This window comes from Candidatus Binatia bacterium, assembly GCA_029248525.1.
Lineage (GTDB): Bacteria > Desulfobacterota > Binatia > UBA12015 > UBA12015 > UBA12015.
This window is the reverse complement of sequence record JAQWJE010000039.1, coordinates 114,734-331,490: the sequence shown is the minus strand read 5'-3', so window position 1 is coordinate 331,490 and position 216,757 is coordinate 114,734. Positions and strand designations below refer to the sequence as shown.

Here is a 216,757-nt window from a genome sequence, read left to right as displayed (position 1 = left end):
CGTTCGCTTCCGACGGCGACTTTCCGCGAGTTCACGGTGCCGAAGACGCCAATCCCGGGTCGCGAGACGAAGTCCTCGACCGCCGGTACGGCAATATCTCTGGCTTTGGCGCCCGCCACAATCGCCTCCGCGATGGGGTGCTCGCTGGCCGTCTCCACGCTCGCGGCAAACGAAAGAAGCTCGGTTGGGCCTTCTACGGTGACAAGCCGAGCGTTCCCTTCGGTCAGGGTTCCGGTCTTGTCGAGGATGACTGTATCGACAACGGCCAGAGTCTCGAGCGCGGCCGCGTCCTTGACGAGAACGCCAGCTTGCGCTCCCCGCCCGATCCCCACCATTACGGCCATGGGCGTCGCCAGCCCAAGAGCGCAAGGGCAAGCGATCATCAGGACGGCGACCGCCGCCATCATCGCATAGGAAAGACGAGGCTCGGGTCCCCATACCAGCCACACACCGAAGGAAATCGCCGAGATCAGCAGGACAACCGGGACGAAGATGCCGGATACCTTGTCGGCCAGTCGGTCGATCGGCGCACGGGAACGCTGAGCCTCGCCGACCAAGTTTACGATCTGAGCAAGTAACGTATCCTTGCCGATTCGATCGGCCTCGAAGAGAAACGAGCCGTTTCCATTCAGCGTTCCGCCCGAAACACGGTCCCCGATATCTTTCGAGATATGAACGGCCTCGCCGGTCAGCATCGATTCGTCCACCCAGCTTTGACCTTCCGTGACGCGCCCATCGACAGGAATTTTCTCCCCGGGCCGTACCCGCAGCCTGTCGCCGACTTGCACCGCGTCGACGCCGATCTCGTCTTCTTCACCGTCTGGCGCCACCCGGCGTGCCGTGGGCGGTTCCAGCCCCAGCAATGCCTTGACTGCCGATCCGGTCTTCGCTCGCGCTCCCAACTCGATGACCTGGCCGAGCAGAACCAATATGACGATGATGGCGGCTGTCTCGAAATAGAGCTCCGGCGCGCCCCCGGCGCTTTGGTGAGGTAATCCTCCCAGCGCGTGCGGGAACAGAATTTGGATGGTGCTGAAGGCCCATGCAGAGCCGCTGCCGATCGCGACCAAGGTGAACATATTCAGATGTCCGGTGCGGAGGGAGACCCAGGCTCTCTGAAAAAAAATCGACCCAGCAACGAATACGATCGGGGTCGTCAAAACGAGCTGAATCCAGCCCCGAGTCGTGTCCGAAAATAGTGTCGTAAGAGGATTACCGGGAATCATCTCTCCCATGGCCAGGAAGAACACCATCCCCGCAGGCAGCACGCTCCAAGCCAGGCGCCGGCGGAGGGATATCAGCTCCGGGTCCGCTTCGAGGTTCTGTAATCGAATATCCTTGGGCTCGAGCGCCATGCCGCAGAGAGGGCACGCACCGGGTCCGACCTGTTCGATTTCGGGATGCATCGGGCAGGTATAAACAGCGTCGGGATCGCCGGCATCCGCGACTTCGCCCGATAGGTAGCCTTCCGGGTTGGCGGCGAACTTCTTGCAACACCCCGTGCTGCAAAAGTGATAAATCTGCCCTCGATGTTCCACCTGTCTCTCCGGGGCTGGCTCGTTCACGTTCATGCCGCAGACAGGATCGATGAGGTTTGTGCCGGGTTCGGAAGCATCCATGCGCACCAGACTACTCGGTTCCACGTCCCGGGTCACGCGCCCGACCTTGACGGCTGCCCGGAGGAGTGGTGAGCTTGAGATATGGAGATTCAGACAATTTCGGTCGTGCTTCAGATTGCTGCATTGATCTTCGCGGTGTCGGTTCATGAGTCGGCTCACGGATGGGTCGCCTTCCAGTGTGGCGATCCGACCGCGAAAGATCTTGGGCGGATCAGCCTCAATCCGGCCCGTCATATCGATCCGGTGGGCAGCATCGTGCTCCCGGCACTCCTGGCTTTCGCTGGAGCCCCGGTATTCGGGTGGGCCAAGCCTGTGCCGATTTCGCTCGGTCGCACGCGACATCCGCGCTCGGCAAACCTCTGGATCTCGGCAGCCGGACCGGCATCAAATATTATTTTGGCGACGGTCATGGGCGCTGCTGTTCTTGTGCTGCGGAGTCAGGGGAATGTCGTGGGAGGAGGCTCTCCCGCCGAACTCGCGATGCTTTTTGGCGTCTACTCGGTTCTGATCAATTTGATTCTGGCGGTCTTCAACTTGCTGCCGATCCCGCCCCTTGATGGTTTCGGCGTTCTCGAGAGTGTTGTCCCGCCGTCATGGCTCGCGATGACGTCCCAGATCCGGCGCTGGGGTATGCCGATTCTGTTGCTCGTAATCTTCTCTGGTGCGCTGCAGTTTCTTTTGTCGCCCGTGCAGAACTTCGTGAGGCAAATCCTTTTGGGCTGATTGGCGCGAGCGCGCTGGCCGTCGCCCGGCCCTGACTGCTTCCGTTCCGCGCTGCGCGGATTCGTGGTAGGAATGGCACCCCCATGGAACATTCGGAAGTGATTCGAGCGGCGTTTGCGGCCGTCGCCATGCTGCTGATCCCCGGCAGGGCCATCTTTTTGGCATTACGAATGGACCGACATTTTGAGGGGTTGCAAGGTTGGCTGGTGGCGGCCGGTATAGGGGCTGCGCTACCACCTCTCCTCTTCGCAATGCAGGATGGACTCGTTTCGACGGGGGTTCCTCTGGGTGGTCTCGGGCCCGGATTCGTCTACGGCGTGCTCGGCATCAGCCTCCTGATTCTGTTCGAAAGATCATGGCGCGGCGAGCGTCGCCGTCGGCTGGTCGGTGATGAATGGATTGCTCTCGGGATTATTCTGACTGTGGCGGCGACCCGGGCATGGTTGGCCAACCAATTTCCGATTCCCCCTCTGACCGACTCTCTTCATCATGCGATGTTGACCCGAGACGTTGTGGAATCTGGTTTTCTGCCGGACCGAATGCCGGTCTTCGCGAGCATCCCGCTGGATCGCTATCACACCGGACTCTATGCCATCAGCTCGTTTGTCTCGTGGGCGGGATCCGTCTCCCCGCTTCTCGGACTGGTCTGGTCCGGGCAGGCCCTGAACGTATTGGCGGCAGTCGGGGTTTATCTCCTCCTTGATCGATATGCGTCGCCCAAAGCCGCCTGGGTAGGCTTGATCGCAGCAGGGCTCATCAACCAGATGCCGAATGCTTATCTCGCGTGGGGCCGTTTTACGCAGGTAGGCGGACAGGCGCTTCTGCCCATAGCGTGGGGAGTTTGCTGGGTTTGGTTCCGGCGGCTGCACACAGGTCCGACAAAGGGGCGACGTGGGGAGCTTCTCACGCTGGGTGCGCTATCGGCAGGGCTGGCGATCGCTACGGTTCTCGTCCACCTGCGGGTCGGGATCTTCCTCTTTGCGATTTTATTACTCACCTTCCTCGCGGAGGCAGCCGCAGCCCGGAAGCAAGGACGTGCCCGAGCCCTCGTGCAGCCTGTGCTGGGCACCGCATTTCTGGCCGGGTTCGCATTATTACCGCGCTACGGGCTGGGCCTCTACCATTGGGTCTGGGGGCATTGGTTTCTCTCGCGCGGCGGGAATGGCTGGACCGGCGGCGGTGATCTGCGCGGCGTCAACAGCGAGGCCTACTTCTCGGTCTGGATGGGAGAGTCCCTGTTTTCCTGGTTGGGGGCCCCACTGCTTGTCGGTATATCCTTGAGTTTGGGCTCTCTCGCAATCATCCGGGGTAGCAACCTGGCTCGGTTGACAGGCTGCTGGATGGTGGCCCTGATTGCTTTGGGAAGTGTACACCTTCTTCGTATTCATATCCTCGATATTTTGCCGCTGAACGCGGTACTGATGTTCGCCTACCTGCCACTGGCCATTCTTCTGAGTTGCGGACTCGACGCAGTCGTCGAGATCTCGCCGGCCCAACGTCGCGCGGGTGTCGAAAGAGTCTTCCTGGTCGGAATGCTCATGCTCGGGTTGGTCTCAATCCCGGCCCGTCTCAGCGACGTTCCTGCGCCCTACCAGCTTGTTGAAGAAGGGGATCTCGAGGCATTCGAGTGGATTCGCGAGCACACGCCACCACAGTCCCAATTCGCAATCGCTGCGAAGAACATCTTGCCGCAACTCGCGGTGGGAACCGATGGGGGCTACTGGATTCCCTATTTCACGGATCGTCGCACGACGACCGGCCCGATGCTTTCCCCTTTGGCGCCCCGATTCATGACCCGAGCCAGCCGGGTCGTTGCAGTCCAACGGCTTCCGGGGTTCTCGAACGAGAAGATCGACAGACTGGTGGTTCAAGGGGTGCGCTATTTCTACTTCAGTCGTTCGGCGCGAGGAATGGTGGACGCGCGAAAGCTTGCAGAATCACCCTTGGTGGAATTGGTCTACGACCGTGGCGGTGTGCAGATCATCGAATTGCAGGCCTCGGCGCAGATGACGAACGCTCTTCGCCTGATGCGTCGCGATGCGGAACGTCGCGGGCCGGCACGCTGATCGCCGGTTTCACCCTCCGCTGAGGATCAATCCCTCGCAACGCGCTTCGAGGGCGACCCGATCAAGGGATTTCCCGATAAATACGATCGCTCCGGTTTCCGGCGTGGGGCCCCCATGCGCTTCCATCTCGAACCTTCCCGCAACAGAGCTGAAGAATGTCCAATCGGAATCCCCGTCCGTGCGGACGATGCCTTTGAGGCGATAGACGCCTTGCGGAGATTCGTAAAGGAAATCTTCGAGGGCCTCGTCGGAGAGGACTCGGTCGGTCCGGAAGGTCCAGGTCTCGAAAGAGGCCTGATGTTGATCAACGACTTCGCCTGGCAGCTTGCGCGACTCACCAGGTGACGCCGCCAGCAACACCTCAAAGGGAATGTTGCCGCGTTCTGCCGGGAAAATCGGAGCGCGAGCGTTGATGGAGCGAATTCTGTCGACCGTGCGCGCTTCCGCATCTTCCACAAGGTCAATTTTATTCAGGATCAGCAGGTCGGCCCGGTCAATCTGCATCTCGGCCTCCGGTGCTTCAGCGAGAGCAGCTTCGAGGTTCAGAGCATCGACAACCGTCATCAGACAATCGAGTCGATAATAATCGACCAGACGCTCGCGGCTCAGGGTCCAGCCCACCGGCAGTGGGTCGGCGAGTCCCGTGGTCTCGAGGATCAGATGGTCGAATCCACCAAATTGTTGAAGTTCAAGCAGGGTTTCCTGAAGGTCTTCATTGATCGAGCAACAGAGACAACCATTGTCCAATTCGACGAATCGTTCGGCTCCGGACACACGAGCCCCGTCGATTCCGACTTCTCCAAACTCGTTAACGACAACCGCGATCTTGTAGCCATGCGCCTCATGGAGCAGGCGATTGAGCAGGGTTGTCTTTCCGCTGCCAAGAAAACCACCTAAAACAGTGACGGGTATTCGCTCACTCACGATCATGCACCCTAGCCCTCAGGATCTTTAAAATCACGAAACGCCTCCGGCCCCTCGACGCAACCGATGATTCGGGGAATAGTGTGGGCGGCGGCTCCGGCTGTGCCCTGAGGGCTCAACGGAAGCCGACCGATTCTGGCCAGGCAGACCATGACAAGAACCTTCAAACATCTTGCTCCGAAAGTTCCGCCGGGCCCGGCCTGTGTCGTGCGCGAGGCTCGGTTGTCCGAGAAAGACGAACGCCGAGAGGTCGCGCAGCTTTTGGCGTCCTATACTTCCGAGGCACTTGCCGGGAAGCAAGCCGACGAGGGCACGGCCCTGCAGGCGGTGGAGCTTGTCGCATCTTCTGCCGGTGCGTTTGTGCTGCTCGCGTCTGTGGGTGAGGTGTATGTCGGGCTGGCTATCTGCTTGCGAAGTCTGTCCACGTTCGCAGCCGCCGGTGTCGTGAATATCCACGACCTTTGGGTCGACAGCTCCTTTCGGCAACGAGGCGTAGCGAGCGAGTTGCTGCGCTGCGTTGCACGTGAGGCCGAGCAGCGCGGTTGTGTGAAAGTGTCTCTGGAAGTTCGCGAAGATAACGGCCCTGCCCGCCGACTCTACCGCCGACGGGGTTTTCGCGGTGAGCCCGGCGCCGCGGACGTGCCCGGCAATTTTTTTCTCGAGCTTTTGATTTGAGATTTCAGGCGATGGCCTTGGCGCTCTCGAGATCCTGAATATCCTCGGCCGAGATCCCCCACTCCTGTAGCGCCTCGCGGGTATGCTCACCGGGGTTCACCGGTGGGCCCTGAATTTCGCCAGGGGTTCTCGAAAAGCGAGGCGAAGGAGCGGCTTGAATGAGGCCGTCCCGTTCGACAAAGGTTTTCCGCGCTTGCATATGGGGATGGTCAGGAGCCTCCGACATGGAGAGGACGGGTGCGAAGCAGGCATCGCTACCCTCGAAGATATCGCACCACTCGGCCCGCGTGCGAGTTTTCCAGATCGCCGCGATCTTGGCCTTGGCAGCCGGCCATTGCTCTCGGTCGTGCTGGTTGGGGAAATCATCGGCCGTTAATTCCAGCTTCTCCAGCATGATTGCATAGAATTGGGGCTCGAGAGCTCCGATGGAGATATACTTGCCATCCTTGCACTCGTAGACATCGTAGTAAAAAGCGCCGGTATCGAGGAGATTGGTGCCTCGCTCTTCCTGCCAAAATCCGATCTGGCGCATCCCGTTGATGATACTCATCAAGGATGCGGCTCCATCGACCATCGCCGCATCCACGACTTGCCCCTGTCCTGATCTGGATGTCTCCAGCATCCCGCAGACCATTCCGTAGGCGAGCAGCATTCCCCCGCCGCCAAAATCTCCGACCAGATTGAGTGGCGGTACAGGTGCTTCACCACGCCGGCCGATTGGTTCCAGAGCACCGGCCAGAGCGATATAATTGATATCGTGACCGGCGGCCTGAGCCATCGGCCCATCCTGGCCCCAGCCCGTCATGCGTCCGTAGACCAGCCGGGGACTACGCGCGAGGCAAGCCTCGGGGCCCAAGCCCAGCCTTTCCATCACACCGGGCCGATAACCTTCGATCAGGCCATCAGCGTTTTCCAGCAGCCGCATCACCAACTCGACACCCTCGGGCGTCTTGAGATTCACGCCGACACTTTTTCGTCCCCGCGCCAGCAATTCCTTGTTGGGCTGCGCATCCGGGCGGACCTTGTCGGCCCGATCAATCCGAAGAATCTCGGCGCCGAGGTCCGACAGCATCATTCCACAAAAAGGTCCGGGGCCGATTCCGGCCATTTCGATGATCTTGAATCCGCTCAAAGGTCCGCTCATGTCGCAATCTCCTTGAGTCTGGGTGAACCAAGTTCTGAGCGAACCTGCAATATCAGAAGATTCACGGCTGGCGTCCGGCCAAAGTCCGTGGCAGGTTGCGCCTATGCATGATCTTGTCATTCGTAACGCAAGAATTGTCGACGGTACCGGTGCCCCCGAGTTCCATGGCGACGTCGCGATCTCCGGGCAAGCAATCACCCATGTCGGTGAGGTAGAGGGTCCGGCCCGGCGCGAAATTGACGCTGGCGGGCGACTTCTGACTCCGGGGTTTGTTGACATTCATACTCACTACGACGCCCAGGCTACCTGGGACCCTCATATGCTCCCATCAGGGTGGCACGGGGTGACGACAACGATTTTCGGGAATTGCGGAGTGGGTTTTGCCCCGGCGAGTCCGGATCGGCGTGAGTGGTTGATCGGCTTGATGGAAGGCGTCGAGGATATCCCCGGGGCTGCATTGTCCGAGGGGATCGAATGGAATTGGGAAACGTTTCCGGAATACCTGGACGCTCTCGACCGGGTGCCGTTGGGGATGGATGTGGGTACCCACGTTCCTCACGGAGCTGTGCGAGCTTACGTGATGGGCGATCGGGGTGCGCGCAACGAGGCGGCCACGGATGTCGATATCGAGCGTATGCGGGTTCTGGTGCGCGAGGGCCTCGAGGCTGGCGCTTTCGGATTCTCGACTTCCAGAACTCTGGGCCATCGAGCGGTAGACGGCGAGCCTGTTCCGGGGACGTTCGCCCAGGATGACGAGCTTTTCGGGATCGCGCGCGCTCTGCAGGATGTCGGTCGGGGGATCTTTGAAGTTGCTGGCGCCGGCTCTGCGGGTGATATGACCGGCGATGATGCCGAGGACGCACTCCGTGAGATCGATTGGATGGAGCGTCTGTCGACCGAGGTTGGCTGCCCGGTCTCCTTTGCGATGCTGCAATTCGATTCACGCCCCGATCAGTGGCGTGAACTCCTCGAGCGTTGTGAGACGTCGGCGGCTCGAGGTGCGAACGTGACCGCACAGATCGCGGCTCGGCCTTTCGGGGTTCTTGCCGGGCACCAGACAGTCGCAAATCCCTTCATGAACCGCCCCGCCCTTGTCGAGATCGCGGATCTACCCCTTGCCGAACGGGCGCGGAAGATGCGCGAACCCGAGTTCCGTGCCCGGGTTCTCAGCGACGAACGCATGGCGGATCCGAACGGATTCGACCTTTTGCTGGGTAATGAGGCGATTTACGCAAAGCTTTTCCCGATGGGAGATCCGCCGGACTATGAGCCGGACGAGAGCAAGAGCATCGCGGCCATCGCTGCCCGAGAGGGTCGCCGGCCCGATGAGGTCCTCTATGAGTTCATGCTCAAGGACGATGCCCGCGAGCTACTGCTGCTGCCGTTGTTCAACTATTCAAACCATGATCTCGAACCCCAGCGTGCGATGATCGAGCATCCTCGCTCGCTGATCAGCCTGGGCGATGGGGGCGCTCATTGCGGCCTGATCTGTGACGCTTCGCTGACAACGTTTCTGCTCACCCATTGGGTCCGCGACCGCAAGCGCGGAGCGCGTCTTCCGATCGAGACAGCGATCCAAAGGACCACACAGCATACCGCCTCGTTCTATGGACTGCATGATCGAGGCGTGATCAAGCCCGGCTATAAAGCGGATTTGAATCTGATTGATTTCGATCGACTGGCGCTGCGCCGTCCTGAAATGGCTTACGATTTGCCGGGAGACGCTCGGCGACTCCTCCAGAAAGCCGATGGCTATGATATGAAGATCGTCTCGGGGGCCGTGGTCATGGAGATGGCCGAGCCCACCGGTTTGGTCCCGGGAAAACTGCTTAGGGGCCCGCAGGCTCGGCCCTGAGGAGAAATCGATGGAGATTCAGGTCATCGGTCAGGCGCGGACCGCGTGGTCGCTACGACAGGACGCGCCTCATCAGCCTAGAGCGGCGGCGGAGGTCGTGGGAGAGATCCTCGTCGAGGAGCCCTTTCGAGCGGCTCTCGCCGATCTTGAATCCTTCAATCGAATCTGGGTGATTTTTCTATTCCATCAGAGCACCGGATTCGCTCCACGGGTGAAGCCACCGCGCGGAGGTCCCAAGCGGGGTGTTCTTGCCACCCGCGCTCCGAATCGCCCCTCACAGATCGGGTTGAGTTGTGTCGAGTTGGTGGCAGTTGATGTGTCTTCGGGAGTGGTTCGTGCGGCCGGTCTCGACCTGTTGAACGAGACACCTGTTCTTGATCTCAAACCTTATTTGCCGGAGGTCGACAGCTTCCCCGAAGCCGGTCACGGTTGGTTGGACGCCTTCCGGGCTGCCGGTATCGAGCCTCGCCTGAAGAAACCCTTTCAACCGCCGCGATCGAAGTAGTCGGGCCCTCGTTCAGGAGCCCTGCTCATGCTTCCAGCGCTGCGTCAGCCATACACGTGCATCGTCAAGCAGGGTGTAAAAGACCGGCACCACAATTAGCGTCAGCAGTGTGGACGCGGCGATCCCGCCAGCGACGACCACACCGAGCGGGCGTCGACTTTCGGCGCCCGCACCGAGACCGGCCGCCACAGGGAGGATTCCGACTACCGTAGAAATGGCCGTCATCAAGATCGGGCGCATACGGACGGTTCCCGCCTGGATTACAGCCTCCGGTCGGGAAAGCCCGCCGGCTCGCAGGTTGTTTGTGCAATCTACCAACAAGATCGAGTTCTTGGTGACCAGGCCGATCAGCATCACGATCCCGATGAAACTGTAAATGTTGAGGGTCATATTCAGCGAGGCGAGCAGTAAAAATGCACCGAAGATGGCCAATGGAAGCGATAATAGAATGGTGAAGGGATGGACGAAGCTCTCGAACTGCGCTGCCAGGACCAGAAAGACAGCCATGAGCGCGAGCAGAAAAGTAAAGCGCAAGCTCCCGAAGGCATCATCCATCTCCTGAGATTGACCGGTCACGGTCGTGGCAAATCCGGCAGGGAGCATGCGCCCGGCCAGATCCTGGACCGCTTCGATCGCTTCGCCGAGCGGTATGCCATCGAGATTGGCGGAGAGAATCACCGACCGACTGCGGTTGAAGTGACCAATGCTGCTCGGCCCCACCCCCTCCTGGATTTCGGTGACGCTGGCCAACTGGATCAGTGCGCCGTTCGCCGCCCGCACGTGAATCTCCTGCAACTGCGTGGGCACAGCCCTCTGAGCCGCGTCGAGGCGCACAATGACTTCGTAGCGTTCGTTCCCCTGACGGAAGCGAGTGGTTCGTGCTCCTCCCAGGAGGATGCGCAACGTATCGGCAATTTCTGCCGCGCTGACACCTAGAGCGGCGGCTTTTTCCCGATCAATGCGAACCCGGATCTGTGGGTTTTCGGTTTCAAGGTCCGAGCGGACACCGACGAGGCCGGGAATCCTTGCCATCTCGGCCACGAGAAGCTCGCTTTCTCGGGTCAGGTCTTCCCACGACTCACTTTGGACGACGAATTGCAGAGCCTGACCACGCCTGCCTGTGGAAAGTCCGGAGAACGGGGTGGCGAACACCCGAATACCGGGAATTTCTGCCGCTGCCTGCCGAAATTCTCGCAGGATTTCATCCTGACTCCGTTTCCTTTCGGACGGCGCGTGCATGCGCGCAAAGATCATCCCACGATTCACCGAACCCACGCCCCCGGCACCGATGAAAGCGGTTGAGGCGCGCATCTCCGGCATTTCGGCGAGAATACGCTCGATGGGGTATTGAAGCCGATCGTGGTGGTCGAGGGCGGATCCTTCCGGAGTCTCGAGCATCACCATGAATCCGCTTCGATCTTCCGGTGGCACGAATTCCTGGCCAAGAGCAAAGTAGAGGCCTACTGCCGCGACCATCAGGAACCCGCTCGCACCGGCAACACGCCCTCGATGGCCCAACGACCAGCGAAGCGCGCGCGCGTATGCCTGCGAGAGTCTATGGAGTCGCGCATCGAGCGCTGCAAGAATGCCGCTGGCCGGTCGCACGACAAGAAACCGGGAGCAGAGCATCGGCGTAAGAGTCAGCGCGACCAGAGAAGAAACAACCACTGCCACGACAACGGTGACACCGAACTCGAAAAAGAACCGGCCGATGACGCCCGTGATGAAGGCCACAGGGACAAATACCGCCACAAGCGTCAGGGTCGAGGCAATGGCCGCAAATGCAATCTCGGAGGTGCCTCGGAGTGCAGCTTCCCTTCGGCTGACGCCGCTCTCCATCAAGCGATAGACATTCTCGAGAACGATAATCGCGTCATCGACGACAACACCGATGGCCAGTGTCAGCGCGAGCAAAGTGAGACTGTTAAGTGTGAAGCCTGCGAAATAAATAACACCGAAGGTAGCGAGGACAGACGTGGGGATGGTCAGCGCCGGGATGATTGCACTGCGAGGTGAATGCAGGAACAAGAAAATCACGACAAGAACAAGTAGTCCCGCGACCACAAGGGCCCCCTGCACTTCGCCGATCGACTCCTCGATAAAGGTTGCGCCGTCGTAGGTGACTTGGAGCCTGTAGCCTTCCGGCAGGAACGGCTGCATCGCTTCTACTTCGGCGCGGGCGGCCTGTGCGACCGTTACGGTGTTCGCGTTCGACTGCTTGACGATACCGATCGAGACATGAGGGTTCAGATTAAATCTCGCCAGCGAACGTTCTCCTTCATCGCCGGCGGATGCACGACCCACCTCGCCGAGACGAATCGGGCCGTCGGCAGAGGAACGCAGAATCAGATCGTTGAATGCTGCGACCGAGGTCAGACTTCCCTCCGTCTGCACAACAAACTCGCGCGTGGCACCTTCGATACGGCCGGAAGGTATCTCGACATTTTCAGAACGCAGCGCGGACGTGACGTCCGCCACCGTGAGGCCATGCGCGGCGAGAAGATCGGCGTCAAGATCGACGCGAATCGCCAGGCGCTTGCTGCCCCCGATATAGATGGAACCGACCCCCGGTAGCCGTTGCAAGCGCTCTTGAAGCACGTTTTCCGCGTAAGAGGTGAGATTACGGAGTGATTCGTAGTCCGCATTGAGCGAGATCCATAGGATGGCTTGCGCATCCATGTCGACCTTGCGAATGACCGGCTCTTCGGCCTCTTCGGGCAGGTAGCGAATCACGCTTCGGACGCGATCGCGCACGTCCTGAACTGCGGCATCAATTGGGCGATCGAGTTCGAACTCGATCGAGACTTTGCTGACCTCTTCCCCGCTGTCGGAGGTCAAGGTACGAATCCCCGACACCGTCGAGACAGCGGCTTCGAGCTCTTCGGTTACCTCCTTCTCGACAACTTCCGGGCTCGCACCCGGCAGTACTGTCTGGATGGTCACGGTCGGGAATTCGATATCTGGAAGCTCCCGGACCGAGAGTCGGTTGAAGCCGATCACGCCGAAGAGCACCAACGCAAGAGAGACAACGGTAGCGAACACCGGCCGCCGGATCGATAGGGCCCAGGGCGACACTAGGGGCGGGTATCCTCTACCGTAACCGTCCTGACCAGAGTTGGTTCCGCCAGGTCAAGAGTCGTATGGCCATTTTGCACGATTGCGTCGCCGGCATCGAGTCCCTGTCGGATCTCGAGCAATTCTCCCAGACGCACGCCCGTAAGCACCTCGCGGGGGATCGCTCGATTATCATCGAAGACGAATACGTAGTTCTTTTCTCCGGCCTTTCGAACGGCCGTGACGGGAACCAGCGTGCCGGCGCGTCGCGTCTCGAGAACCAACTCGACGCGTGCAAATTGTCCCGAGCGCAGCAGTCTGTCCCGATTATCGAATGTTCCGATTGCCTGAGCACTTCGTGTTTGCGTATCTATTTCTGGCTCGATGAATGCGAGCCGGCCCTGAAATTCACGCTCCGGATGGCTGCTGACGGTCAAGCGAATGGCTTGACCCACAGCGAGCGCTGCGGCGGTGCGTTCCGGGACGGCAAACCGGACCTCCAACGTGCGATCATCGGTCAAGCGATTGAGGATTTCGCCCGTCTGGACGTAAGCGCCCTCATCGACCTCCCAGCGCCCGAGATGGCCGGTGAAAGGTGCCCGTATCGCAGTTTCTGCGAGTTCGGCCTCCGCGACGACGAGCCGGGCCTGAGCCACCTCGAGGGCCGCTTGGGCTTGCTCGAGTCCGGCGAGAGCGTCGTCCCCGCTTTGCTCGGAGGCCACGCCCTCCCCTTGCAGTGCGCCAATGCGCTCATGGGCCAGCCGGTTTTTTCGCAGGGACGCCCTTGCCTCGGCGACATTGGCACCGGCGAGTTTGACTTGGGCTGCGGCCTGTCGCGTGTCCAGTTGGAGAAGCAGGTCTCCTCGAGAAACCTCCGCTCCATTCGGGTCGCGGAGCGTCCGAACGATCCCCGGCTCCTGCGCGCGAAGATCGATAAATTGCCGGGCCATGAGACTTCCGACGGCGTCAACCGTGACCTCCACGTCTTGCGTGATCACGGACATCGTCTCGACTGGCCGCGGGCGTGATTCCTCGGTTGCCGCTTTTCCCCCGAGCTCACAGGCCGTGATTGTCGGCAAACAGACGCTTAGAAAAAGCGCGAATGCGAGACGATGCGAGAAATAGACCATGCCCCATCAGCATAGGCGAAGGATCGAAGATCGCCAACGTTGCAGGTTTGTTCGGATGCAAAGAACCCGATAGGGGTCGGGGGTGAACGCGATCTGGTCGGGTTTGGTGATCATTGCTGTGGTGTGGGGCGGGCTGACGGGTCGGATGGAGGCTGTGACAGCGTCCATCTTCACCAGCGCCCAAAGCGCAGTGACCTTGGTGATTGGTCTGGTCGGCATCATGGTTTTTCTTCTCGGGATCATGCGTGTGGCGTTCGACGGGGGCCTGCGAGACGCCATTGGACGTGGGCTGGCTCCGGTGCTCCGGCGGCTTTTCCCCGGGATCCCTTCCTCCCACCCGGCCATGAGCGCTCTGGTCATGAATATGTCGTCGAATATGGCCGGACTCGGGAATGCTGCGACGCCATTCGGGCTGAAGGCGATGAAGGAAATGGAGAGACTGAACCCCCACCCCGGCAAGGCCACGGATGCGATGGTTCTCTTCCTCGCGATCAATACATCCGCGATTACGCTATTACCTCCCTTGGGAACCATCGGTGTGCGCCTCGCCGCGGGCTCGGCTCACCCCGAGGCGATTTGGGCGCCAACCCTTTTTGCGACGATCTGCTCGACCGTTGTCGCGGTCGGAACTTTTTTTCTACTGCGTGGCGTACCGCGGTTTCGGTCCTCGGAGCCGCCTGTCCCGGACGAGGGTATGGCTGCGATGCCCGCAGAATCCTCGGAGGAATCCGCTTCACTCGAGAACGCGGAGGCTCTTTTGGCTGCAGAGCCATGGGTGCCCGCCGATCGTAAACGGAGGTTTCTGATTACGCTGACCCTGTTGGCGACCGGCGCCGGTATCTGGCGTGAGGCGCGCGCACTTGCCGCGACCGCGACACCAGGAGAGGTGTTGCAAAGCCTTACCCAAACCTGGCTTTTTCCGCTCCTGATACTCGGACTGCTGCTGGTCGGAATTCGCGGTCGTGTTCGCGTTTACGAGTCGATGGTGGCTGGCGCTCAGGAGGGACTCGAGGTAGCGATTCGGATTGTGCCCTATCTCGTCGCGATTCTGGTGGCGGTTGGTATGTTCCGAGCGTCAGGCGCTCTGGATCTGGTGATTGGCGTGGTCGACCCGATCACCAGCCGGCTCGGCGTGCCTGCGGCGGTGTTGCCGATGGCGATCCTCAGGCCACTTTCCGGCTCCGGTTCGTTTGCGATCATGAGCGACACCCTTACGACTTATGGACCGGATTCCTTTACCGGATACCTGGCAAGCACACTCCAAGGTTCGACAGAGACCACTTTCTACGTATTGGCTCTCTATTTTGGCGCCGCAAATGTGCGTGACGGTCGGCACGCTCTTTACTGCTGCCTTGCCGGTGATTTTGCGGGATTCCTCGGTGCCGTGGCCGCCTGCCACTGGTTTTTTGGTTGAGGCTTGCGCGACCGGCGAGAGTGCGGCAGAGGAGAGCCATGAAGTATCTGCATACAATGGTGCGTGTGACCGACCTTGACTCTTCCCTTGATTTTTTTTGCGGCGTTCTGGGGCTGGTGGAAGTCCAACGAGTGGAGGTTGAAGCCGGACGCTTTACTTTGGTCTTTCTCGCGGCGCCCGGAGACGAGGCCGCTCAAGTCGAATTGACGTATAATTGGGATCCGGAGCCTTATGGCGGGGGCCGCAATTTCGGCCATCTGGCCTACGGGGTCGAGGATATCTACACGGTTTGTCAGAGGGCTTTGGACAAGGGCGTTCGGATTCACCGGCCGCCTCGGGATGGCCATATGGCGTTCCTTCGATCGCCGGACGGCATCTCGATCGAGCTCCTGCAGCAAGGTACGCCCCTCCCTGCTTGCGCGCCGTGGGACACGATGGAGAACTTCGGTGAATGGTAGGTTCCTCTCCGAATCTTTGATACGCGGAAAACGCGAAGAGCTGGATCGGCTTGCGGCTCAGGAAGTCGGCGCCGCGTTATCCGAGGTCGCCTATGCCCGTGGCCACGCTATTCTGGCTGTGGTTGGCGGCCGCAGCGTGGCTGGAGTATTCGCTCATCTGGCTGCCTTGGAGCTTCCCTGGCGAAAGATCCACATCTTCATGGCAGACGAGCGAATGCTGCCGATCTCGAGTCCGGAGAGCAATTGGCAGGTTGTCGACGCCGGTCTGGTGGCCCCGCTCCTGCAATCCGGGCGGTTGCTCCCCGAACATGTCCACCCGTTCCGCTGGGAAGAAGGCGCGGCCGATGGTGGCGTATCACTTTACGCGGCGGAGCTTCAAAAATGGGGTGGGCGGTTCGATGTCGCGGTCCTCAGTGCAGGCGAAGATGGACATACCGCCTCCCTTTTTCCGCATCACCCGGCCATTTTGACGACGGGCAGGCTCTTTCTGGAGGTCGACAATGCTCCCAAGCCGCCACCTAGACGAATCACCGCCTCGCGAGGCTTGCTGGAACTGACCGGACTTGCAGTGTTGATGGTCTACGGGGGCGATAAACGAAAAGCGCTCGGAATGCTGGAGGAACCGAGTCTCTCTCTGGCGGACTGCCCGGCCAAGCTGGTTGGACGTTGCCCGCGAGGGCTCGTTTACACAGATCTCCTCTAGCGGATCTTCCCTTCAAGGAAGGGAACTTCATAGACTTTCTCATGGGCTATGGGCCCATGACCGAAGTAGCCTTCTTCACCGAAGAGTTCCCCATGGTCGGCCGTGACGGTAATGAAGGTGTTTCTCGGCACGGTATCGAAAAGCCGCTCGAAAACAGTATCGAGATACCCGATCGTATCGATCTGCCGTTGGCGAAGCTCGTCCAACTTCGGTTGATCGAAGAAGTCGTCGGGCTCGTCATCGTCATCGACCAGCTTGCCTCCGACCACCTGATCGTCGAGGTGCTTGAAGACGCCGTTGACACCATGAATTTTCGGCCAATCGTTTTCGGTTTCGGTAGGCAACGCGTACGGGTAATGGGTCTCGCCAGTGTTGAGAAGGTAAAACGACGGGCGGTCTTCGCGAAACTCCATCACGTCGAGCATTGCAGCCATATCGTTATGCTTGTCCATCAGCTGATAATGATCGAAATCCTTGTTGAGCAGGGTTTGTGGGTTCAGGACGGGCATGGATACCAGAGCATTCGTTCGATATCCGAGGCGATGCTTTAGATAGGACGGTAAAAACAGCTGCGGAACCATGTTTTTGAACTGTATATCATCGACCCCGAGACGCTTTTGATAGTTGAGAAAGTCTTTTTTGTAATAATCGGACGCATAGACCTGTTGCGGGCTGTGATGTGGAAGCAGCCCCATAAGCAGGTTGTAGTGCGAAGGTGCTGTCCAGGAGGCGTAGCTCCAACGTCGTTCGAGCTCGCCGAGACGCATGATCGTCTTGGGGCGGGCCTTCTGGAAGGCATCGAAGCGACAGCTGTCGAGAATGACAATGATATAGTTATTCAGTCCCTCCTGCGCGAGCATCGGCAGGGCTTCCTGTCGCCTCAGAGCGGGCGCGACTTTCGCTGTGGAATCAGGTTGTCCCTGATCGCCTGTGCTTCCAATAATGCGGTCCCAGATTGCCATGCATTGATTCCTTCTGAAGCCTAGGCCAGATAGCCAAGCTGTTCGAGCTTCTTGACGGTGTCGTCGTCGAGATCGAGCCCTTCGTCGGATAAGTTCGGGGCTTCAAATTTCCCGAGACGATCTTCCATCTCCCGCGCCATCGTTTCGGCTCTTTCCCGCTCAATATTCGCAATATTTTGCGATTCACCCGGGTCCTTTGCCAAATCATAAAGTTCGGGGAAGCCGTCGGAAGTCCAAATATACTTGTGTTTTTCATTCCGAATCATTCGGAGCGAACGGTCAAAATAGCCGCCATCGAAGCCATCAAAGCGACGCTTCAACACGGCGAGTGGTGGTTGGGGCTCGCGGTACTCGGCAAACGTATAGCGCTCCTCCGCCGAGCCTTGGGCCACGTCGTTGGCCAGAAGGGAGTCTCTTGCCTGCACTTGCTGCCAGGCAGGATCCTCGTCGAGACCGGCCAACCGCAGCACGGTAGCGAAGAGTCCCGCGGATTGAACGGGCCGGCTCACGCGTTGCCCGGCAGGGAAACCCTCGGGTCCCTGGATGATGAGCGGCACATTGACCAAAGTGTCATAGAGACAATAGGCGTGATCCATCAAACCATGCTCGCCGAGGTTTTCTCCGTGATCACTGGTGATCACAAACACCGTGTTTTCCATCAGACCCGAATCAGTCAGCATCCGATGGAGTTCTCCGATTCGCGAGTCCACGTAGCTGATCTCGCCATCGTAGAGCCCGGCCAGGATTGCGAAGTCCTCCTCCGTCATTTCGGTCTGGCCGGTCAGAAATTTCCACGGGTCCTGATTGACGGCTGCGGCACGTTGGGGAGTGACTCCTTTGGGCATATGTCTGAGGTGGTATTCGCCGGGTGCGGAATACCGAATATGGGGCTCCATGAAATGGAGAAACGCGAAGAAGGGCTGCTCCTGCTCGACCCACTGCGGCATCCATCGGCGTGCCTGACGGACAACTCGCCAGGCGCCGTCATCGTAGGCCTGCATCCGGTTCCGCAGCTTGTTGGTCGCCTTCTCGTAGAGGCGGTTCGCTTCTTGAGCATATCGGCTCGGTTTTTCGGCCGGCATGCGGAGCGTATCGAGCCCAAGGTCCTGCTTTCGCTGTTGGCGTGCCAGCGGCGCGTTGGTGCCGCTGGTCTGGACCATCTGCCAACTATGCATGAATTCGTCGAAACCTCGATCGAAGGACGTTTCACGCGAAAGCCAATAGTTGCTGGATGCTCCATAGGTGCGGTAGCCACCGCGTTGGAGCACTTCCGGCAAGGGGTCAAGTTCCGGGCCCAGGGTCAAATTGCTTCGGTCGACCTTATGCCGGGACGGAAACGTCCCGGTGAATAGACTCGCGTGCGCCGGCGGCGTCCAGGCCGCGGGGGAAATTGCCTTCTCATAGAGCGTCGATTTTTGCGCAATGCGGTCGATCTCTGGCGACGTTGGATTTGCCGCTCCGTAACAGGACAGATGATCTGCGCGCAGGGTATCGAGAAGCACCACGATCACATTCGGGCGGTCGTGGGAGCGTTTGGTAGTCATCGGACGGAATTCCTAGTGAATATTAGATGAATTAAAGCCGGCAAAGTCCCGGCGGAATCGGGAAAGGTTTGTCCCAGCAAGATACGCAGGTTCGACGTCGAGGGCTACAGACTTCCGCAGAACTTTTTCATGGGCTTCCCTATGTAGCATGTAATACTCCGAAATCGCTCATACTTTCCTGCTATCGGCGCATTTGCGGATTTGGCTAACTCACTCGCCGCGGCGGCCTCGGTCCGCGGAGCCCATTCGCTTCGAGAAAAATCGGATGACCGCGCTCGTCTGCTGGCGTCTCTCCCTGCATTGACTGAATCCGGCGAGTCCTTTAGCGATTCCAACGTGTGACGGAGTTGGCAAGTAGTCAATTCAGCATGAATTATCTGGTTCCGGACCCCTTGGCATCCACTGGTGGGAGAAACCGGAGCCATAGCAGGAGGATCAAATGAAAGACGAATCACAGATCAGTCGACAAGCAAGATGGCAACGAAAACACCGCGCATTGGGACTTTGTGTTCTTTGCAGCGAACCCGCCTTCAAGGGGTGGCGGTGCAAGCGGTGTTACGAACGGCACAAATTAAGTATGCGACTTCGCTACGAGCCGAAGGTGCGAGGGCGCTACAAATCAGGCGGCAAGGAATTCTCGGAAAAGGCCGCTGTTCTCAAGCTCGAGAAGTCGCGCAAACAGAGCGCTGCAAAAAAGCTTGCCGCACAGAAAAAGGCAGCTGCGCTGGCGAAGAAGAATTCGAAAAAAGCCGTCAAGGTAAAACCCGCGCGCGCCTCAGGGGCCAAGAAGTTGGCGGCGCAAAAGCTTCCCGCTACCCGGAAAAAGATCGTCACCAAGAGAAAAGCCGTTGCGAAAAAAGCCGTCGCGAAGAAGAAGGTCGCCAAGAAGACAGTCGCGAAGAAGGTAGCCGCAGCGAAGAAGAGGGTGGTGGCCAAGAAGGCCGTCGCCCGGAAGAGTGCAGCTCGAAAGAAGTCTGTCGCGAAAAGCGCCGTTGGCAAGAAAAAAGCAGCAAAGTCCAAGACGGTCGCGCGCAAGCGTCGGTAGAGAGAGGGTTCGGCGGCGGGTACTTCTGCCGCCGGACCGGTTTCTTTCATCCCGTCTCCGTGCGATCACTGAGCCTGCAGGAGGTGCAGTTTGGAGAAGATGAAGGCTTTGGTTGGCATTGAGGGGAATGTCGCCTGTGGCGAACGTGACCTTCCACCGCTTCCGTCCGGAGAGATTCGACTGTCGGTTCTCCGCTGCGGTATCTGCGGTTCGGATCTGCATTGGTTCCGACATGGGTTTGTTCCGGCAATCTGTCCCGGCCACGAGATTGTCGGCGAAGTCACCGGCGACGTCCCGGAAGGAAGCAGCGTGCGAGCCGGGGAACGGGTGACGGTCGAGGCCGTCCGAAGCTGCGGGGCCTGTTCCTACTGCAAGGCGGGCTCACGACAATTATGCACACAGCTCGGGCTGGTTGGCGTCGACCGACCTGGCGGTTTTGCCGAGTTTCTCGACGTATTACCGAGCCAGATCCATCGTGTCCCCGAGAGTCTCTCCTCGGAAGTAGCCACTTTCGCCGAGCCGGTCGCCGTGGCCGTACACGCCTTACGTTTGGGGCCATCGCCGGTGGGAAAGAAGGCTCTTGTTCTGGGTGGGGGCACCATCGGCTTGCTGACGGCTTTCTGTCTGGTCAGGGCGGGCGCCGCCAGCGTCGACATCACCGCGAAGCGCAGCCACCAGCGGACGGCCGCCGAGCAATTGGGGTCGACATCGATCCTCCAGCCCGGCGAGTCTCAGGAGAATTCCTACGATCTGGTTTACGAGACCGTCGGTGGGGATGGCGCGACAATTACCGAGGCCCTGAGCGCTGTTCGTCCGGGCGGCACGATCGTCGTTCTCGGCGTGTTTGCCGATCCGCCGCTGCTTCCGGCTCTGCAATTGATGTGCAAGGAAATCCGGATGGTGGGAGCGATGTGCTACGGCACAGCCTCGGGGGTCGCTGATTTCGAGACGGCCCATCAAATCCTGAAGGATGATGGGGATGCGATAGCGGCACGCTTGCTGACCCATAGCTATCCCCTCGAGCAGGTGGATGAAGCTTTCTCCACCGCACTCGACAAGGACTCGGGGTCGATCAAGGTGCAAGTCGCTATCTAGGGCAGCAACACATCCTCGCGGGGCAGCAAAAGGAGCGCACGGTTCGCGCGGACGTTGATCTCCGCGATGAGCAGGAGGTCACCTGACGAGTTCAAATCGGCAATCTGGAATCCGACCAGCGTGCCATCTCCGATCGTTGCCTTTGACTCGAGGAGAGTGTCGAGTTTGCCATCCTTCCAGCGCAATAATTGGCGGGAGGTGATCCGGCGCGTTCCTTCCTCGTAAAACCCGAGGCTGACAACCATGAGCACGGTCCCGTCGCCGTAGACGCGAGTCTGAAAGATCTCGGTGATTTCCAGTTCCTGGCCCATCTCGGCTTCGCCGCCATATCGCTTGCGTTGCCAAATTATATCGGTGTTTGTGGTGCCGTCCCAGACACGGAGCAGGTCTCGTTCTTCCCCGCCGCCGAGAAACTCCGCGATATAGTACATCCGACCGATGTCATCGACTGCGACAGCATTCAGGTCAATAATTTCCTTCTGGCCGAAGGGCACTTCGTCTCCCGTTGATGCAGCAAGGTCCAACCCACCGCTACGGTAGCGAAGAACCCTTTCCACATCGCGGTCCGAGTCGCCATCGGTATCAAAATCTCCATCAATCGCGATCGTTCCGTCCTTACCCATCGCTCGAGGTTTTGCGTTTGTGAGAACTCCGTATTCGGGAAGCGTCTCACGGCGGAACAGAATGCCGGTAAAGATGCCCTGATCGAGAATTCCTACGTAGGGCTCCTCCCCGCGAGCCGGTAGACCAACAGCGGCCTGATTCCTTTCGTTGAGCTGAAGAATGATCGCGGTGGGGTTCTGTCCGTCGAGATCATTGGGCACAGCGACCTCAGTGACATCTCCTGGAGGGCCGTATTGCAGTCGCAGGCGGCAGCGCGTTCGTTGTACAGCTCCGGATGTGTCGACCGAGCACGGATTGGAACCGTCGCTGAAGGCGAGGACGCCGCCCTCCTCCACACGAAGCTCTCCAACGATACGGAAATCAGGGAGAGGTTCCTCTGATTCCGTTGTCGCAATCAAGCTCGTTCGGGTGCCATCCGAGTAGAAGATCGTGTTATCATCCAGTTGGTCGCCCACACTGAAGGCGAACTGGCCTGATTGGGCCATGTTCAGTTTTCGGATTCTTGTCAGCGGCAGATCTCCCGCGAGGGCAGACCCCGGTGCCAAGATGGAGCGGATTTGACCGGTGGGCGTCCGGAAGAAGACTCCATTGAGAGTGTCCGTGCCAGTTCGTGATGCGATAAACGAAATTGAGCGGTCAGCGGCCATATTCGCCGACTCGATGCTGAGGATTTCAAAATTGGGCAGGAGCCGATCACCGTCAGTCAGGAGTACCTGAGCGCCATCTGGCACAGGCTGTGGCTTTTTCTCCGAGCCGCAACCAACAGCCCCGCATAGGGCAAGGCCAATCAAATACCAGCGAGCCTGGGCCGGTAAGGTATGCAAAGTCTTCATCCTGTCGTCCTCCGGTTGAGACGAGAGTACGCAGGGGCCATGCATAGAGCAAGCCCGGACTTCAGAAACCAGCAAGCCACGGCGCGTCTGCGTCGATGCTTGCCATGCCGAGTGCTATCGCTGGCCGAGAACTTCCGGTCCCTCGGCGATCCGGTGGCCATCCTGTTCGATACGACACGCGCCGACGAAGTCATAGCGCTGCCAGTATATGATTCGCTCTCGAGGGCGGCTCGCTTCGCCCTTGGGCCACGCATAGACCCATTTTTCGTTAAAATGAACGCCGCCTTCATGGCGAATCCGGGGGTCATTGAGGCTGCCCTCGGTGCGATCCGGTGTGCCCCAAAGGCGAACGACCTGATTACGCCGCAAGGAAGTTTCTTTTTCGGTCTCTGGACTCATCGGATTCAGACCTCGAACGACGTTTCGGCGAGCGGGCAGCCTTTCAGCTCGACATGGGCTTCAAACTCGTCCCGGAAGCGCCGCACAAACCAACCCGCCCCCCAGGAAGCGGCATCGGCGAGGCCGCAGATTGTGTGACCCTCCATATAATTCGCGACCTCATCGATGGTATCGATGTCCTCCATGGAGGCTTGTCCGCTCTCTATCTTGGCGAATAATTTGTAGATCCAGCCAGTCCCTTCGCGGCATTGCGTGCATTGCCCACAGGATTCATGGCGGAAAAAACGTGCGATCACCAAAGCGGCTCGAACCATGCACTGCCGATCGTCCATCACGATGACAGCGCCAGTCCCCAGCAGGGATCCAGCCTTCTGAACGGAATCGTGGTCCATGGGGAGGCCCTTGATCTGATCCGCCGTGAGCACCGGCATCGAGGTTCCCCCGGGAATCACCGCCTTGATTTTTCTTCCCGGCGCGACGCCGCCAGCGACGGTTTCGATCATCTCGTCGAGAGGCATGCCGAACGGAAGTTCGTAGGCACCCGGACGTTGCACATCACCACTGATCCCGAAGATTGTGGTACCGGAGCTCTTCTCGGTTCCGTAGGACAGGAAATGTTTGGCTCCGTCGAGCACGATCGCAGGCACATGGGCCAGGGTCTCGACGTTGTTGATCAGGGTCGGTTGTTTCCAAAGTCCAGAGACCGCAGGGAAAGGCGGTCTTTTGCGAGGTTGGCCTTTGCGACCCTCGAGAGATTCCATGAGCCCGGTCTCTTCGCCGCAAATGTAGGCGCCGGCCCCACGATGGACGTAGATATCGAAATCCATCCCACTGCCGAGGATATTCTTGCCGAGATAACCAGCTTCATAGGCTTCATCGATCGCCCTGCAAAGATTCTCGTAGGGACCACGATACTCCCCGCGGAGATAGACGTAGGCCGCGTCGATCGTATTGGCCCAGCCGGCAATCAGAAGGCCCTCGATCAATTTATGCGGATTGCGTTCGAGGATCTGCCGGTCCTTGAAGGTGCCGGGTTCGCTCTCATCGCCGTTGCAAGCGATATAACGTGGCCGTCGGCCGTCCTTGGGAAGAAACGACCACTTCATCCCTGCGCCGAAGCCCGCACCGCCTCGACCTCTGAGACCGGATTCCTTCACGATAGAGACAATTTCTTCCGGGTTGGTCTTTCCGACATTCGCCTCGGCGGCTTCATAACCGCGCTGCGCCTTGTAGTCCTCGATTGAGGAGAAATTTGCGTCGCCCTCGGGCAGGAGCAATTGTGGCTGTTCCATCGTATCCTCAGGCCGTCTCGGCTTCGTCTTCGGTAATCTCGCGGCGCAGATTTTCCAGGATCGCTGGCGCATCGGCAGGAGAAAGGTTCTCCAGGTACGTCCGCGTGTTGATTTGCAACACCGGCGCCGAGCCGCAGGAACCCAGACATTCGACCGAACCAATCGAGAAGCATCCGTCCTCGGAGACTTCGCCGGGGCGAATATTCAGTTCTTCCTCAAACGCGTCCTGCAGCGACCGAGCCCCCCGCAGGCAGCAGGACAATCCGGTGCAGACGCGAACGTGGCGCTTTCCGATCGCGCTTTCGTTGAACATCGCGTAAAAACTCGCGACCTCCTTGACGTCGATCGGCGGTATCTCGAGGATCTCCGCCACTTCAGGAATCACTTCGGGCTCGATCCATCCCCCGCATTCTTCCTGCACAAAGTGCAAGGCCGTCAGCAAGACGGCGCGCTTTTCAGGGTACTTCGGGAGTTCTGCCCGAATACGTGACTTCAGCTCCTCAGAAAGTGCCATTGGATTTTTCCTTAACGATCACATTCGCCGCCGATCATATTGATCATATCGAAGGTCGGGACGATGTCCGCAAACATCGATCCGACCACCATTTTTTCCATTGCCGATGTGTTGGCAAAGCTCGGAGAGCGCGGTCGGCACTTCAGAGGCTTGCCGGTGCCGTCGCTGACCAGATAGAATCCCAGCTCACCGTTGCCACCCTCCACGGCTTGATAGACCTCTCCCGGAGGGGGTTTCGGTCCCTCGGTCACGACCTTGAACTGGCCGATCAGTTCTTCCATCCGACCAAAGACCTTGCTCTTCCCCGGCAGTCGGATCTGCGGATTGTCGATATCAACGGGCCCAGGCTTCATCTGCTCGATGCACTGCCGAATCATGCGACTGCTCTGACGGATCTCCTCGAGCCGAATGAGGAAGCGATCGAAATTATCACTTGCCGAGCCAACCGGGATATCGAAGTCGAGCCGGTCGTAGACGAGGTATGGCTCCACCCGTCGGATATCATAGGCTGTGCCGCTGGCCCGCAGGAGCGGGCCGGTGCAGCCGAATGAGATCAAATCGTCGCGAGAGAGGACGCCGGTATTTTCCATCCGTTCGCGAAAGATCGGGTTGGCCAGCAGTAAATCCTCAAAATCCTTTTGGAGCCGTTCGAGCTCCGCGAGTTTCTCCTCAACCAATCCCGGGAATTCGGCACCGATATCATGCGAGACGCCGCCAATTCTTACGTAGTTCGGTGTCACTCGTGCGCCGCACATCGAATCGAGAAGGTCCCAGACGCTTTCCCTGGCTTCCACCGCATAGAGAAATGCCGAGAATGCCCCCAGTTCGAGCGAGCATGCTCCGAGACAGGTCAGATGGTCAGCAATTCGTGAGGCCTCACTCGCAATTACTCGAAGATACTGGCATCGCTCGGGGCTTTCGATCCCGAAGAGCTTCTCGCAGGCGAGCGCGTAGCCCACATTGTTGATCATCGGAGACACGTAGTTCAGGCGGTCCGTATAAGGAAATGCCTGATAGTAGAGTCCGCTCTCGCATTCCTTTTCGAATCCGCGGTGAAGATAACCGACCTCCACCCGGCATGCGTGGACAGTCTCTCCATCCAATTCCAACTGGATCCGAACGGTTCCGTGCGTCGCCGGATGGGACGGCCCCACCTTCATCTCGAGGGTCTTGAAGGGAAGGTCGATCGTGTCTTCCTGCACAACTGCTGCCGAATCTGCCATCTCAGCTCCCCTCGCCTGTACGCACGATCGCACCCGGTCCGATCAGCGGTTGCCGCTTCTCCTTGGGATAGTCCTTGCGGAGGGGGTGACCCTCGAATTCTTCATAAAGGTAGATTCGGGTCATGTCGGGATGGCCCGTGAACTCGATCCCGTACATGTCGTAGGCCTCGCGCTCGAGCCAGTTCGCACCCTGCCACAGTTCGCAGAGCGTAGGCACCTTGGCATCCGCCTGCGCGACCGGAATCTTGATGCGGAGTCGATTTGAGGTCTCGACGGAAACGAGGTGGTAGACCATCTCGAACCTCGGCTCGCGACCGAGATAATCTACCGCCGTGAGATCCGCGAGCATATCAAAATGTTCCTCGTCGCGAAGCCATTGAAAAGTCTCGATCGTGGCTTCGCGTGCAATCGTGGCACAAAGATCACCGCGGTAGTCGGAAGTCGCTATAAGGTGATCGCCGAGCCGTTCGCGCAGCCTCTCCAATACGGGAGCAAGAGGTTCCAGTTTCTCGGGCTGGGCGGTCTCCGAATCTTCCGTTTTCGTTTCGGTCTCTTCCTGATCCGCCACGTTTATCTCCGATCGTAGTCCCGACGGATGTGTTCCAGCCGTCGGGCCACCTGTGCCACCGGGGTGAGGAGGTCACTCTTGTTCCAAAGGGTGCCGGCCCGCGTAAATGCACTGATTTCGACACGATCACTCATGACGATTGCTTCTTCCGGACAGGCTTCTTCGCACAGACCACAGTACATGCATCGGCTCATATCGATATCGAAGACTTGCGGATATCGCTCGACCTCGTCGGTCGTTTCACCAGGCTCGATATGGATGCAGTTTACCGGACAAGCCCATTCACAAAGGCCGCAGGCAACGCAGCGCTCCTTGCCGTTTTCCATTTCGACGAGGACCGGCATTCCCCGGAAAGCGGGAGGCTTGGCGAGGTGCTCCTCGGGGAACATGACCGTCGCCACCGTGGGCTTTCCACGGATCCAACCGATCAGGTTTCCGAGAAAATGGCTCGTCGTTACCCGAAAGCCGGAAATGAAGGCCTTGATGCCGAACGGGCCGGCGGCCTTGCTATATTGGTCGCGATCGATCGTGACTACCTTGGTGGCCATCAGGCTTCTCCCGACGCTGTGACTTCGGTGGGTTCGGGTTCCGGTTCGGGTGCTTCCTGAATTCCGGACAGGAGTCCGTCAGCACCAAGCTCGGCCCGGCTGATATGAGCGTATTCGGGAACGGACTCCGCGACCTTCCCCAGAGTTGTGATGGCGTCGAAAGGTTCAGGCTTCGCATTATCCAGAAATGCCTTGATTCGAGATAACGTCTCGCCTTCGGTTTCCACGCCCTCGGGGAGGTTCAGGGCTCGCGAGATCCATTGCACACGCCCCTCCCCGTTTGTGAATGATCCGTCTTTTTCTGCAAATGTGGCACCGGGAATCAGGACGCTCGCATGTTCACTGATGGGGGTTTGATTCGGGGTGATCAAGATCAGCGACTCGAGATCGCCGAGTACATCGAGAAGGCCCTCACCTTCGGGAACCGAAAGGGCGTCGCCCCCCATCACCAGGAGGCTCTTTACCGTGCCGACGCGAATTGCTTCTGCCAGACCACGCAGACCATCGCCGCGTTCCTCGATTCCCATCGCGCGCGTTCCCGTGGCGTTGGCTGCTTTCTCTTCCTGAATCAGAAAGCCGTCTGCGTCTCCCCGGATGACGGGCAATGTAACGTGTCCCGCCGGGATCTTGTGGTTACACAGGTCCGCGAGAAGAAAACTTTCCTCATTCGTCAGATGAGGTGATGCGATTACTGCGAAAGCTTCCGGATTTTCGAGGCTCGGCCGGATTAAATCGGCTGCTGCCTCGAGAGCGATGCGAAACGGCGTCTCCGTGAAGTCGCCAGCGTCATTGCGGACCAAGGCTTGCCGGACTCTCGTCTCATCGCTCGTGAAGGCGTATCGGAGTCGTCCGTGATCACACATCCAGGTATCATTCACGTCATCGTTGCGACGTGGCACCATCCGCTGGATTTCATTTTTGAAGACGCCCACATTGACGTTGCAGCCCTTCGAGCAGGAAGGACAGACACTGGGGGTGTCCTCCAGAAACCACACACGCCTCTTATGGTGGAAATCACTCGAGAGAAGAGCGCCCACGGGACAGATATCGGCCACATTGACCGAATAATCATTGTTCAGAGGTGCGTCGGGCATCGTGCCAATGTGGGAGTGATCGCCAATCCCGAAAACCCTGAGCTCGTCGGTTTCGGTAATTTCCTGGGTGAATCGCACACAACGGCGACAAAGAATGCACCGCTCCTGATCGAAAACCACATGCTCGCCGATCGGAGCCCGCTTGACCCCCTTGCGCCGCGGCGCCGTTGTCCGAGCGTGGTCGCGACCGTAGCCGTGCGAATAATCCTGGAGAAAGCACTCGCCGGCCTGGTCACAAATCGGACAGTCCAGCGGGTGGTTGACCAGCAGCAGTTCCATCACTCCCTGACGGGCGTGTTTCACTTCGTCGCATTTGGTGTCCACGACCATTCCATCGCGGACCGGCTCGTTGCAGGAGATCGCCAATTTGCGGCCACCCTCGACCTTGACCTGACACATGCGGCAGGAGCCATCGATCGACAACTTCGGATGGTAGCAGTAGTGGGGAATCTCGACGCCATTGTCGAGGGCGGCCTGGAGCAACATCTGTCCCGGCTGTGCCTCGATTTCGAGGCCGTCGATCGTCAGACGTACCGTCGCCTCTTCGGTTGCGGGCTTTTCTTCACTCATGATGATTTGGAACCCTGCCCGGGACAACCTTGGCGGGCTCTCCAGCTTGATAGTCCAATGCCTTGATGCCCCCGTGAATATTTTCTACGGGCCGACCGGTATGCTCCCGCTCGATTCGTTCCTGCAGTTTCAGCAAGCCGTCAATGACGGCCTCCGGACGCGGGGGGCAGCCGGGGATGTAAATATCGACCGGCAGGATCTGATCGATGCCCTGCAAGACCGCATAATTATTGTAGGGCCCACCGGAATTGGTGCAGTTCCCAAACGACATGACCCATTTGGGATCGGCCATCTGTTCCCAAACTCGCCGCAAAATCGGAGCCTGCCTTTGGGTGATGGTCCCGACGACCAGCAGCAGGTCGGATTGTCGCGGCGTGAAACGAGGCAGAGTCAATCCGAAACGGTCGGCATCATACCGAGGCCCCGTAACGGACATGTACTCCATCCCGCAGCACGCGGTCACAAAGGGATATTGAAACATCGCGTATTTCCGTGCCCAAGCGAGAGCATCCTCATATTTCGAGGTGAAAAAGGAGTCGCGTGTGTCCGAACCGCCCGGACGTCCGTCCGGGTTCAAGAATTCTTGAATTTCCGTTGCCATATAGACTTGTCTTTCTACAGATAACTCTAGCGATCGGGGGAGGACCCCGCCAGATTGCGAGCCGAATCCGTTGCGATTTTCTCTACTTCGCCCACTTTTGAGCCTGCGGAGGCCCGATTGTCGTCCGCGCCTCCCTGATTGTCCACGAGCAGACGTTTTCGGTTTCGAACCAGCACCCGATAGGGACGCTCGAATTCCGGCTCCAGTTTCGCCAGGTTTCGCTCGTTGATGTAGACAAATACCCGCCTCGGGGAGTTCCATGCCTCCAGAAGCTGCTCATTTCCTTTCCAGAACCATGGCTCGCGATCGGCGGCGGGCATCAAGGCGACCAATTCCGTCAATTCGACGAAGTCATCGAGGTGGATGGGGCGGCGGTCGGCGTAAAACAGCAGCGATTGGCTGAGTTGCCGGTACATCACGATCAAATCCTCAGGTTCAGCCTGATCGTTCAGAATCTGTGCCGCCGCGCGTCCGGATTTGGCGACACTCCGGGCGCCCACGGCGCCGAGTTCGGTCGCCCCTATCGTCAAAATCATCAGCAGAATCAGATCGACGGGAAGCCGGGAGCGACGCTGCCGGGCCCAAAGAGCGCCGCCAAGCACCAGCGCAATTCCAGCGAAAAACACCGCGTTGCGAATCGCCAAAATCTCGCTGCCGTTCCCCGGAAAAGATGTCGCCAGAAATCCCCCGAACAGGAGCGCCCCGAGCGATGCCATCAGAAACAAAATGCCCAAACTGATCAGGGCGGGCCAGATCACCCGGAGCAGCAAGGGCTCCTCGAGCTCTTCGTCCATTGCCAGATCAAGCCATGCACCAAGAAGCAACGCGAGCGGGGGAAACGCTGGCAAAACATAGGGAGGAAGTTTCGAACTGGACGCGGAAAAGAACAAAATCACGACAAGCGCCCAAAGGAGGAAGAACACCAGTAGATCCTTACGGACGAGACCGAACGCCCTGCGCGTGGCTGTTTGCCCCGCGAGAAGGAATGGCGCCAAGGACCACGGCAGAGGGGTAAGGAGCATGACCGGCAAGTAGAACCAGGGTCCCTCGGGATGAGCGATTCCATAGCCCTCTGCATCGAGGAAGCGTCCGAAATGGTTCTCGATCAAAAAATATTGCAAAAACTCTGGGTGGGTGGCGCTCATCCAGATGAACCAGGGCATCGTGATCAGGAGGAAAAGTCCGATCGGGGCGGGTCGCAACAGAGCGCGAAGAGTCGCGCTGTCCCGCCGAACGATCAGCGTGAGCACGGCAATCGCGCCGGGAAGCACCAAGCCGAGCAGCCCCTTGGCGAGGATCGCTAGCGAAGCAGCGACGACGGTGGCTAATACCCAGCGCGTTTTCGCCTCGGCCTCGCATGCCCGGTAAAAGGCGAACATCGTCGCCGTAAAACAGGCCGTGAGGACCATATCGATCACGAGCGATTGCGAAAAAATAAAAAACAGAGGTGCTGTGGCGAGAATGCCGGCAGCGAGAAGCCCTGCCCGCTGGCCAAAATGGTGACGGCCGAAGCTGAATGTCATCCAGACCGTGAGGAAAGCCGCTAGTGCCGGAACCGCCCGGGCGGCTCCCTCGCTCTGGCCGAAGAGGCTGTAGGCGCTGGCCACTAGCCAATAGAAGAGGGGTGGTTTCTCGAAATAGGGAACGCTGGCGAGGCTGGGTGTCAGCCAGTTGCCCGCATTCAGCATCTCTTGAGGCACCCGCGCGTATCGGCCTTCATCGGGATCCTGAAACGAGAACCCGGCTATCCGTGAAAAAAACAGGATGGCCACCAGCGCAAAGCCGAGCCAAGGAAGAACGCGTTTCTGATTCATGATGTTTCCCGGGGGACGTCACTGTCGCGATCCTTGAAGCCCCGGGCTTTTCCCCTGAGCTAGCCCCCCGCCTGGCACATTCCCCCCGATCGACTCTATGGCAGAATCCCTGCCGCAAGGCGACCTCTTGCCGCAGATGACGCACCGTGTTATGAAACTAGTCAGGAGGTCATGCTAATGGAAAATGCAGACGAGACGACGAGCGAAGACAGCACCGCCTGGGCACCGTTGGACGGCGCTATGGCGCAGATGAAGGAACTCGACGAAAAGGCTCGCGAGATGGTGCGAACCACCGCAGGCGAGGTTCGCAATCGGTCGGAGAAGGCTCTGGACGATGCCCGCGAACAAACCGAAAAGACTCTGAAGTTAGTGCGCAAGAACCTTGACGATGCCCGCGAATCGATCGAAGAACGTGCCGGCGTCTGGCCAGATTTCCTGACAATTCCGCCATTTGTCGAAAAGCAGGTCGAGAGCCTCCAGTCGGAATTCCTGAAGGCCGTCAGCAACCTCGCGAAAAGCTTGCGCCTGTCCACGAAAAGCGAAGTCGATGCGCTCAAGCGGAAGGTTTCCAGTCTGGAGAAGAAGATCGCCGCCCTCGCAGAAGACAAAGCTGCCTGAGGTCTCTTCTTTCCACGTGAAAAGGCCGGGACCTCAAGGGTCTCGGCCTTTTTTTTCGTCGAAAATCGGCGCCTGCCGAGCTCAAGCGGCTGATTTTTTCTTCGCGTTCTTCTTTGCTGGGGACTTCTTTTTGGAGGGCTTTTTGGTGTCCGTCGCATCGCCATCCGCTTTGCTCGCGCCCGCTGAGGAATCCGAGGCGCCACCCTCGCCTGCCGCTGGTTTCTGCCCGCCCTTGCCGTAATCGGTTACGTACCAACCCGATCCTTTGAGCTGGAATTGCGTGCTCGACATCAACTTCCGGACTTTTCGACGGCATTTGGGCACCGGACACGTCTTGAGCGGCTCCTCGGTGATTTTCTGCATGGCATCGACCACACCGCATTTCGAACATTCATACTCGTAGATAGGCATTGAAACGCACCCCCATTGCGCCGGAGTTTCTAGAGTAAGAATCCAAGCCGGTCTTGTCCACCCAGTCCGTCCGCAGCCTGATAAAGGCTTTGTACAAGGAAAATCCGAAGGAATTGGATCGCGAGCAGAACGACGATCGGTGTGAAATCCATGCCACCGAAGACCATCGGGAGACGGGTGCGTATCTGATAGAAGACTGGCTCGGTAGCGCCACGCAAAAAACGAATGATCGGGTTGTAGGGATCGGCGCCAATCCACGAAACCACGACCGACCCGATGATGAGCCACCAATAGAGATTCAGTAGCGCGTCGAGAACGGCAGCAACAGCTTGAAGGAAATTCCCCATCACAAACATATCTACTTCTCCTTGCAGAGACTCAGTTTCCTGACAACTGTCGGGAACGGGCCGTCGCTGCAGCAACGGCGGCATCGGCCGCCGCCGCCAGGCCCTCGTCATTCAGCGCCGCAAGCCCCGCCTCGGTCGTTCCCCCCGGCGACGTGACCTGCTCACGCAGCGCACCGGCCGCCTTGCCGGAAGACCGCCAAAGCTCAGCCGACCCCGCAAGGGTTTCCTGGACCAGAACTTCAGTCATCTCCCGGCTTAGTCCCGCCCGAATCCCGGCGGCAATCATCGCTTCGGCATACGCAAAGAAAAAGCCGGGCCCACTGCCACTCACGGCAGTAACCGCATCGAGGACGGACTCGTCCTCGTGCGTCAGCACCCGGCCTGCCGTCGCAAATAGACGCCCCGTCAAGGCCAGATCTTCCGGCGTCGCAGCCGTCCCCGGCACCAGCACGGTCATTCCGCGCCGGATCAGGGCCGGCGTGTTCGGCATCGCGCGGATGATCCTTGCGGACGCGCCCAACCCGGCCTGCATGAAGGCCAGAGGAATACCGGCGGCGATCGATACGATCAGAGAATCTCGGTGATTGGCTGCCGAAATCTCCGGAAGAAGATTCGGTAAAATTTGTGGCTTCACGGCGAGGATCACCACATCCGCACGGCGCGCCAGTTCCGTCACGCTATCGCAGGTGGCGCCGCCCACTTCCTCTGTAAACCTTTTGCGTGCGTCAGGGCTTGGATCGCTGGCAATCACCTCGAAGGAAGATGATGATTCGGTGGCCCGCGCAATGCCGCCGCCGAGAGCGCAAGCCATGTTTCCAGCTCCGATGAATCCGATCGTTTCCATGCCCTACCCCTCCTCCCGCGGTGACCGCGGTCCCATGATCGCCGTCCCGAGGCGAACGAGTGTTGCCCCTTCCGCTATTGCCAGATCATAGTCGGCACTCATCCCCATGGAAAGAGTGCTGCCTTGCACCCGCTCTCGAGCCCTTAAATCTTTCAGGCATTCCGAAAGAGCCGCAAAGCTGGCACGCGTCGCCTGCGCGGACGTGCCCGCGCGACCGATCGTCATGAGACCCTCCACGATAACTCCGGGCTCGTTGCGCAGGCTCTCGGCCAGTGGCTCGACCTCCTCGATCCGCAAGCCTGCCTTGGCCGGATCATCGCTGATATTCACTTGAAGGAGCATCCGGCAATCGCCATCGGCGTGTCGCGCCAGCGCCGTCGCGGTTTTCGCGCGGCTCACTGTGTGGATGAGATCGAAATTTGCAGCTGCGAGTTTCGCCTTGTTGGACTGCAGCGGTCCGATCAGATGCCAGCGAGGTCCGGGGCCGATCCGAGAGCGCTTTGCCTGTGCCTCCTGGACATAATTTTCGCCAAGGTCGCGCGCTCCCGCCCGAACGGCAGCCTCGGCGAGTTCCACCGGCAGGCCCTTGATCACCGTGATGAGATCGACGTCGTGGACACCTCGACCATGCGCGGCGGCGGTTGCCTGAATCTCTCCGCTCACGGCCCGAAACCGACGCTCTACGGCATCGGCCGGCAGCGGGCCCTGCGGGGCATCGAGGCCCAGAGACCGAGCCATGGCTTCCGTTTCGGCAAGCGGCAATCCGATCACGTTTGTGATCGATCCGTCGACCCGAGTCACCAGCGATCCCGCGTCGCCCTGAATCGCGTAGGAACCCGCCTTGTCCATTGGATCGCCTGTCGCGACATACGCCGCTCGTTCCTGATCGCTGCTCTCGCGCAAATGAACCTTGCTCGTGAAGTGTCCCGAATGACGCACCTGCGCATTGAGTGCCCAGGCCACGCCGGTATGGACCTCATGTTGCCTTCCGGCGAGCCTTCCAAGCATGCGAAGGGCGTCCTCCGGGTCTCGGGGCTTGCCAAGCATCTCACCATCGAGCACCACGATCGTGTCGGCACCGAGTACCGCATGCGCCGGGTAGTCGGCACTCACGGCCAGAGCCTTTGATCGCGCCAGGCGATGCACATAGTCGGTTGGTGATTCCCCCCGGAGTGGCGATTCGTCGATATTGGCGGGCACGATTGTGTAGGGGTACACGATGCGCGCGAGGAGATCGTGGCGCCGCGGCGACGCGCTGGCGAGAATCACCTTCCTCATCGAAGATCCGCCAGTACGGGCGCATGATCGGATGCGGATAATTCATCTTTTTTCTTGCGATAGTCACGATCGGTTTCGACGTGCAGGACGCGTTCCTGCACGGCCGGAGTGCCGAGGAGGAAATCGATTCGCAAGCCTCGGTTTCGCGGAAATGCACCGGCTCGGTAATCCCACCAGGAAAAGGTCTGCTCGTCGGGATGGAGGTGGCGGTAAAGATCCGTGAAGCCCCAGCCCAACAAGGTCGTTACGCGATCGCGCTCTGCCGTCGTATGGAAAATATTGCCGTCGGCGCCCTCCCCACCGTGAGAGTCCAGCGGGGTGGGACAAATATTGAAGTCACCGCAGAGCACAAGGGGGTCGCCCGCGTCGAATGTATCGACGAGAAATCGCTGCAGGTCGTCATACCATTTCAGCTTTCGCTGGTAGTCTTCGTGCTCAAGGTTTTTCCCATTCGGAACGTAAACTGTGATGAAGTTCAGTCCATCCACGCGGGTAGCGATCAGCCGGGAGCCCATTTCCTCCTGCCCGGGCAGTCCGCGGCACACAAGTTCCGCAGGCTTCTCGCGTGTCAGTACCGCCACGCCGTTCCAGGCCTTCTGTCCGTGAACGACCGCGTGGTAGCCGATTTCCGCCAGTGCTTCGTGGGGGAACTGGTCGTCCTGCATCTTCAATTCCTGCAAACCGACAACGTCTGGTTGCCGTGCTTCCAGCCAATGCTTCAGGTAGCCCAGGCGCGCCTTCATCCCGTTGATATTCCAAGAGGCAATCCGCATGGAGAAACTTCATACGGGAACTGGGCGCCGGTTGCGATGCTTTGCCCGTGAGTCGTTTGCGCGTGAGCCTCCTGCTAGGGAAAGATACACGGGCACCCTTGGGTGCCACGAGAGGAGAATTTGAACGGATGAGTGGAATCAGAGCCTATGGCGCCTATATCCCGAGGACCCGCCTACCTCTTGCCTTGATTCAGGGCCGAGCAGCGAAAGACGGCGGACCAGAGAAAGCGGTCGCTGGAGATGATGAAGATGTCGTCACGATGGCCGTGGCCGCGGGAATCGACTGTCTCGGCGAGATCGACCGGAACGACGTGGATGCGCTTGTTTTCGCCTCGACCAGCTACGCTCAGCGCGAAAAACAGGCCGCCACTGTGGTCGCCCGCGCCCTGGACCTCAAACGCGACGTTCAGACTCAGGACGTATCCGGGTCGCTGCGCTGCGGCAGCACCGCGCTCGAGAACGCGATCCATGCGGTCAGCTCAGGCGCCGCGCACAACGTATTGGTGGTTGCGGCGGACTGTCGGATGGGAAGTCCCCGGGGCGCTCTCGAAGCCAAATTGGGCGACGGAGCCGCCGCCTTTCTGGTCAGCGGCACCGACGTGATCGCCAAACTCGATGGCGCCCATAGTGTTGCCAACGAGTTTCAGGATTATTGGCGCGGTGACGGCGAGAACTTTACCCACGCATGGGAGGACCGGTTCATCATCCAGGAGGGCTACACACCAGCCATGATCGAGGTCCTGAGCGCATTGCTCGAAAAAACCGGCCACGGTATCGGGGACTTCGCGTCCGCGGCCATCGTCGCTCCCGACGCCCGAAGTATTGGCGGGGTCATGAAGGGGCTTGGGCTGGGACGCGAGCAAGTGCAGGATCTTCTTATCGGGCGCGTCGGAAATACCGGCGCTGCATATGGCATGATGCTGCTGGCGGCTTCGCTCGAGCGAGCACGCTCCGGGGACCGCCTGCTCACCGCGGCATACGGAGATGGTGCGCACGCAATGGCCTTCGAGGTCCAGAAAGCGATTGAGAGCCTGGCTCCACGGCTTGGGGTGTCCGGCCATCTCGACCGTCGCCGCCCACTCAAGAGTTACGATTCCTATCTGAAGTCCAGAGGCCTGGCTGCCGGCGAGTGGGAAACGGGCAAGGATCTCGGGCTCTCGGCAACGATTCGATACCGGGAGCGCGACGCTGATATCGGGTTCGTTGGGGAGAGGTGCACGGCTTGTGGCCAGATCCACTTCCCGAAGCAACGTGTCTGCTACTCCTGCCGCTCGAAGGACACCTTCGAGCGTGTTCGTCTCTCGGATCGGACAGGCGTTGTTTTGAGCTACACCTTTGATTTCTTTTTCCCGAAAGCAGAGCCCCCGACGATCGTTGTGATCACCGAGGTCGACGGTTGTCGGATTCAAGTGCAAATGGCTGATACCGAGCCGGCCGACGTGAAACTCGACTTGCCGGTCAAATTTACTTTCCGCAAGATTCACGATGCGGGCGGTAAGCCCAATTATTTCTGGAAGGCCCTGCCCTTCAGCGCTGGAGACGTATCATGAGTGAATCATTACGCGACAAGGTCGCAATTGTGGGTGCGGGCTGCTGCCAGTTCGGGGAGAACTGGGACAAATCGCGCGAAGATATGATTGTCGATGCGTGCTACGAGGCGTACGCCGATGCCGGCATCGAGAGTCCTCAGGACGAGATCGATGCGATTTTCGCAGGAGCTGTCTATCCCCGCGACGGCAGCGCGGAGATCGCCGAAGCCCTCAAGATTTTCGGCAAGCCGATCTCCGTGGTCTCCGACTACTGCCAGACGGGCACCGATGCCTTTCGATTCGGCGTTTTCGCGATTGCGGCGGGCGTCTACGACAAGGTCCTGGTGGTCGGCTTCGACAAGCCCAAGGATCGTGGAGTCTCCGGGCCGTCTGTGAGCTTCGACAAAGTTCGTGGCCTTCCGGCAACGCCTGCCGGCTGGTTCAGCCTGTGCGCGGCGCGCTATTTCGAAACCTATGGTGCAGGACGCGAGGATCTCGCGAAGATCGCCGTCAAAAATCATCATAATGGGACGCTGGCTCCCAAAAGCATGCTGAAAAAGGAGATCACCGTCGAAGATGTTTTGAAGGCGAGGATCATTTCCTGGCCCTTCGGACTGTTTGATTGCGCGGCTCAATCCGATGGCGCCTCAGCCGTGATCCTGACCCGGGCCGATCTCGCCAAGCAAGTTCGTGATGACCATGTTTTGGTCAAGGCGGTCACGGTAGCTTGCAGCGAGCACCCGCAGCGCGACCCGAACTTTGATTTCCTCGGCTGGAAACCGACCCAGATCGCGGCTCAGGACGCCTATGCGATGGCGGGGATCTCGGATCCGTTCAAGGAGATCGACGTCGTCCAACTGCACGACTGTTTCACTCTTACCGAGATGCTCTCCTACGAAGACCTGGGTCTTTGCGAAAAAGGCTCGGCCAAGGATCATGTCGCGAGCGGCACCTTCGAGCTCGGAGGGGAGCTTCCGGTGAATACCGATGGTGGTCTCAAGACCTTCGGGCACCCGACCGGCGCAACCGGAATCCGGATGATTTACGAGAATGTGAAGCAGCTGCAGGGCAAAGCCGAGCAGCGCCAGATCAAGAATGCCACTACTGCCCTGAGTCATAATATCGGTGGCCCACCGACGACCTGCGGCATCGCGATTCTGGGGATGCCCTAGGGCGTCTTCCCGGGGGCAGTGCCGATGAGCGCGTCGGCCGCCGCCGGTTTTTCGAGGGCCTGCGAGACCGCCGGTACCAGCGTCGAGGCGTAAATGGCATGGGCTGGTCCAGAAGGATGGCCGTCGCCCGGAACCCGCCATACGGAATCCGGTGCAGAGCTGAAATTCGGCGGCATATAAACCAACGACACTTCGGGAAGCCTCCGCTCCAGCTCGCGGCGAAGCCATCGACTCTTCTTCGTTTCGGCAAGGTCCAGCTCTGCGAGAATCAAGGGCGTGTCGGCGAGGCTTTCGATCAAGACCGGTAAATTCGCAGGCAGCACGGCGACAGGCTGCTCTCGGGTCTCCACGGTGGCGATGAGAGCGCTGGGCTCCGGGTTCTCGCTCGACGGGACGACTCGCATCAGCCAGTGCTTGAACCACAACAGGCCATGCGATTGTCGAGCTATTGCCCTTAATAATTCAGATGTTCGGTCGATCGGCTGATCGGGGCCGCCGCGCGCCAGATAGCCGAAGCGATCGACATGTTTTTGCTCTCGACCCGGATCGAGGTCATCCCCGATGAACGCCAGCACGACCAACGCCGGGCGAATCGTCTGCAATCGCTCCTGTGCATGCGCAACGATCATGCGGAGGGAGTGGCCCTGAACACCGAAGTTCATAACCCGGACGCCGGGAAAGCGAGGACGCAGTGCCGCCTCCAATTGGGCAGGCCAGGTCTCGTGGTCTGCAACCGCCTGGCCGAACGTGAAGGAATCTCCAAAAACGGCCACGAGCGGACCCGTTTTCGGTCCCCGGGGTCCGTGCCTTCGCTCGCCCAGAGGTCCAGTGCGAAGGTCGGTTGGCCCGTAGACCGTGAATTGACGGTCGGCGCGGTATTGCCAATAGGATGCGCCGGGCCGGGCATGAAAAGCTGGATCGGTCACAAACGGACCCGCATGTCCGCTGATTCGCACCGCTACTTCGATGCTCAGTCCAAGCAGAAACACCAGCAGAAAAGCTTTTGCGAGCCTTCTCAACGTCCCTTGAACCGGGGCGTCCGTTTCTCCAACATCGCGGCAACTCCCTCCCGGAAGTCCTCTGTTTCAAAGGTGCGCGATTGTGCGTGTGCCTCGTAGCGCGCGGCTGTGGGTGGGTCCCACTGCTGGCCTTGATAGATCGTTTGCTTGGTCCAACGGACCGCCAATGGTGCTGCTGCGGCAATTTCTTTTGCAAGTTCCCGAGCGCGCGTAAGGACCTCGGCTGCCGGGACCGCATAGTTCACGAGGCCGGCCTCAGCGGCTTCGGTACCGCTGATAATCCGCCCTGTCAGAAGCAGCTCCACTGCACGCGGCATGCCCATGAGTCGCGGCAGGATCCAGGTCGTTGCCATCCCCGGATGCAGCCCCAGTCGCACGAAGTTCACGCCGTATCGGGAGTCTTGGGCAGCGACGCGAATGTCGCAGACAACCGCAAGTCCGAGCCCGCCACCGATGGCATGCCCCTGCATGGCCGCAATCACCGGGACTTCCACCTCAAGCAAGGAAAGGAAAGGCTGGTACATCGCGAAAGATCGCTCGTTGCGCGTCTGAAACTCACCTTCACCATCCCAGGCGCCGCCGACCGATTTGAAATCGGCCCCCGCACAAAAACTGCGTCCTTCTCCGGTAATGATCACGCAGCGGACTTCCCGGTCGTCGCGCACTCGTGTGATGACCTCCGCGAGTGCCTCGAGGACATCCGGCGTCATGCTGTTGCGATTCTCGGGACGGTTGAGCGTGATCGTGGCGATCTGCTCGACGATATCCAACTTCACGGCTGGTTCGGGATTTTCCATACAAGGGCATCTAACAATTCTCCTCCGCGCGGGCGAATCGTTCCCATCGATGAGGAAGTTTTTTATGGTAGACATCATGAGTGGTCGAGGAACCAGCGGAGTTGACGCCGACGCAATTCGCCGAATTGCGAGATGCGCTCGAGAGCCAAATTAGCGGGCTCGAAGACCAACTGGATCGCGGCGGCAACTTCGTGCGGCCGGTCGAGCTGGACCAAAGCTCGGTAGGCAGACTCTCACGCATGGATGCGCTGCAGCAGCAGGCGATGGCTCAGGCGACCAGAGAGAAGTTGCGTCTGCGCCTCGAACTCACGCGACAGGCATGTCGTGCGGTCGAGGCCGGTACGTACGGGATGTGCGGAAGTTGCGAGGAGCCGGTTGGTTATCAGCGGCTCTCTGCCTACCCGGAAGCGCCACTTTGCGTCGAGTGCCAGGGAGGGAAGCGATGAGAACGGACCCTCATTGCTGTATCATCGGGGCGGGATGTTCCGGGTTCACGGCAGCAAAGGCGCTTCAGGACCGTGGCCTGTCCTTCGATATTCTCGAGATGTCCGACGTCATCGGCGGGAACTGGGCCTACAAAAATTCGAATGGCCACTCGGCGTGTTACGAGTCGCTTCATATCGACACTTCAAAACACCGGATGGCGTTTGCCGATTTTCCGATTCCGGAACACTTGCCCGACTTTCCCCACCACTCTGAAATCTTCGAATATTTCAACGCCTACGTGGACCATTTCGGTTTACGCTCCAAAATAGAGTTCGAGACTTGCGTTCAGGAGGTGGCGCCGCTTCCGGAGGATCGCTGGGCGGTTCGTATCCGCTGCCCGGATGGATCGGAACAAACTCGAGAATACGATGCCGTGTTGGTCAGCAACGGTCATCATTGGAAGCCCCGGATGCCGGAATTCGAAGGACAGGAAACTTTCGAAGGCATTCAGATGCACGCGCATTCGTATTTGAACCCGTCAACGCCCGAAAATCTGCAGGGGAAACGAATCGTCGTGGTGGGCATGGGAAACTCCGCGATGGACATTGCATCCGAATTGTCGCAGCGATCGGTAGCCGGGCGGCTTTGGGTCTCGGCGCGACGTGGCGTCTGGATCCTGCCGAAATATATTCACGGCCGAGTTGCGGACAAGGCCACCATGCCCGGTTGGATCCCCTTGCGCCTGCAGCGGATGATCGCCAGACCATTACTGAAACGAGTGCTCGGACGCATGGAGGATTACGGGCTCCAAAAGCCTGACCATGAACCCCTCGACGCCCACCCCTCGGTCTCGGGCGAATTCCTGACCCGGGTTGGTTGCGGCGATATCCTGCCACGGCCCGATATTCGCCGGCTTTCGGCCCACGGGGTGGAATTCGCCGACGGCACTTCCGAGGAGGTAGACGCCATCATCTATGCGACGGGCTACGACGTCAGCTTTCCGTTTTTGAGCGAAGATCTGATTCGCCCGGAAGACAACTATCTTCCTCTCTTCAAGCGCATCTGGAGCCCGGGTTTGCCGAGCCTCCTATTTCTCGGACTGGCCCAACCGCTGCCTACGCTGGTCAACCTGGCAGAACAGCAGATGAAGCTGATCGGCGATTATCTGGCCGGGAATTACGCGCTCCCCTTAAGGTCCGAAATGGAAGCGACCATCGTTCGGGAGGAACGGCAGTACCTCGGCCACTTTTACGATTCCGCCCGACACCGAATGCAAATTGATTTCAACAAATACGTCTGGGATCTCGGCCGCGAGCGGCGCCGCGGTGGTCGCCGCCGCCGACAGCCGTAAGCCGGAGCGAAATCCGGGGTCTCGGCTCCGCAGGCTCGATCGTTCGGGTACGGAGGCGCGAAAAGGACACGAAAACGACCCCGACGGGATTTGAACCCGTGTTACCAGCGTGAAAGGCTGGTGTCCTTGGCCAAGCTAGACGACGGGGTCAGAAACCGTGTCCGGAGGTAGGGTTACTTTGTGACAGCCCCCGCTGCAAGTATCGAATCAGATTCACCTAGAGCTGACGTCCCAGAAGGACGCCGCCCCATCCCCCGAGGACCGAAAGGACAGTCGTCAGGATGAGGTAACCCAAAGCCTGCAGGAGGTGCCGCCTTTCCGCCAGAGCCACGGTCTGCCAGGCGAAGGCCGAGAAAGTGGTCAGCGTCCCGCAAAAACCCGTGATCCACAGGCCCCGCCAGAACCCCGTGGGTTCCCAGCCCGTCAGGATGAGGCCCATCGCGAAGGAGCCGACGATATTGGCAGACAGGGTGTACCGGGGGAATGGGGTTTCACTCTCGGTCCAGCGAAATCGGAGGATCGAAGCGAGGAAACCGCCGCAGACGACCGCTGCGAAAATATCGAGGCTCAAGGCTGCCTCCCGAGTTGCAGGAAAACACTCTCGATCCCGGCCGCCAGGAGTCTCCCGACTAGAAGTGCGACAATCCCGGAGACCAGTCCGATCACGGCGAAAAAGGTCGCCTGACCAAATTCGTCGGCGGCCAGGTATCGAACGAGCACAAGACTCCAACCGGAAACCGTGGTCAACCCTCCACAGAAACCGGCTGCATTGAATTCCCGAACATGCGGGTGCAAGCGGTGCTCAATATGCAGCACCAAGCCAATCAGACCACAGCCGAGCATGTTGGCAAACAGGATGCCGATCTCGGGGGGCATACCGTCGACATGACCCAACAGCTCCCGGACCAGGGCTCCTGTAGCCCCGCCCGCACCGACCGAGAGAAGTTGCTTGCCTCGCGTTTGCATGGGGAAAATAAATGGGCCGCCTGGGAATCGAACCCAGGACCCTTCGCTTAAAAGGCGAATGCTCTAACCAACTGAGCTAGCGGCCCAACAGAGGTCTCCCAGCCTATAACGACTGATGTGGCGAGGGGAAAGGGAGTGCGCACCAACTAGTGAGCGCAACCAGCGGGGGTTGTTCCGGGAATTTCGTCGCATGCTTTTCAAGAGATAAGTTGGGAGGATTCCTGTCGCGGCAACGACAACGGGGGTTCCGCCCGGTTGTCCTCGATGACAGTGAGTCTGTGACCGCAATCAGCCTGCCGGTGGCAGAGGCAAGTATCGGGATATCTTTTCCCGCACGAGCTCGGGGTCGACTACCGGTTTGGCGAGGTAGTCATTGCAGCCGTTCGCAAGAGCTTTCTGCTCGTCCCCGGCCATGGCTTGCGCCGTGAGTGCGATGATCGGGATGGATGCACCATCCGGAAGGGCGCGAATTCTCCGGGTGGCCTCCCAGCCGTCCATCACGGGCATTTTCAGATCCATGAAGATCAAATCGGGCGCCGAGGCCTGAACAGCAGCAACGGCTTCCTCGCCATTGGACGCTTCGACAATCTCGAACTCGGAGATTTTCTTGAGTCTGTAAAGGAGGATGCGGCGGTTGTCTTCGTTATCTTCGACTACCAAAATTCGTTTTAGCGACATTTTTCTACTCCATCCGGCCAAATCCGCGGCTAGGGGGAAACACCTAAGAGAATGGCAGGCATTGGTGGCTTTTGCTAGTCCTCCTATGTGAAAGTCGTTCGAACTCGTTTCGCCCCGAGCCCTACCGGTATGCTGCATGTCGGTGGCGTCAGGACCGCCCTCTTCAGTTGGCTGCACGCCAAGGCCAACGGGGGCACCTTTGTTCTTCGGATTGAAGATACGGACCAAAAGCGCTCTCGACCTGAATTCACCGAGGGAATCATCGCTGCCATGGATTGGCTCGGTCTCTCCCCGGATGAGGGCCCCTACTACCAATCCGAACGCTCGGATGTCTACGCAGCGGCGTTGGAGAAGCTTCTGGCCAATGGCCACGCCTATCGATGCACTTGCACCACCGAGGAACTCGAAGAACAGAGAGCTGCCGCCAAAGCCGCCGGCAAGGGCTTTGCCTATAACCGCCATTGTCGCCCGGGTTTTGGCCCGGGGCCGCTCGCAGAACGACCGGCCACGATTCGGTTTGCGGCGCCGGTGGAGGGCGAAGTCACCGTCGAGGATCTGGTCAAGGGGCCGATCGTCGTCCGCAACGCGGAGATCGACGATTTTGTGATCGCTCGCTCCGACGGCACCCCGACGTATCAGCTGGTCGTCACGGTCGATGATATCGAGATGCAGATCTCGCACGTAATTCGGGGCGATGATCATCTCAACAACACCACCAAGCAAATTCATATCTATCTCGCGCTCGGTGCCGAGCTCCCGAAATTCGCGCACCTTCCGCAGGTATTGGGCAAAGACAAGGGGCGCCTTTCCAAGCGTCACGGAGCCACAGATGTCCTGAGCTACCGAGCCGAGGGCTATTTCCCGGACGCGCTGATGAACTTTCTCGCCCGCCTTGGGTGGTCCCACGGTGATCAGGAGATTTTCACCCGCGAGGAAATGGTCTCTCTCTTTCGCCTCGAGGATATCGGGCAGTCACCAGGCGTCTTCGATTTGGAAAAACTGGATTGGTTGAACTTCGAATACTTGAAAAACCGCGACGCGGATCAACTAGCCGGCGACCTTCGCGAGTTCCTCGCGGGCGAGGGCCGCACCCTTCCCGGAGATACCGTCTGGCAGGCGAAGATGGTGCAGGTCTTTCAGGAGCGGGCGCGTAATTTACGTGAACTCGCGGATAGCTGCACTTATTTTATCGATGACCAAATCGAATATCAGGAAAAGGCAGCCCGCAAGCACCTGACCGACGAGAGTACCGCCTTGCTGGCGGAACTGGCGGTACAGTTGACGGAGTTGGCGTCGTGGACGCCCGACGACCTCGAAATGAGTTTTCTCGATCTGGTACAGCGCAAGGGGATCAAACTGGGTCAACTCGCGCAGCCAGTTCGGGTTGCGATGACCGGCGGCACCGTGAGCCCGGGTATTTTCGACGTCCTGGAGATCCTCGGTCGGGAGCGTTCCCTGCAGCGGTTGCAGAATGCGGCTGGCTATCAGGGTTGAGAGGATTCGCGCTGGACTGAGGGAGCGCTAGCTCTGCTCACCATCGCGGAGTGCTTCACGGGCCATGCGGGCCGCTTCATGAAGCGCCCGCCGCCTGAGCTCAAGTCGCCGCTCCTCGTTAGGAGCGCCAGCGAGACCTTGTTCCTCCGCCGCAAGGTGCTGGTAGGGATCCCCGCCTCTCCGGAAAACGATCGCATCCAAAAGCCGACCGTAATGCGCGCGGTGTGCCTCGGGTAGTTCGCGGATGGCAAGAACGGCCTGCCAGAACGTCGCGTGGGCTGCCTTTGCAGCCCGACCGTCGAGATCGGTCCATGAGTGGTTGATCAAACCGAAGGCCCGAGCCGTTCGGAAGCAATGCCACCAATAAGTCGGCACAAAAAGCACCTCACCGGGCACGAGATCCACAACGAGCCCGCCCGGCGGCAGAGCGGATGAGCTCGATTCGGGATCCAGCCGGGAAATCGGAGTGTTGAGATGGGATCCCTCGAGAGCGCCTATCTGCATCTCGGGCCCTACAGAGGGCGGGAAGAGATAGACTCTCATGCTTCCGAGGAAGAGCCAACGAAGGGACTCAAACGCATCGAAACTGAGATCGATCCCGCGGGCGGTTCCCAACCATAAACGCCCTGCAACCTCCGGCAGAATCGGGAGACGCATGAGTGTCGCGAGCTCTGGCAGCACTTCGTCCACGGGGGCGCCGTGGATCAGCACACGAGCGACATCCACGGGATCGGCGAGCATGCGTCCGAGAACATCGTCGAGCGACGCTTCTACGGGCGTCCACGCCGCGGCAAGACCGCCGCGTCCAGTATGCGTGAGCAAGCCGTCAGCCTCGGCCGGAATCTCGGCCACGCTCAACTTACGATCGCCAGCCCGTTGTTGGAGAAGTTGCAGAAGCCTTGCCGGTTCCTGACGACCGGCCTCGCTCAGTTCGTTATAAACGGTTTCCTGCGGAAAGACCGCAGGCTCCCCCGTGGCCACGAGGTCCTCGAGACCGGCAAGGCTGCGAGGGGCTGGAATTCTTCGAACTTGCATGGGCACAGGGTGCGTTCTAGCCCTTGGAACCGCTCGCGCCACCCCAAACGGTCCCTTCCCCGATTGCGGCGGGCGCGATGGTTCGCTACTCAAAACGGGGTATTCCCCGGGATCTGGTCGCTTTCCCGGAGGGTTTTACGAAGATGGGGTGTGGCCAAATTGGTAAGGCAACGGATTCTGATTCCGTCGATTGTAGGTTCGAGTCCTACCACCCCAGCTCTTGAACGGAATTGATCGCGGCCCCATCGTCTAGTGGTTAGGACGCCGGCCTCTCACGCCGGAAACGGGGGTTCAAGTCCCCCTGGGGTCATATTCCGATTCTCGGCCCGGAGCATTGTCGGGTCGAGATCGTGGCCCCCCGGCCCAGTAGGTTGCCGCTCGGAAACCCGATAGCGGACCAGGCCAACAGGCACCCGCGCCTGTCGCGGATACGAATCCCTCGTCTGCCGACTCCCGTCTCAATGCACTTCGGCCGCTCGCCGCCAGGTTCAGGCACCGTGCTCGTCCCCGTTTGACGGTAACGCCCCGGCCCCATATGGAGCGCCCATGGATTGTATCTTTTGCCGAATTGTTGCTGGCGAGATCCCCGGCGAGGTAGTCGCGGAAACGGATGAGATTCTCGCGTTTCTCGACGTCATGCCCCTGGCGGACGGGCACGTCCTGGTGATTCCCAAGATGCATGCGCGGATCGTCGAGGAACTTCCCGAGCAAACCGCTGGGGCCTTGATGCAGGTCGCCAGTCGCGTCTCGGCAGCGCTCTGTCGCGAATTCGGCGCCGCCGGCACCACCATGGGGATCAATAATGGCGCCGAGACCGGGCAGACAGTGCCCCACGTGCATCTGCATGTGGTGCCGCGGTTTGCCGGCGATGGTGCCGGTAGCCTCCACTCGGCCTTCCCCGGATTCGCCAAAGATCCCAATCCGCTTCCCGAAATTGCCGAACGTCTTCGGCAGCGACTCTCGGGTCCGACCGGCGCTTAGCCCGCGAGGTGTTCGAGGACGCTTTCTGCGCTGGAAGCCGAGAGTCCGGGTCCCGATTCGACCAGAAGCTTCTCCACCCGATTGTCCTGCAGAATCATTGCAAAACGTTGCGATCGCGTTCCCATCCCGAACTTGGAGCCGTCCATCTCAAGGCCCAACGCCGAGGCGAGGTCTCCATTGCCGTCCGCAACCATTCGGATGTCGCTGCCGACGCCCTGGGCTTCGCCCCAGGCATTCATCACAAAAGCGTCGTTGACGGAGACACACACGATCTCTTCGACGCCCTTGGCGCGCAGGGCCGCTGTATTCTTCAAGAACCCGGGGACATGCTTCGCCGAGCAGGTCGGCGTGAAAGCACCCGGCACGGCAAAGATCACAATCTTCCGGCCGGCACCAAGTTCTGTCGATTGCACGGGTGTCGGTGCGCCCTCCACCATCTCGACCAAACCAACTGCGGGAATCGTTTCACCTTCTTTAATCGGCATTTTCTGAATCTCCTCAGGATCGTCTTAGCCCAGCGGTTTGCGGCGCTCAAGAAAGATGAAAAGAAAGAGTACCATGCGTCACACATGCTTTCTGATGATCATCGGTCTTTTATGGGCAAGCTGCGCGGCTCCGGTGCGCCCGTCGGTGGAACGGCGCCAGCCCCTCGCGAAGGTCGACTCCGATAGGCTCGCCAAAACGCTTTCGGCCGCTGTCCGCATTCCCAGCGTCACGGGCTCGCCTGCAACGAATTTCGATGCCGTCGAAGCCCTCCTGCGAAACTCCTTTCCATTGACGTTCTCCCGGCTTGAGGTGCAGGCCTTTCCCGGTGGTTCGCTTTTGCTGGAGTGGCCCGGCCGAGACCGCAAGAAGTTGCCCTATCTTCTCCTTGGCCACATAGACGTCGTGCCTGTGGAGGCCGGAACGGAATCCGATTGGGTCTTCCCGCCTTTTTCCGGTGAGATCGCACAAGGCTATGTCTGGGGGCGTGGGACTCTGGATTGCAAGACCACTGTGATCGCCACGCTGACGGCGGTCGAAGGATTGCTTGCCAACGGGTTCGTCCCCGAGCGAACTGTCTATCTGGCTTTCGGAGCCGACGAGGAAGTCGGCGGCCACGCAGGGGCCGCCGTGATGGCCGCATCTCTGGAGGCCAGATCCGTTCGTTTCCTCTTCACTCTGGACGAAGGTAACGTCATTGTCTCCGATATCATGCCGGGCCTCGAGCGCCCCGCCGCCATCATCGGTATTGCCGAGAAGGGCTACGTCACCTTTGAACTCACCAGTCGTGGCGCGGGCGGACACTCATCCATGCCCCCGCGAAGCACTGCTGCGGGGCGTCTGGCACGGGCGATCGTCGCTGTTGAAAGCTCGCCGATGCCTGGAGAGATCGATGGCCCCGCGCGCGCGATGCTCGAAGCCCTCGCACCCCATCTCGATACCACCACAAGGCTCGCAATCGGGGCGCTGCCATTGTCCGAGGCCCTGATTCTGCAAAGCTACAATGCGACTCCCGCATTATCCGCGCAGGTGCGCACCACGACCGCGGTGACGATGATGAACGCCGGAACCAAGGAAAACGTGCTGCCGCAGAAAGCGCAGGCGGTAGTGAATTTCCGCCTGCGCCCCGGCGATACGGTGGCCGACGTCGAGGCCCATCTTCGCGAGGTTATTGACGATCCGGAAATCGAGATCCTGCGGATCGGGAACGCGAACGAGGCCAGTCCTGTCGCGGCACTCGAGAGCGCGGGATACCAGCTGGTCTCGAACGCGATTGAGGAGACCTTCCCCGGGGTGCTCGTCATTCCGGGTCTGGTGGTGGGCGGCACAGATACCCGCCACTATGTCCGACTGGCCGACGCCAGTCTCCGCTTCGGCCCCATGCGATTGGGCCCCGACGATCTGGCTCGCATCCATGGTACCAACGAACGAATCGCGGTGGAGAACCTCGTCGAGATGGCGCGCTTCTATCGCCAATTAATTCTCGATTCTGACAGCGGTTCGGACCCGGGATGATCTCCGGGGCCTGCTATTCAAGCCCCATCATCGCCGACAGGCCGTAACGCTTGCCTGCGGTGTACCCGCCATCCACGGCGAGGGCCTGGCCTGTTACAAACGAGGAATCGTCGGAAGCGAGGAAGAACGCAGCACCTGCGATCTCCTCGGGACGCCCGAATCGTCCGAGCTGGTGCTGTTGGCGGACTTTCTCGCCGTGCTCCTCGAGTCCCGGCATCGACATCACCTCGCGCAGCAACGGGGTGTCGATAAATCCGGGACAAATGGCATTTACGCGGATGCCCTTGCGACCATAATCCATCGCCATATTCTTCATCAGAATCACCACACCGCCCTTGGAAGCATTGTAGGAAGAGCCGCCCTCATTGCCCTCGAGTCCCTCGACGCTGGCGATATGGATAATGCTCCCCGACTCCTGCTCCAGCATCGTCGGGAGAACATGCTTGGAGGCGAGAAAGGTTCCGGTGAGGTTGATATCGATAACTCGATTCCACTCTTCGAGATCCATCATATGAACAGGACCGCCGCCTGCCACGCCCGCCGCATTGACCAGGATATCAATGCGTCCGAATTTCTCTTGCGCCGATTTCACCCAAGCTGAAACCACAGCTTCCTCACGAACATCAAGCCCACCTTGAAAACTCGAGGCAGGCGCCACCTTGGTCGCCGCCTGCCAGTTCTCCAGTCCGTCGCTCTGGAGGTCACAGCCAACAATCGTGGCGCCTTCCTGAGCGAATCGTTCCGAACATGCTGCGCCGATTCCCGACGCGGCCCCTGTGATCAATGCGACTTTTCCTTGAAGACGACTCATAGCTTTCTCCCTGCGTTTACTTGCCAAGCACCATGGCGAAGACCAGCGGCGCGACGATTGTCGCATCCGATTCAATGACGAATTTGGGCGTCGAAACGCCCAGCTTGCCCCAAGTGATCTTCTCGTTGGGGACAGCACCCGAGTAGGACCCATAGCTCGTGGTGGAGTCGGAGATCTGGCAGAAGTAGGCCCATAGCGGCACCTCCGTGCGACCGAGGTCCTGACTCAGCATCGGCACGACACAGATTGGGAAATCCCCTGAAATCCCGCCGCCAATCTGAAAGAACCCGAGCGGATGTGTCGTCGTGGTCTCCTCGTACCATTCAGCAAGGACCATCATATATTCGATCCCGGAACGAACGATAGACGGATTCTTGACCGCACCTCGAATGCATTGAGCGGCGAACATATTGCCCATGGTGGAGTCCTCCCAACCGGGGACGAACATCGGCAAATTTTTCTCGGCAGCGGCAACCATCCAACTATCCTGCGGATCGATCTGGTAGGCCGATGCGAGCTTTCCGGAGCGTAGAAGTCGATAGAGGAATTCGTGAGGAAAAAAACGCTGACCCGAGAGATCGGCCGCTTGCCAGTCCTCCAGAACCGCGGACTCCAAACGACGCATGGCCTCTTCTTCGGGGATGCATGTATCGGTCACCCGATTGAGGTGTCGCGAGAGCAGTTTAGCCTCCTCTTCGGGGGAGAGTTCGCGATAGTTCGGGATCCTCTCGTAGTGGTCGTGGGCGACCAGATTGTAGAGGTCCTCCTCGAGGTTCGCGCCGGTGCAACAGATCCCGTGCACTTTCTCCTCACGGATGAGCTCTGCAAGCGAGATCCCCAATTCGGCAGTGCTCATCGCGCCTCCGAGCGTCAGGAACATCTGCCCCCCGGATTCGAGCAGATCGAGCCAACCCCGAGATGCGTCGATCAGCGTGGCTGCGTTGAAGTGCCGGTAGTGTCGCTCAAGAAATGTTTTTATGGGACTATTCATGGGACTGCGCTTTCGGTCGTTCGGTCCGCGGCCGCGCCTGCAGCATAATCTTCAATTCGGCCAATCGCACACCGCTCGCCATCGACCAGAATGGCATCATGTCGATAGTCACAGATCTTGCCTCGCTGGGAGGTCCAGCCGATCCGCTGGGCGTCCGCGAGGTTGGGACATTCGCGATCCAGCACCAGCAGGTATTGCCAATCGTTCTCCTCCGTGCGCACGCGTAATTCCTTGACGCCTTTGGCTCGAAAATCTCGAATCTTCGCGGTGGCGATGCATTGCCCGGTCGGCTGCGGAAGTTCCAACTGTGGACGTCGAACCAAGTTGCGAGGCGTTGCGCAACCCGCAATCGCCAAAAGGACCAGACACCACAGCCAAACTGATATGCGCCCCGGAATGCTCACCCCGACCTTCCCGCCTGATCGTTTGAGGAGCTTTCGTGCCGGATAACGCTTCCGCGGCGTGTCCAGCGACCTGTGGCCACCCAGGCACCCGTCGCGATCAGCGTGAAGAGGCCACCGAAAAGCCCACCGCACCAGATCCCTGTCGGGCCCAGGTCGGTCCAGCGGGAGAGTGCATAAGCCGACGGAAGATTGACCAGAAAGGTGCTGGCGAGCGAAATGGCCATGGGCACCATGAAATCGCCTGCGCCCTGCAGCGCCCGCATCAGAACCATCCCGATGCCCATGATCACGTAGCCTGCGGCCGAGAAGGCAAGGTATTCCGATCCGATACGAATCACCTCGGGGTCCGAAGTCACCAGTCCCAAAATATCAAAGCGGAAGACGAAGAGAATCGCCGCAAACGACCATAATAAGCCACCATGCACCAGAATCCCGGTACGCATCGCCCGCCATGCACGGGGCACATCCCCGTTACCTAGAGCTTGTCCGACAAGCGTAGCGCATGCGGTTGCCAGCGGGAATGAAAACTGCGGAATGATCATGCCCAGACGAAGGCCGATCGTATAGGCGGTCTGGACCTCCGTGCCAAAAGGCTTTGCGAGACGGAGGTAGAAAAATGCCGAAACCACCATCCCGATCATCTGAACTGCGGGTGGCCATGCCGAACGCAACAGCTTGAGCAAAATCGACGGTCGAGGGCGGAGGTCCGCAAGGCGTAGTCGAACACGTTTCGTGCCGCGGAAAAGGAGAAACATGCCAAGTCCCGCCCCGGTGATTTGGCCCAGACCCATTCCCAGGGCCACACCCCGGACACCCAATTCGGGTGCTCCGAAATGTCCAAAGATGAAAATCCATTCCGAAACGAGCGAGACCGTTACCTGCACCACCGAAACCAGCAGAGGGGTCGTGGTATCCCCGGCGCCAGTCAGGATCGCGCGAAATACAAACACTCCGCCAAAGCCCGCAGAGAGGACGAAGAGCCATTGCAGGTAAGGCAGCGCGAGTGGAAAGAAAGAAACATCGGCGCCGCTGAGAATCAGAAGGGACCGCGGCGCCAGGCCTCCGACGATTGCGATCAAGATGCCCAGCAATCCAGCCAACAAGAGGGCTTGTCCTGCGACCTCCTCCGCCTGACGGGGCTGGCCGGCTCCAATCCATTGCGAGACGTGCGACTGGGTCGCGAAGTTCAGGCCCATGAAGCCCATGATCACCAACTGCCAAACGGTCTGGTTCACAATAACGACAGAAGCCATGCTCTGATCACCAAGTTGAACCAGAAAGCTGAGATCAATGATCGGGTACAACGCGCCGACCCCGACGCTCCCCACGATCATCGGCAACGCGAGCACCAGCATCGAGACCAGCAGTGAACCCTCGCGATGGTCTCGCCCCAAGAGGGTCTTGAGGCGCCCGCGCGGCTCTTTTGATGCGTCGGCCTTCATCGTCCAAGTATTGATAGCACGGGAAACACCGACCCCCATCCGCACGGCGGAAATGTCGGTGATTGGCGTTCGGGTGGGTGTTGGAATATGAGAGACGGGTGCGTTTTGGTGTAGCAATCCCAACTGACCGCGTGGATGCTGCGGAGGAATTTCTTACTCCGGAGGGAGTCGCCGAGATTGCTCGGGCAGCCGAGGCCGCCGGCTTCGCCTCCTGTTATGTGACGGACCACCCGTTTCCGGTGCAACGCTGGTTGGATGGCGGAGGCCATCATGCACTCGATCCGTTCGTGACGCTCTCGTTTGCCGCCGCAGCGACAACAACGCTCCGCCTTCAGACGCACATTCTGGTGTTGGGATATCGCAACCCCTTTCTCCTCGCCAAATCGATTTTATCGCTGGATCTTCTATCGCGTGGGCGTCTGACCGTGGGGGTTGGCGCAGGCTATCTCCGAGGCGAGTTCGATGCTCTCGGCGCGACCTTCGAAGGGCGAGGCGCTTTGGCAGAGGAGACGATCACGGCGCTCAAGCTCGCACTCAGTGAGGAAGACGTCGAGTTTGTTGGCTCAAGCTTTCATGCAAGAGGAAATACGATGCGGCCCCTCCCGCTGCAGCGCCCGCACCCTCCGCTCTGGATGGGTGGAAACTCCCGCCCGGCGATTCGACGCGCGGTTGACTCCTGCGAGGGTTGGCTCCCCTTTCCAAACACGAAGGCTATGGCACGTTTTACCCGGACGCCTGCTTTGGAGACGGATGAAGACCTTGTTGAGGGACTGCAGTATGCCCAATCCTACGCGCGTGCGCAGGGACGCGAAGCCCCGCTGCAGATCGGCTACTCACTCGAGGGGATGGGGGGATCTTCGCGGTCCGGCAATGAGATGCTCGATCGAAGCCTGCTCCTGGGATCCCTTGGTGTCGATTGGTTGGCGATGGGATTTCCGGATCAAACGCGCGCCGGCTACATCGACTCGATTCACAAATTTGGCACCGAGGTCATCGACAAGATCGAACCCGGTTGAAAAGATCACGGTAACTACTTCTGTTTGCCTCCAAAGGAACCCGCTATGAGTGAATATGAAACGATTGATTATCGCGTCGAAAACGGAGTTGCGTGGGTGCGCTTGAACCGCCCCGAGAAGATGAACTCGTTCAATGACCAGATGCAACTCGAGCTCTCGCAGATCTGGCGGCGGTTGCGCGACGATGATTCTGTTGGGGCAGCAATTCTCTGCGCGGCCGGCGACCGCGCTTTCTGCACCGGCATTGATCGATCCGAAGCGATCGCAGATGACGCGGGTGAACATGAGGGGGGCTCTCCTGCGGACACCCTGATGCACTTCGACGATCCGGGCGCAGCACTTGGGCCGAAAGCAAACGATTTGTGGAAGCCGGTGATCGGTGCTGTTCGAGGAATCGCCTGCGGCGGAGCTTTCTACATGCTCGGTGAGGTCGACATCATGATCTGCTCTGATGACGCGACCTTCTTTGATCCGCACGTCACCTACGGGATGGTGGCCAGTTACGAAACGATCCATATGGCGCAGAAGATGCCCTTCGGTGAACTTCTGCGAATGCAGCTGCTGGGGGCACACGAGAGGCTGAGCGCCGAAACCGCCCATCGGATCGGGCTCGTCAGCGAAGTCTGTGGCGCTGATGAACTGGAAGATCGGGCCCGCTGGATTGCGGAAACGATTGCCGCCAGGCCTCGCGAGGCAGTTCAGGGGACCGTGCGGACGGCATGGGCAACGAGGGATATGACGCGCAGTCAGGCTCTAGCGAACGGGAATGCGTTCCTTGCCTTGGGCTGGAACCCCGAAAACCTTGCCGAGGGCCAGAAATTCTTCAGTTCCGGCCAGCGCGTCGAATGGAAAAAGCGCTAACCGGACGCCTGGCCCGTAGATTTTTCGATTTTTGGACTTTCCAACCATCCGTAGCGCACCGCGAAAGCTGTGACAGTCTCGCCCTCCCCGACCAGAATCGGGGCGGTGTAGAGTTGCCACTGGTCGGCCCTGGTTCCGCCCGAACGGCGAATTCCCAGCGAAACATTGGGATCCGTATGTGTGATCGTAGCCCTCCAACCGCCCTTCGCACGCTGCAGTTCGAGCCGGGGCGGCAAGGTAATGTTCGGTTCGCCATTTGTCGCAAACCGTTCGACGAGTCGGGACTCGGGGATCATTCCAAGGTCTTCGCTACTGGCCAACCACTCGTCCAAGGCCTGGCTTAGGGACTCGCGGGCCCCGGCATATCGAGGGTCGTTCGCGAGATTCCGAGTTTCCCAGGGGTCCGTGGAAAGATCGTAGAGTTCCTCTGGCCCCCGAGGTTCAAAAAATTTGGCCTGAGCGGGGTTGAGGTCCCCAGCCGCAAAGGCATCGCGCCACTCTCCCATCATGGGCACACCGCGCCTAAATTCCAGATCAAAAGCCGCCGGCAAATCCGGCTGCCAGTTTCGGATGAGCTTGTATTCGCTCGAGCGCACGGCCCGGGAGCGGTCCGGAAACTCGTCCAGTCGGTCCCGCGCAGCAAAGACGAACTCGCGCGGAGGCGCCGCACGGGCTCCGGAGAAGATCTGCCCGACCATCCAGTCCGGGGCCGCGACGCCCGCCATCGCGAGGATCGTCGGGGCCAAATCGACAAAGCTGATCATGCGTTCCTCAATCTGGCCCGGACTGGTCCCGACTGGTCGGAAGCGTTCCGGCCAGCGAATGATCATCGGAACCCGAATCCCGGCATCCGTCAGTTCTCTTTTAGCCCCAGGCAAGCCCGAGCCGTGGTCGGTGGTCCAGATCACGATGGTAGATGATTCGAGCCCGTCCCTCGCCAGTTGGTCGAGGACCACGCCCACCTCCTGGTCCATCAAGTGGATATTATCATATTGTCGAGCAACTGTTCCTCGCACCATTTCCGTATCGGGATAGATTGGCGGTAGAATGACACCGTCGGGGTCCGTCAACGCCTCGGGCGCGCGCCTACCGAGCAGATTGCCGACCATTAGAGCGGCGTGGGCAAGGTTTTCCGGCCAGAAGAATTTCGGGAAGAGGCCGCTTTCGTGTGTGGTCTGGAAGTTGATCAGACCGAAGAATGGTTTGTCCGGCGGCGCAGAGCGCCAATCCGGGGCGCCGAACGGGCTACTCTCGTCCCAAATGGTCCGCGGACTGTCGTCCGTCCATATTCGGGAGGCCAGCTGGTAGTCGGTCTTTCCGGAGTTGAAGGTATAATATCCGGCGGCCCGAAGGAGCTCGGGGTACGCTTTGACCCAGGGGGGAGGAACCGCGGCGTACGCACCCTCAGGGTAGCTGGCGGTGCGCATATGCCCTGCGCCGAGCGTGTTCTGATGAACGCCGGTAATCTGGGCGGCGCGGCTCGGCGAACAGACACCAGCGGTTGTGAACGTATTGGGAAACCGCGTCCCTTGGCCCGCCAACTCGTCCAGATGTGGGGTGCGCGCGACGGGGTCGCCAAACGCGCCCACTCGGGGACTCATATCCTCCGCCATCAGGAGAAGGATGTTGGGGCGTTCGTGCTGAACAGAGAAAGCTCGCTCCAGAGGTTCCGAGCGGCTACAACCCGCCAACGCCAGCAGCAGAGACGCCCCGACAACAGCCTCAAGGCTGCGAGCCGCGCGAATCAGAGCTCTCATAGAGTTCCGCCCATCCGGGAACGCACCATTTTCCGCATCGCTGCATGGTCCACAAGAGTCGACTGCAAATCAAGGTCACGGCGTGTGTGCCAGCCTCATTTGACGAATCCTTCATATGAAGATATCTCCATCTGATGGGCCACGATCACCATCACGGACACCACCATGGGCACCATGATGCCGTCGATCGAGCTCTGGGTTGGGCGTTTGTGCTGAATGGCGGCTTTTTGGTGCTCGAAGCCGCAGCCGGGTGGTGGACAGGTTCCCTGGCTCTTCTTTCGGACGCGGTACATATGATTGGCGACGTGGCCGCCCTGGCACTTGCCTACATGATGCGGCGACTCTCACGCTCGGCGGCGACGGCATCGCGCACCTACGGCCTTGTCGGTGCCGAAACTCTCGGTGCTTTTGTCAACGCGCTTGCTCTTATGGGTGCCTGCATTTTTCTGGTGGTGGAGGCTGTCGGCCGACTCAACGCACCGCTGCAGGCCGTCGAGGCGTGGCCCGTGATTCTGGTCGGTACGGTTGGTCTCATGATCAATTTGGGCAGCGCGTGGAAACTCTTTCAATCGGATCGGGAGAACCTCAACGTTCGCGGCGCTCTTCTGCATATGTTGGCGGATGCACTTGGATCTGTCGGCGCGGTAATTGCGGGTATATTCCTATCCTACGGCGTCCCGATAGCGGACCCTTTGATCGCGCTTCTGATCGCCGGGATCGTGGCTACGAGTTCCTGGCGCCTTCTTCGTGAGACCGGTGGGATCTTGCTGCAATTCACGCCGGTGACCCAACCAGCCGACGAGGTGCTTCAGGCTTTGCGGAGCCTGGACGGAATCGAAGACGTGCACGATTTACATCTCTGGTCACTCGATGGACGGGAAACGATCCTTTCCGTGCATTTGCGGATTCCGGACGGGAGTGACGCCGACCAGATCCGAAGGAGCGTGCAGGCGATGCTCACCGGTCAGTTCGGAATCACGCAAATGACAGTGCAAACCGAATTCGACGATGGCTGTTCAAGCGTAGAACAGGTCTGGTCTATGGAGAGGAAGTCCGGATGAATCGCAAAATTCGATCGGAGCGGAGTTGTGTGCGGAGTTCGGCATGGCCTTCGCCTCAGGCACTGACGCGCACCGCAACGATCTTGGGTGCGATCGCCCACCCCACGCGACTCGCTGTCCTTTACGCACTTGTCCGTGAGGGGGCGCTTCCTGTAGGGCGTCTCCAAGAAATTTCCGGCACGGAACAGAGCGCGCTCTCGCATCAGTTGCGGGTGTTGCGCGACGCCGAGCTCGTGAGCGCCACTCGCTCGGGCCGCCATATCATTTACGATCTTTCGGACGACTATGTGTCCCACCTTGTAGAAGATGCGCTGAGCCGCGCGCAAGAATCCTCCTAGCGAAGTTTCCCTTCGGTACAGGTTCCCGGTTCAGGATCCCCCGATATTCACCTCGGTCGCGCGCTGCTTGATCAACTCGCCATCGGCCTCCAGCAGAAACCCCTGCGCGACCGCATCGTCCGTGCTCGCTTCGATCGCGCTCACGTAGGATTCCCGCGTTGGATAGAGTTCTCGCAGTTGTTCCGGTCCGAAGAGCGTCGTGCGACCGAAAAGGTCGCAGAAGGCCGAGCCAACTTGGCCTTCGCCACTCAAGATCGCCACCGGCGCCTCCACATGGGGCGTGCGGACTCCGCCTCGCACATTTCCGAAATCATCGAGGATGAATTCACTCGATCGCAAAATAGTCCCCAGACGCGGTGCGGTCGGAATGGCTCTCTTGTTGCGGACGGCCTGGTCCAACGCGTGGATTGCTGCCTTGGCAACCCAATGCATGGGACCGTCATTGGCAGGGAATTCGCACTCGATAAAAGGTGGGCGGACCCGAGCTTCTTCGATTACGTCTGCCGTGCTGGCATCGCCACCCCGGTCGCGGGGCGATTTCAAGGTGGTGTAGATGTCCGAATGCGCCGACCCGGCCACCTCCCACAGGAAAAGGTAATCGGTATCCGGCTGCCGCACTCTTATGGAACCCAGACGGAACAGATCGGTTTCGCCCTGCAGGGTGATCACCGGCGTGCGCAGATCCTCCCGCAGCAGGGTGGGCGTCGGCGGATAAATCTCGTTTGTCAGAGCGAGGGCCCGGGCATCCGCTCCCCGGCTATGAATCAGAAAAGCATCGAAAATCTCGAACTTCGGCTGCACCGCGTTGAAGTAGGTGACCAGAGTGTATGCCGACTGTGATTGTCCGACAGCGATGATGCGCTTGACTCTCAGTCCGCCCAGCGGGTCCATACCGCGCGGCCTTCGCACAGCCTGCGCGGCCTGTGAGAAAATATCGTAAGCGAAATCGTCGCCGGGATGACTAAGCGACCCGTAACGGACAGGATCAACGACCTTGAGGGAGATATCGAAAGCCCCGCCGCCGCCTTCCACACCAACGGATTGCGCCGACACTCCCACATAAGCGTATCCGGAGCGACGAAGCTCGGTCTGGGTCTGCAGCCAGTCGGGACCCGCGTCGATACCGCCGGAGACATTGAACCATTCCATCACGACGGTGCCATTGAACTCCTTGGGGTCGATGGGCCGGTACACGACGATTCGAGTCCGATAGTCCGCTTGCGCGCTCTCCGTCACGTTCCATAGCCCGTCGACGGACAGTTCTCGGGCGCTCGTATAAGAACTCGCCGTGCCGGACATGAAGTATTCTTTCTGCTCGTAGCCAACCTCGGCAGGATCGAAGATTACGTCAGCAAAAAAGGGGCGTCCCGGGGTATACCCCTGAGTCCGTAAATCAACCGCCCCCCCGAGAATCGTGCAGCAATCGTCGCCGCCGCCACCGGTGATCGGTCCTTCGATCGTGGGGTTCGCCGGTTCGACCCGGTTCGGGGCACCCTCGCCACCACCGCCGCCACATCCGGCCGTCGACAGAAGGATCGCCAAACTGACGATGGAAACCGGGAGCGCACTTCCGCGCATGTTGGCCCTTTTGCGTTCGTTCATTTGCACGTCTCCCGAGGCGACCGCCTGGCACTCGACTCGCTAATTCAGGCCCGTCTGCGCCGAGTTTAACTGCGGAGCGGCCCGTTTGACAATTCACCTGCAGGCCGTTCCTTCATTTTGCAGGACATGTGCATCAGCGTCTGCGCGATCCCCAGGCAAGGTTGTGAGGAATCGAGTCCTGAAAAACAAAAAACCTCTGCAAAGCAGAGGTTTTTTTTAATGGAGCCGAGGGGGGTCGAACCCCTGACCTCCTGGCTGCCAGCCAGGCGCTCTCCCAACTGAGCTACGGCCCCGAGCAGGGTCTCTCTTACGGGACGCCGGTCCTTACTGCAATGTCTTCGGTAGGATTCCCCGACGTCCGCGTACTTTCGTCATGCGGTCTTCTGTCGCGAGCGCTTCTTTTTGGGAGCGCTCTTGCCCCCCGCTTTCATGCCCTTTTTTCGAAATTCATGGCCCCGACGCAACATCTCTGCCGCATGAGTCTCGGCATGAACGCCGCCCCCGCCCAACATTCGCGCCAATTCCGCCTTTCGCGCCTCACCCTCGATCGGGTCGACAATCGTTCGCGTGCGACCCCCGCGACTCCCTTTGGCGACGGCATAATGCGCGTCCGCATAAGCGGCAATCTGAGCCAGATGGGTAATGCAGAGGACTTGATGTTCCTCGGCCAATCGCGCGAGTCTCTCACCAACCGCCTCTGCCGTGCTTCCACCAATTCCCGCATCCACCTCATCGAAAACCATGGTGGGTACACCGGGGCCGCCGGCGACGTTGCGGAGAGCCAACATCACGCGGGATAGTTCGCCGCCGGAGGCCACCTTGCCCAGAGGAGACTCGCCCTCCCCAGGGTTCGCCGCCAGGAGAAACTCGATCTGGGACCGGCCATCCGAACCAAGGTTTGCTCCGTCGCGGTGCAGAACCTGCGCCGGGCCCTTCTCCGCTCTGGCTGGCAGATCAGAGAAGCCCACCGAGAAGGTTGCTCCCTCCATGCCCAGTGCCCCCAATTCGGCGATCACCGGTGGACATAAGGCCTTCGCACCCTTGCGCCTCAGTGTCTCCAGCCGGTCAGCGGCCTTCCATGTCGTATCGGCAGCTGCCGCCAGCTCTCGACGAAGCTCTTCGGGGTCCTGAGCATCGCGGGTAGCGGCATCGAGTTCGGCTGCCAAAGCTTCGCGGTGCTGGAGCAAGCCTTCGAGGCCCTGGACGCCATGTTTGCGCTCGAGGCGGGCCAGCAAGGCGAGCCGGTCTTCCACCTCCTCGAGACGGCTCGGGTCGTCACGCAAGCTCTCCGCATACCCTTGCAGTCCGCGAACCGCCTCCTGCAACGGAACGACTGCCTGCTCCAACCCTTCCGCGATCTCCTGCAGGTCCGAGTCCAGCTCTGCCATCTCGCTCATGCGCCGGGCCTGCCTTTCGAGAGCAGCCAACGCCGGTTGTTCGCCAAGGTCGAGTTGTTCAAGAGCCTCGGCGGCCGTCGCGCGTAGCTTCTCTCCATGGCGCAAACGTTCCCGCTCGCTTGTCAACGAAATCTCTTCCTTCAGATCAAGAAAGCCGGCTTCATCCAGCTCCTCGAGCTCCCAACGCGTAAGCTCGAGCCGTCGTTCGTGCTCGGAGAGGCCTTGTTCAACCGCCTCGAGTCGCGCGATCAATTTCAGGAGCGCACCGTAGCGGGAACGGAAATCCTCCGCTTTGTCGAGAGTGCCACAAGCGGCATCCAACATCTCCACATGGGCCTCGGGCTGCGCCAGCCGCAGGGATTCGTGCTGTCCCTGCAAATGCACCAATACACCGCCAACTTCGTTCAAGGTGGCCAACGTCACGGAGGCATCATTGATCGAAACCCGCGCTTTGCCCGAACGTGGAATCGTGCGTCTGACCAAAAGTTCCTGATCCGGCACCGGTACGCCAATTTCGTCCAGTCGGGCCAACAGGGCCCTTGCGTCGTCAGGCACCTGAAAATTCGCTTCGATTCGGGCTGCATCCGCGCCGCGGCGGACCACCTCGCTGCTGGCCCGATGACCGGCAGCGAGCGCGAGCGCCCGCTGCAGTAAACTCTTGCCCGCTCCTGTCTCGCCGGTCACGATATTGAGACCAGACCCGAATTCGAGATCGAGGTCTTCGAGCAGGGCCAGATTCGTTACCTTCAACCGAAGCAGCATCGTCTGTCCTAAGGCCTCGCCCAGCCGAGCTTCTTGCGCAGCAGCTCGTAAAAGGAAATATCGGCAGCGGTTACAAGACAAGCCTCAAAGGAGGAGCATGAGATTCGAATGGTATCCTCGGAACTCACCGATACCGTCTCCTGTCCGTCCAGAGTCAGCAATAACTCCTCACGGGAAGAGCCTAGCCGGAGCTCCAAGGTCGAGGAGTCGTGAACCACGATCGGTCGCATATTCAGGGCATGCGGACAGATCGGCGACAAGATCATGACCCGGACTGTCGGGTGAATCAGCGGGCCACCTGCGGAAAGGTTATAGGCGGTCGACCCGGTCGGAGTCCCCACGATCAAACCATCCGCGTTGAAAAGAGCGAGAAATTCGCCGTCAATGCGAGCCTCGAGGTCGATGGTCCGACCCATCGCGCCACGGCTGAGGACAGCATCATTCAGGGCTTGATGCTCTGTCGTCTCACCCGAGGCACGCACCACCGTCGCCTGCAGCATCCGCCGTTCCTCGACGTGAGCACGACCCTCGAGGGCCAAAGCGAGCACCTGTGTGAGCTCTTCCAATGGTGTCTCGGCAAGAAAACCCAGTGTCCCCAAGTTTACGCCAAGGATGGGTATCTTTCGGGGGCCGCAAAGGCGCGCTGTCGCGAGCAGGGTGCCATCCCCGCCCAGCACGACGATGGCCTCGGCCTTGTCAAACATCATCGATTTGGTCATGCCGGGAATCCCGAGAAGATCCGCGGTTTCGGGCTCGGTGGCGGCTTCAACACCATTGGCTGAACACCATGCCACGATCGGTCGCGCTGCCTCCAGCGCTTCCGGTGCCTCCCGCTTCAGAACCAGACCCACAATTGCCATATCCAGACGTTGGGCGTTTCTGGGCAGAAGCGCAAGCGCACTGGCATAGAAGCCTCGTCCATGAGATTGAAAAGAGTGTCCGAAGAATTGGAGCTATTCCCGACCCAGCCGCCTCCCAGACCGACCTCGGAAACGCCTCCCGAGGTACCGAGCGATGCCCCCTTGGCAGAAAGAATGCGCCCGCGGGTCCTGGCAGAGGTGCGGGGCCAGGAGCATCTATTGGGGCCCGGCAAATTATTGCGCTCGATGGTCGACGCTGGTCGAATCCACTCGCTGCTCTTCTGGGGCCCTCCAGGTACCGGCAAGACCACTTTGGCACGGTTGATGGCCCGGGAAGTCGACCTCTCCTTCATCGCCTTGTCGGCGGTTCTGGCCGGAGTCAAGGATATTCGAGCGGCAGTCGAATCGGCTCGAGTTCGCCAACAGGCGACCGGGCGGGCAACTCTTGTTTTCGTGGATGAGATTCATCGCTTCAACAAATCTCAGCAGGATGCGCTTCTCCCTCATGTGGAGGCAGGACTTTTCACCCTGATCGGGGCGACCACCGAAAACCCGTCATTCGAGGTCAATGCTCCTCTCCTCTCACGGACTCGGGTGCTGACCCTTTCGAGCCTGACCAGGGAAGCCATGGCCGAGATTCTCGAACGCGCCAGTTGCGATCCGGAACGCGGGTTGGGATTGGCTCCGGAAGACCTTTCGCCGACAGCCCGCGACGCGCTGATTGCGCACGCACAAGGCGACGCACGCATCGCTTTGGGAACGCTCGAGATCGCCGCCGAGATCGCCGTCGGACGCAAAGATACCATAATCGAGCCCGAACACGTGCTGGAGGCTGCCCAGCGAAAATCGCTTCGATACGATGCTCAGGGCGACCAGCATTATGATATCGTCTCTGCCTTTATCAAGAGTATGCGTGGGAGTGATCCTGACGGAGCGCTATACTGGCTGGTTCGCATGCTCGAGGCGGGAGAGGATCCCAAATTCATCGCTCGACGTATGGTAATTTTCGCGTCCGAGGATATCGGCAATGCCGATCCCGAGGCTCTTCGCATCGCGTTGTCCGTAAAGGATGCCGTGCACTTCACCGGCCTGCCTGAAGGGCGCATTCCCCTGGCGCAGGGAGTGACCTATTTGGCGACAGCCGTGAAGTCGAACGCCAGCTACCGCGCCCTCGGTGCTGCAACCGAAGAAGTCCGCTCGAGCGGGAGTCTGGCGGTGCCTTTGCACCTCCGCAACGCTCCGACCGAGTTGATGAAGGAGCAGGGTTACGGCGAAGGCTACGAATACCCGCACGACTTCGAGGGCAATCATGTAGCGTCCAATTATCTACCGGAAACCCTTCACGGAACCCGATTCTACGAGCCGGGCGGTCAGGGGCACGAGGAGACGATCCGGGACCGACTCCGGGGCTGGCGCAACGCCGTCAAAGGCAAGGTCGGCTCTGGCTGAATGCGCCAGGGGCTGGCAACTCAGACCGCGATCGAGTCGAAATCCGACATCGCACCCGGCTCCTTGCGACCCCGAAATGCGTTCTCGGCTTCCTGACGCAGGCGCTCGCCCTTGCCCTGATACCGAGACGAGTAATGAAAAACGCGGAGCCGTCGGGCCTCTGCGAGCCGGCCCAGAGCGCCCGCCTCCGCTGCGGTGAGGTGGTAACGCATGGCCGCCTGATCCCGATCCTCATCCAGAAACGATGCCTCGCAGTAAAGCGTTGTCGCGCCCCGAAGCAGCGGCAAGAGGACGGCCAAATTCTCCGGCATAAATCGCGTATCGACCACATATCCAATCTTTTGTCCGGGCGTGGTGCGTACCAGTTCCTGCAGGTCGCCGAGTCGGACCGGTATTTGTTCACCATCCCGACGGGCCGGCACCAACTCGGTAGCCGCCGGGCGTTGCTCGCGGAGGGCCTGTTTAAGCTCCGCGATCCACCGGCCGGGGAGGTAGCCCCTCTGGGCGATCTCATCGTTATCCACGTTGAGGTGAGTGGGCTCATCGAGGGCGAAAGACAAGCATGGGATCCGATGGTCGGTGATCCCGGCGCGGACGCGAAATTTTCCGTTATCGACCAGAAGCGGCCGCTCGGGCGACCCGCTCGGCTCAAGCGATTCGTAAGGAATTTCCTCTTGTTCAAAACCAGTCGCGGCGCGGAATTGCCAACGCCGGCAACCATCGACGCGGACCTCGGTGACGTCAAAGACCAGGGTATAGGACTCCGTCAGGTTCCATACATAGCCACGCAGTTTTCCCGCTACACAGGCCCCGATTCCTTCCGGCCCGTAGAGGTGGACGCGCTTGTCTCGATTCAGAAACAGCCGGAGCACGCGATCGAAGCCAATGAAGTGATCCATATGCGTGTGCGAAACAAAGATATGAGACGCCCGAAGAAGCTCGGCTGCAGGCAAGCCGTCATTCCGACCTAAATCAAAAACGGCAGCCGTGCCCTCCCACCGCATCCCGACAAAAAGCCCGGGATCCCCAAATGGGCCGTTGATCAGCCGCGGTTCGAAAGATGATGCCATGGCAATACTCTAGCAAATTTCGGCGAATAAAGGCAGGCTGCGACCCGATATCCCTTGGAGAATCCGGGACTCAGCTATGCGCCGCGATTTTTTCGTCCAGTTGATCGCGGGAGTAGACACGGAGTTTGCAGACGAAGCTGCACTCGGGGCAAACCACATTCTTGATTACAGGAAACGAAAGGTAGCTTTGCTCGATGGTTCCGAGTTCCTTTCGCATTTCCCGATGACAACAATCGTACAACTCGGTGCGCAATGCTGTTCGTTCACTTGCCTTGGCCATTGTTCGTTCGCTCCGCGTTTTCCTAGCGTTTAGAGTTCGGTCTCTTCCGGACCCCGTTTGGTGGCTCCGGATCTCTCTCTCATCTGATCGAGACTTTCGGCAGCGTCGCCGAGGTCCCCCTGGTGCATTGCCTGCTCGAACCGAGCGGCGACCGCCTGCATGATGGCAGCTTCGCCCGGATCCATTCGATTGGCTAACTGCACCAACTCCCGCATCGCAAGTGTGATCGCCCCGAGCGCATCCGGATTCCGGCCGTCTGCCTGAGCATTGAGTGCCTGCTGCAAAAGTTCGCGAACACGCTCGAGCCCCGGCGCCGCCTCGGGACCAAGAACAGGACGGAGCCCGTCGAGCCCCTGCAGCAGGACCTGCAGGTTCTCCGGTGCCAAAATCAGATCGTCGGCAGCCATCAGGGCCTCCTCGCGGCGATAGCGACTTCCGTCGCACCAGCCCGCTTGGCCTCATCGAGGATAAAGACCACCTCGCCAAGAACGATATCTCGGTCGCCCTCCAGTACCACCCGTTTGGCATCCGAACTTGCCACAGCAAGACGCAGGGTCTCCTGAAGGCTGGCACGATCGACCATTGCTCCGTCGACGTAGATCGCTGCCTGATCATCGACTGTAACAACGACACCGCGACTCTCGCTGGTCGTGTCAGCCGCCTCGGGAAGATTGACCTGAGGGCCCGATTCGACCATCGCCGAACTGGTCACCATGAAGATGATCAACAGAACCAGAAATATATCGGTCAATGGGGTAATATTGATCTCGGCGACGATGGCACCGTCGCTGTTGCCCTCAGGCAATCTGCCGACGGCCATCGCTCCCCCTTGCTGCGCAGAGCGCTTCGATGAAACGAGCGATGCCGACCTGCATTGTCGTCCCTAATTCACCCAGGCGAACCTGAAAGAAGTTGTACAGAGCCACGGAGATAATGGCGACACCCAACCCGAGGGCGGTAGCGACAAGTGCCTCAGAAATTCCGGATGCCACGACGGCGAATCCGCCGGTCCCGGCAATCGACATCTGGTGGAAAGCTCTCATGATCCCGACAACGGTTCCGAACAGCCCGATGAAGGGCGCTGAACTACCGATCGTTCCGAGAAGCCAGATGTTTCGCCTGAGCGTCTGTGCCTGTTCCATCCGAAACCCATCCGCGAGGACGAGAAGGTCCTCCACGCGCGTATCCCCGACACGGGGCAGCAGATTCAGATAAATCTGGCCGAGAGGCAGATCTCCGGCGTCCCGGCGAATCAGGGCTGCAGCACCCTCAGCATCTCCGTGCTGGAGCATGACCCCGATCTGCCTCGACAGCTCCATCATCTTCTTGTCGAGACCGCGGAGCGCCCATAGACGATCGGCGGAGACCGCCAGAGCGATGATCGAACAGGCTATCAACGGGTAGGTTGCGTAGTAGCCCTGCCGAATCAGATCGAGAAGAGTTTCTGTATCCATCATAGTCTTGCCGCAAATGTACCGAACTCGAGCCGATTCCGAAACTCCCCCCGGCAACTTCGCCGCTGGCGCTGTTCGATCACCCGCGCTAGCCCTTAGGTTACGACTATGAGAAGAGGCAGAGGATTCGCGGGAGCCGTAATTTCAGGCGCTCTCCTGCTCGGCGGATGCGCGGGGCTGGGGGCCCCCGAGCCGATGGCGTCGAGCGACCAACGCCTCGCTGGAAGCATTCTGAGCATTGATGTCGAGGCCCGGTCCTTGAAACTCACAGACAAGGGTTTCCGACATGAAGTCCGGCTGGCGCCAGAGGTCACGATTCGGTCGGGACGGACGGAGCGGCGACTTGCGGACCTTCAACGCGGTGATCGAATCGTGATTGTCTCTCGCGATTCCGAATCACGCGCAACCTGGATTGCAGTTTCCGGGCCCCCGTTGAAGAGGGCCCGGGAAGGTGCCAAGGAATAATTCATGAATCAGGCTCACAAAGAATTGCCTCGCTTCGATTTCGCTGGTCGCCGGGAGCGATTTCTGGCCTCCCTGGGTGAGGGATTAGCGGTTCTGCGTGCACCTGCTCTGGCCAGGCACGCCAACGATGTTGAGTATCGCTACCGGCCGAATGCGGATTTCTTCTATCTGACCGGGTTCCAGGAGCCGGAGACCGTCGCGGTCTTTGACGGCTCCGGCGAATCCGAACGATTCATCCTTTTCGTGGCCCCTCGGGACCCCGAACGCGAAGCCTGGACAGGCCCGCGCGCGGGTATCGAGGGCGCTTGCGAGGAGTTCGGCGCGGATGCCGCCTATCCCCTCGATGAGCTCGAATCCCGATTGCCGGTACTGATCGGAAAATCTCGAGAGCTCTATTATCCCCTCGGCTCCGCCCCGGAGTTTGATCCGGAGTTGATGCGACTGGCAGGGTCGGGCTGGGCTCGTCGACCCCGCTCCGCGGCGGGCACCCCCTCCTCCGTGATTGACCCCAGACCCATCGTCCATGAGATGCGGCTGTTCAAGTCGGAAGAGGAACTCGCCTGGATGCGCGCGAGTATTGCGATTGCCGCCGAGGCGCACCGAGAGGCTATGGGACAGACCCGCCCGGGCAAGACGGAATATGAGATCGAAGCGTTGCTCGAATATGTCTTCCGCCGCCGCGGTGCCGAGGGATGGGCCTACCCCTCGATCGTCGCGGGCGGGGAAAATGCGACGGTTCTTCATTATATTGCGAACACGGAAGCTTTGCGGGGCGGGGATCTACTCCTCATCGACGCGGGATGTGCGCTTGGACCGTATTGCGCGGATATTACTCGTACATTTCCCGTTGGAGAAGATTTCACAAAGGCTCAGGCGCAGATCTACGATCTCGTCCTCGCTGCACAGAAGGCATCGATCGATGAAGTGAAGCCGGGCAGCACTGTTGATGCGGTACACAAGGCCTCTGTAGAAATTCTGGCCGACGGGCTATTGTCTCTCGGACTCGTCGAGGGCAGCTTGCAAGAGGTGATCGATGGCAGCCTCTATCAGCCTTGGTACATGCACCGAACCAGCCATTGGCTGGGGATGGACGTGCACGACGTTGGCGCCTATGAGATCGATCGCAAGCCTCGACCGCTCGAACCCGGCATGATCCTGACAGTCGAGCCTGGGCTCTATTTCTCACCGTCCACAGCCGGCACCCCGGCAGAATACAAGGGCATCGGAGTTCGGATCGAGGACGACGTACTGGTGACCACGGACGGATGCGAGGTGCTGTCCCACCGAGTGCCCAAGGAGCGCGACGAGATTCTCAGTTTGCGCGCGGCTGCGTTTTAGTCTTCGCGAGAAACCGCTTCGACCAAACGCACCAGCGTCGCCACGCCCCAACCGACTGCGCCACGCGGCACACAAGGGCGGCTCTTCTCCGAGAAGGCGACTGCCGCGATATCCAGATGGGCCCACGGGAGCCCTGAGGTAAACGCCTGCAGGAAGAGGCCGCCAAAAATTGAGCCCGCTGTTCCGTCGCCCGTGTTCTTCAGGTCCGCGATCGGGCTTGCCAAGGCTGCGCGGTAGCTGTCAATCAACGGGAGCTCCCACAGGGGTTCGCCAGCCTCTTCCCCGGCCGCACGCAATCGCGAGACCAGTTCGGAATCCGACCCCATCACAGCACCGATTCCGGTTCCCAGAGCAACCGTCGCGGCACCCGTAAGAGTTGCCAGATCGACGATATAGCGCGGCTTCACCCCTGAACCGCATCCGTTTGCGGCGTATCCGAGAGCATCGGCGAGCACCAGGCGGCCTTCGGCGTCCGTGTTCAGAACTTCGATCGTCTTTTTATTGTAGGTCTCAAGCACGTCCCCGGGGCGACAAGCATTACCACCCGGCATATTTTCGGCACAGGCGATCAGTCCGCGAACTTCAACGTCCGGCTTCAGTTCGGCGATTGCCTTCATCGCACCTAGTACGGCTGCCCCCCCGGACATATCCCGTTTCTGAATTTCCATCCCCCGCGAAGTCTTGAGAGATAGCCCTCCGGAATCAAAGGTGATGCCCTTGCCCACCAGACAAATATGATCTGGCGAGGGCTTGGTGCCGCGGCGCCCCTTGGGCTTGTAAACCAGTTCGATAAGGCATTCATCCCGGTGACTTCCCTGCCCCACACCCAAAATCGCCCCCATCCCGAGTCGCTTGAGTTGCTTGGGCCCATGAAGGGTGATCTGCAGACCGCTTTTCTTCGCCAGCGCACGCGCAATCGCCCCGAACTTCGCGGGATGAAGGACCGCGGCCGGGAGATTGATCCAGTCGCGGCTGTCGCGGGTCGCCTCGGCAATGATTCGGCCCCGATCCTTTGCCACGCGGGCTCGCGCAGACTTCGCCGCGCCCAAAACCACACAACGTGTTGGCCCTCGCGGTGCGACTCGCTGAGCCACAAGCTTGGGTTGATAGTCACTCAACAGGAGACCCTCGACCGAAGCCTCGACCGCGATTTCGCTCCGCTCCTTCTCGTCGGCCGCATGAATCGAGATGGCCATCAATCCGGCCTTGACCCCGGCCGCTGCGCCTCGCGCACGACCGGCAAACTCGCGCCATGCCGTTGATCCGAACTTGCCGTCGGGGCCGGAACGTCCCATGCCGATCAGAGCGATCATCTCTGCGGGGTGTTGACCGTGTGTCTGGTAGATATAGACGCTCCCTGCTGCCGCGGGGTTCGACTTGCGACGGCGAGCCTCGGCCATGAGACGGCCGTCAGTCGCCTCATCGAGTGCGCGAAGCTCCGCCGATAACTCGTCTGCCTCAAAAACTGGAACGGCGAGGAACTCGGTTGCATGCTTGAGGGCCTTTGCGGTCCCCGTCTGGATTTCCATTTGATTCATCATCATGTCTCATCCTGAATGTTGGCGGAGGTAGTTCAGTACCCCTGTTCGTTGCGATGTCGGCAAGGGGCCCCAGCCCCGAGCGAGCCTGAATTCATCCATCCGTCGAACCTGAAACTCCCAGCTGGCAAATGTGAGGGCCTTGGGCGGAATCGGCGCGTGGCAGCTTCCACAGGCTTCGATATAAAGTCGCGCTCCCGGTGAATCGGTTTCGGGCAACTCCGAGGCGCAGCCAAGGATTCCGCTCGTCCCGAGAAGAAAGAAAAAAAGCCAAGCTTTCTGAGAGGGCCTTGAGAACACCACTTCCAAGCCTACCGGTGAAAATAGTGCCGTGCACGAATTCAATCCTTGGATGCTTACGAAAAAGCATGAATGCTCGAGAAATTCGTATCTGAAGAAAGGTCCAATGCGAGATGCTCTTCACCTGAATGCAGCCGTTTGCGACCCGGCGGTGAAAGAACAAGGCAATCCGCTCGGGCAAGCGAGTGAAGAGCCCCCGAGTTCTGGTTCCCGGCCAATGTGGCGGTAACGGCACCGCCCACCACGCTCCGCTGGCACCGCACGAGTTCGTGGAAACGCTCGGAAGTTCCCATATCTTCCGCCAGAACCACCTTGATCGTGGGACGAAACAAGTCGCGCCGGCCCAGAATCGATCGAATCGCGGGTCCGACATAGATTTCGAAACAGACCATGGCCGAAACCGGATTGCCGGGTAGGCCGAAGAACAGAGCGCCGTCACCTTGCTGGCCGAATGTAACGGGCTTTCCGGGTTTTTGTGCGACTTTCCAAAAGCTTCTTTCCACACCCAAGTCCTCGAGAACTTCTTTGACATAGTCGAACTTGCCGACCGACACACCGCCGGTCGAGATGACCAGATCATAGGTCGCTGCCGAGCGGAACGCCTCTGTCAGAGCCGATTTCGTATCGCGAACAATTCCCAGATAGTGCGGTTGGCCCCCACAAACTTGCACTGCCGCAGCGAGCGCATGGGCGTTGGAGTCATGGATTTGCCCGAAACCCAGCGGCTTCCCCACAGACACCAATTCATCGCCGGTACCTAAAATCGCGACTCGCGGAGGTGTGACCCGCTCAACTTCCGTGCATCCGAGTGAAGCCAAAAGACCAATATCGGCCGGGCGCAGCTGGCTGCCTCCGAGCAGGACGGTCTCGCCCGCGGCCAGATCGATCCCGGCGGGCCGGATAAAGCACCCTGCTTCGACCCTTGCGGAGATGTGGACGCCATCGGCCATCTCCCTGAGATCCTCGATCGGGATCACCGCATCAGCTCCGTCAGGAAGCGCCGCCCCTGTCATGACCGACGCCGCGTGGCCCGGTGGAAGTTCACCCGGCTTGGGGCTTCCCGCGGCGACTGTCGGGCCTTTCCGCAAGCGAATCGGACTTTGGGTGGAGGCCGACGCAGTTTCGCGGCTGCGGACGGCATAGCCGTCCATTTGAGAGTTCCGGAAAGACGGGACGTTTACGACGGCCTTCACCGGACCCGCCAGTGTGCTTCCGCATGCATCCCCTAAAGCCACTCGCTCGATTTTTCCTGTCTTCGTCCGGGCCAGGACCCTTTGGATCGCCTCACCTATCGAGATCATTCCGTTTACCTTGCCTTTGAGGATCGGGCGGTCAAGTCCTTGCTAAGGAGATAGAAAATTCCGCAGAATCAAGGTTTTTGTGGAAAATAACTCGTCCGAGTGTATAAGTTTTAGGCAATTGCACATGATAAAGGCATCTTCAGAATTCTTGTCACGCGAGTGGCTCAATGTACTCGAAAGCCTCGATGATGGTGTTCTCGTGGTCGATGCAGACGGATCGCTTGAATTTATCAACGAGGGCGGCGCGGAATTAGCGGGAATCGCTGCCTATCGCTCGATCGGACGGCCCGTGCAGGAAGTTCTCGTCTCCAATGCCTGGTTGATCGAACTCCTGGAAACCACGCTTGAGACGGGGGTTCGCAACGTGCGCGCCGACGGAGTGCTCAAGGATGCCCAGGCGCCCTGGCGGTCGAGTCCGGTTCGAGCCGCTGTAACTCTGCTCTCCGACGCTCGTGGGCACCGAGTCGGCACACTTCTCACAATTCAGGACACAAGCTACCAGCGCGAGTTGGAGTCTCGGTCCAGAGAGTCCGAAAGACTCCAGCAGTTGGAAATCCTTGTTGCCGGCCTCGCTCACGAGGTGAAGAATCCGCTCTCCGGCATGAAGGGGGCGGCTCAGATCCTTGAAGCGGCGATAGCCAATACGCCGAGAACCAAAGAGTGCACCGACATTCTGCTGCACGAAATCGAGCGGCTCTCCAATCTGATCGGTCAACTTCTCGATATCGCCGGGCCGTCGCGCCTCGAAACGCGGTCCGTGAATATTCATGAACTCCTCGATCAGGTTGTCCTGACATTGCAGCCGGGCATATCAACCGGAGTCCATATCGAGCGAGCTTTCGACCCAAGCCTGCCTCCGGTCTGCGTCGATGTCAGCCGACTTATTCAGGTACTGATGAACCTGATTCGCAATGCGATCGAGGCCAGCGGAGATCACGCGACAATCACCCTGAGGACAAGGATGGAAAGCTCGTATCGAGTCGGCGGCAAAAACGGGCGCGCACAATTCCTTTCCGTGGAGATCAGCGATCAGGGTCCGGGAATCCCGGAGCAGAACCTCAACAAGATTTTCAACCCCTTTTTCACCACAAAAGACGATGGGACCGGCCTCGGATTAGCGATCAGCCAGCGCATCATCACCGAACATGGAGGGGTACTTCGGGTACAACCTCGAAAGCAGGGAGGCGCGGCGTTTATCTTGACGCTGCCCGTAGAAAGGATCGAACCCAATGACTGATAAACAAATCCGCATTCTCGTTGCAGATGACGAACGTTCGATTCGCTGGGTCTTGAAGGAATCGCTCACGGCAGCGGGACACGATGTCGTCGAGGCGGAAAACGGCACGCGCGCCCTTGAGATACTGCGCCAAGGCAATATCGACCTCGCCTTCGTGGATATCCGCATGCCGGAGATCAACGGGCTTGATGTTGTCACCGCAGCTCGCGAGGAACGCCTCGCAACGACTCTGGTGGTGATGACAGCCCAGACGACAATGGGCAATGCCGTCGAGGCGATGAAACGCGGCGCGTACGACTACCTGACCAAGCCCTTCGACCTGGATGTGGTAAATTTGCTGGTGGGCCGGGTGGCCGATGCGAGGCGATTGAGCACAGACGTTCACGTTCTGAAGGGTGAACTGAAGAAACGTTTCGAGATTGGCGTGGATATCATCGGTTCCTCCGCGGCCATGCAGTCGATCTACAAGCTACTCGGTCGAGTGGCGCAAAACGACGCAACGGTTCTGATTCAGGGAGAGAGCGGTACCGGTAAGGAACTGATCGCAAAGGCTATCCATTTTCACTCGCCTCGCTGGGAGGGACCATTTGTCGCGATCAATTGCTCGGCGATTCCTCGCGAGTTACTGGAAAGCGAATTATTCGGCTACGAAAAGGGCGCGTTCACCGGCGCTACAGAACGGCGGTCCGGGAAATTCGAGCAAGCGGCCGGAGGCACACTCCTTTTGGACGAACTGGGCGATATGCCGCTCGAGCTTCAAGCAAAGCTCCTCCGAGTTCTTCAGGAACGCGAGTTTACGAGGGTTGGCGGACGCGAAACGATGCCCAGCAACGTACGCATCATAGCCGCGACGAATCAGAATCTCGCAGACGCCGTGCGGGAAAATCGTTTCCGCGAAGATCTCTTCTTTCGACTCAATGTCGTCCCGCTCCGCGTCCCCCCGCTCCGGGAGCGCGTCGCCGATATCCCGGATCTCATCCGGCACTTTCTCGCTAAGATCAATCGGGACCTCGGCACAACGAAAACCGGCATCGCGCGTTCGGCCGAGAAGATGCTGCTCGACTACAATTGGCCTGGCAATGTCCGGGAACTCGAGAACGCGTTGGTTCGCGCGGCAGTCGTCGCCCCGGACGAGACACTCATGCCAGAAGATTTCGCACTAAGCCCCCGCGAAGAACCCGACAGAGCGCTGGCCGCGGGGTCTCTGCAGGACGTTGTCCGAGGCGAGGTGCAGGCCCGCTTCGACACAGCTGTTCCCGCAGATCCACGCGAACTTTACGACGCACTCCTTGCCGAAATGGAGAAGCCTCTCCTCGAAACCACATTGGAGCGAACCGGTGGGAATCAGGTCCATGCGGCGCAGATCCTCGGGATCAATCGAAACACGCTGCGAAAGAAACTTCTCTACCTCGGCCTCGCAAGTCGGCATCGCCCGGGAGCATCGGGCTAAGCAGTCTCTTCAGGCATTGGTGGCACGGGGTAAGGAGATCATGACCTTCGTTCCAACTCCCACGCGGCTGGAAAATTCCAACGTCCCGTCATGGGCCAGTACAATATGGCGGACGATCGAAAGGCCCAGCCCAGTCCCGCCAGCCTCCCGCGAGCGCGCTTTGTCGACCCGGTAGAACCGCTCGGCAAGCCGAGGTAGATCGGATTCGGGGATCCCGATACCGCTATCCGCGACGCTGATCGACAAAAATTCTTTGCGAGGCTTCCACTCGACACGAATTTCACCATCCGAGGGGGTGTATTTGATGGCGTTATCGATCAGATTCAGAAAAACCTGCACCAACCGGTCGTGATCGCCCATAATCCAACCATCGGCTCCCGCGACGACCTCGATTGTCACGTTCTTGGCTCGAGCAGCCTCTTCCAGAAGCTCGACAACCTCCTCGATCACCGGCGCCAATTCGATGCTCGCCAGGGCCAACGGAACGCGGCCGAGTTCGAGATCACTGATTACCAGCAAGTCCCGGATGAGGAGGCCAACTCGCTCGCTATTGCGATTGATAATGGACAGATAACGGCGAACTTGTTGAGGATCTGTAAGTTCCGAGGAAAGGAGTGTCTCTGCGAACCCCTTGATCGCGGTCAAGGGAGTTTGGAGTTCGTGGGAGACATTCGCCACAAAGTCAGTTCGAACCATTTCCAGCCGCCGCTGCTCGGTCATATCGTGAAAAACCAGAACCCAGGCGGTACCGTCCGCCGTTGGACCAACCGTAAGACCCAGCCGGCGTGCGACGTCACCGATCAGATCGAACTCGCCACTCGCCGAGCGACCTGCACCCATGGCATCGCGGACAATCCGATGAAGCTCGATATCTCGCGTCAGATCCCAGATCGACATCCCCAGAGGGTTTGTTTCCTGGGGCAGTTCAAGCAAGGTCTGCACCCGGTCGTTGGCCCGCAACACAACTCCAGCGAGGTCAATCACCAAGACGCCCTCGACCATCGCGCTGAGGATCGCCTGCAGCCGATCACGCTCCCAGACGAGCCCTCGTTGCGTTTCCAGTTGCGTGTTCAGCACCGTGTCGAGGGTTCGCCCCAATCGATCGATCGCATCGGGTGTCGCGGCCGAGAGCGGTGGCGATTTGAAATTGCCAACACGAGCAGCCTCCGCCCAATTCTGAAGCGCGGACAGCTTTTCTCGCTGTCGTCGACCGGAAGGTATTTGGCACGCCAGGCCCACGAGGAGCGCAAGGATAATCTTTTGCTCCGCGGGCCCGGGCCAGACAGTCCCTCCGATGATTCCGAGCAGAAACCCTATGGCGAGTCGAAGGAGCAAATTTTTTCCGATCTCCGGACCTAGCCGGCCGCCGAATCGGCGCGATCATCAAATAGATATCCGACGCCACGAACGGTCAGAATGCGACTCGGGGACGAATCATTCTCCTCAACGTGCCGCCGCAATCGTCGAATATGCACATCCACAGTCCTGGGCTCGACATAGGTTTCGGAGCCCCAAACCAGATCAAGCAACTGGGCCCGATTGTAGGCACGATTGGGGTGGGTGACCAAAAAGCCCAGGAGCTCGAACTCGCGTAACGAAAGCTCGACACGCTGCCCTCGAATCCGGACATCGTAGGTGTCGAAGTCGATCTTGATGCCGCATTTCTCATAGAGCGCCGGGGACTTCGAAGATGCGGAGCCTGACTGCGAGCGTCGGAGAAGTGCCTTCACGCGCGCCACAAGCTCACGCGGGCTGAAGGGCTTCGTTACATAGTCATCGGCACCGAGTTCCAGACCAACAACCTTGTCCGTTTCCGTGCCCTTCGCGGTCAACATCAAGATCGGAATATTGGAAAAGTCTGGCTCGGATCGAAGTTGGCGGCAGATATCGAGTCCGGAGACGTTGGGCAACATGAGGTCGAGGATTACCAAGGAAGGGCGCCCCGATCGAGCCATCTTCAATCCCTGCTCGCCCGTTCCGGCCGCAAGGACTTCGAATTTCTCCTCCTCGAGAGTAATCGTCAGAAGCTCTCGAATATCGGGTTCGTCTTCGATGATCAGGACCGGTGCCGGATTCATGACGTCAGCGTTATTCAAATCGAGTCAGGAAGTGCGATGTGTCGGATACTTTTCCCCTTGACCATGAAAATAACCATCTCGGCTATATTGGTCGCGTGGTCGGCGATCCTTTCGAGGTATTTCGAAACGAAAAGTTGGGCCAGCCCGGGCACTACCAAGTTGCTGTCGTCGCGGATCTTGTCGAGGACCTCACGAAACATGGCGGCATGCAGGTCGTCGATTTCGTCGTCCTCCTGACATACCTGCAGGGCGAACTCCGGATCGCCGCGGACAAAAGCATCCAGCGATCCGCGGAGAGCTTTTTGCACGAGAGTGGACATCCGAGGCAGATCCACCAGCAGTTCAAAGCCGGAGCCCGAGAGATCGATCGTCCTCTCGCAGATATTGACGGCCATATCCCCGATGCGCTCCAGATCCGTTGTGATTTTCAAAGCCGTGGTGATGAAACGCAAATCGCCGGCAGCCGGCTGATGAAGCGCCAGCAGACGGAGACACTCATCATCGATCTCCACGTCGTATCGATTCACTTCATGGTCTCGCTCGATGGTCCGCTCAGCAAGAACTCGGTCTGCCGTCGCCAGAGAGTTCGAGGCATCCCCGATCTGCCGTTCCACCAAGCCGCCCATTTCCAGGATATGCTGCCGCAAAGTCCCGAGCTCTTCCTCGTATCTTTGATCAGTATGTTGAGCCATTATCCCCCCATAACTCACGGCGCGCTTGGTAACCGGCGCTGCTGGCATCCGTCCGCGCCCCGTAGGTATGCTCCTATGGTAGCTGGACCGAATTCTATTCGCAGGCTAGCCAAAACGACCCGTGATATAGTCTTCGGTCTCCTTTTTGACCGGATTGGTAAAGATTGCGGACGTTTCCCCAACTTCGATCAACTTACCGAGATAGAAATAGGCCGTCGTATCCGAAACCCGAGCTGCCTGCTGCATATTATGTGTCACGATCACGATGGTATAATCCGCCTTGAGCTCGTGCACCAACTCTTCGATTTTTGCTGTGGCCAAAGGGTCCAACGCCGAGGCGGGCTCGTCCATCAGCAGCACATCCGGCTGTACTGCCAGGGCTCTGGCGATACAAAGTCGCTGTTGTTGTCCACCGGAGAGAGAGAGTGCCGAAGTATGAAGCCGTGTTTGGACTTCATCCCAGAGAGCGGCCCTCCGTAGCGTATCCTCCACGATGCCATCGAGTTCGGTGCGGTTGGAAACACCGTGAATCCTCGGACCGTAGGCCACATTCTCGTAAATCGATTTCGGAAATGGATTGGATCTCTGGAAAACCATTCCTACGCGCCGCCGGAGGTCGACCACGTCGACTGAGCGCTCGTAGATATCCCTGTCATCGAGGAGCACTTTCCCCTCGAGCCGCGCGCCCGGCACCAGATCGTTCATCCGATTGAGGGTGCGCAAGAAGGTGGATTTGCCACAGCCCGAGGGCCCGATCAGAGCCAGCACATGGCGATCGGGAATCTCGAGGGAGACCTCGGAGAGTGCCTGAGTCTCGCCGTAGTAAAAATCGACAGCTTCCGCTCTCATTCGGGAAAGCCGATGAGGTGCCTCAGGCGAAGGATCCGGGATCTTGGGAAACGAAGAAACGGCCATTAATGCCTCGGGCTCACCTTCCATAAAACCTGAGCCACTCTCTGTGACGGCACCCCGAAGGATCGCTGCAGTCGACGGATATCGAGCAGATCCTCGGGGTACCTGATCAGGTGTTGCAGGAGATCAGCAGAAGCCTTCTCGTCTCGTTGTTCTTGGTCCATACCAGACTGTCTAGTCCAAGCGAGGTCAAGGTCAACTCGATCCATGTTACGAGAGTGTTAAGTTGCAGAAGACCCTATGGTTCCTGCACCATTTCGTCACCCGCTGCCGCATTACCGCTCATATAATCGAGCGACATGATCCAATCTCGCATCGCCACGATCTGCTTGGCCTCATCCCCATCGAAGATATCCTCCGGGCCGCCCGGGTAGAATGCCGGCATCTTGGTTCCCGGCATTTCGGACTGCGGGTCCTCGATCCAGCGAATAATCCAGTCCGGGTTCAAGCGCTCGTGAGCGTAGGCCAGGTTTGGTGCCCAATACTCCATGGGTCCGCCCGGTGTCTTGTCGCCCATCACGTGACACGACCAGCAGGAGAAATATTCTTCCGACATCAGCAGGTCGCCGTTGTGCAACAACTCGGGGGTGGAATCGACTTTCGGATCCCAGAAGAAATACGGGTTTTCCAGCTCGGATTTCGCTGTGAAATACTCCACAATCGATGTCGTATCATCAGCCGAGAGCGGGAAGGTGGGCATCCGGACCTTCAGCCAGAAACGCAGAGGCTGGAGCGCGGGGTTCTGCAAGAAGCCGTAAAGCCACTCGGGTTGAACCTTACCGCCCTCGTTGTAGAGAATCGGAGGTGCCTCGGTCGGGTTATCTTCGTAGAGAGCGTTGATATAGCCGCCCTTGCCGTCGATTTCGTGACAACCCTGACAGTTGTATTTGTCGACCAACCGTCTGCCCTTTTGAACTTTTGCCCACCGGCCGTCGTAGCCCGGTTGCCGATAGCTCATTGGAGGCTGGCGATCGTTTCTGCTCAGGAGCCACACACGAAGATTGATGATGTCCTCGTGACTCAGATGGAAGTTGGGCATAATTCCTTCCACGTGCTCGGTGGCGTAGACGCGAGGGTTCTCGAGCTTCCCGTAGGTCCAGGCATTCCAATTGTGGTCGATGCCCTTGGCGTTTCCGAAGAAGAGCTCTTCGATGCCCTTGGCCGCAAAGGCGGAGAGCTCCACACCGATACGAGACTCGTTTTCCATCCCGTTGATCGTATGACACCCGGCACACCCGTATTTGCGGATCAGCGCCTTGCCTTGCTCGGCACGCTCCGGGTCTTCGAGCATGGCCACGGTCACTGTTTCAGGGTCCGGCTCCATCGTGGGAGAGATACTCAAAAGATACGAAGATACGGCCCGGGCTTCCTGATCGGAAAGGCGCAGGCTCGGCATTCGGGTGTGGGCATTATACCCCTTGGGGTTCTTGACCCAGGCGTAGAGGAACTCGCCATTGGTCTTCATCGCGACGCGGGAGAGATTGGGCGCCCAGTCCTTGTCCACTCCGAGACTCCGGGAGACTTGCTCCTCGCCTACCGCGTGACAACCTCGACAACCAACCTGGTTAAATACGAGTTCGCCTTCGGCGACCAGTTCGGGGTTCGATGCGTCGACCCCCGTGTCGCTCACTTGGCGGGCTTCCCATTCGGCCCCATCCTCCTGACTGGAGGTCCAGACGTAGGCGGCCACAGCAGTCGCTTCTTCGTCCGAGAACATATAATTCGGCATTTTGGTTCGGGGCCGGAAGGCCTGAGGGTTCTGGATCCAATCGACCAACCATTGGGGGTCGACTTTGGCAGAGACCCGGGCCAGGCTTGGTCCGACTTTGTCGAGTTCCTCGTAACCGGCCACCAGATGGCATCCGTGACAGCCAAGTTGCTCGAAGAGTTGCTCGCCCTTGGCGATGTTCCCCGCACCTTCGAGGTCGACGACCTCGCGGTGGCAATCGATACAACGCGACTGTTGCTGCGGGCCTCGCAATAAGGGCTGCAGCCAAAACGCTACGTCACCGTGGGCTTGTTCTACCGAGTTCAAGGCTACGCCCTGCCCGTCGTGGCAAGGCGTACAGGCGAACTGATTGCTTGGATGCTTTCCGATATAGAGGGAGCGGTCCGGATGAGTCGCAAGCGGCTGGCCGACGTCCTCGAAACCTGCCCGGTCAATCCCGATATGACAAGTAACACAACGGTCCACACGTCCCACTGGCTGCTCGAAGTTGTTCACATCGAAGTCCGGCAGGACAATTTGATGAATCGTCGGAATCCGGTCGGTCTCCAAGATACCAATCACGGACTTCATGCCGTCGAGCTTCACCTGTATCGCGTCCCTCTCCGAGGCGACCGTATCCAGCTCTTTCTGTGCGGCCGTTACTGGAGCGCGCAACTTCGCAATTTCGCCCTCAACCGCCGCGACATCCGCCTGTGATTCGGCGAAAGCGGCTTCGAGAGTCTCTTTCTGGCGACTCAACTCGTCGCGATGCTCACGGGCGGCCCCGACGTCGCCACCTTCCTGGATCGCGTGATCGTATTTGAATTTGGCGACTTCGAGTTCGCTCTTGATAAACCGGACCCTGATATCGGCATCGCGGTTATCAAGTCCGAGGCCGGGAAGCTTTGCCTCCAATGCCGCAATTTCCGCCGCAGTCGAAGGTTCTTTCAGCGCGTCTTGAGCTTTGGTCAGGTTCGCTTGGAGCTCCTGATAGGTCTCATTGCCGCCAAGAGAAGCCTCTTCGGCTTCCAATGCCTTGATTTGCCGGCCCTTCTCCAGAGCAAAGAACTCGTTCTGGACCTGTTTCCAGGGGCGCCGAAGCGTCGTGTCATCGAGGAGGGCCCAGATGGCACCCACCACAAGCAACGCTGCACACAACAGCCACAATCCTGCGTAACTGCGCTTTTCATCTTCGAGGTTAAGATCTCGTCTCGCCATGGTTTCCAACTCGCGCCGGGGTTCAGTCTCCGTCGCGACTCTCGATCAGTCGTCCTGCCGTGAACACCACAGTTCCGGCTACCAGCATCTCCAACTCGAACCTGAGGCCGGCAATTTCTGCCAGGCTCTGAAACAGGCCGATTCCTACTATTAAAATTCCTGCCATCTGAAGTGTTTTTGCCAAATAAAATCGCATGAGGCTGCTTCAGATATTAATCCAGGGAGTCTCCATCACATACTGAATGTTAAACAGGTGTCGCATCAGCATCTTCACCAGAGTTCCCATCATGTTCAGAAAGAGGAACGAGGTGATCAGGAATCGCGGCATGCCCCAACGCACCATGAATTCCTTGCCCTTGAGCCAAACGCACCATGCATACATCGCAGCGGTGCCAACGGTGAAAAACAGGATCACACTCACCAGCCCGAAGATCGCTGACCAAAAGTAGTCACGAATCCCCAGAAGGTACGGGAAGTTGACGCTTGTCAGGGCCTCAACCAGATGAGGGTCCCAACGCTCCCAGGGCCAGAACCAGTTCCAGCCGGGACCGCGCAACAAGGTCCCGATAACGATCAGCGAGACCCACAGGATGTGAAACCCGAAGAAAAAGGTCAGAAGCTCCCATTTCCGGGACTCCCAGACGTAGTAGCCGTTGCCGGCGGGATTGATGTCGATGTAGGGGATCACCATCAGCCCGACGATGATCAGGCTGGGCAAGACCACGCCCGCATGCCATGGGTCGAAGAACACCAGGATCTCCTGCAGACCGAGGAAATACCAAGGTGCCTTGGACGGGTTTGGCGTTCTCGCCGGGTTCGCAGGTTCCTCGAGCGGGGCATCGATCGAGAGGGCCCAGACCATCATGAAGATGGTCACCAGAAGGCCGCAGAGAAACTCCGCTCGAATCAGATGAGGCCACGTATGAACCTTGTCGTCACCGGGCCCGAAGGCCTTCTTCAGTGTGACTTCAACGCGGCCGCCGGTTGCGGGTGGTTTCGTGGTTGTCGCCATGATCTAGAGATCCTTTGGGGGCGCGGCCAGAACGTACAAGGCCCAGACGATTACGACGAAAAGAATTGGAAGAACGAGTACGCGCATCTGATAGTCCCCCTCCCCTACAGTGCCGGACCAGAGAAGCCATCACGACGAATTCTCCAGAAATGAACCGCCAGGAAAAGACTCGTGACGAGCGGAATAAAAATGCAGTGCAGAATGTAAAACCGAAGCAGTGTAGCCGGTCCGACTTCGCCGCCACCGAAGAGGAAGGCCCGCACGTCGTAGATCGGATTTGCTCCGAGCAACTCCTTGAACGGCCCCTCGTTCCCCATTAATGGCGTCGCCGCACCCATGTTCGAACCCACGGTTACAGCCCAGATCGCCAACTGATCCCAAGGGAGCAGATAGCCGGTGAAGCTCAGCAACAAAGTCAGGACGAGAAGGATGACGCCGACGATCCAGTTGAACTCGCGAGGCGGCTTGTAGGAACCGGTCAGGAACACCCGGAACATATGCAGCCATACAGCGATCACCATGCCGTGTGCTGCCCAGCGGTGCATGTTGCGCATTACCATACCGAAGGGCATGTCGAACTCGAGGTACTTCATGTCCGCGTAGGCGTACTGGGTCACGGGCCGGTAGTAGAACATCAGATAGATGCCCGTGACGACCGTGATCAAGAACATGAGGAAGGTGATTCCGCCCATGCACCACGTGAAGCGCAGCCGTGTTGCATGCCGGCGCACCTTCGACGGGTGAAGATGAAGCCAGACGTTCCCCGAAACCATCAAGATGCGGTTTCGCGGCGTATCATCATAGCCGTGGCGGAAGATTGACTTCCAAACCTGCGACTCCGTGATTTGTTCTTTTGTTTCGTCCCACCAACTCATGGGGGCCCCTCCTCAGGGCAGAAATGTTATTCAGCCAAACGTGACGGTCTCGGCACATTGTCGTGCCGGACGGAAATCAAGCTTTCAGGAACGAACCAGGTTTTCCCCACTGGCCCTTTTCGAACAGGTACTTGGTGCTTTTGTCGATCTTGATCTGGCCGTCCTCGGCCAGAGCGATTTTCAGGCGGACCAGCGGCCGTGGTGCCGGCCCCTCGAAGTTGATGCCGCTTTTGTAGAAGCCGCTGCCGTGACAAGGGCATTTGAATTTTGCTTCGGCGTTGAGCCAACGAGGGGTGCAGCCGAGATGGGTGCATTTCGCCCACAATGCGTAGAACCCTTCGGGTTCGCGCACGATCCAGACCCGGAAATCCTTCTCGTATTTGCGATCCACCTCGCCGATGGCGAAATCGCCGGGCACGCCTGCCTTGAAACTGCTCGGCGGGACGAACAGGATCCGGGGGAAAGCCGCTCGAAGAGCCGCAAGCAGGAAAGTCAGCGAGAAGACGCCAAAAAGCATCCAACCGACGCGTCCGATCACGTCGCGCCGCGACCATAAGCCCCCGAGTTGCGCTTTCTCGCGCTGTCGCTTGGCGCGCTCGAGACGCTGCTCTTCGCGTCTTCTGGACGCAACGGCTGCCGCGTCGTCAGAGGTCTCAGGTACTGTTGCTTCACCACTTGCCATGGAAAACTCTCAGCCTTCGTGTTCGGTCAAACATCGGGTTTGGAGCAACATTAGAAATCGCTGCGCGCACCCACCAATAAGATCAGCAAAGTGCTTCATTAGCTTGCCTTGCCAAACGAAATTTTCGCCAAAAGCGATCGAACGATCGCCGATGCGACTCCAATTATAACTGTAACTGCGCCGAGGGCCATGATCGTCAGACCGACCGGCGGGAAAATCAGCGCGAGAAAGAATCCGACGGCGACCAACGGAATCCCGAAAGCGAGCGGATTCAGCGGGGCTGGCGTCCCGGCCGCAGCCAAAGCGACCCTTTCCGCTTCGGGCGGCGGTTCTTCAACCGCTTCACGCAACACTTCGATCGCGTAATCCCTCATGCCCGGCTTGAAGTCCGGTTGCGTCTCGTTAATCGCCTCGGCCAGCTCTTTTGTGAGCTTGTCCACGCGCGACTCTTCCGCAGTTGGGTCCTTCGGCTCGATCTGTTCCCCCCGTTTCTTCTGCTCACCAGATACTCAGAGCAGATACGCTGTTTTGCAGCGCGAAAACGCTATCGAATTAGTCGACAACAGCGTGATTGTCAACATACTCCGGATCTAAAATCGCCGGGTTTCTATGGCTCTTTCCCCTTCCGACCTAAAGCTGGGGCGTCTCGTAGGAGCGGTCACCTTCGGGTAAAAGCAGCGCCGACCCGAGCCGCTGGATCAATCCCGCCAGTTCCTGCTCGTGTCCCGCCCGACAAAACACGCGATCCCGAGGCTTTGCACCCTCTGAAACCTGCAAAAAACCCAATTCAGCGAACCGTGAGGTGGCATTCTTGAACAGGACCGGATTGGCTGCCTCGGGCCGGACGACCTCCCCGAGCAACTGCGCTGCCTCGAAGCTCTTGAGAATCGCCTCGCTCCACTTGGCGTCGGCAATCGGCGTTTCGGGGCTGAGACGATCGATGGCGCGAGCCGTAATCCAATAACCTTCTCGAAAGTTCTCGAGAATCCCCGCGAGGGACAGCACGAGCGGCACTGGCTGTGATTCCTGCCCAAGAGCAGCTCCATGCGCCTCGAAATAGGCCAGGCAGCGCTCGATGCGCGGCCCTACATCGCTTTTTTCGGGCAGCGGAAACTCCCACCGGAAAAGCTCCAGCCACCACCAGACCTCTGCTTCGAGATCTTCTCGAGCAACGCCGCGAAGAGTCGCGTGTGCGACCAGCGCGGGCACAAGAAAGAAGTGAATCGAGTTATTCTTGTAAAAATCGAGTGCGGTCCGCTTCCCCGCAGCGATCTTGAGCTGGGGGCCGTTTGGCCCGGGCTGCACTTCGATCAGACCGGACGACTGCAGAAACGCGACGATCTCGGAAAAATTGCTCCGGCCCAAATTTCGCTCCAACGAAGGCGTAAACGTCGCGCCACGCCAGCGCAGGATCTCGGCCAGCATCCGACTGGAGGCGGCAAAATCCGAGAGTTGCAATCCGCTGGAATTCCCGGCCAGAAGCACTGTCGACGAAAGGGAGGTGGCACCGACAACTGTGGCTTCGTTCACTTCGCGCAGGAGCTTGAACCCGAGCTTTTGGACGAATCGCCGGTGCTCCGCCTCGACCTCGGGAGACAATTCAGGATGTGAGAAGCGTTCCCGATTTTCGCCGAGCATCTCTCGAAGCGAAAGGGGTTCGGCAAAGCTCACATACACGGTACCGTGGCGCTGCCGCAGGATCGAGCGGGCTCGCAGCAAGGCTCCCAGCGACTCCTGTTGCTTTTCGGCTCCGCCGAGTTCCGCGTCGTAAGCATTTTCCTCGGCGATTCGACCGTAATGGATCGAGACCGGTACCAGGTAGAGATCCTTGCGCACGCCTTGCAGAAAAGCTCGAACGATACTGGCAAGCACCCCAAGTTTCGGGGTGAGGATCTTGCCCGTTCGGCTGCGCCCACCCTCGATGAAAAACTCGAGTGTGTAACCCTTCCGGATCAGTGTCCCGAGATATCGGTGAAACACCATCTTGTAGAGAGCGTCGCCGTCAAAGCTGCGTCGCACAAAGAATGCGCCGGCGCCGCGCAGGAAGGGCCCGAGAGGCCAAAAGGCCATATTATCGCCAGCGTGAATATGGGGAGGCGACAGAAAGTTTTCCCGGAAAAGATACGACAGCACGAGGTAGTCGAAATGACTCCGGTGGCACGGAACTAGGACAACGGGCGAATGTTTGACCTTGTCCACCACGCGGTCGAGGCCGCGAATTTCGAGACCGCTAAACGCCCGTTTCCAAATTTGATGAAAAGCACCCTCGATCAGCCCGAAAGCAAATCCATTGAAGTTTGCGGCCATTTCCCAAAACGACTTTCGCGCCTCACGCCAGGCCTTGGCCTCCGATATGCCACGCTCGGCCGCGATTTCACGCACTTGGCGCTCGACATCCGCCCCTTCGAAAACTCGCTCCGCAAGGACTTCTCGCGATTCCAGCAGCGGCCCCCATACGGCCCTTTCCTCCTGTGCCAACTCGCGTTGCAAGGAATTGCCCAGTCGTCGAGCGACTCGCGACGGGTGGAGACGCCGGCAGCGCTCCAGAAACGGCTGCAGATTCGTGATTCGACCAATGCTGACCAGTAAATCCTCTCGATTGAAAGCATAAGTCAGTAATTTCTTGACGTCACTTGGAGCGTCATGCACCGAATAGGCGAGCGCCGCCAGTCGGCGCTCCTGATGCCGAAAAACACGCCCGCGGAATACCGAGAGTGGCACGAGGTGGGTTGTCTGCTTCGATTCCCGCGCCCATTCCACAATTTCTTCGAGAATCAGATTCCCCGGGCGAGCGGCCTTCAGGGACTCCCGACGTCCCCGAAATAGTCCCGGGTTCCTCGCCCGAAGAAAGAGCAAAACGGGTTCGCCTGCCTCGAGCGTGGCGATCACGGCGCGAAGGTCTCTCTTCTGGCGGCTTTTCACCCCCGGCCAGAAGGGTGCGCGGAACCATTTTCCGAGTCTCCGACGAGCATCCGACAAGGGCCCGGGAATGCTGCAAATGTGCGCGGGCAGGGGCAACCCCTCCCGGCCGAGAAGCCACGAGACGATATAGGCGTCGAGTCGGGACCGCTGCCGAAGCACGTAGATGAGGCGGCCCTGCCGGCTCCGATCCGCTACCTGTTGCAAACCCGCCGCATCAATATGGACGTAGGCTGTCAGCCAGCGCGTGAGCCATCCACGTAAGCCGCCCTCGGTGGGACGGGCTGTGACCCTGGGGGTTTCGGAGTCCATGTTCTTGAGCTTACGTTGTCTGGGTGATTCCTGCACCTTCAGCTCCCTATATCGTTACCTCGCCCGAAGCCGGTCTGCGATTGGACGCGTTTTTGGCGCGCCGGGCAGGCCTCGGACGCCGTGGGGCTCGTCGTCTTTCGATCGGCGCCAGAGTCAACGGCCGGATCGCCAGGCCAGGACAGGCCCTGGCTGTCGGCGATTCAATTACTCTGGTGCCATCCGAAGCCCTCGAGGGTTCGCTCGATTGCCTGCGCGAAACCTCGGAGATCCTGGTCCTGAACAAACCGGCCGGATTGCCCACCGTTGCTTTGGCCGGACAGGCCGGCGATTCGATGGCGGCCCGGATCGCCGCTGCTCGACCGGACGGCCAATGGCCGGGACCACCTCTCGAGTCCGGGATCGTGCACCGTCTTGATGCAGGAACCTCGGGCGTACTGCTGGTGGCCCGCGATGAGAGATTGTGGTCGGAGTTGCGACAGCAAACGCGCGACCGAGCTTGGCAGAAGACCTATTTAAGCCTGGTGCAGGGCCGACTCGACGAGACACAGACCGTTGACCTTGCGATCGGTCAACATCCAAAGAGCCGACGGCGCATGGTGCCGGTTCGTGATCCAGCCAAAGCCGCACGATATGCTGCGCACTCCGCCTTCAGTCGCATTACTCCCCTGCGGAGCGATGGTGCGCAGACTTTCGTGAGAGTCGAAACCCGGACCGGGCTCAGGCATCAGGTCCGTGTGCACCTGGCGAGCATCGGACATCCCGTCGTGAACGATGGCCTGTATGGCCCGCCGGCCGACGACCAGCTTCCCGGTCATTACCTGCACGGCGAAACTATCGGGTGGTCGGACCCCGCCTCGGGGTCGAGGATTGTCGAACGGGCACCGATTCCTTCGTGGTGGCCGGAATGGGTTCGCTCGAGCGACGATCCGATCTAAAGCGAGCCCCGGCTCAAGTGGCCTTCGCGCTCTTGCGTGTCGGTGCAGGACCAGACGGGCAACTCTCGCAGATATTCTTCTGATTCTCCGGATCTTCGATCAAGCCCTCGTCCAGATTATGGCAGACCTGCTTGCAATTGGCGCAGAGGAAATAGATGCCCTCGACGGTCTTGTCGATTCTCTCGCGGTTCAGGATCCTGCCAGCCAGCTTGCTGATGCGGATTCCCAGGAGCTCCTCATATTGGCGCTTGATCTTCAGCCGACCGGCCTCGTCCTTGGGCAAGCCCTCAGACGCCTCTTCGGTCTTCTTCTTGTCGCCCCACAGGCTGAAGCCCTGCTTCTTGGCCGCCCCGCCCTTTGTGGTCTTCTTCTTGGCCCTCGCCATCAGTCTGCCCCCCTCGGGGCCGCCTTCCAGAAAAAACCGGAGCCCGCACCCATTCAGAGTGTCTTGATTGGAGAACCGGAATTCAAGCTGGCCGCTTCGCGGTGACTCTGATAGCCGGTTACGCTTGGTAAAGGTCCGATTCAGCCCCTCAGGAGAAGAGTCCGAGATGAGCGGAGTTCGGAGGGTGCATGCCCTCCTCCACCGATTGCAATTGCTACCGAGCACCGTGCTGGTGATTCGCGGCGACGCGCTTCTGACCGAAGACGCGGTTTTGGAACCCGATGACGAAATCGAAATCCGCTCGGTGATCAGTGGAGGCTGAAGCCCAATGAAGTGTACACGATGCGGGGAACCCGCTGAAATCGCTCTTCGGGCCCATAATGCTTCATTCTGCCGGCCCTGTTTTCTCTTCTGGTTTGAACGACGAACCCTCAAACAGATCGAAAACGAGGCGATGTTCGTACCGGGACAAAAACTCCTTGTGGCCGTCTCCGGAGGCAAGGATAGCCTCGCACTTTGGGAACTACTTTCCCGGGCTGGCCACGACACGCTTGGCTTTCATCTGGAGCTGGGAATTGATGGCTATTCCCGGCAGTCGCTCGATCGGTGTCAGGCGTTCGCCGAGGCTCGGGGCCTCCGCTTCGAGGTCCGCTCGCTGGCCGCCGCCAACCTGGCGGTCCCCGAGATGGCCAGCGCGACCCACCGCCCGCCGTGTGCCGCTTGCGGCAAGGCCAAGCGCTACTATTTTGATCAGGCGGCCCTCGAGTTCAGATGTGAGGTGCTCGTTACGGGTCACAACCTCGACGATGAGGCGGCCCGTCTCCTGGGCAATGTTCTCCGCTGGCGAGAGGAACAGCTCTTCCGCCAAAGCCCGGTCCTGCAGTCTCGCCATCCAAAGTTTGTTCGCAAGGTCAAACCGTTTTTTCTCGCCAGCGAATACGAAATCGCCGCCTACGCATTCATGCGTAAAATCGATTACCAAGTGCAGGAATGCCCGAATGCAGCGGGCGCCACGCAACTGACTTACAAACGAATGCTCGACGACCTCGAACATGAAAGCCCCGGCAGCAAAAGCGCCTTTGTCGGCGATTTCCTGCGCCGCGGCAGGGCCAACTTCGCGGAGCCGGCAAGTCGTTCGGATGGCGGTACCTGCACGAATTGTGGGATGCCGGCGTTTCACGAGCTATGTTCTTTTTGTTCCCTTCGCCGCGAAGTGGAACGCAAGCGTACCGACAGAAACCCCGGAAGGGAAAAAAACTGATGAGTGGAACACCGAGCCAGCCCAAGATGACAGGTCCGATCGAACTGGGAGAAACCCTTTTGTTCATCGACGAGAAAGGTCGCGAATACCTGCGTCAGGTTCGTGCGGGCCGCCGCTTGAGCTTCAAGAAGGGGCATCTCGATGTGGATCAGATCGTCGGCCGCCCGGATGGGCTGAAAATGCGCACCAGTCAGGGCGGTACCGTCTATATTTTTCGTCCGACGTACGACCGGCTCATCACCCATCTCCCCCGCAAGGCTCAGGTCATCTACCCAAAGGACTCGGGCTCCATTCTCACGCAACTGGATGTCTATCCCGGGGCTCGTGTCATCGAGAGCGGCGTAGGTCCGGGCGCAATGACAATCGCGCTTCTCCGGGCAGTGGGGCCAACAGGTAGTCTCGTGTCCATTGAGCGCCGCGAGGACCATATAGAGATGGCTCGCGAGAATATCGCGATGTTCCACGGCGATGCGCCGAATTGGTCGCTCGTTCTCGGAGATGCCGAAGAGGAGATCCCGGAGCGCGAGGTCGACCGCATTCTCCTCGACATGCCGGACCCTGCGCCGGTGATTCCGGCTGCCGTTCAGGCCTTGCGGCCAGGAGGAATGCTGGCCTGCTGGGTACCGACAACCCTGCAGCTCGACACGCTGGGCGCAGCCGTCCGCGCCGAACCACTGCTGGTCGAAGCCCGAACCTCGGAGATCTTGCAGCGCTATTGGCATGTCGCCTATAATTCCGTGCGGCCGGACCATCGGATGGTCGGCCACACAGGTTTCCTGATGACCGCCTGGCGTCTCGCCGAGATCGACGACCCGGAGGTTCGAGCGGATAGCTCGTCCGAGCCCCCCGGAGCAGAAGGCGAAACTCTGCCGACGGAAGGCAAGGATGAGCCCTCTTTGCCCGCAGCCTCGGATCATGACAACAACCCGGATAGAGAGTCGCCCTAAAAAAGGAGTGCGGTTGGATGTCTGATGAAAACGAGGAAGCAGGAATCGAGGATCTCGACGCCAACGCAAAGTTCTACGGCTTTGAGGAAGATACCGGCAACGTCGAAATACCCGATCATCTACCCGTGCTTGCCTTGCGGGGAGTCGTCATCTTCCCCAGTGCGATTGTCCCGCTTCCGATCTCCCGCAAGCCATCGCTGGAGTTAGTCGAAGAGGTCCTTGCAGGCGATCGGCTCCTGGCGCTTGTCGCGCAAAAGGATGCCGAGGAGGAAACTCCCTCTCGCCATTCCATCCATCGACGAGGCACCGTCGGTCGCCTGCTCAAGATGTTGAAATATCCGGACCAGAGCGTCCGGATATTGGTCCAGGGAATTCGTCGAGTGGATGTCGTCGACCTCGAGCAGGAGTCGCCATACTTCTCGGGGCGCATCCTTCCCGTCGAGGACGCCTATGGCCCCGAGGACGAGCTTGCCGCCAGACAAACCCACCTGGTCAACCAATTCGCAAAATTCGTCTCGCTCATCCCCTACCTCCCGGACGAACTGCAACTGGTAGTGATGAATATCAAGGATCCGGGCAAGGTCACGGATTTGATTTCCTCAAATTTGAATATCGGGCTCGAGGAAAAGCAGGAACTGCTCAACACCTCGGACATTCATTCCCGGATGGATCGCCTGATCAAGATCATTGGTCGAGAGATCGATATGCTCGAGCTTGGGTCCAAGATCCAGAGCCAGGTGCAGACGGAGCTCGCGCAAAACCAAAAGGAATTCTATCTCCGCCAACAGCTCCGCGCGATCCAGAAGGAGTTGGGCGAGTCCGATTCTCGGGGCGCAGACCTCGATGAACTGCGTCAGAAGCTCGACGAAGCAGACTTGCCTCCCGACGCGCGGAAGGCCGCGGATGCCGAGATGGATCGTTTGCGTCTGATTCCTCCCGAATCTGCCGAGCACTCCGTGGTCCGCACTTACCTTGAATGGCTTGCCAATCTACCGTGGAACCATACCTCCGAGGACAACCTCGACATCGCACATGCCCGCGAAGTCCTCGATGAGGACCACTTCGGACTGGATATGGTCAAGGACCGGATTCTTGAATACCTCGCCGTGCGAAAACTTCGGGAGGATCCGAAAAGTCCGATCCTCTGCTTTGCGGGCCCCCCGGGCGTCGGGAAGACGTCTCTTGGCCGATCGATCGCACGCGCCATGGGTCGGGAATTTGTCAGGATGTCTCTCGGTGGCGTTCGTGATGAAGCTGAAATTCGAGGGCACCGCCGCACCTACGTCGGATCGCTGCCCGGGCGAATCATTCAAAATATGCGCACCGCCGGCACCAGAAATCCGCTCTTCATTCTTGATGAAATCGACAAGATCGGGGCCGACTTTCGCGGGGACCCGGCAAGTGCTCTGCTCGAGGTTCTGGACCCCGAGCAAAACGATAAATTCTCGGATCATTATCTCGACGTCCCCTTCGACCTTTCGCAAGCAATTTTTCTCACGACCGCCAACCAGTTGGAACCAATTCCTCATGCCCTCCGTGACCGCATGGAGGTCATCGAAATCTCCGGATACACCGAGGAACAGAAGCTCGAGATCGCGGTCCGGCATCTCGTCCCGCGTCAGATAGAGGAAAACGGGCTGGCTTCTGTCGAGATAGCGTTCGAGACCGAAGCCCTGCAGTCAATTATCCGCAACTATACGCGAGAAGGCGGGTTGCGAAACCTGGAGCGAGAGATCGGACGCACCTGCCGAAAGATCGCCCGAGGCGTCACCGAAGGGGATACTGGTCCGTTCCGGATTGACGAAAAAATGGTCGCCGATCTTCTCGGTCCGGCGACCTTCTTCGCGGAGGTGGCCGACCGGAAGGCACAGATCGGAGTCGTGACGGGCCTGGCCTATACTGCCGCCGGTGGCGATATCCTTTTCGTCGAATCCACGCGGATGCCGGGTAAAAAAGGCCTTACGCTGACGGGCTCGCTTGGCGATGTGATGAAGGAATCAGCGCAAACTGCGCTGTCGCTGATTCGCTCCAGAGCCGAGTCGCTCGGAGTTCCGGCTGATTTCTATGAGGAAACCGACCTTCATATTCATGTTCCCGCCGGCGCCACACCGAAGGATGGCCCGTCCGCCGGAGTCACGATGGCGACGTCGTTGGCCTCGTTACTGACCGAACGACCCGTCCTCCCGTATGTGGCGATGACAGGCGAGCTGACGCTCCGAGGCGCCGTCTTGCCGATCGGCGGCGTCAAGGAAAAGGTGCTTGCTGCTGCGCGGGCGGGGATTACGCATATTGTTCTGCCCGAGAGGAACCGAAAGGACCTCCATGATGTGCCCGAGAAGATTCGTGATCAAATCGATTTCACTTTTGCGTCCGAAATAGGCGACGTGCTGGAAGTCGCGCTGGCGCCCAAGCCCAAAAGCTGAAGGATCTCCCCCGGAGACCCGAGAGATATCGAAGCCCCTGCTGCCCGGAGGGCTGCGGGGGAATTAAACCCCCACGAAACCGCGGCCGCCCGAGTTCCTGCCGAGATGGCGGTTGCGATATCCACGCCGGAGTCGCCCACCATCCAGGTATTTCGGGGGGCGATCGACGACTGGCCCAGCAGCCATCGCAAACCAGCGGGGTTCGGCTTCAGACCCCAACCTGAGTCGCCGCCCACGACACGCGAAAATGTATCGGCATGCCCGAGGCCTTCGAGGATTCTCCGGGTGAACACCTCTTTTTTGTTGGTCAGAACAGAGAGCTCATGACCCGCCTCGAGGAGCTTGTCCAGAACCTCCGCAATCCCCGGATAGAGCATCGTATTCTCCAGGCAATGGTCAAAATAGTAGGCCTCCAAAGCCTCGAGGGCCGGGACCTCGGCTGCCGCCGGGGCATGGGATTCGCGGACCGCTCGACGGACCAGAGCTGCCACGCCATCACCGACAAAGGAGAGGACCACGCTGGCTGGCAAGCCCGGACATGAGATCGTGCGTAGTGCCTCATTGACGGCCGCGACAAGGTCGGACCGCGAGTCCACCAGCGTTCCGTCGAGATCCCAGACGATATGATGGGCGGTATCTGCCAAGTCCACCTTTCTCGAAGTCCTTTGCCCTCACGGGTGCCCTGCATCTGTAGTTCAGGGAGTCCCCGGGCAACCAGACTGCGGACGTCCGAGTCCCAGCTCTATTCGTTCGGAGCGAAGGAGGTGCCGCAACCGCAGGTGCGCTCGGCGTTGGGGTTTGTGAAGCGAAAGCCGGCGCCATGCAGTCCGTCGGCGAAGTCGACAACCATGCCTTCGAGGTAGGGCAGGCTTTCGGGGTCGACGAAAATTTTCACAGCACCCATATCAAAAACATTATCCGCATCCGAGGGCTGATCATCGAGGCCAAGCGTGTAGCTCATGCCCGAGCAACCGCCGTTAACAACCCCAACGCGAAGACCGCCAGTCGCCGGCCGCTTCTCCTTGGCCAAAAGCTGCTGAACCCGCACGATCGCTGCCTCGGAGAGTCCGACACCGGTTCCCGTATCCACCTGGATTTCTTCCATGTTGAAAAATTACCTCCGCTAAACCGTCGGGTCAACTCGACAAAATTCGCCCGCCAGGCGGACGCCGCCTGAACCGGACAGACACGCCGGAGAGCTTTAGTCGTTTTCCCGGCCACCACCGGGAAAGCATGTGCTCTCGCAGGCGCGACCGGGCCAGCCAACAAGAAGGCCAGCGACCAAGAAGGCCAGCGACCAAGAAGGCCAGCGACCAAGAAGGCCGGCGAGTCATGCAGAGCAGCGATCAAGCAGCGCTTGCAGCCCGGACCTGTTGCTGGAACGAGGTGATGTCTTGCCGGCGGAACCGCCATTGCCTCCCGGCCTTGAAGGCTGGGAGGATTTCCTTGCGCGCATATTCATTCACCGCGTCGGGGCTCATGTCCAAAAGACGCGCCACGTCACGGCTATTCAAGAGGTTTTCGCTGTCGCTGAAAGACATCATAGTTCCTGATGCCTTGAGTATCACCGGCCCCATGGAGCGTCAAGGTTCCGATGGGAGCGAGAGGGCTTCAGGAAACCGCCTATGAAAATTTTTCCTCCGTGAAAACAAAGAGTTATGGATTCCGCAAAAGGGGCTGCTTTCACTGAGGATCCCTCAGGTCCGAGAGCAGACGCCCCTCCATTCGGAGGAATTTTCAGATGGAGATCGTCTTGAGATTGCGCTGTTCCAGCCGGAAATCGTAGTAAATCCGAGTGGCAAAGACCGCGGTGAACACCGTCGTGACGATCCCGACGCAAAGCGTCACAGCGAAGCCTTTGACCGGCCCGGAGCCAAATTGAAAAAGAATGATCCCGGACACAAAAGTTGTGATGTTCGAGTCCCGAATCGCAGCCCAAGCTCGCTCATAACCCGCTTCGAGCGCGGCCCGAGGGGTCTTCCCGAGGCGTAATTCCTCACGGACGCGCTCGTTGATCAACACATTTGCATCGACTGCCATGCCCATCGTCAACACGATCCCGGCGATTCCGGGCAGTGTCAGAGTCGCTCCGAAGCCGGCGAGCACGGCCATCAGGAAAGCCACATTCAACAGAAGCGCGGTGTCGGCGAGCACGCCGGCTCCGCGATAATAATAGGCCATGAAGAGCACCACCAGGATGCCGCCGACCAGCAGAGAGAGAACGCCCTGCTCGATCGAATCACGACCAAGCGAGGGGCCTACCGTCCGTTCCTCGATGATCCGGATAGGTGCAGGCAGCGCACCCGCACGGAGAACAATCGCGAGGTCCCGAGCCGTGGTGAGGTCGAAGTTACCGGAGATCACGGCACGACCGCCTCCGATCCGTTCGTTCAAAGAAGGCGCCATCACCACCTTGTCGTCGAGAATAATCGCCAAGCGGCGGCCGACGTTATCGCCGGAGGCGCTTTCGAGGTCGACCGCACCGGTGTCGGTCATCGTCAACTCGACTTGCGGACCCTCAAACTGAGCGGCGGGTCGCACACGAGCATCCGCAAGTTGGACCCCGCTGAGCAGAACCCGCTTCTCGACTTCCCATGTGGTCGGGCTGCCGGGTGAAGCCAGATTCGAGCTGCCCAGGGTCTCGACATCGGCACTCGTCCCATCGGCGATGAGTCGAAATTCAAGAACGGCCGTTTTCCCGATCAGGTCCTTCGCCCTCTGCGGATCCTGAACGCCGGGCAGCTGCACGACGATTTCCGTGCTGCCCTGCCTTTGGATTGTGGGTTCGGCGACGCCGAACTGGTCGATTCTATTACGGATGGTCTCCAGGGATTGGTCGATTGCGAGGCGCTTGATCTGCTCGATCTGGCGGCGACTCTGGGTGAGATTCAGAACACTGCCTGACCCGCCCGCGATCACGAGCCCCGGATACCGGTTTGTAATCAGGGTATCGACCGCCGATCGTTCGCCGGCATCCGCGAGCGTCAAAACGAGAGTATCGCCTTCACGCACAAAACTATCGACAGCAATATCGTCTTCTGCAGCGGCGCGTGCGACGTCCTGACGCGTCCGATCCAAGGTGGAGGAAACGGCCTCATCAACATCGACCGTGAACAGTAGATGCGTGCCGCCCCGCAAATCCAGACCGAGATGGATCGGATTTTCGACGGGGGCAAAGGGCAAGCGAACTCCCTCAGGCAGAAAGACCGGCGACAAATAGATGAAAGCGGCCAGAGTGACGGCGATCAGTCCGCCGAGTCGATAATTCACAGTTCCGGGATTCATGACTTTGTGCTTTCCGCGGCTTTACCGGCTTTTACGACCTGGCCGACCGATGAGCGCTCAAGCCGAATCTTTACGTTCGAGGCGATTTCCAGAGAAACTTCGTTTTCCTGAATCTTTACGATTTTTCCGAAGAGACCGCCGGTAGTGACCACATTATCGCCCGGCTTCAGGGCCTCGAGCATGGCCTCGGTTTCCTTTGCCTTCTGTTGCTGGGGGCGAATCAGAAGGAAATAGAAAACGACCAGAATCAATGCGAAGGGCAATAATTGCAAAAGTGCGCTGTCTGCTGGGGTTCCACTCATTTACTGCCTCTTTTCCTCGTCTTCGATCTGATCCAAATCGACGCCCATCGACGCCGCCTCGGCACGAAACGTACCATTTTCAATCGCAGACCGCAGGCGTTTCATCGAGTTAACATAAAAATAAAGGTTGTGATTTGTCAGGAGCCGCGCCGATAGCATCTCACCGTTCAGGAACAGGTGCCGCAAGTAGGCCCGCGAAAAATTTGCGCAGGTCGTGCATCCGCACATCGGGTCGAGTGGCACGAGCGAATCGCGGTGGATTGCATTTTTGATCACCACCCGGCCCTCCGAGGTAAAGGCCATCCCATTTCGAGCGTTGCGGCTGGGCATCACGCAATCGAACATATCAAAACCGGCGGCCACGAAACGCACCAACTCTTCCGGAGTCCCGACCCCCATCAAGTAGCGCGGTTTCTCCTCCGGCAGAAGGTTTACCGTATACGAACCGACTGCGAGGGTCTCGGCACGCCCTTCCCCTACCGAAAGTCCGCCAACCGCGTAGCCGTCAAATCCGATCCCCTGCAACTCGTCCGCACTTTGCGCTCTCATTGCCGGGTCGAGTCCACCTTGCACGATCCCGAATTGCATCTGGTCCGCGCGGCTATGCGCCTCGCGAGAACGTCTGGCCCAGTCAGTCGTGCGGCGTAAGGCCCTCGCGACATCTTCGGGAGGCGCACCGGCAGGAGGACATTCATCGAGAATCATCGCGATATCGACGCCAAGCTTCTCTTGATTGCTGACCACGTCTTCCGGGCTGAAAAACCGGCGGCTTCCGTCAATATGGCTTTGGAAAAGAACTCCTTCATCGGTCACTTTTCGCATTCCCTTCAGGCTGAAAACCTGAAATCCGCCGGAGTCGGTGAGGATCGCCCCCTTCCATCCCATAAATTGATGCAAGCCACCCATGGCTCCAATGGCATCGGCGCCCGGCCGCATCGCGAGATGGTAGGCATTCGAGAGGATCAATTCTGCGCCGAGGTCACGAAGCTCCCAAGGGGCCACGCCTTTGACCGCACCGTAGGTCCCGACCGGCATGAATGCCGGCGTCTGAACCGGGCCATGAGCGGTCATCAGAGTTCCCCGACGCGCCCTGGAATGAGGATCTCTCGCCCTGAGCTGGAAGGAGGGAGAGTGGCTCCCCTCCCCTGCGGTCGCGATGGTTTCGTTCATCGCACGGCCTTCTAGCAAAAGAGGCCGCTCCCGTCAGATAATCAGCATCGCATCGCCGTAGCTATAAAAGCGATATTTCTCGGCGACCGCGATCCGGTAGGCCTCGCGAATCGGCTCCGTGCCACCGAACCCGGCCACCAGTGCCAGCAGCGACGAACCCGGCAAATGGAAATTGGTGAGCATCCCTTGCACGACATGGAAAGGATCCCCCGGTTGGAGCACCAGCCCCGTCGACGTCGGCCGGGACGGCCATCCCTGCCGCGCGGCCGACTCGAGTGCCCTTGTTGTCGTGGTTCCGACCGCGACCACCCGCCCCTTGCAATTCTCGATGCTTCGGCGGGTTTCCTCCGGAACAAAATATGTTTCGGGTTCAACGGTCCCCGACCCCCGACCGGGCTGACCCGAGAGGAAAGTTGCCGCACCGACGTGCAGCACGACCTCCGCCACACCGACGTCCTTAAGCGCGAGCGATTCAAAGATCGCTTCCGTCAGATGAAGACCTGCCGTGGGTGCCGCCACCGACCCTGTGTCGCTGGCGTAGATGGTCTGGTAGCGCGCGCGATCCTCTGGTGTCGGCCCCTCGGGGCGCTCGATATAGGGAGGCAAAGGAATTTCCCCGAGCCGCTCGGCGCAGGCCAGAACCTCGGTCCCGGGCGCGAAATCAAGCCATAAATATCCGTTCCGGATCGCGCGCACACGAGCCTCGATCGTTCCGCCGTCAGAGCCGCCCCCGGAAAAGCTCAACTTCTGCTCGGGTCGCAGCCGCTTCAGGGGTTTGGCCAGCGCCTGCCAACAGTCAGGCCCTTGATCGGGGGAGGCTTGGAGCAAGAGCACCTCCACTGCTCCACCCCCCGGTAGTCTTTGTCCACGCAGCCGCGCCGGAAAAACACGCGTGCGATTGCGCACCAGCAGGTCTCCTTGCTCCAGATAGTCCGCCAGAGAACGAACCAGCGATGCTTCCGGGCGAACGGCTCGCTCCCGATGGACACGCATCATTCTCGATCCGTCTCGCTTGGCCGCCGGCGACTGAGCGATCAGGTCCTGCGGGAGTTCATAATTGAAGTCCGAGCTGGCCGGGCCGTCTTCCGTCGGATCAGGTTTTTTTTGCATCCGAGCTGATCTGCGCATCGAGAAAGGGTCGCAGCATATCGATCGGCAACGGAAACACCGTGGTCGAATTATTGGGACCCGCAATCTCGGTCAAAGACTGGAGGTAGCGCAGGGTCAAAGCCGCAGGGTGTGTCGCCAAAGTCGCTGCCGCTTCGGCCAGTTTTGCGGAGGCCTGAAATTCGCCTTCTGCCGCGATTACCTTGGCGCGTCGTTCACGCTCGGCTTCAGCCTGGCGGGCCAGGGCTCGCTGCATATCCTGCGGGAGATCAATATCCTTGATCTCGACACTTGAAACTTTGACGCCCCAAGGCTCTGTCTGCTGGTCCACAATGGCCTGAATCTGATCGTTGACTTTTTCGCGCTCTGCCAGCAATTCATCAAGCTCGACCTGTCCACAAACGCTGCGCAGCGTGGTTTGAGCAATCATGTTTGAGCCGTATATATAGTTCTCGATCGCAATGATGGCAGGCATCGGATCGACAACCCGAAAGTACAGGACAGCACTGACTTTGACCGATACGTTATCTCGCGTGATGACTTCCTGCGCCGGGATATCCATGGTGATCGTACGGAGATCCACACGCCGAGCCTTTTCGATAAAGGGAATGATCAGGACAAGACCGGGACCACGGACGCCCACGGCACGACCGAGACGAAAAATCACCGCACGCTCGTACTCCTGCGTGATCTTGATTGAGCTACCGAGAATGACCAAAAGCACAAAAATCAGAACTGCTGCGAAACTCATCCCCGCTCCTTTTCAAGATCGGCACGGCTCACCGTCACCGACAACCCTTCAACTTTCGTGACCTCCACGAGATCACCGACTTCCATAACACCTGACCAGTTGGCCGCCCAGATCTCGCCATTCAGCATGACGTGGCCTGAGGACTCCCCGCCGTCCCGGACCGCGCACGTCCTTCCGATCAGGCTCGAAGCCCCGGTCACCGGCTTTTTGCCGAAGGTTCCCACAACCAGAGTGGCCATCACCAGCATCACCGTGGCAACCGCAACGGCCGCGCCGGCGATCACCCCGCGATCCACGACCAAACCCCCGCCGGGGGCCTCGAACAGGTACAAGGATCCGAGCACGAAGGACACAAAGCCTCCCAAGCCGAGAATCCCGAAGCTCGGCACAAAGAGTTCCGCTACCAGGAGGCCTATCCCGAGAACCATCAGAGCGAGGCCGCTCATGTTCAGGGGCAGAATCTGGAAGGAAGCCGCCGCGACAAACAGGAAAATTGCACCAATCACTCCGGGCACCATCCCGCCCGGATTGCTCAGCTCCAGATAGAGACCGAGAATTCCGGCCAGGAGGAGAAAGTAGGCGATGGTCGGGTCGGCCAGAAAGCCTACCACCTGCTGGCGGAAGGTGGGCTCGATCTGAACCATTGTCGCCGACCGCAGGTTCAGGATTTGCTCCTGCCCGTCGACCTCGACGATTCGCCCGTCCAACTGGGCCAGCAGGTCCTGCGTGTCGCTGGCGATGAGATCAATGACGCCGAGTTCAAGGGCTTCCGTATCCGTCGCGGACACGGCTTCGCGGACAGCCTGCTCGGCCCATTCGATATTGCGACCCCGTTGCTCGGCGATCGATTTCGCAAAAGCCGCTGTCGAGTTGAGAATCTTGGCGCCCATGGCCCCCTCGATCTCCTCGCCCCCGGCCGCGCTCACAGGGGTACTCGCCCCAATACTGGTCCCCGGCGCCATCGCGGCCACGTTCGCAGCCATCACCAGAAATACACCGGCCGAGGCGGCCCCAGCACCACCGGGGGCCACGTAAAAAATCACAGGCAGCGGGGCTGCCAGAAGCGTCTTGACCATTTCTCGTGTCGACTGGAGGAGTCCTCCCGGCGTGTCGAGAATCACCAGAACCGCGACCGAATCGGCCTCTGCCGCGTCGTTGATCCCCGTGCGCAAATACTCTTCGCTCGCGGGCTGAATGGGCCCGTCGATCGTGAGCACGCGCACCTCACCGGCCCACGACCAGGAGGCGCCAATCTCCGGGCCGAACAGGACCAGGGCGCAAAGGGCCGTCAGCACGAAATGCCATTTGATACCTCGACGTTCCATCAAACCCCCGGCATCCCCAGGTGACGCATCACCTGCTGAATATCCGTCCACACATCTCGCTTGAGGGCGGGATTACGGAGAAGGTGGGCGGGATGAAAGGTGGGCATCACGGGAATCCCATCATAATCCTGCCAGTTCCCTCGAAGTCTGGTGATCGGCACGGTCGTCCCCAGAATTGTCTGCGCCGCGAACTTGCCGAGTGCGATGACCACCTCGGGGGCAACCGCCTGCATCTGTTGCTGGAGGAAAGGACGGCAACTCGCGACTTCGTCCTCCTCCGGGTTGCGGTTGCCGGGCGGTCGGCATTTCACCACGTTGCAGATATAGACCTCGTCCCGCGGGATCTTCATTCCTTTTTCGATGATATCCGTCAGCAATTGACCCGCCGGGCCGACAAAGGGTTTGCCGGACTCGTCTTCGTCCTTGCCGGGTCCCTCGCCTACGAAAAGAATCCGAGCGTCCGGATTTCCCGTCCCGAAGACGATTTGTTGGCGACCGCGGGAAAGCCGGCAGAGCTCGCACCCGACGAGCTCACGCTCGATCGCCGAAAGTTGCGCTGCAGAATCCTCCCGAGTTCGCGCAGAGGCAGATATGCGAGCCGGCGCTGTTACGGCCCCGTCCGCATTGCCGTCCCCCCGAGACGGATCGGAGAAATCACCATCGAAACTCGATTTGCTCCGTGCCACGGATAGAATTCCGGCGTCACGCAAGCTGCGAACATGCGTCAAAAGGTCTCTGGCCAGCTCGTTGACGTTGTCCTGCATCACCTACGACATTATGCCTTGTGCGGGAGAAGTCGAGCCCAATCGTCAATCTCGGGAAGATTGGTTTTCGCGGATTCGGTTCAGGATTCGATCCGCGACCTCATCTTTCGAAAGCATCGGCAGTTCGAGGGAACCCGCCCGATCCAGAATTGTGACAATATTTGTGTCCACGTCGAAACCAGCGCCAGCTCGGGCCACGTCATTCGCAACGATCATATCGAGCTTCTTGCGCTCTCGTTTCTTCGCGGCTCGAGCCAGAACGTCCTGTGTCTCCGCGGCGAAACCGACCACATATAAACTCGCGCGTCGGGGAACCACGTCGGCGACGATATCTTGCGTCCCCACAAGCTCGAGGGATAGCCCCCCGGCCGCCTTCGCTGCTTTCTGAGCTGCTATATCGGAGGGCGCGTAGTCGGCGACAGCCGCAGCTGCGATGACGATCGTTGCCGTCTCGCACAACGCCTCCACCCGAGCGGCCATTTCGGCGGCGGTCTCGACTCGATGAAACTCCACTCCCGCGGGCGTTTCGAGCCCGGTCGGGCCTGCGACGAGCGAAACGTGAGCGCCGCGACGAAGCGCCGCCCGTGCCAGCGCGTAGCCCATTTTACCCGAGGAACGATTGGACAGGTAGCGAACGGGATCCAGAGGCTCTCGAGTCGGGCCTGCCGTGATCAAGACGGATTCCGCCTCCAGATCCCTGCGGCCAAGAGCACCCGCCAATGCTTCGAGCAGCACGGGTGGATCCGGTTGCCGTCCCGGCCCTTCGTATCCACAGGCGAGTGCACCATTATCCGGGGGGATTACCTTACAATTTCGACGTCGAAGGTTTTCAAGGTTGGCCTGCACAACCTCGTTTTCGTACATATGAACATTCATGGCCGGCGCCAGTACAACTGGTGCTCGGGTGGCCAGAAGGACCGTTGTCAGCAAATCGTCAGCAATCCCGTTGGCGAGTTTACCGATCACGTTTGCGGTGGCGGGAGCCACCAGAATCGCATCCGCGGAATCCGCCAGATCGATATGTCCGATTTCGGACTCCTGCGTCAGGTCGAAAAGGTCCGTGGCAACCGGTTCCCCCGAAAGGGTTTGCAAGGTCAGGCGGCTCACGAATTGCTGTGCATTCCGGGTCAGAAGAACTCGAACCCGAGCACCCTCGTCACGCAGGCGACGAACCAATTCGGGGGCTTTGTAGGCGGCAATTCCGCCGCCAACTGCCAGTATGACCGTACTCCCGTTCAGCATGACCACATCCCTCGCTCAGTTGAGCTTCCCTGCGGCTGAATCCGAGTCCTTACCACGTAAATCCTTCAGCGATATTTGCAGGACCCCGAGCGACCAGGCGCCCATCGAGCAAATCACAACCATTTGCACCAACCAATTGAGAACGCCGAAGCTGAAGGCCAGAGAGCGATCCACCCCGAAGAGACCAAGCGCAATCTCCGAACCAGCCCAGAACACACCGATGAAGCCAGGCGCTGAAGGAACGGAAACAGCAACCGCGACGATTACGGATGTGGCAATCCCCAGCGCGAAATACGGTGCCTCAATATCCAAAGCAAGAGCGCCGAAAACGAAACCACCTGCTGCCGCAAGCCAAACCCCGGTGCTGATGGCCATGACCGCAAGAAACGAGGCTGGCTGAGTCAGCCCCGACAGAACCCGCAGACCGCCGCGACTTGCATCCCGCAAGGCTTCACCGAGGAACTTCGGCAAATATTCGCTGATCCAATCTACCAACTTCTGGACGGGTTCGCGGTAGACAACCACAAAGGCCAGGATCACGATCATGCCGGCAACTGCCCCCGAGAGTGCGGGCAGCTGGGAACGCAAGAAGTTGTCGCCTGGCACCAAGCCGACCGTCACGACGGCCAACACCGCCAGCATCAGCAGGTCGCAGATGCGCTCCACAGCGACGGACGCCAGAGCCGCCGGAGCCCCGACCTCGCCGGCGCGTGCCACGACCAGAGGTTTCAGGACCTCGCCGGCCCGAAGGGGAAGCACCATATTCCCCATAAAACCGATATTTGTCGCGTGCAGAACCGGAGTCTTCTCAAGCGGGGCGAGCGTCTCGAGGATCACCCGCCAACGCCACGCCCTCAGAATCATGGCCAGCACCGCCGCAGCGACCATCGGCGCCAGCCAAGCGACCTTTGCTGCACCGAAATCCGAGACAAATTGATCGAAGTTTACACCCTGCACGCTGTACCAAACCGCCGCGGCCGACACGGCAACCGAGAAAGCAAATTGCAGGGATGCCTTCACGGGGCCCCGGGCGCGTCGGTCAAGGACAGGCCGGTTCGGAGACGATTCGCCGCGCTCAGAAGCTCTCGTGCGGCGATGGAATCGGGCTGCCCGAGAACCACGGGCTTGCCCGCGTCGCCTTGAGCACGCACGCTCTCCTCCAGAGGTATTTGCGCCAGAAGCTGCGTTCCCGCGGCCTCCGCGACAGAGGCCCCACCACCGGTACCAAAGATCGGATCGTCATGGCCGCAACTTTCGCAATGAAAGTGACTCATGTTTTCAAGAACACCAAGCATCGGCACTTGCACCTGGCGGAACATGGCAACGCCTCGAACCACATCGCGAATCGCGACATCCTGCGGGGTCGTGACAATAACCGCCCCGTCCAGGCGAACCTGCTGCGCCAGCGTCAGTTGTGCATCTCCGGTGCCCGGCGGTAGATCGATGACCAGAATATCGAGCTCTCCCCAAACGCAGTCGCCCAGGAATTGCTGCACAAGCCCCGAAACCATGGGACCACGCCAGATCACGGGCGAATCGTCGTCGAGAAAGAAACCCATCGAAATGCATCGGACGCCGAACTTTTCGACGGGATGGAAATTTTTTCCACCTGCCGCGCGCGGCCGCTCATCCAGACCCATCATGATCGGCAAGCTGGGTCCATAGACGTCGGCATCCAGCAGGCCCACACGAAGCCCGTCGGCAGCGAAAGCGCAGGCCAGATTCGTCGCGATCGTGGACTTTCCCACTCCGCCCTTCGCCGAGCTCACGGCGATAATCTTGCGCACACCGTCCAGACCGGCCCCGTTCGTATCGCCGGCGGCATCCGCGGCGGCCTCTGCCACCGCAAGCTCCAGAGGCGCCTCGATCGACGACAAAGCCGAACCGATTGCCTTTTCGAGTTCGGGCGGGACTTCCTTTCGGCCACCGGGCAGGCGCAGCACGATAGAGACCCGCCCCCCGTCTGTGCGGATGGATTCCACCATTCCCAACGAGAGAATGTCCCGTGGCGCGCCGCGAGGCTTGACTCCTGCGAGCAATGCTCGCACTTCTGCTTCATCGATCTTGTGGTCGCTCATACCCTGCGGTACCTTTTAAACATATAGCATCCTGTTTTGGGTTCTCCTACCCGAATCGGGAACAGAGCATCGCATATGATACCTGCTTCCACGACATCCGTAGCCCGGCTCGATCCCGGGGGACCCAGTTCACCTGTAGAGCTGGTTGCCGACGAACTTCAAGTGGTCGAGGACCGAATTCTGGATCTTCTCGATTCCAAGGAAGTCTTGCTCACTCGAGTCGGGCATTCGCTGATTGCCTCCGGGGGGAAGCGGATTCGCCCGGCGCTGGCTCTGTTGGTGTTTCGTGCCGCTGGCGGCACGGAACCCGCTGATACCATCGACGTGGGCGCAGCGATCGAGCTGATTCACTCGGCGACCCTGCTGCACGACGATATCCTTGATTCTGGCACTGTCAGACGTGGGCAGCCCTCTCCCTATGCCCAGTTCGGCCTCACGCCGACCCTCGTTGGCGGAGATTTCCTTTTTGCCAAGGCATTCAGTGTCGCTGGCCGCTTCGACGCGAAAGTCGTGGGCTGGGCTGCCGAAGCCTGTGTCCAGCTCTGCGAAGGCGAGATGCTCCAGAACCGCTACCGCCGCAACCCGGAAGTCGTGCTGGAAAACTACCTGACCATTGCGCACTGCAAGACAGCCTCCCTTTTTCGTCAATCGGCCCGGATCGGAGCCCATTTTGCAAAAATGGACCCTGCAGCTGTGGACACTCTGGCAAGATTCGGAGACGAAATCGGCGTCGGCTTTCAAATGGTCGATGATCTCCTCGACGTCGTCGGTCCGGAAGAAATTATCGGGAAACCTGTCGGTTCAGACCTGCGGGAAGGCGCCCCGGCGCTGCCCACCGTGCTCGCACTGGCCTCGCACGCCGAGGTCGCCGAGGTCTTCACCAAGGACAACCCGAGCAAAACTGATGTAGAGAATGCGCTTTCCGCACTGCGTCAATCCGATATCCTCGATCAGGTTCGGGAGATGGCCCGGTCGCGGATCCGTTCGGCTCTGGCCTGCCTCGATACTTTGCCGGACTCGATCTATCGCGGCGCCCTCGAGCAAGTGACCCGCGACCTCCTCGACCGTACCTCCTGACGCGGTTGGGATTTGGCTCTGATTTCCGCGAGATCCGCTGGAAACCTGCCGCAAGCATCAGTAGCGTTAAGTGAGTCATGCCCCTCGATCGCTTTCATCGCGAGATCGATTACCTTCGAATCTCCCTCACGGACCACTGCAACCTCCGATGCGTCTACTGCATGCCCCTCGGGGAGGTACCCTATGCGGACCGTGAGGAAATTCTGACGGCGGACGAGATCGAGTCGGTAGTGACCGCTGCGGCCGGCGTCGGTTTTCGGCGCATACGTTTCACCGGCGGGGAACCCACACTACGCCCGGATCTCGTCGAAATTGTGTCGCGCTGCAGCTCCGTCGACGGAATTAACGATGTCGCCATGACGACCAATGGAATCCTGCTCCCACCATTGGCAGAAGCCCTTCGTGAAGCGGGGTTGGATCGAGTGAATATTCACGTGGACAGCTTGCGCGAAGATTCGCTGCCCAAGCTGATGCGGCGCGGCACGGCAGCGGCCATTCGTGCCGGCATCGAAGCCGCGGTCGAGGCCGGATTCTCGCCGCTCAAACTCAATTGTGTGGTGACAGGTGGGCTCAATGATACCGAGGTCGTGGATCTGGCTTTGCTCACCCGCGATAACGATTGGCACGTGCGCTTCATCGAGCTGATGCCGCTGGGCGGCGGGGAGTGTGCCGAAGTTTCCCGCAGCAGATTTGTCTCGAACGTCGATACGCAAGCCCGGATCGAGACGGCTCTCGGCCGCCTGGAAGCCCTCCCCCGCGTGAATCCGGCAGACGAATCCGCGAACTATCAGGCATCAGGATTTCGTGGCGTTATCGGCTTTATCAGTCCGGTTTCGGCTCCCTATTGTGGAACTTGCAATCGAATGAGGCTTACCTCTGACGGGCGTTTTCATCTTTGTTTGCTTCACGATGACGAGCTCGATGTGCGACGAGCCCTGCGAGCCGGAGCCAATACGGAAAAGATTGGCGAAATTCTCCTGCATGCCGTCGGGGCAAAGCCGACCGGACACGCTCTGGAACGCGGCGTGGAGCCGCTCCAGCGCGCCATGCATCACCTCGGCGGTTGACCTGCGGAGCGATGCTTCTCGTGCTAGAATAGAGAACCATGAGTCCCCTAGAAATACAGGAACGGATCGAAGCCTCCATCGTGGGCGCGCAAGCGCAGGTGCGAGATTACACCGGTACAGGGGACCATTTCGAGGTCAGCGTCGTCGCGACGGCGTTTGAGGGCAAAACCCCTGTCGAACGTCACCAGATGGTCTACGAGGCTCTGGGTGCCGACGTGGATGGGCGAACGATCCACGCCCTTTCTCTCTCAACCAAAACTCCAGAGCAAGCGGGCCAGTCGCACTGAAGCGACGGAAGGAAGCACGATCATGTCAGCAGTCGACACCAGGATTCAGGAAACCATTGATGCCAACAAGATTGTCATCTTCATGAAGGGTTCGCCCTCCTTTCCCATGTGCGGTTTCTCCGCCGCCACGATCGAGGTGTTCAATGCCCTCGATGTGCCCTACGAGACGGTAGACGTCTTGCAGGATCCTGAGATCCGGGAAGGAATCAAACTCTTCTCACGCTGGCCGACGATTCCTCAGGTCTATGTCTCGGGTAAATTCCTCGGCGGCTGCGATATCGTTCGCGAAATGCACGCCGGCGGCGAGCTCGCCCCGGTGATCACCAAGGCCCTCGCCTGAGCGCTGTCCGGCCGGCGCAGTAAACATCCAGCACCGAGTGTCGTCCGGCGAAGGTCGACGGAAAAGCAGCTGACGAACCGTTAGGGGAGAAGCTCGCTCAGGTCACCCTGTACGTCATCGTCAACGGGAAAGCTGGTCAGCCGACCTTCATTGAAGGAAGCTGATTGGTCGGCGAAATGAACAGAGCTCGAGACCCCGGAGACACCTCCGGCCAGAACCATCGCGGCGTGACTGGTCCCCAAATCGCAGATGAGACGGGCGCAGGGCTCTGTGATCACCCGGACTCCATCCGGGTCGTCGGCCAGTCCCACCTGGAAGATCGATCCCGGGGACCCCATCTGGGTGCGAGCTGGAAGGCCCGCTGACGAGAAGAGCTCCATCGATCCGAGGATGTGCTCCCGATCGACCTGACAGACCCTTTCCCAACGCCATTCCGACCCGCAAGAAGCCAGCAGAAACTCTTCGGTCCGCGCCGCCGCGTCGCGCACAAGGGCCGGCTCGGCATTCTCGACCCGGCCCTCGGCCACAAGGATGGCCATCAGTTCGGTCGGTGCTCGGCCAAGCTTCTGCAATTCCCTCTCGCTGCATAATGCTTTCGCCAGGTATTTGAGTACCAATACCCAAAAAAAGGCCGCACCTGCACTGTCGGGCACCGCCGCTCCGTTCCATGCAGACAGGGATTGGGCCCCAAGCGACGCCGGGTCGAGATGACGATTCAGCATTGCCGCAACTGTCTCGGCCTGATCGTCAGCAACATCGCTGAGAACCAGCGCGGCGCCTGGGCCATCGAGTTCTTCCCCAGCCAGAATCCGGCGCAACCGGTGGTTGGCCGGGGCCTCGGACTCCCGAAGCCGTGACAACTTTCCTTCCTTGCCCGCAGCCGCCCCAACCTCGTAGCTCAGGAAAACGGCGCCACTCCAACGGCTCTCTCCGTGCCATCCACGCACCGGCAAATCATTCGCTGCGGAACGAATCGGCACGCGACCAGCCCGGTAGCGTGCTTCCTGACCCTCGTGATCCGCCACGAGCAACTCGAACGCCAGCGGTCCCGACCCCAGAAGCCGTGAGGCCTCCTTCGCTTGTGCAACGTTCGCCGCCCGGGCCAGTGCCAACCAACCGGATTGGGAGGTACCCAGAGAGTTCAGTCCCCAACGCACGGCAATCGAGATTCGCGTATCTTCCGGCGCGCCGTGAAATTGCGAGGCGAGCCCTGACAATAGAGGCCCATGTCGGGTTTCCACGACCTCGATGCGGCGATCGTCCCCGCCGCGCACGCGGACCAGTTCCTGTCGACGGGCGGCCTTCTCGCGCCCGCCTGCCGCGCGGAAATTCCCGATGCCATCGAGCTCCTCCATGACCAGGTCCACATCATCAGTGACAACAGCCGAGGCGCTCCATGCGATCGTCTTGTTGCGGCCCGCAATGAAAATCGGCGTCCCCGGAATTACCAATCCGGTGATGTCGATCTCCGGACTCCTCAGATGCGCCGCGTAGGGGAGCCCAAGAGCTCCGGGTGGACCATTAAATTGTGTAGCGAGCTGAGCGGCTTTTCCCGCGGGAGTCACGAAGCCCAAACTTCCCGGCAACTCCGCAACGCGGAGCTCGGCGGCCAAGGATGCAACACGGGGGTCAAGACGTGCCCAGAGAGCCTCGCGAGGGTCCGGCTGAGCTCCAGCGGTTTCGTCCCCTTGCCCTAAGGCGGCCCGAAGCTTTTCTGGCCAGACCCGACAACTTGAGGACCACGCCCAGTAGAGCTCCAAAGCGAGACTGTCGGCCACCGTCCACGGCGCCACTTCATACTCGAGGGCCGTCGCTTCCGGCGGTTGACCGGTTGCCCGGGCCGCATTTACTCCGCCTGCGTAGGCAGCCAACATCTCATGCGCCAGTCCCTGAATGCGTTGGGCGGCCGCGGTCGCCCGCCGCCCCACACCCGCTGTCCGCACCAGGCTGTCGTGCAGCAGCCAATCCTGGCCGAATACCTCGGACGCTCGCCCCCACGCGATACGCCGCAGCACATCCATCTGCCATAGGCGGTCCTCGCCACAACAGAACCCCAGAGCCGCCCAGGCATCGTGCTCCTGCTTGGCGCGAATATGGGCTGTTCCCTGTTTGTCGCGATGAATCGTGACCTTGGCGGAAATTACCGGGACCGTGTGCCGCGGGTGCTTTGGCTCGGCTTTTTTTCGACGCCGTTTCGGCTGCGGGCTCTCGACAGGCAGAGTCTTTTCGGGCGGCAGGGCTGGATCGGGTTGCGGTGAAGCGCCAAAGCGGCTGCCCTGCCCCCAACCCGGACCGCGCGGGGGTGCCTTTCCCGCACCGCCATCTGCTGGACGATCCGGGCCCAATCGCTTGGGCCAGTTCCCGAATCGACCTCCCGATCCGCCGCTTTCATGCTCACTCATAAGACACGCGGGACATAGCCCACAAGTTTCCCTACCAGAAAGCCTGATCCGTACAATCAGGCCCCCGAGACGGACACCGCGATTCCGGCAGCATCGCGAGCCCTCCGGCGCCCGACCACTGGATCAAATCTTCTTCCTGCGATACCAAGATGCTGTGGGTTTAACTCCCTCCAAACAGGAGCGACCGTCTTTCCGAAGGCCGTGGTCATTGGTGGACCCTTTCCTTCTGGTATCCAATCAGATCATCTTCGTCGCCGAGACCCTGACATCGATCGCCCTCGCCGTGTTGCCTCGGAACTCCGGAGCTTCTCATCCGACCGCTCGGGAGGCGAACCTCTCGAGCACCGATCCGGTTGAGCAAGGCGCCCGCTCGACCTCCACGGCGCTACCCCAGCTCCCGGTCACACCTGAATTGCATATACTTCCGTGCGGCCCCACCGAGGTCTTTCTCTGGTTTCGCCTCCCGCCGATTCCTGCGGGGAAAACTTTCGCGTTGCGAGAGATCGACGCCGCGTCCAGCGAGGTCACTCGTTTCGTGGCCATTGGCGCGGGACAGGAGTCCACCTATCTCGACAGACCGGAGGCTCCCGGACTCCATTGTCTGGAGATTGGTTACACTACAAACGGCTCCTGGACCCGGTGCTCCTCCATCGCCACAATCCGTGGCCGGGCACCAACCAAGCCGTCGGCAGCGCGGGAGCAAATCGATCCACTGCGAGGTTCCCTCGGATGAAATTCGATACTGGACGAGTCGCGCTGGTCCTCGACGCCCATGCTCCTTTTATCGAGACGCGGCCCGGAGCCTCCCATAGCGAACTCGACGGCTTCTTCGAGGAGGTCACGCTGACCTATTTGCCTCTCCTCGAGAGACTCCAATCGATGGCCTCACTGGAAATTCCCTACCGGCTGACAATGGCGCTTTCGCCAACGCTTCTCTTGATGCTCAGCGACTCCGCGTTTCAGATCGCTTTCGGTCATTATCTGGAGTCCCGACTCCGAGCGGACCTTCCACAGCCACTTCGCGATCGCACGCAGAAATCGGCAGACCTCTGGTCACAAAGATATCAGGGGCGAATTGCTGGCGGCTTCGCGGCCCTCGAGGCTGCCGGGCGACTGGAACTTTTGGCCTCCACCGCAACACGGGCCTGCCTGCCTCTGCTGGCACCGACCCCCGGAGCCGTTCGCGGCCAGATCGTCAACGGAGTCCGAGAGCATCGACGAATCCTGGGCCGCGCGCCACGTGGGTTCTGGCTTCCCGGCGCCGCCTACGTTCCGGGGCTCGAAGACAATCTCGTCGGTGCCGGTCTGGCGCATACCTTCGTCGAGCAGGGAACGCTCGCAGCAGAAGGTCACCCGCCCGCACTCAGCCTGATCGGGCCCTCCGGCCTTCGACTCCAGGGACTGGATCTCGCCCTCTCCGCAGAGATCTCGTCCCCCGAAAAAGGATATCCTTCCGTTCCTGTTTTCTTTCACGCCAAGGGTCGCACCATGCCCTATGACGCGCACCGTGCGCGCTGGATCGCGGCCGAGCAAGGCCGCCAGTTTGTCGAATCCGCGCAGGCTGCGATTATACGATTCGGTCATTTATCGCGGGAGCCTGTGGTCGCCTGCGCGCTGCCCGCGCGACTCCTTGGCACCACCTGGCTCGAAGGGATCGATTGGTTGGAGTCGTTTCTGCGGGCCACCGCGGCGCCCACCGCAATCGTCCGTTGCGCCACCCTATCGGAGCCCCTCCGGGCGATCGCGGAACCGACAAATGCCCATGCGGCTATCGGCTCGCATCAAGCATGCGGCTCCTTTCGAGCGTGGATTCAGCCCGGAAATGACTGGATCTACCCTCATTTGCATTACGCTGCCGAGTGCTTTCATGACGTCGCCAGCGCCGGGCTGGCGCGCGACAGCACGGCTCGTCGCGCACTGATGCAGGCGGGCCGCGAGCTTCTACTTGCCCAATCCGCAGATCTCGCCGAGGCGATCCTCAAGCAGGCGCCCTCTGCCACAGAGAGATTCCGCAGTCATTTGACCCACTGCCATGAATTGCTCCGACAGGTCGCTGCGGGAGACGTGTCAGGAGAGAATCTCCTTGCGCTCGAAGCCCGACACCGGATCGTTCCTGCGCTCGACCCGCAAACCTTTCTGGGCGATTCAGAGCAGCCAAGGCTCGGATTTTCCGGAACATCTCTCTCGCAATAAAAAAAGGGGTGCTCTTTCGAGCACCCCTTTTCCATCGTCAAAACAACCTGGAATCAAACGTCCAAAAAGGATTCCAGACCCGCGGTGCCGCAGAGGTCGCGCAACCGCGTCAGAGCTTTTGCCTCCAACTGTCGGATGCGCTCTCGGCTCACGCCATACCGCACGCCGATCTCTTCAAGCGTCTCAACCTGATCGTCGTCGAGGCCGAAGCGCAAGCGAATGATCGCCTGTTCCCGATCCGGCAGTTCCGTCAACACGGTTTCCAGATGTCGCGAAAGGTCACCGTCGACGCTCCGCTGCTCCGGACGCTCGCCGCCGTCATCGGGGATCACCTCGGACAGGGTCCGATCATCATCGTGGCCCAGTTCCATATCCAACGAGAGCACGTGAGCCGGCTCAGCCATCATCTCGAGCTGGTTCTCGTCGAGTCCACCGGCTTCGATGATCTCGTCCTTGGTCGGGGCGCGGTGGAGTTTGCTCTCCAATGCCTGCGACAGACGACCCACTTTCCGGCGAAGCTCGTGCCAGTGAACCGGCGTCCTGACCACCGAACGATCATTATCGATCGAGCGGGCGATATACTGCCAAATCCACCAGACCGCATAGGTCGAGAATTTGATATCCTTTGCTGGGTCGAACTTTTCGACGGCGCGCAGAAGGCCGAGCGTCCCTTCCTGGATCAAATCCGGCAAAGGCAACCCGCGGCGCGCGTGCTTACGTGCAATCGCTGCCACCAAACGGAGGTTCGCCCGCAGCATGGAATCCCGCGCCGAGCGGTAAGTTTCGAGGCGAATATCCAATTCCTTGGCGAACTTCGCCACACGTTCGCGCTGCAACTTAAGCTCTCGCAACTTTGCCGGGCTGCGTGCCAGACGGCGCGCTCGATCGGCCACCAGCAGAATTTCGCGCTCGCGGAACTCTTCGGTGGGGCGAATTACGCCGCGGCCCCGCTCGGTCAACGTCACATTGACGATTCGAGGGTTTCGGCGGAGCCAACGCACCACGGAATCCCGGGCTTTGCTGATTTCGGTCGTGAGTGTGCGCTCCTCCTCGCGATCGAGAAGAGGCGTTTTGGCCAGGTCCGCGTAAAAGCGGCCCAAAACATCGAGATCCCCGACCAGAGGGTCCGAGGCAGCGCCCTTGGCCGGAGTTTTCGTCTCGGCTGGCGTGGCTTCGGTTTCCATCTCGCCCGGAACATCATTTGCGGCATCGGCTGTTTGAGCTGGACCGTCCCCAACGGGCTCATTCCACTCTGTTTCAGTCGTTTCTACGTCAATCGACGTTGTCGCGCTTCGCATGGTTCTTCCATTCCCTCGTCAATCTTCGGCCTCGGCACGTACCGACTCGCGGCTCAACCGGGCACTTATGTGCTTTCGCATTGCTGCGTCCCCAAGCACATCATAGAGTTTCGAATATAAGCGAGAGTCGCGGCGAGGTCTGTATGCCCGCGATCGAACGGGACCCTTGGGGCCTCTGTGTTCGCATCATTAAGCCGCGTCACTTTCGCAAGGAGAGCCGACCATAGCACGATGGGTTTTTTTTGGAAACAGAAGGATAATAAAATTTGCATTACCCGACACCCAAATGAAAGCTTAGCTGATGCAAGGATCGCCTTGGTTCCATCGACCATTGCTCCAAACCCTTGTTTTTTCTAGCTTTCCGGGCCGCTCTGCTGGTTTTCCGGCCCGAGTGAGGCTTTCGGTTGCGCGACCGGAAACCGATCGGTACTAATCATTTTCGGCCTGCTTGGCCGCACGGGAGAGTTTCAGATTATGGCCGATTCCACACTCAGTAAGACCGCACGAGCCTCCACCCGAGGCAAAGTGACCAAAAAAGCATGGCACGTGTCCCGCGAATCGGGAGCAGAGGTCAATCGAGTGAAGCTCGTGAACCATCTGATCTCGGGCAAGCGGACTACCCGAATGGGCTGGATGACCGACGATGGTCAGGTTTTGCTTGATAATCAGGTCGAGTACCGCACCCATATCGACTGAGCGAAGTTCCCGACCGTCGCCAGAGCGCCGGCCGGCCCACGCCCCATTTTCGGATCCGGCCCGAGCGACAGGTCCGCCTGTGCGGAGCTATGAGCAGCCGACGGACACCGCAAACTCGGCCACGTCGATGCGAACCAGAGTTTTCTCCTCTCGAACCTCGATCTTCTCGGAATAAACAATCCGGGCACCGCGAGCGTGCAGGCTCTCGTAGAATCCTGAGGTGTCCACCCGATGGGCATCGACAATGGTCAGCCGGCCTGTCGGGCGCAACCGATCCAGCAAGTCTGCGGCAAGTTGCGGGAACGAATCCCGCTCGTAGAGAAGCTCCGCCCCAATCACGTGGTCAAAAGTGCGCTCCGGAGCGAAGGCCGCGAGTTCAATCGCATGTGTTTCCACCTCCACATCGTTTCGCGAACAACTTCTGGCCAGGAACTCCAGAGGCATCACCTCCCGATCGATAGCCGTGACTCTGGCGCCGGCCACTGCCGCTGCCACACCCACGACACCCAGACCGCAACCCACATCGAGGAGATCCACGTCGGCCATGCCGTGCCGTGAAAAAAAGCCGGGCAGGAAAAGCTGCGCTCCGCTCCAAACCAGCGACCAGTAGGGCGGCTCGTAGTTGGAGTCCGAGAGGAGTCGCTCCCGGTCGAGGTACTGCTCCAGATCCGGGATCATCGCCAGCTCGACATCCCGACCTCCGAAATTCAGAGACTGATAACCGACCCGAAACTCGCCGATTCGTTCCTCGCTCATCCGCCGGCTCCGTTTCCGGAGCGAGGCAAGCGACGCTGGGCCCACAGCAGCAGGTCTCTCGTTTCGCGCAGACCAAGGGCCGCACTTGAAAGCGCAAAGCCCAGAGCGGCCCCGGGCACGGCGAGGCCGACAATCACCACACGCGTGAGAAATTCTCCCTCGGTCAGCCACATCCCGCCAATCGATCGCGAACCGGCCGCGATCAGCGCGACAACCAACGTGCCACCTGCAATCGGCACCAAACTCGAGGTCAATCCCTCCAATTTGCCAACTCTTCGGCTCAAGATCACGAATAGTAGGGCAAAATTGCTGCACGCCACGACCGACGTCGCCAAGGCGAGCGAGACATGCCCGAGTCCCAGGACGTGAATTGCCGTCCAGCCCAGCGCGGCATTGACCAGGATCGAGCCACAACTGATCAGCGCTGGTGTTCGCGCATCACCGAGGGCGTAGAATGCGGGGACCAGCACCTTGATATTAGCGTAGCCCGCCAGACCCAGTGCGTAGGCCATCAAGGCGCTGGCGGCCATCTGGGTATCGTGCGCGTCGAATTTGCCGTGCTGATAGACGAGGCCGATCATGTCAGGTGCCAATACCGCAAGCCCCGCCGCAGCCGGCAAGCAGAGACTCAACACAAGGCGCAGGGCGCGGACCAACATCGACCGCATCCCCGCCAGGTCTGCATGCGCTACCCTCCGGGACACGGCGGGCAAAGCTACGACGCCCACGGCTACCCCGAAAACACCAAGCGGCAACTGCATGAAACGAAACGCTACGTTCAACCAACTCACGGCGCCGTCACCCAGACCCGAAGCAAAGTTGTTATTCACAAGGACATTGACCTGAACGGCCGCAGCGCCAAGAGTCGCGGGCCCCATCAGCCGCAGCACCGCCCGCACACCCGGATCCGAAAACGACAGGATCGGACGATAGCGGAACCCCACCCGGAACACCGAGGGAACCTGCACCAAAAACTGCAGGGCTCCGCCTACCAGAGTGCCACAGGCCATGCCGGTCATCGCACGCGATGCCTCCGGACCCGTGGTCACCCAATCGCCTTGCAGAACGCCCTGCCAATAACCCGGTGCCATCCACCACACGCCAAGAAGACCGATAAAGATCGATCCAAGATTAAAGAAAATGGACGCTGACGCCGCGACGCCAAACTGATTCCGCGAGTTGAGCACGCCCATCGCCAGCGCTGCCATCGCGATAAAAAGCAGGAAGGGAAACAGCACCCGCGTCAGTTGAACGGTAAGTTCGGTCTTTCCGGGCACCTCAGCGAAGCCGGGGGCAATCAAATCGACCAGTTCCGGGGTGAAGATCATGCCGAGCGCGACCACAAGACCCGCCACCAGCAAAAGCGCATGCAGAACCAAATTCACCAGACGCCAGGCAGCCTCATCGCCGTCAGTCTCGCGCTTCTGGGCAAATGTGGTGACGAACGCAGCACTCAGGGCGCCCTCAGCGAACAGATCTCGGAAAAGATTGGGAATTCGAAAGGCCGTCACGAAAGCATCGAGCTCGCGCCCGGCGCCAAAGAGCCCCGCGAATATCTGTTCGCGCACCACACCGAGAATTCGGCTTCCCATCACCGCCAGGCCCACAATCCCTGTGGAACGAGCCAACTTTTCAGACGACATGACTTGCCCTCTTGACAGTCTGGCCGCGGGGGGGTGGTATCCTACATATGTTCGGACTCGGTGTACCGGAGCTCATAGTCATTCTCGTCGTGGTTCTATTTATTTTTGGGCCGAGAAAACTGCCCGAATTGGGTACCTTTGTCGGTCGATCCCTCAAGGACTTCCGAGAAGCGCTCGATCAGAGGAGCGATTCCGAGGAGTCTCAAGCCGCCCCGGAACCTGCCACTCGCAACCCTGAGGGCCACCCCGAGTTCCATCCCGAGGCATCCGACACCGTAACGACCGACGAGTCAACGGTCCAAGCAAAGAGCGAGAAAAACGAATCATGAGCACTCTGGGTTTGCGATCGCTGGGTGAAATGGGCCACTACGCGCTCAATTTGAACTGGACGGACGGACACGAGTCCATCTTGCCCCTGCGTCATCTTCGCGCCCATTGCCCTTGCGACACCTGCGAGGCTGTCCGCGCGGAAGAACGGCCCCCGGGTTCAGCCGACATCGCCATAGCCGGAGTGGAACTCGTCGGCGATCAGAACCTCCACCTGAAATGGTCCGATGACCACGAGACCTGGTATCTCCTGACCGAATTACGCTCCCTGTGTCGCTGTGCTTATTGCATAGGCGAACCAGAACGGCCCCTCACGGGCTGATGCCCCGAGATCAATCGAAGTCTGCGATTACCCGAAAGGCCCATTAAATTGCCCTGTTTAGTTCTTCTTCGCCACGGTCAGTCCCAATGGAACCTCGACAACCGCTTCACCGGGTGGGAGGACGTGCCTCTTACCGAACTCGGTCGCACCGAAGCGCAACGCGCCGGTGCGCGGATGCTGGCCGAGAAAATCAGCTTCGACCAGTGCTTCACATCGAACCTCCAACGAGCTCAAATCACGCTCGCTCTGGCTCTCGAGGAAATGGGGACGCCCGACATGAGCGTCATCAGACACGAGGCGCTCAACGAGAGGCATTACGGCGACCTGCAGGGACTCGACAAAGGTGAGACGGCCAAAAAATACGGCGACGAGCAGGTCCATATCTGGCGTCGCAGCTTCGATATTCCCCCACCAAACGGAGAGAGCCTCAAGGACACCGCCGCCCGAACCCTGCCCTGGTTTCGAGAAACCGTACTCGGGGCGATTCGCAAGGGCGAGGATGTGCTTGTCGCGGCTCATGGAAATAGCCTGCGAGCGATTGTGATGGAATTGGAGGGGCTGACACCCGAGGAGATCCTCGAGGTAAATATCGGCACCGGAATTCCGCTGGTTTACCAAATGACGGAAGCTGGCGAGGTTCGCGAAAAAGCGATTCTGGACTAGCCGCGAGCTACCGCCAGCAACGCTTCGAGCATCGCCGGGGCGTCGCCGAGTACCCCAAGGTCCGAGGCCGCAAAGATTTCCGCCTTCGGGTTATTATTGACTCCGATGACCGTTCCAGCCCGCCGGATCCCGACCGTATGATTGAAGGAACCCCGAACCCCGAGCCCGAGGTAAACGTGGGGACCAATATAGCGCCCGGACAATCCCACCTGAGCCTGACGCGGCAACCAACCCAGATCACAGACTCGCCGCGTCCCGCAAACGACCCCCCCGAGCTTCTCTGCGAGCCTGGTGACCTTGGCCATATGTTCGTCCCCACCGAGACCGAAGCCCGCGCAAATCACCAGCGAAGCCTGATCCAGATCGACCCCACCCAACTCTGTTTCGCGAACGAAATCGTGCCAATGGGGCTCCATCAGCGTCTCTTCGTCCCCGAACTCGAGGATCTCTGCCGGAGCGCGATTTCGGTCGGGTTCGCTCCTGTCGAGAACCCCTGCCCGCAGGGTCGCGAATGCCGGTAAAGTCCGGGAGGCGATCGGTGCGACCAATTGCCCCCCGAAGGCCGGCTTGAGGGCGAGCAAGCCATGGCTCGGGTCCATCTCGACGCCAATCGCGTCGCCGGTCAATCCGAGGCCCAGACGTGCGGCCAAATGAGGCAATTGATCGCGCCCCAGGGAGGTCGCGGGCCCCAGTGCGATTGCCGGCTGGATTTCCTCGATCGCACTCTCGAGCACCCCGATGGCACCAAGTGCGGTCCCGGAACTCTCTTCCGGTCGAATCCAGTAGTCGGCGCCGAAGTGACCGAGCTCGGCACGGATCTCTTCGCTCCAGGCAGTGCCATCGCGCCAGTCAGGCTGCCGTCCCCACGCCGGGCCCAAAAGAAAAACGGCGACCGAGGCCTTGAGGTGACTGGCCAGCCGATCAGCCGCGGCGAGCAGCTCGAAGGTCACGGGCCGGATCTGTCCTTCCGGGTCCAATTCCCCAACGACGACAATTCCACCGGGCCCGACCGGCAGGGACAGATGGGCGACCTTGGGAACGCCTGCGCGCGACTCGGCATGCGACAACTTCTCCCGCACCAGATCCAGAATATCTTCCGCCGCACCTTCCGGGTCACCCTCGGCATTTCTTGTTCGTTGCGCCCTCGCCAGCGGGACCATGCGAACATCTTCCACCCATGTCGGAGACCCGGCGCTCCCATAAACCTCGGCCGGACCCGCCAGGTCACTGACACCGCGGCGATCGACCGGGGCATTCTTCTCCCGATCCTCGTCGGGCAATCTTCGGGGCATGCGTGTCTTCCAGCGATCCGTGCAAGTCACGACAACCGGACACAGTGCTTCACCCGTCACCGCACCATCATCGCCTTCGCATTCCGCGACAGCGATAAAGCCCCGGGTTTGTTCGGGATCCGGCTTGAGTTCGAGTCGTCGTGCCCCGGGCAAATGCGCCGCACCGATAAAGGCCGCTACTTCGGAAGGCACCTGTCCCGTTTCGGCGTCAATACTGTAGCGCCCGGCGAGAATGAGGTCCGGTCGCATAGGCTCGATCAAGTCTGCCAGAGCCCGCGCCGTGGCGAGAGTATCCGCGCCCCCAAAACCGGGGTCGCAAAGGTGAAACGCCTCGTCGAAGCCAAGAGCCAGACATTCGCGCAGGATCGACTCGGCCTGCGGTGGCCCCATGGTCACAGCACAAACCCAACCGCCGCCGGCATCCTCGCGCAAACGACAGGCCTCCAGTGCGGCGCGTCGATCGAAAGGGTTCATCAGAAGGTCCACGCCCTCGCGCCGCAAACGTCCGGTCTCGGGATCGAGGCTTTGCTCGGTGACCTCGGGAACCTGCTTCACGAGCACCAGAATACGGGGGCCCACGGTAGTGTCCATTATTCGCCCTTCACCGTCAGGAGACTCTCACCGCCCAGATAGGGACGCAGGACCTCCGGCACGACGACACTCCCGTCCTCTTGCTGGTAGGTCTCGAGAATCGCGATCATGATTCTTGGCAGCGCCAGACCGGAACCGTTCAGGGTATGCAGGAAGTCCGGCTTGCCCCCAGCCTCTGGCCGGAAACGAAGGTTGGCACGGCGGGCCTGGAAATCTCCGAAATTCGCGCAAGAGCTGACCTCAAGCCACTCCTCACTGCCCGGTGCCCATACATCGATATCGAACTTGATCGCTGCGACGAAGCTGAGGTCCCCCGTGCACATCTGAATGACACGATAGGTCAGGCCCAGGCGCTTGCAGATGTCCTCGGCATCGCCCAGAAGACTCTCCAGCTCCGCGTCGGAATGCTCGGGATGCACAAACTTCACCATCTCGACCTTGTCGAATTGGTGGCCTCGTTTTATCCCGCGCACGTCGCGACCTGCCGACATTTTCTCGCGGCGAAAGCATGGTGAATACGCGACGTGCCGGACCGGCAGATCAGCCTCGGGAAGAACTTCATCGCGGTACAGGTTCGTCACCGGGACTTCAGCCGTCGGCACCCACCAATGCTCACCCTCGATATCCCGATAGAGATGCTCTGCAAACTTCGGCAGATTGCCTGTCCCGACGAGGCAATGCTCCTTGACCATCGCCGGCGGGTAAATCTCGACATAGTCGTGTTCCCGCGTATGGACGTCCAGCATGAAACTGATCAGGGCTCTCTGCAGGCGCGCGCCGGGCCCGGTCAGCACGTAGAAGCGAGATCCCGAGATCTTCACGCCTCGCTCGAAATCAATCGCCCCGAGCGCCGGGCCAATTTCCCAATGAGGCTTGGCTGTAAACGAAAAAGACACCGGCGTTCCCTCGGTGCGGAGCACGACGTTGTCGGCGTCGTGGGCACCCTCGGGAACCGCCGGGTGCGGCAAGTTCGGGATCTCCAGCATCAAATTCCTGAAGGCCGTAGTGGCTTCGTCGACCACTTTTTCAAGATCGGCGATCTCTGCGGCCAGTGAGCTGACCGAGGCTCCGGCAGCCTTGCGCTCCTCAGGGGGAAGCTTGCCGATCTCCTTGGAGCGCTTGGTGCGCTCGGCGCGACGGGACTCCAGACCATGGAGTGCCTCGCGGCGTCGGGTATCCAGTTCCAGTACCTGGTCGATCAGGGACGGATCGGCCTGCACCTTGGCCAAACCCTCCCGGCAGAGGTCCGGGGTCTCACGAATCTTTCGAATATCGAGCATCAGTCTATTGTCGTAGAATCGAAAGTCGCTCCCCGCAAACTCGGGCTAGAAGGTACTGCGAAATGCGTCCGGAAAATGCCGACAAAAAGGCCGGCCTGCCTCCCAGTTGACCGCGATCACATCGAATCGAACCGGGCCCGCCAGACGCCGGCCCCGCAGCCATAAGGAGGCCGCGTTGACGATATGCGCCTGCTTGCGAGTGCCTACCGTCTCGGAAGGACACCCATATCGAGACGTCGACCGAGAACGAACCTCGACAAAAACCAGAGTTGATCCGGTCCGCGCGATGAGGTCCAGCTCCCATCGACCGCATTGGACGTTCCGCTCGAGAAGATCGTAGCCAAGCGTTTCCAGATAGGCTGCCGCTGCGGACTCTCCATCTCGTCCGTATCGTTGACGCTGATTTCCCCCCCGGTTGGCCATCGATTGAGCTTGATGGTTCGGCTCGGACCATCCAATCACCTACGGATTGTCATCGAGGACGATGCGAAGGCCGGTGGGAAGACTGTCGGCGACGATGCGGGCTCGGAGTTCGGGACTCGCAGGCTGAACCGTCCGAACGATCGCCGCGAGTTCGCGGGTGTTTTCGTTCCCGGAAAGGCGTTGCGCACATGCCTCGCGTAAATCCTCCTCGAGGTCTCTTGCGCGGTCACCCGAACGACGTGCCATCTGGGCGACGGCCAAGGCCTGCGACGGAGAAAGATCTCCGGGGCAGTTCAGGAACGCCCGCAAGACTTCGGCCACCCGTGCGGGCGGAAGAACAGTATCCGCTGGACCATAAACGAGTTCGCGAGCCCCCATCCGACCCAGCGCCCAGACCTCTGCGTCCGAGAGCGATTGCAAATCGGCCGTCTTGCCGAGGAGGCCATCGAAAACTTCGCCCTTGGGCCCGACACCGACTCGCTCGAGCGAGCCGGCAACCTGCCACATTTCACGGAATTGCTGGGCTGCGGAGCGCTTCCGGTTCTTGCGCCGACGATTCCCGGGCAACAAGACGGGGCGTAACTCCTGCAAAAGCGCTGTTTGCTGCGGCCGACTCAACCCCCCGGCGACCCGCTTCCAGAGAACCCACCATTCGGCACCGCATTGACTCGATTTCGGGAAGTAGAGTCCCTCGTTGAAGAGCCGCCAGACCTTCTCCGAACGGAGATCGTCTCCAAGTTCTCCATAGCCTGGGCGAAGCAGGTAGCCACAAAGGTTCAACCACCGTGATTCGTGCTCCGGCGAACGCCGACGGAAGGATTCATGCGCGAGGAGAACATCCCATAAATGGCGCAATGCGGGCATCGGCCAGCCACTGCGCGACAGACCCAGAACGTCCTCCAGCCTTGCCATCACCCGGACCGGATCCGCATCCCCGACAAAGGCTTGGGCAAGGACCGTCTCTGCTTTCGCGAGCGCCTCGGGCGCGAACACCGTTTCGGCACCAGAGGATTCCTCTCCCCCTTCGGGCGCCCATGTCTCCGACGTGGCTTGGGTACGGAGATCGAAGGACAATTTCCAGCGATGCGTGGTTTCCCTCGATTCGCACCAGACTTCCAGGGTCCCCGTTTCTGTGAGAAGTGCTCGCAAACTCACTGGAACAGGACGAGATTCCAGAGACTTGCCGAACTGCAGACGACTGCCCAGCGGCGGCAGAGCGGTAACGCTGTCGCTATCCCGCGGGTACAGCGCTCCGGGTGTATCGCCCATCCTTGTGGTCGACACGAAGAGCGGAAATTGCACATGCTGGTTGGTGGCGAGCTCGAGGAGTGGCTCGCTCAGTTCAACCTCTTCGCCCTCCTGCATTCCCCGGCTGGCCAGGCAGACCATCGTGGGCGGCTCGCGACCGGCAACCCCCAGAAAGTACGAACGCGCCGAGCCCCCGGAGATCCGGTTCCCGCTTCCTCGCAGAGCTTTTCCGTACGCGACGGCCCCTCGAGCGACCGCAAGGTCATGATCGGCATCGGCCAGCTCGACTGGGGATCGCCCTGTCCAACGAAGGAGCTGCTCGCAAAGGCGTTTCCGGATCGGCTCAGGCTTGAGGGCCCCACCATTAAAAAGAACGGCATCGGGGACCACTCCGGTCCCGAGAGCAGCAGAGGCGCGACCCAGAAAGGCCGCCAGATGACGCGAGATCGCCGGATCTGCCGCAAACGGAAGGCCAAACTCCTGCAGGCCTGCCTCGGTTTCCAGCGGTCGAGCATCCGCCTCCACCAGCGGAAAAAAACCCTCGAGAAGGGTCTTCTCGGCGAGGGAACCGGCCAGACTGCCTCTCAAGGTATTCCCGAGCAGACGCCGCCCACCCCCGGCAACCGCAATCTCGACGGAATCGGCGGGATCGTTGGCATCGAGGATTCGCTCCTTGGCGAGTCGTGTCTGCAAGGTGAGCTGCTGCCAGCGAGGCGCGTCCAGCCCGGAACGTCGATCGCCGACGATTGCGTGCGCCAACGCCAGATCCATATTGTCGCCCCCCACAAGCAAATGGTTTCCGACGAAGGTGCGTTCGAGCCCGCGTCCCGTGGCGGTGGTGCGCACTGCCACCAACGAGAAATCGGTCGTTCCGCCGCCGACATCCACCACAAGGATCAGGGAAATACCTTCGAGAAGGCTTCGCCAGTTCTCGTGGGTGGCGGTCCACGCATAGAGAGCTGCCTGAGGTTCCTCGAGAAGGCGGACTCTTTCCAACCCGGCGAGCGAAGCGGCCTGCACGGTGAGTTCGCGAGCGACTTCGTCAAACGATGCCGGAACCGCCAAAACCACATCTTGCCGGGAGAGAGGGGAATCGGGATGCCGGGCATCCCAGCCCGCCTTCATATGGGCGAGAAATCGAGAAGAAACCTCCACGGGAGACCGCTTGCGGACCTCTGCATCGGCACCCCACGGAAGAATGGCCGACTCGCGGTCGACCCCGCCGTGACACAACCAGGACTTGGCCGAGGTCACCAGACGCCCTGCCTGACGCGTTCCCAAGGCTGTCGCCAGAGTGCCCACCACCTCCTCCTGCGGACTCGCCCAAGGCAGCACAATCGCTTCCGCCGCGACATCGTGCTCGCCGGCGAGGTAGAGGGCGGACGGCAGTGTCGCACGACCCGCAACTTCCCCTTCGCTGACCAATTGCGGAATCTGAAACGATTGCGGCCGCGAGTCACCACTCGAATCAGCGAAGGCCAGAGATGAATTGGTCGTACCCAAATCAATTCCGACAACAAAATCAGCCATGCTCAGCTCCCCCTTCGGCCCTTACCCCGAAGGTCAGTTGCCAGCGACCGTCCCCCTCCGCGACGAAGAAAATTTCGAGCGTACCGATTTCCGTCAAATGCGATTCCATGTGGACCTGCACGCGAGCGCCGGCCACCCCGGATAGCTCAACGCCCAACGGCGCCAGCTCGTCGAGTTCCTCGGTTTCAAACTCATCGAGCAGCGTTCCGGCGCAGTCGTCATTGCGAGTCGAGGAGGCATAGAGCCGGAACTCCGCATGGGCGCCAAGCAAAAGTCCCAATTGCATCCCGGGGATCACGACCGAACTTCCCTCCTCGAGTCCGAAGGGAACCACGCAGATACTTCTCTGCGCCGGAGCCTGCCCCGGCACCGCCGGCATGGAACTCGCCATGCCGATATAATACGAGCGCGCAGCGCCGCTGCGGATTCGCAGACCCTCCCCGCGACGCGCCGCCCCGAAGACCGCAGCGCCACGTGCGACACCTTCCGCCAAATTTGCGCCTTGCAGAAGCCGCGGCGGAGTCCCACCCTTTTCCGCCGCCCATTTGCCCAAAACCGACTCCAACCTGCCGACGATCGGGGGTGCCGCGAGCACCCCGCCATTCAGAAGCAGGCAGGTTGGGCCGCTGGCGCCTTCGAGCTGATGACCATGATTTCGGAGGAAGGTCGCCAGATGAGCCGTGATCGAGGGGTCCCGAGCAAAAGGAAGCCCTATTTCCTGGAGCCCCTCCTGATCCTGAGGGCTCGACTCATGATTCGCCGGGACCTCCGCAAAAAACCCGCCCAGCAACAATCGCTCCATATCGGCTCGAAGCAGCGTGGCGCGAATCGTCCCACCCAAAAGCTTCCGAGACCGAGCGAGCACGGTGAGCGGGAACTCGTCGGGTCCGCCCTCCGCGAGAAGACTTTCTTTCCCCTCGCGACACGATGCCACCAGTGAGCGGAACTGTTGCGGGTCCAGACGGGTACCTTCCTTCGCCAATTTCTGACGCACATCAAACGCGAGCGCGAGATCCATATTATCCCCGCCCAGCAGAAGATGGTCGCCCACCGCGACCCGCTCAAGATGAAGTTCGCCATCCTGCTCGTCAACAACGAGCAAGCTGAAGTCGGTCGTCCCGCCCCCTACGTCACATACGAGCACGGAGTCGCCCAGAACCAGATTCTCCCGTAATCGGGCTCCATCCAGTCCTGCCCAGTGATACACCGCTGCCTGAGGCTCTTCGAGCAATTGCGGATTCTGGATGCCCGCGTCGCGAGCAGCCGCGATTGTCTGCTCTCGCGCGGCTGCATCAAACGAAGCCGGCACCGTCAGCACGACATCTTGATGTTCCAGACGAAGGCCCGCATCCTTGCCGGCCATCTGCCAATCCCATGCCTCCCGCAAATGCCGCAGGTACGCCGTACTCGCCTCCAGCGCCGAAATTCGCACGAACTCCTCGCCAACGCCTTCGGGGAGCAGAGGTTCACCGGCAAAACCGGCCTGATGGCAAAGCCAGGACTTCGCCGAATGAATCACCTGATCCGGATTTGCCCCCGATCGCCGCAGAGCGAAGGTACCGGCGACGCCTGGAGGTGTCGGGCCCCACGGTGATTGCAGCGAACCAATTTCCTGCTCATCACGCCGGGGAAGATAGAGACAGGAAGGAAGCGAAGTGAGGGCCTCGACCGACCCGGCCGCAACCACTTGCGGGATCGCCAACATCTCGACACCGACCGAAATATTCTCTAGGTCGATCCAGGCAACTCCGGAATTGGTGGTACCGAGGTCGATGCCAACGACGTATCGGCTTCCGTCGGGACTTGCACTCATCCTTGATTCACATCGATTTCCGCAGGCGCCAAAATCCGAGGGTCACTTCCTTCGGTGGCTCGCGGGAGCTCCACAAAGGTTGCGATCCAGCCAGGATGCACAAGAACGCCCTGCCACGGAGCCTGGCCCGTCGGGCTCCCCTGCAGCCGGATGGAGACCGGCGAGAAACCCTCCTCCAGAACCACCGGAGCGCCCTCCTCCTCCTCACGCAGGGGTGCAAGGCGAACCCGATCTCGCAGCGCTCTCACGAGACCTGCGTGCACGCCCCTTGCCGCGGCCCCGACCTCCTCGTCACTGTAGCCGGCCACATCTTCCGACACAAAATCCAGAAGGCGAGCCTCTTCCTGCAGAGTAGCCAGCAGACGAAGCGCCACAGCATCCGGATCCGGGCCGACCGGCGCCTCCGGCGGTTCGGGAGGGCGTGCTTCCGTCTCCACCTTCACCGGGACACCCGAACCGCTCATCCGCCCGGCCAGAAGGGCGACCACAGGACCAAGAAAGAGCGCCACAAAAGCGGGGAGGCCGGGCGACTCGCCGGTCGCCCTCAGAATGATCTGCGGGTCACCGGCCGTCCACGCCTCCTGGTAAGCCACCCAGGCGGCCGCGTTGATGGAACCAAGCGCCGCGAGCGCCCAGAAAACTCCGGCCCAGGAGACCACCAACCCTGCAAAGCTCCAAAAAAAACGACGCTGCCCACCTGCCTGCATTCCCATGAAACCTAGTTTCGCGGTCGGGGCTCCCTCGTGCAAATTGCCGCTTCCCCAACCGCCATGTAAAGACACCTCATGGCGGTGACTATCGAGGATGTGGAAAACATGGCACGCCTTGCCAGGCTTGGCCTGCGCGAGGAAGAAAAGCATTCGTTGCGAGGGGAGTTGGAGTCGATCCTGGCATACGTCGAAAAGCTCCAGGAACTCGACACCGACGGTGTTCTGCCCACTCTGGGGTCCGGGAACGAGCGCCCGGTCCTGCGGGAAGATGCCGTGACCAACCCGGAACGAGCCCGCGAGATGGTCGCCGGCGCACCAGACCCGGACGAAACCTTCCTTCGTGTTCCCAAGATTCTCGACTAGATCGGATTCCCTGCGATGAATTTACTCGACCCCAGAACGTTTTCTGTTGCCGAGGCTCGTCGGAGCCTCGACGCGCGAGAAATCACAGCCACAGAGCTGACACGCGCCCTGCTCGACCGGATCAGCCTTGTCGAAGGCCGGCTGCACGCGCTGCTCGCCGTTACCGGGGAACGCGCGCTCGAAGACGCCGCCCGAGCCGACGAGGAGCTTTCGGCGGGCATCTCCAAGCCCCTGCTCGGAATCCCGATCGTTCTGAAGGATATCTTCGCGACCAAAGGAATTCGGACCACCTGCGCCTCACGAATCCTGGAGAATTTTGTGCCGCCCTACGATGCCGATTCCACTGAACGACTGGCGGCGGCCGGCGCTATCCTCATGGGCAAGGCGAATATGGACGAATTCGCCATGGGGTCTTCCAATGAAAACTCCGCTTACGGCGCTTGTCGAAACCCCTGGGATCTCGATCGCGTGCCCGGAGGATCCTCAGGCGGGTCCGCGGTTGCCGTCGCAGCCGGCGAAGCCCTCGCGTCTCTGGGTACCGACACCGGAGGCTCGATTCGACTGCCGGCAGCCTTTACCGGGGTCAGCGGACTCAAACCGACCTACGGTCGAGTCTCCCGGTACGGCGTGATCGCTTACGCGTCTTCCCTCGACCAGGTTGGACCGTTCGCGAAAACAGCTGAAGATTTGGCGATGGTGCTGGGCGTCATCGCGGGTCATGACCCAAAGGACTCGACCTCTGCAGAGGTTGCCGTACCCGACTACCGCGCGGAACTCAGCGGCGATCTGAAGGGTCTGAAACTCGGCTTGCCCCGGCAATATTTCGAGGGAGGGATCTCCGAGGATGTCGAGCGAGCCGTACGCGAAGCGTTGGAGGTCCTGCGAGGGCGCGGCGCTGAATTGGTCGAGGTCGACCTTCCTCATACGCCATACGCAGTCGCGACCTACTATCTGATTGCGACAGCAGAAGCCTCCTCGAATCTCGGACGCTACGACGGCGTGCGCTATGGGCATCGGACCGCCAAGGCCACCAACCTGCTCGAGATGTACCGGGAAAGCCGAGTGGAGGGATTCGGGCCAGAGGTCAAACGCCGTATCATTCTGGGCACCTATGCGCTCTCGGCGGGCTACTATGATGCCTACTACCGCAAGGCTCTGCAGGCGCGCACCTTGATCCGGGAAGACTTCGAGAAGGCCTATGCCCACTGCGATGCCATCGTCACCCCGACCGCGCCCCAGACAGCGTTCCGGCTCGGAGAAAAGGCCTCCGACCCCTTGTCCATGTATCTCTCGGACGTTTTCACCAACTCCGCCAATCTCGCTGGAATCCCGGGGCTGGTCGTACCGTGCGGATTCGACACCAAAAGACTTCCGATAGGTCTGCAGATCCTCGCCCCCTCGTTCGGCGAGGCGACTGCCTTGAAGATCGGCGATGCCTACCAGCAAGACACCGCCTGGCATCAGGAAATGGCAGATCTGACCGGGGGCAAAAACTGATGAACGGAGACAAGCAAATGGATACCGCTCCGGGGGATCCCTCGAGTCAGCGCTATGGGGACTGGGAGCCCGTGATCGGCCTTGAGGTTCACGCACAGCTTCTGACCGTCTCCAAACTCTTCTGCGGATGTTCCACCTCGTTCGGGGCCGAGCCGAATGCCCATACCTGTCCGGTCTGTCTGGGCATGCCTGGCGTTCTACCCGTGCTCAACCGACGCGCCGTCGAGTTGTCGGTGCGCACCGCTCTCGCGACCGGATGCTCCTTGCCTGAGACCGCAATCTGGTCGCGCAAGAACTATTTCTACCCGGACCTGCCCAAGGGCTATCAAGTCAGCATGTACGAGGAACCACTCGCCGTTGGCGGTCATCTCGACGTCCCGCTCGAGGGTGGAACAACTCGCGTGCGCCTCACGCGCATTCATATGGAAGAGGATGCGGGCAAGAGCATTCATGATCCTCAGGAAGCTTATTCGCGCGTCGACTTGAATCGGGCGGGTGTACCTTTGATGGAGATCGTCAGCGAGCCCGATATCCGATCCCCCAAAGAGGCCGCCGAGTATATGAGGACGCTTCGCGTCCTCCTCCAGCATATCGGCTCCTGCGATGGAAATATGGAAGAGGGAAGTATGCGCTGTGACGCAAATGTCTCGATCCGCAAGCGCGGGACCGAGCAACTGGGTACGCGCACCGAGATCAAGAACATGAATTCTTTCCGGAATATCGAGCGAGCCGTCGACTGGGAGATCCTGCGTCAGATTGATCTGGTCGAGGACGGCGGCTCCGTCGTCCAGCAGACGCGTCTCTGGGATGCAGACCGCGAGCGCACCGAGTCGATGCGATCCAAGGAAGACGCTCATGATTATCGCTACTTTCCGGAACCCGACCTTCCGCCATTGCGCGTCGAGCCCGAATGGATCGAAGCCATTCGCGCGGACCTCCCCGAGCTCCCGGCCCAACGCCGGGATCGCTTTGTTCGAGACTACAGCCTGTCCGCATATGATGCGGCGATCCTCACCAGCCGTCGCGACCTCGGGGATTATTACGAAGCCGCTGTCGCCGCCCATGACAATCCCAAATCGATCGCCAACTGGGTCATGGGCGATGTCCAGCGGATTGTCAGAGACCGCCGCCTCGACGATGCTCTCGTGATTGAAGAGTGGCCGGTGGCGGCCACTACACTCGGTAATTTGGTGATGCGAATCGACGACCAGACCATCAGCGGGAAGATCGCAAAAAACGTTTTCGAGCAGATGCTGGAATCCGGCAAGGACGCCGATCAGATCATCGAGGAACAGGGCCTCCGGCAAGTGACAGACCCGGGCGCGATCGCAGCGGTCGTTACCAGCGTGATCGCGGCTCATCCCGATAAAGTCGAGGAATATCGCGGTGGCAAGGATAAACTTATCGGATTCTTTGTCGGCCTTGTCATGAAAGAGACGCAGGGCAAAGCGAACCCGAAAGCTGTCAACGAGGCCCTACGGGCCCAACTGGCCGCTCCCGAGTAAAAACACCCTTTCCCGACAGAGATATTTCTGCTCCAATCGTACCGCGAGTCACCTAAAGCAAGACACCCCCAAAATGAAGAAGATTCCTACAGTTCTGACCGTTCTTTTCCTGCTTGGCCTCGTCTCGACCGGCGATAGCCTCGCCGCGGATCGATTGCCGGATATTTTCACACTTCCCGGAGATCGAGCCTTTGTTCCCGAAGGGTCAAGTGTCCAGAGAAACCTGGCGTCGGCATCCAAGGAATTGGCACGGCTCTCGACCAGTTTCGAAAAATGCCACAGCAAGGGCGTTCGAAATGTCGCCAAAGGGAAACCCCATAAACTGGAGTCCTGTCTGGGTAGAGCGCAGGCGCGTTTCGAGTCCAAGCTGCGGACGATCGAAAACAAGGGGGACGGGTTACCCGGATGTGCGAACTTCCGCCAGATGGCCCTCGCGATCGGCCTCGACCGCCAAAGCCTGAACGCTCAGCAATATTGCGCTTCACCAGCGGGCGCGATGGTTGACGGGCCAATTCTTTACTGAATCCCTACTTCCCCGAGGCCGACCTCTCCGGGATCGTTGCGCCCTGCGATGCCCCCGAATCGGCCCCCGGACTCGGCCGGACAACGAAGGGCGCCACGCCACCTGTCTTGCCTTGAGATGACACCCACGCTTGCAACTCTCGGGCCGTCACATCCCCTTCGCCCACGACTTCGTAAACGGTCACATCCACGTAGTCCTGATCGACCTCCTCTCGACCGTCAATCACGATCACACTCGCGCGAAAGCTCCCCGGTACCCGGTAGACGTGCGAAGGGTTTTGCTGATCGCTGAATGTCGTGCCGTCACCAAAGTCCCAATGGTAGCGATAGGGTGGTACCCCGGTGCCGGGCAGAACCTCGACGTCCAATTGCACCCCCAGAGGAATCGCCCCCATCGTCTCATCGCCATCCGCAAAAACCGTCAACGCGCCCACGCGATCCTCGGGATTACCGGGCGTCGGCCCCGGTTGACCTGTCTCGGCGGCCCCGAGTCCCCCAGCAATGAGAAAAAAAACAGCAAGCGAGATCAATAAACGGGAAAACATGCCCGCAGGTGTTGCAGTTGTGACGGTCCACAGTCAAGTAGGAACCATGGTCACGCAAAAACGTTCTCAATGGCTCGATCGCATCGGCTCCTTCTTTGCCTTACTGCTTTTCGCCGGGATCCTCGTGGGTTGGCTGCGCCTCGGCGCCGCTCTAACCGCTTTCTATCTTTTTGCTCTCGGTGGCATCGGCGCTGCGCTGGTTTCGGGGGCTTTCTTCGTCCGACGCCTGCGCGGACACCCCCTGGGCGCACCCGGTCTCGCGACTGTGGCTGCCGGACTCGCGTTCATCCTTGCTGTTCTGACATCCTCGGGGGATGGGCCTCCGATCAACGACTTCACCACCGATCTTCAGGAGCCTCCTAGCTTTGCCCACGCCCGCACGCTCCCCGCAAACCTTGGACGCGATATGGAATATCCGAAAGAGTACGCGGCGCAGCAAACGGAATGCTGCGGCGACCTCGCACCGCAAACATTTTCAACCCAATCTTCAGAAACGTTTGCAGCGGCCGCGGCAATCGCCGAGGCTGAACCGCAGTGGACCGTCGTCCTCGTCAATCCAGAAAATGGCACCATCGAGGCGACTGCTTCGACACTCATTTTCGGATTCCAGGACGACATCGTGGTGCGCGTCCGCCCGAGCGATTCGGGAAGCATCGTGGATATCCGCTCGAAGTCCCGCGACGGGAAAAGCGATCTGGGGGCGAACGCCGCACGTATCCGATCGTTCCAAAATAAACTTTCCGATCAGATTCGCTGAGAGCATTAGCGGTGGAACCCCTTGCGGCACAGGGACTTTTTTAATCGGATGCTCTCCGATTCCTTGACACGCCCCAGCCATTCGCGTACTCAGGGGCACGCTGAAGACAGCACATAATTTCAACTGGTTTTGAAGGAGATGCAAGAATGACAAAGACGGAATTGCTGACGGTACTCGCCGAGTCTGCGGACATCACAAAGAAGCAGGCAGATCAGGTATTGACGACGCTGGTCACGACGGCTGCGAAGGCAGTCAAGAAGGGCGATCCGGTCAAGATTCCCGGTTTGGGTATCTTGCGTCTGCGCAAGATGAAGGCCCGCATGGGGCGGAATCCGCAGACGGGTGAAGCGATCAAGATTCCGGCCCGCAAGAAGGTCGGCTTCACAGTTGCCAAGGCATTCAAAGATGGGGTTCTTGGCGTCAAAAAGAAGTAAAATTCTTGCTCACCCGAGGCGCCTCGAGGCGCCCTTGGTAGACGGATTGGAAAAAGCCCTGATTTATCAGGGCTTTTTCTTTTCTTTCGAGAGGGGAAAAGGCGTGAACCCTCTCTATTTACCGTGGCATCGCTTGTACTTTTTACCGCTGCCGCATGGACATGGATCGTTGCGCCCGACCTTTTCGGCGGCGCTTGCCGGCTCCTTCGGGAGGTCGCTCACCGCTCCGTGACTCAGGGTCATGGGCGCCGGTCTGCGCTCCTCTTCCAGTCGCTCCACGTCTTCGTCTCGCATCAGCTGGACCGTAAAGAGCTTGCGAATGGATTCTGTTTCGATCCGCTCGATCATCTCGCCAAAGAGAGCAAAGCCTTCCTTCTGGTAGGCCTGCAGAGGGTTCTGCTGGGCATATCCACGGAGCCCCACGCCCTCCTTTAGCCGGTCCATCGAGAGCAGATGATCCTTCCACTGCTGATCGATCGTCTGCAACATGATGACCTTCTCAAGGTGCCGAACGACCTCCGGACCGTACTCGGTCTCACGGGCCGTGTAATATTCGCGCGCCTTGTCGGCCAGCTTTTCGGGGAAATCCTCGAGGATCAAGCCTTCTCGCTCTGGCGCGTCGAAATCGAACGACGTCCCGTAACGTTCCACCATCCCCCGCTCGATCTCGCCCCAATCCCAGGCGTCCGGCTGGAGATCGGCGTCGACAAATTCGGCAACGACACCGCCAGCCAGGTCGTCGACCATCTCGTCGATACCCTCTCGGGTCGTCTCCCCGCCCAGTGCCTCACGGCGACGGTGGTAAACGACCTCCCGCTGCTTGTTCATGACGTCATCGTATTCGATCAAATGTTTGCGGATGTCGAAGTTATGCCCCTCGACCTTCGCCTGTGCATTTGCGACGGCCTTGGTGATCATACGATGCTCGATCGGCTCGCCATCCTCGATGCCGAGCTTGCTCATCACGCCCTGAATGCGTTCGGCACCGAAAATACGCATCAAATCATCCTCGAGACACAAGAAAAACCGCGAAGAGCCGGGATCACCCTGCCGACCGGAACGCCCACGGAGCTGGTTATCGATTCGTCTCGATTCATGCCGTTCCGTGCCGATGATATGCAGGCCGCCGGCCTCCATCACTTGCTCACGTTCGGACTCACAATCCACTGCATAGCGGTCCCTCGCCGCGATGAAGGCCTCGTCGCGGGGATCGTTGGTGCCAACCTCGACCTGCGCCAAAGCCTCGGGATTGCCTCCGAGCACGATATCCGTGCCGCGGCCGGCCATATTTGTGGAAATTGTGACAGCTCCGAGTCGGCCCGCCTGAGTCACAACGCCTGCTTCACCGCCATGATTCTTCGCGTTCAGGACGTGATGCCGAACCCCGCGCTTTTTGAGATGACGCGAAAGCAGTTCAGACTTCTCGATCGAGATCGTACCGACCAGAACCGGCTGGCCGCGTTCCCGGCAAGCCTCGACCTCGTCGGCGACCGCGTCAAATTTCTCTCGTTCCGTCTGATAGACGACGTCGGGTCGATCGTCCCGAACCATCGGGCGATGGGTCGGCGCCACAACCACATCCAGATTGTAGATCTTCTTGAATTCCACCGATTCCGTATCGGCGGTTCCGGTCATGCCGGACAGCTTTTCATACATGCGGAAGTAGTTCTGGAAGGTGATCGTAGCGAGCGTCTGGTTCTCTCGCGCAACCGTAACGCCTTCCTTGGCCTCAACGGCCTGATGCAGCCCGTCCGACCAACGGCGTCCCGGCATCATGCGTCCGGTGAACTCGTCGACAATCACGATCTCACCGTCGTTAATCACATAATCGACGTCTTTCTGGAAAAGCGCATGCGCTCGGAGTCCCTGGTTCACATGGTGCAGGGTATCGATGTTGCCGGCATCATAGAGGTTGTCGATCGAGAGAAGCTCCTCGCATTTCTCGACCCCCTGCTCGGTCAACATTGCCGATTTATGTTTTTCGTCGACGGAGTAATCGCCCTCCTCGGGTTCGCCCTTCTCCACCTTCCGTCCTGCTTCAAGGCGAGGGATGATCTGGTTGATCTCCTGGTATCTACCGGTCGAGTCGTCTGCGGGCCCCGATATGATCAGGGGAGTTCGCGCTTCATCCACCAGAATCGAATCCACCTCATCAACAATCGCAAAATGGAGGTCCCGCTGAACATAGTCCTTCAGGTCGAATTTCATATTATCGCGCAGATAGTCGAACCCGAACTCGTTGTTCTGGCCGTACGTGATATCCGCCTGATAGGCGGCAATTCGTTCCTCCTCGGTGATTCCGTGCAGGACAACTCCCACAGACAGACCAAGGAATTTGTAGATACGCCCCATCCACTCGGCGTCCCGACGTGCCAGATAATCGTTCACGGTCACGACGTGGACGCCCTTGCCCGTCAGCGCGTTCAAATACGCTGGCAATGTGGCCACCAGAGTCTTGCCTTCGCCGGTCTTCATCTCCGAGATCCGTCCCGTGTGAAGAATCATCCCTCCAAGCAATTGCACATCGAAGGGGCGCATACCCACGGCACGCCAGGCAGCCTCCCGGGCGACGGCAAAGGCGGGGACCAAAATATCATCGGTGGTTTCGCCGTCGGCCAGACGCTCCTTGAGAACGTCGGTCTGCCCCCGCAACTCGTCGTCGGAAAGAGCCTTCAGGCTCTCCTCCAGCTCATTGACCTCTTCAACCAGCGGCAGGAGCTTCTTCAGCTCACGGTCGTTTCTGGTCCCGAATACCTTCCTTACGAATCCACCCAGCATCTTGCATCGAGCCTAACCGGCGACGTTGTTCCCTGCAAAACCCTCGGCACCCCGCAAAACCACGCGTACGGCAGACGACACGCTCTCACCGTAGAAACGAGTGCCCAGACGCATAAATCGGTCGGGTACGTCCGTCACAAAGAAGCTCGCCTCACCGCGTCCTCGCGGTTTCAGCAACCCGTCCCGTCGAAGTGCCGTGCGGAGGGCCCGTGCCGTTGCGGCTGCAGAGTCGATAATATCTACGTTTTCTCCCAAATAGCGCCCGATGGCTTCCCCCAGAAGCGGGTAATGGGTGCAGCCGAGAACCAATGTGTCGACCCCGCTGGCTTTCAAACTGGATAGATATCGAGCCACCACCCTTCGCGCGACGTCGTTGTCCACCCAACCCTCCTCGGCCAGAGGCACAAAAAGAGGGCAAGCACGGGTAAATATCTCGATCTCGGGATTTACGGACAGAAGCGCTTGGGGGTAGGCCCCGCTCGCCATTGTCGCCTCCGTCCCGATCACGCCGACACGCCCGTTCACCGTCTGCTTTGCCGCCGCGGCCGCCCCGGGTTCGACCACGCCAAGAATCGGCATTGAGAACCTCTCGCGAAGCATGGGCAGGGCCATTGCCGATGCCGTATTGCAGGCGATCACCATCGCCTTGACCCCGCGCGCGGCAAAGAACTCCGCTGTTTCCAGTGCATAAGCGTTGATGGTCTCTGCCGACTTCGTGCCATAGGGAACTCGTGCAGTATCCCCGAGGTACATCAGATTCTCCTTGGGGAGCAGTTCGGCGATCGAGGAGAGGACCGTCAGTCCACCGACCCCGGAATCGAAAACTCCGATCGGGCGATCGTCTCCGGCTCGGCCTCTGGCACCCGGCTTCTTTGGCTTCTCAGGACTCATCGGACTTCAACCCCGGCACGCGCCCGTAACTCTCAAGGCGTCGACGGATCTCGAGAATACCCTCCTTGGATAGGGCCGAGAAGGCAAATACCTCGGGTACTTCCTGGCGGATACCATCGAGGGATTTTCGTCGCGCCTCTCTTTTCAGCTTGTCGACCTTGCTCGCAACAATCAGAATCTCCTTGTCGTGAGCATGTGCAAAATCGATCATGACTCGATCCCCAGGCGTGATCCCGCGCCTGCTGTCGACCACAACCACGATCGCCCGAAGAGTCTCGCGACCAGAAATATAGCGCTCCACCATTGGACGCCATTGCGCGCGAATATTGGCTGGGGCGCGAGCAAAACCGTAGCCCGGAAGGTCCGCCAGAGAGATCGGACTGGGACCGACGAAGAAATTTACTTCTTGTGTCCGACCGGGCGTCTTGCTCGTCCGGGCCAATCCACCGTGACGCGTGAAACAGTTGATCAGAGAGGATTTGCCCACATTCGAACGGCCTGCGAAGGCGACCTCGGGCATGCCGAGATCCGGAGGCTCGCCGGTGACCCCGATCGCGCCCGCAAATCGCCACGCTCCGCCGGTAATCCGCTTGGGCTTCGGCGGCCGCTTCTCAGTTCCAGCCCGAGCCGCCGGCGCCTGAGCTCGAGTCCTCGTATCGCGGTGCCGGCGTGCCATAACCCGAATCTCCAGTCTCTCGTTCGCTCACCGCCGCTGGTGCGTCATATTCACGCAGCGTGCTTGCCATCGGCCGCGGCGGTGCATTGAAGTGTATCTTCTCTGCGCCGTCCAGCATCGGAGGCGTCAATACCCAGGTTCCGTTGATCGAAGCATTCCAGATCTCATTCGCCACCTCGACGTCGCCCCCGGTCACACAGTAAGCGATACCGCCAGTAGCAGCCCCAAGGAGCGCATAGACGGCCTTCGCCGGAACGTAGAGAACGGTTGCAAACCCGGCCCCAACCCCAAGACCCGCCTCGCGCCAGAACGACTCTTCTGCCTTCGCTGACCCGACCGAGCCGAAGAGAAAGGCCCCACAAATTCCGACGACCAGCCAACGTTTCAATCTCAATCCCTGTCTACCGTCCACATCCACCTCCACAATGAAAAGTTGTCCTCTGGCTACTCTGTAGCAAAAATCGCTTCGTCCGGCAGCATTTCGATCAGCAGGTCGAAGGCCTGCTGGACGACGGATTCATCCTTGCACTCAATGGTCAGCTTCACGCTGTAATCCGTCGTATCCATCTTCGGGTAGCTACCGATCGCGACCGCCGGCAAGCGCGCGGTAACATCATTCAAAAAACCCGCTATCTGGCTTTCGTGGTGCCGGCTGTAAATCACTCGCAGGTGATAGGGCTGGCTCGAAAAACGATCTGCCAGCGCGGCAAATTTCTTGCGAAGAATCTCGGGGACCCCGGGCAGGATATATACATTTTCGATCGAGACCGTCGGGAATCCCAACTGAGAGTCTTCCAATAACTCCGCGCCCTCGGGTGCTTCGGCCATTTTCAAATGGTGCTCGTTGACGCGATCGCCGAGGTACCCTCGGATCGAGGCCGCCAGCTTCTCATCTTGAATCACCGGACGATCGAACGCAGCGGCCACTCCCGCGATCGTGACATCGTCATGGGTGGGCCCGATTCCGCCCGAGGTAAATACGTGGTCATAGGCGTGATGAAACTCCCGAACGGTAGCCGCGATCAGGTCGATCTCGTCCGGGATCGTCAGCACCCGACGCAATTCGACTCCGAGCTTGCGTAATTCCACCGCGAGGAAGTTTGAATTCGCATCCAGAACTTTCCCCGAGAGTATCTCGTTTCCGATAACAATAATCCCTGCTGTGGGTATCGACATAAGCTGGCCGCCGCAGTGCCTTTCCAATTTTATTGAAATCAAGCGCCGAGACTACCGGCCGGACTCTTCGACCAGGCTTGTCTCGAGATTGACCCGCACGCCCAAGCATACACGCCAGACCCTCGCCCCGGCAAGCGCTGCGCTTGCACAAGTGGTGGAGGAATGCCGAAAGTACTTGAATGGATCGCGTCGAACGAATTGAATCCCTTCTCCGTGCCAAGCTGTCGGCTTCCTCAGTTCTTGTCGAAGATGATAGCGCCAGCCACGCAGGACACGCCGGTGCGCGCAGCGGCGGTGGACATTTCAACGTGACGGTGGTGGCCCCCTGCTTTGCGGGAATGCCGACACTCGATCGACATCGAGCGGTTTATGATGCGGTCGATGAGATGATGCCCGCTGAAATTCATGCTCTCGCGGTCCGCGCCCTGAGCCCGGATGAGACCCAGTGAGCCGCTTGCACGAGGGCGTATTTCCCGACAATTAGGTGCTGCGTGTCCATTCAGTACAGCATCGAACTAGCGGTTTTTCTCTTCTGTGCGGTGGTGATTCTTTCGGTCATCGCGAGAAAGGTTGCGTTTCCGTTCCCGATCCTGCTGGTGCTCGCGGGCGCCGGACTGGGTCTGGCACCCGGATTCCCCTCGATCTCCATTGATCCGGACGTAATCTTTCTCGGCTGCCTGCCGCCCCTTCTGTTCTCCGCGGCCATACGAATGCCGTGGCATCAATTTCGTGAAAACCTCGCCCCGATCAGCGGGCTCGCCCTCGGCCTCGTGCTGGTTACCGCGGGCGCGATCGGATTTGCGGCTCACGCACTGATCCCGGGCATGACTCTGGCTGCGGGCTTCGCACTGGGTGCGATTGTCGCACCCACCGATGCCGTCGCTGCGGTCGCGATCGCCAGACGCTTGAATATCCCCGACAGGGTCATTGCGATCCTCGAAGGCGAGAGCCTGGTGAACGATTCGAGCGGACTTGTGGCCTATCAATTCGCGGTCCTCGCCGTGGTGTCGGGAGCCTTTGAATGGACGGATGCCGGTCTTCGATTCCTGCTGGAAGTCGGTGGGGGTTTGGGCGTCGGAGTCCTTGTCGGTATCTTTGCGATTGCTGTGTTTCGCCGAATGGATGACCCGGTGGCCGAAATCACGTTCACGTTGACGCTTCCCTTTCTGACTTTTCTGGGGGCTCAAGAACTGGGGTTTTCCGGCGTACTGGCGGTTGTTGCGGCGGGCCTTTCGATCAGCCGACGCCGAGAAGAGGTGTTCAGCGCCAACTCCCGCATGGACACGCATGCCGTCCTGGCCACCGTTGAATACCTTATCAATGGCGCGATCTTCCTCCTGATTGGCGTCCAGCTTCAGAGCATCCTCCACGGCCTTTCCGGGTGGACAAATCTCGAACTCGTGGGCTTCGCGGCTCTGACTGCCGGGCTGGTGCTCGGGATCCGCCTGCTTTGGGCCTATCCTGTCGCTCGACTCGTTGGTGTCCTCCTCAAGCGATTGCCCCACGGCAGCTACCCCGATCTGCATTGGAAAGATCATGTTCTGGTGGGCTGGGCCGGCATGCGGGGGGTCGTATCGCTGGCGGCAGCGCTGGCGCTACCGCTGACCAACAGTGCGGGCGAGGCATTCCCCGACCGCAGTCTGATTATCTTTCTGACCGCCGCTGTCGTGCTCGTGACCCTCGTGGTCAACGGCCTGAGCCTGCCCTTCATCGCAGGCGCGTTCGGCGGCCCGGGAACACACCGCTCAATCGAACAGGAGAGAGAAGCGCGGATTGCCATTCTCAAGGCGCCAATCGCGGAATTCGACCGGCGCATGGAGGATGAGAAATTGCCGTTGGCACCCGCCGACGTCATGTGGGTTCGCCAGAGTCTCGCGGGCAGGTTGGCCTTTGTCGAAGGGGGAGAAGACCCCGAGAGAAAGCGCCAGGTGCAGAACCGTGGCCTCGACCTCTACCTGCAACTACTCAGAGTCGAGAGACGTGAGCTGCACCGTTTGTTCCGTGGTCATAAATTAAGCCAGGGGAGCTTCGCGAAAATCGAGCGGGAAATCGACCTCGAGGAACGAGGGGCACGCAGCCAGATCATCGACAAGGCTGCGGCCCTCCATCGCAAACTCAGGCGGAGAGGAGGCTCCGACCGATCACCTTGAGACCGAGGATCGGCTTTACCCCCTCGAAGATCGGCAGGACCAGAGCATCCACCACAAACCGTGAAATTGCGTACTCCTCTGCGTAGCCCCATCCTCCGTGAAGAATTTGTGCCTCCTGCGTCGTGCGGACGGCAACGTCACAGGTAAAGAGCTTGGCCATCGCGGCAACCGGGGAGCGATAGTCTCCCGAATCCATAATCCGGGCTGCGTGGTAGGTCAGCTGGCGACCTGCCGCCACCTCAACCGCCATCTTGCCAAGTTTATGCTGCGTCAATTGGTAGGACCCAAGGGTCTTGCCGAACTGCGAACGCTCGTTCGCGTAGGCTGCTGCAGCCTCGATCGCGGCCTGCGAAAGGCCTGTCGCACGGCCACCCGTCTGCAGACGCCCGGCGGCAAAACCGCCCATCTGCAAGACGAACCCCCGACCCTCGCCACCGACCAGATTCTCGGCCGGTACAAAATAATTCTCGATTCCGAGGGTATAGGAGTGCATCCCGCGATAACCGGGGGTGCGGTCAGCCTTGCCGGAAATGGAGCCGCCATGCGGTTGCTTCATTTCGAATGCATGACCCTCAAAAGAGTCCTTTGGCACGATGAATAAAGACAACCCCTTGGCCCCAAGCGAGACGTCGGGATCCGTGCGGGTCAGCATGGCGATCACGTTCGCCCGGCCGGCGAATGTGCACCAGGCCTTCGCACCGTTGAGGAAATAACCCTCCACACCGTCGAGCTCGCCCTTTTCCGCGCGAACTTTTACGCTGGCGACGTCAGAGCCCGTATCGGGCTCCGTCACCGAGATTGCTGCCATGATTTCGCCACTTGCCAACTTGGGAAGCCAGGCCTGTTTCTGTTCTTCGGTCCCACCGGTGATCAGTGCCTTCGAGAGGATCTCCGGCCGCGTTATCAAGCTCCCGGCTGCTGCCAAGGAAGCGACCGACAGCTCCTCCGTCGTCACGATCATCGCAACGTTGCTCATACCCTGGCCGCCGTAATCTTCCGGGATCGCCAAACCAAAATAACCCTGCTCGGCCATCTTCGTAATGAAGCTCTCGGGAACGAGATCATCATTCATGTGGATTTCCTGAGCATGAGGTGCGATTTCGGCACGCGCAAACGACCGAACGGTATCGCGGGTCATCCTCTCGAGGTCATCCTCCCACCAGACGTCGGGCGTGGTCCCCAGATCGACAACCCGCTGGCCCAGAGCTTCGATCCTGCGATCATCCATTCCTGCCCGGATGAATGCCTGAGTTTCCGCACTGCCCAGCGTAGCCTCGATCTGCTCGCTCGACACACCGAAAACGTCGCCCTGCTCGAAGGCGGAAGTGCGGGCCCGAGAGGCCACCATCGCCGTGAAGATAGCCGCGGTTTCGACGGCGAAATCATCGTGGTCAGCCGCTTGTTCCGCATAGGCGAGAAGCGACTCCGCAGCCTCGACCTCGGTTGCCAAATTAGCCAGTCGCTCGGTATGCACCTGATGGCTGTCAATATCCCGCCCACCATTGGTTCGTTCCCGACCGGAGGCCAACGCCGCATCGACGATCTCTCGCAGACTTTTGGCGACGCGGGAAACTCCCGCCAGCGCTTCTGTTTGGCTCTCGGTCAGGTCCATTGCTTCATTCGTGGCTACCATCAGATACTCCTGCTTGTTGTTCTCGATTGTTATCAAATTTGTGGTCGTTTGCTTGCTCCGGTCGCCTTCAGGTGGCGGCCGCTGCGACCTCAACCATATCGTCAATGATCGCGAGCAAATCGTAGTTCTTCGGGGTGTAGATTCGAGCCACACCACGTTTTTTCAGAGTCTCGGCATCTTCGTCCGGAACAATCCCTCCGAGCACTAGGGGGATATCGCCGCCACCGCGGGCTCGCAGTCCGTCCAGGATTTGGGGAACCAGAGTGAGATGGGAACCGGAAAGAATACTCAGGCCGACAATGTCGACGGATTCGTCGCAGGCCGTGGCGACGATCTCCTCCGGAGACAGTCGGATCCCTCCGTAAATAACCTCGAGCCCCGCGTCTGCGCACGCGACAGCAATCTGCTCGGCGCCGTTTGAGTGGCCATCAAGACCGGGCTTTCCGATCAGGACCTTGGGACGATGCCCAATACGCTCCGAGACCTCGTCGACATGCTCGCGCAGACTCAGCAATCGGGGATTCGCCTCCGTCGGACTCGCGCCCGAAGCGGCAATCCCGGTTGGTGCGCGGTAATTTCCGAAGAGTTCGCGAAGCGCGCCGGCCCATTCCCCGGTCGTCACCCCGGCGTGGGCGCAGCGAATCGACGAGGGCATGATATTCGCACCACTCTTGGCGGCTTCGACCATCTCGGCCAATGCGGCCTCGGCCCGCGCCGAATCACGTTCGGCTCGGAAAGCCTCGAGGGAGGCAATCTGATCTCGTTCGGCTGCTTCGTCCACTTGTAAAATGGCCTCGGCACCGCCGCCGCCAAGTGGCGACTCCGCTGTTTCCTGAAACCGATTGACGCCGACGACGGTCTGATCGCCGTCCTCGATCCGCCGAAGGCGATCGAATTGGGATCGAACGAGACGCTGCTTGACCCAGCCGGAATCAACCGCAGCAACGATCCCACCCTGCTCGAGAACCTCTTCGAGTTCGGCTTTCGCTGCGGCGGCAATCTCCTCGACCTTCGCTTCGATCACGGTGGAACCCTCGAAAATATCGCCGTATTCAAGGATGTCGGTCTCGAACGCAAGCACTTGCTGAATTCGCAGACTCCATTGCTGGTCCCAGGGACGCGGGAGACCTAGCGCCTCGTTCCAGGCGGGCAACTGAAGGGCCCGACACCGGGCGTCTTTCGAAAGCGTCACCCCGAGGGATTCGAGCACAATTCTGGTAATATTGTTCTCGGGTTGGGCCTCCGTCAGGCCGAGGGAATTCACCTGCACACCGTAACGAAAGCGCCGCATCGCAGGATCTTCGACCTCATAGCGCTCGCGAGTGATTTCATCCCATAAACGACCGAAGGCGCGGAGTTTGCAGATTTCCTCGACAAACCGAATGCCCGAATTCACGAAAAAGCTGATGCGCCCGACGACCTTCGCAATCGCCTTGGCATCGAACTCGCCCGAAGACTTGACCTCATCAAGAATCGCGATTGCTGCGGCGAGAGCATATGCAACCTCCTGCACGGGGGTCGCTCCAGCCTCCTGCAGGTGGTAGCTGCACACGTTCGTCGGGTTCCACTTGGGAACCTCCCGCACCGTGTATCGCACGATATCCCCCTTCAAGCGCATGCTGGCTGCCGGGGGGAAAATATACGTACCGCGGGACAGGTACTCCTTGATGATATCGTTTTGGGTCGTCCCCTTGAGCACAGCCGGGTCCACACCCTGCTTCTCGGCGACAGCAATATAAAGAGCTAGAAGCCATGCGGCGGTCCCGTTGATCGTCATGGAGGTGTTCATGGCCTCCAGCGGAATCTGATCGAAGAGGCGCTCCATATCGCCGATATGGGAAATCGGCACACCGACCTTGCCGACCTCACCTCGCGCGAGGGGGTCGTCGCTATCGTAGCCAGTCTGCGTCGGCAGATCGAAGGCGACCGAAAGGCCAGTCTGACCCTTGCTCAAGTTGAGACGGTAGAGTTCGTTCGACGCTGCCGCGCTGCTATGGCCGGAATACGTCCGCATCACCCATGGTCTGTCACGATTCACAGGCACCACCATAGCAATTGGATCGAGGTCGTGGGAGACACTATTGCTCCTCGGCAGCCGGGGATGCGGGCCCTATCGTGGAGATCCAGGCATGGTTCCCCTGAACCAGGAGCTGGAACTGCACCTCTTCGTCCTTCTGAATGCCATCCAGAATCGAAGAATCCCTCACCTCGAAGGGCATGGTCATGGCTTCCATAAAGCCCGGAATCGGCTCATGCGCGATCACGACCGACCGACGAGCCGCCTCGATGCGGATGACTCTACCGCGAACTTCATAGGCTACACGATCCTCACCCCGTTCACTGCTGCAGCCTGCCGGCAATAAAACCAGCAGGAGCGGCAAAAACAGCCAGAAACGTCGATATCCCATCATATGATTATGATCTCCTAGCAGATTCGATCAAGTGGCACCCCAGTTGCCGATAGACCCCTCTTAACGTAAGTGTTTGGCCCATGAGCACAGCGGATATCAAGAAGGTAGGCGTTCTCGGGGCAGGACAGATGGGATTGGGCATAGCGCAAGTCGCCGCACAGTCTGGCTACGAGACCGTATTGGTAAAGGCCACCCCCGGAGACACGGAAAAACTGACGGCGAAGATTCTGGGTGGCTGGGACAAACTCGTCTCGAAGGGGCGGATGGAACAAGCGGACCGGGACGCTGCTGCGGGACGATTGACCGTCACCACCGAATTCGAAGCTCTCGCCCCCTGCGATCTGGTCGTCGAGTCCATTATTGAGGATCTCGAGATCAAACACAGCGCTTTTGATCGACTGGATTCGATCTGTTCCGAAACCGCCATATTCGGCAGCAACACTTCCTCGCTTGGCCTGACCGAAATTGCCGTCAAAACAAAGCACCCGGAGCGAGTTGTCGGCTTGCATTTCTTCAACCCGGCGCCGGCCATGAAACTGGTCGAGGTCGCGGCCACCCTGCAGACGAGAGCGGACGTCACCGAAACAGCGCGCGCCTTCGCCGAGAGCTGCGGGAAGACACCGATTGTTCTCAAGGACTCGACCGGATTTGTCGTCAACCGACTGCTGGTCCCTTATATGATCGACGCCATGCTCGAATGGCAACGTGGAAACGGATCCGTCCAGGACATCGACACGGCCATGTGCAACGGAGCAGCTCATCCGATGGGCCCCTTCACTCTCGCAGACTTCATCGGACTCGACGTCGTCAACGAGATGGCGACCAATCTCTACGAGGAATACGGTGAGGCACGCTTCGCCCCGCCTCCGATCCTGCGTAGACTCCTTCTCGCGGGGCAATTGGGTCGGAAGACCAAGCTCGGCTTCTACGACTATTCGGATCGTCCCGCCAAGCCGAACCCCGCACTCTAGAAAAAATATGGAAACGCATGTCGGCGGCCATTCCGGGGGCCGCCGACATGGGTGATTTTTTCACGGAGCTGCGAGCGGAATCATCAACGCAAAAGAAGCGCCCGGACCGTTTGATTCCAGCCGCAGATCTCCTCCGTAGGCTCGCGCCAGCTGTCGGCCCACGAAAAGGCCGATGCCCATTCCGCCGTTTCTGGTCGAATAGAAGGGCTCGAAGATCCTCTCGACGGAGGCTGCCGGTATGCCCGGTCCGTCATCCCGAACCAGCATCTTCAACCAGATATCGTCAGACCGCGCCTCGACCGAAACCCCCAAGTGGACCGTGCCACTTTCGGCAGCAAATCCGATCGCATTGTCCAAAAGGACGATCAAGATCTGCTTGAGGACCTCACGCGGCTGCAAGGACGGGTTCTCGGGTCGCTCGATCTGGTAATCGATCGAAATCCCTCTCTCGGCTGCGGCACCAAGCGCGTAAAGATGAAGTTCGGCAGCGAGCGTCTCTACACGCCAAGGTTCGACCGTCTCCAGATCCGGCGCGACCGCGATCCTGGTCAAACTCTCGATCTGCTCCTGCACCCGACTCAAATCCTGCAGAGCGCGCTGGTAGTCCGCGGTTCGAAAGCTCTCGCTCTGCTCCCATTGGTCGGGCACCAATGCGAGAAAATTCCCGATCGCCGCCAACGGGTTCGCGAGGTTATGAGCGATCCCGGCCAGCAAGATGTTCAACGCCGCCAGGTTTTCGGCCTGCCGCAGCCGCTCACGGCCGGAAGGATCCGGATCAGCTACCCGCGCCCTTTTGGGAGCCGCGCTCATCGCAGTCCCCGTTGCCTGAAGCAAACCCTCAACAAACCGTCCGTGGCTCCATCAGCTTCAGCTTCCACCGCAAATCCCCTCAACCAGTTCCGATGCCTGCCCCCGTCGGGCAGTTCCACCAACAGCTATGCCTGATTGCCCGCGTGGGAGCAAAGCCCCTAGCCTTTCACCAACTCCTTTAATCGTGAACGGTAGGGTCTGGTCGCGACTCCATTTTCCGTGATAATCCCGGTGACGTAACGGCTGGGCGTGACATCAAACGCCGGATTGGCTGCCGCCACCCCTTTGGGCATAACCACCGTGTTACCGATTCTGGAGATTTCCGAAGGGTCTCGCTCTTCGATCGGTATCTCGTCGCCGCTTTTGCATTTAAGGTCGATCGAGGTCGTCGGGGCTGCCACATAAAAAGGAATTTTGTGCCGGGCCGCCATTGCCGCAACTGTATAAGTCCCGATCTTGTTGCAAACATCTCCGTTGGCAGCCGTTCTATCGGTCCCAACCACGACCGCATCAATCCGGCCCTCTTTCATGAAATGTCCGGCCATTCCGTCTGTGATTACCGTGACGGGGCATTTGGCTCGCTTCAACTCCCAGGCCGTGAGGCGCGCGCCCTGCAGGATTGGTCGCGTCTCATCGGCAAAGACCTCGATGTCCTTGCCCATATCGCGCGCCGCCAGGATGACACCCAGTGCTGTCCCGATCCCGGCAGTGGCGAGACCGCCTGCGTTGCAATGAGTCAGAACCGTCCCCTTTTCAGGAAGCAAGGCTCCGCCGAACTCGGAGAGCCGCTGATTCGCATCCAGATCCTCGCGATAGACGGCAATCGCCTCGCGTTTCAAGATCAAGCGAAGTGATTCGAGCGGTTTGTGGGCGTTCTCCTGCATCACCCGGCGCATACGATCGATCGCCCAAAACAGGTTTACCGCGGTCGGACGCGCTGCCGCAAACTGACGGCAGAGCTTTTCAAAGTCCTGTGGAAACCGCTTCGGGCCGATTTTCTGTGCGCCCAGAGCGAGACCCATCGCAGCGGCCACACCGATCGCAGGCGCACCCCGGATAACCAATTCACGAATTGCTCGAACGACGTCGAGCGGGTCCTTATAGATTCGGTAAACCTCGCGATTCGGAAGTAGCGTCTGGTCCAACATCACGACGCGATCTTTTTTCCACTCAACAGTGCGAACTTTTTTCATCGCTTTCTTGTTTACCGAGCCCCTCGGCCGGGGACAATAGCCAGAATGCAAACCCCGGCTCCATACGCTTCGGGCTTGACCTGATGTCCTAAAACCATCAGCAGATAGATCATGGCGGCTACCAAGAGAACCGAAACCATTCACATTCCATGCTCGCCCGTCGATGTTCTGGCGGTGCTCACGGATTTCGAGGCTTATCCGAAATGGTCCGGCGCTTTTACCGAAGCGCGCATCATTGACCGTGGGCCCGAGGGACTGGGCAGCCATGTTGCGTTCGCCATAGATATGACGATTCGCACAGTACGTTACACCCTCGCCTACAGTTTCAACCTACCCGACGGGTTTTCATGGCGAATGACCGAGGGGGACCTCACTTCGATCGAAGGCTCCTACGAGCTGGTCGCGGAAGATGGTGGAACTAATTGCATCTGCCATCAAGCAGTCGAGACCGGATTCTGGATTCCGGGGCCGATTCGCCGGATTGCCGAAGGATCCGCTTTGCGAAACTCGCTCGAGGAACTCTCCACGGAAGTTCAGCGGCGCGCAGCCGAGTAGACGCGCAGCCAGGTAGACGCGCAGCCCGACCAGCGCGAGAAGCTCATCGGGAATCGAATCGAGCGGCCGAAATCTTTCTGAAATCAATCCGATATCAGGTGATCGGCGCTGGTCCCGTGAGCCTCTCGGCGGCCAAGTACCTACCTCGACGGAGGAGGATTCACCGGCACGATCCGCACCCGAGATTGGAGTCCGGCAAAAACGGCATCTCCGATCCCGGGAACGTCGAGTAGTTCTTCAACTCTTCCAAATCGCATCTCGGACCGCCGAGCCACGATCGCCTGCGCGCGCACCAACCCGATACCCGGCAAGCTCGAGAGCTCCGCGACCGAGGCCTGATTCAGGTCGAGAACCTCCTCAGCACCCAGAGCGGATCCGGCCACCCCAAGCGATCCCCAGAGCATCGCGCTCAAGACCGCCGCGCGTATGCACGTCTTACGAAAAACTTTCCTCATCATCCTATTCTCCTTTTCGATTACATCGGATATCCGCTTGGGACTCCCGCGCCCTCGAGCGCTGGGGCCAGGCCCTATCGGCTCGGCCAACGGATATTCTTCGCAGGAAAGGCCAAGACCGAACGATGAACAATGACAGCGAGCACAAATGGGAGCCCGATACCGGCGGCATTCGCGGCGAGGAAATTTCTTTCCTCAACAACGGAGCGGAGATTCGAGGGGTTCTTTTCGAAACACTCGCAAATGCGAGATCCGGAATCGTCCTCGTACCAGATGTGCACGGGCTATCGTCACTCTACGAGCAGCTCGGTGCCGCTCTCGCCCACGCGGGCATGCGGACGCTGGTGCTCGACATCTATAGCCGCGAAGGCGCGCCCCAACTCAGCGATATGAAAGCGGTTCATCGCTGGATCGATGCGCTCCCCGACCGTCGGATCCTTTCCGATATCGCGGCAGCCGCCGGTTATCTGAGCGCCACAGGTTCCTCATCGACTGGAGTCGTCGGGTTTTGCCTGGGAGGGCAATTCGCAATCATGTCGGCGTGTCGCATCCCGCAATTCACGGCGGCCGTCAGTTTCTACGGTATGCTCCAGACGACCCAACGGACCCCGCACCGGCCGGAGAGCGCGCTCGACATGATCCGCGACCTCGCCTGCCCGCTACTCGGCCTCTATGGCCTCGAAGACGCGCTGATCCCCGTCAGCGACCTCGACGAACTCGAATCGAGCTGCAGCGAGAGCCATCTCGCCCTCGAGTTGCATCGCTACCCCCGAGCCGGACACGCGTTTCTGAACCTGTATCGCCCCGAGGCTTTTCGACCGCATGCCGCGGAGGACGCTTGGGGCCGAGCCATCGAATTTCTGCAGAAGACCCTTCGATAGACAAGGACAAGCCGGATAAGGAGACATGCCCGCAACTAGGCTGCCGCATGCCCCTTGCGATCGCGGTATGCGAGAAAGTCCTCCAGCAATTGAAAAAGCTCCTCCGCGGTGCGCGATTTGCCAACACGATCCCGAAGGATGGCGCTGCCCGGAAACGATTTCAGCGTCCGACAGCCCATCCCGCGGAGTCGCGGAGCAGCGGTCTTCTCGGGGTAGCTCTCGAGGAGAAGTTCGTAATAGCGCCGCAGGGCCGCGAAACGATCCTCGAGAGTTGGTGTCGGTGCGGTTTCGCCTTTCAGGTCCGCTGCCAGTTGCGAGAAGATCCAAGGATTTTCCATTGCGCCGCGACCGATGAGCAGGCCATCAACGCCACCCACCTCCCACCGTTTTCGTGCCGTCGCCACCGAAACGACATCACCGCTACCCAGCACCGGAATACCGACGGCATCCTTGACCGAGCGAATGATTTCCCAATCCGCAGCTCCCTTGTAGAGCTGCACTCGGGTCCGGCCGTGGACGCCCATCATTTCAACGCCGCAGGACTCGGCCATCTGGGCGATCTCCGGCGCGTTGATCGAATTCTCATCCCATCCCGCGCGTACCTTGAGCGTGAGGGGGATCGAGAGCTCCCGCTTGACCGCACGCAGAAGTTTCTCCAGTCGGTCGGCCTGACGCATGAGATCAGCGCCACCCCCGCGACGAACGACTTTTGGAACCGGACATCCACAATTGATGTCGAGGACATCCACTCCGGTCGCCTGGACCATGGCGGCCGCTTCGGCCATCCGGTCCGCGTCCGCGCCGAAGATCTGGATTGAGATCGGATGTTCGTTCGGGTGGTAGGTCAGCATCCTTTGACTGCGCAGATCCTTACGAGTCAGGCCTTCAATTGAGATGAACTCGCTCACCACAAGGCCCACAGCCCCCGGGTTCAATTCCCGAATCAAACGGCGGAAAGCCATATCGGTCACACCCGACATCGGAGCGAGGACAAGTGCCGGGTCAATCCGCATTTCCCCGAGAGAAAACGATGCAGCCATAGCACCAAGGTAGCGATCCGAAGCGCCGGTCGCTACTCCCCAACCATGCGCGATTACCGAGAACGTTTCTTTCGCAGCGGAGCTCTTCGGATTCATTTCCGCGATTGGGGACGCCTCGAAAACCCGCCGTTGGTGCTCGTCCATGGACTGCGCGACCATAGCCACTCGTTCGATGACCTGTCGCGCGAACTGAGTCGTGACTATCGGGTTTATGCGATCGACCTCCGCGGTCACGGAGATAGCGAGTCCACGCCCTATTACGCCTTCGGTCATTTCGTGGGCGATATCCGAAATATGATTCGTGCCCTTCGGCTGGAAAAGCCTATCGTGGTCGGCCACTCGCTTGGTGGCGAAATTGTTGGCCAATGGGCGGGAACCTTCCCGGACGTGGCTCGCGCCGTGATCATTATCGAAGGCATCGGCCCTCCTCCGCGATCCATCCCATGGCGCCTGAAGCGCCATCGGATGGTTTGGCGTGCCATCGATCGCGCACAGGGTGGCCTGCCTGGCCTGCCCGATCTGGAGGCCGCATTTGCTCGCCTGCGCAAACGCAATCCACGGCTGAGCGAGGCCAAGGCACGTGATCTCACCGAGTTGGGAACGCGCGCCCGCGAGGACGGGACTCTGGAATGGAAATTTGACCCCATGCTCGTGACTCTCGGGGTGGCGGGCGGCTTTCGTTTGGAGTGGATGCTGCACTGCTGGTCGCAGATCACGGTGCCGACGCTCCTTCTGCAGGGAAGCGAGTCGGGGGAGTTCTGGAATGATGAGCCGGGCGCCGTCTACCTGAAGCCGGAGGAACTGGAGGCCCGAGTGGGTGCTTTTCCCAACGCCCAATACGTCGAAATCCCGCAGGCGGGTCATATGATTCACTTCGACCAGCCGGACCTGCTGCTCGCGGCGATCCGTGAGTTCCTGAGCGACCTCCCCGACGAGAAGGCCTCCACAACGGCAAAGAGCTCCTGATGCGCGCTTAATTGGCGCGAAGCAGGAAAGTGTTCCCGTTCACTTCCAACTCGATCATTTCGCGATAGATGGTCTTGACCTGCACGGGACCCAACACGGTACCTTCCGTCACCCGCGTCGCACGGCCACCTTCAACACTGAGAAATGCAAAACGGCGCTCATCGTCGCGAGACCATTGGAGTATCTGGATGCGCATCGCGGGTGCACCTGTCGGCATCGACCGCCGCACCTCCAGCGAATGCCCCTCCGGTGGTTCAGCGGGGGATCCGGGCAGAGGGGTAACCTCCGGCACGACTATTGGTGACGCGACGGGGGACTCTCCGATGCTCCCGGCCCTCACGGCACCCGTGTCCTCGCTCGTCGCCACACCAGCGGGCTTTTGAGCCACCGACCCAGCCACCGCTGAAGCCTTGCCGGATTTTTCGGCCGCCCGGGCCAGCCGTTTGGCACGCAATTCATTCCGACGCTCCAACTGGGCCGCGCGACGATCGGCCTGATTCTCAGCCCTCTCCTGCTTCATCAAGGCCCGTTGCTCGCGCCTCTCCTCGCGGTACTCCTCGCGCGATAGCTCGCCCTCAGCCACGCTTTTACGCGCCGCACGGGCGGCATCGCGGGCGGCCATCCGTTGCTCCCGCCAAACCTCGCGCGCGGCGATCGCGTCGCCAGGTGCGCCGTTTTCCGCCGCCACCGAAGCCTCATTGCCAGCGCGCTTCTGCGGCTTCCCGGCACCCGGAACCCTTCGCGCAACAGCACCGGCGGCCTTCGGACTTTCCTCGGTCAGATCCACTTCGGCCACCTCGAGTTCGGCAGGAACATCGCGCCCGTCGAGAATCTCGCCATCCCCGGCGCTCGCGGCAAGACCGGCTGCGGAGTCTGACTGGACCGAGTCCGATTGAACGGAGGGCAAAGCCGAACCGTCTCCATCACCAGCATCCTCCTCTCCGGTAAACATCCCGACCACGAAGGTCCCGCCGACCAGAACAACCAAAGCGAGGATCCGCCACATGCGTGATCGCGGAGGAGGTCCCGAGGGCGGCGGCGCGCCTGGCTCAACTGAGCCGCTGGTCTTTCGATCGGCTTTGGCTAAAGCATCCAATACTGTACTCATGGTCGGAAACCTCCGGAGTTCCCCGCCGAAGTGGACGAGATAGGCTGTATCTCGACGGGAGCGCTCAGGCGCGGCATCGCGCCAGGCAACCCCGCACGGTAAAGCGCGATCATGGTCAAGGGACCCACTTTCCCGTCCACCCGGAGGCCAATTCCCTCCTGAAAGCGAGCGATTGCGTCGGCCGTGGTCGAATCAAAAACATCACCGATACTGGCGTCCGAAATATCCGCGTCGCGCAAGAGCAGATGCAGACGTTCGACCTGCGGGCCAAACGAGCCCTCCGCCAACAACGGTCCGAGGTCGTCAACGTCCTTCCAGAACAGATGCGCCCGCCCATTCCAGTACGAATCCAGAATCCCGGCAGGCAACGAGAAACTACTGCCATCAAAGCGAAAGAGAACACGACCGGCAGACACCGATTCCAGAAGACCGAATCGTGCCCCACCGCCATCGCTCCCCGCACTCACCTCGAGAATCACCGGCAGGTCGAGAACCCCCAGCAGTCCTACATCGCCCTCGACCAACTCGTAGGACAAACCACGATCCGCGGCGATCCCTGCGAGATCAAATTCATTAGCCGAGGACTCCGCTGGCGACAGCGGGGCCGCGGGCCAGGTAGCCAGCAAGGATTCGATCGCCTCATAGGCAGAGTGGCCCGAGGACGACTGTCGAAATGCCCCTTCGAGCATAGCGGCGGCAGCTTCGCCGTCCCGATCCGGAGCTATTGGCGCCGACGGTTCTGCGAGGAAAGCCAGATCCTCGAGTTCCGAGGCCGCGGCCTCACCAAGCTCAACGTCGCTCACCTGAATCTCACCCCGATTGGCGGCCTCGGGGGCACCCGTGACCGCGTCCACCACCTCGCGCGACCGGACCGCGAGCCACTCTGTCGAGATCTCGGAACTCCAGAGCTTCGCACCGAGAAAGGCAGAACCCGAAAGAGCAACCCCGAGAACCACGCCCGCCGCTATCCGCTTCGTCCGTCCCGCCCGCGGGGCGACGGGCCGACGGGCTCCAAGAGAATCGCCAAGTTCCTCGGCAGCCTGATCCAGAAGCCGGCGTGTGACGCGCGACCGATCCGCGGCGAACGCGACCAGAAGCGCGCGATGACAAATCTGGTTGATCAGGCGCGGCAAACCCCGTCCATGAACATGGATTCGCTTGAGCGCCGCCTTGGTAAAGATCTCCCGGGTCGCGCCACCCGAGGCGATCGCAAGACGATGCCGCACGTAGTCCGCTGTCTCAGCACGATCCAGTGCCGTCAGATGGAAACGAACTGTAATCCGCTGATTCAGCTGGGTCAGCTCGGGGCGTGCGAGAAGGTCGCGAAGCTCCGGCTGGCCAACCAGAACGATCTGCAGCAGTTTTGAAGTCTCGGTCTCGAAGTTGGACAGCATCCGCAATTGCTCGAGGATCCCTCCATCGAGAGCCTGTGCCTCATCGACGACAATCACGACCTGACGCTCCCGGGACTTCTGCTCGAGAAGATATTGGTTGAGAGCACCGAGAAGCTCCCGCCGCCCACCTTGTTCTCGCAGACCGAGTTCGTGATTGATTTCCTCGAGAAGCTCTACCCCCGTCATTACGGGGTTCAGAACGTAGGCATATTGAATTTTCTCGTCGGCATCGCGGAGAAGCGAACGCAGGAGAGTCGTCTTCCCGGCGCCGATCTCGCCCGTAATGGCCACGAAGCCCGCGCCGTCCCGAATACCGAAGGAAAGATGTCCGAGGGCCTCCCGGTGCCGACGCGAAAGGAAGAGATAACGCGGGTCGGGCGTAAGCCGGAATGGCGGTTCGTCTAGACCGAAAAAAGTCTCGTACATCGTCTCAAGGTTTCCGCACCCGAGTTTGCCCGGTTCGAGACCGATCAGCAAATGCCCGGAATATGCTCATGATTCCTCGCCTTCGAGGCGAAGCTGAAGCATCGCTTCTTCCGGAACATCCGCCAGAAACTGGGACACCCGCGCCGAAACAAATCCGCCCATCGCGCGATCCTGCACTTCCATCGGGTAACAGAGATAGAGGTTCTCCTCGGCCCGCGTACAGGCGACGTAGAGAAGCCGACGTTCCTCTTCGAGATCTCCTGCTTCGAGGGCGTAGATCGATGGCAGACGCCCCTCGAGGACCGAGAGAACGAACACCGAATGCCACTCCAGCCCTTTCGCCGAATGAATCGTGGAGAGAACCAATTGTCCCTGGTCGGCTGTGTCCAACGCGACCGAACCGCCCACTGCATCCACCGGCGGCTCCAATGCCAATTCCGAAAGCAATTGCGTCAGGGTCGGGAATCTCTCCGCCAGGATCTGGAACTGCTCGAGATCGCGTTCTCTCTTCGGAGCGTCCTCCCGATACTCGCGCTCGAGGATTGGCTGATAAAACCGCAGAACCTGATCGACCAGAACCGAGGGCTCGGAGGCTTCCGGCTGCAGGGACTCAAGAAAGGCCCCCAGGGAGCGGATCGACTGGATCGCGCCCTTTCGCATGCCGGGGCTGCCTTCATACGTCGAGAGTCGCCGATCGCCTGAAGCCGCAGAGCCCATCCACTCCAGCGCCTGCCCTGCGGCCTTGGCACCAACGCTGTCGAGCAGAAGCAGGATTCGGCCCCAGGCAACTGAATCCTGCGCATTCTCCAGTACGCGCAGGAAGCCGAGAACATCTTTTACGTGAGCGCTTTCCAGAAAACGAAACCCACCACGCTTGACGTAGTCAATTCCCGCCCGAGTCAACTCGAGTTCCAAATCAAAGGAATGCGTGGACGAACGAAACAGGACTGCAATCCGATTCAGAGGTACGCCTTCCTCCACCAGATCAAGGATACGCTGCCTCACGAACAGACTTTGCCAACGCTCGTCGGGGGCTGGGACCACCCAGGGAACCTCACCTTCCTTCCGCGAGCTAAAAAGCGTTTTTTCATGTCGCTGGTCCGAGGCGGCGATCACTGCGTTCGTCACATCCAGAATCGGTTGCGTGGAGCGGTAGTTTTCCTCGAGACGAATCACGCTGGTTGCCTTATGCTCGGTTGGGAACCGAAGGATATTCTCCACATCCGCCCCGCGAAATCCATAGATCGACTGAGCATCGTCTCCCACGATCATCAGGTTCCCATTCTCTCCCGCGAGCAAGGAGACGATCTCCGCCTGGATCTGGTTGGTATCCTGATACTCGTCAACCATGATGTACCGGTACAGCTTTCGCAGACGTAGCCGGAGCTCGTCGTTCTCGCGCAAATGACGGACCAGGTGGAGCAGCAGATCGTCGTAGTCCAACAGATTTCGGTCCGACTTATATTCCTCAAAAGCCGCCCGGCAAGCGGCCAGATCCTCGAGATCGTCGAGCAGTTGCGGGTACTCCAGCTCCAGAATCTCTTCGATAGATAGCCCCCGGTTGACCATGGCGCTGAAAATCTTTGCCAGAGTCTTCTTGCGAGGGAACCGCCGCTCCCGCGAGTCGAGACCCAACCGCACCCGCATGAGCTGCAATGTATCTTCGGAATCACTCCGATCGAGGATCGTAAAGCGAGGCGGCCAGCCGTAGAGCTCTCCGTACCGACGCAAGACGAGATTCGCGAAGGAGTGAAAGGTACCGCCCGTCACCCGATCAAGCCCCTCGTCTCCCAATAGAGCCTCGGCTCGGCGCAACATCTCCTGCGAAGCGCGACGGGTGAAGGTCAATAACAGGATGGATTTGGCGTCGACCCCGGACTCGACCAGACGGGCAACCCGATAGATCAGTGTGCGCGTCTTGCCGCTGCCTGCGCCGGCAATCACCAGAACCGGACCGTCGAGCGTCGTTGCGGCCTGGTACTGGGCCTCATTGAGTTCCCCACGATAATCGATCCGATAAAGTGGCTCGCCGCTGGTCTCCCGGCGGATGGTATACGAACGAGGCATCTGGAATTGATTCCTACTATGCAACAGCCGTTCGCACCATCCGAGGTGCTGGTGGATGACTACCGCGCTGAACCATGGCATGGTGAGGGTATGTCGGATCCATCCCGTAAGAACTCGAAGCCCATGAATGTGCAGACGGACCCCAAGACGGCAACGGGGGTCTATGCCAACATGATGATGGTGACCCACAGGCCAGAGGAGTTCGTGCTCGACTATCTCTTCGCGCCACCGCAGACACCCGACGCCGAGGAGTCCGTCGCCTTGCTCCGCTCCCGTGTGATCGTCGCGCCGGCCCACGCCAAGCGGATCTTGCGCGCACTCGAGGACAACCTGCGGCGCTATGAAGCGAATTTCGGCCCGATCACCGAGGCCAATGCAGCCCAACCAACCCTGCAATAACCCCGAAGATGGCCTTGCAACCTTCCCCGCAGACACCGGAATTACTTGATCTTCGCGGTGTTCAATGCCCGCTGAACTGGGCCCGGGCCAAGGTTTCCCTCGAGGGAATGCCCGCAGGTTCGCGCCTCGCGGTTCTTGTCGATGATCCACGGGCGGTGCAAAACCTGCCCCGCGCGGCGGAGGCGAGTGGACATGCCGTGATTCAGGTCCTGAAAAGGCGTGAGGGCTGGGAGATCGAGCTCGAGCGCTAGAACCATGAGCAGCGACAACGACAATATCGCGGGCCGCGTCTTCACCACGCGCGAGATCGCCAAGCTGGCGAAGCTGACGCCGGTTCGCGTCCGCAATTGTGTTCGTGCGGGCTTCCTGCGGCCCACTCGGGGCCTCCGGGGCCGATTCGAATATTCCCTGCACGACGTCCTCGTTCTGCGGGCGACCCGAACGCTCCTCGACGCCAACCTTCCTCCGCGACGCATCGCCGAGTTGGTTCGGGAAATCCGGGCACGCTTACCCGAGGGGCGCGATATATCGAGCGTAAATTTACGTCTGGAGGGGGAACGCGTGGTGATTGCCCACGAGGGCCGCCGTTGGTTGGATAACGGCCAGCTTCTGCTCGGGTTCCAGAGGCGCGACCAGAACTCCCGCATCGAAAACCTCACCCCCGTGGAAGATGACCGGGCGGCTTACCGCGCGTTCACGCGGGGACTCGAGTTGGAGAAAACCTCATTGCCCGAGGCGAAAGTCGCCTACGAAGAGGCGATCGAACTTGATCGCACAGCAATACCCGCCTACGTAAACCTCGGCCGCCTCGAACACGAGTCCGGGGCCTATGATCGCGCCGAGTCCCTTTACCAGAACGCATTGAAGCTCGACGGCGAGGAGCGCACCGCCCTCTTCAACCTGGCGGTCCTCAGCGAAGATCAGGGAGATTCGGCCAAGGCTCTCCGTCGCTATTCGCAACTGCTCGTGGCCGATCCCGAGAATGTCGACGGACACCATTGCCTCGCGAGGCTCCACGCCCGTCTGGGGAACCAGACAGAGTCGCGTCGTTACACGCGACTCTGTCGGGAAATTTTACGCGGCCGCTGAAGCATTAACGCCAACCCCTAAATGCTTCGTCTGCATTTTCCACGGACTCGGAACTCTTGCCTGAAGGATTACGCTGGCGAGAATGACACTGCGGACCCGAGAAACCGATGATTCATAGCTGCCTTCTGTCGGGAATGTCGCCAAGACCCGTTCAGGTGGAGGTGGAACTCACCCGTGGCCTCCCCCGAACGCAACTGCTGGGACTCCCCGGACCAGCCGTCCGCGAAGCTGCCGACCGCGCTCACGTTGCACTCGCGGCCAGCGGATTTCATTTGGCGCCCTATCGAACCACCATCAATCTGGCGCCGGCCGATGAAAGAAAAGACGGCGCCGGTCTCGATCTGGCAATCGCGCTCGCGCTCCTCGAGGCCCATGGCACACTCACGGTACCAGAAAGCCAACGGGTCCTGGTCGCGGCGGGACTCGCTCTCGACGGATCGCTGCGCGGCTTGCGCGGTTGTCTGGCCACACTCCTTGGCGCATTCTCTGCAGGATTCAATCGGGTGCTCGTGGCACCGCAAAACGAAGAAGAGGCACGGATGGTACCCGACCTCGCCATACAGGCGCCCGCCGACCTGCGTGCTGCCGTCGCCATGATGGAGATTTCGGCAGAGACGCAAACCGCGGGGCACGCCCGACTTTCGGGCACGGCTGGCGCCACCTCGGAGAGTCATTCACAGATTTATCTCCAGAGTCGCTTGCAAAGTGTTTGGCCCCGCCCCGACCCCACGAGTGGCGGCGCGGGCACAAAGGAGTTGCCGCCCACGCCCGACCTTGCCGAGGTTCACGGCCAACCACTCGCCAAACGAGCACTCGAGATCGCGGCCGCCGGCGGTCACAACGTTCTTTTCTGCGGCCCTCCGGGATCCGGCAAGACAATGCTGGCCGAGCGATTGCCGGGCATTCTCCCCCCGATGACAGACCGGCAGCGCCTCGAAGCCATGGCGGTGCATGGACTTGCCGGACTCGCAATCGATGGACTCGCCCGGGGCGACCCGCCGTGCCGACAACCGCATCATAGCATCACCCGCGTCGGTCTTGTCGGAGGAGGTCGTCCGATCGTGCCAGGCGAGATCGCTCTCGCCAATCATGGGGTACTTTTCCTCGACGAATTTCCGGAATTCCACCCCCAAACCCTCGAGGCACTGCGACAACCGCTGGAGGATCAACAGGTGACTCTTCATCGAGTCGGCCTCGAATCTCAATTTGCGACCAGCTTCCTGTTGGTAGCGGCCATGAACCCATGTCCATGTGGGCGGTATGGCCACCCCACGCAGCCTTGCAGCTGCAGTCCGGGAGCGAGACTCCGCTATCGCAGTCGCCTATCGGGTCCGTTGCTCGACAGAATCGATCTCTATTTGAACCTGCCGCCGACGCATCCGACATTTCTGCGGGAGGGACTCCCCGACGAAAGTTCTGCGAAAGTTCGTACGCGCGTGCTCGCCGCATCGGCGCATCAGGCTGTGCGTGCGAACGCCGCCTGCAATGCCAGACTATCCCCGAACGAGTTGGACCAGACTGCCTGCATCGAAACCGTCGCTCGTACACTTCTCGAGGAAAACGTGGACCACCTCGGACTCACGGCCCGGGGCTACCATCGAACCTTGCGCGTCGCGAGAACCATTGCCGATCTCGAGGACTCGCCAACGGTCACCGAAACCCATGTCGCCGAGGCTCTCCAATACCGGGACTCCCAATGCGAACCCGCTCTTTGAGGTGGGTCAGGGCTTGGCTTCGAGGCTGGGCTCGGATCCACCCAGTTCGCGGCCGGGGACCAGGAAATTCCCCATAATCGATTGGTAGGCCTCACAGGGCGTCCAGCACTGAGGGCAATCGGCCTTCCAGATCTCTTTCTGCGTATCCTCGGCCAGAGGCGTCGACCAGATTTGACGGAGATCGTAGTCCACATCGCGCAAGCTTCCGATCTTGCGATCATAGATTGTGCACGGAAAAACATTTCCCCACGAGTCCACAAAGCAGGAGGCGGAAAGAGCATGACAGCGCATCGGGGTTTTACCCGTCATCAGATAGCGCTCCACACGGTCGAGATACTGCCCCTCGAGATAGCCGACCGGCCCTCGTGGCAAACCTCGGAGTCGCGCCACCTCCTTGACCGACTCGAGCAGCATGGTGGGCGCCACGTGGTCTCTCAGGCCGAGTTCGTCGTTCCCCAGATAGTGAGAAGACTCGTGAACAATATTCACGTGGAAGTCCTGGTAGGTAAGCCCGGGTATTTTCTTTGCAGCGGCAGCAAATGCGGTGGGGAAATGATCAACGTTCATCTGCGACAGAGTCATTCCCAAAACCACTTCGACCCCTGGAATCTCACGGAGGCGCCGAAAGGTCTCCATCTGACGCTGCCACCCGCCATCAATCCCACGAATTTCGTCGTTGGTGGCCTCGTCACCGTCCGTGGAAACCGTGATGATCAGTTTCTCAGGACGTCGCTCCATGATTTGGCGCGTGTTTTCGACGATCTTGTCCGAGAGGTAGCCATTGGTCGGATAGTGGAGCAGCAAGAGATTCGGGCTCTCGTCGATCACAGTGTGCGCGATCTCGACAAAATCCTTGCGCAGCGTGACCTCCCCGCCCGTAAGATCCACCCAGAGGAAGTCTCGTGATTTACGGAAGAACTCGCGAATTTCGTCGACCCGGAGTTCGTTCCGCGGCTTCATCTTCCAGATGTTGCAGGTCTGGCATTTGTAATTGCACCAGTAGGTGATCGCGAAAGTCAATTTGAAGGGATGATCGAGGCGCTTGAAATTGGCGTCGAAAGCCTTCTTGGCCAGAGCTGCATAAGTGCGAAGCTTCAAGTCACCGCCTCCAGAATGCGCAGAGGCAGGTTTGGCTTGGGCGCAACTCGCTCCCAGTTTTCGAGGTACCAGTCATAGGCGTCGCAAGTAATCTTGATATTGTCTCCCGAAGGCTCCCAACCAAGATTCTCCCTTGCACGACTAATGTCCAGCACGAAATTCACATCCGCCAATTTATAATGCTCAGGTACGATCGGCGACATACCTACAAGATTCAGCACGCGCGCCGCGTTTCGAAGCAAAGCTGCCGGAAACGCCATGATTTTCGACGAGGCCCCCGCATAGGCGATCAAAGCCTCGCATTGCGCACGAACCGAGGGCACAGACTCCGGTGGAGAACCGACATTTACAACCAAACCGCGCGCCTTATCGGACGTCGCCGCCAAAATCGCGCAGCGCGAGACATCGTCCGCTGCCACCATCTGGACGCGATTTGCGCCACTCCCGAGGAGAAAAACGCGCCGATTCCGGCGCACCCAATCGAAAAGCAGGACGAATACGCCCGTCATCCCGTCCCCAAAAAGGCTCATGGGTCGAAGCATGGCCACATCCTGCCCGCCATCGATTGCCTGAAGACAGAGTTTCTCTGCCTCGAGCTTGGACGCACCATAAGCGCCCAGCGGTTCCTTCGGATGCGTCTCCTCGTCGACCAATTCGGTGCGCGGAATCCCGTACACCGCCGAACTCGAAATGAATACGACTCGTCGAGCTCGTTTTTCCCTGGCAGCATCGAGGACATTCTGGACGCCAGTCAAATTCATGTCGAAGATATCCTGTTCGGACAAGGAGGCGAACTGTGGCTTCATGCGCTGGCCGGCCGCCAGATGATGCACCACTTCGACATCGTGGCAGGCTTCGCTCAGCGCAGCCTTGTCACGCATATCCCCCGTGATCGATTCGATCCGAGCCTCACGCCCGACCGACCGGACCGCGTCGTGCAGCGACTCGGGCGTCGGCACCATATCGAAAAGGCGGATATCGTACCCCTTTTCGACCAATTGAGGGACCAGGGTGTGACCCAATACGCCTGAGGCTCCCGTCACAAGGACCTTCATCAATGGACCTCCGGTCGAGCCTTTGTCGCCGCGAGATCCAGGCGGGGAAAAAATTCGCTTTCCATGGTTTCGATTACCCTTGAGACTTCGATTCGCTTCATGCAGACCGGATTCACGCACCGGCTGATCTTGAGATTATAATTGGACAGGCACGGACTACAAAAAAGTTGCTCGTAGAAAACCAGATCGAGAGGCCCTCGAGGGCCATACAGACGGGGCTCCGTCGGCCCGAAGAAAGTGACCGCCGGGGTATGCATCAACCCTGCCAAATGCAAAATGGAGGTATCGTTTGTGACCACACAAAGCGAATGGCCAAGCAGCGCGGTCAATTCCCCCACCGAAAGCGCGTCACAGGCGTCGGTAGCGGCGTGAGACTCCGCCATCATGCCGATCACCTGTTGCACCAGTCCAGCTTCCTCCACGCCAACGCCGGTGAATACCACTCGGCAATGACGCTCACGGACCAGGTGGTCGGCAAGCGCTGCGAAATTCGAGGCTGACCATCGCTTGATGGCAATCTTGTCGAAGTTCGGCCCCGTACCCACATGCATCAGGACCAGAGGTTTATCCGGATCCTCGGGGAATCGTTCCTGAATATCCGCGCGGTCCTGCGGCAGCGTCGGAAGCAGGATCAGTGGCGCCGGAAGGGTTTCTCGACCAAGAGGGACAGCCAGGCGCATGAAGATATCAGCCATATGATCGGTGTCGGCATAAGCCACCCGGTGCGTATAGAGCCAACCGCGAGCCTGACCATCTGTATTGAACCCGACCACGGCCGGAGCGCTCGTCAAGGAACCTAAAATACTCGACAGCTTCATGAATTGCTCGAAGTCGAGGACGGCATCGTAGCCACCACGCAACTGGCGAAGGAGACGAAAAACAGAGCCCAGAAAATTCGGGAAGCTGTCGACATCTACGGTCAGAACCGTCGAGACCAGACCGCTCTGTTCCAGCAGGCTGCGGTTACCTGGAAGGGTCAGGAAATCAAACTCAACTTCACCCTCGCCGCGAACCGAGGCCACGGTCGGGAGAATCATCGCAATGTTCCCGAGCCCATAGAACTTGATCCCCAGAACTCGCCTGGGACGTTTCAGCGGACCGTCTTCCGGCGGGGTCGTTGCACCGAGAGGGGGCAGACGTCCGAGCGCTCGGCTGATCGCCCAGAGACCGAAGCAAATAAACAAGCCGAGCCAACGATCGATATATCGTGCAATGCGCAGATTCATGGCTGTGGGCCGGCCTCGCTCAGGTCGCCCTCACCCTCCGACAGCGCCGGGAATCTCCGGCACCTGAGGGTTGCAAGAAACATGGACCTGACTACCACTCCGGGCAAAAACGGGTCAACGACATTCCTCGCATGCCCTGACAGGATCGAGTTCACGGAGTTTCCACAAGCGATCTGGCCCAGCGATAATCGGCCTTCCCGCTTGGACTGCGCTGGATTCGCTCCGCAAACACAAAATCCTTGGGCAGCTTATAGCGTGCAAGATGGCGAGCGCATTCCTCGAGCAGGCTTGCGTTCGAAGTTTCCACGCCCTCCTTCAGTTGCACGACGGCTACGACCTCCTGCCCCCAGCGCAAGCTTTTTCGACCGGCAACAATCGCATCATAAACAGCCGGATGTGCCAGCAAGGCCTGCTCGACCTCCTCTGCGAAAATCTTCTCGCCGCCTGAGTTGATGGTCACGGAGTCCCGCCCGAGAACCTCTACGGAACCATCCTCAAGGTGTCGGGCACGATCCCCCGGAACCGCATAACGAACACCTTCGATCTCGGGGAAAGTCTTGCGGGTTTTCTCCTCGTCATCGAGGTACCCAAGGGGCACATTTCCGCCCTTGGCGAACCATCCCACCTCCGGGCTACCCGGCGTCAATCGGGTCTGGAGGTTTTCGTCGACCACACAGGTGTCGTCCACAGGCGTGAATTTCCCGGTAGACGCGCCGCTTTCCCTGGAACTGGTATGCATTCCCTGTTGACCAGTTTCGGAGGAACCAATTCCGTCCATGACCAAAGCGTGCGGCAATTGCTCGAGGAGCGCCTCTTTCACCGTCACACTGAGCGGAGCCCCTCCATTGGCCACCACGAAGAGGCTGGAAAGGTCGTAGTTGCCCTCCCGAATCGCGTCGAGAAGAGGCCGACCAAACGCGTCACCGACAATCACGATCAAATTCACTTTCTCGCGCTCGATCGTAGCGAGAAGATCATGCGCATCGAGACGGTCCACGACGTTCTGGATGAAGAGTGTCCCGCCCCCATGAAGGGTAATGAAAGCGAGCCAATGACCGGCGCCATGCATGAACGGTGGAGCCGCCAGGACCTTCATTCCTCCATTCACCGCCATCTCCAGAACCTGGTCGGTGCTCTCGACAAAGCCGCTACCATCCTGAAGTCGTCCGCCCATCGCCGCCATGAAAATATCATGTTGCCGCCAGAGAACGCCCTTCGGCATCCCGGTCGTTCCGCCGGTATACAGAGCATAGAGATCGTCGGGCGATGCCTCCATGCTCACAGGATCGGGGGATCCGGCGGCCAGAGCATCCTCGTACCCGATCGCTCCGGGCAGAAGCGGGGCTCCGCTTTCGTCTTCCACCTGAATCAATACTTTGAGCTCCGGCAGGTCGGGCAGAATCTTGGCCAACTGCTCTGCAAAGCGAGCGTGAAAAATCACGGCCCGGGCCCCCGCGTCGCGAAGGAGATACCGCAGCTCCTCCTCCACGTAACGATAGTTCACGTTGATCGGAACAGTCCGTGACTTGAAGGCTCCGAGCATACCCTCGATATACTCATTGCCGTTCATCAAATAGAGCGCCAGGTGATCTTGCCCCGAGCGCCAGCCAGGCAGGCCCTGACGATCGGTCGCCTCACCCAATCCCTCCTTGCGGAGATAGTCGGCGAGTCGACGGGAACGCTCGGCGACTTCAGCGTACGTCAAGCGACGTTCGCCAAAAACCATACACTCACGATCCGGCATGCTTTCCGCGAGCCGCTCGTTCAAAATTGCGAGATTAAAACTTTCCATCGGATTCTCCAGAGCTCAGGCTCAAGCCAGCCTCATGCCGGTTTGCGGGCATAGATCTCGACGCGTCCTTCCAGACCCGTCCATTTCCCGATCGCGAACAGTACCGCGAGTCCCGCACGAATCGGAAAGGAAAAGCTGTAGCGTCCAAGGTATGGGGTGTCACCACGAACCTCGCTGACTTCGAACCCCACGTCCTCAGCAAGTCTTCGGAGAGTCGCTGGTGTGAAGTACCAATAATGGTTCGGCACGTAGAGGCGTTCCGCCAGACTTCCCACTACCGGAAGCCGCGCAAGGATATCAGCCATCCCGAAAAGGGTCGATCGGTGATTGGGCACAGCCACGAAAAGAGCCCCCCCTGGTTTCAGAGTTCCCAGAGCATGCTCGAGAAAGATCCGCGGGTCGTGCGTGTGCTCGAGTACGTCCGCCATCGTGATGACAGATGGAGCGACGCTGAACTCGGCCTCGAGAAAATCACCGACCTGCACCTCCACCCCGAACTCCTCCGTAGCTTTCGCCGCTGCTCCGGGAGAGATTTCGCATCCCAGAACGTCGAATCCAGCCTCCTTCCCAAGGTGGAGCAACAGACCGGTCCCGATCCCGACATCCACCAATCGCCCGCCGCCGGTCAACTGATGCAGGCGCTCGAGAGTTGCCCGAAAACCGAGAACCACAGGATCCTCGGGGAAATCTCGATAATACGCGGTGAACATCTCAGCCGTTTCGTCCATCAACCCGCCGGCAAACGCGTCATCTTCACGCTGAGCAATCTCATCGCCGGAGGGGATCGGATCGACAAATACCTGTCCGCAGGAACATCGGTAAAGAGAGCTCCTCGGCCCGTGCAACGGCTTGGCGCCGCGCGCACCGCAAATCAGACACGGGCGCGGACCCGACCCCTCATGTTCTGTCGACGAACTCATGGACCGATCCTCTACACCATCTGGCGGTCGGGATCATCCCGTTTGGGCACACCAACTGAAAACTGGTATCCGGGAGCTGTGAATATCGAGCCGATCCACCCCGGGCTTTTCACCCAGCCCGACGACCCACGAGGTGCGGGCCTTTGTGCGGGGCGCTGTGATCGGTGCGGGGACCTTCATTTTCCTGCCACTCCCGACTGTCCCTATTGCGGCTCCGCCGGCTGCCGGGAGGAAATTGTCGGCCGGACGGGAGTCTTGCATGTTGGAACCGTAGTGACAGCGCCGCCGCCCGGTTACATCGGCGAGGTCCCCTACGGCTTTGGACTTGTTGATCTACCCGAAGGGCTCCGGGTCGTCTCGGTGGTGGCCGAGACCGATCCAGCGCGGCTTTATTCGGGAATGCCTTTGCGCATCGGGCGATTGATCCTGACTACCGCAGACGGCTCGTCGCGAGCGAGCTGGCAATACGAACCGGTCGAGGCATCCTCGTGAGCGACCATCCGGTCTACCTCACCGGGGTCGGGATTCATCCTTTCGGACGATTCCCCGACCTCGATGTCACTCAGCTCGGTCTTGCTGCGATCCGCTCCGCTGTCGAGGACAGCGGTCTGGAGAGACCTGATTTCGATGCAGCTTTTTGCGCGAGTGTGTATTCGGGTGTTGCCGCGGGTCATAAGGTCCTGTCTCGGGTCGGCTGGACAGGCCCCCCGATCATGAATATCGAGGCCGGTTGCGCAAGCGGTGGTGCGGCGCTGTCGCTGGGCGCAGACCTGATTCGCTCCGGCCGTCATCAAAGAGTGCTCGTGTTCGGCATGGAGAAGATGCCACGGGGCATGATCCGCTCAAGTTTTTTTCCGGGCTGGTGCGAAGAAGCTGGACTTACGCCTGCCCCCGCATACTTCGCGCTGCGAGCCCGACGGCTGATGGAACATTCCGGGGTGACCCCGGACGACCTCGCAGATGTCGTCGTTCGAAACCGCCAACAAGGGGCGCGCAACCCTTTCGCCATGTTTCGCAAACCGGTCACTCGACAGGAAGTTCTCACCTCCCGACTCGTCTGCGCCCCCCTCAACCTGTGGATGCTCTGCTCGCCCAACGAGGGTGCCGCCGCCGTGATCCTGTCCAACCAACCTGCGCGGGGGCAGCCCGCCATCAAAGTTGCCGCGAGCGTTCTTCGCTCGCACCACCCGGGTAGCGCGCTCGGCGAGCATACTCCTTTATGCGGTCGAATTGTTGCCGAGCCGGAAAGCCCGACAAGCGTGGCGTCTCGCGAGGCCTGCTCCCAATCAGGTTTCGGAATCAAGGACCTGGACGTGGTCGAATTGCAGGATACGGACGCTGGCCGCCACATTCTTTCGGTCGAGGAGCTCGGAATCTGCGGTGCCGGCGAAGGCGGTGCCTATATCCGGAACGGCGGAGGGAGCCGGGACAGCGACCTCCCGATCAATCTCTCCGGAGGACTCCTCTCCAAAGGAGAACCGCTCGGAGCCTCCGCGCTCGGGCAGGTCGTGGAGCTGGCGTGGCAATTACGCGGTACCGCCGGAGAACGGCAGGTAAACAAGGCCCGTGTCGCGCTCGCCCATACAGTGGGCCGCGGCGCCAATGCGTCCGTCGTGATTCTGGCCAAGGACTAAAAGTTTATTGGTACATCTCGAGCAACTCGAGCAGCCCCTGCTCACGCATGGCATCGAACACGGCTCGCTTGATATCTCTTGAGGTTCCCAGGGAGAGCACCTCTTCAGCCAAGGCCTGCGCCGATTCTTGAGAAACCGAGCGGATCAGCTTCTTGATCACAGGAATGAAAAACGGCTCCATGCTCAACTCATCGATCCCCATGCCGAGCAGGGGCAGCGTGCACATCGGGTCTGCAGCCATCTCCCCGCACATCGACACCGGCACTCCAGCCGCGCGAGCGGACTCCACGACAAAGCTCACCGTGCCGAGCACCGCCGGATGCAGGGGTTGGTAGAGGGGTGCCACCTTGCGGTTGTTGCGGTCGACGGCAAGCAAATATTGGATCAGATCATTGGTGCCGATCGACAGAAAATCGGCATATTGTACCAACTGCGGAGCGAGATAGACCGCTGAAGGAACTTCAATCATGACCCCCAAAGGCAAATCAGGGACGCAGGGGATACCCTCTCGCAATAAATCCGAGCGAGTATTCTCGATAATTTCCCGTGCCTGCAAGACCTCCTCGACCGACGAGATCATCGGCAACAAGATCCGGGTGGGCCCCTCGACACCGGCGCGCATGATTGCTCGCAACTGCTGGCCGAAGAACTCCGGCATCTCCAGCGAGACTCGGATCGAGCGCCACCCAAGGAACGGGTTTTCCTCGCGGGGCGTATGCAGAAAGGCCGGGTATTTGTCCGCCCCGATGTCAAGCGTCCGGACGGTCACAGAGCGGCCGCCCATGCCTCGAATCACCTTGCAGTAAATATCATATTGCTCTTGTTCGCTCGGGAAGTCGCGAAACGAGATAAAGGGAAACTCGGTGCGGTAAAGACCGACACCCTCTGCTCCGTGGCGGTTAGCCAAAACGACGTCCCCGACAAGGCCGACATTCGCATTCAAGGCGACCGTGCGTCCGTCCGTAGTCGTCGCCGGCAAGTCATGAAGCGAGCCGAGATTCTCGTTGAAGTCCCTATAATCCCGGTCCATTCGCTCGTATTCACTAACGACATCCGGGCCGGGCATGCGGTAGACGACACCGGCATTGCCGTCCACGATGACATGATCCCCCTCCGAGACGCCCTCCAGCACCTGATCAATGCCGACCACCGTCGGGATCTCGAAGGATTTCGCCAGAATCGTCGCATGCGAAGTCTCGCCGCCGGTAGCGAGGGCGATACCCTGAACATCCATCAGGTCAATCTCGGAAAGGTCCGTGAGCGTCAACTCGCGGGCGATCAACACGCTCCCCTTGCCAGGTCGTGCGCGAAGGCTCGTATCCAGGCCGAGCAAGATTCGCAGAAGCCGCTGTCCGACGTCGCGGATATCAAGGGCCCTCTCCCGAAGATAAGGGTCATCGACCTGCTCAAAGACTTCGAGAAACTCCTCGATCGCCAGCCGTATGGAGTACTCCGCCGACGACCCGGCCGCCACAAAATCACGGACTCGGCTTGCCAGGGTGTCATCTTGGAGCATCAGGAGATAGGCCTCGAAAATCTTGCCCGTTGCCTCCGGCAAGATCTCCTCCATCTTCTCACTCTGCTTTTGCACATCCGCGATCGCCTGCGCGACGGCAGATTCGAATCGGACCAACTCCTCATCCGGGCCCTCCACCGGTTCGTCGGCAATCTCGGAAAGAACAACTTCCGGGTGCAAGATATGTGCGTTGCCAATCCCGAAACCGGGTGCTGCCCCAATGCCCCGCAATCGCTGACCCGGGTCGCGATTCTCGGCTCGTTGTACAGCCGACGTCTCGCCCTGACGTTCCACGGCCTGCAGGCGACGGAGGGCATCCAACATGCGTCGCCGGTAATCTGCCTGCTCTCGCTCCTTGAGCTTCAGGCTGTCGAGCAGGCGCGCCTTGACCAGCACAGAGGCGATCTGGCCTGCAATCGTGCGCAAGAGGCTGACTTCATCACCGGTAAAGGACCGACGACGAAGCGTCTGGACAACCAGAACGCCAAGTGGCGCATGACGCTCGAGGACCGGAACACCGAGAAAGGAATGGTAACGCTCCTCGCCCAACTCGGGGAAGAATTTGAAGCGTGGATGAATCGGTGCATCTTCAGCAACGACCTTCTCCATATTCTCGATTACGAGGCCCGTAAGCCCTTCATCGGTTCGCATCTCCACTCTGCCGATGGCATCGCGGTCGAGGCCGGTCGTCGCCCAGAGCTTGAGGGAGAGCTGCTTGTCGTCGAGCAAATAGAGTGAGCATACCTCCGTCCGCATTCGGTCGGCGACCACGCCGACGACACTCTCCAGGGTTTCCTTGAGGTCCTCTGATTCCAGAATCAGGGCTCCGACGCGCTCCAGCAAACGCAATTCCCGCATGGAACCGTTCCCTGCGCGACCAGTCCTCAGCTTGAGACCGTCTGCCTTGTTCGTCAGTTTAGGCACATTTATATCCTAGCATGCGCTCAGACATTTGTGACGGGTGCAGCCCAATCGTGGTGCCGCTTGACCATTTCGGCTAAAAACGGCCCGTGGGGAGGAGGAAGCAAAGGGGAGGACGGCAATCGAGAGACCCATTTCGCGCACTGCTCAGCGGGATGGTGGCCGTGCTTTTCGTGCTCCTCATCACCGCCCTCGTCTTCGCCTATCGCGAGTTCTCGACGGGGCTCCCTCCGGTGGCCAAGCTCCTCGACTACAACCCACCGGTAGCCACCAGAGTGCTCGCCGCCGACGGCACCACGATCGGCGAGTTCTTTATCGAGAAACGATACGTCACGCCGATTTACAAGATTCCTAAAACTGTACAACTCGCCTTTCTAGCGGCAGAAGATGCCACCTTCTACAGCCACTTCGGACTCGACCCCATCGGTATCATACGGGCGGCTTTCGCGAACGTCCGAGCGCGGAAAACCAGCCAGGGGGGCAGCACCATCACCCAACAGGTGGTCAAACAACTCCTGCTGACGCCGGAGAGGAGCTACGAGCGCAAGATTCGCGAAGCGGTCCTGTCTCTCAGGCTCGAAACCGAGCTGACAAAATCGCAGATCCTGTCCCTCTATCTCAATCAGATCTATCTCGGATCTGGAGCCTACGGCGTTCAGGCCGCAGCACGCGAATATTTCAACAAGGATGTCGGTGAACTTTCGCTCGCGCAGGCCGCGATGCTCGCAGGATTGCCGCAGGCGCCCAGTCGCTATTCGCCCACCCGAAACCTGCCGCAGGCCAAGGCACGACAAAGATATGTCCTGCGGCGGATGATTGAGGAGAATTTCATTACGCCTGAGGAGGCTGCCGAGGCTGGCGAACAAGACCTCGAACTCCAGAAGGCGGATCAGACGAAGACGCCGAAAGGCCCGGCGCCCTGGTATGTCGAGCATGTGCGTCGACTTCTGGTTGCACGTTATGGCAGCAGCGGCACCTATCGACTCGGCCTCACCGTGCATACGCCCCTCGACTTGCGTATCCAGCGCGAAGCGCAATCCGCTCTCGCCAAAGGCATCAATGCGGCTGATATGAGACAGGGCTATCGCGGCCCGTTGCGGAAGCTTTCCCGTCAGGAGTGGGAATTGTTGCTGCCCGAAGCCGGAACCACGCGCTCCTCCGACCCACTGCCACCCGCTGAATCTCGAGTCGAAGCTGTTGTGATCACCGGCCCGGGACGCCGCGTGCGCCCCCGCGACGGCGGTCTCTACGTGCGGTGGGCTGGCGGGTTCGCGACCGTGCCCGCCAACGGAATGAAATGGGCCCTGCGCTCGGGTCGAGAACCCGGCCTCGGAGACGTCATCGAACTGCGTGTCACGCGCGCGAACGATCAAGAACCCTTTTTCGCCGTTGCTCCGGAAAATGGAACTCAGGGTGCGCTGGTTGCGCTATCTCCGAAAACGGGCGACGTGCTTGCCCTGGTCGGCGGCAACGACAACGGGGACACCGAGTTCGACCGTGCCCTGCAGGCTCGGCGGCAACCAGGTTCCGCGTTCAAGCCTCTGATTTTCGCAGCTGCTCTGGACCGGGGTTACACACCCGTGACGCTTCTGGACGACGCACCTGTGACTTTTCCCGATCAGCCCGGCAAACCATGGTCGCCAAAGAACTTCACCAAGCGCTTTTACGGGCCGACGACCGTTCGTGAGGCGCTCACAAAGTCCCGAAATGTGCCTACAGTCAAACTGGTCGACGCCATCGGCCTCCCCTACCTTCTCGACTACCTGCCCCGATTCGGTTTTCCGACTCGTTTTGCAGCCAACCTCTCCATCTCTCTCGGAACCGGAGAAACCAGCCTGCTCGAGCTCGTCAGAGCTTATGGGGTTTTCGGCTCCTCCGGAGAGCTTGTGGAGCCGCGGTTCATCACCAAGATCACCGACCAGCACGGTAACGTGCTGGAGGAGCGACAACCCCGGAGCGCCCGCGTTCTCACCGAGGCGACTGCCTACCAAATCACCACCATGCTGCGAGGGGTTGTCGACCGCGGCACGGGCCGACGCGCACGAATCGATCGTCCCGCGGCAGGCAAGACAGGCACGACCAATGACCAACGCGATGCATGGTTTATCGGATTTACGCCGGAGATCACAGCCGGCGTATGGGTAGGCTACGACCGTGGAAAAACTCTGGGTCGGAAGGAAACAGGAGGACGAGTAGCCGCGCCCATCTGGCGCAGCTTCATGGAAGGGGCGCTGGCGGATGCGCCTGTGCGTGATTTCCCGGTGCCAGCCGACGTGGTTCTGGTCCCGGTCAACGCACATACCGGGGAAAGATCGCGACTGGGAGAGACCGGATCCCTTCTCGAGGCATTTCGTCGCGGCACCGAACCCGGTCGGATCGAGTGGGACTCATGAAACATCCCTCCACAGGAGTCGTTTTCGGCTCGCAATTCCAGGCGCACGATACCGGGCTGCAGCACCCCGAGAATCCCGCTCGCAGTGCTGTCCTCGAAACTGCAATCGAAGAATGGCAGGGTCCGTCGCTGGAGCGAGTCCCCGCGCGTGCCGCCACGCTGGAAGAAATCCTCCGAGTTCACGACCTGAGTCACGTTGAGAATATCGCCGCAACACGATCACGGCCCTCAAGCCGCCTGGATCCAGACACGGTAGCTGGGAGAGCCTCCGACACGACCGCACGGCAGGCCGCCGGCGGCCTTCTGGATCTGATCGAAGCCGTGGACAATCGCTCACTACGGAACGGCTTCGCCTTCGTTCGCCCTCCGGGGCACCATGCGACACGGTCAGTTTCTCAGGGTTTCTGCCTGTTCAACAATGTGGCCATCGCTGCCATGCACTTGCTTCAGAAGTATGACCGAATTGCGATCGTCGACTTCGACGTCCATCACGGCAATGGAACTGAAGAGATCTTCGCGCACCACTCGCAGGTGTTCTACGCCTCCCTGCACCAATCGCCCTGGTACCCGGGCACCGGTGCGGCAAGCGATATCGGCTACGGGACGGGAGCCGGGTATACCGCGAATGTTCCGCTACCCGCCGGCGCTGGTGATGCAGAGGCCAATCTCGCGATGAATGACCTTCTGCTTCCGATTCTCTATGATTTCGCGCCGGAGTTCGTGCTCGTATCGGCAGGCTTTGACGGCCACCGCCGCGACCCCCTCGGGAGCCTCGCGTATACCGAGGCAGGTTTTCACGGATGGATGGGCCAGCTCGCAACCCTCGCAGAAGTCACGGCGGACGGCCGCATTGCCGCCGTCCTCGAGGGGGGCTACGACCCCGACGCTCTTGCCTCCTCGGCTCAAGCTTCACTAGCCGCGTTGAGCTCACCGGAGCGCCCGAAACGGTGGCAGGAAGCGCCCAGCGCGCTCACCCTGGACTTGCGGAAGCTCCATCGGGCGCAAGGGCCCCTGGCGGCGCGGCGGCCGGGTGAATCGTAAAATTGAATCCCCGCGGCCTCTCGGGTACCGTTAGGACATGTTTGGGATCGGGATGCCCGAGCTTGCGGTCATCATCGTGGTGGCGCTGGTCGTCCTCGGACCCAAGCGCCTTCCGGAGGTCGCTCGCTCTTTGGGCAAGGGACTAGCGGAGTTTCGCCGCCTCACAGGTGACGTGAACAAGGAACTCGAAGCCGCACGCCATATGATCGAGAGCGAGGCACGCGATCACGAAAACGAGCGTCGGAAATCGGACCGCGAATCGAGACAGCCCCAATCAACGGTGCCTTTGGAAGGATCCGACCGCAGCGAGTCCGCTGACGAAACGGTCACGCCGCCCTCACAACCCACCGGGAAACCGACCACCACACTCGGCACGCAATCCATCGCCGGGGCGCCGGTGGCTCGAGCAACAGAAGGAACCCAAAAGGATAACCTCAAGACCAACGGGGCCGAACTTCCACCCGACCGGGACGGTGAGGGCTGAGAAGCCTTCCCGAAAGAGAATCTCATGTCGGAAATGGAAATGCCGCTCACCGAGCACCTCGAGGAGTTACGCTGGCGCGTGGTGAAGGCGATTCTCGCTGTCGCCGTGGGGTTCGGCGTGGCCTACCTTTATTCCGATCGGATTTTCGGGATCCTGACCGCGCCAATCGAGACTGTCGGAGCGGGCAGTGGCGTCTCCATGATCGGGACCGGCGTTGCGGAAGCCTTCTTCACCAAGTTGAAGGTCTCCTTTATTTCCGGCGTCTTCGCCGCCTCGCCGGTTCTATTCTATCAGGCATGGCAATTCATCTCTCCGGGCCTGCACGGCCACGAGAAAGTGTATGTCGTCCCCTTCGTCGTCTTCGCGACGTTCTTCTTCTTTGCCGGAGCGACCTTCTGCTACTTCACGGTTTTCTACGTCGGGTATGCTTTCTTCATCGAACAATACGAGACCATCGGCATCGAGCCCGCGCTGCGAATCAGCGAATACCTCTCATTCAGTTCGCGCCTCCTTCTTGCGTTTGGCATCACGTTCGAACTCCCCGTGGTCGCCTTCTTCCTGGCGCGCGTCGGAGTGATCGACCACCAAACGCTGATCAAGCCCTGGAGGTACGCGATTATCATCATCGTCGTGCTCGCTGCGGTTCTCACCCCCGGACCCGATGTCGCCTCGCAGATGCTGCTGGCTGTGCCGCTGATGATCCTCTACTGCTTCAGCATTCTCGTCGCGTGGGCATTTCACCGCAAAGCCGAAGAACCACCGCAGGACTGACAAGCTTGCCTAGTCCCACTCGGCCAGAAACCATCGCTCGCGACAAACCCGCGGAAGCTCACGCGGAGTGAGGCGGTAACCGGCCTGGCTTTGCAGCGCGGTGAGAAGGGCATCGAGTGGCTCGATGAAGTCGGCTGTCGCCAGGACCGCAACGACGGCATCCTCGCCGCCCTCCTCGGCGGCAACCATTCGGGTGAAGCCCAGGCCTTCGTAGGATTCGACCACGTGTTTCAAAAATGCGATTTCTGACCGTCGCATGAACACCCCGGTACCCCAGAGCCCGGCGGCCACCAGTGGCGTCCAGGAAAACTGCAGCGCACTCTCGATCAAGGCTCCAGGGCCTCGCGCAGCTGCTGCCTAAGCTCATTGCCCAGAGAACGGCCACCACGGCGTGCTCGCTGGGAAAGTTCCCTCTGAAAACTCTCCTCGGGGCGCGCGATCAAATCCGGGTAGTTTCCGCTGAGGACCACCGGAAGCACCATCGGCCCCGAGGCTCCGAGCACAGCGCGTATGCGAGCGTTACCCTGACGCATCTGTTCCGCTACCTGGCCCCGCAAGTTGATATCGCCCCTAAGATCCACGGCCCCCTCGGAAGAAACCGAACCCTCGCCGGAGAAGTCGTAGAGCGAGCCCGTGACGCGAAGACGATCGAGAACGAGATTTTGCTCCCCCCATCGGGCCGAGCCCTGCAATACCAGCCGATCGCTGCCTGAATTTGCCATCTGCCTGCCCGTCTTCGAGACTCGTCTCTTGAGCGGCCCGCCCACAATGGGCAAACGACCAACGGCATCAGCTGCCAATGTGGCGGGATTCAGCGAGAGGAACTTCGCGTCAGCAACTTCGAATCTCACCGGACCGGATAAACTCGCGGAGAAGCTGGCCTGATCGTCGCCGGAAGCACGGAGTTCCGCTGCTCCGGAGATCACGCCGTCCACGCCGGGCGCGACCCCGAAGAACTCTTCGAGGCCGTTGATATCCATACTTTCCCAGGAAGATTCCAGAACGCCCTCCCAAATATTGTCCACTCGGGAAAAGGTACCGTTACCGGAGCTCCGGCCGCCGAAGGCGCGCGTAAGGATTTCCCCCGCCACCAATGACTCTTCTCGAATATTTCCCCGCAGCCACACGTCGTCGACCCGGGCACCTCCGCGTCGCAAGCCCGAAGCATGCAAATCGACCAGTGGCATACCATCACCACGAACCAGATATCCGAAACCCAACCCGTCCATAGCGAATTCTTGCCCGGCAATTTCGGCTACCCGCACTGCCAGCGCATAGTCGCCGCTCGCATCCAGACCCAGCGCAAGCGAAAATTTGCCCAGAGTCCAGCGTTCCTCCTCTGGCAAAAGGGTAAGGCTTTCGCCTTCCAATTCCAGATTCAGCTGTCGACCGTCCGTCACGCTTCGCACCACACCAGCAAGAGTCAGCTTGCCACGCGGACGAATACTCGCGAGAAGCGGCAGCACTCGCTCCAGATCACGCCCCGCCAGACCCGATCCACTCAAGTCGAGTTGATCTCCGCCGGAAGAGCGCGTGGCACGAATCTCGAGATCAGCGGCCTTTCCGGTAAATGCATCAATTTCGAGGCCGCCAGACGCCGCGGATCCCTCCAGTCGTGCCTGCGCGGGCAGGCCTTTCGGCTTGAGGATCCAGCCGTCACGCGTGCGCAGCTCGGCCTCACCAAGGTTCAGGTCGACAGCAAGCTTCGTTTCGGAGGAATCTCCCCGAACCCCGACTGCCCCTTCCACACGCCCCGACAGAGCCCCTACGAGCTGACTTCCGAAAGGCATATCCCCTCCGAGGAGTTGGGCCAGCTCACCGACTCGATCCCCCCCCAGCCCCTCGACCGAGCCCTCAAACCGAAGCAATCCCTCGTCGACTGCCGGTGTCTGGAGCTGAACCCGAACGAACCCTGGCACGACTTCGGGGCCCGCGATGCCCTCGGTACTCCCATCCAAATCGATCGACCAACCCTCTTCGACATCACCCCGAACGGCATTCAACGAAGCGTTGCGCACTTCGAATTCGGCGACGCCGGGACGCGTCCTGTCCCGGTATACCAGCCGCAAGCCGGTCGCGGTCACGCGCCGCACGTCAAATGCCTCCGGGGTCTCCAAATACTGCTCACCAGCCCCGAGGTTCCATCCCTCCGGTCCGAGCACGACTCGCAGAGTCGGTTTCTCGAGAAGAACCTCTTCAATGCGGACGGCCCCCCGTACGAGTGCCGGGATCCCCGCCTGCAACCAGATTGCGTCGACGTGCGCCAACTCGCCAGTGCCGTAGTTCGAACGATCGGCCAATTCCACGCCCCGAATCACGATCCCCGGGGGCCAGAGGGCAACGTCGATCGACTCAAAGGTCAAACCACGTCCCAAGCCGACAGAAAAACCCTTGGCCAGAGTGCCGGGGTCTGCCAGTAATCGATGTGCTCGGAGCATCACCGCCCCCGCCACCACCGCGGGGCTGAGCAGAACAACAAGAAGTAACCCGATCAGTCGGGAACGTCTCACCGAAGCTCCTCAAAGTTCGCGACCTGCCACGCCCCACCCGGGTCTTGCTGCAGGGTCACCAGAGCCATCCGCGTCACCTGCGCGTCGGCGAAAAGGATCGTCAGCTCGTAAAGGAAACTGCGTTGGTCAGGACCCGAGGTCCCGCTTTCCTCGACGAGTTTGTAGTGAATCGTCGGCTTTCCCGCCTTGGCGGGAGCATCGATTCCGGCCAGAAGCTCCGCTTCCCGAGTCAGCTTTGCCAACGCGAGACCCGTCGCATGAGGCCGTGCCGCCTTCAGATCGAGTTCCACATAATACCGGTCGACGAAGCGGCCGGCGGCCGCCTCCGCCGGATCCTGCGGCTCACAGCCCGGGAGCAGCCCCCCCGCAAGCGCGACCGCAACGATTCCTATCCGCCAACCCGCTGGAACTCTCATCAGATCCAGTGGTACCATAGAGGCTGCGAGGGGGATAGTTGGTGGTGGACGTCGAGAAGGAAGAGGATGAGAGCATCAGTGCTTTTCTCCTTCATTTAAGTGCCGAACGACGCAGCTCGGACCATACGATCCGCGCCTATCGAACCGAAATCTCCCGGCTGCAGCGAGACCTCGGGCACGCGAGCAATAACCCCTGGGATACCATCGAGACGGATGATTTGAGACGCTTCCTCGCTGATCGGGCCGAGCGGGTCGGCCGGCGCAGTATCGGGCGTACCGTAAGCGTGCTGAAGAGTTTCTTCGCCTATCTTCGCCGCATGGGGAGAATCGAGAAAAACCCGGCCGAACCCCTCAAGGTACCGAAATATCCGAAAGCCTTGCCACGCGCCCTGCCCGAAGCAACGCTCGGGGCCGCATTCGGGCCCCAACTCTCGGGAGACGGCTTGCGCGATCTTCGGAATCTGGCGCTGCTCGAAGTCCTTTATGGCAGCGGGCTCCGGGCCAGCGAGAGCGTCGCCCTGGACTGGCGCGATCTCGACCCTCGCCGTGGAACCCTGCATATTCGCAGCGGCAAGGGCGGCAAGGACCGGATCGTCCCGACCACGCGTGCCGCGGTCGAGACCCTGCAGTCGCTCCGCGCTGCTCAGGGTGTATCCGGCTCCACTCTCGGAGGCACCGCCATCTTTCGAAATCTTCGGGGATCCCGCCTGCACGTGCGCAGCGTGGGCCGCATTGTCGCCAATTTTCTGGATCAGGCAGGCCTTCCCCATGTCACACCTCATGCCCTGCGACATAGTTGCGCCACCCACCTGCTCGATTCCGGCGCCGACCTCCGGTCGATTCAGGACCTTCTAGGTCACGCTAGCCTGGAAACCACCCAGAAATATACCCATGTCAGCCTCGGAAAGTTGCGGGCCGTCTACGACGATTGTCATCCAAGAGCACGATAAAGCCTAGACAACCCATGCGACCGTGATTAGTGCATCGCCGTGAACACGGATCCGTCGAAAATCGTACCGCATGCCACCACAATTCTGGCCGTCCGTCAGGGCGACTCCACCTGCATCGCGGGTGATGGCCAGGTGAGCCTTGGGGAAACTATCATGAAGCACGGTGCTCGGAAGGTCCGGACTCTGTATGACGGCCGGATTCTCGCGGGGTTTGCGGGGGCGTCCGCTGACGCGTTCACCCTCTTCGAGCGTTTCGAACAAAAGCTCGAAGAACACCGCGGCCAACTGCGGCGCGCCGCCGTCGAACTCGCCAAGGATTGGCGTTCCGATCGCGCCTTGCGAAGGCTCGAAGCCATGCTCATCGTCGCCGACGCCGAAGATACACTCCTCGTTTCCGGGACAGGCGACGTGATCGAACCCGACCCGTTGCCCGGCGGCGCATCGGCGATCGCTACCGGAAGCGGCGGGGTTTATGCGCTCGCCGCGGCAAGAGCCCTGCTTCAGCATAGCTCGCTTGATGCACGAGCAGCGGCAGAGGCTGCGATGACGATCGCGTCCGAAATCTGCGTCTACACCAACAATCAACTCATCTTCGAAGAGCTGAAAAGAGAACCCTCATGAACACGGAACCTTCATCCATGGCCATTCCCGTCGCGACCCCTGCCGGCGAAAACCCGACAGTTCCCTCGATGACCCCGAGGGAAACCGTATCCGAACTCGATCGTTATATCGTTGGCCAGAACGCCGCGAAGCGCTCTGTGGCGATTGCGCTGCGCAACCGATGGCGTCGACAGCAGGTCCCCGAGGAAATGCGGGATGAAATCACCCCAAAGAATATCATCCTGATCGGACCAACCGGCGTCGGCAAAACCGAGATATCCCGGCGCCTGGCAAAGCTCGCGCAAGCCCCATTCCTGAAAGTCGAAGCCTCCAAATTCACCGAAGTCGGCTACGTGGGGCGAGACGTTGAATCGCTCATCCGTGATCTGGTCGAGTTGGCCATTGTCATGGTCCGGGACGAAGAGCGGTCCAAGGTGGCTCTGCGCGCACGCGAAGCGGCCGAAGAGCGCGTTCTTGATGCCCTGCTGCCCTCCGGAACAGCCGGATTCTCGTCTACCGGCGATCCCGGCAGCAACTCAACCCGCGACAAATTGCGGCGACAACTCCGTGAGGGCGTTCTCGACGACCGGGAGATCGAGATCGAAGTCGCGGAGCAATCAACCCCCAGTATCGAAGTCATGACACCACAGGGCATGGAAGAGGTTGGATTCAATCTCAAGGAGATGTTTGGCAGTTTCGGGAAAAAGACGACCAAGCCGCGAAAACTGCGAATCCCCGAAGCCCTCGAGCTACTGGAGCAGGAGGAAGCTCTCGGGTTGGTCGACGCGGATACCGTAAAAACCGAAGCCGTCCGCCGCGTCGAAAGCTCCGGGATCGTCTTTCTTGACGAGATCGATAAAATTGCCGGTCGCGCGCAGGCAGGAAATGCCGACGTCTCACGGGAGGGCGTGCAGCGCGACCTGCTCCCCATTGTCGAAGGCTCGACGGTCACGACCAAGCACGGCCCGGTTCGCACGGATCATATTCTCTTCATCGCCTCAGGAGCCTTTCATATCGCGAAACCGTCGGATTTGATCCCGGAGTTTCAAGGCCGCTTCCCTATCAGAGTCGAGCTTGAGGCTCTCACCGAGGAAGACTTCGTTCGGATCCTCACCGAGCCGCAGAATGCTCTCACGCGGCAATATGAGGCACTTCTGGCAACAGAGGGGATCGCTCTGAGTTTCGCCCCGGAGGCCATTCAGGCCCTGGCGGCGATTGCCGCCGACGTCAACCAGAGGACCGAAAACATCGGCGCCCGACGCCTCCATACGATCCTTGAGAGGCTTCTCGACAAACTCATGTTTGAAGCTCCTGACCGGCGTGGTGAGGCATTCGAGGTCACCGAGGCACTCGTACGCAGCGAATTGGACCCAATTTTAGGGAATGAGGACTTGTCCCGCTTTATTCTCTGAGAGCATTTTCCAAGCCTCAAGAAGCCCCGTTCGACGGACGTATAATCGATCTCAAGTCGAATTCGTTGCGTTTACGCAGCGGTTTCCGTAATTCCGAGTCGTGGACCAAGCCACCATCATACAAAACGCCGAAATCCTGCTCGAAGCGCTTCCCTATATCAAGCGGTTCGCAGGCAAGACGATCGTCATCAAATACGGCGGCAACGCGATGATTGCCGACGACCTCCAACAGGCCTTCGCCGAGGATCTGGTTCTCCTCAAATACGTGGGCATTCATCCTGTCGTGGTGCATGGCGGCGGACCGCAAATCAATCGGATGTTGGAGGAACTCGCGATCGAATCTCGCTTCGTTGGAGGAATGCGCGTGACCGACCCACCCACGATGCGTGTGGTCGAGATGGTTCTTGCTGGCGAAATCAACGCTCGAATCGTGACCAATATCCAGCAAGCCGGCGGCCGAGCCGCCGGCTTCTCGGGCAAGGACGGCGGCCTTTTGCAGGCGCAACGACTGCGTCATGCGGCCGGAGATCTGGGTCAGGTGGGCGAGATCACGGCAGTCGATCCGGGATTGATCCGAGCGATGGAAGGAAATGACTTCATCCCGGTCATTGCGCCGGTCGGCAGCAGCCAGGATGGGGAGAGCCTGAACATCAACGCCGATACGGCTGCGGGGCGGATCGCCGAGGCGCTTGGCGCCGAGAAGTTCCTGCTGCTGACCGATGTCGAGGGTATCCTCGATCGAAACCGTCAGCTGATCACCTCGCTGAATGCCGATCAGGCCGCTGAGTTGATTGAGGATGGCACGATCGAGGGCGGCATGCTGCCCAAGATCGCTTGTTGCCTGCAGGCTTTGCGGGGCGGAGTCTCGCAAGTCCATATCCTCGACGGTCGAATCAAACACGCCCTTTTGCTCGAGCTTTTCACTGACTCGGGGGTCGGAACAGCCGTACATCTGCCGGCAACCGACGGAGCCGAGCCTTGAGCGGCATCGAGCACGGTGTGCCGGCAACCACGCGAGACGTCGTGGAAAACAACGGCATGAACCTTCTCCCCGTATATGGCCGCGAAGAAATCGTTTTCGTTTCAGGTCAGGGCACGCAACTCATCACGGCAGACGGGCAAAGAGTTCTGGATTTTTTCTCCAGTATCCTGTGCACCAATCTGGGGCATTGTCATCCTGCCGTCACCGAGGCCATCCAGCACCAGGCGGCCACGCTGGTCCATATTTCGAACCTGCACCACAGCCTGCCCCAAACCTCGCTCGCCCTCATGCTCGTCGAGCACTCTTTCGGCGAGAGAGTTTTCCTTTGCAACAGCGGTGCCGAAGCGAACGAAGCAGCGATCAAATTGGCGCGTCGTCGCGGCAACGCCAATGGCGGCCGACATGAGATCATCACCGCACTTGGCTCCTTCCACGGGCGGACAATGGCAACCATTGCTGCGACGGGACAGGAGAAAGTCCGCGTCGGATACGAACCGAACCTCGAAGGCTTTCGCTATGCTCCCTTCGGCGATCTGGAGGCGATGCAGGCACAAATCTCCAAGCGGACGGCCGCTATCCTGGTGGAGCCAATCCAGGGTGAAGGTGGCATCATCGTACCGCCCCCCGGCTACTTACAGGGCCTGCGTGACCTCTGCGACTCCGAGGACCTCCTGCTGATCTTCGATGAAGTTCAAACTGGTTGCGGGCGCACAGGGCGTCTTTTCGCCTATGAGCATTCGGACGTCGTCCCCGATGTGATGGCACTGGCAAAAGGCATCGCAAACGGCATGCCTGCAGGCGCGATCTGCGCGGGACCGCGCGCATCGGAGGCCTTCGACCTCGGTGCGCACGGAAGTACGTTCGGTGGTAATTGCGTCACCAACGCCGCCGCCGTCGCTACCCTCGGCGTGCTGACCGACGGAAAAACGCTGCCCCGCGCGGTCGCCGCCGGGCAAAGGCTGAGGGCGGGCCTGGAAACAATTGCCGCCAACCATCCCGAGACCGCAGTCGAGGTGCGCGGAGCCGGACTCATGCTCGGCGTCGAAATCGAGAGCGCCGGCACCGCAAGGGAAATCGCACAAGCTGCGCTCGCGCAGGGACTGTTGATTAATGTGACGGGGAACGGCGTGCTGCGTATTGCCCCACCCCTGACAGTATCCGATGCCGAGATCGACGAGGGGCTCGCCATTCTCGAAGGAGTATTCCGCCCATGAAAAGAGATCTTGTTTCGCTCGCCGAGTTGAGCCGCGACGAAATTGAGGGACTGCTGAATCGAGCCGCCCACCTCAAGGGCCGACTCCGTGACGGCATCTATGATGCGACTCTGGCTGGTCGCACGCTTGCAATGATTTTCGAGAAACCGAGCCTCCGCACCCGGGTGACCTTCGAAACGGGTATTCAGCAGCTTGGTGGCACCGCTGTGTATTTGGCCCCCGCGGATATCCAACTCGGTGCGCGGGAGACCGTTGGGGATATCGCGCGGAATCTTTCGCGATGGGTCGACCTGATCATGGCCCGAACCTATTCCCATGCTGTGCTCGAAGAACTCGCCGAAGCCTCGGACGTACCTGTAATCAACGGACTGACCGATCTCCTGCACCCGTGTCAGGTTCTCGCCGATGCCCAGACTCTGATCGAACGCTTCGGTCATCTGGACGGTCTGAAGGTCGCTTTTATCGGGGACGGCAATAATGTGGTCAACTCCTGGCTGAACTTGGCGGCAAAATACGATCTGGATTTTCGTCTCGCCTGCCCGGTCGGCTACGAGCCCACCTCCGAGATTCTGGCCCACGCCGAACAGCAAGCCGGAGGAAAAATCCAGGTCACCAACGATCCACTAGCAGCATGCGAAGGAGTGGATGCGGTATATACCGATGTCTGGACGAGCATGGGGCAAGAGGAAGAAACCCAACTGCGGCGCGCGGCCTTCGAAGGATATCAGGTCAACCGTAAACTGATGGCTTGCGCACAGCGTGATGCGTTGGTCATGCATTGCCTACCCGCCCATCGGGGAGAAGAGATCTCGGCCGAGGTACTCGACGGACCGAACTCGGTCGTGTTTGATCAGGCAGAGAACCGCTTGCATGCGCAAAAAGCCGTGATGTGCTGGCTTGACGAAAACCGCGGCTCTGACCGCTGAGAGACGGATTTAATGAAAAAGAAAATCGATAAGATCGTGCTTGCCTACTCGGGAGGCCTCGATACGTCCGTAATTCTCGGGTGGTTGCGCGAGGAGTACGGCGCAGAGGTCGTGGCCTATTGCGCCGATGTCGGACAGGGAGAAGAACTCGATCCCGTCCGCGAAAAAGCCGTCGCCGCGGGTGCGTGCGACGTTTTCATCGAAGACCTCACCGACGAATTTGTGGCAGATTATGTCTTCCCGATGCTGCGAGCCAACGCCAGCTACGAAGATGGCTACCTGCTGGGCACATCCATTGCCCGCCCCATCATCGCCAAACGCCACGCTGAAATCGCCCGAGAAACCGGTGCGCAGGCGGTTGCCCACGGGGCAACGGGCAAGGGCAACGATCAAGTCCGTTTCGAGCTCACGTTCGCGGCCCTGGCACCCGAACTGGAAATCATCGCCCCTTGGAGAGATTGGTCCTTCGAGGGACGAGAAGATCTGATTCGGTACGCCGAGGAACGCTCGATCTCGATCCCGGTGAGTCGCGAAAAGCCATATTCCTGCGACAGGAACCTGCTGCACCTCAGCTTCGAGGGCGGCGTCCTCGAAGACCCATGGCAGGAGCCCTACGAGGATATGTTCATCATGACCCGCAACCCGGAAGAAGCTCCCGACCAAGCGGCCTACGTCGAGATCGATTTCGAGTCCGGAGACGCGGTTGCTGTCGATGGAGAACGCCTTGCGCCGGCCGCCTTGCTCCGAAAACTCAACGAGCTGGGTGGCGACCATGGCGTCGGTCGGATCGATATCGTGGAAAACCGGTATGTCGGGATGAAGAGCCGGGGTGTCTACGAAACGCCGGGCGGTACGATTCTCGTGGCCGCACACAAGGCTGTCGAATCACTGACGCTCGACCGTGAAGCCATGCACCTGCGAGACTCACTGGTCCCTCGCTATGCCAGTATGATCTACGACGGTTTCTGGTTCGCTCCCGAACGCGAAATGCTTCAGGCGGCCATGGACGAGTGCCAGAAGCCTGTGAATGGAACGGCCCGAATGAAGCTCTACAAAGGGCAGGTATCGACAGTCGGTCGCAAGGCACCACGGTCTCTCTACGACCCGGACATCGCCAGCTTCGATGAGGCGGGCGGGTACCGGCAGGCCGACGCGACAGGATTCATCTCGCTCGCAGGGCTGCGGCTTCGCACCCGTGCACGCAGCGGATGGAAGCCCGAATGACCAAACGCAAGCAACCGGGCAAGGCTTGGGCCGGAAGATTCGAGGAGGGCACCGATCCTCTTGTGGAAGCTTTCACGGTCAGCCTGGAATCCGACCTGCGCATGGCAGACCAGGACATACGAGGCTCCATCGCTCATACGAATGCGCTCGAACGCTGCCGGATCCTGACCGCTCGCGAGGCGGGAACTCTCCGGGCCGGGCTCCGAAAAGTCGCAAAGGAAATTCGCGACGGCAAATTCAGAGCAAAACCTGCGGACGAAGATGTCCATATGGCGGTCGAACGCCGGCTCACCGAACTGGTAGGCCCCGTCGGCGGAAAGGTGCATACAGGCCGCAGTCGCAATGATCAGGTCGCCACAGATTTTCGCCTTTGGCTCCGCGAAGAAATCGACGCGACACGAGACTCGATCGACCAGCTGATTCGTTCGCTGACGCGTCGGGCACAGCTCGATATTGACGTCGTCATTCCAGGCTACACCCACCTGCAGCGCGCGCAGCCAGTCCTGCTCGCGCACCATTGGCTCGCCTACGTCGAGATGCTCCTGCGCGATCGCGAGCGACTCGACGACTGCCGCAGACGAACCAATATTCTCCCTCTTGGAGCCGGCGCACTCGCCGGTGCCGGATTTCCCATTAACCGGGAAGCCGTTGCGCGCGAATTGGGGTTCGATTCCGTATCACGGAACTCCCTGGACGCAGTGTCTGATCGCGACTTTGCCGCGGAGTATCTGGCGACAGCATCCCTGATCGCGATTCATCTTTCACGCTTGAGCGAGGAGCTAGTGCTCTGGTCGTCAGAAGAGTTCGGTTTCATCGGCCTTCCCGACGCGTTCGCCACCGGAAGCTCCATGATGCCGCAGAAAAAAAACCCGGATGTCGCCGAGTTGATTCGGGGCCGAACCGGACGCGTTATCGGATCGCTGCAATCTCTACTGGTCACTCTCAAGGGACTGCCCCTCGCCTACAACCGCGATTTACAGGAAGACAAACCGCCAGTCTTCGACACCGCAGACCTGCTCAGACCCGCGCTCAACGTGCTGGCGCGGATGCTCCCCCGATTGCGCACAAATGACGCGCGTATGGCGCAAGCTGCGGGTGGGTTTTCGCTCGCGACAGAACTCGCCGATTACCTGGTGGAGAAAGGCCAGCCCTTCCGCGAAGCTCACGAAGTCGTCGGTCGAATCGTCGGTTTTTGCGTGCTCGAGAATCGCACCCTCGAGAGCCTGAGCGCAGCCGATCTGGCAGGCTTCTCACCTCTCCTCGGAGCCCCCGCGCGGAAGCGACTACGAGTCGAAAGTGCACTCGCACGGCGCAAGCTCACGGGAGGCACGGCTCGATCGAATATCGAACGGCGTCTCGCAGAGCTGGAGGCCGACGGCCTTGCCGGCTCGAAAAGTCGATGAAGATGTCTCGATTCGATGTCAGGGGCATGCGCACGCTCGGCCTGCTAATTCTGATCGGCGGCTCCAGTTGTGGGCGCGTCGGGCCGATCCGTCCTCCGGAGTTCGTCACACCCAAACCACCCGCCGAACTATCCGTAATGAACGCCGCAGAGGGTCTGCAGGTGCGATTTCGACGGCCGACCGAGACCGTGGATGGCATGGATATGCGCGACCTCGGGTATCTGGAACTTTGGCGAACATGCCCACCGGCGCTGCCCCGGACCCGAATCGCTCGCTATCCGGTGATCGATCGCGGCACCATGCGCAAAGCGAAATGGACAGAAATCACCGACAGCCAACCGACTGAGGGCGACACCTGCACCTACGAGGTAATCGCGGAGACCTGGGACGGGTATCGAAGCCAACCCGTAAGCACGGAGCCGATCCTGCGTCAGCCCCCTCCATCCGCCGACACCAACCCTTGAAATCGGCCTCGTCCCCTAGAGGGGACGATTGCATTCCAGCGCGAGAATATCCGCGAGGGTCTCGCGACGTTGCGCCAGAATCGGCCCCGAATCGCCGAGCCAGACCTGAGGAGCCTTCCCGAGTGAATTATAGTTCGAGGACATCGAGGCCCCGTAGGCACCGGCATCATGGAGCACCAGAAAATCGCCCCGATTTGGAGCCGGTAGCATCCGCGTTTCCACCAATTCGTCCGCATCTCGAGTAAAGAGATCTCCCGATTCACATAAGGGCCCGGCGACAGCGAGAGGAGTCGGCGCGCCCAGATCGCGGCCCACCACAGAAATACGATGGTAGGCGCCGTACATTGCCGGTCTCACGAGATCACAAAATCCCGCATCAACCATCAGGAAATCGTGCCCCTTGCCCTTGTCGTTATCAAGGGTCTGCTTCCGATCCGTCACCCGCGAGACCAGAGCCCCGCAGGCTGCTGCCAGGAAACGGCCGGGCTCCACCTCCACGCGCACAGGCCGTCCTGCGATCTCGCAGAAGCGTTCGCGAGCGGCCCTGAGAATCCGTCCCAATCCGGACAGGTCGGCAATCGACCCTTCGTTACGATAATCGTGGGGGAACCCCCCGCCGAGATTGACTGCTTCGAGGTCCGGAAAGAGGCCCAACATTTCAGCGAAGAAGCCGCTAAGTTTTTCAAGATTTCCCTCGAGTTCCTCAATCTGCGGGCCACTGCCGACGTGCGCATGGAGCAGAACCAGAGAAACATCGGTTCCCTCGGCCGCACGTGCCAAGCCTGCCAGTTCGTCGGGCCAGACCCCATGCTTCGAACTGGGCCCTCCGGTATCGCACGACTGAACGTGCCCGTGCCCGAAGCCGGGATTGACTCGAATTCCGGCGGACCCCTTGTAGCCACCTTGGATCAACTCGTGCAGTTGGCCTGGTGAGCCCAGATTCGGAAGCACACCCTCGGCATGAAGGACTTCCAGAGCGTTGTCACGAAAGGCATCGGCGGTCAGCAGAACCTCAGGCGGCTGGGCTCCCATGGGATAGCCGCTGGCCTTGGCCCGAAGCACTTCGTTTCCCGAGACTGCATCGATCCAGAGCCCGGCTTTCTGCATTTCCTGAAGAACTGGGGCTACCGACAATGCTTTCATTGCATAACGCGCCTGCAGACCCTCACTGGCCGTGAGATCCACGATCCGTCGAATCCGATCTCGGAGAATTTCCGCATCATAGAGGAAAAAAGGCGTCCCCACCTGCTCCGTGATTCTCTCCAGAAGGTCCATTTCGGTAAATCGATTATCGCCCATGGAATAATCCTAGCGCCCGGCGAAGCGTCTCTTCAAGTACCTGTGGTCCTACAATCGTAGGAAACCGACCGTCGCGCAGAGTGTTCCTGCCCGCGCCATGTGCTAGATATGGGCCCGGAGCAACTGCGATGGAACTCAATTTCACGAAAATGCACGGGATCGGCAACGACTACGTCTACGTCAACGCCTTCGAGACCCGGCTCGCTGATCCCGCAGCGGTCGCGCGTGCCGTGGCTCCGCGACATACAGGGATTGGCTCGGACGGATTGATTTTGATCGCGCCCTCCGAGACCGCCGATTTACGAATGGAAATGTACAACGCCGACGGCAGCCGCGGCGAGATGTGCGGAAACGGGATCCGCTGCGTCGGCAAGTTCGGCTACGACCACGGCTTGGTGAACAGCCGCCAACTGACGGTCGAGACCGACGCAGGCATCAAAAACCTGACTCTCTCAGGTCCTCGAGCTGACGAAATCGACATGGTCACTGTCGATATGGGCGAGCCTTCGCTTCGCCCGGCAGACCTCCCCATGGACGCCGCCGGCCCGCTTGTCGCAGCTCCGCTCGAGGTCCAGGGTCACGAATACGAGGTCACCTGCGTGTCGATGGGGAATCCCCATTGCATTCTTTTTGTACCCTCAACCGCAAGCGCACCGGTTCACGAACTCGGGCCTGTGCTGGAGTCACATCCGATGTTTCCCAACCGGATCAACGTCGAGTTTGTCGAAGTCGTCGGTGACGAACCGACTGGCAATCTTCGTTTCAGAGTTTGGGAACGAGGCTCGGGTGAAACCCATGCTTGTGGTACCGGCGCTTGCGCCGCTGCCGTCGCAGCCGTGTTGACCGAAAAATCTCGCCGGGAAGTTCGCATCGAACTGCTTGGCGGCTCACTCGACATCCATTGGCGCGCCGAGGACAATCACGTCCTGATGACGGGTGGCGCGACCGAGGTTTACTCCGGAAAGATAATCTTATGAGTCAAACGAAATGTCCATTTACTGGATCCATGGTCGCGGTTGTCACGCCCTTTCGGGACGGCAAAGTCGATTTCACCGCACTGGATGTGCTGGTCGAGCGTCAGATTGTCGCCGGACAGAAGGCTATCGTACCCTGTGGGTCCACGGGGGAGTCCGCCACGCTGACCCATGACGAGCATGCTCAGGTCATCGAGGCCGTCGTCGCCAAGGCCGACGGGCGTGTTTCTGTCATCGCCGGAACCGGCTCCAACGCAACCGCGGAAGCGATCGATTTGACGCGGGCTGCCGAGTCGGCCGGCGCCGACGGTGCCCTGCTCATTTCACCCTATTACAACAAGCCGACGCAGGACGGGATCTACGAGCATTACCGCGCCGTCGCCGAGGCCGTCCAGATTCCTCTGATTACCTATAATATCCCGGGCCGAACCGGGTCCACGATTGAAACCAGCACGCTGCTGCGTTTGTCCGACATCGATAATATCGTAGCGGTCAAGGAAGCTACAGGATCGTTGGACCGGGTCATGGACGTCGTGGCCGCCTGCGGTGACAAACTAGCCGTGCTCTCAGGCGATGATCCGCTGACCTTGCCGATGATTTCTCTGGGCGCTGTCGGCCTGATCTCGACCACGGCAAACGTTGCACCGCGCGAGATCGCAGAACTCACCGAACTCGCCCTTGATGGCCGCACAGCAGAGGCAAGCGCGCTTCATTATCGGCTGCTCCCTCTGATGCGAGCCCTGTTCCTCGAAACCAATCCGATTCCGGTAAAGGCTGCGGTCGCGATGTTGGGGCTATGCGAGGATGAGCTGCGACTGCCGCTGCTGACCATGTCCGCCGAGCCCCGAGCGATCCTGCTATCCGCGATGGAAAGAGCCGGTGTGGCCAGCGCCGGAGCGACACCTTGAGCGCAGCCACGCCGATCGTCGTATCGGGCGCAACCGGGCGCATGGGAAAGACTCTCATAGGCCTCGCCGAGGCAATGCCGGAACTGGTTGTCGCCGGGGCACTGGAAGCCCCTGGCCATGAACAACTCGGCAAGGACTCCGGAACTCTGGCCGGAACAACTGCGAATGGCGTGTGCGTCGAGGCGAATCCGGCATCCACCCTGATTGCTCCTCGAGTGCTCATCGAATTCAGCTGGCCCGAACCTTCACTCGAACATCTGCGAGTTGCCGCGGAAGCCGGGTGCCCGGTAGTCCTGGGCACGACCGGGTTCGATCCCGAACAGCAGGAGGAACTGGATCGTATCGCAGAAAAGATACCCCTCCTGCAGGCAACCAATATGAGCGTTGGCGTCACCCTTCTGACGGAGGTGGTGGAGATGGTTGCGCGCAAACTGGGGCCGTCCTTTGATATGGAAGTGATGGAAACCCATCACCGCCTCAAAAAAGACGCACCTTCCGGAACCGCTCTCACCCTCGCGGAAGCGGCCACCCGGGGACGCGATGCAGACTTGAAAGAATGGGGCGTTTTCGGCCGCCAGGGGATGGTCGGCGAGCGAAAATCTGACGAGATCGGAGTCATGGCGCTCCGCGGGGGTGACGTCGTGGGAGACCATACGGTGTTTTTTTTCGGCACCGGCGAACGCCTGGAGCTGACCCATAAGGCCGGCAGCCGTGATGCCTTTGCCTCGGGGGCGCTCCGCGCGGCCCATTGGCTGGCGGACCAGGCCCCGGGCGCCTACCGAATGCAGGACGTACTCGGACTGCAGCTCTGAGACTCCCGGGTTTGGCTTTGGTCGGCCAGTGCGCTAATTGGCCTTCGGGTCGATTGCTCGATCGCCGGCAAAAGGCCGCTGCGACCGCAGAGCAATCGATGACCAATCGTGGCGTGGACAAGGAACCCGTATGCCTCATCGAGCCCTTATTGGAGTCGGATCCAACCTCGGAGACCGACGAGCAAATATCGCCGAAGGAACTGAAAAGACAGGGGAATTGGAGGGCACACGCCTGATCCGCAACTCCTCTCTCTACGAAAGCGAACCACATGGCGATGCCAAGACCTGGTTCTATAACGCTGCTTTCGAGGTCGATACGGAGCTGAGCCCGCAGGATCTCCTCAAGGAAATGCTGGCCATCGAGACGGCAATGGGCCGCCGACGCGTGAAAGGGAAAAAGTTCGGCTCCCGCATTATCGACCTGGACCTGCTTTTTTATGACAACGTCGTCCTCAATGGACGCAAGCTCAAACTGCCGCACCCGCGTTTGACCCAGCGGAGATTCGTACTCTTGCCGCTGGCCGAGATCGCCCCCCAGCAGAGCCATCCGGAAAGCGGGCAAACCATCTCCCAGCTCCTCGCCTCGAGCCTCGATGACAAGAAAGTGACCCTCCTGCCCCCTCGCTGACAAGGGCTTCGGGGCCGGGATCTAGTTCTCGCGAGCCAGCAATTCCCGATTCACACGAATTGCTTCCAGAAGCGCCACCCGTAAATCAGCGACCTTTTGGGGCGCGTTCGCGCCTCGTAGAATCTCCGGACTCGCGACGAGGAGCTGGTAGAGTTCGAGAGAGCGGGCGAAGGCAGAGAGCGATTCCTGGTCAGCGAAGCTTGGGCTCACGATCCGGACAAACTCTTCCGCTCTTTCGCCCGGGTATTCGAATTCGACCCAATCAGGGCCGGAAACTTCCAAGCCGTTATCCGCCATATATTGCAATTTAGTGCTATATTGCTCCATCAGGGTCAGGTGCGTTTCCATCACGGCCTCATAACGAAACAAGTAACAGCTCGAGGCTAGTAGAAGGGAAAGGACCAAAAGTCCCCGAACGCCAAACGGATTATGCTTCTTGACCATATGCCTTCGAATTCCTAGCATGAGATTTGGCGACAATTGCCATGCCGACACTACCACTGATCTACTTCGAGCGCTTGCTCGAGGATTCCCCCGACATCATTATCGGTGTCGATCGCCGCGGCGAGATCATCTTCTATAATGAAGGTGCGCGAACCTCTCTGGGCTACACCTCCGAGGAGGTCGCAGGTCATTCCGTCAAGTTGATCTACCCATCGATCGACGAAGCACGGCAGCTGATGCAGGCCATGCGCGATCCGGCGACGGACGCTGCCGGGAAGGTCCGCAATTTCCAGACCCGCCTGCGTGCCCGGTCCGGCGAGGAAATCGAGGTCGCTATTTCCGGAACCTTGATCTTCGACTCGGCCGGTCGGGAATTGGGTTCGATCGGCTTCGCCAAAGATCTCCGCGAGATCCACAAGCAGGACCAACTCGATACCCTTCGAGAGATCGCCGTGACGGTCGCGCACGAAATGAACAATCCCCTCGCCGCGATCCTGAACAACCTGGTGATGCTGGAGAAAGATGTGCGCCGCCTCGCCGGTGAAGACGACACCTGTATCGAGCAGGAACGAATCGACTCGATCGAGACGTCGCTGGCGAAGATTCAGAATATCGTGAACCGGCTCTCCGAAATGGCAGGCTCGGACGAATACGGGACCGTGGAATATCTGCACGGTGCCAGGATGACGGACCTCGGACCCGCCGTCACCAAAGACGGGCCTGCTCGTTTACCCCTCGATGCGAAACATTCCGCCACCGAAGGTTCGCTCAGCGGCCTGCGTGTGCTCGTTGCGGACGATGACCTTTCGGTTTGCCAATCCGTTCGCGCCATTCTGCAATTGGAAGGCTGCGACGTTGTTACGGCGGCCGATGGGCTCGAAGCGCGTCAGCACCTTGAGGAGAAGAAGTTCGATTGCGTCCTCAGCGACGTGGTCATGCCCGGCCTCGACGGCTATGAGCTTTTCCTTCACGTCCAGGAAAATCACTCCGAGACCCCTGTCGTGCTGATGACGGCTTTCGTCTATGATCGAGATCACATCATCAAGCGCTCCAAACTCGAAGGTCTCGAGGGCGTCTTGTTCAAGAAACCAGTAGAACCCGCCAAACTGGTAGGCATTGTGAAAGACCAGTGCGGAAGGTCCTGAAAGACCTCGGAAGGTAGAAAATGGCAATTCGGATCAATCGCGTATACACCCGAACCGGCGACGCCGGTGAGACTCGACTGGTCGGGGGCGCCAGCACACACAAGGATTCTCTCCGAGTCGAAGCCTATGGTACGGTCGACGAACTTAATTCCGTCCTCGGTGTCGCCCGCGCCGCCAACGACGAAATCTCGGTCGGGAAAGGCGTCGAAGCGGCTCGCCAGCTCGGAGACATCCTCGAGGGCCTGCAGAACGAACTCTTCGACCTGGGAAGCGAACTCGCCACACCGGCCGGGGAAACGTATCCGGGCATGATCACGATCGGCGAGGCAGAAGTTCTCGCACTCGAACAGACCATCGATCGTTGTCAGGAGGACCTTGAAGATCTGAAATCATTCATTCTGCCCGCTGGTGGACGCGTCGCTGCCAGTCTCCATCTTGCACGAACCGTTTGTCGTCGGGCTGAGCGAGACGTCCTCCGACTGCACCGCGAAGAAACCGCAAGCCCGGAGGTTCTGAAGTATCTGAACCGACTCTCGGACCTCCTCTTCGTTCTGGCGCGGTGGATATCACATCACACCGGGACGCCCGAAATCCTTTGGGAAAAAGGTCTGCGGCTCGGAAAATCGGATAACGGAGAGGGCAATGCCTGAAGATCGCTTGTACCTGAAACAAATTGAAATCGGCCCGATGCAAAACTTTGCTTATCTTGTGGGGGACCGCGAGAAACATGAGTGCGTCGTGATTGATGCCGCGTGGGATATCGACGCCATCTGCAATATTGCCGAGGCCGACGACATGAAAATCACCGCAGGTCTGGTCACCCATTTTCATCCCGATCATATGGGAGGTTCGATGATGGGGATGGAAATCGACGGTGCCGCCGAGCTGATCGCCAAAAAGTCGGTCAAGATCCACCTGCACAAGAGCGAGGTCCCGTATGCCCACAAGGTAGCCGAACTCTCGGACTCCGATATGGTCGCCACCGAAGGCGGCGACACCTGCATGGCCGGCGATATCGAAATCAAGTTCCTGCATACGCCGGGCCATACCCCGGGATCCCAGTGCTTTCTGGTCGACGGCCATTTAGTCTCCGGAGACACCCTGTTCATTGGCGCCTGCGGACGGGTCGATCTCCCCGGCAGCAACCCGGAGGATCTATACCGCTCGCTCCAGGACACACTCAAGAAGCTTCCGGAGCCTACCGTGCTCTTTCCGGGCCACAACTATTCTCCCCAGACGACGTCGACCATTGGACAGGAAGTCCGCACAAATCCCTATATGCGCTTTGGTAAACTGCAGGACTTTCTCTCGGCCATGGGATATTGAGCCCTGAAGCCCGCCTCGCTTCGTCGCGATGATGGGCGAAGGTCAGGAGCTCTCGGTGATGGACTGCCGCACTTCAACATCAGCGATATCAGGGATCGCCTCGACCAGAAAAAGTCGGAGACGCTTTCGAATCCGATCTTCAAGCTGCCGGACTCGCTCACGGCTGATCTCGTAACGTTCGCCCAACTCACGAAGGGTCATCGGATCCTCGGCGATCATGCGTTCGTGAAAAATTTCGTGGTCCTTGCCGGTCAGCTCATCGCCAAACTCGCGGATCTTCGTGGCAATGAGATGGCGGGCTTGCGCGTCAGCATAACTGGATTCGGCGTCCTCGGAGCCAGTGCCGAGGAAGTCCAGCATCGTGGACTCGCCGCCCTCGCCCACCGGCGTATCGACGGACAGATCGCGGCCCGATAGACGCTGGTCCATCTCGATGACTTCCGATGGCTTGACCGCAAGACGGTCAGCAATCAGCTTCGGGTCAGGAGAGAAACCTTCCCGCTCCAGGCGGTCTTTCTCCTTCTGCAGGTTAAAAAACAGCTTTCGCTGAGCCTGCGTAGTCCCAAGTTTCACTTGGCGCCAATTATTCATCACGTAGCGAATCACGTACGCGCGAATCCACCAGACGGCATACGACGGAAAACGAACGCCACGGTGCGGGTCAAAATTCTTCAGGGCCTCCATCAGACCGATATTCCCTTCCTGCACCAGATCGAGAAGGTTTCTGAAGGCTCGCTCATAGCGACGCGCGATGGAGACGACCAGCCGCAAATTGGCAGTCACCAATTGTCGGGCCGCTTCTCGATCGCCGTCCTCCTGCCAGAGAACCGCCAGGGCATGTTCCTCGTCCGCATCCAGAAGCGGATGGCGCCGCACTTCGGCGAGATATTGCTGGAGGGGATCGGCGGGTACCAACCCTTCCGACCCGCCCCCTCCACCCGTGGAGGGCTCGGGAGTCACGACCTCGACGAGATCATCTGTCGGATTCGGAAAGCCTGCTTCCTCCTCCGAGACAAGGATCGCTTCCTCGACATCATCCGTCGAGAGCGGTACCTCCTTGCTCTCCCCCGGTTCGGGAGAAAGAATCTCGGCTTCCAGGACCGGGGTCTTCTCCGGTGTGGATTGCTTGTTGCGAGGTTTCAGAAACGAGACCCTGATCAGTCCTCGTCGGATCGCACCGCGGTTACCTTACCCGCGGCGATCTCACGAAGTGCGCTGACGACTTCCTTGTTCGAAGAATCGATCAGCGGACGCGAACCCTTGAGCAACTGCTTTGCCCTTCGGGCCGCCAGAGTGACCAACTCAAAACGACTAGGGACCTTTTCAAGACAATCTTCAACGGTAACTCGTGCCATATTGGAGACCTTAACGAACCGCGAGTGCCCCGGCAAAGAGAAAAAGCCCCCTGAAATCAATCAATTCAAGGCATGCGGATCGGCGCGGGAGATCATATCGGATATTTCCATCCGACCGAACTGCGCTCTCTCTCGCAGGTCTCGAACCAGCAGGGCGTCCTCCGGGCTCTCATCATCCCAGCGGACAAAGAGTTGCCCCAGAGTGCGAATCAAGGCCCGATAATCGTCCAGATTCCCGATCAGGCGCTCCCATGAGTTGCTACCGTCACGAAGACGAGCGGTGCCATCCGACTCGGCGTAGCGCCCCAGCACGGCCAAACGAGCCGACACGCTGGCTGCATTCTCGCCCTCGTTCACCAAAAGCGCCTTGAGTCGGGTGGCGACCTGCGGATACGGCGCTTTTTCGGCATGCTCGTCGAGTTGTCGCTCGAGTCGACGGTACTCGCTGTAGAGAGCCTCCAGTTCATCGGCGACCGCGCTTTTCTCTGTCGTAAACCATCCCACGGTGTCCCTAGTTACCCGGGGGGCGCTTTTCTTTCAACTGGCAGAGGCCTGCAGGTACAGGAAGATCTCGACGTTGCCTTTTTTTGCACCCGGGAGCGTCGAATCGCTGATACCCGCCACCCGCAAACCCAATTGCCCGGCGGCCTCGGACACCGTTTCCACCGCCTCGCGTCGAACTTCGGGATCGCTGACCAGCCCGCCCTTGCCGACCTTCTCGCGACCGACCTCGAATTGAGGCTTCACCAGCGCAATAATCTCTCGCGATCCGCCGAGTTGAGCGAGAGTCGGTGCGAGCAGCAATCGCAGGGAAATAAAGGATGCATCGATGACCGCAAGGCTGGGAACCGGGTCGAGAGAGGACGCTGGGAGCGTTCGCACATTGGTACGCTCACGCACGAGGACTCGAGAGTCCTCCCGAAGCTTCCATGCCAGCTGACCGTAGCCCACATCTACCGCATGGACGATGGAGGCGCCCCGCTGCAAAAGGCAGTCCGTAAAGCCGCCCGTTGAGGCTCCCACATCGAAACAGACCCGTTCACGCACGGAGAAATCAAATGCCCGAAGCGCGCCATCCAATTTCACACCCCCGCGAGACACAAAGGGATGCTCCGGACCCGCAACGACGATCGACTGTTCCTCGCGCACGCGAAACCCGGCTTGCGTAATTCGTTCGCCGTCAACGCTGACCAGACCAGCGAGAATCACTCCCTTGGCGCGCTCCCGGCTCTCTGCGAGGCCGAGCGCAACGATCCGCGTATCAAGACGCTCGCGCAAAGACGCGGTCAAGGATCGCTCCTAGTGGCTCACTACGATGCCCGAAACGTGCAAGCGCGCGCAGCGCTGTCTTGCGCTCCTTTTCGGCGGCGGCACGGGCGCCCTCAAGACCGAGGATCGCCGGATACGTGGCCTTGCCTCTTGCACGATCCCCCCCGGCGGCCTTCCCGAGTATGGCGACATCGGCCGTCTCGTCCAGGAGATCATCCACAATTTGAAAGGCCAACCCGAAACTCTCCGCAAAGCGCGTCAAAGCACGCAGCTCCCCGGAATCTGCTCCGCCAACGATGGCTCCCGCGCGGACGGAAGCTCGAATCAATGCGCCTGTCTTGCGTGCATGAATCGCATCCACAGTGCGCCGCGTCGGTCGCTTCATCCCCTCTGAGGCCATGTCAGCGACCTGCCCTGCCACCATCCCGGTACTCCCGGCGCCTTGAGCGATTTCCGTCACGACACGCAAGCTGCGAGCCGTATCTTCGGGGCCCTGCGAACCCCGAGGCACCAGGACCTCGAACGCATCCGTGAGCAAGGCGTCGCCAGCCAGAATGGCTGTCGCCTCGTCGAATTTCTTGTGCAAGGAGGGCTTGCCCCGACGAAGGTCGTCGTCATCCATGGCAGGTAAATCATCGTGTGCCAGCGAGTACGCATGGATCATTTCCACAGCACAGCCCGGGCGCAACGCACGGCGCCGCAAACGTCCGCCACCGACGGCTTCAGCCGCCGCCATGGCCAGAATCGGACGAATTCTCTTGCCGGCACCCAGCACTGCATACTGCATTGCCCGAGTCAGCGCCGTCGGACGCCCTTCACGGGCGATGAGGATCCTCCTTAGTTCCCGATCCACCTCCGAGCGCCGTTGCGCGAGATAAGCATCCAGATCAACGGGCTTCACTCGTCCCCTCCCATATCTTCCTGACGCAAGACTCCAGCCGCATCCCGCACCAATACCTCGACGCGCTTTTCGACGTCCCCGAGTCGATTGTGGAGGGCACGCAACAGACCAACACCATCCTCAAAGGACGCCAGCGATTGCTCCAGCGGAACATTCCCTTGCTCCAGGCGGGAGACGATCGTCTCGAGTTGGGCCATAGCTTCCTCAAAGGTAAGGTCGCTGCCCGGCTTCTCAGATTTCTTTGCCGTCATCGTTCTCCTCATCCACATCAAGTGTGTCAAAAATCTTCTCCACACGAGCAGAAACGGCCCCCTGAGCCAATCGCAAGTGGAGACTTTCCGAAGGCTTCAAGCTCGCTGCCTCGCGCACGATCGAACCATCGGAGCGTCGGGCAAGAGCGAACCCTCGATCGAGCACGGCCAGCGGCGACAGTGCATCCAGCTGCGCTCCGAGCGAAGCGAGCCGGGTACCTTCCCGGTCGGTCTGCTTCGAGATGCTCTGGAGCATTCGCCGGCTCAGGTCATCGAGTCGGTGGCCGTGCACTTCGGGCCGGGGAAGTCGCTCACGCAACATCCGCCCGAAGAGCTCCAGGTCACGTCGCCGTACCGGAGTCAGGGCCAAAAGTGCACCCCGCAAGCGGCCGGCAACTCCTCCCAACTGAGACCGGCGCTCTACCACCAGACGTTCCGGATCCCGCAGGACCACAGCCGCGCGTTCGAGAAAGCTGCGTCGTTTCTCCAACCCGGCCGCGACGGCTGTGTCCAACCGACGAGCGAGCTGCGCAACTTCATTTTCCAACTCCACCCTGATGGGCACCGCCATCTGCGCCGCTGCTGTCGGCGTCGCGGCGCGCACATCGGCGACGGCGTCGGCCAGGGACCAATCGGATTCATGGCCCACCGCCGAAATTACCGGAATCTCGGACCGCGCGATCGCGCGAACCACCGCCTCTTCATTAAACGCCCAAAGATCCTCCACCGAACCACCCCCACGGCCGATGATCAGCACGTCAACCTCTGGCTGTTGATTCAGGTCATCGATTGCCTCGGCAATATCCCGCGCCGCCCCTGGTCCCTGCACGCGTGCGGGCCGCAGAAGAATTCGCCGTTCAGGAAAGCGAAGTTCGATCGTCCGCCGGATATCGTGGATCACGGCACCCTGCCGAGCCGTCACGACACCAATCGTTCTCGGCAGAAATGGCAGGGCACGCTTGCGAGCTTCCGCGAAAAGACCCTCTGCCTGAAACTTCTTTCGATTCGCCTCCAATTGCCGGGCAATCTGCCCCTCGCCGCACGCCTCGAGACCATCCAGATGGAGCGACAGACGCCCGCTCGGTCCGTAAAAATCGACCTTTGCGACACGGGCCACAACGGCCATTCCATCCGCCGGCTTGACGGCGAGTCCGCTCACCCGACTCGCCCAGACAACAACCGACACCTGAGCCTTTTCCTCCTTGAGAGAAAAGTACAAATGGCCCTGCGGAGAGGTGCTCAAGCCCGATACTTCGCCCTCAATCCAGAACTTCCCCGGGAAGGATTCCTCAAGCCCGACCTGAATCCGGGTCACGAACCGGCGGATCGAGACCGCACGTCGGCGATCACGCGTTGACGGATCGGTCCCCATGCAACCTCAGCCGCGCTGCGCGTCGATGGTGCTGAAGACTTGCCAGCTCTTGAGCAGATCCAGAGCTCTATCCAATTGGGGATCACGTCCGGGCTCGCCCAGCTTCGGCAGGGAGAGATCTTCGCCCTCCTCGGCGGCCACAGGCTCGGCGTCCTCGACCGGCTCGACTGCTTCGCCATCCTTGCCCTCCGGGCCCGGTTCACCGCTCTCGAGGTGCTTTGGCAAATTGGACTCGCGAAGCACCAGCGGCTTGCCCGCCGGCTTGAGGCCCCGCTGGATTGAAACTTCGTTTTCGAAGTAGATATCGGGGACTACCCCCGTCGCCTGAATCGACCGACCGCTCGGCGTGTAGTAACGAGCCGTCGTCAATCGTAGTGCCGATGATTCATCAAGTGGCAAAATGGTTTGGACCGATCCCTTGCCAAAGGTCTCCGTTCCGAGAACCAGAGCACGATGATGGTCCTGAAGGGCGCCCGCAACGATTTCCGCGGCACTTGCCGTACCGCCATTGACGAGGACGATCATCGGAAAGTCCATATGACTGCCCGCCTTGCGGGCAAAGAACTTCTGCTTCTGATTCTCGAGCCGGCCATCGGTATAGACGATCATTCCCGAATCGAGGAACGCATCCGAGACTTGAACCGCCTGCGAGAGAAGCCCTCCGGGATCATTCCGTAAATCCAGAATCAAACCCTCCATCTGACCGTTCGCGCCATCGCCCAATTCGGCCAGAGCCTCGAGGACGGCCGGTCCGGTTCGCTCCTGAAACTGGGTGATCCGGATATATCCATACCCGCCATCGAGGGTCTTGAACTTGACGCTCTCGATCTGAATATTTTCGCGGGTCAGAGTCACTTCCAGAAATTCGGCTACGCCCTCGCGACGAATCGAGATGGTGATGTCGGTTCCCCTCGGACCGCGCATCAGCTTCACCGCATCCATCAGCGACATATCCTTGGTCAGTTCTTCCTCAATCTTGATAATCTGATCGCCCGGCTGGATACCGGCACGAAAAGCGGGGGTGTCTTCAATCGGCGAGACCACTGTCAAAACACCGCTCCGATTGGTGATCTCGATCCCCAGTCCCCCGAAACTGCCCTTGGTGTCGACTTGCAATTCCTTGTAGAGTTCAGGCGTGAGATACGCACTATGGGGGTCCAACGAGGCGAGCATCCCGTTGACAGCGCCCTCCATCAACTCCTGCGTACCGACTTCTTCGACATAGTTTTTCTGGACGATCGTCAGAATATTGGTGAAGGTCTCAAGCTCGTCGTAGGAGTCCTGATCGACCGCAGATACCCGCTGGGCTCCGCCTCCGCCGAGCAGTAGAGCACCGATCACAATGCCCGCGCAGAGTCCCAGCAAAATCGGATTGATTCGAGGTGCACGACGCCGCATCATACACGCGTTCCCCGAGAAGCAGTTCCACAAAACAAAAGCATCATTGGATCTTAGCCGATAATTGAGGCTTGCGCCTACTCCTGCGAAGATTCGAGAGATTTTCCTGATTCCAGCTCCCGATGCCAACTCTGCGGGTCGAGGGCCTCCCGGCCTCGTCGAACCGAAAAGTACACCAGGCCGCCGCCCTCCAGGTCCGCCTGGCCGAGGCGAGCACCGACCGAAACCGGAGCGTCCAGCGCCACCTCAGCGCCTCCCAGACCGCCATAGACTGTGAAGACCCGCAATCCATGATCGAGAACCACGACGCCCCCATAGGCCGGTAAAGTTCCGGCAAAGACGACGGTTCCCGGAGCCGCAGCCCGCACCCAATCGCCCGCCTCCACCCGGATTCCGATCCCCCCGTCCCAGCCCGAGCGACTTCGATCCGAACGGAAGGGGACCTCAACTGCCCCCGCGGCGGGCATTTGCCTCGGTGCGATCGCGCCATCCGAGCGACGCCACGCACGACGTCTTTCTCGCAGGTCGCCGCGGCGTTGCTCAAGGGAGACGCAACGCGATTGCCAGAAATAGAAGACCTCTCGGGCACGCTCGGCACGTCGACGAAGGTCGGGGAGGTCGCGCCCGCCTTCATCGGTCGTGGCTGCCAGAACCGCCTCTTGTGCCGCTACAGCATTTCGATTCGCGAGGAGTTGAGCTCGTCGACTGACCGCCAGTTCGCGAGCGACGACCCGAAGCTCGACCTGTACCGCGCGTGGCAGTCCTACCTTGCCGATAGCCGGCGTGATCACCAGTAGTAGGAGAAGCCCCGGAAGGATAATTTGCTTAGGGCCGACCATCCGGGCCGCGACGCCATTCTCCAGTTCGAATCAAATGCTTCAGGTCGGCGACGAGCGCTGGACGGTCCCAATCCAGTGGGCCGATAATCCGCGCCAATTGCCGACCGTTCCGGTCGATCACGAAGGTCTCGGGATACCCGGAGATCTTGTAACTCTGACCGACAGCACCCGACGATTCCGTGAGCAGGGGAAAGCGGATTTCCAGTTCCTCTCCGAACTCCTTGACGACGGGTGCTCCGGCATCGTCCTCGGCCACCGCAACGATCATGAAGTCCTCATCGGCCAGCTGATCCGCCAGTCGCTGCATGGAAGGCATTTCCTCCCGGCACGGCGGACACCAAGTCGTGAAAATATTCAAAAGCACGACCTTCCCGCGTTGCGCCGAGAGCCGAAACGACTTGCCCTCGAGCGTCTGAGCGCGGAAATCCGGTGCCGTCGGCGGTCCCGAGGTACACGCTCCCGCCAGAACGAGCAGAAGGATCCCGCCAATCCCGGCAAGGCCCCGCGAAGATTTCTGAACGAGATACACACCGACGGCACCCACCACCACCATCAGCAGACCGATCCACTGTGCTTCCGTCAAATCCATAAAGATCCTTGGTTCGATACGAACGTCCTCCACGACAAACCTCGCCAGACCCGACAGGGCCAGAAAGGTGAACATCACCGACCCGTCACGCCAGCGCTCGGGTGCGCGCAACATACGAATCAGGACTACAAAAATCAGCGAGTAGATCAGACTCTCGTAAACGGGAGCCGGATGCACCAGGACACCCGAGGCGTGCGTCCAGCCGAAGATCGCGTCCGGGTAAGCCATGCCCCAGGGCAGCGTTGTGACCGTGCCCCAATCGCCGTCCCCTGCGAGCTGGCAGCCAATTCGGCCCACCGCCTGCCCGAGCACCACAGACGGGGCGATCGTGTCGGCCATCATCATCCACGACAGCCCCTGCCGATAGATCCATACCGACACAGCGATGAGACCACCGGCCAGTCCTCCGAAAAAAACGAAGCCGGCGCCCGTAAACAGCTGACCAACCGGATCTGCGAGGAAAAGGTCCCAGTTGTTCACGACCGAGAGTAGCCGTGCTCCGACCACGCCGCCGAGTACTGCGCGCCAGGTGATGGGTCCGGCCCATTCGCCATCGAGTCCTCGGGCCTCCAGATTCCGGACGAGCACTGCAGACGCCCCGAGAAAAGCCAGCGCCAGCATCAAACCGAAACTGTAGACCGAGACCGGACCAATCGAAAATAGAACAGGAACCATGCAGACTCTTCCTTATACACTCCTCGCCCAACCCGAAAGGTCTGGGGAGCTTGCCCGACCCACAATCCGGTGGAATGCTGAGATTCTATGGGAATGGCAGGATTTTGGGCAATTGAGAGCGGCGAGATTCGCTTCGGCAAGGATGGCCGGTGGTATTCCGACAGCGAACCAATCGAGAACCCCCGAATAGCGGATCTTTTTTCACGCCATCTGGTGCAACTTGAGGACGGCCAATGGTGGATCCTGATGGGAGACGAACGCGCTCAGGTCGTCATCGAGGACACGCCCTGGGTTGTGGCTCGCGTGGACGGGAACGGCCCGCATGGGTTCACCATCGGTCTGAACGACGGTACCGCGGAGGCGCTCGACCCCGAGACCCTCACCCTCTCGGCAGAGCATGTTCTCTCGGGCCGGGCGAAGCAGGGCCAGCATCGAGTACGTTTCCTTCGCGCCCCGCAAATTGAACTGCTATCGCATGCCATCGAAGAAAACGGTCAGTTCTTCCTCCCCGGCCCGGATCAACGACGATGGATCCTTCCGGATGCGGGCGCAAGCTGATGCATATCGTCCTGGTCGAGCCCGAGATTCCCCAGAATACCGGATCCATCGCTCGCCTGGCTGCCGCGACCGGAAGCCCCCTGCATCTCGTCGGTGAACTGGGCTTCTCCCTTGAGGACCGCTATTTGAAAAGAGCTGGCCTCGACTACTGGCCGTTTGTGGACCTCTATACGCACGACGACTTCGCTGACTTCGTCGCGGAGGTTGAGCCTTCCGCCCTGTTTGGATTCAGTACCCACGCGCAACGGAGCTATACCGAAGCGAGGTACAACGAGGGCGACGCCCTCATCTTCGGGTCGGAATCGCGCGGCCTACCAGCCGAGCTCAAACAATCGCTCGACCCGCTGTGGCATATCCCGATGCCGGGGACCGGCGTCCGAAGCCTGAACCTCGCCAACGCCGTCTCGATCGTTCTTTACGAAGGACTACGTCAGCTAGCGGTCGTCTGAAGACGTCCGGGGCCGCATCCCCCCGCGCCGCACCCGGTCCCGCAACCGGCGGCGGGTTCTTCAACCACCGAATAGCCCAACTCGCCGATTTCTTCTTCGGCCACCAATTCCGCCGAGGCCACGGCTGCCTCGCAGTGAACACAAGCCCAGAGGTCGCCCTCCTCCTGACTGAGCAGCACCTGGCGATCGCAGATCGCACAAAAGCCCGAAGGGAGACCCGCGGAAGACGATAACCAATCGGATTCGCTCAGCACGAAACCCGAGCCCCGGGATTCCGTGGCGAGGTTGCAGCTGCGAGCCTTTCCGTGGATTCTAAGATCATGAGCCTCTTCATTCGCGTATCCCTGCTGTTTTCTCTCATAGTTCCCGTCCCGAGGGAAGCCGATGCGGCCGAGGCGATCGGGTCGGAACCGAAAGCCAAGGAGGCCGCTGCCGCGCCGGGATGCGATAGTCTCGCCCTCGTTCAGGCAAGATTCCTCCTCGATGAGGCCGATCGGCAGCCTCAGCTCAGCGTCGCGCAGCTGGAATTATTGGGCGAGTGCAAAGTTTCCATGCTCGGGATCGAGCTTGAAGGTCGAAACCTCGGGGGCATTGCTCTTCCGGGCGCAGATCTCACCAATGCCGAGCTCGCTCGCTCCGATTTCAGCGACGAGCAAAAACGAGCCAACCTCCGTGGAACAAAGCTCAACGGGGCCAACCTCGAGGAGGCCAACCTTCAGGGCGCTGATCTGCGCGAGGCCGACCTGCGACACACCTTTCTGCGCGCCACCGACCTGACCGGTGCCAATCTGAGTGGAGCACGCATGGGATGGCCCCATGCGATCGGCCAGGCTCATGAGCAACGCCTCACTGCAGCACAACTCACCAGCGCTTGCTGGTCCGGCGAAAACCCACCCGAATTTCCGGCCTCCCTGAGCGACTACGAGCGACCCGAGGGGTCGCCCTCGGCCTGCCCCGACACACCCTGACAACCGATCGCCGCAAAAGGGTCCTTGGAGCTCAGGCTACGCTCCCAGGTTTGCGCAATCGCTACAGCCAGTTCCTGCCCCGAATGCTCCCGCGCGCAGCGGAAATCGCCAAGGTCCTTGCGATAGGCCCAACGGGCAAGAATCACTGCGTTATTCACTCGCTGCGGATCGCCAAAGGCTCGGAAGAATTCCTGCCGATCCACCAGAATTCTCTCGAGTGGCCATTTCCCCATTGCCGCTCGCCGGTAGAAATCTCGCAAGGCATCGATGCGCTTCCCCCATTGTACAGAGCCGGTAAAGGAGGCCTCCAAACGTTCCCGAGCCAGTTTCGTATTGGCTGCCTCCAATCCCTCCCGCTCGAGGAAAAATTCGTAGGCCGCCGCGCGCCCCGCCCAGGACGCAAAGGATTCGTTGAAATCGGTATACCCCGCCCTGTAAAAACTTCGATGGATCAGCTCGTGAAAAAGCAGGTCGACCAAGGCCACGTCGTCGCGACGGAGCCAGTTCGACAAGACCGGATCATCAAACCAACCAAGAGTAGAAAATGCGCCCGATGGCCGTACATAGGTATCCCAGCCATCAGCTTGCAACGAGGCCGCAAGCTCGTCCGCATCACCTCGGTCGAAGAAGCCCTTGTAGGTGACCGTGCCGACGATCGGAAACCACCACGAATAACTCTCCAGTCGAGTTTGCCGCGCCGCGGACACCACCCAGACCAGAGCGCCGTCGGGAACCTCGGCATAACTGCCGTAGGCATCGCCGACATCGAGATCGAGCGCCTCGGCCGCAAAGGTCCGCGCCTCCATCAGGAGTTCGAGCTTGAGACGCGCGGTCGGCTTGAGAGTCGGGTCGTTCAGCACACGAACCAACGGCTCACGACTCAGCAAGATTCGCCCCTGAACCACCGCTCCCTCCAGAATATAGAGGGGCGAACAACCCCCGCATCCAACAAGAGTCACGGTCAGCAGACAACCGATCATAAACCGGCGCCAGATCATGCCGCCGAACCGCCCCGGTTTTGCCTCCGAACGTACTGCAGAGCGTGCAGGCGAGCGTAAAGATCGTCGGCTTCCAGTAATTCACGGTGGGTGCCAATCTCGTGGATCCGGCCGTGATGCATCACGACGATTCGATCGGCTTTTTCGATTGTCGAAAGTCGGTGCGCAATCACAATTGCGGTGCGGTCCGCCAACAATCGATCCAGAGCGTGCTGCACCCGGCTCTCCGTCTCGGTATCCACGCTCGACGTGGCCTCATCCAGAATCAGGATCCGGGGGTCGTAGGCAAGCGCTCGTGCGAATGCCAGAAGCTGCCGTTGTCCCACGGAGACATTATTTCCGCGCTCGCGGATCTCCTCGGAAAGCCCTCCCGAGAGGCCTGCGACAAACTCGGTGAGGCTGGCTGCCTCAATTGCTTCGCGGACCAAGGCCTCGGAGGTATCCGCCCGTCCAAGCGAAACATTTTCCCCAACCGTACCCCGAAAAAGAAAGGCATCCTGAAGGACGATTCCCACCTCGCGACGCAGAGCATGAAGATCCCAATCCGCAACATCGATGCCGGATACGCAAACCGATCCTTCGCTCACATCGAAACTCCGACCAATCAATTTGGTCAACGTGGTCTTGCCCGAACCACTGGCCCCGACGACCGCAAGCGTCTCGCCCGGCCGAATCTCGAGCGAGATATCATGGAGTACGTTTTCCCGGCCTCGATAGGCGAAAGACACATTCTTGAAGGAGACCGATCCGCGGGCCACAGCGTCGGGTGCGGGGGTCCTGGAGTCTTGCCCGCCTGCAATCGAGACCTCCTCGTCCAATAATTGAAAGACCCTTTCAGCCGCAGACATCGCCGATTGCAGGACTGCGTATTTTGCCGAAAAATCTCGAATAGGGACAAAAAACTTCTGCAGATACTCGATAAACGCCACCAATGTACCGAAGGCGACAACTCCCGCCAGAATCTGCCCGGACCCGTACCAAATCACCAGCCCAGCCGAGATGGAACTCACCGCCTCGACCACCGAAAAGAGAGACGCCTCATAGAGGTTGGCGCGATGGTAGGCGTCTCGATGCAATTTATTCTGTCGCTCGAAAGTGACAAAGCTCGCAGCTTCATGAGCGAAAAGTTGGATCACGGTCATCCCCGAGATCGACTCCTGCAAGACGCTATTGATCCCGGCCACTCGCTCGCGAATCAGTCGGTAGGTAACGCGGGCCTTGCGCCGAAAAAAATCAATCGAAAAAAGCAGGATGGGAACGGCCGAAAAGGTGACCAACGCGAGACGCCAGTCAATCCAGAGCATCACGCCCACGATTCCGCCCAAGGTCAGCAGGTCCATGAAGATGGTCATACCGCCGGACGAAAATGCTTCGTTCAGCACATCCACATCCGTCGTCAATCGCGTGACGATCCGGCCCACTGGATTCCGATCGAAATAACGTTGCGGGAGCCGGCCCAGATGAGCAAACAGGGTCGCACGCAAATCGGCCAATGCATGCTGCGCCAGCCACATCGTCAGGTAGTACTGGATATAAAGAAGACAGAACTCGGCGAGCAGCGCCGCGAGGAAATAACCGCCAATACGGCCAAGTCCGTCCGGATCTCCCTTGGATACGTATTCATCGATCGCAACCTTGATCAAATACGGCTGGAGGAGCATCAATGCCGAGATCATCGGCAACAAGATCAAGGATAATGCGAACACCCCACGATAGGGACGCAAAAACGGCCACAGCCGGGCGAGAAGCTGCCGGTCGTAGGCCTTTTGGACCTTCGCTTCTTCGTGAATTCCCTGATCAGCGAGCGAAGTATTGGCGGCCTTGCTCACAGCGCCTCCAATCGTTCTTCCACGATCTGCCGTCGAAACAAATCGCTGTAGAGGCGGGAATCACGAAGCAATTCCTCGTGCTTGCCCTGCGCGACCACCCGCCCCTCGTCAAGAACGACGATCAGATCCGCGTCCTGCACCGTCGAAAGGCGATGGGCGACAATCAGGCACGTCCGTCCTTGCCGGCGGTCGCCGAGCGAATGCAGAATATCTTCCTCGGTCTGCGTATCCACGCTCGAAAGGGCATCGTCAAGAATCAGGATCGGCGCGTCGTGAAGCAGCGCCCGCGCCAGGGTCACGCGCTGCTTCTGGCCACCGGAGAGGGTAATCCCACGTTCACCAACCATCGTGCTGTAGCCGTGGGCAAAGGAATCCACATCACCGTCAACGGCCGCCCAGGCGGCGGCCTCCTCGACCCTTTCCGATTGGGAAGAGGAATCGTGTTCCCCTTCGCCAGGAATCGAGAAACCGATATTATCGGCGATCGAGGTCGAGAAAAGGAATGGATCCTGCGGCACGAATGCTATCGATTGTCGCAGCCGCACCAAATCAAACTCACGAAGGTTCCGTCCATCCACACGAACCTCGCCTGCGGTGGCATCGAAAAGCCTTGGGATCAGCTGAATCAAACTACTTTTGCCGGCACCCGCCCGGCCCACGACTGCGACGGTGGCGCCTGCTTCGACTTGCAGCGAGATATCCTCGAGAACCAAATTCTCTGGATCATCCGGGTAGGCAAAGCTCACATTCCGAAAATCGATCGCGCCCCGACGAACGGTCGGCGTGACACGCTCGGCGACAGGCCTCTCCACCCTGAGGGAGGACTCAACGAGGAAGATCTCCTCAAGTCGCTCCATCGCTACGCGACCACGCTGGACAATGGAGATCATCCAACCCAATGCCATTGTCGGCCAGGCCAAAAGGTGCAGGTAGCCCATAAACGCCACGAGGTCGCCCAACTGCAGAGTTCCCCGGGCAACCTTGGCGCCACCAAACCAGAGGACGATCAGAATGCCACAAGCACTGACCAGACGAGTCACCGGAGCGATCATCCCACGCAGCTTGGCAAGGTCCACGCTCGCTTCGCGGAAGGACTCGTTTTCCCCCGCGAAGCGCTCCTGCTCGCGCTCCTCCATCGTATAGGCCTTGACCACATGAATACCGCTCACGTGTTCCTGAATTGAATTGGTGAGACTTGCGATGCCCTCCTGCACCCGCAGCTGCCCCTCCATCAATTGACGCGTCGTGCTTTTGATGAACAAAAGGGCCAACGGATAGGGCGCCAATGCCGCAAGCGTGAGCGCGGGATCAATCGAAAACATGATCGTCAACGCGTAAATATAGTAGATGGGGGTATTGATCAGGTTCAGAATGCCCGGCCCGAGCATCAGGCGGACTGCCGAAATATCATTCACCAATCGCGACATCAGGTCGCCGGTCGGATGCCCCTTGTAGAACTCCGGAGAGAGCGATTCCAAATGTCGGAACAAGTCGTTTCGGAGATCATATTCTACATCGCGGCCCGTATTGAAGATCAGGAAACGCGAGATCGTGCGGGTCACGCCTTGCACGACCGCGATTGCGAGGATCCAGCCCACAAAAAATCCAACGCCACGGCCGGACGGCGCTGGCGTACTCCCTGCGATTTGATCGACCGCTTCCCGCAGCAGGAGCGGGATGACCATCGCCAGCGATGCCGTCACCAGCAGCATCACGCAGCCTGCGATCCAGCGGGCGCGATATTGCAGTACAGTTTGCCACAGGCGCTTCATGCCCTGACAAGCCTAACCTCCCGCAGCTGCGGAAGAAACAGCCGCCCCACGATTCTGCGGGACAGCAACCGGACGCGAGTGATCCGGGATTCTCGTCCCGTCAGCCCAGAGACTCGATAATATCGTCGGGAGCCTGAACAAGTTCGATCAAAACGCCCTCCCCGCCGATCGGGGATGCCTCATTCCCGACCGGATGAACGAAACAGACATCAAAGCCGGCAGCCCCCTTCCGAATGCCGCCCGGAGCAAAACGCATCCCCTGGGCTTCCAACCACTCGACCGCAACGGGCAGATCATCTACCCACAGACCCACATGGTTCAGGGGCGGGACGTGCACCTTTGGCCGCGACTGGGGATCGATCGGCTCCATCAGGTCCACTTCCACGGCAAAAGGTGGCTTTCCCGCCACGGCAATATCTTCGTCGACGTTCTCTTTTTCGCTGCGGAACGTCCCATGCACCTCAAGCCCGAGAAGGTCGACCCACAACTTCCGCAGCCGATCCTTGCTCTCGCTACCCACAGCGATCTGCTGCACCCCTAGAATTCGAAACGGTCGCTCTGACATGGAGAGAGTCTCGCTCAGGCGCGAGACGAGCGCAACAGCATAAGTGCTGCTTGCGAGCCGCTCCCGCGGGCGGTCAGGGCCGCCAACCGCCGTCCAGATTCCGGTTCAAACTGAAGGCAGCGCTGATCAAACCCAAATGGGTAAAGGCCTGCGGAAAATTACCCAGATGCTCGCCGGCGGCGCCGAGTTCTTCGGAATAAAGGCCGAGGTGGTTCGCATACCCAAGCATTTTCTCAAAAAGAAGTTGCGCCTTTTCTACCTGCCCCGAGCGACAGAGACATTCCACGTACCAGAAGGAACAGATATTGAATGTGCCCTCTGTCCCGGACAGCCCGTCCGACGCGGCCTCATCGTTGCGGTATCGATACACAAGCGAGTCATCGACCAGGTCGCGGGTCACGCCGTCGAGAGTGGAGAGCCAGCGCGGGTCCCGGGGACTGATGAAGCGCATCAGCGGCATGAGCAAACAGGACGCATCGATCGTGCTGGAGCCTTTATATTGCACAAAGTGCTGCTTTTTTTCGGACCAGAATTCCTCGACGATCTCCTTATGGATCGCGTCACGCACATCTCGCCAGCGAGCAATCGGCGCGGGAAGCGAGCGTTTGTCGGCCAATCGTAGCCCTCGATCGATCGCAACCCAGCACATTAAACGGGAGTAGAGAAACTCCTGCTGGCCCCCGCGCACTTCCCAAATCCCTTCGTCCGCTCGCTGCCAGTTCGCGCACACCCATTCGACCAGCCGCACGATATTATCCCAGAAGTCGAAGGAGACCGGTGTGCCGTATTTATCGTAGAGGTAGATCGAATCGATCAATTCACCGTAAATATCCAGCTGCAGTTGATCGAATGCACCGTTGCCCAAACGGACCGGCGCAGAACCGCGGTAGCCTTCCCAATGACCAAGTTCGGACTCCGCCAGCCGATGCCGCCCATCGATCCCGTACATGATCTGCAGTGAGCCGTCCGGTCCCAACTCCTCGCAACGCTTCTCCACCCACCGCATGAAATTGCCCGCCTCCTCGGTGTACCCAAGCCGAAGCAATGCATAGACGGTAAAAGCCGAATCCCGGATCCACGTATAGCGGTAGTCCCAATTGCGTTCCCCGCCGATACTCTCGGGAAGCCCCAACGTGGGAGCGGCAACCAACGACCCGTATTTCCTTGACGTGAGCAGCTTCAGCGTCAAGGCCGAGCGTTGCACCATCTCGCGCCAACGGCCCTGATAGTTTGAACGCTCCGACCACGACCGCCAGTAGCGCACTGTCTCATCGAAGGCGGCATCACAAAATGCCGCGACGTCCCCCATGCTCTCGGCCTTGCTCTCGGCGCCCTCAAGCAGCAGATGAAGTGATTCCCCGGCGCACAGCTCCACCTCCAGAACCGCGGCTCCATCCACCACTCGCATCGCATGCGGACTCCTGAGCCGGAGTGCCGTACCGTCCGCCCCCCGGGAACGGAAGACGACCCCACCCGAATCCAGTTCTGTATCATGGGTCGCCCGCCCATAGTCGAAGCGCGGCGCACAACGAATCCGGAAACGCACCGAACCGCGTACCGTGCGAATTCGGCGCACCAATGCGCAACGACCCGGTTCGGCGTCGATCGGCATAAAATCACTGACCTCCGCCACGCCGCAATCGGCCAGAAATCGCGTCAGCAGAACATTGGTTTCGGGAAGGTAGAGTTGGGTATGTCGGGCATCTCTGAGATCGACCTCCACGGAGAAATTTCCACCGCCCGCAGCGTCGAGAAGGCCCCCGAAAACTGATGGCGAATCGAAGTCCGGAAAACACATGAAATCAATCGACGCGTTCTTGCCGACCAGAGCGACCGTCTCAAGGTTCCCGATAATTCCGTAGTTCTCGATTGGTTGATAAGACATTTCTACCTACTCTCTGCGTTGGCGTACCCGCCTCCGATAGTCCTCAATCACTCGGGAGAGATTCGCTCTCGCGGCGGACCCGAGCCAATGCGATTCCCTTCCATTTTCCACCGCGGAGACTCAGGTACCCAAGATGAACGTCATCTCCCGGCGGCGGTTCGACGTCGATATTCAAAGCCATCCGCTCGCCGGGCGCGAGCGCGATCGGCATCAGAAACATTACCGGCACGCGCGAGACGGGCGCACCGGCCTCGTCCACCCACATGATATAACCTTCTCGTAATTTCCGAGGCTCGGGCTCCAGATACACCTCGCGTCCTCGATTGCGGACCCAGAAGCTGACGGTGCGGGAGTCCGGATCCTTCCAAAGCTGCTCGTAAGCCATCCCCCGATGCAGAACGCTGCTCGATGAGGTCGTCGGAAGCCTGCCATTCAGGCGGTAGCCGCTCAGAGTCTCGGTCTCGCCCAACGACACGACACGTGCAGCGGCCTCCGGCGACTCACGGAAGTGGTCCTCAAACCACTGCTCGTGGCGAACGGTAGATTCGCTTCTGTGAAAAAGCACAGTATCGATGCCCAATGCGGACAGAGCCTCGCTCGAACTGGCGCGCGGCAGTCGTTGCGCCAATTGCCCGATCTGGCTGGCAAAAGGAGAGGCAAATGAGTTGTAGCAACTCGTCGTCGGACTCGGAGAGAAACTCCCCAAAAGCAACTGAGCACTGGCGGTCCCCGTGGGCAAGTCAGGCCCTCGCTTGGCCATCGGGACATGCAGCAAGGCTGAAGCTCGTCGGGAACGAACCAATGCGATATCCTCTTCCGATGGCCTCACATTGCGGGACTCGACGGCAAGCGGTCGCCCGAAGTTCGCGACGGCAAGAGGCGGCCAGAAGCGGATAGCCCCTACCACGAGCGCCAGCGCCACAAACAAGGCCCCCTGCAGGCGTAGGCTGAAGTTCTCCAGAACGGCCCGCGCGCCGTAGCCGGCGATCCAGGCCAGGGGCACCCAGAGAATATTGCTCATGACGCCCAATGCTCGAACCGCATCAAGCCCCGGTACCGTTCCCGACAGGAGTGCGAGAACGGACGGAACGACAATATCCGTACCCGGAATCCGCAGACCGTAGGTCGAGCAGCTCAGAATAATTCCTGAGGCGAGCAACATGACCAGACGAGGATCTTCGCCATCACACGAGCGTGGCCCGCGAAAACGATCCGCAATGCCGAGCAAGATCAGACTGGCGAAAATCCAGCCGGGAAAAGAGTATTGACCCGGCAAGAAGGCTTCAAGAGGCAGCAGGAGCGACTCGCGCCCGCCCAATACCGACCATGCCTCTCGCGTCTCGAGGTACGGCAACAAGACCCAAAGGCCCACAACCGCCACGAACGAACCGGCAGCCAGACTCAAGCCCAGCGCCTTCCACCGATGTTCCCGATGCCGCCAGAACAAAAAGGGCACATAAACGAGAACCACCGGGATCACGCCAAGAATCAGATAAAAACTCCCCAAGGCCTGCATGCCGAGGAAAAAGGCGACGCCCGCTGCTGCACGAACCCTTCCGGTCACAAAGAGCCGATGAAGGCATAGCAGCGCGAGCGGCAGCCAGAATTCTGCATGCAGAAATGGATGCCCGCCGTCCACAATCCGCCCGGGAACCCACTGCAGAAAAAGCCCGCCCAACAAACCCGCTCGAGCATCTCCGGTAAAATTTCGGACCAAAAGGAACATGCTGAAACCGGAAAGGAAATACCCTATCCAGAGCATGAAATTATACGAAAGGATCGGCTCGCCCGTGAGCACCCAGGGAATCGCCGCCAGCAATCCTTCCGCGAATCCGTGCTCGCCGAGAGTGTAACTCGCTGGAAACGGGAAGCATTGTCCGAACCCTTGCAGGCCGCCGAGATTGGAGGTCATCAGGTCGGCATTGCGGACGACCAACGCGACCACCATTTCCTGATCGGCGTGCCCGATGGTCTCCCATTTCGAAAGGCTCGGGGTTCCGTCGGACGCAGCTTGGAGCAAGGATGCTGGTGCATCCAGCACCGAGCGCATCATGAACGTCGAAGAAGCGAGCAGGAGTATCGCCGCCAGAGCGGTATTGAAACGCACAGACGCAACCTAACGCATAACGTGGCGGCCGGGAAATGCTGACGTTCCGGACCCCTGGTCTATTCGATATATCCCAGGGCCCGCAGCCTGTCCCGGGTGGCATCATCCATTTGGACCTCACCTTCGTTTGCCACCGCTTCCTCGGCAGCACCCGTCGTGATCGCCACAATCTCCCGGTCCAGATCCTCGACTTCGATACGCCGATCCGCAGCGATATCCAGTTGCTCGCCGGGGTCTTTCTGCAGATCAAAGAGCTCAACTTCCGGGAGGCCTCGGGGGTTGCCCGGATTGGCGCGGATCAACTTCAGCCGCGCATTCCGGACCGCCGTGATAATATTGCCTTCGTGATCCTCTTCCGCGAAAGCCACTCGGTTCGAGGGGATCGGCAGCGCCAGATCAGCACCCTGCCACTCGGCAGGAATCTCGATGCCCGAAGCCGCCAGAATCGTCGGGGCAACGTCAAGCAGCCGACCAACGCCCCCGGGCCTCGCTGGCACCAGACTTCCGGCGGGAAATTTAGCAATCAATGGCACCGCAACCTGCTCCTCATAGAGCGTCGTTCCGTGCCACCAGCCACCATGTTCCTGGAACTCCTCGCCATGGTCGGCGGTAAATACGATCAGGGTATTGTCATAGATACCGTGCTCGCGCAGCTGGTCGCGAAGCGCACCGAAGCTCTCGTCCATGTACTGAATTTCTCCGGCATAGAGCTCCAGCATTTCCGTTGCCTGATCCGGGTCCGGATTCTGGTTGTCGACGCGTGCGATGCCGCGGCCTTCGTAGGGATGCACAAAATATGGATCGTGCGGATCCATATAATGGATCAAGGTGAAGAATCGGTCGTCCTTATGTCGAGACAACCACTCGAGGGCATCCGCATTGACGGTCCGGGAATCTTGATAGTACTGCTCCACCCACTGGGATTTCTGCATCTTGAAATTCACGACGCGCAGAATGCTGTAGATCACCAGCTTCGACGAAGATTCCTCGGCACCAAAGAGATAGTCCGGCGCGTAATATGTGTATTCATCGAACCCTTGCTGGAAGTTGAATGAAGGTGCGAGGTTGATATTCGAAACAAAGCCGGAGGTCGCATAGCCTTCACTCTGAAGGGCATCCGCAATCGTGACCACATCCGGTAAAATCGCAGGTTTGCTCATCGCCCCGTGCGAGGCCGCATATAGAGACGTGAGAATCGTCGCCACCGAGGGCTTGGTCCAGGAGGACTGCCCAAACGCCTGCCAAACGGTTCCCTCATCTGCCATGGCATCGAGGTTGGGTGTCAGCCCACGGGTATCCCCGTAGGAACCGAGATGATCCGCCCGCAGAGTATCGGCGATGACCAGAACGACATTGGGGCGATCTTTCAGGTGCTCCGGAATCTCGTCGCGGACCTCGACAATGGCCGTCGTTTCGCTCGGCCCGAAAATCGCTCCGGCGCCCATCACGGTGAGGAGAAGTAAAATCGCGGGCCCCGGCCGTGCGACTGCGCCCAGCGGCGACCGGAAAAAACGGCGACCGAAAGCGAGAATCACGATGGCCAGCACAGCAGCCCCGCCCAGGATCGCCAATAAAACCGGAAGCGGGGGCATTTGCTCGAGATAGACATCCCGCCGAACCCGGAACAGCAGAACGGCCAACCCCAGCGGGACCAAAGTAGCCGCAAATCCGAGGGTAGGAACCCACCCGCGCACTTCCTCCTCGCGCATGGGAAGGACGCTCAGGACGGCGCCGCCCGCCGTGCCCAAACCACCGAGGATCAGAGCGTAGACAAGCGGACCATACCAGAGCACCTGAGATTCCGGACCGAATCCGCCCGAGCCAATCACCGCGGCCTCAACACAACCAATCAGGATCCCGGCGAGAATGCCCGCACCCATACCCAAACCGGCCGCCAGAAATAGCCGTCTCGGCTGCGGGAGAACGGCTGCGCTCGACGATTCTCCTGCCGCCTCGAGGGCTTCACGCGCCTCGCGCTCGCCGGTGCTCTCGAGTTCCACCGCCATCCGCGCGGTTTCCTCGTAGTCCACTTGTTCGCCGTTCACGCGACAATAGCTCGGCGTATAATCGGGGCCGCGCACCATCCAGAACACAAACCCGAAGAGAGTTGGAACCTCGCCTACCCAAAAACCGAGAGTTGCGGAAACGGCAGCGACGATCGGGCCCAGCAAAGCGCCTAGCGTCAGGACCTGAGCCGCTTCTCGAATGCCGATCCCGCCGATCGTGGGCCCGATGACGGTAGCGAAAATCTGGATCGCCGAGCCGAACACGACGGGCCAGAACACGGCCTCCGCCCCGGCACCAACGGCAATCGCCATGAAGAAATACATCGCCGCGGTGCAGAAATGCACGAGAAAACTCATCAACAACATCAAGAGAACCAGCGGCTTCTGGTTACGATAGGCGGCAGCCGCCGCCGAGGTTCGCAGAATCACGCCCTGGATCTGGGCCTTGGCGGGGATTGGAACCGTCTCGATGACCCACTGGATGACCCCGGGGAACCATAAAAGGGTCAGCAGCCCGGCAATGATGCCCAAAGCCAACGGCACCGTGATCATCGCCACCGTCAGAGCATTCTCCCCGAATATCGACATTCCGAAGGGCAGAGCCACAAGATAGGTAAGGAAGATTCCCGTAATTCCAAGAACCTTCTCCAACACGGTTCCCGCCGTTACCTCGACGGTGCGCCCGCTGAACCTCGATGCATCATAGAGCTTGTAGCCGTCCAACCCGGCCGTGCTGGGTAGAAAGAAGCCGATCGCACGGCCGATAAGAAAAGCTCCCAGAATATGCCAAAACGGGAGTTCGATCCTCTGGCCCCGAAGTACCAATTGCCAACGATACATCGAGGCGACCACGCCGAGAAAACGGACGACAGCGCCGATTCCGGCGAAAGTCCAGAAGACGACGGGATCGATATTCCGGAGCAGATCGACCATCAGATCCCAGGCGGGGACCTTCTCCCCGGCTCCATCGCTCACTGGCCAGAGCAGCAGGTGGTAGACCATCCCGACTGTAAGGAGCAGTTTGAAGAAACCGCTCAGGCGGTTCTTGAGAGGTTCTCCCACAAAGCGATTGGTAAGCACCATCAAAACAACGATGGCGAGGAACTGGAGCAGCATGTTCATGAACGGATTCCCTCAGCGCTCGGGGCGCATCGAGTCCAAAGCCGAGGCAGGTGATATCTGGAAGATCGAAGCCATGGAAAAAGTGAACGAAAACAACGGAACTCGGAGAGACTATCGGCCAGATGCCCTCCGGGCAATACATGTTCCGATGGGCCCGTCGACTCGATCGGCAAGCACTATGTCGCACTCTATAAATCGGCTGATGAAATCCCCAAAAGTGGCAACAAGGGGCCGCGTTCGGTAAGCTACCGGTGAGGGCTTCCCCCGGGTTGTTCGTCGTTTTGACCAGGTGGCCCCTCGAAAAGCCGAGCGAAAATGCACTTTTCTCTCGCCAACATCGGGAATCAGACCAAATGAGTGAATCAACCGATTGGATCGAACTTTCACGAGATTGTGAAGCCGTGATTGTGCCCGCCGGGCACACCGTCCTGATCCCCAAGGGAACCCGCGCGGTAATCACGCAGGCCCTGGGCAGCTCCTACACCCTCAGCGTGCCGGATTATGGCGGCTTGGTCCGCATATCCGAGAGAGATGCCGACGCTGTTGGGCAAAAACGGGAAGCCGCTCCCGAAGCACCGGCATCCACCGAAGATCCTCTCGCCGGGGAAGAGTTGGAGTCGCGCATCTGGGTTGAACTGCGGACCTGCTACGATCCTGAAATTCCCGTCAACATCGTGGATCTGGGGCTCGTCTATGACCTGAGTGCCGAACCGATCG

The 216,757-nt window shown here is 59.8% G+C and carries 208 protein-coding genes, 5 tRNA genes and 2 pseudogenes (1 of these 215 only partly in view); 86 read left to right on the top strand and 129 right to left on the bottom strand.

From position 1 onward, the window contains the following. Positions 1-1,643: heavy metal translocating P-type ATPase (locus tag P8K07_09705; GenBank protein ID MDG1958796.1), on the bottom strand; the 1,643-nt coding region annotated here is incomplete at its 3' end. A 57-nt stretch (positions 1,644-1,700) separates the two neighbouring features. Between P8K07_09705 and P8K07_09700 the strand changes: the two genes are divergently transcribed. Together P8K07_09700 and P8K07_09695 are read left to right on the top strand one after the other, a co-directional pair. Continuing rightward, a complete protein-coding gene (locus P8K07_09700) occupies positions 1,701-2,342 on the top strand; it encodes a site-2 protease family protein (protein MDG1958795.1) in 642 nt (213 codons plus the stop codon). 83 nt (positions 2,343-2,425) lie between these two features. Next, on the top strand, positions 2,426-4,408 hold the full coding sequence (locus P8K07_09695; GenBank protein ID MDG1958794.1) for a hypothetical protein: 1,983 nt from the start codon (positions 2,426-2,428) through the stop codon (positions 4,406-4,408). Positions 4,409-4,417: 9 nt separating this feature from the next. Here the strand turns inward: P8K07_09695 and P8K07_09690 are convergent, their stop codons facing one another. Beyond that, positions 4,418-5,332 (bottom strand): GTP-binding protein, encoded by a 915-nt coding sequence (locus P8K07_09690; GenBank protein MDG1958793.1) that lies wholly within the window; start codon positions 5,330-5,332, stop codon positions 4,418-4,420. A 150-nt stretch (positions 5,333-5,482) separates the two neighbouring features. On the opposite strand from P8K07_09690, the gene P8K07_09685 reads away from it, so the two are divergent. Then, on the top strand, positions 5,483-6,007 hold the full coding sequence (locus P8K07_09685) for a GNAT family N-acetyltransferase (GenBank protein MDG1958792.1): 525 nt from the start codon (positions 5,483-5,485) through the stop codon (positions 6,005-6,007). A gap of 4 nt (positions 6,008-6,011) precedes the next feature. Here P8K07_09685 and P8K07_09680 read toward each other — a convergent pair whose 3' ends face one another. Then, complete coding sequence (locus P8K07_09680; GenBank protein ID MDG1958791.1) at positions 6,012-7,151, bottom strand: CaiB/BaiF CoA-transferase family protein; 1,140 nt, start codon at positions 7,149-7,151, stop codon at positions 6,012-6,014. Positions 7,152-7,254: 103 nt separating this feature from the next. Here P8K07_09680 and P8K07_09675 point away from each other — a divergent pair, with 103 nt between their 5' ends. Next, complete coding sequence (locus tag P8K07_09675) at positions 7,255-9,006, top strand: amidohydrolase family protein (protein ID MDG1958790.1); 1,752 nt, start codon at positions 7,255-7,257, stop codon at positions 9,004-9,006. A 10-nt stretch (positions 9,007-9,016) separates the two neighbouring features. Further along, on the top strand, positions 9,017-9,511 hold the full coding sequence (gene tsaA, locus P8K07_09670; GenBank protein MDG1958789.1) for a tRNA (N6-threonylcarbamoyladenosine(37)-N6)-methyltransferase TrmO: 495 nt from the start codon (positions 9,017-9,019) through the stop codon (positions 9,509-9,511). A 12-nt stretch (positions 9,512-9,523) separates the two neighbouring features. Here the strand turns inward: tsaA and P8K07_09665 are convergent, their stop codons facing one another. Together P8K07_09665 and P8K07_09660 are read right to left on the bottom strand one after the other, a co-directional pair. Beyond that, on the bottom strand, positions 9,524-12,586 hold the full coding sequence (locus tag P8K07_09665; protein ID MDG1958788.1) for an efflux RND transporter permease subunit: 3,063 nt from the start codon (positions 12,584-12,586) through the stop codon (positions 9,524-9,526). After that, positions 12,586-13,569, bottom strand: a complete 984-nt coding sequence (locus P8K07_09660; protein MDG1958787.1) for an efflux RND transporter periplasmic adaptor subunit — start codon at positions 13,567-13,569, stop codon at positions 12,586-12,588. The genes P8K07_09665 and P8K07_09660 overlap by 1 nt, the downstream gene beginning before the upstream one ends. Positions 13,570-13,777: 208 nt before the next feature. On the opposite strand from P8K07_09660, the gene P8K07_09655 reads away from it, so the two are divergent. Genes P8K07_09655 through pgl form a run of 3 tightly spaced genes read left to right on the top strand, consistent with a single transcriptional unit; the run spans position 13,778 to position 16,270 of the window. Then, complete coding sequence (locus P8K07_09655; protein ID MDG1958786.1) at positions 13,778-15,109, top strand: nucleoside recognition domain-containing protein; 1,332 nt, start codon at positions 13,778-13,780, stop codon at positions 15,107-15,109. 38 nt (positions 15,110-15,147) lie between these two features. Next, entirely contained in the window at positions 15,148-15,567 is a 420-nt protein-coding gene (locus tag P8K07_09650; GenBank protein MDG1958785.1) for a VOC family protein, read from the top strand. Continuing rightward, a complete protein-coding gene (pgl, locus tag P8K07_09645) occupies positions 15,557-16,270 on the top strand; it encodes a 6-phosphogluconolactonase (protein MDG1958784.1) in 714 nt (237 codons plus the stop codon). The genes P8K07_09650 and pgl overlap by 11 nt, the downstream gene beginning before the upstream one ends. Here the strand turns inward: pgl and P8K07_09640 are convergent. Both P8K07_09640 and P8K07_09635 read right to left on the bottom strand, forming a co-directional pair. After that, positions 16,267-17,130, bottom strand: a complete 864-nt coding sequence (locus tag P8K07_09640) for a sulfatase-like hydrolase/transferase (GenBank protein MDG1958783.1) — start codon at positions 17,128-17,130, stop codon at positions 16,267-16,269. The genes pgl and P8K07_09640 overlap by 4 nt on opposite strands. Positions 17,131-17,252: 122 nt before the next feature. Continuing rightward, positions 17,253-18,776, bottom strand: coding sequence for a sulfatase (locus tag P8K07_09635; protein MDG1958782.1), 1,524 nt, complete (start codon positions 18,774-18,776; stop codon positions 17,253-17,255). 474 nt (positions 18,777-19,250) lie between these two features. Here P8K07_09635 and P8K07_09630 point away from each other — a divergent pair, with 474 nt between their 5' ends. Both P8K07_09630 and P8K07_09625 read left to right on the top strand, forming a co-directional pair. Beyond that, a complete protein-coding gene (locus P8K07_09630; GenBank protein MDG1958781.1) occupies positions 19,251-19,943 on the top strand; it encodes a hypothetical protein in 693 nt (230 codons plus the stop codon). Beyond that, a complete protein-coding gene (locus tag P8K07_09625) occupies positions 19,921-20,916 on the top strand; it encodes an alcohol dehydrogenase catalytic domain-containing protein (protein ID MDG1958780.1) in 996 nt (331 codons plus the stop codon). Before P8K07_09630 ends, P8K07_09625 begins: the two co-directional genes overlap by 23 nt. Here the strand turns inward: P8K07_09625 and P8K07_09620 are convergent. From P8K07_09620 to P8K07_09575, 10 genes are all read right to left on the bottom strand, one after another. Continuing rightward, positions 20,913-22,373, bottom strand: a complete 1,461-nt coding sequence (locus P8K07_09620) for a hypothetical protein (protein ID MDG1958779.1) — start codon at positions 22,371-22,373, stop codon at positions 20,913-20,915. The two genes, P8K07_09625 and P8K07_09620, sit on opposite strands and share 4 nt — an antisense overlap. A gap of 114 nt (positions 22,374-22,487) precedes the next feature. Then, a complete protein-coding gene (locus tag P8K07_09615; protein MDG1958778.1) occupies positions 22,488-22,772 on the bottom strand; it encodes a hypothetical protein in 285 nt (94 codons plus the stop codon). A gap of 5 nt (positions 22,773-22,777) precedes the next feature. Next, a complete protein-coding gene (gene nuoF / locus P8K07_09610; GenBank protein ID MDG1958777.1) occupies positions 22,778-24,064 on the bottom strand; it encodes an NADH-quinone oxidoreductase subunit NuoF in 1,287 nt (428 codons plus the stop codon). Positions 24,065-24,071: 7 nt separating this feature from the next. After that, complete coding sequence (locus tag P8K07_09605; protein MDG1958776.1) at positions 24,072-24,578, bottom strand: NAD(P)H-dependent oxidoreductase subunit E; 507 nt, start codon at positions 24,576-24,578, stop codon at positions 24,072-24,074. Between the two features lie 11 nt (positions 24,579-24,589). Then, entirely contained in the window at positions 24,590-25,801 is a 1,212-nt protein-coding gene (locus P8K07_09600; protein ID MDG1958775.1) for an NADH-quinone oxidoreductase subunit D, read from the bottom strand. A gap of 1 nt (position 25,802) precedes the next feature. After that, positions 25,803-26,369 carry an NADH-quinone oxidoreductase subunit C gene (locus P8K07_09595; GenBank protein MDG1958774.1) on the bottom strand — a complete coding sequence of 189 codons (567 nt, stop codon included), beginning with the start codon at positions 26,367-26,369 and terminating at the stop codon, positions 25,803-25,805. Between the two features lie 2 nt (positions 26,370-26,371). Then, a complete protein-coding gene (locus P8K07_09590) occupies positions 26,372-26,917 on the bottom strand; it encodes an NADH-quinone oxidoreductase subunit I (protein ID MDG1958773.1) in 546 nt (181 codons plus the stop codon). Next, a complete protein-coding gene (locus P8K07_09585) occupies positions 26,917-28,581 on the bottom strand; it encodes a 2Fe-2S iron-sulfur cluster-binding protein (protein MDG1958772.1) in 1,665 nt (554 codons plus the stop codon). Before P8K07_09585 ends, P8K07_09590 begins: the two co-directional genes overlap by 1 nt. Next, on the bottom strand, positions 28,574-29,182 hold the full coding sequence (gene nuoB / locus P8K07_09580) for an NADH-quinone oxidoreductase subunit NuoB (protein ID MDG1958771.1): 609 nt from the start codon (positions 29,180-29,182) through the stop codon (positions 28,574-28,576). Before nuoB ends, P8K07_09585 begins: the two co-directional genes overlap by 8 nt. Before the next feature lie 26 nt (positions 29,183-29,208). Then, positions 29,209-30,996, bottom strand: a complete 1,788-nt coding sequence (locus P8K07_09575) for a glycosyltransferase family 39 protein (GenBank protein ID MDG1958770.1) — start codon at positions 30,994-30,996, stop codon at positions 29,209-29,211. A 171-nt stretch (positions 30,997-31,167) separates the two neighbouring features. Between P8K07_09575 and P8K07_09570 the strand changes: the two genes are divergently transcribed. Further along, the gene (locus tag P8K07_09570) at positions 31,168-31,614 is read left to right on the top strand and encodes a hypothetical protein (protein MDG1958769.1); all 447 of its coding nucleotides are present in this window, start codon (positions 31,168-31,170) and stop codon (positions 31,612-31,614) included. An 81-nt stretch (positions 31,615-31,695) separates the two neighbouring features. On the opposite strand, the gene P8K07_09565 is transcribed toward P8K07_09570, so the two are convergent. The 6 genes and pseudogenes from P8K07_09565 to P8K07_09540 all read right to left on the bottom strand — a co-directional run bounded on the left by P8K07_09565 (position 31,696) and on the right by P8K07_09540 (position 35,267). Beyond that, positions 31,696-32,025 (bottom strand): zinc ribbon domain-containing protein, encoded by a 330-nt coding sequence (locus P8K07_09565; GenBank protein ID MDG1958768.1) that lies wholly within the window; start codon positions 32,023-32,025, stop codon positions 31,696-31,698. 29 nt (positions 32,026-32,054) lie between these two features. Further along, complete coding sequence (locus tag P8K07_09560) at positions 32,055-32,381, bottom strand: YggT family protein (GenBank protein ID MDG1958767.1); 327 nt, start codon at positions 32,379-32,381, stop codon at positions 32,055-32,057. Between the two features lie 22 nt (positions 32,382-32,403). Beyond that, complete coding sequence (gene proC / locus P8K07_09555) at positions 32,404-33,216, bottom strand: pyrroline-5-carboxylate reductase (protein MDG1958766.1); 813 nt, start codon at positions 33,214-33,216, stop codon at positions 32,404-32,406. A 3-nt stretch (positions 33,217-33,219) separates the two neighbouring features. Then, a complete protein-coding gene (locus tag P8K07_09550; protein MDG1958765.1) occupies positions 33,220-33,954 on the bottom strand; it encodes a YggS family pyridoxal phosphate-dependent enzyme in 735 nt (244 codons plus the stop codon). Then, a pseudogene (locus tag P8K07_09545) lies at positions 33,952-34,494 on the bottom strand (Maf family protein). Before P8K07_09545 ends, P8K07_09550 begins: the two are co-directional and overlap by 3 nt. Continuing rightward, positions 34,491-35,267: an exodeoxyribonuclease III gene (locus P8K07_09540; GenBank protein ID MDG1958764.1), complete on the bottom strand. Its 777-nt coding sequence runs from the start codon at positions 35,265-35,267 to the stop codon at positions 34,491-34,493. Before P8K07_09540 ends, P8K07_09545 begins: the two are co-directional and overlap by 4 nt. 128 nt (positions 35,268-35,395) lie before the next feature. On the opposite strand from P8K07_09540, the gene P8K07_09535 reads away from it, so the two are divergent. Together P8K07_09535 and P8K07_09530 are read left to right on the top strand one after the other, a co-directional pair. After that, positions 35,396-36,817 (top strand): zinc ribbon domain-containing protein, encoded by a 1,422-nt coding sequence (locus tag P8K07_09535; GenBank protein ID MDG1958763.1) that lies wholly within the window; start codon positions 35,396-35,398, stop codon positions 36,815-36,817. Next, positions 36,814-37,968 carry an acetyl-CoA acetyltransferase gene (locus tag P8K07_09530; protein MDG1958762.1) on the top strand — a complete coding sequence of 385 codons (1,155 nt, stop codon included), beginning with the start codon at positions 36,814-36,816 and terminating at the stop codon, positions 37,966-37,968. The genes P8K07_09535 and P8K07_09530 overlap by 4 nt, the downstream gene beginning before the upstream one ends. Here the strand turns inward: P8K07_09530 and P8K07_09525 are convergent. Together P8K07_09525 and P8K07_09520 are read right to left on the bottom strand one after the other, a co-directional pair. Continuing rightward, on the bottom strand, positions 37,965-38,957 hold the full coding sequence (locus P8K07_09525) for a GDSL-type esterase/lipase family protein (protein MDG1958761.1): 993 nt from the start codon (positions 38,955-38,957) through the stop codon (positions 37,965-37,967). The genes P8K07_09530 and P8K07_09525 overlap by 4 nt on opposite strands. Before the next feature lie 26 nt (positions 38,958-38,983). Continuing rightward, on the bottom strand, positions 38,984-39,784 hold the full coding sequence (locus P8K07_09520; GenBank protein ID MDG1958760.1) for an enoyl-CoA hydratase/isomerase family protein: 801 nt from the start codon (positions 39,782-39,784) through the stop codon (positions 38,984-38,986). Between the two features lie 80 nt (positions 39,785-39,864). Between P8K07_09520 and P8K07_09515 the strand changes: the two genes are divergently transcribed. Beyond that, positions 39,865-40,230 (top strand): TraR/DksA C4-type zinc finger protein, encoded by a 366-nt coding sequence (locus P8K07_09515; GenBank protein ID MDG1958759.1) that lies wholly within the window; start codon positions 39,865-39,867, stop codon positions 40,228-40,230. Then, positions 40,227-41,561 carry an NAD(P)-binding domain-containing protein gene (locus tag P8K07_09510; GenBank protein ID MDG1958758.1) on the top strand — a complete coding sequence of 445 codons (1,335 nt, stop codon included), beginning with the start codon at positions 40,227-40,229 and terminating at the stop codon, positions 41,559-41,561. The genes P8K07_09515 and P8K07_09510 overlap by 4 nt, the downstream gene beginning before the upstream one ends. A gap of 75 nt (positions 41,562-41,636) precedes the next feature. On the opposite strand, the gene P8K07_09505 is transcribed toward P8K07_09510, so the two are convergent. The 5 genes from P8K07_09505 to P8K07_09485 form a co-directional block, all read right to left on the bottom strand. Continuing rightward, positions 41,637-41,711 (bottom strand) — tRNA-Glu (locus tag P8K07_09505). Between the two features lie 67 nt (positions 41,712-41,778). Then, positions 41,779-42,132, bottom strand: a complete 354-nt coding sequence (locus tag P8K07_09500) for a CrcB family protein (GenBank protein ID MDG1958757.1) — start codon at positions 42,130-42,132, stop codon at positions 41,779-41,781. After that, on the bottom strand, positions 42,129-42,527 hold the full coding sequence (locus P8K07_09495) for a CrcB family protein (GenBank protein MDG1958756.1): 399 nt from the start codon (positions 42,525-42,527) through the stop codon (positions 42,129-42,131). Before P8K07_09495 ends, P8K07_09500 begins: the two co-directional genes overlap by 4 nt. Positions 42,528-42,539: 12 nt before the next feature. Continuing rightward, positions 42,540-42,613: transfer RNA gene (locus tag P8K07_09490), tRNA-Lys, on the bottom strand. A 202-nt stretch (positions 42,614-42,815) separates the two neighbouring features. Beyond that, complete coding sequence (locus P8K07_09485; protein MDG1958755.1) at positions 42,816-43,205, bottom strand: response regulator; 390 nt, start codon at positions 43,203-43,205, stop codon at positions 42,816-42,818. An 87-nt stretch (positions 43,206-43,292) separates the two neighbouring features. On the opposite strand from P8K07_09485, the gene gltX reads away from it, so the two are divergent. Beyond that, positions 43,293-44,699: a glutamate--tRNA ligase gene (gltX, locus tag P8K07_09480; GenBank protein MDG1958754.1), complete on the top strand. Its 1,407-nt coding sequence runs from the start codon at positions 43,293-43,295 to the stop codon at positions 44,697-44,699. 27 nt (positions 44,700-44,726) lie between these two features. On the opposite strand, the gene P8K07_09475 is transcribed toward gltX, so the two are convergent. Next, positions 44,727-45,734, bottom strand: a complete 1,008-nt coding sequence (locus P8K07_09475; protein MDG1958753.1) for a cupin-like domain-containing protein — start codon at positions 45,732-45,734, stop codon at positions 44,727-44,729. A gap of 144 nt (positions 45,735-45,878) precedes the next feature. Here P8K07_09475 and P8K07_09470 point away from each other — a divergent pair. The 3 genes from P8K07_09470 to P8K07_09460 all read left to right on the top strand — a co-directional run bounded on the left by P8K07_09470 (position 45,879) and on the right by P8K07_09460 (position 46,715). Continuing rightward, a tRNA-Gln gene (locus P8K07_09470) sits at positions 45,879-45,951 on the top strand. A gap of 21 nt (positions 45,952-45,972) precedes the next feature. Then, positions 45,973-46,044, top strand: a tRNA-Glu gene (locus tag P8K07_09465). Positions 46,045-46,280: 236 nt separating this feature from the next. Then, positions 46,281-46,715 carry an HIT family protein gene (locus P8K07_09460; GenBank protein MDG1958752.1) on the top strand — a complete coding sequence of 145 codons (435 nt, stop codon included), beginning with the start codon at positions 46,281-46,283 and terminating at the stop codon, positions 46,713-46,715. On the opposite strand, the gene P8K07_09455 is transcribed toward P8K07_09460, so the two are convergent. Continuing rightward, complete coding sequence (locus P8K07_09455) at positions 46,712-47,200, bottom strand: peroxiredoxin (protein ID MDG1958751.1); 489 nt, start codon at positions 47,198-47,200, stop codon at positions 46,712-46,714. The two genes, P8K07_09460 and P8K07_09455, sit on opposite strands and share 4 nt — an antisense overlap. A 73-nt stretch (positions 47,201-47,273) precedes the next feature. Between P8K07_09455 and P8K07_09450 the strand changes: the two genes are divergently transcribed. Continuing rightward, positions 47,274-48,713 (top strand): M20/M25/M40 family metallo-hydrolase, encoded by a 1,440-nt coding sequence (locus tag P8K07_09450; protein MDG1958750.1) that lies wholly within the window; start codon positions 47,274-47,276, stop codon positions 48,711-48,713. 13 nt (positions 48,714-48,726) lie between these two features. Here P8K07_09450 and P8K07_09445 read toward each other — a convergent pair whose 3' ends face one another. Genes P8K07_09445 through P8K07_09430 form a run of 4 tightly spaced genes read right to left on the bottom strand, consistent with a single transcriptional unit; the run spans position 48,727 to position 52,361 of the window. Beyond that, positions 48,727-49,524: an SDR family NAD(P)-dependent oxidoreductase gene (locus tag P8K07_09445; protein ID MDG1958749.1), complete on the bottom strand. Its 798-nt coding sequence runs from the start codon at positions 49,522-49,524 to the stop codon at positions 48,727-48,729. A gap of 16 nt (positions 49,525-49,540) precedes the next feature. Beyond that, positions 49,541-50,515 carry a deoxyhypusine synthase family protein gene (locus tag P8K07_09440; GenBank protein MDG1958748.1) on the bottom strand — a complete coding sequence of 325 codons (975 nt, stop codon included), beginning with the start codon at positions 50,513-50,515 and terminating at the stop codon, positions 49,541-49,543. Continuing rightward, positions 50,512-50,919, bottom strand: coding sequence for a DUF6491 family protein (locus P8K07_09435; GenBank protein MDG1958747.1), 408 nt, complete (start codon positions 50,917-50,919; stop codon positions 50,512-50,514). The genes P8K07_09440 and P8K07_09435 overlap by 4 nt, the downstream gene beginning before the upstream one ends. Continuing rightward, entirely contained in the window at positions 50,916-52,361 is a 1,446-nt protein-coding gene (locus P8K07_09430) for an MATE family efflux transporter (protein MDG1958746.1), read from the bottom strand. The genes P8K07_09435 and P8K07_09430 overlap by 4 nt, the downstream gene beginning before the upstream one ends. 98 nt (positions 52,362-52,459) lie before the next feature. Between P8K07_09430 and P8K07_09425 the strand changes: the two genes are divergently transcribed. Both P8K07_09425 and P8K07_09420 read left to right on the top strand, forming a co-directional pair. After that, positions 52,460-53,377: a TIGR03619 family F420-dependent LLM class oxidoreductase gene (locus tag P8K07_09425; GenBank protein ID MDG1958745.1), complete on the top strand. Its 918-nt coding sequence runs from the start codon at positions 52,460-52,462 to the stop codon at positions 53,375-53,377. A gap of 45 nt (positions 53,378-53,422) precedes the next feature. After that, positions 53,423-54,238 carry an enoyl-CoA hydratase/isomerase family protein gene (locus P8K07_09420; protein ID MDG1958744.1) on the top strand — a complete coding sequence of 272 codons (816 nt, stop codon included), beginning with the start codon at positions 53,423-53,425 and terminating at the stop codon, positions 54,236-54,238. Here the strand turns inward: P8K07_09420 and P8K07_09415 are convergent. Then, a complete protein-coding gene (locus tag P8K07_09415; GenBank protein ID MDG1958743.1) occupies positions 54,235-55,995 on the bottom strand; it encodes a sulfatase in 1,761 nt (586 codons plus the stop codon). The two genes, P8K07_09420 and P8K07_09415, sit on opposite strands and share 4 nt — an antisense overlap. 134 nt (positions 55,996-56,129) lie before the next feature. On the opposite strand from P8K07_09415, the gene P8K07_09410 reads away from it, so the two are divergent. Together P8K07_09410 and P8K07_09405 are read left to right on the top strand one after the other, a co-directional pair. Beyond that, on the top strand, positions 56,130-57,056 hold the full coding sequence (locus P8K07_09410) for a cation diffusion facilitator family transporter (protein MDG1958742.1): 927 nt from the start codon (positions 56,130-56,132) through the stop codon (positions 57,054-57,056). After that, the gene (locus P8K07_09405; GenBank protein ID MDG1958741.1) at positions 57,053-57,394 is read left to right on the top strand and encodes a metalloregulator ArsR/SmtB family transcription factor; all 342 of its coding nucleotides are present in this window, start codon (positions 57,053-57,055) and stop codon (positions 57,392-57,394) included. Before P8K07_09410 ends, P8K07_09405 begins: the two co-directional genes overlap by 4 nt. Positions 57,395-57,424: 30 nt before the next feature. On the opposite strand, the gene P8K07_09400 is transcribed toward P8K07_09405, so the two are convergent. The 4 genes from P8K07_09400 to P8K07_09385 all read right to left on the bottom strand — a co-directional run bounded on the left by P8K07_09400 (position 57,425) and on the right by P8K07_09385 (position 62,015). After that, positions 57,425-58,996, bottom strand: coding sequence for an alpha/beta hydrolase domain-containing protein (locus P8K07_09400; GenBank protein MDG1958740.1), 1,572 nt, complete (start codon positions 58,994-58,996; stop codon positions 57,425-57,427). 220 nt (positions 58,997-59,216) lie between these two features. Then, positions 59,217-59,289, bottom strand: a tRNA-Ala gene (locus tag P8K07_09395). A gap of 78 nt (positions 59,290-59,367) precedes the next feature. After that, on the bottom strand, positions 59,368-61,155 hold the full coding sequence (gene recN, locus P8K07_09390) for a DNA repair protein RecN (protein MDG1958739.1): 1,788 nt from the start codon (positions 61,153-61,155) through the stop codon (positions 59,368-59,370). 8 nt (positions 61,156-61,163) lie between these two features. After that, positions 61,164-62,015 carry an NAD(+)/NADH kinase gene (locus P8K07_09385; GenBank protein ID MDG1958738.1) on the bottom strand — a complete coding sequence of 284 codons (852 nt, stop codon included), beginning with the start codon at positions 62,013-62,015 and terminating at the stop codon, positions 61,164-61,166. A 174-nt stretch (positions 62,016-62,189) separates the two neighbouring features. On the opposite strand from P8K07_09385, the gene P8K07_09380 reads away from it, so the two are divergent. Beyond that, positions 62,190-63,464 (top strand): replication-associated recombination protein A, encoded by a 1,275-nt coding sequence (locus P8K07_09380; GenBank protein ID MDG1958737.1) that lies wholly within the window; start codon positions 62,190-62,192, stop codon positions 63,462-63,464. 20 nt (positions 63,465-63,484) lie between these two features. Here the strand turns inward: P8K07_09380 and P8K07_09375 are convergent, their stop codons facing one another. The 5 genes from P8K07_09375 to P8K07_09355 all read right to left on the bottom strand — a co-directional run bounded on the left by P8K07_09375 (position 63,485) and on the right by P8K07_09355 (position 66,271). Then, entirely contained in the window at positions 63,485-64,534 is a 1,050-nt protein-coding gene (locus P8K07_09375; protein ID MDG1958736.1) for a ribonuclease Z, read from the bottom strand. A gap of 70 nt (positions 64,535-64,604) precedes the next feature. Next, complete coding sequence (locus P8K07_09370; protein MDG1958735.1) at positions 64,605-64,814, bottom strand: hypothetical protein; 210 nt, start codon at positions 64,812-64,814, stop codon at positions 64,605-64,607. Between the two features lie 29 nt (positions 64,815-64,843). Next, positions 64,844-65,221 (bottom strand): hypothetical protein, encoded by a 378-nt coding sequence (locus tag P8K07_09365; protein ID MDG1958734.1) that lies wholly within the window; start codon positions 65,219-65,221, stop codon positions 64,844-64,846. Then, positions 65,221-65,634 (bottom strand): biopolymer transporter ExbD, encoded by a 414-nt coding sequence (locus P8K07_09360; GenBank protein MDG1958733.1) that lies wholly within the window; start codon positions 65,632-65,634, stop codon positions 65,221-65,223. Before P8K07_09360 ends, P8K07_09365 begins: the two co-directional genes overlap by 1 nt. Further along, positions 65,612-66,271 (bottom strand): MotA/TolQ/ExbB proton channel family protein, encoded by a 660-nt coding sequence (locus tag P8K07_09355; protein MDG1958732.1) that lies wholly within the window; start codon positions 66,269-66,271, stop codon positions 65,612-65,614. Before P8K07_09355 ends, P8K07_09360 begins: the two co-directional genes overlap by 23 nt. Before the next feature lie 105 nt (positions 66,272-66,376). Between P8K07_09355 and P8K07_09350 the strand changes: the two genes are divergently transcribed. Together P8K07_09350 and P8K07_09345 are read left to right on the top strand one after the other, a co-directional pair. After that, positions 66,377-66,733, top strand: coding sequence for a hypothetical protein (locus tag P8K07_09350; protein MDG1958731.1), 357 nt, complete (start codon positions 66,377-66,379; stop codon positions 66,731-66,733). A gap of 3 nt (positions 66,734-66,736) precedes the next feature. After that, positions 66,737-68,071 carry an aminopeptidase P N-terminal domain-containing protein gene (locus tag P8K07_09345; protein ID MDG1958730.1) on the top strand — a complete coding sequence of 445 codons (1,335 nt, stop codon included), beginning with the start codon at positions 66,737-66,739 and terminating at the stop codon, positions 68,069-68,071. On the opposite strand, the gene P8K07_09340 is transcribed toward P8K07_09345, so the two are convergent. Then, on the bottom strand, positions 68,068-69,615 hold the full coding sequence (locus P8K07_09340) for a leucyl aminopeptidase (GenBank protein ID MDG1958729.1): 1,548 nt from the start codon (positions 69,613-69,615) through the stop codon (positions 68,068-68,070). The two genes, P8K07_09345 and P8K07_09340, sit on opposite strands and share 4 nt — an antisense overlap. 350 nt (positions 69,616-69,965) lie before the next feature. Continuing rightward, positions 69,966-71,210, bottom strand: a complete 1,245-nt coding sequence (locus P8K07_09335; GenBank protein ID MDG1958728.1) for a molybdopterin molybdotransferase MoeA — start codon at positions 71,208-71,210, stop codon at positions 69,966-69,968. Positions 71,211-71,334: 124 nt separating this feature from the next. Between P8K07_09335 and P8K07_09330 the strand changes: the two genes are divergently transcribed. After that, entirely contained in the window at positions 71,335-72,447 is a 1,113-nt protein-coding gene (locus tag P8K07_09330; protein MDG1958727.1) for an ATP-binding protein, read from the top strand. Continuing rightward, positions 72,440-73,897, top strand: coding sequence for a sigma-54 dependent transcriptional regulator (locus P8K07_09325; GenBank protein ID MDG1958726.1), 1,458 nt, complete (start codon positions 72,440-72,442; stop codon positions 73,895-73,897). Before P8K07_09330 ends, P8K07_09325 begins: the two co-directional genes overlap by 8 nt. 9 nt (positions 73,898-73,906) lie before the next feature. On the opposite strand, the gene P8K07_09320 is transcribed toward P8K07_09325, so the two are convergent. From P8K07_09320 to P8K07_09265, 12 genes are all read right to left on the bottom strand, one after another. Then, positions 73,907-75,232 carry an ATP-binding protein gene (locus P8K07_09320; GenBank protein MDG1958725.1) on the bottom strand — a complete coding sequence of 442 codons (1,326 nt, stop codon included), beginning with the start codon at positions 75,230-75,232 and terminating at the stop codon, positions 73,907-73,909. Between the two features lie 20 nt (positions 75,233-75,252). Beyond that, positions 75,253-75,975 carry a response regulator transcription factor gene (locus tag P8K07_09315; GenBank protein MDG1958724.1) on the bottom strand — a complete coding sequence of 241 codons (723 nt, stop codon included), beginning with the start codon at positions 75,973-75,975 and terminating at the stop codon, positions 75,253-75,255. Between the two features lie 14 nt (positions 75,976-75,989). Then, positions 75,990-76,667: a phosphate signaling complex protein PhoU gene (phoU, locus tag P8K07_09310; protein ID MDG1958723.1), complete on the bottom strand. Its 678-nt coding sequence runs from the start codon at positions 76,665-76,667 to the stop codon at positions 75,990-75,992. Positions 76,668-76,772: 105 nt separating this feature from the next. Then, entirely contained in the window at positions 76,773-77,516 is a 744-nt protein-coding gene (pstB, locus tag P8K07_09305) for a phosphate ABC transporter ATP-binding protein PstB (GenBank protein MDG1958722.1), read from the bottom strand. A gap of 65 nt (positions 77,517-77,581) precedes the next feature. Next, a complete protein-coding gene (locus P8K07_09300; protein MDG1958721.1) occupies positions 77,582-77,743 on the bottom strand; it encodes a hypothetical protein in 162 nt (53 codons plus the stop codon). A 74-nt stretch (positions 77,744-77,817) separates the two neighbouring features. Continuing rightward, positions 77,818-80,505 carry a c-type cytochrome gene (locus P8K07_09295; GenBank protein ID MDG1958720.1) on the bottom strand — a complete coding sequence of 896 codons (2,688 nt, stop codon included), beginning with the start codon at positions 80,503-80,505 and terminating at the stop codon, positions 77,818-77,820. Between the two features lie 22 nt (positions 80,506-80,527). Then, positions 80,528-80,671 carry a hypothetical protein gene (locus P8K07_09290; GenBank protein MDG1958719.1) on the bottom strand — a complete coding sequence of 48 codons (144 nt, stop codon included), beginning with the start codon at positions 80,669-80,671 and terminating at the stop codon, positions 80,528-80,530. A 39-nt stretch (positions 80,672-80,710) separates the two neighbouring features. Then, positions 80,711-81,517 (bottom strand): cytochrome C, encoded by an 807-nt coding sequence (locus P8K07_09285; protein ID MDG1958718.1) that lies wholly within the window; start codon positions 81,515-81,517, stop codon positions 80,711-80,713. Positions 81,518-81,621: 104 nt separating this feature from the next. Next, the gene (locus P8K07_09280; GenBank protein MDG1958717.1) at positions 81,622-82,392 is read right to left on the bottom strand and encodes a cytochrome b N-terminal domain-containing protein; all 771 of its coding nucleotides are present in this window, start codon (positions 82,390-82,392) and stop codon (positions 81,622-81,624) included. Between the two features lie 76 nt (positions 82,393-82,468). Further along, positions 82,469-82,909: a ubiquinol-cytochrome c reductase iron-sulfur subunit gene (locus P8K07_09275; protein ID MDG1958716.1), complete on the bottom strand. Its 441-nt coding sequence runs from the start codon at positions 82,907-82,909 to the stop codon at positions 82,469-82,471. Positions 82,910-83,172: 263 nt separating this feature from the next. Next, the gene (locus tag P8K07_09270; GenBank protein MDG1958715.1) at positions 83,173-83,514 is read right to left on the bottom strand and encodes a hypothetical protein; all 342 of its coding nucleotides are present in this window, start codon (positions 83,512-83,514) and stop codon (positions 83,173-83,175) included. A 190-nt stretch (positions 83,515-83,704) separates the two neighbouring features. Next, positions 83,705-86,305 carry a 1-acyl-sn-glycerol-3-phosphate acyltransferase gene (locus P8K07_09265; protein ID MDG1958714.1) on the bottom strand — a complete coding sequence of 867 codons (2,601 nt, stop codon included), beginning with the start codon at positions 86,303-86,305 and terminating at the stop codon, positions 83,705-83,707. A gap of 23 nt (positions 86,306-86,328) precedes the next feature. Here P8K07_09265 and P8K07_09260 point away from each other — a divergent pair, with 23 nt between their 5' ends. Further along, entirely contained in the window at positions 86,329-87,240 is a 912-nt protein-coding gene (locus P8K07_09260; GenBank protein ID MDG1958713.1) for an RluA family pseudouridine synthase, read from the top strand. A 13-nt stretch (positions 87,241-87,253) separates the two neighbouring features. On the opposite strand, the gene P8K07_09255 is transcribed toward P8K07_09260, so the two are convergent. Then, positions 87,254-87,625 (bottom strand): hypothetical protein, encoded by a 372-nt coding sequence (locus P8K07_09255; GenBank protein MDG1958712.1) that lies wholly within the window; start codon positions 87,623-87,625, stop codon positions 87,254-87,256. Positions 87,626-87,791: 166 nt separating this feature from the next. Here P8K07_09255 and P8K07_09250 point away from each other — a divergent pair, with 166 nt between their 5' ends. Genes P8K07_09250 through lon form a run of 4 tightly spaced genes read left to right on the top strand, consistent with a single transcriptional unit; the run spans position 87,792 to position 92,256 of the window. Next, positions 87,792-87,947, top strand: a complete 156-nt coding sequence (locus P8K07_09250; GenBank protein ID MDG1958711.1) for a thiamine biosynthesis protein ThiS — start codon at positions 87,792-87,794, stop codon at positions 87,945-87,947. Between the two features lie 6 nt (positions 87,948-87,953). Continuing rightward, a complete protein-coding gene (locus P8K07_09245) occupies positions 87,954-88,886 on the top strand; it encodes an ATP-binding protein (GenBank protein ID MDG1958710.1) in 933 nt (310 codons plus the stop codon). After that, on the top strand, positions 88,886-89,833 hold the full coding sequence (locus P8K07_09240; protein MDG1958709.1) for a methyltransferase domain-containing protein: 948 nt from the start codon (positions 88,886-88,888) through the stop codon (positions 89,831-89,833). The genes P8K07_09245 and P8K07_09240 overlap by 1 nt, the downstream gene beginning before the upstream one ends. A gap of 17 nt (positions 89,834-89,850) precedes the next feature. Continuing rightward, positions 89,851-92,256 (top strand): endopeptidase La, encoded by a 2,406-nt coding sequence (lon, locus tag P8K07_09235; protein MDG1958708.1) that lies wholly within the window; start codon positions 89,851-89,853, stop codon positions 92,254-92,256. Here lon and P8K07_09230 read toward each other — a convergent pair. From P8K07_09230 to P8K07_09170, 13 genes are all read right to left on the bottom strand, one after another. Continuing rightward, a complete protein-coding gene (locus tag P8K07_09230; GenBank protein ID MDG1958707.1) occupies positions 92,181-92,906 on the bottom strand; it encodes an HAD hydrolase-like protein in 726 nt (241 codons plus the stop codon). The genes lon and P8K07_09230 overlap by 76 nt on opposite strands. A 92-nt stretch (positions 92,907-92,998) precedes the next feature. Beyond that, on the bottom strand, positions 92,999-93,361 hold the full coding sequence (locus P8K07_09225; GenBank protein MDG1958706.1) for an iron-sulfur cluster assembly accessory protein: 363 nt from the start codon (positions 93,359-93,361) through the stop codon (positions 92,999-93,001). Between the two features lie 241 nt (positions 93,362-93,602). Next, on the bottom strand, positions 93,603-93,800 hold the full coding sequence (locus P8K07_09220; protein ID MDG1958705.1) for a helix-turn-helix domain-containing protein: 198 nt from the start codon (positions 93,798-93,800) through the stop codon (positions 93,603-93,605). Between the two features lie 193 nt (positions 93,801-93,993). Next, positions 93,994-95,541, bottom strand: coding sequence for a protein translocase subunit SecD (gene secD / locus P8K07_09215; GenBank protein ID MDG1958704.1), 1,548 nt, complete (start codon positions 95,539-95,541; stop codon positions 93,994-93,996). Continuing rightward, a complete protein-coding gene (gene yajC, locus P8K07_09210; protein ID MDG1958703.1) occupies positions 95,538-95,843 on the bottom strand; it encodes a preprotein translocase subunit YajC in 306 nt (101 codons plus the stop codon). The genes secD and yajC overlap by 4 nt, the downstream gene beginning before the upstream one ends. Further along, a complete protein-coding gene (gene tgt, locus P8K07_09205; GenBank protein MDG1958702.1) occupies positions 95,844-97,013 on the bottom strand; it encodes a tRNA guanosine(34) transglycosylase Tgt in 1,170 nt (389 codons plus the stop codon). Between the two features lie 33 nt (positions 97,014-97,046). After that, positions 97,047-98,123: a tRNA preQ1(34) S-adenosylmethionine ribosyltransferase-isomerase QueA gene (gene queA, locus P8K07_09200; protein ID MDG1958701.1), complete on the bottom strand. Its 1,077-nt coding sequence runs from the start codon at positions 98,121-98,123 to the stop codon at positions 97,047-97,049. Continuing rightward, positions 98,107-98,871, bottom strand: a complete 765-nt coding sequence (locus tag P8K07_09195; protein ID MDG1958700.1) for an SPFH domain-containing protein — start codon at positions 98,869-98,871, stop codon at positions 98,107-98,109. Before P8K07_09195 ends, queA begins: the two co-directional genes overlap by 17 nt. After that, entirely contained in the window at positions 98,868-100,196 is a 1,329-nt protein-coding gene (locus tag P8K07_09190) for a nodulation protein NfeD (GenBank protein ID MDG1958699.1), read from the bottom strand. The genes P8K07_09195 and P8K07_09190 overlap by 4 nt, the downstream gene beginning before the upstream one ends. Continuing rightward, entirely contained in the window at positions 100,196-100,963 is a 768-nt protein-coding gene (locus tag P8K07_09185) for a uracil-DNA glycosylase (GenBank protein MDG1958698.1), read from the bottom strand. Before P8K07_09185 ends, P8K07_09190 begins: the two co-directional genes overlap by 1 nt. A 42-nt stretch (positions 100,964-101,005) precedes the next feature. Next, a complete protein-coding gene (gene coaBC / locus P8K07_09180; protein MDG1958697.1) occupies positions 101,006-102,202 on the bottom strand; it encodes a bifunctional phosphopantothenoylcysteine decarboxylase/phosphopantothenate--cysteine ligase CoaBC in 1,197 nt (398 codons plus the stop codon). A 15-nt stretch (positions 102,203-102,217) separates the two neighbouring features. Further along, entirely contained in the window at positions 102,218-103,222 is a 1,005-nt protein-coding gene (locus P8K07_09175) for a lysylphosphatidylglycerol synthase transmembrane domain-containing protein (GenBank protein ID MDG1958696.1), read from the bottom strand. Then, positions 103,219-104,280, bottom strand: a complete 1,062-nt coding sequence (locus P8K07_09170; protein MDG1958695.1) for an Mrp/NBP35 family ATP-binding protein — start codon at positions 104,278-104,280, stop codon at positions 103,219-103,221. Before P8K07_09170 ends, P8K07_09175 begins: the two co-directional genes overlap by 4 nt. Before the next feature lie 75 nt (positions 104,281-104,355). On the opposite strand from P8K07_09170, the gene P8K07_09165 reads away from it, so the two are divergent. The 4 genes from P8K07_09165 to grxD all read left to right on the top strand — a co-directional run bounded on the left by P8K07_09165 (position 104,356) and on the right by grxD (position 107,051). Then, positions 104,356-105,357, top strand: a complete 1,002-nt coding sequence (locus P8K07_09165; protein ID MDG1958694.1) for a polyprenyl synthetase family protein — start codon at positions 104,356-104,358, stop codon at positions 105,355-105,357. Between the two features lie 77 nt (positions 105,358-105,434). Next, on the top strand, positions 105,435-106,424 hold the full coding sequence (moaA, locus tag P8K07_09160) for a GTP 3',8-cyclase MoaA (protein ID MDG1958693.1): 990 nt from the start codon (positions 105,435-105,437) through the stop codon (positions 106,422-106,424). A gap of 38 nt (positions 106,425-106,462) precedes the next feature. Next, a complete protein-coding gene (locus tag P8K07_09155; GenBank protein MDG1958692.1) occupies positions 106,463-106,711 on the top strand; it encodes a BolA family transcriptional regulator in 249 nt (82 codons plus the stop codon). Between the two features lie 22 nt (positions 106,712-106,733). Beyond that, on the top strand, positions 106,734-107,051 hold the full coding sequence (grxD, locus tag P8K07_09150; GenBank protein MDG1958691.1) for a Grx4 family monothiol glutaredoxin: 318 nt from the start codon (positions 106,734-106,736) through the stop codon (positions 107,049-107,051). A gap of 80 nt (positions 107,052-107,131) precedes the next feature. On the opposite strand, the gene P8K07_09145 is transcribed toward grxD, so the two are convergent. After that, on the bottom strand, positions 107,132-109,453 hold the full coding sequence (locus P8K07_09145; GenBank protein MDG1958690.1) for a penicillin acylase family protein: 2,322 nt from the start codon (positions 109,451-109,453) through the stop codon (positions 107,132-107,134). 154 nt (positions 109,454-109,607) lie between these two features. Here P8K07_09145 and P8K07_09140 point away from each other — a divergent pair, with 154 nt between their 5' ends. Continuing rightward, positions 109,608-110,186, top strand: a complete 579-nt coding sequence (locus P8K07_09140) for a hypothetical protein (GenBank protein ID MDG1958689.1) — start codon at positions 109,608-109,610, stop codon at positions 110,184-110,186. Continuing rightward, a complete protein-coding gene (locus tag P8K07_09135) occupies positions 110,183-111,646 on the top strand; it encodes a DUF1957 domain-containing protein (protein MDG1958688.1) in 1,464 nt (487 codons plus the stop codon). The genes P8K07_09140 and P8K07_09135 overlap by 4 nt, the downstream gene beginning before the upstream one ends. Positions 111,647-111,699: 53 nt before the next feature. Here P8K07_09135 and P8K07_09130 read toward each other — a convergent pair whose 3' ends face one another. Beyond that, positions 111,700-112,944, bottom strand: a complete 1,245-nt coding sequence (locus P8K07_09130; protein MDG1958687.1) for a sigma-70 family RNA polymerase sigma factor — start codon at positions 112,942-112,944, stop codon at positions 111,700-111,702. Positions 112,945-113,418: 474 nt separating this feature from the next. On the opposite strand from P8K07_09130, the gene P8K07_09125 reads away from it, so the two are divergent. Then, a complete protein-coding gene (locus tag P8K07_09125) occupies positions 113,419-113,640 on the top strand; it encodes a hypothetical protein (protein ID MDG1958686.1) in 222 nt (73 codons plus the stop codon). An 87-nt stretch (positions 113,641-113,727) separates the two neighbouring features. Here P8K07_09125 and P8K07_09120 read toward each other — a convergent pair whose 3' ends face one another. Continuing rightward, positions 113,728-114,396 carry a methyltransferase gene (locus P8K07_09120; GenBank protein MDG1958685.1) on the bottom strand — a complete coding sequence of 223 codons (669 nt, stop codon included), beginning with the start codon at positions 114,394-114,396 and terminating at the stop codon, positions 113,728-113,730. Continuing rightward, positions 114,393-116,039, bottom strand: a complete 1,647-nt coding sequence (murJ, locus tag P8K07_09115) for a murein biosynthesis integral membrane protein MurJ (protein ID MDG1958684.1) — start codon at positions 116,037-116,039, stop codon at positions 114,393-114,395. The genes P8K07_09120 and murJ overlap by 4 nt, the downstream gene beginning before the upstream one ends. Positions 116,040-116,086: 47 nt before the next feature. On the opposite strand from murJ, the gene P8K07_09110 reads away from it, so the two are divergent. From P8K07_09110 to P8K07_09100, 3 genes are read left to right on the top strand one after another with little or no spacing between them, the layout of a single operon-like run. Beyond that, positions 116,087-116,368: a twin-arginine translocase TatA/TatE family subunit gene (locus P8K07_09110; protein ID MDG1958683.1), complete on the top strand. Its 282-nt coding sequence runs from the start codon at positions 116,087-116,089 to the stop codon at positions 116,366-116,368. Then, complete coding sequence (locus P8K07_09105) at positions 116,365-116,688, top strand: DUF971 domain-containing protein (protein ID MDG1958682.1); 324 nt, start codon at positions 116,365-116,367, stop codon at positions 116,686-116,688. Before P8K07_09110 ends, P8K07_09105 begins: the two co-directional genes overlap by 4 nt. A 48-nt stretch (positions 116,689-116,736) precedes the next feature. Beyond that, positions 116,737-117,351 (top strand): 2,3-bisphosphoglycerate-dependent phosphoglycerate mutase, encoded by a 615-nt coding sequence (locus tag P8K07_09100; GenBank protein ID MDG1958681.1) that lies wholly within the window; start codon positions 116,737-116,739, stop codon positions 117,349-117,351. On the opposite strand, the gene P8K07_09095 is transcribed toward P8K07_09100, so the two are convergent. From P8K07_09095 to P8K07_09070, 6 genes are read right to left on the bottom strand one after another with little or no spacing between them, the layout of a single operon-like run. Continuing rightward, positions 117,348-119,234, bottom strand: a complete 1,887-nt coding sequence (locus P8K07_09095) for an FAD-binding protein (GenBank protein ID MDG1958680.1) — start codon at positions 119,232-119,234, stop codon at positions 117,348-117,350. The genes P8K07_09100 and P8K07_09095 overlap by 4 nt on opposite strands. Further along, positions 119,234-120,514 (bottom strand): serine--tRNA ligase, encoded by a 1,281-nt coding sequence (gene serS, locus P8K07_09090; protein MDG1958679.1) that lies wholly within the window; start codon positions 120,512-120,514, stop codon positions 119,234-119,236. Before serS ends, P8K07_09095 begins: the two co-directional genes overlap by 1 nt. A 45-nt stretch (positions 120,515-120,559) precedes the next feature. After that, a complete protein-coding gene (locus P8K07_09085; GenBank protein MDG1958678.1) occupies positions 120,560-120,937 on the bottom strand; it encodes a YraN family protein in 378 nt (125 codons plus the stop codon). 39 nt (positions 120,938-120,976) lie between these two features. Next, the gene (locus P8K07_09080) at positions 120,977-123,715 is read right to left on the bottom strand and encodes an Hsp70 family protein (GenBank protein MDG1958677.1); all 2,739 of its coding nucleotides are present in this window, start codon (positions 123,713-123,715) and stop codon (positions 120,977-120,979) included. Then, positions 123,708-125,528, bottom strand: a complete 1,821-nt coding sequence (locus P8K07_09075) for an Hsp70 family protein (protein MDG1958676.1) — start codon at positions 125,526-125,528, stop codon at positions 123,708-123,710. Before P8K07_09075 ends, P8K07_09080 begins: the two co-directional genes overlap by 8 nt. Next, positions 125,525-126,241, bottom strand: a complete 717-nt coding sequence (locus tag P8K07_09070) for a DUF2760 domain-containing protein (protein MDG1958675.1) — start codon at positions 126,239-126,241, stop codon at positions 125,525-125,527. The genes P8K07_09075 and P8K07_09070 overlap by 4 nt, the downstream gene beginning before the upstream one ends. Positions 126,242-126,313: 72 nt before the next feature. Here P8K07_09070 and gatC point away from each other — a divergent pair, with 72 nt between their 5' ends. The 4 genes from gatC to P8K07_09050 all read left to right on the top strand — a co-directional run bounded on the left by gatC (position 126,314) and on the right by P8K07_09050 (position 130,126). Continuing rightward, the gene (gatC, locus tag P8K07_09065; protein ID MDG1958674.1) at positions 126,314-126,601 is read left to right on the top strand and encodes an Asp-tRNA(Asn)/Glu-tRNA(Gln) amidotransferase subunit GatC; all 288 of its coding nucleotides are present in this window, start codon (positions 126,314-126,316) and stop codon (positions 126,599-126,601) included. 15 nt (positions 126,602-126,616) lie between these two features. Then, positions 126,617-128,098 carry an Asp-tRNA(Asn)/Glu-tRNA(Gln) amidotransferase subunit GatA gene (gatA, locus tag P8K07_09060; protein MDG1958673.1) on the top strand — a complete coding sequence of 494 codons (1,482 nt, stop codon included), beginning with the start codon at positions 126,617-126,619 and terminating at the stop codon, positions 128,096-128,098. After that, on the top strand, positions 128,098-129,603 hold the full coding sequence (gene gatB, locus P8K07_09055; protein ID MDG1958672.1) for an Asp-tRNA(Asn)/Glu-tRNA(Gln) amidotransferase subunit GatB: 1,506 nt from the start codon (positions 128,098-128,100) through the stop codon (positions 129,601-129,603). The genes gatA and gatB overlap by 1 nt, the downstream gene beginning before the upstream one ends. Positions 129,604-129,676: 73 nt before the next feature. Next, entirely contained in the window at positions 129,677-130,126 is a 450-nt protein-coding gene (locus P8K07_09050) for a hypothetical protein (protein ID MDG1958671.1), read from the top strand. A 4-nt stretch (positions 130,127-130,130) separates the two neighbouring features. Here the strand turns inward: P8K07_09050 and P8K07_09045 are convergent, their stop codons facing one another. After that, on the bottom strand, positions 130,131-130,670 hold the full coding sequence (locus P8K07_09045; protein ID MDG1958670.1) for a PKD domain-containing protein: 540 nt from the start codon (positions 130,668-130,670) through the stop codon (positions 130,131-130,133). Between the two features lie 46 nt (positions 130,671-130,716). Between P8K07_09045 and P8K07_09040 the strand changes: the two genes are divergently transcribed. Both P8K07_09040 and P8K07_09035 read left to right on the top strand, forming a co-directional pair. Continuing rightward, positions 130,717-131,427 carry a DUF1499 domain-containing protein gene (locus tag P8K07_09040; GenBank protein ID MDG1958669.1) on the top strand — a complete coding sequence of 237 codons (711 nt, stop codon included), beginning with the start codon at positions 130,717-130,719 and terminating at the stop codon, positions 131,425-131,427. A 146-nt stretch (positions 131,428-131,573) separates the two neighbouring features. Next, positions 131,574-131,861, top strand: coding sequence for an HU family DNA-binding protein (locus P8K07_09035; GenBank protein MDG1958668.1), 288 nt, complete (start codon positions 131,574-131,576; stop codon positions 131,859-131,861). Between the two features lie 114 nt (positions 131,862-131,975). Here the strand turns inward: P8K07_09035 and secA are convergent, their stop codons facing one another. Genes secA through P8K07_09010 form a run of 5 tightly spaced genes read right to left on the bottom strand, consistent with a single transcriptional unit; the run spans position 131,976 to position 137,382 of the window. After that, a complete protein-coding gene (secA, locus tag P8K07_09030) occupies positions 131,976-134,639 on the bottom strand; it encodes a preprotein translocase subunit SecA (GenBank protein ID MDG1958667.1) in 2,664 nt (887 codons plus the stop codon). Between the two features lie 12 nt (positions 134,640-134,651). Then, positions 134,652-135,530 (bottom strand): glutamate racemase, encoded by an 879-nt coding sequence (gene murI, locus P8K07_09025; protein MDG1958666.1) that lies wholly within the window; start codon positions 135,528-135,530, stop codon positions 134,652-134,654. Beyond that, the gene (gene yihA, locus P8K07_09020) at positions 135,520-136,206 is read right to left on the bottom strand and encodes a ribosome biogenesis GTP-binding protein YihA/YsxC (GenBank protein MDG1958665.1); all 687 of its coding nucleotides are present in this window, start codon (positions 136,204-136,206) and stop codon (positions 135,520-135,522) included. Before yihA ends, murI begins: the two co-directional genes overlap by 11 nt. Then, entirely contained in the window at positions 136,142-136,600 is a 459-nt protein-coding gene (locus tag P8K07_09015) for a hypothetical protein (protein ID MDG1958664.1), read from the bottom strand. The genes yihA and P8K07_09015 overlap by 65 nt, the downstream gene beginning before the upstream one ends. Positions 136,601-136,650: 50 nt before the next feature. Then, entirely contained in the window at positions 136,651-137,382 is a 732-nt protein-coding gene (locus P8K07_09010; GenBank protein MDG1958663.1) for a competence/damage-inducible protein A, read from the bottom strand. A gap of 179 nt (positions 137,383-137,561) precedes the next feature. Here P8K07_09010 and P8K07_09005 point away from each other — a divergent pair, with 179 nt between their 5' ends. Continuing rightward, positions 137,562-137,831 carry a BolA family transcriptional regulator gene (locus P8K07_09005; protein MDG1958662.1) on the top strand — a complete coding sequence of 90 codons (270 nt, stop codon included), beginning with the start codon at positions 137,562-137,564 and terminating at the stop codon, positions 137,829-137,831. Positions 137,832-137,873: 42 nt separating this feature from the next. After that, positions 137,874-139,532 (top strand): Na+/H+ antiporter, encoded by a 1,659-nt coding sequence (locus tag P8K07_09000; GenBank protein ID MDG1958661.1) that lies wholly within the window; start codon positions 137,874-137,876, stop codon positions 139,530-139,532. Here P8K07_09000 and P8K07_08995 read toward each other — a convergent pair. The 3 genes from P8K07_08995 to P8K07_08985 form a co-directional block, all read right to left on the bottom strand. Further along, entirely contained in the window at positions 139,498-141,165 is a 1,668-nt protein-coding gene (locus tag P8K07_08995) for an acyl-CoA dehydrogenase family protein (GenBank protein MDG1958660.1), read from the bottom strand. The two genes, P8K07_09000 and P8K07_08995, sit on opposite strands and share 35 nt — an antisense overlap. A gap of 67 nt (positions 141,166-141,232) precedes the next feature. After that, on the bottom strand, positions 141,233-143,215 hold the full coding sequence (locus P8K07_08990; GenBank protein ID MDG1958659.1) for a protein meaA: 1,983 nt from the start codon (positions 143,213-143,215) through the stop codon (positions 141,233-141,235). Positions 143,216-143,243: 28 nt separating this feature from the next. After that, positions 143,244-143,576, bottom strand: coding sequence for a copper-binding protein (locus P8K07_08985; GenBank protein ID MDG1958658.1), 333 nt, complete (start codon positions 143,574-143,576; stop codon positions 143,244-143,246). 80 nt (positions 143,577-143,656) lie between these two features. On the opposite strand from P8K07_08985, the gene P8K07_08980 reads away from it, so the two are divergent. Then, the gene (locus P8K07_08980; protein MDG1958657.1) at positions 143,657-144,547 is read left to right on the top strand and encodes a 3-hydroxyacyl-CoA dehydrogenase family protein; all 891 of its coding nucleotides are present in this window, start codon (positions 143,657-143,659) and stop codon (positions 144,545-144,547) included. A 60-nt stretch (positions 144,548-144,607) separates the two neighbouring features. Here P8K07_08980 and P8K07_08975 read toward each other — a convergent pair whose 3' ends face one another. Both P8K07_08975 and mtnA read right to left on the bottom strand, forming a co-directional pair. Continuing rightward, entirely contained in the window at positions 144,608-145,357 is a 750-nt protein-coding gene (locus P8K07_08975; protein MDG1958656.1) for an ATP-binding protein, read from the bottom strand. A 158-nt stretch (positions 145,358-145,515) separates the two neighbouring features. Beyond that, positions 145,516-146,550, bottom strand: a complete 1,035-nt coding sequence (gene mtnA / locus P8K07_08970; protein MDG1958655.1) for an S-methyl-5-thioribose-1-phosphate isomerase — start codon at positions 146,548-146,550, stop codon at positions 145,516-145,518. Between the two features lie 111 nt (positions 146,551-146,661). Between mtnA and P8K07_08965 the strand changes: the two genes are divergently transcribed. Then, the gene (locus P8K07_08965; GenBank protein ID MDG1958654.1) at positions 146,662-147,105 is read left to right on the top strand and encodes an SRPBCC family protein; all 444 of its coding nucleotides are present in this window, start codon (positions 146,662-146,664) and stop codon (positions 147,103-147,105) included. A gap of 140 nt (positions 147,106-147,245) precedes the next feature. Here the strand turns inward: P8K07_08965 and P8K07_08960 are convergent, their stop codons facing one another. After that, positions 147,246-147,563, bottom strand: coding sequence for a helix-hairpin-helix domain-containing protein (locus tag P8K07_08960; protein MDG1958653.1), 318 nt, complete (start codon positions 147,561-147,563; stop codon positions 147,246-147,248). 122 nt (positions 147,564-147,685) lie between these two features. Here P8K07_08960 and P8K07_08955 point away from each other — a divergent pair, with 122 nt between their 5' ends. Further along, positions 147,686-148,441 carry a dienelactone hydrolase family protein gene (locus P8K07_08955; GenBank protein ID MDG1958652.1) on the top strand — a complete coding sequence of 252 codons (756 nt, stop codon included), beginning with the start codon at positions 147,686-147,688 and terminating at the stop codon, positions 148,439-148,441. A gap of 35 nt (positions 148,442-148,476) precedes the next feature. On the opposite strand, the gene dusB is transcribed toward P8K07_08955, so the two are convergent. Beyond that, complete coding sequence (dusB, locus tag P8K07_08950) at positions 148,477-149,481, bottom strand: tRNA dihydrouridine synthase DusB (protein ID MDG1958651.1); 1,005 nt, start codon at positions 149,479-149,481, stop codon at positions 148,477-148,479. A gap of 45 nt (positions 149,482-149,526) precedes the next feature. On the opposite strand from dusB, the gene P8K07_08945 reads away from it, so the two are divergent. Further along, complete coding sequence (locus tag P8K07_08945; protein ID MDG1958650.1) at positions 149,527-150,447, top strand: alpha/beta hydrolase; 921 nt, start codon at positions 149,527-149,529, stop codon at positions 150,445-150,447. Positions 150,448-150,454: 7 nt separating this feature from the next. Here P8K07_08945 and P8K07_08940 read toward each other — a convergent pair whose 3' ends face one another. The 3 genes from P8K07_08940 to P8K07_08930 form a co-directional block, all read right to left on the bottom strand. Continuing rightward, the gene (locus tag P8K07_08940; protein MDG1958649.1) at positions 150,455-151,555 is read right to left on the bottom strand and encodes a hypothetical protein; all 1,101 of its coding nucleotides are present in this window, start codon (positions 151,553-151,555) and stop codon (positions 150,455-150,457) included. Next, on the bottom strand, positions 151,552-153,375 hold the full coding sequence (locus P8K07_08935; GenBank protein MDG1958648.1) for an AAA family ATPase: 1,824 nt from the start codon (positions 153,373-153,375) through the stop codon (positions 151,552-151,554). Before P8K07_08935 ends, P8K07_08940 begins: the two co-directional genes overlap by 4 nt. A 66-nt stretch (positions 153,376-153,441) precedes the next feature. After that, a complete protein-coding gene (locus tag P8K07_08930) occupies positions 153,442-155,442 on the bottom strand; it encodes an ATP-dependent helicase (protein MDG1958647.1) in 2,001 nt (666 codons plus the stop codon). Positions 155,443-155,460: 18 nt separating this feature from the next. Between P8K07_08930 and P8K07_08925 the strand changes: the two genes are divergently transcribed. From P8K07_08925 to P8K07_08910, 4 genes are all read left to right on the top strand, one after another. Then, entirely contained in the window at positions 155,461-155,841 is a 381-nt protein-coding gene (locus P8K07_08925; GenBank protein ID MDG1958646.1) for a DUF3467 domain-containing protein, read from the top strand. A gap of 8 nt (positions 155,842-155,849) precedes the next feature. After that, a complete protein-coding gene (locus P8K07_08920; protein ID MDG1958645.1) occupies positions 155,850-156,092 on the top strand; it encodes a sulfurtransferase TusA family protein in 243 nt (80 codons plus the stop codon). Between the two features lie 4 nt (positions 156,093-156,096). Further along, entirely contained in the window at positions 156,097-156,930 is an 834-nt protein-coding gene (locus tag P8K07_08915) for a MerR family transcriptional regulator (protein ID MDG1958644.1), read from the top strand. A gap of 107 nt (positions 156,931-157,037) precedes the next feature. Further along, positions 157,038-158,645, top strand: coding sequence for a YifB family Mg chelatase-like AAA ATPase (locus P8K07_08910; protein MDG1958643.1), 1,608 nt, complete (start codon positions 157,038-157,040; stop codon positions 158,643-158,645). A gap of 6 nt (positions 158,646-158,651) precedes the next feature. Here P8K07_08910 and P8K07_08905 read toward each other — a convergent pair whose 3' ends face one another. The 5 genes from P8K07_08905 to P8K07_08885 all read right to left on the bottom strand — a co-directional run bounded on the left by P8K07_08905 (position 158,652) and on the right by P8K07_08885 (position 164,736). Further along, complete coding sequence (locus P8K07_08905; GenBank protein MDG1958642.1) at positions 158,652-159,743, bottom strand: radical SAM protein; 1,092 nt, start codon at positions 159,741-159,743, stop codon at positions 158,652-158,654. After that, positions 159,740-160,798: an SDR family NAD(P)-dependent oxidoreductase gene (locus tag P8K07_08900; protein MDG1958641.1), complete on the bottom strand. Its 1,059-nt coding sequence runs from the start codon at positions 160,796-160,798 to the stop codon at positions 159,740-159,742. Before P8K07_08900 ends, P8K07_08905 begins: the two co-directional genes overlap by 4 nt. After that, on the bottom strand, positions 160,798-162,024 hold the full coding sequence (locus P8K07_08895) for a glycosyltransferase family 9 protein (protein MDG1958640.1): 1,227 nt from the start codon (positions 162,022-162,024) through the stop codon (positions 160,798-160,800). The genes P8K07_08900 and P8K07_08895 overlap by 1 nt, the downstream gene beginning before the upstream one ends. 151 nt (positions 162,025-162,175) lie before the next feature. Further along, positions 162,176-163,816 carry an acyl-CoA synthetase gene (locus P8K07_08890; protein MDG1958639.1) on the bottom strand — a complete coding sequence of 547 codons (1,641 nt, stop codon included), beginning with the start codon at positions 163,814-163,816 and terminating at the stop codon, positions 162,176-162,178. A gap of 32 nt (positions 163,817-163,848) precedes the next feature. Then, the gene (locus P8K07_08885) at positions 163,849-164,736 is read right to left on the bottom strand and encodes a class I SAM-dependent methyltransferase (GenBank protein MDG1958638.1); all 888 of its coding nucleotides are present in this window, start codon (positions 164,734-164,736) and stop codon (positions 163,849-163,851) included. A 78-nt stretch (positions 164,737-164,814) separates the two neighbouring features. On the opposite strand from P8K07_08885, the gene P8K07_08880 reads away from it, so the two are divergent. Further along, on the top strand, positions 164,815-165,228 hold the full coding sequence (locus P8K07_08880) for an OB-fold domain-containing protein (protein MDG1958637.1): 414 nt from the start codon (positions 164,815-164,817) through the stop codon (positions 165,226-165,228). Further along, positions 165,225-166,370 carry a thiolase family protein gene (locus P8K07_08875; protein MDG1958636.1) on the top strand — a complete coding sequence of 382 codons (1,146 nt, stop codon included), beginning with the start codon at positions 165,225-165,227 and terminating at the stop codon, positions 166,368-166,370. Before P8K07_08880 ends, P8K07_08875 begins: the two co-directional genes overlap by 4 nt. Positions 166,371-166,374: 4 nt before the next feature. Here P8K07_08875 and ptsP read toward each other — a convergent pair whose 3' ends face one another. Next, entirely contained in the window at positions 166,375-168,810 is a 2,436-nt protein-coding gene (ptsP, locus tag P8K07_08870; GenBank protein ID MDG1958635.1) for a phosphoenolpyruvate--protein phosphotransferase, read from the bottom strand. Positions 168,811-168,971: 161 nt separating this feature from the next. Between ptsP and P8K07_08865 the strand changes: the two genes are divergently transcribed. From P8K07_08865 to tatC, 4 genes and pseudogenes are all read left to right on the top strand, one after another. Continuing rightward, on the top strand, positions 168,972-171,200 hold the full coding sequence (locus P8K07_08865; protein ID MDG1958634.1) for a PBP1A family penicillin-binding protein: 2,229 nt from the start codon (positions 168,972-168,974) through the stop codon (positions 171,198-171,200). Continuing rightward, positions 171,197-172,240 carry a histone deacetylase gene (locus tag P8K07_08860; protein MDG1958633.1) on the top strand — a complete coding sequence of 348 codons (1,044 nt, stop codon included), beginning with the start codon at positions 171,197-171,199 and terminating at the stop codon, positions 172,238-172,240. Before P8K07_08865 ends, P8K07_08860 begins: the two co-directional genes overlap by 4 nt. A 37-nt stretch (positions 172,241-172,277) precedes the next feature. After that, positions 172,278-172,415, top strand: a pseudogene (locus P8K07_08855) (twin-arginine translocase TatA/TatE family subunit). Positions 172,416-172,748: 333 nt separating this feature from the next. Continuing rightward, positions 172,749-173,495, top strand: coding sequence for a twin-arginine translocase subunit TatC (gene tatC, locus P8K07_08850; protein MDG1958632.1), 747 nt, complete (start codon positions 172,749-172,751; stop codon positions 173,493-173,495). 9 nt (positions 173,496-173,504) lie between these two features. Here the strand turns inward: tatC and P8K07_08845 are convergent, their stop codons facing one another. Genes P8K07_08845 through P8K07_08835 form a run of 3 tightly spaced genes read right to left on the bottom strand, consistent with a single transcriptional unit; the run spans position 173,505 to position 176,421 of the window. Further along, positions 173,505-173,825 (bottom strand): DUF4911 domain-containing protein, encoded by a 321-nt coding sequence (locus P8K07_08845; protein MDG1958631.1) that lies wholly within the window; start codon positions 173,823-173,825, stop codon positions 173,505-173,507. Beyond that, a complete protein-coding gene (locus tag P8K07_08840) occupies positions 173,822-176,005 on the bottom strand; it encodes an AsmA-like C-terminal region-containing protein (protein MDG1958630.1) in 2,184 nt (727 codons plus the stop codon). The genes P8K07_08845 and P8K07_08840 overlap by 4 nt, the downstream gene beginning before the upstream one ends. Then, complete coding sequence (locus P8K07_08835) at positions 176,002-176,421, bottom strand: hypothetical protein (GenBank protein MDG1958629.1); 420 nt, start codon at positions 176,419-176,421, stop codon at positions 176,002-176,004. Before P8K07_08835 ends, P8K07_08840 begins: the two co-directional genes overlap by 4 nt. A gap of 44 nt (positions 176,422-176,465) precedes the next feature. Here P8K07_08835 and P8K07_08830 point away from each other — a divergent pair, with 44 nt between their 5' ends. The 9 genes from P8K07_08830 (at position 176,466) to P8K07_08790 (ending at position 185,596) form a co-directional block, all read left to right on the top strand. Further along, the gene (locus P8K07_08830; protein ID MDG1958628.1) at positions 176,466-177,371 is read left to right on the top strand and encodes a tyrosine-type recombinase/integrase; all 906 of its coding nucleotides are present in this window, start codon (positions 176,466-176,468) and stop codon (positions 177,369-177,371) included. 60 nt (positions 177,372-177,431) lie between these two features. Further along, positions 177,432-177,992, top strand: coding sequence for an ATP-dependent protease subunit HslV (hslV, locus tag P8K07_08825; protein MDG1958627.1), 561 nt, complete (start codon positions 177,432-177,434; stop codon positions 177,990-177,992). 68 nt (positions 177,993-178,060) lie between these two features. Further along, positions 178,061-179,383 carry an ATP-dependent protease ATPase subunit HslU gene (hslU, locus tag P8K07_08820; GenBank protein MDG1958626.1) on the top strand — a complete coding sequence of 441 codons (1,323 nt, stop codon included), beginning with the start codon at positions 178,061-178,063 and terminating at the stop codon, positions 179,381-179,383. Between the two features lie 100 nt (positions 179,384-179,483). Continuing rightward, complete coding sequence (gene argB, locus P8K07_08815; protein MDG1958625.1) at positions 179,484-180,365, top strand: acetylglutamate kinase; 882 nt, start codon at positions 179,484-179,486, stop codon at positions 180,363-180,365. Further along, positions 180,362-181,579, top strand: a complete 1,218-nt coding sequence (locus P8K07_08810; protein MDG1958624.1) for an aspartate aminotransferase family protein — start codon at positions 180,362-180,364, stop codon at positions 181,577-181,579. Before argB ends, P8K07_08810 begins: the two co-directional genes overlap by 4 nt. After that, the gene (gene argF, locus P8K07_08805; protein MDG1958623.1) at positions 181,576-182,505 is read left to right on the top strand and encodes an ornithine carbamoyltransferase; all 930 of its coding nucleotides are present in this window, start codon (positions 181,576-181,578) and stop codon (positions 182,503-182,505) included. The genes P8K07_08810 and argF overlap by 4 nt, the downstream gene beginning before the upstream one ends. Positions 182,506-182,517: 12 nt before the next feature. Further along, positions 182,518-183,729, top strand: coding sequence for an argininosuccinate synthase (locus P8K07_08800; GenBank protein ID MDG1958622.1), 1,212 nt, complete (start codon positions 182,518-182,520; stop codon positions 183,727-183,729). Beyond that, a complete protein-coding gene (argH, locus tag P8K07_08795; GenBank protein MDG1958621.1) occupies positions 183,726-185,132 on the top strand; it encodes an argininosuccinate lyase in 1,407 nt (468 codons plus the stop codon). The genes P8K07_08800 and argH overlap by 4 nt, the downstream gene beginning before the upstream one ends. After that, positions 185,129-185,596: a hypothetical protein gene (locus tag P8K07_08790; protein ID MDG1958620.1), complete on the top strand. Its 468-nt coding sequence runs from the start codon at positions 185,129-185,131 to the stop codon at positions 185,594-185,596. The genes argH and P8K07_08790 overlap by 4 nt, the downstream gene beginning before the upstream one ends. 15 nt (positions 185,597-185,611) lie before the next feature. Here the strand turns inward: P8K07_08790 and P8K07_08785 are convergent, their stop codons facing one another. Further along, complete coding sequence (locus P8K07_08785; GenBank protein MDG1958619.1) at positions 185,612-186,895, bottom strand: diaminopimelate decarboxylase; 1,284 nt, start codon at positions 186,893-186,895, stop codon at positions 185,612-185,614. 128 nt (positions 186,896-187,023) lie between these two features. On the opposite strand from P8K07_08785, the gene dapF reads away from it, so the two are divergent. From dapF to folK, 4 genes are all read left to right on the top strand, one after another. Continuing rightward, positions 187,024-187,872 carry a diaminopimelate epimerase gene (gene dapF / locus P8K07_08780; protein MDG1958618.1) on the top strand — a complete coding sequence of 283 codons (849 nt, stop codon included), beginning with the start codon at positions 187,024-187,026 and terminating at the stop codon, positions 187,870-187,872. Beyond that, positions 187,869-188,777 carry a 4-hydroxy-tetrahydrodipicolinate synthase gene (gene dapA / locus P8K07_08775; protein ID MDG1958617.1) on the top strand — a complete coding sequence of 303 codons (909 nt, stop codon included), beginning with the start codon at positions 187,869-187,871 and terminating at the stop codon, positions 188,775-188,777. Before dapF ends, dapA begins: the two co-directional genes overlap by 4 nt. Continuing rightward, complete coding sequence (dapB, locus tag P8K07_08770) at positions 188,774-189,589, top strand: 4-hydroxy-tetrahydrodipicolinate reductase (GenBank protein ID MDG1958616.1); 816 nt, start codon at positions 188,774-188,776, stop codon at positions 189,587-189,589. Before dapA ends, dapB begins: the two co-directional genes overlap by 4 nt. Positions 189,590-189,719: 130 nt before the next feature. Next, positions 189,720-190,217, top strand: a complete 498-nt coding sequence (gene folK / locus P8K07_08765; GenBank protein MDG1958615.1) for a 2-amino-4-hydroxy-6-hydroxymethyldihydropteridine diphosphokinase — start codon at positions 189,720-189,722, stop codon at positions 190,215-190,217. 21 nt (positions 190,218-190,238) lie between these two features. Here the strand turns inward: folK and P8K07_08760 are convergent, their stop codons facing one another. Further along, positions 190,239-190,661, bottom strand: a complete 423-nt coding sequence (locus P8K07_08760; protein ID MDG1958614.1) for a hypothetical protein — start codon at positions 190,659-190,661, stop codon at positions 190,239-190,241. Between the two features lie 41 nt (positions 190,662-190,702). Between P8K07_08760 and P8K07_08755 the strand changes: the two genes are divergently transcribed. From P8K07_08755 to P8K07_08745, 3 genes are read left to right on the top strand one after another with little or no spacing between them, the layout of a single operon-like run. After that, positions 190,703-191,806 carry a response regulator gene (locus P8K07_08755; protein ID MDG1958613.1) on the top strand — a complete coding sequence of 368 codons (1,104 nt, stop codon included), beginning with the start codon at positions 190,703-190,705 and terminating at the stop codon, positions 191,804-191,806. A gap of 20 nt (positions 191,807-191,826) precedes the next feature. Continuing rightward, positions 191,827-192,456: a cob(I)yrinic acid a,c-diamide adenosyltransferase gene (locus P8K07_08750; GenBank protein MDG1958612.1), complete on the top strand. Its 630-nt coding sequence runs from the start codon at positions 191,827-191,829 to the stop codon at positions 192,454-192,456. Beyond that, the gene (locus P8K07_08745; protein MDG1958611.1) at positions 192,449-193,132 is read left to right on the top strand and encodes an MBL fold metallo-hydrolase; all 684 of its coding nucleotides are present in this window, start codon (positions 192,449-192,451) and stop codon (positions 193,130-193,132) included. The genes P8K07_08750 and P8K07_08745 overlap by 8 nt, the downstream gene beginning before the upstream one ends. Before the next feature lie 42 nt (positions 193,133-193,174). Here P8K07_08745 and P8K07_08740 read toward each other — a convergent pair whose 3' ends face one another. From P8K07_08740 to P8K07_08695, 10 genes are all read right to left on the bottom strand, one after another. Beyond that, positions 193,175-194,092: an RNA polymerase factor sigma-32 gene (locus P8K07_08740; GenBank protein MDG1958610.1), complete on the bottom strand. Its 918-nt coding sequence runs from the start codon at positions 194,090-194,092 to the stop codon at positions 193,175-193,177. Positions 194,093-194,289: 197 nt separating this feature from the next. Beyond that, the gene (rpoZ, locus tag P8K07_08735) at positions 194,290-194,487 is read right to left on the bottom strand and encodes a DNA-directed RNA polymerase subunit omega (protein MDG1958609.1); all 198 of its coding nucleotides are present in this window, start codon (positions 194,485-194,487) and stop codon (positions 194,290-194,292) included. 60 nt (positions 194,488-194,547) lie between these two features. Then, on the bottom strand, positions 194,548-194,991 hold the full coding sequence (locus P8K07_08730; protein ID MDG1958608.1) for a hypothetical protein: 444 nt from the start codon (positions 194,989-194,991) through the stop codon (positions 194,548-194,550). A 33-nt stretch (positions 194,992-195,024) separates the two neighbouring features. Beyond that, positions 195,025-195,777, bottom strand: coding sequence for a TlyA family RNA methyltransferase (locus P8K07_08725; GenBank protein ID MDG1958607.1), 753 nt, complete (start codon positions 195,775-195,777; stop codon positions 195,025-195,027). Beyond that, entirely contained in the window at positions 195,749-196,657 is a 909-nt protein-coding gene (locus P8K07_08720; protein MDG1958606.1) for a polyprenyl synthetase family protein, read from the bottom strand. Before P8K07_08720 ends, P8K07_08725 begins: the two co-directional genes overlap by 29 nt. Beyond that, complete coding sequence (gene xseB / locus P8K07_08715) at positions 196,654-196,908, bottom strand: exodeoxyribonuclease VII small subunit (protein MDG1958605.1); 255 nt, start codon at positions 196,906-196,908, stop codon at positions 196,654-196,656. Before xseB ends, P8K07_08720 begins: the two co-directional genes overlap by 4 nt. After that, complete coding sequence (gene xseA, locus P8K07_08710) at positions 196,889-198,280, bottom strand: exodeoxyribonuclease VII large subunit (GenBank protein ID MDG1958604.1); 1,392 nt, start codon at positions 198,278-198,280, stop codon at positions 196,889-196,891. The genes xseB and xseA overlap by 20 nt, the downstream gene beginning before the upstream one ends. 6 nt (positions 198,281-198,286) lie before the next feature. Then, complete coding sequence (locus P8K07_08705) at positions 198,287-199,681, bottom strand: S41 family peptidase (GenBank protein ID MDG1958603.1); 1,395 nt, start codon at positions 199,679-199,681, stop codon at positions 198,287-198,289. A 74-nt stretch (positions 199,682-199,755) separates the two neighbouring features. Then, entirely contained in the window at positions 199,756-200,517 is a 762-nt protein-coding gene (locus P8K07_08700; protein ID MDG1958602.1) for a M23 family metallopeptidase, read from the bottom strand. Further along, positions 200,504-201,781 carry a prolipoprotein diacylglyceryl transferase gene (locus tag P8K07_08695; protein MDG1958601.1) on the bottom strand — a complete coding sequence of 426 codons (1,278 nt, stop codon included), beginning with the start codon at positions 201,779-201,781 and terminating at the stop codon, positions 200,504-200,506. The genes P8K07_08700 and P8K07_08695 overlap by 14 nt, the downstream gene beginning before the upstream one ends. A 93-nt stretch (positions 201,782-201,874) precedes the next feature. On the opposite strand from P8K07_08695, the gene P8K07_08690 reads away from it, so the two are divergent. Both P8K07_08690 and P8K07_08685 read left to right on the top strand, forming a co-directional pair. After that, positions 201,875-202,339 (top strand): DUF1285 domain-containing protein, encoded by a 465-nt coding sequence (locus P8K07_08690; GenBank protein ID MDG1958600.1) that lies wholly within the window; start codon positions 201,875-201,877, stop codon positions 202,337-202,339. Next, a complete protein-coding gene (locus P8K07_08685; GenBank protein ID MDG1958599.1) occupies positions 202,309-202,788 on the top strand; it encodes a tRNA (cytidine(34)-2'-O)-methyltransferase in 480 nt (159 codons plus the stop codon). The genes P8K07_08690 and P8K07_08685 overlap by 31 nt, the downstream gene beginning before the upstream one ends. On the opposite strand, the gene P8K07_08680 is transcribed toward P8K07_08685, so the two are convergent. Next, positions 202,770-202,967, bottom strand: a complete 198-nt coding sequence (locus P8K07_08680) for a hypothetical protein (protein ID MDG1958598.1) — start codon at positions 202,965-202,967, stop codon at positions 202,770-202,772. The genes P8K07_08685 and P8K07_08680 overlap by 19 nt on opposite strands. Before the next feature lie 141 nt (positions 202,968-203,108). Between P8K07_08680 and P8K07_08675 the strand changes: the two genes are divergently transcribed. Then, complete coding sequence (locus P8K07_08675; protein ID MDG1958597.1) at positions 203,109-203,756, top strand: pentapeptide repeat-containing protein; 648 nt, start codon at positions 203,109-203,111, stop codon at positions 203,754-203,756. Here P8K07_08675 and P8K07_08670 read toward each other — a convergent pair. The 7 genes from P8K07_08670 to P8K07_08640 form a co-directional block, all read right to left on the bottom strand. Further along, the gene (locus tag P8K07_08670; protein ID MDG1958596.1) at positions 203,708-204,754 is read right to left on the bottom strand and encodes an aminopeptidase; all 1,047 of its coding nucleotides are present in this window, start codon (positions 204,752-204,754) and stop codon (positions 203,708-203,710) included. The two genes, P8K07_08675 and P8K07_08670, sit on opposite strands and share 49 nt — an antisense overlap. Beyond that, entirely contained in the window at positions 204,751-206,583 is a 1,833-nt protein-coding gene (locus tag P8K07_08665) for an ABC transporter ATP-binding protein (GenBank protein MDG1958595.1), read from the bottom strand. The genes P8K07_08670 and P8K07_08665 overlap by 4 nt, the downstream gene beginning before the upstream one ends. Then, positions 206,580-208,355, bottom strand: coding sequence for an ABC transporter ATP-binding protein (locus tag P8K07_08660; protein ID MDG1958594.1), 1,776 nt, complete (start codon positions 208,353-208,355; stop codon positions 206,580-206,582). The genes P8K07_08665 and P8K07_08660 overlap by 4 nt, the downstream gene beginning before the upstream one ends. A 100-nt stretch (positions 208,356-208,455) precedes the next feature. Then, a complete protein-coding gene (locus P8K07_08655; protein ID MDG1958593.1) occupies positions 208,456-208,920 on the bottom strand; it encodes a VOC family protein in 465 nt (154 codons plus the stop codon). A gap of 73 nt (positions 208,921-208,993) precedes the next feature. Continuing rightward, the gene (locus P8K07_08650; GenBank protein ID MDG1958592.1) at positions 208,994-210,805 is read right to left on the bottom strand and encodes a glycoside hydrolase family 15 protein; all 1,812 of its coding nucleotides are present in this window, start codon (positions 210,803-210,805) and stop codon (positions 208,994-208,996) included. 43 nt (positions 210,806-210,848) lie between these two features. Next, positions 210,849-212,912 carry a hypothetical protein gene (locus P8K07_08645; protein ID MDG1958591.1) on the bottom strand — a complete coding sequence of 688 codons (2,064 nt, stop codon included), beginning with the start codon at positions 212,910-212,912 and terminating at the stop codon, positions 210,849-210,851. A 59-nt stretch (positions 212,913-212,971) separates the two neighbouring features. Then, a complete protein-coding gene (locus P8K07_08640; GenBank protein MDG1958590.1) occupies positions 212,972-216,040 on the bottom strand; it encodes a sulfatase-like hydrolase/transferase in 3,069 nt (1,022 codons plus the stop codon). Positions 216,041-216,393: 353 nt separating this feature from the next. Between P8K07_08640 and sufT the strand changes: the two genes are divergently transcribed. Next, positions 216,394-216,757, top strand: partial view of a putative Fe-S cluster assembly protein SufT gene (gene sufT, locus P8K07_08635; GenBank protein MDG1958589.1) — the 5' portion only. The gene runs 203 nt beyond the window's last position; 364 of the gene's 567 nt are visible here — the first part of the coding sequence; its start codon is at positions 216,394-216,396; the stop codon falls past the right edge of the window.

Excerpts from the sequence above, each read along its gene's own strand:
- P8K07_09700 (MDG1958795.1), top strand. The coding sequence starts at position 1,701 with ATGGAGATTCAGACAATTTCGGTCGTGCTTCAGATTGCTGCATTGATC.
- P8K07_09695 (MDG1958794.1), top strand. The coding sequence starts at position 2,426 with ATGGAACATTCGGAAGTGATTCGAGCGGCGTTTGCGGCCGTCGCCATG.
- P8K07_09685 (MDG1958792.1), top strand. The coding sequence starts at position 5,483 with ATGACAAGAACCTTCAAACATCTTGCTCCGAAAGTTCCGCCGGGCCCG.
- P8K07_09680 (MDG1958791.1), bottom strand. The coding sequence starts at position 7,151 with ATGAGCGGACCTTTGAGCGGATTCAAGATCATCGAAATGGCCGGAATC.
- P8K07_09675 (MDG1958790.1), top strand. The coding sequence starts at position 7,255 with ATGCATGATCTTGTCATTCGTAACGCAAGAATTGTCGACGGTACCGGT.
- tsaA (MDG1958789.1), top strand. The coding sequence starts at position 9,017 with ATGGAGATTCAGGTCATCGGTCAGGCGCGGACCGCGTGGTCGCTACGA.
- P8K07_09660 (MDG1958787.1), bottom strand. The coding sequence starts at position 13,569 with ATGTCCGTGATCACGCAAGACGTGGAGGTCACGGTTGACGCCGTCGGA.
- P8K07_09650 (MDG1958785.1), top strand. The coding sequence starts at position 15,148 with ATGAAGTATCTGCATACAATGGTGCGTGTGACCGACCTTGACTCTTCC.
- P8K07_09640 (MDG1958783.1), bottom strand. The coding sequence starts at position 17,130 with ATGCTCGCGCAGGAGGGACTGAATAACTATATCATTGTCATTCTCGAC.
- P8K07_09635 (MDG1958782.1), bottom strand. The coding sequence starts at position 18,776 with ATGACTACCAAACGCTCCCACGACCGCCCGAATGTGATCGTGGTGCTT.
- P8K07_09630 (MDG1958781.1), top strand. The coding sequence starts at position 19,251 with ATGGCAACGAAAACACCGCGCATTGGGACTTTGTGTTCTTTGCAGCGA.
- P8K07_09625 (MDG1958780.1), top strand. The coding sequence starts at position 19,921 with ATGAAGGCTTTGGTTGGCATTGAGGGGAATGTCGCCTGTGGCGAACGT.
- P8K07_09620 (MDG1958779.1), bottom strand. The coding sequence starts at position 22,373 with ATGAAGACTTTGCATACCTTACCGGCCCAGGCTCGCTGGTATTTGATT.
- P8K07_09615 (MDG1958778.1), bottom strand. The coding sequence starts at position 22,772 with ATGAGTCCAGAGACCGAAAAAGAAACTTCCTTGCGGCGTAATCAGGTC.
- nuoF (MDG1958777.1), bottom strand. The coding sequence starts at position 24,064 with ATGGAACAGCCACAATTGCTCCTGCCCGAGGGCGACGCAAATTTCTCC.
- P8K07_09605 (MDG1958776.1), bottom strand. The coding sequence starts at position 24,578 with ATGGCACTTTCTGAGGAGCTGAAGTCACGTATTCGGGCAGAACTCCCG.
- P8K07_09600 (MDG1958775.1), bottom strand. The coding sequence starts at position 25,801 with ATGGCAGATTCGGCAGCAGTTGTGCAGGAAGACACGATCGACCTTCCC.
- P8K07_09590 (MDG1958773.1), bottom strand. The coding sequence starts at position 26,917 with ATGGCCACCAAGGTAGTCACGATCGATCGCGACCAATATAGCAAGGCC.
- P8K07_09585 (MDG1958772.1), bottom strand. The coding sequence starts at position 28,581 with ATGAGTGAAGAAAAGCCCGCAACCGAAGAGGCGACGGTACGTCTGACG.
- nuoB (MDG1958771.1), bottom strand. The coding sequence starts at position 29,182 with ATGGCAACGGAAATTCAAGAATTCTTGAACCCGGACGGACGTCCGGGC.
- P8K07_09575 (MDG1958770.1), bottom strand. The coding sequence starts at position 30,996 with ATGAATCAGAAACGCGTTCTTCCTTGGCTCGGCTTTGCGCTGGTGGCC.
- P8K07_09570 (MDG1958769.1), top strand. The coding sequence starts at position 31,168 with ATGCTAATGGAAAATGCAGACGAGACGACGAGCGAAGACAGCACCGCC.
- P8K07_09565 (MDG1958768.1), bottom strand. The coding sequence starts at position 32,025 with ATGCCTATCTACGAGTATGAATGTTCGAAATGCGGTGTGGTCGATGCC.
- P8K07_09560 (MDG1958767.1), bottom strand. The coding sequence starts at position 32,381 with ATGTTTGTGATGGGGAATTTCCTTCAAGCTGTTGCTGCCGTTCTCGAC.
- proC (MDG1958766.1), bottom strand. The coding sequence starts at position 33,216 with ATGGAAACGATCGGATTCATCGGAGCTGGAAACATGGCTTGCGCTCTC.
- P8K07_09550 (MDG1958765.1), bottom strand. The coding sequence starts at position 33,954 with ATGGCTCGGTCTCTGGGCCTCGATGCCCCGCAGGGCCCGCTGCCGGCC.
- P8K07_09540 (MDG1958764.1), bottom strand. The coding sequence starts at position 35,267 with ATGCGGATTGCCTCTTGGAATATCAACGGGATGAAGGCGCGCCTGGGC.
- P8K07_09535 (MDG1958763.1), top strand. The coding sequence starts at position 35,396 with ATGAGTGGAATCAGAGCCTATGGCGCCTATATCCCGAGGACCCGCCTA.
- P8K07_09530 (MDG1958762.1), top strand. The coding sequence starts at position 36,814 with ATGAGTGAATCATTACGCGACAAGGTCGCAATTGTGGGTGCGGGCTGC.
- P8K07_09520 (MDG1958760.1), bottom strand. The coding sequence starts at position 39,784 with ATGGAAAATCCCGAACCAGCCGTGAAGTTGGATATCGTCGAGCAGATC.
- P8K07_09510 (MDG1958758.1), top strand. The coding sequence starts at position 40,227 with ATGAGAACGGACCCTCATTGCTGTATCATCGGGGCGGGATGTTCCGGG.
- P8K07_09495 (MDG1958756.1), bottom strand. The coding sequence starts at position 42,527 with ATGCAAACGCGAGGCAAGCAACTTCTCTCGGTCGGTGCGGGCGGGGCT.
- P8K07_09485 (MDG1958755.1), bottom strand. The coding sequence starts at position 43,205 with ATGTCGCTAAAACGAATTTTGGTAGTCGAAGATAACGAAGACAACCGC.
- P8K07_09475 (MDG1958753.1), bottom strand. The coding sequence starts at position 45,734 with ATGCAAGTTCGAAGAATTCCAGCCCCTCGCAGCCTTGCCGGTCTCGAG.
- P8K07_09460 (MDG1958752.1), top strand. The coding sequence starts at position 46,281 with ATGGATTGTATCTTTTGCCGAATTGTTGCTGGCGAGATCCCCGGCGAG.
- P8K07_09455 (MDG1958751.1), bottom strand. The coding sequence starts at position 47,200 with ATGCCGATTAAAGAAGGTGAAACGATTCCCGCAGTTGGTTTGGTCGAG.
- P8K07_09450 (MDG1958750.1), top strand. The coding sequence starts at position 47,274 with ATGCGTCACACATGCTTTCTGATGATCATCGGTCTTTTATGGGCAAGC.
- P8K07_09445 (MDG1958749.1), bottom strand. The coding sequence starts at position 49,524 with ATGAGTCGTCTTCAAGGAAAAGTCGCATTGATCACAGGGGCCGCGTCG.
- P8K07_09440 (MDG1958748.1), bottom strand. The coding sequence starts at position 50,515 with ATGAATAGTCCCATAAAAACATTTCTTGAGCGACACTACCGGCACTTC.
- P8K07_09430 (MDG1958746.1), bottom strand. The coding sequence starts at position 52,361 with ATGAAGGCCGACGCATCAAAAGAGCCGCGCGGGCGCCTCAAGACCCTC.
- P8K07_09420 (MDG1958744.1), top strand. The coding sequence starts at position 53,423 with ATGAGTGAATATGAAACGATTGATTATCGCGTCGAAAACGGAGTTGCG.
- P8K07_09415 (MDG1958743.1), bottom strand. The coding sequence starts at position 55,995 with ATGAGAGCTCTGATTCGCGCGGCTCGCAGCCTTGAGGCTGTTGTCGGG.
- P8K07_09410 (MDG1958742.1), top strand. The coding sequence starts at position 56,130 with ATGGGCCACGATCACCATCACGGACACCACCATGGGCACCATGATGCC.
- P8K07_09405 (MDG1958741.1), top strand. The coding sequence starts at position 57,053 with ATGAATCGCAAAATTCGATCGGAGCGGAGTTGTGTGCGGAGTTCGGCA.
- P8K07_09400 (MDG1958740.1), bottom strand. The coding sequence starts at position 58,996 with ATGAACGAACGCAAAAGGGCCAACATGCGCGGAAGTGCGCTCCCGGTT.
- recN (MDG1958739.1), bottom strand. The coding sequence starts at position 61,155 with ATGCTGCTTCGGTTGAAGGTAACGAATCTGGCCCTGCTCGAAGACCTC.
- P8K07_09385 (MDG1958738.1), bottom strand. The coding sequence starts at position 62,015 with ATGGCAATTGTGGGTCTGGTTCTGAAGCGGGAGGCACCGGAAGCGCTG.
- P8K07_09380 (MDG1958737.1), top strand. The coding sequence starts at position 62,190 with ATGCGCCCGCGGGTCCTGGCAGAGGTGCGGGGCCAGGAGCATCTATTG.
- P8K07_09375 (MDG1958736.1), bottom strand. The coding sequence starts at position 64,534 with ATGGCATCATCTTTCGAACCGCGGCTGATCAACGGCCCATTTGGGGAT.
- P8K07_09370 (MDG1958735.1), bottom strand. The coding sequence starts at position 64,814 with ATGGCCAAGGCAAGTGAACGAACAGCATTGCGCACCGAGTTGTACGAT.
- P8K07_09365 (MDG1958734.1), bottom strand. The coding sequence starts at position 65,221 with ATGGCTGCCGACGATCTGATTTTGGCACCGGAGAACCTGCAGGTCCTG.
- P8K07_09360 (MDG1958733.1), bottom strand. The coding sequence starts at position 65,634 with ATGGCCGTCGGCAGATTGCCTGAGGGCAACAGCGACGGTGCCATCGTC.
- P8K07_09355 (MDG1958732.1), bottom strand. The coding sequence starts at position 66,271 with ATGATGGATACAGAAACTCTTCTCGATCTGATTCGGCAGGGCTACTAC.
- P8K07_09350 (MDG1958731.1), top strand. The coding sequence starts at position 66,377 with ATGAGAAGAGGCAGAGGATTCGCGGGAGCCGTAATTTCAGGCGCTCTC.
- P8K07_09345 (MDG1958730.1), top strand. The coding sequence starts at position 66,737 with ATGAATCAGGCTCACAAAGAATTGCCTCGCTTCGATTTCGCTGGTCGC.
- P8K07_09340 (MDG1958729.1), bottom strand. The coding sequence starts at position 69,615 with ATGATGATGAATCAAATGGAAATCCAGACGGGGACCGCAAAGGCCCTC.
- P8K07_09335 (MDG1958728.1), bottom strand. The coding sequence starts at position 71,210 with ATGATCTCGATAGGTGAGGCGATCCAAAGGGTCCTGGCCCGGACGAAG.
- P8K07_09330 (MDG1958727.1), top strand. The coding sequence starts at position 71,335 with ATGATAAAGGCATCTTCAGAATTCTTGTCACGCGAGTGGCTCAATGTA.
- P8K07_09325 (MDG1958726.1), top strand. The coding sequence starts at position 72,440 with ATGACTGATAAACAAATCCGCATTCTCGTTGCAGATGACGAACGTTCG.
- P8K07_09315 (MDG1958724.1), bottom strand. The coding sequence starts at position 75,975 with ATGAATCCGGCACCGGTCCTGATCATCGAAGACGAACCCGATATTCGA.
- phoU (MDG1958723.1), bottom strand. The coding sequence starts at position 76,667 with ATGGCTCAACATACTGATCAAAGATACGAGGAAGAGCTCGGGACTTTG.
- pstB (MDG1958722.1), bottom strand. The coding sequence starts at position 77,516 with ATGAGAGCGGAAGCTGTCGATTTTTACTACGGCGAGACTCAGGCACTC.
- P8K07_09300 (MDG1958721.1), bottom strand. The coding sequence starts at position 77,743 with ATGGACCAAGAACAACGAGACGAGAAGGCTTCTGCTGATCTCCTGCAA.
- P8K07_09295 (MDG1958720.1), bottom strand. The coding sequence starts at position 80,505 with ATGGCGAGACGAGATCTTAACCTCGAAGATGAAAAGCGCAGTTACGCA.
- P8K07_09290 (MDG1958719.1), bottom strand. The coding sequence starts at position 80,671 with ATGGCAGGAATTTTAATAGTAGGAATCGGCCTGTTTCAGAGCCTGGCA.
- P8K07_09285 (MDG1958718.1), bottom strand. The coding sequence starts at position 81,517 with ATGGCGACAACCACGAAACCACCCGCAACCGGCGGCCGCGTTGAAGTC.
- P8K07_09280 (MDG1958717.1), bottom strand. The coding sequence starts at position 82,392 with ATGAGTTGGTGGGACGAAACAAAAGAACAAATCACGGAGTCGCAGGTT.
- P8K07_09275 (MDG1958716.1), bottom strand. The coding sequence starts at position 82,909 with ATGCTTTTTGGCGTCTTCTCGCTGACTTTCCTGCTTGCGGCTCTTCGA.
- P8K07_09265 (MDG1958714.1), bottom strand. The coding sequence starts at position 86,305 with ATGGACTCCGAAACCCCCAGGGTCACAGCCCGTCCCACCGAGGGCGGC.
- P8K07_09255 (MDG1958712.1), bottom strand. The coding sequence starts at position 87,625 with ATGGCGAGGGCCAAGAAGAAGACCACAAAGGGCGGGGCGGCCAAGAAG.
- P8K07_09250 (MDG1958711.1), top strand. The coding sequence starts at position 87,792 with ATGAGCGGAGTTCGGAGGGTGCATGCCCTCCTCCACCGATTGCAATTG.
- P8K07_09245 (MDG1958710.1), top strand. The coding sequence starts at position 87,954 with ATGAAGTGTACACGATGCGGGGAACCCGCTGAAATCGCTCTTCGGGCC.
- P8K07_09240 (MDG1958709.1), top strand. The coding sequence starts at position 88,886 with ATGAGTGGAACACCGAGCCAGCCCAAGATGACAGGTCCGATCGAACTG.
- lon (MDG1958708.1), top strand. The coding sequence starts at position 89,851 with ATGTCTGATGAAAACGAGGAAGCAGGAATCGAGGATCTCGACGCCAAC.
- P8K07_09225 (MDG1958706.1), bottom strand. The coding sequence starts at position 93,361 with ATGGAAGAAATCCAGGTGGATACGGGAACCGGTGTCGGACTCTCCGAG.
- P8K07_09220 (MDG1958705.1), bottom strand. The coding sequence starts at position 93,800 with ATGATGTCTTTCAGCGACAGCGAAAACCTCTTGAATAGCCGTGACGTG.
- secD (MDG1958704.1), bottom strand. The coding sequence starts at position 95,541 with ATGAATCCCGGAACTGTGAATTATCGACTCGGCGGACTGATCGCCGTC.
- yajC (MDG1958703.1), bottom strand. The coding sequence starts at position 95,843 with ATGAGTGGAACCCCAGCAGACAGCGCACTTTTGCAATTATTGCCCTTC.
- tgt (MDG1958702.1), bottom strand. The coding sequence starts at position 97,013 with ATGAACGAAACCATCGCGACCGCAGGGGAGGGGAGCCACTCTCCCTCC.
- queA (MDG1958701.1), bottom strand. The coding sequence starts at position 98,123 with ATGCAAAAAAAACCTGATCCGACGGAAGACGGCCCGGCCAGCTCGGAC.
- P8K07_09195 (MDG1958700.1), bottom strand. The coding sequence starts at position 98,871 with ATGAGTTTCGCAGCAGTTCTGATTTTTGTGCTTTTGGTCATTCTCGGT.
- P8K07_09190 (MDG1958699.1), bottom strand. The coding sequence starts at position 100,196 with ATGGAACGTCGAGGTATCAAATGGCATTTCGTGCTGACGGCCCTTTGC.
- coaBC (MDG1958697.1), bottom strand. The coding sequence starts at position 102,202 with ATGCTGAACGGGAGTACGGTCATACTGGCAGTTGGCGGCGGAATTGCC.
- P8K07_09170 (MDG1958695.1), bottom strand. The coding sequence starts at position 104,280 with ATGAGCGACCACAAGATCGATGAAGCAGAAGTGCGAGCATTGCTCGCA.
- P8K07_09165 (MDG1958694.1), top strand. The coding sequence starts at position 104,356 with ATGATACCTGCTTCCACGACATCCGTAGCCCGGCTCGATCCCGGGGGA.
- moaA (MDG1958693.1), top strand. The coding sequence starts at position 105,435 with ATGCCCCTCGATCGCTTTCATCGCGAGATCGATTACCTTCGAATCTCC.
- P8K07_09155 (MDG1958692.1), top strand. The coding sequence starts at position 106,463 with ATGAGTCCCCTAGAAATACAGGAACGGATCGAAGCCTCCATCGTGGGC.
- grxD (MDG1958691.1), top strand. The coding sequence starts at position 106,734 with ATGTCAGCAGTCGACACCAGGATTCAGGAAACCATTGATGCCAACAAG.
- P8K07_09145 (MDG1958690.1), bottom strand. The coding sequence starts at position 109,453 with ATGAGTGAGCATGAAAGCGGCGGATCGGGAGGTCGATTCGGGAACTGG.
- P8K07_09135 (MDG1958688.1), top strand. The coding sequence starts at position 110,183 with ATGAAATTCGATACTGGACGAGTCGCGCTGGTCCTCGACGCCCATGCT.
- P8K07_09130 (MDG1958687.1), bottom strand. The coding sequence starts at position 112,944 with ATGCGAAGCGCGACAACGTCGATTGACGTAGAAACGACTGAAACAGAG.
- P8K07_09125 (MDG1958686.1), top strand. The coding sequence starts at position 113,419 with ATGGCCGATTCCACACTCAGTAAGACCGCACGAGCCTCCACCCGAGGC.
- P8K07_09120 (MDG1958685.1), bottom strand. The coding sequence starts at position 114,396 with ATGAGCGAGGAACGAATCGGCGAGTTTCGGGTCGGTTATCAGTCTCTG.
- murJ (MDG1958684.1), bottom strand. The coding sequence starts at position 116,039 with ATGTCGTCTGAAAAGTTGGCTCGTTCCACAGGGATTGTGGGCCTGGCG.
- P8K07_09110 (MDG1958683.1), top strand. The coding sequence starts at position 116,087 with ATGTTCGGACTCGGTGTACCGGAGCTCATAGTCATTCTCGTCGTGGTT.
- P8K07_09105 (MDG1958682.1), top strand. The coding sequence starts at position 116,365 with ATGAGCACTCTGGGTTTGCGATCGCTGGGTGAAATGGGCCACTACGCG.
- P8K07_09095 (MDG1958680.1), bottom strand. The coding sequence starts at position 119,234 with ATGGACACTACCGTGGGCCCCCGTATTCTGGTGCTCGTGAAGCAGGTT.
- serS (MDG1958679.1), bottom strand. The coding sequence starts at position 120,514 with ATGCTCGATATTCGAAAGATTCGTGAGACCCCGGACCTCTGCCGGGAG.
- P8K07_09085 (MDG1958678.1), bottom strand. The coding sequence starts at position 120,937 with ATGGCCAACCGGGGGGGAAATCAGCGTCAACGATACGGACGAGATGGA.
- P8K07_09080 (MDG1958677.1), bottom strand. The coding sequence starts at position 123,715 with ATGGCTGATTTTGTTGTCGGAATTGATTTGGGTACGACCAATTCATCT.
- P8K07_09075 (MDG1958676.1), bottom strand. The coding sequence starts at position 125,528 with ATGAGTGCAAGTCCCGACGGAAGCCGATACGTCGTTGGCATCGACCTC.
- P8K07_09070 (MDG1958675.1), bottom strand. The coding sequence starts at position 126,241 with ATGGGAATGCAGGCAGGTGGGCAGCGTCGTTTTTTTTGGAGCTTTGCA.
- gatC (MDG1958674.1), top strand. The coding sequence starts at position 126,314 with ATGGCGGTGACTATCGAGGATGTGGAAAACATGGCACGCCTTGCCAGG.
- gatA (MDG1958673.1), top strand. The coding sequence starts at position 126,617 with ATGAATTTACTCGACCCCAGAACGTTTTCTGTTGCCGAGGCTCGTCGG.
- gatB (MDG1958672.1), top strand. The coding sequence starts at position 128,098 with ATGAACGGAGACAAGCAAATGGATACCGCTCCGGGGGATCCCTCGAGT.
- P8K07_09050 (MDG1958671.1), top strand. The coding sequence starts at position 129,677 with ATGAAGAAGATTCCTACAGTTCTGACCGTTCTTTTCCTGCTTGGCCTC.
- P8K07_09045 (MDG1958670.1), bottom strand. The coding sequence starts at position 130,670 with ATGTTTTCCCGTTTATTGATCTCGCTTGCTGTTTTTTTTCTCATTGCT.
- P8K07_09040 (MDG1958669.1), top strand. The coding sequence starts at position 130,717 with ATGGTCACGCAAAAACGTTCTCAATGGCTCGATCGCATCGGCTCCTTC.
- P8K07_09035 (MDG1958668.1), top strand. The coding sequence starts at position 131,574 with ATGACAAAGACGGAATTGCTGACGGTACTCGCCGAGTCTGCGGACATC.
- secA (MDG1958667.1), bottom strand. The coding sequence starts at position 134,639 with ATGCTGGGTGGATTCGTAAGGAAGGTATTCGGGACCAGAAACGACCGT.
- murI (MDG1958666.1), bottom strand. The coding sequence starts at position 135,530 with ATGAGTCCTGAGAAGCCAAAGAAGCCGGGTGCCAGAGGCCGAGCCGGA.
- yihA (MDG1958665.1), bottom strand. The coding sequence starts at position 136,206 with ATGGCACGCCGGCACCGCGATACGAGGACTCGAGCTCAGGCGCCGGCG.
- P8K07_09010 (MDG1958663.1), bottom strand. The coding sequence starts at position 137,382 with ATGTCGATACCCACAGCAGGGATTATTGTTATCGGAAACGAGATACTC.
- P8K07_09005 (MDG1958662.1), top strand. The coding sequence starts at position 137,562 with ATGGATCGCGTCGAACGAATTGAATCCCTTCTCCGTGCCAAGCTGTCG.
- P8K07_08995 (MDG1958660.1), bottom strand. The coding sequence starts at position 141,165 with ATGGTAGCCACGAATGAAGCAATGGACCTGACCGAGAGCCAAACAGAA.
- P8K07_08990 (MDG1958659.1), bottom strand. The coding sequence starts at position 143,215 with ATGGTGGTGCCTGTGAATCGTGACAGACCATGGGTGATGCGGACGTAT.
- P8K07_08985 (MDG1958658.1), bottom strand. The coding sequence starts at position 143,576 with ATGATGGGATATCGACGTTTCTGGCTGTTTTTGCCGCTCCTGCTGGTT.
- P8K07_08980 (MDG1958657.1), top strand. The coding sequence starts at position 143,657 with ATGAGCACAGCGGATATCAAGAAGGTAGGCGTTCTCGGGGCAGGACAG.
- P8K07_08975 (MDG1958656.1), bottom strand. The coding sequence starts at position 145,357 with ATGAGCGCGGCTCCCAAAAGGGCGCGGGTAGCTGATCCGGATCCTTCC.
- mtnA (MDG1958655.1), bottom strand. The coding sequence starts at position 146,550 with ATGAAAAAAGTTCGCACTGTTGAGTGGAAAAAAGATCGCGTCGTGATG.
- P8K07_08965 (MDG1958654.1), top strand. The coding sequence starts at position 146,662 with ATGGCGGCTACCAAGAGAACCGAAACCATTCACATTCCATGCTCGCCC.
- P8K07_08960 (MDG1958653.1), bottom strand. The coding sequence starts at position 147,563 with ATGATGAGGAAAGTTTTTCGTAAGACGTGCATACGCGCGGCGGTCTTG.
- P8K07_08955 (MDG1958652.1), top strand. The coding sequence starts at position 147,686 with ATGAACAATGACAGCGAGCACAAATGGGAGCCCGATACCGGCGGCATT.
- dusB (MDG1958651.1), bottom strand. The coding sequence starts at position 149,481 with ATGGCTGCATCGTTTTCTCTCGGGGAAATGCGGATTGACCCGGCACTT.
- P8K07_08945 (MDG1958650.1), top strand. The coding sequence starts at position 149,527 with ATGCGCGATTACCGAGAACGTTTCTTTCGCAGCGGAGCTCTTCGGATT.
- P8K07_08940 (MDG1958649.1), bottom strand. The coding sequence starts at position 151,555 with ATGAGTACAGTATTGGATGCTTTAGCCAAAGCCGATCGAAAGACCAGC.
- P8K07_08935 (MDG1958648.1), bottom strand. The coding sequence starts at position 153,375 with ATGTACGAGACTTTTTTCGGTCTAGACGAACCGCCATTCCGGCTTACG.
- P8K07_08930 (MDG1958647.1), bottom strand. The coding sequence starts at position 155,442 with ATGCCTCGTTCGTATACCATCCGCCGGGAGACCAGCGGCGAGCCACTT.
- P8K07_08925 (MDG1958646.1), top strand. The coding sequence starts at position 155,461 with ATGCAACAGCCGTTCGCACCATCCGAGGTGCTGGTGGATGACTACCGC.
- P8K07_08920 (MDG1958645.1), top strand. The coding sequence starts at position 155,850 with ATGGCCTTGCAACCTTCCCCGCAGACACCGGAATTACTTGATCTTCGC.
- P8K07_08915 (MDG1958644.1), top strand. The coding sequence starts at position 156,097 with ATGAGCAGCGACAACGACAATATCGCGGGCCGCGTCTTCACCACGCGC.
- P8K07_08910 (MDG1958643.1), top strand. The coding sequence starts at position 157,038 with ATGATTCATAGCTGCCTTCTGTCGGGAATGTCGCCAAGACCCGTTCAG.
- P8K07_08900 (MDG1958641.1), bottom strand. The coding sequence starts at position 160,798 with ATGAAGGTCCTTGTGACGGGAGCCTCAGGCGTATTGGGTCACACCCTG.
- P8K07_08895 (MDG1958640.1), bottom strand. The coding sequence starts at position 162,024 with ATGAATCTGCGCATTGCACGATATATCGATCGTTGGCTCGGCTTGTTT.
- P8K07_08890 (MDG1958639.1), bottom strand. The coding sequence starts at position 163,816 with ATGGAAAGTTTTAATCTCGCAATTTTGAACGAGCGGCTCGCGGAAAGC.
- P8K07_08885 (MDG1958638.1), bottom strand. The coding sequence starts at position 164,736 with ATGAGTTCGTCGACAGAACATGAGGGGTCGGGTCCGCGCCCGTGTCTG.
- P8K07_08860 (MDG1958633.1), top strand. The coding sequence starts at position 171,197 with ATGAAACATCCCTCCACAGGAGTCGTTTTCGGCTCGCAATTCCAGGCG.
- tatC (MDG1958632.1), top strand. The coding sequence starts at position 172,749 with ATGTCGGAAATGGAAATGCCGCTCACCGAGCACCTCGAGGAGTTACGC.
- P8K07_08835 (MDG1958629.1), bottom strand. The coding sequence starts at position 176,421 with ATGAGAGTTCCAGCGGGTTGGCGGATAGGAATCGTTGCGGTCGCGCTT.
- hslU (MDG1958626.1), top strand. The coding sequence starts at position 178,061 with ATGACCCCGAGGGAAACCGTATCCGAACTCGATCGTTATATCGTTGGC.
- argF (MDG1958623.1), top strand. The coding sequence starts at position 181,576 with ATGAAAAGAGATCTTGTTTCGCTCGCCGAGTTGAGCCGCGACGAAATT.
- P8K07_08800 (MDG1958622.1), top strand. The coding sequence starts at position 182,518 with ATGAAAAAGAAAATCGATAAGATCGTGCTTGCCTACTCGGGAGGCCTC.
- argH (MDG1958621.1), top strand. The coding sequence starts at position 183,726 with ATGACCAAACGCAAGCAACCGGGCAAGGCTTGGGCCGGAAGATTCGAG.
- P8K07_08790 (MDG1958620.1), top strand. The coding sequence starts at position 185,129 with ATGAAGATGTCTCGATTCGATGTCAGGGGCATGCGCACGCTCGGCCTG.
- P8K07_08785 (MDG1958619.1), bottom strand. The coding sequence starts at position 186,895 with ATGGGCGATAATCGATTTACCGAAATGGACCTTCTGGAGAGAATCACG.
- dapF (MDG1958618.1), top strand. The coding sequence starts at position 187,024 with ATGGAACTCAATTTCACGAAAATGCACGGGATCGGCAACGACTACGTC.
- dapA (MDG1958617.1), top strand. The coding sequence starts at position 187,869 with ATGAGTCAAACGAAATGTCCATTTACTGGATCCATGGTCGCGGTTGTC.
- folK (MDG1958615.1), top strand. The coding sequence starts at position 189,720 with ATGCCTCATCGAGCCCTTATTGGAGTCGGATCCAACCTCGGAGACCGA.
- P8K07_08760 (MDG1958614.1), bottom strand. The coding sequence starts at position 190,661 with ATGGTCAAGAAGCATAATCCGTTTGGCGTTCGGGGACTTTTGGTCCTT.
- P8K07_08755 (MDG1958613.1), top strand. The coding sequence starts at position 190,703 with ATGCCGACACTACCACTGATCTACTTCGAGCGCTTGCTCGAGGATTCC.
- P8K07_08750 (MDG1958612.1), top strand. The coding sequence starts at position 191,827 with ATGGCAATTCGGATCAATCGCGTATACACCCGAACCGGCGACGCCGGT.
- P8K07_08745 (MDG1958611.1), top strand. The coding sequence starts at position 192,449 with ATGCCTGAAGATCGCTTGTACCTGAAACAAATTGAAATCGGCCCGATG.
- rpoZ (MDG1958609.1), bottom strand. The coding sequence starts at position 194,487 with ATGGCACGAGTTACCGTTGAAGATTGTCTTGAAAAGGTCCCTAGTCGT.
- xseB (MDG1958605.1), bottom strand. The coding sequence starts at position 196,908 with ATGACGGCAAAGAAATCTGAGAAGCCGGGCAGCGACCTTACCTTTGAG.
- xseA (MDG1958604.1), bottom strand. The coding sequence starts at position 198,280 with ATGGGGACCGATCCGTCAACGCGTGATCGCCGACGTGCGGTCTCGATC.
- P8K07_08705 (MDG1958603.1), bottom strand. The coding sequence starts at position 199,681 with ATGATGCGGCGTCGTGCACCTCGAATCAATCCGATTTTGCTGGGACTC.
- P8K07_08700 (MDG1958602.1), bottom strand. The coding sequence starts at position 200,517 with ATGGTCGGCCCTAAGCAAATTATCCTTCCGGGGCTTCTCCTACTACTG.
- P8K07_08695 (MDG1958601.1), bottom strand. The coding sequence starts at position 201,781 with ATGGTTCCTGTTCTATTTTCGATTGGTCCGGTCTCGGTCTACAGTTTC.
- P8K07_08690 (MDG1958600.1), top strand. The coding sequence starts at position 201,875 with ATGGCAGGATTTTGGGCAATTGAGAGCGGCGAGATTCGCTTCGGCAAG.
- P8K07_08685 (MDG1958599.1), top strand. The coding sequence starts at position 202,309 with ATGGATCCTTCCGGATGCGGGCGCAAGCTGATGCATATCGTCCTGGTC.
- P8K07_08675 (MDG1958597.1), top strand. The coding sequence starts at position 203,109 with ATGAGCCTCTTCATTCGCGTATCCCTGCTGTTTTCTCTCATAGTTCCC.
- P8K07_08670 (MDG1958596.1), bottom strand. The coding sequence starts at position 204,754 with ATGATCTGGCGCCGGTTTATGATCGGTTGTCTGCTGACCGTGACTCTT.
- P8K07_08660 (MDG1958594.1), bottom strand. The coding sequence starts at position 208,355 with ATGAAGCGCCTGTGGCAAACTGTACTGCAATATCGCGCCCGCTGGATC.
- P8K07_08655 (MDG1958593.1), bottom strand. The coding sequence starts at position 208,920 with ATGTCAGAGCGACCGTTTCGAATTCTAGGGGTGCAGCAGATCGCTGTG.
- P8K07_08650 (MDG1958592.1), bottom strand. The coding sequence starts at position 210,805 with ATGTCTTATCAACCAATCGAGAACTACGGAATTATCGGGAACCTTGAG.
- P8K07_08640 (MDG1958590.1), bottom strand. The coding sequence starts at position 216,040 with ATGAACATGCTGCTCCAGTTCCTCGCCATCGTTGTTTTGATGGTGCTT.